The following is a 170,166-nucleotide window of genomic DNA, read 5'->3' on the forward strand; positions in this document are numbered from 1 at the left end:
GGGGTGGTCCGATCAGATCGGACCACCCCGTCGTCGTGTCTCACGCCTCGATGACGTCGAAGCCCTTGTATCCGGCGGCCGCGACCTCGGCGATGATCTCGCCGTACACGCCGAACCCGCCGACGAAGGGCATGAACACCCGCGGCCTGCCCTCGATATTGGCGCCCAGGTACCACGAGTTCGCCTGGGTCATCAGTGTTCCCGCGGCGCGGGTGGCGCATTGGCGGACCCAGTCGGCCACCGCGTCCGGCCTCGCCTCCAGTGCCGTCGCTCCGCTGCTGTCGAGGAAGGCGATGGCCTCGGCCACCCAGTCGACGTGCAGTTCCGAGTGCAGCACCATGTTCGCCAGCACCGAGGGGCTGCCGGGCCCGGTCAGGTTGAACAGATTGGGGAAGCCTGTCATCCCCAGTCCCAGATAGGTTTTCGGCCCTTCCCGCCACGCCTCGTTGAGCGATTCACCGCCGCGGCCGACGATGTTCATCCGCGACACCGATCCGGTCATCGCGTCGAATCCGGTGGCCAGCACCAGGGTGTCGATCGGGTAGTGCGCGTCGCTGGTGTGCACGCCCGCCGCGTCGACGCGGGTGATCGGGGTCGCCCGCAGGTCGACGAGCTCGACATTGTCGCGATTGTAGGTCTGGTAGTAGTTCGTGTCGGTGCAGATGCGCTTGGTGCCGATCGGGTGATCGCGCGGGACCAGCAGGTCGGCCACCCGCGGGTCGTCGATCACGGCGCGCACCTTCTCCTCCCAGAACAGCCGGGCGGTGTCGTTGGCGGGCAGGGTGACCAGCTGGTCGGGGAAGGTCTTGCTGAACAGCACACCGCCCAGCGCCCAGCGCTTCTCGTAGGCGTCACGCAGTTCCTGCTCGTCCACCTCGAGCGCGGACCGCGGGTGCGCCTGGTGCGGGGAACCGCCGCCGCTGGCCATCGACAGCCGCCTGCGCTCGGGGTAGTTCGCCTTCTGCGCCTGCCGTTCCTCGTCGCTCAGCGGTGTATTACCGGCGGGCACACTGAAATTGGCGGTCCGCTGGAAGACGTGCAGTCGCTCGGCCTGCTCGGCCAGGCACGGGATCGTCTGGATGCCGGAGGAGCCGGTGCCGATGACGCCAACCCGCTGCCCGGTCAGGTCGACGCCCTCGTGCGGCCAGTGCGAGGTGTGCAGGGTCTGACCCGCGAACGTCTCGAGCCCGTCGATGGCCGGGGTGTTCGCGTTCGACAGCGGCCCGGTGGCCAGCACGACGAACCGGGCCGAGACCGCGCGCCCGGTGTCGGTGGCGACCTGCCAGCGCAGGGTCTGCTCGTCGAGCACGATATCGGTGACGCGCGTGCCGAATTCGATGTCGCGACGCAGGTCGTAGCGGTCGGCGACGTGCTCGAGGTAGGCCAGGATCTCGGGCTGGGTGGCGTACTTCTCGCTCCAGTTCCACTCCTGCTGCAGCGCGTCGTCGAAGGAGTACGAGTAGTCGACACTCTCGACGTCGCAGCGCGCGCCCGGGTAGCGGTTCCAGTACCAGACGCCGCCGACGCCCTCGCCCGCCTCGAACACCCGCACCGTCAGGCCGCTGCCGCGGAATCGGTGCAGGGCGTACAGGCCGGCGATGCCCGCGCCGACGACGACCACGTCGACGTCGGCGGGGCGGATCGCTGGTGCCGATGGGGTCTCGGGGTTCACAGTGCCTACCTTTCGATGGAGACCGGTTCTCTGCGGGCGAGGCTAAGGACGCGCGGGCCGCGAGAGCAGGTGTCCTTCCCGCTGACCGGCACGTTCTCGCATCGATCGCCTCCCGGTGATCGGGATGATCCGCTCCGTGACCCCCGTCACCGGACCTACCGTCATCGGCACTACGAGGTGGTACCAGGAGGAAACAGTGGTGGACTGGAACGACGAGGTGGATGTGCTGGTCGCGGGGTCGGGCGGTGGCCTGGCCGGCGCCTACACCGCCGCCCGCGAGGGGCTCAGCGTCGCGGTGGTCGAGGCGACCGACAAGTTCGGCGGCACGACCGCGTACTCGGGCGGCGGCGGGGTGTGGTTCCCGTGCAACCCCGTCCTGGAGCGGGCGGGCACCGACGACACGATCGACGACGCGCTCACCTATTACCGCGCCGTCGTCGGCGACCGCACTCCCGACGAGTTGCAGCAGACCTATGTCAGCCGTGGTCGCGACCTCATCGAGTACCTCGAGGCCGACAACCATTTCGAGTTCCAGATGCTGCCGTGGCCGGACTACTTCGGTAAGGCGCCCAAGGCCAGGCTCGACGGGCAGCGCCACATCATGCCGACACCGCTGCCCGCCGCCGAGCTGGGCGAGCTGCGCGAGTCGCTGCGCGGACCGCTGGACACCGATCGCCTCGGCGCTCCCCTGCCGGAGCTGCTGATCGGCGGGCAGGCGCTGATCGGGCGCATGCTGCGCGCGCTGTCGACCTACCCGCACGCCAAGCTCTACCTGGAGTCGCCGCTGGTCGAGCTCGTCGTCGAAGACGGTGTGGTGACCGGTGCGATCGTCGAACGCGGCGGCGAGCGGGTCGCGATCCGCGCGCGCCGCGGTGTGGTGCTCGCCGCGGGCGGTTTCGAACAGAACGACGAGCTGCGCAAGCACTACGGCGTGCCCGGCGAGGCACGAGACACCATGGGGCCCTGGGGAAATCAGGGCTTGGCGCACCAGGCGGGCATCGCGGCCGGCGCCGACACCGACCTCATGGACCAGGCGTGGTGGTCGCCCGGGCTGACCCATCCGGACGGGCGCTCGGCGTTCGCGCTGTGGTTCACCGGCGGCATCTTCGTCGACCAGGAGGGCAAGCGGTTCGTCAACGAATCGGCCCCCTACGACCGGCTCGGCCGCGACGTGATCCGCCAGATGAACGACCGTGGTCTGACCCTGCCGTTCTGGATGATCTACGACGACAAGGAGGGTGAGGTCCCGCCGATCAAGGCCACCAACGTGTCCATGGTCGAGACCCAGAAGTACGTCGACGCGGGCCTGTGGCACACCGCCGACACCCTCGCCGAGCTGGCCGCGAAGATCGGCGTGCCCGCGGCGAATCTCGAGGCCACCGTGGAGCGGTTCAACGGGATGGTCGCCACCGGCGTCGACCCGGATTTCGGGCGCGGCGACGAGGCCTACGATCGTGCCTTCTCCGGCGGTGAACCGCCGCTGGTGACCATCGACAAGGGCCCGTACCACGCGGCGGCGTTCGGCATCTCCGATCTCGGCACCAAGGGCGGCCTGCGCACCGACACCGCGGCCCGGGTCCTCGGCCGCGACGGCGAGCCGATCCCCGGCCTCTACGCGGCGGGCAACACCATGGCCGCGGTCAGCGGCGAGGTCTACCCCGGCGGCGGCAACCCGATCGGCGCGTCCATGCTGTTCAGCCACCTCGCCGTGCGGAACATGCTCGGCGACTGAGCGAGCTCGGGTCCCTCCCGCTGGCCGGGAGGGACCCGTCCGCAGCGGCCACCGAGTGTGGTTCCGTTCACATATTCCCCTTCTCGACATTTCAGGAGCAACACGATGGCTTCAGCGGACGACATCCGCGCGACCGTGCGCAAATATGTGGAGGCCGTCGGCAGCGGTACGGCTGCCGACGTCGTCGCCCTCTACCGCGAGGACGCGACGGTGGAGGACCCGGTCGGCAGCGAACCGCACGTCGGCCACGCGGCGATCACCAAGTTCTACGAGGCCATCGAGCCGTTGAAGCGCTCGACCGAACTGTTCTCCGTGCGCGTCGCGGGCAACAGCGCCGCGTTCAGCTTCCGCGTGGTCACCGAGTTCGGCGAGCAGAAGTTCACCCTCGATCCGATCGATGTCATGACCTTCGACGAGGACGCCCGCATCACCAGCATGCGCGCGTTCTGGTCCCAGGACGACATGGTCGTCGGCTGAGCTGAGGCGAGAATGACTGCGACCGAACAACACTGGGATCACGAAGTCGGCTTCCTCGTCGTCGGCAGCGGCGCGGGCGGGCTGACCGGCGCGCTCGCCGCCGCCGACCGCGGGCTCGACACCCTCGTCATCGAGAAGGCGTCCGTCTACGGCGGCAGTACCGCGCTGTCGGGCGGCGGCATCTGGGTGCCCAACAATCCGGTGCTGCTGCGCGAAGGCCTCGGCGATTCCCGCGCCGACGTGCGCGCCTACCTCGACGCCGTCGTCGGCGACCGGGTGCCGACGGAGAACCTCGACGCGTTCATCGACGAGGGCCCGCGCATGCTCGCCTTCCTCGAGACCAGCCCGCACCTGCGTTTCCAGTGGTGCACCGGCTATTCCGACTACCACCCCGAGGCACCCGGCGGGCGGCCCGCGGGCCGGTCCATCGAGCCGCTGCCGGTGGACCTCAAGCAGCTCGGCGACGACGAGGACCTGCTGCGTCCTGCCGCGCTGGCGACGCCGCCGGGACTGTTCATCACGTCCAAGGATTTCGTCCAGCTCAATATGGTGATGCGCACCTGGAAGGCCCGCTGGACCGCGCTGCTGACCGGCCTGCGGGCGATCAAGGCGATCGTGTTGCGCAGGCACATGGACACCCTCGGCCGCGCGCTGATCGCCCGCCTGCGGCTGGCCCTGCGCGACGCGGGTGTCCCGCTGTGGCTGAACACGCCGCTGCGTTCGCTGATCACCGACGACTCGGGCGCGGTGCTCGGCGTGGTCGCCGAACGCGACGGCCGCGAGATCCGGATCAGGGCGCGCGACGGCGTCCTGCTGGCCACCGGCGGGTTCGAGCACAATCAGGCCATGCGCAAGCGCTATCTGCCCGAGGGCGGGCGCGACAACTTCAGCGCGGCCTCGACGGACAACACCGGTGACGGCATCGTCGCGGGTGAGCAGGTCGGCGCGGCAGTGGATCTGATGGACGACGCGTGGTGGATGCCGTCGTTCCAGCGGCCCGACGGCATCAATCAGGTGCTGGTGTCGGAGCGGTCGATCCCGCGCTCGATCATCGTCGACAGCACGGGCAAGCGCTTCACCAACGAGGCGTCCCCGTATGTGACGTTCGTGCACGCCCAGCTCGCGGGCAGCCACGATCCCGCGTGGCTGATCTTCGACGCGAAGGCCAAGAGCCGCTACCCCATCGGCGGACTCGTGCCGGGCCAGAAGTTCCCGGCGTCGTGGACGGATTCCGGCCTGGTGCGGATCGCGCCGGACATCGACGAACTCGCCACCGCGATCGGTGTTCCCGTGGCCACCTTGCGCGAGACCGTCGACCGTTTCAACGGGTTCGCCCGCGACGGTCACGACGCCGACTTCGGTCGCGGCGTGAGCGCCTACGACAACTACTACGGCGACCCGACCCTGGACACCCCGGCGCTCGACGTCATGGACAAGGGCCCGTACTACGCGCTGCGGGTGCGGATCGGCGACCTGGGCACCAAGGGCGGACTGGTCTACAACGCCGACGCCCAGGTGCTGCGCGCCGACGGCACACCCATCCCCGGCCTCTACGCCGCGGGCAACACCTCGGCCGCGGTGATGGGCAACGACTACGCGGGTGCGGGCGCGACCATCGGCCCCGCGATGGTGTTCGGCTACGTCGGCGCGCGGCACGCCGCGGGCGAGCGCTGAGGAGGCATTCATGCAACCCGTCGAATGCGGTACGTGCGGCAACAAGGTGCTGGCCGAGAAGTTCAGCCCCAGCCACACCAGCATCCAGTGGCTCGACGACGCCGAGTCCGCGTGCCCGGAGTTCGCCCGCCGCGCCGCGCTCGGCGAGCACAGCAGCTGGATCCCGACCTGCCCCGCCCTGCGCGATTCCATCGAGAACGCTGTTCGCGCAGGAGCGTTGGCGACCGATCAGTTGCGGCACGAGCCGGTTCCCGGCCGGCTCGGCTGACCCCACAGACCAAGGAGAGAAACTCATGAACAGACTCGACGACCACCGCACGCTGGTGACCGGCGCCGCGTCCGGTATCGGCCAGGCCACCGTGCTGCGGCTGCTCGACGAGGGCGCCACGGTGGTCGGCGCCGACGTCTCGGCCGACGGCCTGGCCGCCACCAAGGCCCAGGCCGCCGAACGCGGCACCGCCGACCGGCTCACCACGCTGACCATCGACATCGGCGACGAACAGTCGGTCGTCGAGGGTGTCCGCTCCTCGGTCCAGACCCTCGGCGGCCTGGACTCGCTGGTGAACGCGGCGGGCATCCTGCGCGCCTCGCACACCGAGCAGACCTCCCTGGACCTGTGGGACCTGATCATCCGGGTCAACCTCACCGGCACCTTCCTGGTGGTCCGCGAAGCCCTGCCCGCGCTGCTGGCGAACCAGAGTTCTACGGTCGTGAACTTCAGTTCCACCTCGGCGGCGTTCGCGCACCCGTACATGGCGGCCTATGCGGCGAGCAAGGGCGGCATCCAGTCCTTCACCCATGCCATCGCGCTGGAATACGGTGGCAAGGGCCTGCGCGCGGTCTGCGTCGCGCCGGGCAGCATCAAGTCCGGGATCACCGACGCCACCGGCGGTTACGTGCCCGCCGACGCCGACTGGTCGCTGTTCGGCAAGCTGTCCCCGGTCCTGCCCACCGGGCTGGAATCCGGCGGCGCGGGCATGGGCGACCCGAGCGCGGTGGCCGGCGTGATCGCCATGCTGGTCTCCGAGGACGGCGCCTTCATCACCGGCACCGAGATCCGCATCGATGGCGGCACCCACGCATGACCGAGCTGAGCTACGAGGCCACCCTGCGCGAGATCCGCACCGACGCGGGCGTCTTGCGCTATCACGAGGCGGGTGAGGGTCCGCCGCTGCTGCTGTTGCACGGGTCGGGTCCCGGTGTCACCGGATGGCGCAACTTCCGCGGCAACCTCGCCACGTTCGCGGACCGATTCCGTTGTCTGGTCCTGGAATTCCCCGGCTTCGGAGTCAGCGACGACTTCGGCGGTCATCCGATGGTGACCGCGCTGGACGCGGTGGTCCGGTTCGTCGACGCGCTCGGGCTCGACAGTGTCGACATCATCGGCAACTCGATGGGTGGCGGGGTGGCGCTCAATTACGCCATCGCGCACCCGGATCGGGTCGGCAAGCTGGTGACGATCGGCGGCATCGGGCGCAATATCTTCAGCCCCGGCCCCGGTGAGGGCATCAAGCTGCTGCAGGAGTTCACCGAGGAACCCACCAGGGAGCGGTTGATCCAGTGGCTGCACTCGATGGTCTACGACCCGGCGATGGTCACCGAGGAGCTGATCGAGGAGCGCTGGACCCAGGCCACCGATCCGGCCACCCTGGACAGCGCGCGGCGGATGTACAGCAAGGCCGCGTTCGCGATGATGGTGCGGGCCATGGAGGCTTCCGACGCGCCGCCGCCGTGGGCGATGCTGCACAAGGTACAGGCTCCGACGCTGATCACCTGGGGCCGTGACGATCGGGTGAGCCCGCTGGATATGGCGCTGATCCCGATGCGCACGATTCCGCGCGCCGAATTGCACGTGTTCCCGAACTGCGGGCACTGGGCGATGATCGAGCGCAAGGACGAGTTCGAGTCGGCGGTGCTGGCGTTCTTGACCCGCAAGGATGTCGACCGGACGGTGTGATCGCCGGTTCCGCTGCCCCCTGTGACGCGGGAAGGAGGAGTCCTCACTCTCTTCCCTTTCCAACATATAGCGCACAGGGGGCCTTGCCGCAAGGCCCCGGTCGTGCCGCATAATCGTCGGCCGAAGCCAGAAGCTGCGGAAATGGGAGTGAACGACGCGCTCCCCCGGGATCGGCGAACCGGGAAAGTGAGGGCATGTGTCAACTCAGGGATATCAGGACGAACTGCGGTCCGAGCAGACTTATGTGGACGGGCTGTACGCGAAGCTCGATGCCGAGCGCACCCGGGTGAAGGGCCGCTACAGTGCGGCGCTGCGCGGCAAGGGTGTCTCGGCGATGGAACGCGACTTCGAGGTGCGTGCGCTGGGCAAGCAGGCGAAACGGCTGGATGTGGCCGACAACGGGCTGTGCTTCGGCAGGCTCGACTCGCTCTCGGGCGAGGCCTCCTATATCGGCCGGATCGGCCTGTTCGACGAGGCGAACGAGTTCGAGCCGCTGCTGCTCGATTGGCGGGCGCCCGCGGCGCGCGCGTTCTATGTCGCGACCGCGGCGACGCCGGAGGACATGCGCAGGCGCCGCCAATTCCACACGCGCGGGCGGCAGGTGACCGGCTTCACCGACGAGGTGCTCGGCAGGCCCGACGGTGCCGAGCGTGGGGACGCGGCCCTGCTCGCGGCGGTCAACGCGCCGCGCGGTGCGGGCATGCGCGACATCGTCGCGACGATCCAGGCCGAGCAGGACGAGATCATCCGCCTCGATCACCCGGGCGTGCTCGTCATCGAGGGCGGCCCCGGCACCGGCAAGACGGTGGTGGCGCTGCACCGCGTCGCGTATCTGCTCTACACCCAGCGCGAGCGGATGGAACGCCAGGGTGTGCTGGTGGTCGGCCCGAATCCGGCCTTCCTGAACCACATCGCGCATGTGCTGCCGTCGCTGGGCGAGACCAATGTGGTGTTCACGACCGCGGGCGATCTGCTGCCCGGGCTGCACGTCACCGCGGAGGACATCCCCGAGGCGGCCCGGCTCAAGGGCTCGCTGCGAATTCTCGACGTGCTCGCGGCCGCCGTCGCCGATCGGCAGCGGCTGCCGGTGGATCCGGTGCCGATCGAGCTCGCGGATGTCACCGTGCGCATCGACGCCGAGACCGCGCAGTGGGCGACCGAGGAGGCACGGGCCAGCGGACGGCCGCACAACGAGGCGCGGGACGTATTCCGCGAGATCATCACCTATGTGCTCACCGAGCGTGCCATCGGACGGATCGGGAAGGGCTGGCTCACCCGCGACGACCGCGAGGCGTGGGAACAGCTGCGCACCGATCTGGTCGCGGAGCTCGCCGAGAACGCGGCGTTCACCGCGGCCCTGGACGATCTCTGGCCGATCCTGACCCCGGAAACCTTCCTCGCCCAGCTGTATTCGTCGCCGGAACGGCTGCGTGCCGCCGGCGCCGACGAGTCGCTGTACCGCGCCGAGGGCGACGCCTGGACGGTGTCGGATGTCCCGCTGCTCGACGAACTCGTCGATCTGCTCGGCCGCGACAAGCCCGTCGACGACACCGCCGAGCGGGAGCGCAGGGCCGAGGCCGCCTACGCCGCGCGGGTGCTCGAGGACACCATGGTCAGCCGCGAAGACCACATGGACGACGAGGATCACCTCTTCGCCCAGGACATGCTCTTCGGCGCGGACCTGGCCGAACGCTTCCTGGAGCGTGACACCAGGGAACTCGCCGAACGCGCTGCCGCGGACCGGGATTGGACCTACCGGCACGTCGTGGTCGACGAGGCGCAGGAGCTGTCGGAGATGGACTGGCGGGTGCTGATGCGACGCTGCCCCGGCAAGTCGTTCACCGTGGTTGGTGATCTCGCCCAGCGCCGCTCGGCGGCGGGCGCGACATCGTGGGCCACCATGATGGAGCCGTACGTCCCCGGCCGCTGGCTCTACCGCGCGCTGACGGTGAACTACCGCACTCCCGCGGAGATCATGGCCGTCGCAGCGGCGGTCCTCGCCGAGTTCGCCCCGGAGGTCACGCCACCGGAATCGGTCCGCGCGTGCGGCGTGCAGCCTTGGGCGCGGCGTGTCGATCCGGCGGACTTGTCCACCGCCATCACGGAATTCGTGCGAGACGAAGCGGAGCGCGAGGGCACCAGCATCGTGATCGGCCCGCCGGATGTACCGGGCACGGTGGCCGCGTCGGAGACCAAGGGCCTCGAATTCGACGCGGTACTGGTGGTGGAACCGGAACGGATCCTCGCCGACGGACCACGCGGTGCGGCCGAGTTGTATGTCGCGCTCACCCGCGCCACCCAGCGCCTCGGCGTGCTGCATCACGACGAATTGCCGCAGGCGCTGCGCGGACTGGCCGACTCCCCGACGCCTGTTCCGGCGCGCTGACGCCACCCGCGCCGGGCGGACCGGCCGACGCGTCGGCGACCGTTCCGGCGCGCTGCGCCTGCTGACCGACAGGCGGACTCTGCCCGGCGCGCAGACGCCACACGCGCTGTGCGGACCGGTCGGCACCCTTGTTCTGTTCCGGCGCGCTGACGCCCGCGTGGGCTGCCACGATCGGCAGCCCACGCGTCGTCGCCGCGTCAGCGCTGGGTGCTGCCCGCGTCGATGGGCAGCGTTACCGCGGTGATGTAGCGGCCCTCGTCGGAGGCGAGGAACAGGGCGGCATTGGCGATGTCGACCGGTTCGACCCAGGGGATCGGGAGCATGTTCATCGACACGGCCGCCTCCGCGAATTCCTCGCGGGTGGGATGTTCACGGTCGGGCCGGAACACCTTGCGCACCATGTCGTTCTGGATCATCGGGGTGTCGACATTGGTCGGATGGACCGAGTTCACCCGGACATGATGCGGGGCGAGTTCCTTGGCCAGTGAGCGCATCAGCCCGACCACCCCGTGTTTGGCTGCGGTGTAGTGCGCGACGCCGACCAGTCCGCGCAGGCCCGCGATCGAGCTGGTCAGGATCATCGCGCCGCCGCCGCGGCTGATCAGGTGCGGGGTGGCGGCCTTGCAGGTCTGCCACACACCGGTCAGGTTGACATCGATCATGGTGTGCCACTGCTGCTCGGTGAGGTCGAGCGCACCACCGCTGGAGCTGATTCCGGCGGTGGCGCAGACGATGTCGAGGCCACCCAGTTCCGCGACGCCGGCGTCGACGACGCCGCGCAGTGCCGCGCCGTCGCGGACGTCGACGGTCGCGGCGACGATCCGCGCGCCCGTCGCCTCGACGGCGCGCACGGTCTCGGCGAGGTCGTCGTGGGTCGCCCCCGGCGACACGACGGTTTCGACCGGCCCGCAGATGTCGACCGCGATGATGTCGGCGCCCTCCTCGGCCAGCCGGATCGCCTGGGCGCGGCCGATGCCGCGCGCGGCGCCGGTGACGAGGGCGATCTTGCCCGAAACCCGTCCCATTTGACATCCTCCCGGCCCTGAAGGACCGGTATTCCTACCAGCGCCGATGGCGCTCTCGGTGGGTTCCTGTTTCACAGAGACGTGCCTTCCGCTACGCGGCAGGACTTACCGTCCCTCCGCAGGCTTTTAACCTCTCCGTCCGTCCGGCGGCGAGGATGTTTCGTGCAGCGTTCAGATCGCGGTCGTGCGTTGCACCGCAGGTGCATGTCCACTCCCGCACCTGCAACGGTTTCTTCTCCCCGACCACGCCACACGCCGAACACGTGCGCGTCGACGGGAACCAGCGGTCCACCCTGGCGAAGTGCCGCCCATACCGGGCGGCCTTCTCCTCCAACATTCGGGTGAACATGCCCCACCCGGCGTCGTGGACCGACTTCGCCAGGCGGGTCCGTGCCAAACCTTTCACGCACAAGTCCTCGACGTAGACCGCTTGGTTGTCGCGGATGATCGCCGTGGAATGCTTGTGCACCCAATCTCGCCGCGTGTCCGCCACGCGGGCATGAGCTTTCGCGACCAGGACTCGGGCCTTGGCCCGGTTCTTCGACCCCTCCTCCTTGCGGGACAAGCTCTGCTGCGCCTTGCGGAGCTTGCGTTCCGCCCGTCGCAAGAACTTCGGGGATGCGACAGTCGTGCCGTTCGACAAGACCGCGAAGGTGGTGAGACCGAGGTCGATACCCACCTCCGACTCCAACTCGGTCAGCGGTTCGAAACCCACCTCCACGACGAACGACGCGAAATAGCGGCCCGCACTGTCCTTGATGACCGTGACGCTCGACGGATTCGACGGCAACGCCCGCGACCAGCGGACCGCAAGTTCCCCGACCTTCGCCACATACAGTTTCCGATTCGGGCGCAGGTTGAACCCGTTGCGCGTGAACCGGATCGCTTGCCGGTTGTCCTTGCGGGAACGGAACCGTGGCGGGGCGAGCTTCGCACCCTTGCGTTTCCCGGTGACCGAGGAGAAGAAGTTGCGGTACGCGGTGTGCAGATCGCCCAGCGCCTGCACCAACACCACCGACGAAACCTCTGCCAGCCAAGCACGTTCGGGAGTTTTCTTGGCTGCGGTGATCACCTGCGTCTGCAGGGCGGAGTCCTTGATGTACGGCAGTCCCGCCGCGTGCGCTTCCTGTCGGGCACGCAAGCCGTCGTTGTACACCACCCGCGCGCAACCGAACGCCCGGCCCAGCGCGATCTGCTGGCCTGGCGTCGGGTAGACGCGGAAGTTGTACCGGAGCTGCACAAGACTCAGCGTACCGTATTGGTCTATGAATAACTGCGACGATTACCGGCGCGGCCGCAGTGTGATTTCCGCGATGCACGTCCACTTGGTCTTTGCGACCAGGTACCGTCGTGGACTGTTCACCGACGACATGCTCACCACCTGCGAGCAGGTCATGCGCGACGTGTGCGCCGACTTCGGAGCCACCCTGGTCGAATTCAACGGCGAACCCGACCATGTGCACCTGCTGGTCGAATACCCACCCAAGGTCGCGGTGTCGAAGCTGGTGAACAGCCTCAAAGGCGTGTCGGCTCGCCGCCTGCGGGATGAGTACCGGGACTGGGTCAACCAGCACAGCATGAACGGTCACCTATGGACTCCCAGCTACCTCGCCGCGTCCTGTGGCGGCGCCCCGATCGCTATCGTGAAGCAATACATCGACCAGCAACGACGCCCACCCCGTGGTCCGGGAAGGCCGAAGCTGATGCGTTGACCCGGCCCTGACGAACCGGGCTTGCGCGCTACGCTTCACGGTCACACCTTCTGAGTCAGTCCGGCATCCACCACGAGCTGGGTTCCCGTCACGTAACGGGACTCGTCGGATGCGAGGAAGAGCACGGCATTGCTGATGTCGACCGGGTCGACCCACGGCACCGGCAGCAGGGTGCGGGCGGCGAGTGCCTCGGCCGCGTCCTGCTGGGTCGGGTTCGTCAGGTCGGGCCTGAGTTTGGCGTACACCGTGTCGTTGAGGATCATCGGCGTCGCCACCGAGCCGGGATGCACCGTGTTGACCCGGATCCCACGCGGGCCGAGTTCGTTCGCCAGGGTGCGGGCGAGCCCGACCACGGCGTGCTTGCTCGCCGAATAGTGCGAGGCGGTGGCGGCGCCGGTGATGCCGTTGGTGGAGCTGACGATCACGATCGAGCCGCCGTCGCTCAGCGCCGGGACACCAGCCCGCACCGTGTGCCACATGCCGGTGAGATTGATATCCATGGTGCGCTGCCAGGCGTCGTCCGACAGCTCCCAGGACAGGCCGAGGTCGCGGTAGATCCCGGCGTTGGCCACGATCACATCGAGGCGGCCCAGCGCGGCGACCCCGTCGGCGACGGCGACGTCCAGCGAAGCCTGGTCGCGCACGTCGGCCACCGCGGTCACGCACAGGCGGCCCGTCGCCTCGACCTCCGCCGCGGTCTGCGCCAGTTCGGCGGCCGCGGGCTCGATGTCGACGGCGATGATGTCGGCGCCTTCCTCGGCCAGGCGGCGGCAATGGGCGCGGCCCATCCCGCCTGCCGCGCCGGTCACCAGCGCGACGGTGTTCTGCATGCGGTTCATCGGGCGCCCCCGGCAGGTCGAGTGTCCACGAGGCCGACGCTAGGGTCGCCGCCCGGCGCGTCCGACCTGGTCTTCCCGGTCAGTGGGCAGTGCGCGGCGATCTCCCGTCCACCGGGAGCCACCGGCCACGGGACCCCGCGGAGCTGCGACGGTAGCCCGGACACCGGCTCTGTGATCGAGGAGGACACCAGTGACGAGGGCGACTGTCGACGTATCGCGTGGCTCGCGGGTGGTGACGCTGCGCGTGGCGGCCGTGATCGAGGAGACCGCGGACGCGCGCACGCTCGTGTTCGACGTGCCCGACCACGCCGCCGACCGGTTCGCCTACCGGCCCGGCCAGTTCCTCACACTGCGCATTCCGAGCGAGCGGACCGGACCGGTCGCGCGCTGCTATTCGCTGGCGAGCTCACCGTTCACCGGCGAAGCGCCGCAGGTGACGGTCAAGCGCACGCCCGGCGGCTACGGCTCGAACTGGCTGTGCGACAACATCTCCGTCGGCGACACCCTCGATGTGCTGCCCCCGCTCGGCACCTTCACCCCGGCCTCCCTCGACACCGATCTGCTGCTGTGGGCGGCGGGTAGCGGCATCACCCCGGTGATGTCGATCCTGCGGTCGGCCTTGGCGCGCGGTTCGGGCCGGGTGGTGCTGTTCTACGCCAATCGCGAGCAGGAGTCGGTCATCTTCGCCGAGGCCCTGCGCGAGCTCGCCGCCCGGTATCCGGGCCGGGTGAGCGTGGTGCACTGGCTCGAATCGCTGCAGGGCCTGCCGAGCACCGCCCAGCTGGCGCAGTTCGCCGCGCCGTACGCGGCCTACGAGTCGTTCGTGTGCGGGCCGGGCCCGTTCATGGCGGCGGTGACCGAGGCGCTGGCCGGGGCCGGGTGGCCGCGCGAGCGCGTCACCACCGAGGTGTTCGTCTCGCTGTCGGGTGATCCGTTCGCCGAGCCGGAGCCGCTCGATCCCGCCGACACCGAGGACTCCGCCCACGTCGAGGTGGAGCTCGACGGCACCGTGCACGCGCTGAGCTGGCCGCGCTCGCGCACCCTCGTCGACGTCATGCTGGCCGACGGCCTCGATGTCCCCTATTCCTGCCGCGAAGGCGAATGCGGTTCGTGCGCGTGCACCGTCGTCGACGGCGAGGTCAGCATGACCAACGCCGCCATCCTCGACCAGGAGGACATCGACGCGGGCTACGCCCTGGCCTGCCAGGCCCGTCCGTGCACGGACAAGGTCCGCATCCGCTTCTGACCGAGAGGTGTTCTGTGGCAACCGATACCGCCCGATCCGAGGTCGGGTTCGGCTCGGACCGTAGCCCCGTGCTCGCCTCGCTGATGCTCGCCACCGGACTCGTCGCGCTCGATTCGACGATCCTGGCGACCGCGGTGCTGTCGATCACCGACAACCTCGGCGACTTCGGGCTGTTCCCCTGGCTGTTCACGAGCTACCTGCTCGCCCAGGCGGTGACGGTGCCGATCTACGGCGCACTCGCCGACACCTTCGGCCGCAAACCGGTGATGCTGTTCGGGATCGCGGTGTTCGCGCTCGGCTCGCTGCTGTGCGGGCTGGCGAGCAGCATGCTCGCGCTGATCGTTTTCCGTGCCGTCCAGGGCATCGGGGCCGGGGCCATCCAGCCGACGACCATGGTCATCGCGGGTGATCTGTACACGCTGGCCGAACGCGCCACGGTCCAGGGCTATCTGGCCGGGGTGTGGGCGGTGGCGTCGGTGACGGGTCCGCTGCTCGGTGGCCTCTGCGCCGACTATCTCGGCTGGCGGTGGATCTTCCTGGCCAATCTGCCGCTGGCCGTGCTCGCCGCCTGGATGCTGGTCCGCAATTTCCCCGAGTCGGTGCCCCGGCGGCGCCGTAGCGTCGACTACGCGGGCGCGGTGCTGCTGACGCTCGGCGCCGGCGCGCTCGTCCTCGGGCTGCTCGAAGGTGGCCGCACCTGGGCATGGGATTCACCCGCCGGGTTAGCCGTCTTCGCCTGCGCCGCACTGTCTCTCACGCTGTTCGTTGTGGTGGAATCGCGGGCCGTGCGGCCGATTCTGCCGCTGTGGGTTTTCACCCGGCGGGTGGTGATAGCGAGTAGTGTCGCCGCCATGCTGGGCGGGGCGCTGCTGTTCGGGTTCACGACCTATGTGCCGATGTTCAATCAGGGCGTGCTCGGCTCCAGCGCGCTGGTCGCCGGGGTCGTCACCGGGGCGCTCACTCTCGGCTGGCCCTTGGCCGCCGCGAGGGCGGGAAAGGTGTACCTGCGCTTCGGGTTCCGCACCTGCGCGGTGCTCGGCAGTTCCGTCGCGGCGATCGGTGCGGCGACGACCCTGCTGCTCGGCGAGAACTCCGAGCTGTGGCAGGTCGCCGTCTCGTGTTTCGTTGTCGGCGCCGGCATGGGCCTGGTGGCGACGCCCACGCTCATCGCGGCACAGACGAGCGCGGAGTGGACCGAGCGCGGTGTCGTCACCTCGGCGAACATGTTCGCGCGGTCGCTGGGCAGCGCGGTGGGGGTCGCCGTGTTCGGTGCGATCGTCAACGCTCGCCTCGGGAGTGCGGACGCGCCGTCGCCGCAGACGCTGTCGGCCGCCGTGCACCTGGTGTTCGCGACCATCGCGGCGATGACCGTGGTGCTGGTGGCGGCGTGTGCGGCGATTCCCGGCCGGGCCGCGCATTTTCCTGCCCATCCAGCGGGAAGGGCCGGCCCGCTGCGCCGTCTCGAGTACGAGCATGGGGTGGCATCACCAGACGAGAAGAGGGAGCCAGGATGCTGACAACCAGCATGCGCGCCGAGCTCGCCGCCGAACTGGCGCGGGCGGAGCTGGATCGGGTGGCTGTGTCCCCCATCGCCGACCGGTATCCGGGCATCGACGTGGTCGACGCGTACGAGATCCAGCTGCTCAATATCCGGCGCAAGCTGGATGACGGCGGGAAGATCGTCGGCCACAAGGTCGGGCTGTCGTCGAAGGCGATGCAGCAGATGATGGGCGTCGACGAGCCCGACTACGGTCACCTGCTCGCCGACATGGAGCTGTCCGAGGACATCCCCGTCGACACGGCCAAGTTCCTGCTGCCGCGCGTGGAGGTCGAGGTCGGTTTCGTGCTCGGCGCCGATCTGCCCGGCGCGGACTGCACCGAGGCCGATGTCCTCGCCGCGACCGTCGCCTACGCGCCCGCGATCGAGCTGATCGACTCCCGCATCACCGACTGGCGGATCGGGTTGTGCGACACCATCTCCGACAACGCGTCCTCAGCGGGGTTCGTGCTGGGCAAGGAGCGCGTCGCGCCCGCCGACATCGACATCACCGCCATCGACGCGACCCTGACCCGCAACGGTGAGGTCATCGCCGAGGGCCGCAGTGACGCCGTCCTCGGCGACCCGGTGATCGCCGTCGCCTGGCTGGCTCGCAAGGTCGCGAGCTTCGGGGTGCGGCTCAAGAAGGGCGACATCGTGCTGCCCGGTTCCTGCACCCGCGCCATCGACGCGCGTCCCGGTGACGACTTCCTCGCCGAGTTCACCGGACTCGGTTCCGTCCGTTTGCGTTTCAGCTGAACCAGACTTCCCAAGGAGTACACCGTGACCAGCAAAGTCACCGCCGCGATCGTGGGGTCCGGCAACATCAGCACCGATCTGCTGTACAAGCTGCTGCGCTCGGACAAGATCGAGCCGCGCTGGATGATCGGCATCGACCCCGATTCGGAGGGGCTGAAGCGGGCGAGCGGGCTGGGTCTGGAAACCTCCGCCGAGGGCGCGGACTGGCTACTCGCCCTCGACGAGAAGCCGGATCTGCTGTTCGAGGCCACCTCCGCCTACGTGCACCGCGCCTACGCGCCGAAATACGAGGCCGCCGGCATCCGCGCCGTCGACCTCACCCCCGCCGCGGTCGGCCCGGCCGTGATCCCCCCGGTGAACCTGGATTCACTGCGCGACGCCCCGAACGTCAACATGATCACCTGCGGTGGCCAGGCCACCATTCCCATGGTGGCGGCCGTGTCGCGTGTCGTGCCGGTGGCCTACGCCGAGATCGTGGCGTCGGTGTCCTCGGTATCGGCCGGACCGGGCACTCGCGCGAACATCGACGAGTTCACCAAAACCACCTCCAAGGGTGTCGAGACCATCGGCGGCGCCCAGCGGGGCAAGGCCATCATCATCCTGAATCCCGCCGAACCGCCGATGATCATGCGCGACACCATCTTCTGCTCCATCCCCGAAGACGCCGATCGCGATGCCATCGCCGAGAGCATCTTCGCCATGGAGAAGTCGATCCAGGAATACGTGCCCGGATACCGGCTGCTCAACGATCCGCAGTTCGACGACCCGTCGGTGATCTCCGGTGGCATGGCGAAAGTGTCGATCTTCGTCGAGGTCGAAGGCGCGGGCGACTTCCTGCCGCCGTATGCGGGCAACCTCGACATCATGACCGCCGCCGCGACCCGCGTCGGTGATGTGCTGGCCGATCAGATCATCTCGGCTCGGGTGTAAGGAGCTCAAATCATGGTCTACTCAGCTGATCTCGACATCCGCGTCACCGACACTTCCCTGCGTGACGGTTCCCACCACAAGCGGCATCAGTTCACCGCGACCGAGGTCCGCGACATCGTCGCCGCCCTCGACGGCGCGGGCGTGCCGGTCATCGAAGTCACCCATGGTGACGGCCTCGGTGGTTCCTCGTTCAACTACGGGTTCTCCAAAACCCCTGAGCAGGAACTGATCAAGGCCGCCGCGGAAACAGCGAAGAACGCCAAGATCGCCTTCCTCATGCTGCCGGGAGTCGGCATCAAGGAAGACATCACGATCGCGCAGGACAACGGAGCGTCGATCTGCCGCGTCGCGACGCACTGCACCGAAGCCGATGTGTCCGTGCAGCACTTCACGGCGGCCCGCGAGCTCGGTCTGGAAACGGTCGGCTTCCTGATGATGTCGCACACCCAGCCGCCGGAGGCCCTCGCCAAGCAGGCTCGCATCATGGCCGACGCGGGCTGCCAGTGCGTCTATGTGGTCGATTCCGCGGGTGCCCTTGTCCTGGAACAGGTCTCGGACCGGGTCTCCGCGCTCGTCGCCGAGCTCGGCACCGACGCGCAGGTGGGTTTCCACGGTCACGAGAATCTCGGCCTGGCCGTGGCCAATTCGGTGTACGCGGTGCGCGCCGGCGCCACCCAGATCGACGGCTCCGCCCGCCGCTTCGGCGCGGGCGCGGGCAACCTGCCGGTCGAAGCCTTCATCGGCGTCTGCGACAAGCTCGGCATCAAGACCGGCGTCGACTTCTTCGCCGTCACCGACGCCGCCGAAGACGTCGTCCGCCCCGCCATGCCGTCGGAATGCCTCCTCGACCGCCAGGCCCTGATGATGGGCTACGCGGGCGTCTACTCCAGCTTCCTGCGCCACGCCGAACGCCAAGCCGAACGCTACGGCGTCTCCGCCGCCGAACTCCTCGTCCGCGCCGGTCGCCGCAAGCTCATCGGCGGCCAGGAGGACCAGCTCGTCGACATCGCCCTCGAACTCCAGCGCGAGGCATCCGTCAGCGCGTGATCGATGCGCCGCGTGGGGATCCCACGCGGCGCACGATCAGCGGTGGTGCATCGACTCCTCGTTGTCGTAGCCGAGGGTGACGTCGTGGGTGATCTCGCCGCGGGTCACCGACACCTGGCTGGCGACCGGTGGATAGCCGCGCGCCACGACCGTGTACTCGCCTTCCGGCAAGTCGGGGACAAGGTACTGCCCCGTCTCGTCGGTGCGGGTGGTGGCCGCCGGGTCGCCGCCCGCGTCGAGGACGGTGATCTGGACATCGGCGACGGGGCGGTCACCGTCGACCCAGGCCGAGCCGATCAGGATGGCCATCGGCTCGAGATCGATGTCGTGGTGCAGCGAGCCCGTCTCCGGCACGGTCAGCGCGACCGCGGACGGGCGCATATGGTCGGCGACCGCGACCAGCGTGTATGTCCCGCTCACGACATCACGGCACACGTACACGCCGTCCTCGCCCGTGATCGCCGCACCGACGACGTCACCTCCGGGATCGGTGAGGGTCACGGTCGCGCCGAACAGCGGTTCACCGCGCCGCGCGGACCGCACGGTGCCGGTGAGTTCGCCTGCCCCGGTGAGCATCAGGTCGACATGTAGCGCCCGCTCCCCCACCGACACGCTCACCGCCTCGGGCTGGTGGCCCGCCGCGGCGGCGATGAGGACGTAGTTTCCCGGCTGCGGCGCGGCGATGACATAGGCGCCGTCGGCGTCGCCGTTGCCGCGCGCCACCTGATGACCGTGCTGGTCGATCAAGGTGAGGATGGCCGCGGGCACCGGGCGGGCGTCGTCGCGGCGCAACAGCCCCGCGATGACCCGGCCGGTCGCGGCGGGCCGCAGGTGATCGACCATCTCGTGCGCGTCGTGCAGGCTCACGTCCCGCAGCAGTGTGCCGTCCGAATGTTCCTCGGGCACCGGATCCTCGCGCAGCGGAATCTCTTTCATGAACACCAGCACCAGGCAGGCCACGATGGCGAGGTCCGCGGCGAGCAGGAACACGCCCTGCATCGCGTCGGTGAAGCCGGCCAGGATCGGCATCCGCAACTCGTCGGGCAGCGCGGCGATGCCGGAGGTATCCCGTTGCAGCGCGTCCAGGCCCGCGGCGTCGAGACCGGCGGGCAGGCTGCCGCCGAACGCGGACAGGATCGATCCGGGCAGCCGATCGAACAGGACGGTGAGGAACACCGCGACACCAAGGGTGCCGCCCAGCTGCCGGAAGAAGGTCGCCGCGGCGGTCGACACTCCCATCTCGGTGCTCGGCACGGCGTTCTGCGCGGCGATGATCAGCGTCTGCATGCAGCCACCGAGTCCGAAACCCATGATCGCGCTGTAGGCCAGCGGCTGCCACAGCGGGCCGTCGTAGCCGACGTGGGCGAACAGCGCGCAGCCGATCGCCAGGATCAGCGCGCCGAGGACCGGCAGCACCTTGTACCGCCCGCTGGCCTTGGTGATCAGGCCCGACAGTTGCGCGCCGACCATGATGCCCAGCACCAGCGGCAGCATCAGCAGCCCCGCCTCGGTCGGCGAGAAACCACGCACGACCTGCAAGTACTGCGGAACCATGGTGATCGCGCCGAACATCGAGACACCGACAAGGAAGCCGCCGAGGATGGCGATGCTGAAGGTCGGACTGCGGAACAACCGCAGCGGGATCAGCGCCGCGTCCTTCATGAAGAACTCGACGATCAGGAACAGCAGCAGCCCGCCCGCGCCGATGCCGTAGCAGAGCAACGACTTCGGTGAGGTCCAGCCCCACACCCGGCCCTGCTCGGCCACGATCAGCAACGGCACGACAGCGACGACGAGGGTGAGCGCGCCCAACCAGTCGATCCGGCTTCGCCTGCGGGTGTGCCCCACATTCAGCACCCGCGCGACCACCAGGAACGCCAGCACCCCGACCGGCACGTTCACCAGGAACACCCAGCGCCAGCCCTCGATCCCGCCGAGACTCTCGTACTCGGACAGGAACCCGCCGACCACCGGGCCCAGCACCGTCGCGATGCCGAACACCATGAGGAAATACCCCTGGTAGCGGACCCGTTCGCGGGCGGGCACGATATCGCCGACGATGGTGAACGCCAGCGACATCAGCCCGCCGGCGCCCAGCCCCTGGAAGGCACGGCAGGCGGCCAGCTGGTACATCGTGGTCGCGAAGCAGCAGGCCGCCGAGCCGAGGACGAACAGGGCGATCGCCAGCAGATAGAACGGTTTGCGCCCGTAGATGTCGGCCAGTTTGCCGTAGAGCGGCGTGGTGACGGTGGCGGTGATCAGGTACGCCGTTGTCGCCCATGCCTGCTCGTCGAAGCCGTCGAGACTGTTCGCGATCCGTACGATCGCGACGCTGACGATGTTCTGGTCGAGCGCGGCGAGGAACACCCCGAGTAGCAGGCCGGACAGAATCGTGAGTGTCTGGCGGTGCGTGAGGCGTGGTTCGGCAACGACGGTATCGGTCATGGAAAAGCCCTGGTTCTGATCGGCTGGCAAGTGGGGGTCGATCATGCGGCCCACACGAGGGCCGACAACCCCGCTGCGAGGAAAACTTTGCGCCGCGGGTGGAACTCTTCATGCACTGGTGCGCAGAGCTTACCCACGTCGAATACGCCGCCGTCAACGAGGGATCAAGTGACCGCTCATTTTGCACCGAATCGATAGGCGGCGGCGATCAGAACTGCCAGTTCCGGGTCGCGCGCTTCGGCGACGGAATGCACAACGACCAGGTGGTTCCAGCGCGAACGGCCGACCTGATTCACCCGATACACCGGTGGCCGCGCTATTTCCTCGTCGATCGCGAGCATGATTTGGACGGTGCCTTGGGGATTGCGGCCGGTGATGTTGTAGAGCGATACCCACGCGAACTTGCGCGCGCGGCCGAAGGTGATCTGCGATGCCACCGACAGTTCCGCCGGGCCGTTGGCCGCGATCAATTCCCGCAGCACGGTGAAGATCTCGAGAGAATACGGTTTGCCCGCGAAGAAGGTTTCGATCGCGGCGTCGGCGGACTCGTTCATCGCCCGGGGACCGTGCTCGGTGTGGTGAGCCGTTCGGCCAAGGCGCACAGCGTCTCCGAGCAGCCCGCGTCGATGCGAACGGCGGCCAGTTCGTCGGCGCGGGTGCCGCCTCGGTTGATGATCACCACCGGCACACCATTTTTCGCCGCGCGCCGCACGAAGCGCAGGCCCGACATCACCGTCAGCGACGAACCGGCAACGAGCAGCGCCTGCGCGTCGTCGACCAGGTCGAAGGCCGCGGCCACCCGGTCGGCGGGCACGGATTCGCCGAAGTAGACGATGTCGGGTTTGAGCATGCCGCCGCAAATCGCGCAGTCGAGCATTCGGAAACGCGCGGTGTCGGTCACCACCGCGTCCGCGTCGGGGGCGACTTCGATACCGGTCGCCGAAACATCTTCGGCGAAACCGGGATTCGCCTCTTCCAGCCGCTCGGCCAGTGTCATGCGCGAGATCATCGTTGGGCAGCGCAGACAGCACACCCGCGCGTAGGTGCCGTGCAGGTCGATCACGCGACGCGCGCCCGCCTTGGTGTGCAGGAGGTCCACGTTCTGGGTGATCACGCCGGCGACCACCCCGGCGCGTTCCAGCTCGGCGACGGCGCGGTGGCCCCGATTCGGGCGCGCGGCGTCCATCCGCCGCCAGCCCAGGTGGTTGCGGGCCCAGTAGCGCTGCCGGAACTCGGCGTCGCCGACGAATTGCTGGTAGGTCATGGGGTTGCGTGGCGGCGAGTCCGGGCCGCGATAGTCGGGGATGCCGCTGTCGGTGCTCAGACCGGCTCCGGAGATCACCACCAGGCGGCGCCCGGCCAGCAGTCCGGCCGCGCGCTCCACCGCGGCCGCGGTGTCGTCCGGGGTGGTATCCACCATGAATCCACTGTACGAGCGGTCGTGCGGGCGGCGGGCGGCCGGGGCGCGGCGGCGAACACGCCGGACCGAGTTGCGTGCCGCGCAGGTCGGGCGACATGATGGCTCATCTGCCCGGCAGCACGCCAAGCGTGCGAGATCGACCGTCAGAGGAAACTGTGTCCGACAACGACGAGCACGGCCGCACCGCGCTCAACGCCGCGGTCGACGGGACCATCGTCGCCGTCCGCCGGATGTTCTATGTCCTGGGCGACGACATCGACCGCACCGAGGGCCCGATCGAATTCACCTTCCACAACGGCTCGACGCTGCTGCTCGATGCCGGTGTCGACGGCGCGGAACTGCGGATCGGCGCGGCGCCGTGGCGTGATCCGTTCGAACCTCTGGTCGACCCGGTGAACATCGAATACGTCGCCATCTCGGGCAAATACACCGCCTTCGACGTCACCGACGAGCCGCCCTACGACGTGCTCGCCGGCCGCCGGGTCGACGCGGTTTCGGTCGTGCCGCTCCCCGACGGCAGGCCGCAGGCCGCCACGTTGTATCTCGGCGAGGGCATGGTGAAAGCGGAGTCCATCGCCGACGAGCTGATCGTGACCCTGGTTCCGGCATGAGTTCGTCGGCTCTGGATCGACTACGCGGGCTGTTGCGTCGTCGCGCCGCGCACCCGGCTTTCGCGACGACACCGCTGCGCCCGGAATTCACCGGCGAGCACCTGCCGGGGAACCGGGTCTGGGGCGACAGTCACGTCGCCTATCTCGGCGCGACCGACCGCGCGCGATTCCGCCTGCACGCACGCGACGGGCTCCTCTACACCGCCGACGGGACCCTGTTCGACACCACCGAGGCGAGCACCCTGTGGTCCCCTACCGGCGGCCGCGCGATCTTCGTCATGGATGCCGACGGGATCATCTACAGCTCGCCCCGGCACCTGCTCGGCCGGTTCCACCATTCCAGCTTCCTGGCCGGTGGGCCCGTCGCCGCCGCGGGCGAGCTGGTGGCCCGCGACGGCCGGATCATCCTGGTCTCCGACCACAGCACGCACTACCGCCCGGCTCCCCGATTCACCAACCAGATCCTGGACAGCCTTCGCGCACAAGGCATTCCGGCCGAGTCCGTATCCGTCGAGTTCCATTTCGCCGAGCAGACCGGCACCTAGGACCTGCTTCGAAGTCCGCCGACGGTGCTGCGGATATGCGCTGAGCGTTCACCAAACGCCGCGATGTCGGGATCAGTGGATGTTCAGGTCGGCGGTCGACGGGATCACGCCGGTAGACCACCGGCGTAATCGTGCAATCCGGCTCGCTGCAATCAGATATCCGACTGCGAAGACGCGAATTGCACGACTACGCCAGGGGGCGCCGCGGCTTGTGGGCGTCCAGGGCGGTGACACGGTGCGCGGTTACCCGCGTGGGGGTGCTGCTCGAGGCAGCATGGGGCGCGGCGGAGTGGGTGAACCGGGTGGCAGGGAAGGTGTGTGGGCGGGTGCGTGCGACGGTGCCGGGGCAGGTCAGGTGGCGGGCGGGCTGGGGTGTGGCGGCGGGATTGTTCGTTGCCGTATTCGTGCTGGTTCCCGCGACATTCGCCGTGCAGGACGCGTGGGAGGTGCCGGTGCCGCAGACGATCGCGTTCGCGGAGATCGAGCCGATCCGGACCTCGTACTGGCTCAGCTGGGCACTGACCCTGGCCGCGCTGCTGACCCCGGCGCTGCTGCTGGCGCTGCTCCCGGCGGCCCGGATGATCGCGCTCGGCTATCTGCTGACCACCACCGCGGCCGGGTTCGTGCTGTGCGCGACCACGGTCGGGTTGGCCTTCAGCGGCCTCGATCCGGCGTGATCTGGGACAGGGCGAACTCCTCGGACAGGTTGTCGATGACCGAGCCGTGGATCTGCCGGTGCTCGTTGGCCAGCGCGGTGGTGGTGCAGATACCGAACGCGCCCTCGGCGTCGTAGAGGACCGCAGCGCCCGCGGCTATGCCGTCGTCGCTGAGATGTGATTCCGCCTCGATGCCCATCTCGAGCCCGATCGGCATGCGCGAGAACGTGATCGAGACGTCGGTGTTGATGAACCCGATGCCCTCGGTGCCCCAGTTGGTGACCAGGCTGGTCTGCTCACCGGCCATGGCGGCGAAGCAGAACGGGGAGGACTCCTCGCCCGCGACCACGGGGATATTGCGCACCCACTTGCGTTTCCTTGCGTCGTTCTGGTGCTCGGTCATCTTCACCGACCACCCGTTGCCGTCGCTGCCGAACAGGTGCATGGCCTCGTCGACGGTGGCGAGCGCGTCGCGCGGCGGCAGCGGCCGTTCCCGCCTTGGCCGCCACACCTCGCCCGGCGGCTGGGTCGACCGCTTCAGCAGCAGCGCGCTGCCCCGCGCGACCGGCTCACCGCCCGAACGCAGCACGATCGCCACCGCCCTGACCCGTTTGCCGTCGCGGATCAGTTCGCTGTCCACGGTCAGCGGCACGGCGGGCACCGCCCGGTGCAGGTCGACGGTCAGCCGGGCGGGCGCGAACCCGTCGCCGCAGTAGCGCGCCTCGACTTCGCGCGCGATCAGCCCGCACACCGGCGGCCCGGACAGCGTGTTCGGGGCCCACAGGCTCATGGCGAACCGGGCGGGCTGGAAAACGCCGTCGTCCTGCGTGAAGTACGCCGGAGAAGTGCTCATTGCGACTCTCTTCTGCCCTGCGGCCGGCACCTCCGTGCCGTGGTGCGCCGACGCACCACGATCAGAGTAGAACGCGTTCTATTTTTCCGGCAAGTCGGGCAGCTCAGGCGCGCCGCGTACCGCCGCGCAGCGGAATGTAGGCGTCGATCGCCGCGCCGCTGATCTGCCTGCGCTCGTTGGCCACGGCCGACACGGTGCAGACACCGAACTCGCCGTCCGCGTCGTAGAGCACGGCCGAGCCCGCGGCGATGCCGTCGTGGCTGAGGTGGTTGCCCGCTTCGATGCCCATCTCCGGGCCGATCGGCAACCGGGCGAAGGTGATCGAGACATCGGTGTTGATGAAGCCGATCCCCTCGGTGCCCCAGTTCGTCACCAGGCTGGCCTGCTCGCCCGCCATGGCGGCGAAGACGAACGGCGACCCGGCTTCCCCGGCCACCACCGGGATACCGCGGACCCATTTACGTTTGCGGGTGTCGTTTTCGTGGCGAGAGATCTCGACGGACCAGCCGTCGCCGGACCCGTCACTGTCGAACAGGTGCACGGTCGGCGCGACCGAGGCCAGCAGCTCGGCCGGTGGCAGCGGCGGCTGCCGCACCTCGCGCCACACCTCCCCCGGCGGCTGCGCCGACCGTTTCAGCAGCACTGCCGAGGCACGTGCGACCACTACACCCTCGGCGCGCAGCACCGCCTGTGCCGCGCGCACCCGGTTGCCGTCGCGGGTCAGCTCGCTGTCCACGGTCAGCGGGACCGCGGGCACCGGCTGATGCAGGTCGACGGTGAACCGGGCCGGCACGAATTCGCCGGTGCGGTACCGGTTCTCGATCTCGCGAGCGAGCAGTCCGCACACCGGCGGGCCGGACAGGATCCCGTCGGCCCACATACTCCGGCCCCACGACGTCGGCGTGTACACCTCGTCGTCGCGCCGGAAATAGGCGGCGGGCTGCTCGCTGCTCACTCCAGCTCGCCCTCGGTTTCGAGATAGATCTGGCGCAGCTTGTCCAAGGTCTTGGCCTCGGGGTGCTCCCACAGCTTGCGCTCGGCGGCTTCCAGGAGCCGTTCGGCGATGCCGTGCAGGGCCCAGGGGTTGGACTGCTCCATGAACTTGCGGTTCACGTCGTCGAAAACATAGCTCTCGGAGAGCTTCTCGTACATCCAGTCGGCGACCACATTGGTGGTGGCGTCGTAGCCGAACAGGTAGTCGACGGTGGCGGCCATCTCGAAAGCGCCCTTGTAGCCGTGGCGGCGCATCGCCTCGAGCCAGCGCGGGTTGACCACGCGGGCACGGAAGACGCGGGCGGTCTCCTCCGAGAGCGTGCGGGTGCGCACGGCGTCGGGGCGGGTGGAGTCGCCGATGTAGGCCTCGGGGTTCTTGCCGGTCAGCGCGCGCACGGTGGCGACCATGCCACCGTGGTACTGGAAGTAGTCGTCGGAGTCGGCGATGTCGTGTTCGCGGGTGTCGGTGTTCTTGGCGGCCACCGCGATCCGCTTGTAGGCGGTGCGCATGTCGTCGGCGGCGGGTGCGCCGTCGAGGTCGCGACCGTAGGCGTAGCCGCCCCAGGTGGTGTACACCTGCGCGAGGTCGTCGTCGGTGCGCCAGCTCTTGGAGTCGATGAGCTGCAGCAGGCCCGCACCGTAGGTGCCCGGCTTGGAGCCGAAGATGCGGGTGGTGGCGCGGCGGGCGTCGCCGTGCTCGGCCAGGTCCGACTGGGCGTGCGCGCGAACGTAATTCGACTCGGCGGGCTCGTCGAGCTCGGCGACGAGCCGGACGGCGTCGTCGAGCAGGGCGAGCACGTGCGGGAAGGCGTCGCGGAAGAAGCCGGAGATGCGCACGGTGACATCGATGCGCGGGCGGGCGAGTTCGTCGAGGGGGATCACCGCCAGGGAGGTGACGCGGCGGCTGGCCTCGTCCCACACCGGCCGCACACCCAGCAGCGCGAAGACTTCCGCGATGTCGTCACCGGAGGTCCGCATGGCCGAGGTTCCCCACACCGACAGGCCCACCGACTTCGGGTATTCGCCGTGGTCGGCGAGGTAGCGCGCCAGCAGCGACTCCGCCATGGCCTGGCCGGTCTCCCAGGCCAGCCGCGACGGGACGGCCTTGGGGTCGACGGAGTAGAAGTTGCGGCCGGTGGGCAGCACGTTGATCAGGCCGCGCAGCGGGGAACCGCTGGGGCCCGACGGGATGAAACCGCCGTTGAGGGCGTGCAGGACGCGGGCGATCTCGATGCTGGTCTCGCGCAGGCGGGGCACGACCTCGGTCGCGGCGAACCGCAGGATGGTGGCGACCTTGTCCAGGCGCTCGGCGTCGCGGTTTCCGTCACCCGTCGCGGCCCGGTGCCCGTCGAGAATCGCGGTCTCGAAGTCGGCGACCAGTCGCTCGACCGCGTCGACGGCCCAGTCCGCCGCCTGCAGTGCCGCCAGCAGTTCGCGGGCGCGGCCCTCGACCACGTCGACCCGCTCGCGGGCTTCGTCACCGGCTTCGCTGAGCCCCAGCGCTTCGCGCAGGCCGGGCACGTTCTGCTCGCCGCCCCACAGCTGGCGGGCGCGCAGCATGGCCAGCACCAGGTCGAGTTCCATCTCGCCCTCGGGCGCCTGGCCGAGGATGTGCAGGCCGTCGCGGATCTGCACGTCCTTGATCTCGCACAGCCAGCCGTCGACGTGCAGGAGCATGTCGTCGAAGACGTCTTCCTCGGGGCGTTCGGCCAGGCCGAGGTCGTGGTCCATCTTGGCCGCGCGCATCAGCGTCCAGATCTGCTGGCGGATGGCGGGCAGTTTCGCCGGGTCGAGGGCGGAGATGTTGGCGTGCTCGTCGAGCAGCTGCTCGAGCCGGGAGATGTCGCCGTAGGTCTCGGCGCGGGCCATCGGCGGGATCAGGTGGTCGACCAGGGTGGCGTGCGCGCGGCGCTTGGCCTGGGTGCCCTCGCCCGGGTCGTTGACCAGGAACGGGTAGATCAGCGGCAGGTCGCCGAGCGCGGCGTCGGTGCCGCAGGAGGCCGACATGCCGAGGGTCTTGCCGGGCAGCCATTCCAGGTTGCCGTGCTTGCCGAGGTGCACCATCGCGTCGGCACCGAAACCGTCGGGCGCGGACAGCCAGCGGTAGGCGGCCAGGTAGTGGTGGCTCGGCGGCAGGTCGGGGTCGTGATAGATGGCGACGGGGTTCTCGCCGAACCCGCGGGGCGGCTGCACCATCAGCACCACATTGCCGAAACGCAGTGCGGCGATGACGATCTCGCCCGCGGGATCGGCCGACCGGTCGACATACAGTTCACCCGGCGGCGGACCCCACGCCTCGACCACAGCCTCGCGCAGATCCTCGGGCAGGGAATCGAACCAGCGGGTGTAGGTGGCGGCGCCGATGCGGATCGGGTTGCCCTCCAGCTGTTCGGCGGTGAGCCAGTCCGGGTCCTGGCCGCCCGCGGCGATCAGGGCGTGGATCAGGGCGTCACCGTCGCGTTCCAGGAGACCGGGGATCTCCGCGAGATCACCGAGATCGTAACCGGCGGTGTGCAATTCGGTGAGCAGGCGGATCGCGCTCGCCGGGGTGTCGAGACCGACCGCGTTGCCGATGCGGGCATGCTTGGTCGGGTAGGCCGAGAGCATGATCGCGATCCGCTTGCCGGCGGCGGGGATGTGGCGCAGGCGGGCGTGGCGCACGGCGATGCCGGCGACCCTGGCGGCGCGTTCGGGATCGGGAACGTAGGTCGACAGGCCGTCGGCGTCGAATTCCTTGAACGAGAACGGGACCGTGATGATGCGGCCGTCGAACTCCGGCACCGCGACCTGGGTGGCGACATCGAGCGGCGACAGGCCGTCGTCGTTGGCCTCCCACTGGGCGCGGCCGCTGGTCAGGCACAGGCCCTGCAGGATCGGCACGTCGAGGGCGGCCAGTGCGGCCACGTCCCATGCCTCGTCGTCGCCACCGGCCGAGGCGGTGGCGGGCTTGCTGCCGCCTGCCGCGAGGACCGTCACGACGAGGGCGTCGGCGCGGCCGAGCAGAGCGAGCAGTTCCGGTTCCGCGGTGCGCAGCGAGGCACAGTAGACGGGCAGTGCGCGGGCGCCCTTGGCCTCGATCGCGGTGCACAGGGCGTCGATGTAGCCGGTGTTGCCCGCGAGGTGCTGGGCGCGGTAGTAGACGACGGCGACGGTGGGGGCGTGCGGTTCGAGGATGCGGGCGGTGCGGTCGAGCTCACCCCAGGTCGGCAGTTCCACGGGGGGTTCGAAGCCGTGGCCGGTGAGCAGGACCGTGTCGGAGAGGAAGTTGTGCAGCTCGCGCAGGTTGTCCGCGCCGCCGGCGGCCAGGTAGTTGTGCGCGTCGGCGGCGACACCCACCGGGACGGTCGAGCACTCCATCAGTTCCGCGTCGGGGGCGATCTCGCCGCCGAGCGCCACCATCGGCACCCCGCTGGCCCGCACCGCGTCCAGGCCCTCTTCCCAGGCGCGCTTGCCACCGAGGATTCGCACGATCACCAGATCGGCGCCGTCGAGCAACCCCGGCAGATCCTCGACCAGCAACCGGGCGGGATTGCCCCACCGGTAGTCGGCGCCGCTCGCGCGCGCGCTCAGCAGATCGGTGTCGGAGGTGGACAGCAGCAGGATCACAGGGTGTGGCCTTCCTCGGGTGACGCGCCCATCGGGATGCGGTGTGGTGCTCGCCGGAGAGGGTCTGGCTGTTCACAGTGGCGCGACCGCACCGGATTTCCACCGGTTTCCTCGACGCCCGCCGAGCATCCCGATCGTACTGTCCGCCCTCGCACCGCAACTTTCCAGCCCGCGTCCCGCGGCTGGACACGCGATCACCACGCTCTGGTGCGAGCAACATCCGCGAGGCGGCCTGCACTGGAGCGTGGTGATCTTGATCAGCGCGGCGGGTGGCGTTGTGCGCGGCCGTGCCGGTCGGCGGGTTGGCCGCAGCGGTGTCGTGTGGAGGGTCGCGGTCGGCGTGGCATGTCGCGCGTGGGCAGTGGCGGTCAGTGGGTGGGGCGGCGGGTGGTGTCGCCGGCGGCGATGGCTGCGGCTACCTCGGTGACGGCCGTGCGGATCACGGCACCGTAGGCGTCGTCCGACAGGGTGTGCAGGCGGTCGCGGGCAGCGTCGAGGTGGCGGGTGGCGGCGGGGAAGGCGCCCAGGCGGCGGAAGTTGTCGGCGAGGTTGAGATGCAGGGAGGGGTAGAAGCCGGCGACCTGGAGGGTGACGTGGTGGTCGTGCAGGCGGTCGTCGGTGAGGGCGTCGGCGGCGTCGAGGGCGCGGACGTCCCAGACGAGGGCTTCGGCGGGGTCGTCGAAGGTGTCGGCCAGGTAGTGGGCGAGGGTGCAGCGGTGCAGCGGGTCGCCCGCTACGCCGATGTCGGTCCAGACCCCGAGCAGGGTGGTGCGGGCGCGGTCGGGATCGCCGGTGCGGAAGTCGGTCACGCCCTGGGTGATTCGGTCCATGATCGGGTCTGCGGTGGTCATCGGGAGGTCTCCTCGGTGGCGGGGCGGCACGGCATGGCCAGGGTCAGCTGGTCGCCGTCGTCGGCGGAGCGGATACGGGCGGGCAGGTCGGGGGCGATGAGGTCGAGCATCACGTCGGGGCCGACGGCGCCCGCGACGGCGGGGTACAGGGTGATGACAGCGAAATGGATCGTCATTCCGGGACCGGTGACGGTCGCGGGCAGCAGAACGGCATCGCTGTCCCCGGCAATCCGCACCGCCCGTGCCGGATCGGCGATTGCGCCCGCGTCCGACGCCGCGCGGACGGCCTCGACACCCCTGGCGTCGTAGCCGTGGCCGAGGATGAACGCAAACGCGGGGGTCGCGGCGAGATCGGCCTGTGTGAGCTCGTCGAGGCCATGCTCCGGGATCACGTGCAGGGTGATCGTGTCCGAACCGGTCCGCTCGAGCGCATCGAGCAGTTCGGCCCTGCTCAGGACGACGCGGGTGACGACGGCGGGCAGCGCCGCGAGCATCGCGCGGTAGTCGGGAAACTCGTCGGCCGCGCGGCGGCATCGCCGCCGATCTGAGCCGGGCACACCTGGCGCGCTGCTCTCGGCGCTGCCCCCGGCCGGTTGTGCGCCTGCTGTCCCGGCGGATCCCCCGGCCAGTTCCGTGCCTGCCGTCCCGGCGGATCCCCCGGCCAGTTCCGTGCCTGCCGTCCCGGCGGATCCCCTGGCCAGTTCCGTGCCTGCTGTCCCGGCCGGATCGCCGGACGTGATCTCGAGGTGGGTGGCTCCGGGCCGGATCGCGACCGTGTGCCGACGCCGCAGCCAGGACGCGGCGGCGCGCAGGTCGTCGGCGTCGACGGTCGCGGTCCACTCCGCGATGGTCGCGCGAGCAGTCCGCAGGCTGCGGGTGGCCAGCCGGTAGCGGTCGGTGGCGGTGAGAATCAGTTCCAGCCCGCGTGCCTCGAGGTGAATGCTGTTGAGTACCGGCATATCTGGATCCCGCACGGCCGCGGTCGCGACCTGGTCGACAGCGGCTGCGAGCATCGGCCCCCGCATCCAGACGATGCCGTCCGCCGGCGGTTCCAGGTCGGTATCCACTGTGCCGGTCGCCGAGGCCGATCCGGCCTCCGAAGCCACGCCGACGACCTGTGACGGGCCCGACCCCAGGTCCATGCCGATCGCCGAAACCGGGCCCCTCTCTGAACCTGGGCCGATCGTGGCGGTCGGATCCGATGCCGAAATCGGGATCGGGTTCGTTGCTTTGATCGTGTTCGCCGCCGGGGCCGGGCACGATGCCAGGGTCTGGTCCGATACCGGGGCCGGGACCGATGCCGGGACCGGGCCGAGATGCACTGCGGCACGGGCTGCGTCGGCCGCCGCCCGCACGACTCGCAGTTGGCGGTCCAGATCGGCGAGGTGGGCGTCGACCAGTTCCGCGGCTCGGGCGGGGTCGGGCTCGGCGAGGACGGCCACGACCGCGGGGAGCGGCATGTCGACGGCGCGCAGGTGGCGGATCATCTGGGCGGTATCGGCCTGGTCGGGCGCGTAGTAGCGGTAGCCGGTGATCTCGTCGACCACGGCGGGGACGAGGACGCCCGCGTCGGCGTAGAAGCGCAGGGCGCTGGCACTCAGACCGCACGCGCGGGCGAAGGCACCGATGGTGAGCAGCTCGGATTCGGACACCGGCTCATCATCGGGGTTCGAGTGACTCGAAGGTCAAGCCGATGCGAGTCCGGTCCGCGCTTCGCCGCGAAGGCGGAACCCGATCGGTCCGATATGCGGCGCCGAGATCGGTGCCGCCGTACGGTCAGTCGCGCTGGGTGCCCGCGGCGAGCATCTCCGGGGAGCCGGTGCCGAGGTTGCGGTACACGTTGGCGACCACCAGCTGGCCGAGTGCGTTGTTGCCGACGCCGCCGATGACCGCGCCGATTCCGGCCGGGATCAGGGTGCCGAACAGCAGCAACGTGCGTTTGACGAGATAGTTGACGAGGAAACGCTTGGCCGGGGAGTCCGGCATGCTCGCCAGGCCGGGAATGTGGTCGGTGACGACCGAGAGCCACTGGCCGGTCTTGTGTCCCGCGGTCTCGTCGAGCAGCTTGGTGCCCGCGTCACCGAGGACCACCTTCGACACCAGCTGCGCGCGGCGAGGATCGGCGGGGTCGAGGTCGTAGGCCGCGGCGGCGCCGACGGACAGCACCGAGGAGGCCTCGAGGAACACGACGGTGTCGACGCCGGTCGCGGCCAGACCCAGCAGCGTGCCGACACCGGGCACGGCGGCGGTGAGCCCGACCACGACGCCGCTGGTGGTGACGACGACCAGGTATTGGCGGGAGAGCCGCCGCAGCGTCTCCACCGGCGCGTCGCCCGGATGCCTGCGTTCGAGCCAGTCGACGTAGCGGCCCACCGCGGCGGTTTGCGCGTGCGCGGCCTTGTCCAGTGCGGGAACGACACGCTTGTCCACGAATTCACGCAGCATGCGGCGACCTCTCCTGTCGGCGATCGATGTCCCGCCAACCCTAGGCGACGCGGACCGGCAATGCCCCGCGTAACCGTCTGCGCCGGCGGTCGTAGGCTGGACGGATCATGACCAGGAGCACTCCCGACTCTTGCCCCGGTGTCCTGCGACTGCATCAGGCCGCCGACGGACCGCTGGCCAGGATCCGGGTGCCCGGCGGCAGGCTCGAACCCGACCAGGTGCAGGCACTCGCGGACGCGGCTGTCGAACTGGGCAACGGCCACCTCGAACTGACCTCCCGCGGCAATATCCAGCTGCGGCAGGTGCGTGACGCCGCCGCGCTCGCCGATCTGCTCGACGCGGCCGGGCTGCTGCCGAGCCGCACCCACGAGCGGGTCCGCAATATCGTCGCCTCGCCGCTGTCCGGCCGGGTCGGCGGATGGGCGGATGTGCACGGGCTCGCCGTCGGCCTCGACGCGGGTCTGCGCGCGGATCCGCGGCTGGCGGAGTTGCCGGGGCGGGTGCTGTTCACGCTCGACGACGGTCGCGGCGATGTGAGCACGCTGCGCGGCGACATCGGTATCCAGGCCGTCGGGGCGGACGAGTTCGCGCTCCTGCTCGCCGGCGCCGACACCGGCGTTCGGGTGACGGCGAGCGAAGCGATCGACGTGATGCTCGACGCGGCGCGTGGCTTCCTCGATCTGCGCGGCACCGGCGACGACGGGCAGTGGCGATTGCATGAGATCCCCGGCGGCGCCGAGCGGGTCACCGAGACGCTGGACCGCTCCCCCGCCGGTGAACGGCTGGAACTCGGTGCGACACATGCTGTTCCGATCGGCTGGCTCGATCAGGACAACGGCCTGGTCAGCCTCGGCGCGGGCGTGCCGCTGGGCACACTGCCCGCACGGACCGCGGAATTCCTCGCCGCCGTCGAGCGGCCCGTCTATGTCACCCCGTGGCGCAGCCTGGTGATCACCGATCTCGACGAGGGCCCCGCCGAAACCGTGGTGCGGGTGCTCGCGCCGATGGGCCTGATCTTCGACGCGCAGTCGCCGTGGTTGCAGGTCAGCGCGTGCGCGGGCCGACCCGGGTGCGCCAAGTCGCTCACCGATGTCCGGGCCGACCTCGCCGCCGCCGTCGACTCCGGACGCGTGCTGCCCGGCGAACCGGGTACGACCGAGATGATCATTCCCGCCGAGGACGTCACCGTGGCGGGCCGCCAGCACTGGTCGGGCTGTGAGCGCCGCTGCGGCCGTCCCACCGGGCCGGTCACCGATGTCGTGGCCACACCCGACGGTTACCGCATAGACCCGTCGTGACCACGCGCCCGCTGGGCGGTTGTCCCGCAGGGAAATTCGATCGACGCTGTCGGTGCCTGCTCGTACGCTGACCTTCTCATCACGAGGGGGTTTCCATGTCCACATTGCAGGTGACGGCCGAGCGGCTCGTCGTCCTTCCACATCCGAACGCCGATCGGCTCGAACTCGCCCAGGTCGGGTTGTACCGGGCCGTGGTCGCCAAGGGCCAGTTCGCGACCGGGGATCACGCGGTCTACATTCCGGAGCAGGCCGTCCTGCCCGAGGAGCTGATCGCCGAACTCGGACTGACCGGGAAACTGGCCGGGTCCCAGCGCAATCGCGTGAAGGCGGTGCGGCTTCGCGGGGAGGTGTCGCAGGGCATCGTGTGCACGCCCGCCGCGCTGAGCGGGGTGGATCTGGCGGCGGCCGCGGTCGAGCGCGCCGACTTCGCCGACCGGCTCGGGATCGTCAAATGGGTTCCGCCCGTTCCGGTCTCGATGGCCGGTCAGGTCGAGCCCGCCCCGGATCTGGTGCGGTGGATCGATGTCGAGAACATCAAACGCTTTCCGGAGATCTTCACCGCCGGGGAGCCGGTGGTGGCCACGGAGAAGATCCACGGCACCGCCTGCCTGCTCACCCACGTGCGGGCCGACGACCGGATCCTGGTGTCGTCCAAGGGTGTCGGCGGGAAATCGCTCTCGCTGACGCCGTCCGAGGGCAACCTGTACTGGCGGGCGATCCGCACGCACGGACTCGACGAGGCCGCCAGGAAGATCGCCACCGCGCTCGACGCCGACCGGGTCGGGCTGTTCGGCGAGGTCTACGGCGCCGGCGTGCAGGACCTGCACTACGGCGCCTCGGCCGCCCACGACGAGTCACTGGGCTTCGGCCTGTTCGACATCGCGGTGGACCGCGGCGGCGAGCCGGTGCGCTGGCTCGACCACCACGAGATCGGCACGCTGCTCGGCGAACTCGGCATCACCGTGCCGCGGGTACCGGTCCTCTACGAGGGCCCCTACGACGCGGAGCTCCTGCTGACGCTGGCCGAGGGCACCGAGACCGTCAGCGGTGCGGGCGCGAACATCCGGGAAGGCCTGGTGGTCCGGCCGGCCACCGAGCGGCAGTCGCCGGTGCTCGGCGGGCGGGCGATCGGCAAGATCGTCTCCGACGCGTACCTGCTGCGCGATGGCGGCACCGAGTTCGAGTGAGTACCGACGGCCTACGCGCGCGGGTGCGTCCGCACGCGTAGGCCTCCTCGTCATCCGGCTGCGCACTGCCTCCACCACCGTCAGGGTGCCAGCACCGCCACCGGTCACATCCCGCCCACGTAGCCGGGGCGAACCGGGTCCTGGTTACCCGGCGGTCGTGTCGCGGCGGGTGTGCAACTCCAGCACGCAGCACTTCACGCCGCCACCACCCTTGCGCAGTTCGGACATGTCGACCGGGATCGGCGCGAACCCGCGTGCCCGCAGCGCCGCGATGAGGCTGGTCGCGCCGGGGTCGAGGAAGACGTGGTTGCCGTCGCTGACACCGTTGAGCCCGAAGGAGAGGGCGTCGTTCTCGTCGGCGAGGATCGCGTCGGGGTAGAGGGTGGTCAGAACCTCGCGGGCGGCGGGACTGAACGCGGCCGGGTAGTAGGCGATGGTGGTGTCGTCGAGAACCATCAGCGCGGTGTCGAGGTGATAGAAGCGAGGATCGACGAGTTCGAGGGAGACCACCGGCAGATCGAAATACTGCGCGACCTCGGCGTGCGCGGACACCGTGCAGCGGAAGCCGACACCGGCCAGGATCCGGTGCCCGGCGAAGGCGAAATCGCCCTCGCCCTCGTTGGTTTCGCAGGCAGGCGCGAGGGCGCGCAATTCCCTGGCCGCGAACCAGCGGTGGAACGCGGGGCCCTCGGCGGCGCGTTCGGGGTGGGCGAAGCGCGCCGAGAGCGCGTGCCCGCCGATCACGATTCCGCTGTTGGCGGCGAACACCATGTCGGGCAGGCCGGGTTCGCCGGGCACCGTCTCCACGGAATGGCCGTGTTCCTCGAGTACAGCCCGCAGGATCTCCCACTGGGCCAGGGCACGCGGCCGGTCGACGGGGGTGGTGGGGTCCATCCACGGATTGATCGCGTAGGCGACCTCGAAGTGGTCGGGCCTGCACAGGACATAGCGGCGCGGGGTGGCGACCCGCGCGGGCGCTGTGGCGCGGAGGGGTGCTGCGGCGGTCATCAGGACTCCCGGTGGCTGCGCGGTTCGAGTGTTTCTACGAAGGTAAATGTCGTCGCATTGCGCGGGGAACACCGATGTGTTGCGTATTCCGGTGCGAGAATGGGGAATCATTGCGTCTCGGCGCGGGAGGAGTGACGTGGACGATCTCGATCGGCGCATCCTGGCGGTGCTGCTCACCCACGCGCGTGCCTCGTTCCAGGAGATCGGCTCGGTGGTCGGGCTGTCGGCGCCCGCGGTGAAGCGGCGGGTCGACAAGATGGTCGCCAGCGGGCAGATCACCGGATTCACCGCGCAGGTCAATCCGGCGGCGCTGGGCTGGAAGACCGAGGCCTACGTGGAGGTCTACTACCGCGACAACATCTCCCCCGCCGAACTACGGCGAACCCTGGAACCGATCCCGCAGGTCGTCGGCGTCTGGACCATCGCGGGCGAGGCCGACGCGCTCGTGCACGTGATGGCCACCGACATGGCCGAGATCGAGGTGACGGTCGAACGGATCAGGGAGAACGCGCGGGTCGGCCGCACCCGCAGCTCACTGGTGATGTCGCGCATCCTCGAGCGGCCACGCACCTGAGATCGCGCGCCCGCGCACCGGAGCGACCCGCGACGAACACCACGTCCAGCCCAGGTTCTAGGGTTGACCGCATGTCCGACGTACGTGCCAGCTACCTCACCGACGGGGCCGAGATCTATCGGCGCTCGTTCGCGACGATTCGCGCCGAAGCCGACCTGGCCGGTTTCCCCGCCGACATCGAACGGGTGGCGGTCCGGATGATCCACGGCTGCGGACAGGTCGACCTGGCCGGTGACATCGCCTACTCCCCCGGCGTGGTCGCCGCGGCACGCGCCGCCCTGCGCGCGGGCAAGCCGATCCTCTGCGACGCCAACATGGTGGCTTCCGGTGTCACCCGCAAGCGCCTGCCCGCCGACAATCCGGTGCTCTGCAACCTCGCCGACCCCCGCGTCCCGGCGCTGGCCGCGCAGCTGGGCAACACCAGGTCGGTGGCCGCGCTGGAACTGCTGCGCGACCAGCTCGACGGCGCCGTCGTCGCCATCGGCAACGCGCCCACCGCGCTGTTCCACCTGCTCGACATGCTCGACGACGGCGCACCGAGGCCCGCAGCGATCATCGGCATCCCGGTCGGCTTCATCGGCGCCGCCGAATCCAAGCAGGCGCTGATCGACTTCGGTGGCGTCGAATTCCTCACCGTGCGCGGCAGGCGGGGTGGCAGCGCGATCACCGCGTCGGCGCTCAACGCGATTGCGAGCGAACAGGAGTGAGTGAGATCAGCACCGGCAAACTGTGGGGTATCGGCCTCGGGCCCGGCGACCCCGAACTGGTGACGGTGAAGGCGGCCCGCCTCATCGCCGACGCCGACGTCGTCGCGTTCCACAGCGCGCGCCACGGTCGCAGCATCTCGCGCGGCATCGCGGCGCCGTACATGCGGGAAGGTCAGATCGAGGAGCACCTGGTCTACCCGGTGACCACCGAGACCACCGACCATCCCGGCGGCTATCAGGGCGCCATCGACGAGTTCTACGAGCAGGCCGCCGCCCGGCTGGCCACGCACCTCGCGGCGGGGCGCACCGTCGCGCTGCTCGCCGCGGGTGACCCGCTGTTCTACAGCTCCTACATGCACATGCACCGGCGACTGGCCGGCCGGTTCGAGGCCGAGATCGTTCCCGGCATCACCTCGGTCAGCGCGGCCTCGGCAGCCCTTGGCACCCCGCTGGTCGAGGGCGAGCAGGTGCTCACCGTGCTGCCAGGCACCATGCCCGTCGACCAGCTGACCGAGCGCCTTCGCAACACCGACGCGGCCGCCATCATGAAGCTGGGCCGCACCTATCCCGGTGTGCGCCAGGCACTCTCGGACGCCGGGCGGCTAGGCGACGCCTACTATGTGGAACGCGCGAGCAGCACCCGCGAACGCGTCCTCGCCGCCGCCGATGTCGACGACGCCGAGGTGCCGTACTTCGCCATCACGCTCGTGCCGGGGCCGACGCCGACGACGCCGATCGTCACCCGCTCGCGGCCTGGGACCGCGCTGGACAGCGCGGCGGTAGCGCAGGGCACCCCCGCCGACGCGGGCCGACCCGAATCGGCCACCAGCGAGCCGGCGACCGACGCGGCCCCGGTCGGCGGCGGCCTCGCCGCGTCCACGACGTCCGCGCCCGCCGGGTCCGTGACCGCCGCCCAGGCCGAACGCGCAGCCGGCGATCTCGGCGGCCCGCAGGGCGAAGTCGTCGTCGTCGGACTCGGCCCCGGCGATGCCGCGTGGACCACGCCGGAAGTCACCGCGGCGCTGGCGGAAGCGACCGATCTGGTCGGCTACACCACCTACATCAACCGCGTCCCCGAGCAGCCGGGTCAGCGCAGGCACGCCAGCGACAACAAGGTCGAATCCGAACGGGCCGCCATGGCACTGGATCTGGCCAAGCGGGGCGCGCGCGTCGCGGTGGTGTCGTCGGGTGATCCCGGTGTCTTCGCGATGGCCGCCGCGGTCCTGGAGGTGTCGGCCGAACCGCAGTTCAAGGAAGTGCCGGTGCGGGTGCTGCCCGGGCTGACCGCGGCCAATGCCGTCGCCAGCCGCGTCGGCGCGCCGCTCGGGCACGATTACGCGATGATCTCGCTGTCGGACCGGCTCAAGCCGTGGGATGTTGTCGTCCAACGACTTTCGGCGGTCGCGGCCGCGGATATGGCGATCGCGATCTACAACCCGGCCTCCTCGCAGCGCCGCTGGCAGGTCGGCGCCATGCGCGAGGTCCTGCTCGCGCACCGGCCGCCGGAGACGCCGGTGGTGCTGGGTCGCGATGTCGGCGGGCCGACCGAGTCGGTCCGGGTGGTCACCCTGGGCGAGCTCGATCCCGACGAGGTGGACATGCGTACGCTGCTCATCATCGGCGCGTCCACCACCACCGCCTTCGACACCGCCGAGGGCACCAGGGTGTTCACGGCGCGCCGGTACGCCACCGGCGAGTAGCGAACACACCGCAACACCGGCATTCTTGGTTGCCGACACACCCAGGGCGTAACATTCCACTTAGGAATGTAGTTCGAAGGGAGTTGACCGTTGACCGATACCGCGACTCGACGCCGCCCGCTGAACTCCACCGCGGCCTCGCTACTCGGGTTCCTGCACGAAGGCCCGATGTCGGGATGGGACCTGGCCACCCAGGCCCAGCTCCGCATCGGCGACTTCTGGACCATCACCCAGAGCCAGGTGTATCGCGAACTGTCCGCCATGGATTCGGCCGGTCTGGTGACCAAGGGTGAGCGGGGCGCCAGGGAGCGCACGCCGTACCGGATCACCGACACCGGGCGCGAGGCATTCGCCGAGTGGATCGCCCGCGATCCGGGCGCCGAGACGATCCGGGTGCCGCTGCTGCTGACATTGTCCTTCGGCGAACACCTCGAACCGGCCCATCGCGATCGGATCATCGCCGCCAACCGCGACATCCATCAGGATCGCCTCGACCGCTACCTCGACGAGGACCCGACCGCCCTCGCGCCGCACCAGCGCGCCACCCTCGAATTCGGCATCGCCTACGAACGCGCGGTGCTGCACTGGTTCGACCAGCTCCCGCGCATCTTCACCCCGCCGAACCCGGTCTGACCCGCGGTCGGTCAGCGCACCTGGTGCGAGGCGGCGTCGTGCAGCCAATCCACGGCGGCGGCGACCTCGTCGACCGTCACCGCGCCGACGGGCAGCGGCGGCCGGTCGATCATCACGACCGGCAGCCCGGCGGTGCGGGCGGCGAAGATCTTCGCCTCGGTCTGTTCACCACCGCTGTTCTTGGTGACGAGCACATCGATCCGATGACGTGACATCAGGACGAGTTCGTCGTCGAACGTGAACGGTCCACGCGCCAGCAGCAATTCGTAGCGCGGGGGCAGCGGCGCCGCGGGGGCGTCGATCGAGCGGATGACGAACCGATGCCGGGCGCAGCCGGCGAAGGCGCCGACACCCTGGCGGCCGATGGTGAGCAGTACCCGCTCACCGTGGGTGGCCAGCGCCGCGGCCGCCGACGTCAGATCGGGCACGCGCGTCCACAGATCACCGGGGCGCTGCACCCATTCCGGCCGCCGCAGGTGCAGCGCGGGAATGCCGAGTTCGTCCGCGGCGGTGGCCGCATGGGTGCTGACCTGGGCCGCGAAGGGATGGGTCGCGTCCACGACGGCGTCGATCGCGTTCTCGCGCAGCCAGGTTCGGAGGCCCTCGACACCACCGAAACCGCCTATGCGTACCGGACCGACCGGCAGCCGCGGATGAGCGACCCGTCCGGCGAGGGACGACACGATGTCGAGCCCCCGCTCGTCGGATGCGATCCGGGCCAGCTCGCGGGCTTCGCCCGTGCCGCCGAGGATCAGGACCCTCAGGGCTGCCTGCCGACGCAGGCCGAACCCGCGCCGGCCAGCGCCGCGGGGCCGCTGCCGGTGGTAGTGGTGTCCTGCACCGCGGGCGCGGTGAAACTCGAGTTCTTCATATAACTCCTTTTACCGGAACGGCCACGACCCTACCCCCGAGGCACGCTTCTTACACCTTCGGTTCGTAACTTTCATGGCATCGCGACCCTGCATGAACGGTTTCACCGTGATCTGCGCGTGATCTGCTCGTGATCGAACCAGCGCGCTCATCCACCGCTAACCAGCGGGTTTTCCGACGATCCACTGGGCGACCGGCAGGTGCGGCCGCCACGCGGTGAACCCACCGAGTGCTTCGCCACGGTAGACCTGAAATTTTCGCAGGACACCACCGTAGGTGGCTGACCAGTCCAGCAGCTGCGCTTCCGATTCCGCGGTGACCGCGTTGGCGACCAGCCTGCCGCCGGGGCGCAGGCGCTGCCAGCACTGCGCGAACACACCGTCCTGGGTGAGTCCGCCGCCGAGAAATATCGCGTCCGGCGCGGGAAATTCCGCATCGGCAAACTCCGAGCGCACTTCGCCGCGGATCGTTATTCCGGGGACGCCGAGGGCGGTCGCATTCGCGGCGATCTGTTCCCGGCGGGCGGGAAGGCGTTCGAAGGTGACCGCACGGCACAGCGGATGCGTGCGGCACCATTCGATGGCGATGCTCCCCGATCCCCCGCCGACATCCCACAGCAATTCTCCCGGCGCCGGTGCCAGCGCGGTGACGGTGAGCGCGCGGACCTCGGCTTTGGTGAGCTGCCCGTCGCCGGTGAAGGCGGCGTCGGCCAGGCCGGGCAGGCGGGTGTCGCGGCGGCGGCCCCGGTCGGCGACGCACTCGACGGCGACGATGTTGAGCGGGTCGCCGTCGGGGTGTGCCCAGTTCGTGGCTGTGCCGGTGCGCAGGCGTTCGGCGGGGCCGCCCAGTTGTTCGAGGACGGTCAGCGTGGAGTCACCGAACCCGTTGCCGGACAACAACTGTGCCAGCTGGGCCGGGGTGGACTCGTCCTCGCTGAGCACGAGGACGCGGCGGCGGTCGGCCAGCTCGGGCAGGACCGTCGGCAACGGCCGGGCAACCACGCTCACCACGGGGGTCTCGGCCAGTGGCCAGCCGAGTCGCGCGCAGGCCAGCGACGCCGAGGACGGCTGCGGGAACACGCGCAGCGCGCTCGCGCCGAAGCGGCGGGCCAGGGTGACGCCGATGCCGTAGAACATGGGGTCGCCGCTGGCCAGGACGCCGATACGGCGATCGGCGTTGCGCGCGAACAGCTCCGGCAGGGCGGGCAGCAGCGGGCTCGGCCACGGCACCTGTTCGGCGGCGCCGGGCGGGAGCAAGGCCAGTTGACGCGGCGAGCCGAACACGACGTCACATTCCAGGATCGCCGTCCGCGCGGTCTCGCCGAGCCCGGACCAGCCGTCGGCGCCGATCCCGGCCACCACGATCGGCCTGCCCGCCCACTCCGCCTCGGTCACCGCGGCATCCGGCGCCACACGAACTGCGGCAGCAGCCGCATTACGAAGAACGCCACCGCGAGCCTGCCTGGCACCGCGACGCGGGTCGCGCCCTTGTCCAGGCTGCGCACGACGGCGTCGGCGACCTGATCGGGGGTGCTCGACATCGGTGCGGGGTCCATGCCGGTGGTCATGCGGCCGATCACGAAACCGGACCGGACCAGCAGCAGCTGCACGCCGGTGCCGTGCAGGGCGTCACCGAGGCCGCTGGCGAAGCCGTCCAGGCCCGCTTTGGCCGAACCGTAGACATAGTTCGCCCGGCGCACACGGACACCCGCGATGGAGCTGAAGACGACGATCTGTCCGGCGCCCTCGGCCCGCATCAGGTTCGCGAGGGTGGTCAGCACGCTGACCTGGGCGACGTAGTCGGTGTGTACGACGGCGACCGCGTGCGCCGGGTCGTGTTCGGCGCGCTCCTGATCACCGAGGACACCGAAGGCGAGGACCGCGGTCGCGATGCCACCGTGTTCGGCGGCGAGCTTGTCCAGCAGCGGTGCGTGGGCGGCGGTGTCGTCGGCGTCGAACTCCACGGTGTGCACGGCGCTCGCGCCCGCCGCGCGCACCTGCTCGACCTCGGCGTCCAGCGCGTCGGACCGGCGGGCGGCCAGGATCACCACGCGTCCGGGGGCCAGTCTGCGCGCCACCTCGAGGCCGATCTCACTGCGCCCGCCCAGGACCAGCACCGGCCCATCGTTCTGCTGCTTTCCCATGGGGTCAGTCTGCCCGATCCGGCCGAGGTCGCCGATCCAGGCCGAGGGCCGAAACCCGCGGACCCGGCCGCCGAGGGGCCCGGCTACCGTTTCCCCATGCCGACCGCCACCGCACAACTCTCCCCCGCCGCCCTCGAATTCGTCACCGAGCGGCACCTCGCCACCCTCACCACCCTGCGCGCCGACGGGACTCCGCACGTGGTCGCGGTGGGCTTCACCTGGGATCCCGAGAGCGGGATCGCCCGCGTGATCACCGACGGCGCGTCGGTGAAGGCACGCAATGCCGGACGCGGCGGCTACGCGGCGGTGAGCCAGGTAGACGGTGCGCGCTGGCTCACCCTCGAGGGGCCGGCGACGGTGCTCGACGACTCCGCCGATGTCGCCGAGGCCGTGCGCCGTTACACCGAGCGCTACCGGGTGCCGCGCGAGAACCCGACGCGGGTCGTCGTCGCGATCCAGGTGCGCCGAGTGCTGTCGTCGAGCACGCTGAAATAGCCTGCTCCCTGAAATTGCCTGTGCGCGAACCGCTTACAGCACCGTCAGACCGTGCGGCCGGTTGTTCATCGACTCGGCGCCGTCCTCGGTGACGACCACGATGTCCTCGATACGGGCGCCCCACTTGCCGCGGAAGTAGATGCCCGGTTCGATGCTGAATGCCATGCCCGGCTCGAGCACCAGGTCGTTGCCCGCCACGATGTAGGGCTCCTCGTGCACCGACAGGCCGATGCCGTGGCCGGTGCGGTGCACGAAGGCGTCGCCGAGGCCCGCGTCGGCGAGCACGGTGCGCGCGGCGGCGTCGATGGACTCCGCGGTCACCCCGGGGCGCACGGCGGCCACAGCGGCCGCCTGGGCGGCCTCGAGCAGGGCCACCTGCTCGGCGACCTGCTTGCCCGGGGTGCCGAGCACATAGGTGCGGGTGGAATCGGAGAAGTAGCCGGGCTCGACGGGACCGCCGATGTCGACGACGACCACGTCGTCCTTCTGGATCGTCCGATCGGAGACCTCGTGGTGCGGGTCGGCGCCGTGCGGGCCACTGCCGACGATGACGAACGCCGCCGCGGTGTGGCCCTCCTCGATGATCGCGGCGGTGATATCGGCGGCGACCTCGGCTTCGGTGCGACCGGGGCGCAGGAACTCCCCCATCCGGGCGTGGACCCGGTCGATGGCAGCGCCCGCCCGGCGCAGCGCCGCGATCTCGGCGTCGTCCTTGATCATCCGCGATTGCCGCAGCACCGGTGTCGCCGAGGCGGGCAGGCCGGTGGTGGACTGGGCCAGCGGGATCAGGTGCAGCGCGGGCATCGCCTCGGACACGGCGATGCGGGAACCGGCGTGCAGCGTCGAGTGCACCAGCTGGTAGGGATCGACGCCGTCGACCCAGTCCAGCACCCGCAACCCGAGTTCACCGGCCGCCGACTCCGCCAGCGACGCCAGCTCGAGTTTCGGGATAACGACCGCCGGGGTCGCCCCGTCGGAGGTGATCACCAGGCAGGTGAGCCGTTCGAAGGACTGGGCCCTCGAACCGATCAGATACTGCAGGTCGGGGCCCGGCGTGATGAGCAGGGCGTCCAGATGCGCCGCGCGCATCGCCTCGACCGCCCGCTCCAGTCGCCTGCCGTAGACCTCCGCCGCGAACCTTGCCTCCGTCTGCGCGCTCATGGGATGCGACGTTACCCGCCCCGCACCCACCGTCGCAGTATCGGCAACCGGAGCGGAATCGGATCGTGCCACACGGTCCTGTCGCGACCAGGACGGCGCCGTCACGGGCACCTGCACCCGTCTTCGGGGCACAATCACCGGTGTGACCGTTGACCAGACCCCCCGCGGACCCCTGCTGATCCTCGACGGCGCCAGCCTCTGGTTCCGCGCCTACTACGCGATCCCCGACAAGCTCAGGGGCGCCGACGGGCGCTCGGTGAACGCGCTGCGCGGTTTCACCGACATGGTGGCCTCGCTGATCACCAAGCACCGGCCGAGCAGGCTCGTCGTCGGGCTCGACCTGGACTGGCGGCCACCGTTCCGGGTCGCGCTGGTGCCGTCCTACAAGGCGCACCGGCTCGACACCAGCAGCGGCGCGGCGCCCGGCGCCGAGGAAGTGCCCGACACGCTCACCCCGCAGGTGGAGATGATCCTGGAGGTGCTCGCCGCGGCGGGCATCTGCACCGGCGGCGCGGAGGGGCTCGAGGCCGACGACGTGCTCGGCACCCTCGCCAGCCGGGAACGCACGGATCCGGTGGTGGTCGTCAGCGGTGACCGTGACCTGCTGCAGCTGGTCCGCGACGACCCGGCCCCGCCCGTGCGGGTCCTCTACGCGGGCCGTGGGCTGGCCAAGGCCGAGCTGTTCGGTCCCGCCGAGGTGTCCGCGAAATACGGTGTGCCCGAACAGAACGCGGGCCCGGCCTACGCCGATATGGCCACCCTGCGCGGTGACGCCTCCGACGGCCTGCCCGGTGTCGCCGGCATCGGTGACAAGTCGGCCGCCCAGCTGATCTCGAAGTTCGGCTCGCTGGACGCGCTGCTGGCGGCGGTGGAAGACCCCGGTTCCGACCTGGCCAAGGGTGTGCGGGCGAAACTGGTTGCGGCACAGGACTATCTGAAGGTCGCCGCGCCGGTGGTCCAGGTCGTGCGCGATGCCGAGGTGATCCTGTCCGGCCCGGACACCCTGCCCGCGACGCCTGCCGACCCGGACCGGCTCCTGGAACTGGCCACCACCTACAACGCCGAGAGCCCGATCACCCGCCTGGTCACCGCGCTGACGGCGGTGCACCGCGCCGGGTGACGCGGAGACGGCACCGGGCCGCCCGCGTACTCGCGGACGGCCCGGAACCTGGGATGCGGCAGCCTAGTTCGGGCGGCCGACCTCGTAGGTGCCGTCGTCCTTGGTGATCTTGACGGTGACCTTCTTCGCCTCGCCGCTGACCTTCAGGTCGCAGGTGAAGGTCGCGTCGACCTTCACTTCCTGACCCGAGGGGCACGACACGTCGGTCACGTCGGCGATGCCGTAGGAGTCCTTCAGCACGCGCGCGACGCCGTCCTGCACGGCGGCATTGTCGAGTTCGTCGGAGGAGAACACGAACAGGAGCAGGGCGACGACGGCGGCGAGCACCAGCACGCCCGCCGCGACGAGGCCGATCACCAGGCCCTTGCCCTTACCACCGGAGGCCGGCTGCAGCGGGGGCTGCTGGCCCCACTGCTGCTGCGGCTGCTGCCCCCACTGCTGCGCGGGCTGCTGCTGGCCCCACTGCTGTCCGGCGTTGCCCTGCTGGGCATTCCAGTCCTGCGGCGGCGGCTGGGTCTGGCCCCACTGCTGCTGCGGGCCGGTCGGCTGCTGCGGCACCCCACCCTGCTGCGGCTGCTGTCCCCACTGCGGCTGCTGGCCGGGCTGCTGCGGCTGCTGGGGCGGCTGCTGTCCCCACTGCTGCTGCGGCTGCTGCGCGTTCGGGTCACCCCAGTGCTGGGTGGGCTGGGCCTGCTGCGGCTGCTGCGGTGGCTGTGCCGCTCCACCCCAGTGCTGGGTGGGACCGGCGCCACCGGCCCCTTGCTGACCTCCCCAGTGCTGGGTGGGATCGTTGCTTCCCTCCCCTGGGCCATTCGGTCCGTACGGGCCGCTCATCCACTCGCCTCCACTCGCATCGTTGTACATACGGTAGCCCCCCGCGCCAGGCCAGCCGCTTTCGCACGACTCCGCCATCACGGTCGGTACGCCAGGAAATCAAATCACAGACGTATCGACTACGCGGCGTCCACCGCGACGACACCCCGCCGGACGGCGCGCACGGCCTTGGCCGCGGTGGCCGCGATCTCGGGATCGTCGGCGGTGTTGTGGATCTGGTCGAGCAGGTCGATGACCTGCCTGCACCAGCGCACGAAATCACCGGCCGACAGCGGTGTGCCCTGATCGCCGCTGGCCAGCAACGCCTCGGCCAATGCGTCGCCACGGGCCCACTTGTAGACCCCGGTGACAAAGCCGAGGTCGGGTTCGCGGGTCGGCGGCAGCTTGTGCCGCGCCTCGTCGGCACGCAGCTGCGTCCACACCTCGATGGTGGCGCCGACCGCCCTGCGGATCGGTTCGGTCGGGCCGGACGCGGTCAGGAAGCCGCCCTCCTGGCGCGACTCGTAGACCAGCGTGGATACCACCGCGGCGAGCTCGGCCGGGCCGAGTCCGCGCCACAGCCCCTGCCGCAGCACCTCGGCGACGACCAGGTCGCTCTCGGCGTAGATCCGGGCCAGGCGCCTGCCGTCGGCGGTTACTTCACCGCGCTCGACGAACCCGCGTTCTTCGAGCAGTCCGACGATCCGGTCGAAGGTGCGCGCCAGCGAATTCGTCGTCGCGGCAACCTTCTGGCGCATCGTCTCGGTCTCGCGCGCGAGCCGGGCGTAGCGCTCACCGGTGCGGCTGAGCTGTTCCCGGTCGGGCCGGTTGTGCGCCGGGTGCGAACGCAGGCTGCGGCGCAGGGTCGAGAGTTCCCGATCCTCGCCGGCGCGGGTGTGGTCGTTGCGCCTGCGCCTGCCCGGCGCGGAGATGCCGGTGCTGCGCAGCGCCGAGGCGAGGTCGCGGCGGATGCGGGCGGTCCGGTGATCGACGCGCCGCGGCAACCGCATGTGGCCCAGCGCTTCGGCGGGAACGGGGAAGTCGGCCGCCGAGACCCGGCCCGCCCAGTGGTCTTCGGTGAGCACCAGCGGACGCGGGTCGCCCGGGGTCTGATCGGGTTCGAGGATTACCGCGAGCCCGGCGCGCCTGCCCGACGGGATGGCGACCACGTCGCCGCGGCGCAGTTCGATCAGCGCCTTCACCGCGGCACCGCGGCGGTCGGCCCTGCCCTGCTGCTGGATCTCGCGCTCGCGCTGCTTGATCCGCTCGCGCAACGACAGGTACTCCATGAACCCACCGTCGACGCCGCCGAGCTGACTCTCCAGCTTGCGCATCGCGCCCTGATTGCGTTCGATGCCACGCACCAGCCCGACCACCGAACGGTCGGCCTGGAACTGGGCGAAGGATGCCTCGAGCAGCGTCCGCGCCTCCTGGGCGCCCATCCGGTCGATCAGGTTGATCGACATGTTGTAGCCGGGCCGGAACGAACTGCGCAGCGGATAGGTGCGAGTGGACGCCAAGCCGGCGACCGCGCTGGTGTCGACCTCGGGCTGCCACAGCACGACCGCGTGACCCTCGATATCGATGCCGCGCCTGCCCGCGCGCCCGGTGAGCTGCGTGTACTCGCCCGGGGTCAGCTCGGCGTGGGATTCACCGTTGAACTTCACCAGCCGCTCGAGCACGACGGTCCGCGCGGGCATGTTGATGCCGAGCGCCAGGGTCTCGGTGGCGAACACCGCGCGCACCAGGCCCTTGACGAACAGTTCTTCCACGGTGTGCCGGAACGCGGGCAGCATGCCGGCATGGTGTGCGGCCAGTCCGCGGTGCAGCGCCTCGCGCCACTCCCAGTAGCCGAGCACTTCCAGATCGCCCTTGGGCAGGTCGCCGGTGTGCTTCTCGATGATCTCGTCGATCCTTTCGGCCTCGTCCGGCCTGCTCAGGTCGAGTCGCGCCCGCAGGCACTGGGCCAGCGCGCCGTCGCAGCCCGCGCGGCTGAAGATGAACGTGATCGCGGGCAGCAGGCCTTCCTCGTCGAGGCGGGCCAGCACCTCCGGGCGCGGCAGCGGCCGGAAATTGCCGCGCGCGCCACGACCGCGCGGGCCGCCGTAGCCCTGCATCCGATCGGCGGCTTCGCGCTGACGGATGAACCGCACGAGGTCTTCGTCGACCAGCACCTTCTGGTCGCTGGATTTCGTGTCGAACAGGTCGAACATCCGCCTGCCGACCATCACGTGCTGCCACAGCGGCACCGGCCTGGTCTCGTCGACCACCACCGCGGTGTCGCCACGCACGGTCTCCATCCACGCGCCGAACTCCTCGGCGTTGGACACCGTCGCCGACAGGCTCACCAGCCGCACGTCCGGCGACAGATGCAGGATGACTTCCTCCCACACCGCGCCGCGGAACCGGTCGGCCAGGTAGTGCACCTCGTCCATCACCACGTAGGACAGTCCGCGCAGCGAATCCGAGGACGCGTAGAGCATGTTGCGCAGCACCTCGGTGGTCATTACGACCACCGGCGCGTCGGGGTTGATCGACTGGTCGCCGGTGAGCAGGCCGACACTGTCGCGGCCGTAGCGTGCGGTCAGGTCGGCGAACTTCTGGTTCGACAGCGCCTTGATCGGCGTGGTGTAGAAGCATTTGCCGCCCGAGGCCAGCGCCATGTGCACCGCGAACTCACCGACGATCGTCTTGCCCGCGCCGGTCGGGGCGCAGACGAGCACGCTGTGCCCGTCTTCCAGCGCCGCGCAGGCGGTCCGCTGGAAAGGGTCGAGATCGAACGAGATTTCGCTGGCGAACTGCGCCAACTCGTTGGCCCGCGCGGGAGAATCGGTCACCCGTCAGAGCGTATCGGAGTAGTCCGACACCGGACGGGTGGTTTTCTCCGGGTCCGCGACCGGGTCGGCGGGCCGGACGGGGTCCGGGGTGTCCAGCGGCGAGGCTTCCTCGTCCGAGAGCGCGCCCCAGCCTTCGTTGGCCGCGCGGCGGGCCCGGCGGGCGTCGTTGAAGCGGGCGAACTGCACCGCCAGCTCGAACAGGACCGTCAGCGCGATGGCCAGCGCCAGCATCGAGAACGGGTCCTGCGGTGTCACGATGGCGGCGAAGACGAACAGGCCGAAGATGATGCCGCGCCGCCACGCCTTGAGCTTGACGTAGGGCAGCACGCCGACCAGGTTCAGCCCGATGATCACCAATGGCGTCTCGAAGCTGACGCCGAAGATGATCAGCAACTGGATGATGAAGCCGAAGTACTGGGTACCGCTGAGCGCGGTGATCTGGACGTTGTCACCGATGGTCAACAGGAACGACAACGCGTGCGACACGACGACGTAGGCCAGCACCGCGCCCGTCACGAACAGCACCGTGCCCGAGACCACGAACCCGACCGCGTACTTGCGTTCCTTCGCGTACAGGCCGGGGGTGATGAACGCCCACAGCTGGTACAGCCAGAACGGCGCCGCCATGACCACACCCGCGGTGAAGCCGACCTTCAGGCGCAACATGAACTGCTCGAACGGCGCGGTCGCCAGCAGGCGGCAGGCGCCGTCGGGGCTCAGGCTCGCGCGCGCCGATTCCGGCAGCGAACAGTAGGGCCCGCGCAGGATCTCGCCCAGACTCTCGATGCCGAAGAGGGAATGCGCGTACCAGAAGAAGCCGAGCAGCGTGGTGACCGCGATCGCGGCCAGCGCCAGCAACAGCCGGGTGCGCAGTTCCTGCAGGTGCTCGACCAACGACATGGTGCCGTCGGGATTCGTCCTGCGCTTGCTGCGCCGTGGATCGAACGGAATGCGCATGGTGGGTGGTGGCCTCTAACCCTCGACTTCGGCGGATGCTCGGCGAAACAGCACTCAACCCCGGAGCAGTCGACGCCGCCCCGGGGAGAATACCGAGGTCAGAGCGACTTGTGGCTCTGCTGCGGATCCGCGATCGGAGCCTGCGTCTGCGGTGCGGACGCGGGCAACTGCTGCGGCGGCGCTGGAGTGGCGGCCGGATTGGCCTGCGTGGCCGACTCCGACTGCATCTGCCCGACCTCGCTCTTGAAGATCCGCAGCGACCGGCCGAGACCGCGCGCCGCGTCCGGCAGCCGCTTCGCGCCGAAGAGCAGGACGAACAGCAACGCGATGATCAGCAGGTGCGTCCAGCTGAACGTGCCCATTATCAGATACCTCCAAAGACTGTGGTGATTACCGATGCTACCTGCACTGCGGCGGTCGTGACCGGTCACCCGCAGCGGTGTTCGCCACGCGTTCAGCCTTGCACGGCGGCCGCCGCCCCGGTCAGCTCCGCGAACAACCGGCTTCCGCTGAACCGCCGGGTGTCCCCGGATTCGGCGTTGCGGATCAGCTCGGTGAGCCTGCGGTTGACCGGTGTCGGGCGCCCGACCATCTCGCCGAGCCGCACGATTTCACCGCACAGCCACGCGATTTCCGTGCGCCTGCCCAGGGCCAGGTCGTCGGCCATGGACGAGCGGGCGAGCGGGTCGATGGCCAGTACCCGGCCGAATACCCGGCGGAAGATCGAGTCGGGCACGCGCAGCAGATGGACCATCAACTCGGGCGGTACCGGCGTCAGCTGGGCGGGCCGAATTCGCGCAGTGTTCATCACCGCGAGCGCTTCGGCCTGGGTGAGTGCGAGGCAGCGCCGGTAGTCGCGCTCGGCGAGTTCTTCGCGCAGCGGGCGCCCCGAGAGCGCGTTGATCGGGTTGTTCAGGTTGAGCAGCAGCTTGGCCCACTGCACCGGGCGCAGGTCGCGATGACGGCGCAGCGGCAGGCCCGCGGCCCGGAAGCGCTCGGCGAACCGGTCGACCACCGGGTCGTCCTGGATCGCGACGACGCCGTCGCTGGCCCGGTGGAAACGGCCGTGGCCACCGTGGACGACGTTGAACATGACCATGCCCGCCAGCACGATGCTGGTGGGCAGGATCTCCCGGATCAAGGTGTCGTTGCCGATGCCGTTCTGCAGGCTCACCACCGGGGTGCCGGGGCGCAGCCTGCCCGCGACGGTCCTGGCGACGGCCGCGGTGGCGGCGGACTTCACGGTGACGAGGACGAGGTCGGCCAGTTCCGGCTCGTCCGGTTCCAGTGCCAGCCCGAAGCGGTCGGGCGGGACGTCGGTGACGCCGCCGTCGAGGTCGGTCAGCTGCAGGCCGTGCTCGGCGATGTCGTCGAGGACGCGCTGACGCCCGACGAAGATCACCTCCATGCCCGCCGCGGCCAGATGACCGCCGATGAAGACCCCGATGCTGCCCGCGCCGAGGACCAGTACTCGCTGGTTCACGCGGGTTCGGTCTCCCCAGGCAGTCCGGCGGCCGCGTACGCGGCCAGTGCCGCGTCGGCCCGGTCACGCACCGCCGCCACCAGCTCCGGTGGGCCGAGCACGCTCACGCCGGTGCCGAAACCGAGCAGCAGTCGCGCCATCCAGTCCGCGGTCGCGAACCGCATGCCCGCCTCGATGCTGCCGTCGGGCCTGGACTGGATGCGGTGCATCGGGTACTGGTCGAGCACCCAGGCGTAGTCGGCGCGGATCCGCAGCCGGGCCAGCGGCACGTCGGGATCGTCCTGGAACAGGTCGAGGGCGGCCGCGTCGGTGGCGGCATGGCTGGGCGGGCGGGCGGGTTCGTCGAGTTCGGTGGCGTCCTCGATCCGGTCGAACCGGAACAGCCGGACACCCTCGGCCTGCCTGCACCACCCCTGCAGGTAGCTGTTGTTGTCGACCAGCACCACCCGGATGGGGTCGACGATCCGCTCCGAGACCTCGTCGCGGCTGGCCGAGTAGTACACCAGGCGCACGGCGCGGGTGTCGGCGAGCGCGGCGCGCACGGTGGCGACGACCGGCTGCTCGACGGGCACGTCGACGGGCTTGCCTGCGACGACGGCGTCGCTGCTGGCGATGGCCGATTCGATCTTGGCGATCGCGGCGTGCGCGGCGGTCGGGTCGACCATGCCCGGCATCTCCACGATCGAGCGCAGCGCCACCAGCAGCGCGGTCGCCTCGGTGGAGGTCAGGCGCAGCGGCCGGTCGATGCCCGCGGAGAAGGTGACATCGATGCTCTCCTCGGAGAACGACAGGTCGATCAGGTCGCCGGGCCCGTAGCCGGGCAGCCCGCACATCCACAGCTGATTCAGATCGCTCATCAACTGCTTGGTGGTCACACCGAGCTCGGCGGCGGCCTCGGCCGCGCTGATGCCCGGGTGCGCGAGCAGGTACGGCACCATGTTCAACAGGCGCGAAAGGCGTAGGGACAGGCGCGAACTCACGACGCCACCTCCGTGTGGTCGAGTACCGACCGTAGCCGGTTCATCACGTCGGCGCGCAGTTCCGGTGGATCCAGCACGAGCACGTCGGGGCCGAGGCCGGTGATCAGGCGGGCCACCCAGTCGCGCGAGCGGACCGGGACTTCCACGACCGACCCGTCGCGGCCGCCGAGTTCCCTGGTGCCGACCTCGGTGCCGATGCGGCGCAGCTCGCGGCCGCGGCCCTTGGCGACCCACACCGTGGCCGATCCGGTGACGGGCGCGTCACCGGTGACGCGGTCGACGATGGCGCGCAGGTCGGCGTCCTCGGGTTTGCGGACCGCGTTGTGCGGACCGTACGGGATGACCTCGCCGCCGATACGGGACAGCCGGAAGGTCCGCACGGCGTCGCGTTCCCGATCGTGCCCGACCAGATACCAGCGACCGTGCCGGGTGACCACACCCCACGGCTCGACGTCCCGGGTGACGAACGGGTCGGTGACGGCGCTGTGGTGCCCGAAGCGCACGGCTTGCCCAGCGTCGATCGCGGCGAGCAGCTCGCGCAGCACGGGCTCGGATCCGCGGGTGCGGGCGGGGACCGCGGGCACCGACACCCCGACGTTCTCGGTTTCGACGGTGACGCCCGCCGCGCGCAGCTTCAGCAGCGCGCCCTCGGCGGCGCTCGCGAGTTCCGGCGACGCCCACATCTGCACGGCGACGGCGACCGCGGCCGCTTCCTCGCTGGACAGGTCGATGTCGGGCAGCTCGTAGGCGTCCCGGTTGATCCGGTATCCCTCGAGTGTCGAGAACCGCCCGACCGGACCGACTTCCAGCGGAATGCCCAGATCGCGCAGTTCGTTCTTGTCGCGCTCGAACATCCGGCTGAACGCCTCGTCGGTCGCGGAGTCCTCGTAACCGGCCACGCTGGCGCGGATGCGCTCCGCGCTCAGGAACTGCCGGGTCGACAGCAGCGCGATGACCAGATTCATCAGCCGCTCGACCTTGGATATCGCCACGCGATAGAGGGTAATGGTCGCGCTGTGGTCACGGCGCGTCGGCGCAGGGTTGCGGGCTCCGGCGGGGCGGCATGATGGTGCGGGTACCCGTAGCGAAAGGATCACCATGCTTGTCGCGTTCTCTGTGGCGCCCAGCGGCGCAGCCACGGCCGACGGGTCGGTCGGGGAAGCCGTGGCGGCGGCGGTGCGCGTGGTGCGGGCCTCGGGGCTGCCGAACCGCACCGATGCGATGTTCACCACCATCGAGGGTGACTGGGACGAGGTGATGGCCGTGGTGAAGGCGGCCTGCGACGCGATTCTCGCGGTCGCGCCGCGGTGCAGCCTGGTTCTGAAAGCCGATCTGCGGCCGGGCGTCACCGACATGCTCACCGCGAAGGTGGCGACGGTCGAGCGCTATCTGGCCGACGACCACTGACGACCGGCGACACGATCAGGTGCCGCCGGTCGGCGTGGTCAGCTCAGGTAACGGGCGATGGCGTCGGCCACGCAGGCGGGCCGGTCGGCGCCTTCGAGTTCGACCGTGACGCGCCGGTGCGCCTGCACGCCGCCGGGCACCTCGGTGACCTCGGTGAGCGCGACCCGGCCGCGGATCCGGCTGCCGACCGGAACCGGCGTCAGGAAGCGGACCCGATCGAGGCCGTAGTTGATCGCGGCGCTCGCGGCGCTCACGGTCATCACCTGCTGGGTGATCGGCACGATCAGCGACAGCGTGAGGAAGCCGTGCGCGATGGTCGCGCCGTACGGGCCCGCGGCGGCTCGCACCGGGTCGACGTGGATCCACTGGTGATCACCGGTGGCCTCGGCGAACCGGTCGATCCGGTCCTGATCGATCGTGATCCAGTCGCTGGGGCCCAGTTCGGTCCCTGCGGCCGCGCGCAGGGCATCGAAATCGGCGAAATCCGTTGTCATGCCGCTCCTCCGAATCGACGGCGCAGTTCGCGCTTGAGCACTTTGTGGGTAGGGCCCAGCGGGAGCTCGGTGACGAACTCGACGCGGCGCGGATACTTGTACCTGGCGACCTGTTCCTTGCCGAACGCGATCACGTCCTGCTCGGTCAGCTCACCGTCGGGGACGACGACGGCCACGATCTCCTCACCGTAATGCTCGTCGGGCACCCCGATCACGGCGACCTGCGCGATCCGCGGATGCCGCACCAGCGCCGCCTCGACCTCGGTCGGATAGACGTTGAATCCGCCGCGCAGGATCATCTCCTTGATCCGGTCGACGATCCGCACCCGGCCGGTCTCGTCGCGGGTGCCCAGATCACCGGTGCGGAACCACCCGTCGACCACCGCCGCCGCGGTGGCTTCCGGTCTGCCGGTATACCCGGTGAACACGTTGTGCCCGCGCACCACCACCTCACCGGTCTCCCCCACCGGCAGCAACACGATCCGGTCGGTGATCGCGGGGTCGGCGATCTCCACGTCGACGCCCCACACCGGATGTCCGACGGTGCCTGCCTCGGTGCCGTAGATCGGCTGGTTGACCGCCGCGGTCGGCGAGGTTTCCGACAGTCCGTAGCCCTCGAGCACCGGCGCGCGGAACACCCGCTCGAAGTCCTCGAGCACGGCCACCGGCAGCGCCGCGCCGCCGCTGACGCACAGCTTCAGCGCGGGCAGTTCGGGCGCGCTCGCCGCGGCCTCGAGCAGGGCGATGTACATGGTCGGCACGCCGTGGAAGAGGTTGACGTTCTCCGCCGCCATCAACGAGACCGCTTCGGCCGCATCGAATCTCGGCATGAGCACCAGCGTGCCGCCGACCCGCCAGTGCGAGTTCATCGACACCGTCTGCCCGAATACATGGAACAGCGGCAGCGCGCCGAGGGCGATGTCGTCGCGGTGGATCTCGTTGGCGTCGAAGGTGTTCACCGTCGCGCTCATCACCATGTTGAGGTGACTCAGCTCGGCGCCCTTGGGCGTTCCGGTGGTCCCGCTCGTGTAGAAGACCACCGCGGTGTCGAGCGGCCCGCGCGCCACGAAGGCCGGAATCGGCTCGCCGGCAAGCTCTTCGGGGGCCACGATGTCGATCCCCGCGCTACTCGCCGCCGCCGCACCGGTGGCGGCCACCATCGGATGACAGATCAGCAGCGATGCCCCGCTGTCGCGCAGCACGTACTCCATCTCGGGCGCGGTGAGCAGCAGGTGCACGGGCACCACCGTCGCCCCCGCGGCGAGGATCGCGAAGTACGCCCGTGGAAAGTCGGCGGTGTTCGGGCACAGAAGCGCCACCCGATCACCGGGACGGACCCCACGCGCGAGCAGGGCGCCCGCCTGTTCGCGCGCCTGCCGCCACAGGTCGGCGAAGGTGATGCGGTGCTCGCCCTCGATCAGCGCGAGGTGGTCCGGGCGGCGGCGGGCCGGTTCGGCGAGGATGCTCGCCAGGGAGAGAGTGGCATTCACAAGGTTTCCTAGTGTCGACGTCGAATCCGGCTGGGCTCAGCGGCGGAGATGGACCGCGAGGCCCTGCCCGACACCGACGCACAGGGTGGCCACCGCGTGCCGGGCATCGCGGTCGGCGAGCTCGATCGCGGCGGTGAGCGCCAGGCGCGCACCGCTGGCTCCGAGCGGGTGACCCAGGGCGATGGCGCCGCCGTTCGGGTTCACGTGCTCGGCGTCGTCGGGCAGGCCGAGTCCGCGCAGCACGGCCAGCGCCTGCGCGGCGAAGGCCTCGTTGAGTTCGACGACGTCGATGTCGCCGATCCCCAGACCTGTTCGCGCGAGCAGCTTCTCGACGGCGGGCACCGGTCCGATACCCATGGTGCGCGGCGGCACACCGGCCGCTGTCACCGTCCCGACCTCGGCCAGCGGTGTCAGGCCGTAGCGCCGCACCGCGGCTTCCGAGACCAGCAGCACCGCGGCGGCGCCGTCGTTGATCCCCGAGGAGTTGCCCGCGGTGATCGACCCACCGGGCACCACGGCTCGCAGGCCCGCGAGCGCCTCCGTGCTGGTCTCGCGCGGATGCTCATCGCGGTCGACGACGATCGGTTCGCCCCGCCGCTGCGCAACCGGTACCGCGGTGATCTCGCGGGCGAGCCTGCCCCGCGCGATCGCCGCGGCCGCCCGCTGCTGGGAGCGCAGCGCGAACGCGTCCTGGTCGGCGCGGGCGATGCCGTAGTCGTCGGCGACGTGCTGGGCGGTCTCGGGCATCGTGTCGATGCCGTATCGCTCCCGCATCCGCGGGTTCACCAGCCGCCAGCCCAGCGTCGTGTCGGCGAGCTGGGCCGAACGTTCCCACGGTGCACCGGTTTTGGCCATGACGTAGGGCGCCCTGGTCATGGATTCGACGCCGCCCGCGATCACCAGATCCGCATCGCCCGCCTTGATCGCCCTGGCCGCGTAGGCGACCGCGTCCAGACCCGACGCGCACAGCCGGTTGACCGTCACGCCGGGCACACCCACCGGCAGCCCCGCCAGCAGCGCCGCCATCCGGGCGACGTTGCGGTTGTCCTCGCCCGCCTGGTTCGCGCAGCCGAACACGACGTCGTCGACGGCGGCCCAGTCGACGGCCGGAAGCCGGTGTGTCAGTGCGGTGATCACGTGGGCGGCCAGGTCGTCGGGGCGCACGGCGGCCAGCGCGCCACCGTAGCGGCCGAACGGCGTGCGGACGCCGTCGACCAGGTACGCGGGGCCCGTCACAAGCCCATATCCTTGGCGATGATCATCTTCATCACCTCGCTGGTGCCGCCGTAGATGCGGTTCACCCGGTTGTCGGCGTACAACCGGGCCACCGGGTACTCGTTGATGTAGCCGTAGCCGCCGTGCAGCTGCAGGCAGCGGTCGATCACCCGCGAGGCCATCTCGGTGCAGAACAGCTTCGCCGAGGCGGCGTCAGCCGGGGTGAGTTCCCCGCGGTCGAGCGCGTCCAGCGCGCGGTCGACCACGGCTTCGGCGGCGTCGACCTCGGCCCGGCAGGCGGCCAGCTCGAACTTGGTGTTCTGGAAGTGCGACACCGGCTGACCGAAAACGGTGCGGCCCCTGGTGTATTCGAGGGCGAAGCGGATCGCGGACTTGGCCTGCGCGTAGGCGCCCACCGCGATGGACAGCCGCTCCTGCGGCAGGTTCTGCCCGAGGTAGCTGAAACCCCGGTGCGGTTCACCGAGCAGATCGGTGACCGGCACCCGCACATCGGTGAACGACAGTTCGGCGGTGTCGGACACCTTCAAGCCGAGCTTGTCGAGCTTGCGGCCGACGGTGTACCCCGGCGACTTCGTGTCGACAACGAACAGCGAAATACCGTGGCGGCGATCGGAATCCGACGGCGGAGCCGTCCGGGCGCAGACGATCACCCGATCGGCATGGACACCACCGGTGATGAATGTCTTCGAACCATTGAGCACGTAGTGGGTGCCGTCCTCGGACAGCTGCGCGGTGGTGCGCATGCCGGCCAGGTCCGATCCGGTGCCCGGCTCGGTCATCGCGATGGCGAACATGAGCTCCCCGGACACGAAGCCCGGCAGCCACCGCTGCTTCTGCTCCTCGGTCGCCAGGTTCTTCAGATAGGGAAGGCACAACCCGACGTGCACGCCCGAACCACCGAAAGACACACCGGCACGGGCGGTCTCCTCCATGAGGATCGCCTGGAACTTGAACGAGTCGATCCCGGCGCCGCCGTACTCCTCGGGCACCTCGATGCCGAAGACACCAAGATCGGCCAGGCTGCGGTAGAACTCGCGCGGCACGATGCCCGCCTCGTACCACTGCTCGTACACGGGAACGACCTGCGATTCGATGAACGCGCGCGCCGTCTTGCGGAACGCCTCGTGCTCATCGGTGAAAACTGTGCGCTGCATGATGATGATCTCCGGAAGTCTCTAGAGACGGCGTCCGCCGTCGACGTACACGGTCTGGCCGGTGACGAACCCGGCATCGTCGGAAGCGAGGAAGGCCACCACATTCGCGATGTCGTCCGGCGTGCCGACCCGCCGCAACGGTGTGATCGCAGCCGTCTTGGCCTGCAGTTCCTCCGCGCTGACCCCGATCCGCGCCGCGGTGGCCGCGGTCATCTCGGTGGCGATGAAGCCGGGCGCGACCGCGTTGACGCGGATGCCGAACGGGCCGAGTTCCATGGCCAATGTGCGAGTCAGGCCCTGGATACCCGCCTTGGCCGCGGCGTAGTTGGCCTGCCCGCGATTGCCCAGCGCCGACACGCTCGAGGTGTTCACGATCGCACCACCGCCCTGGTCCACCATGTGTTTCTGGGCGGCCTTGCTGCACAGGAAGGCGCCGCGCAGGTGCACCGCCATGACGGTGTCCCAGTCGTCCACCGACATCTTGTACAGCAGGTTGTCGCGCAGCACCCCGGCGTTGTTCACCAGCACGTCCAGCGAGCCGAGGTCGGCGACGGTGCGTGCCACCGCGGCGGCGACCGAGGCCTCGTCGGCGACATCGCAGCCGAGGCCGATCGCGGTGCCGCCCGCCGCGTTGATCTTCCCGGCGGTCAGGACGGCGGCGTCGGCGTCGAGATCGACGACGGCGACGGCGAATCCGCCTGCGGCCAGCCGGGCGGCGGTGGCCGCGCCGATGCCGCGGGCCGCCCCGGTGACGAAGGCAGTTCTGTGGGTCATGGGTCGTACTCCTGTGTCAGACAATGGCGTTCACGCCGGTCAGCGCGCGGCCGATGAGCAGTTTCTGGATCTGGGTGGTGCCCTCGTAGAGGGTCAGCACGCGCGCGTCGCGCAGATACTTCGCGATGGGGTACTCGTCGATGTAGCCGTACCCGCCGAACACCTGGATGGCGTTGTTGGCCGCCTTCACCGCGGCCTCGGAGGCGAACAGTTTCGCCATCGATGCCGCGGTGCCGAACGGTTCGCCCCGGTCGACGAGATCGGCTGCGCGCCACGCCAGCAGGCGCGCCGCCTCGGTCTCGACGGCGATGTCGGCGAGCAGTTCCTGCACCAGCTGATAGCCGGCGATCGGCTTGCCGAACTGTTCGCGCTCCCCCGCGTAGCGCACCGCCGCCTCGAGGCACGCGCGCGCCAGACCGACACACCCCGCGGCGACGCCCATGCGGCCCTTGTCCAGCGCCGCCATGGCGATCCGGAAGCCCTGCCCCTCTTCACCGAGGCGCAGCGCATCCGGCACCCGCACCCGGTCGAGGACCAGTTCGGCGGTGGCCTGGCCGCGCAGGCCGAGCTTGCCCTTGATCTCGGTGCGGCCGAAGCCCGGCGCATCGGTCGGCACGAGGAACGCGGTCACGCCCTTCGGTCCCGGTCCCCCGGTGCGCGCGAACACGAGCGCGACGTCGGCCCAGGTGCCGTTGGTGATGAAGATCTTGGTGCCGTCGATGATCCAGTCCGACCCGTCGCGGGTGGCGCGGGTGATCAGGTTGGCGGCGTCGGAGCCGGTGCCCGGCTCGGTGAGCGCGAAGCAGCCGAGCTGTTCGCCCGCGCACAGCGGCGGCAGGAAGCGGCGCTTCTGTTCCTCGCTGCCGTACCCGGCGATCGACTTGCCGACCAGCCCGAGCGAGACCGACACGATGCCGCGCACCGCGCTGTCACCCCGGCCGAGCTCTTCGAGCAGCACGCAGTAGGCCAGGGCGTCACCGCCGGAACCGCCGTATTCCTCGTCGATCCCGATCCCGAGGAACCCCAGCGCGCCGAGCTTGCCGACGATCGCCGGGTCGACCGATTCCTCCCGGTCCCAGTGCGCGGCATGCGGCACGACTTCCTTGTCCACCCACGTACGGGCGAGCTCGCGCAGATCACTGTGCGCTTGCGTGAGTGCGAGATCCATCGGACCACTCCTGAACCAAACGGTGTTAGGTTTACTCGGGCACCGTATCCTAACGCCGTTCGGTTAATCAAGGGGCAAAATGCCCATCGGTGATAGCGTTCGAATCCCGACCGGACCCGAACAGACAGGAGTGGCACATGGCGCGGCCGCGCGTACCGCTGTTGAGCCGCGAGCGCATCCGCGACACCGCGCTGACCCTGATCGACCGGGACGGGCTGGCCGAGGTCTCCATGCGCAAGCTGGCCGCCGAACTCGGCGTGCAGGCCGCCTCGCTCTACGGCCACTACCCGAACAAGGACGACCTGTTCGACGACATCGCCACCGGCATCATGAGCCACGTCGACACCTCGGCGTTCGACACCGAGCGCTGGGACGAGGCACTGGCCGCCTGGGCGCGCAGCTATCGGTCGGCACTGGTCGCGCACCCGAATTTCGTGCCCTACCTCGCCGCGGGCCCGGGACGTCGCGCCGAGAACCTGCGCGCGGCCGACGCCGTGCACGGCGGCCTGGTCGGCGCGGGCTGGCCGCCGCGCTACGCGACCATGATCGGTGCGGCGACCCGCTACCTGGTGATGGGCTCGACGGTCGGTTCGTTCGCGGGCGGGTTCGCCGACGACGTGCAGGTCTACCGAGACCGCTACCCGCACCTGAACCAGGCGCACCTGCTGCGCGCGGTGGCCGAGCAGATCGACGACGACAGCTTCGAGCTGGCCCTGACCTCGTTCATCGCCGGACTGAGCGCCAGCTACGCGAACGTCGTCAGCACCGGCTGAGCCCGCACGCGACGACGGGACCGGTGGCGCCTACGCAATCGCTCCCATGCGCCACCGGTCCCGTCGCAGATCCCCCCTGCTCAGGGGGTACGCCTACATCGAGGCGATCAGCCGATCGACACGCTCGTCGACCGACCGGAACGGATCCTTGCACAACACGGTGCGCTGCGCTTGATCGTTCAACTTCAGATGCACCCAGTCGACCGTGAAATCGCGGCCGGCCTCCTGAGCAGCGGTGATGAAGTCACCACGCAGCTTGGCTCGCGTGGTCTGCGGCGGGGTCTCCACCGCGGCGTCGACGGCCTCGTCCTCGGTGATCCGCTTGGCCAGCCCCTTGCGCTGCAGCAGGTCGAAGACGCCGCGGCCGCGCTTGATGTCGTGGTAGGCCAGGTCGATCTGGGCGATCTTCGGGTCGGACAGCTCCATGTTGTAGCGGTCCTGGTAGCGCTGGAACAGCTTGCGCTTGATCACCCAGTCGATCTCGGTGTCGACCTTGGCGAAGTCCTGCGCCTCGACCGCGTCGAGGGTGCGGCCCCACAGATCCACCACCGCGTCGACCTGCGGATCGCGGTCGCGATTGCGCAGGTGCTCGACGGCGCGGGCGTAGTACTCGCGCTGGATCTCGAGTGCGCTGGCCTGACGTCCACCGGCCAGCCGCACCGGACGGCGGCCGGTCAGATCGTGGCTGACCTCGCGGATCGCCCGGATCGGGTTGTCGAGGGCGAAGTCGCGGAACGACACACCCGCCTCGATCATCTCCAGCACCAGCGACGCCGTGCCCACCTTGAGCATGGTGGTCGGCTCGGCCATGTTCGAGTCACCGACGATCACGTGCAGGCGCCGGTACTTCTCGGCGTCGGCGTGCGGCTCGTCGCGGGTGTTGATGATCGGGCGCGAGCGGGTGGTCGCCGAGGAGACGCCCTCCCAGATGTGCTCGGCGCGCTGCGACAGGCAGAACGTGGCCGCCTTGGGCGTCTGCAGGACCTTGCCCGCACCGCAGATGAGCTGGCGGGTGACCAGGAACGGCAGCAACACATCGGAGATCCGGGAGAACTCTCCCGCGCGGACCACGAGGAAGTTCTCATGGCAGCCGTAGGAGTTGCCCGCGGAGTCGGTGTTGTTCTTGAACAGGTAGATGTCACCGCCGATGCCTTCCTCGGCGAGACGCTGTTCGGCGTCTATGAGCAGGTCTTCCAGGACCCGCTCACCGGCCCGGTCGTGGGTGACCAGCTGCACCAGGCTGTCGCATTCTGCGGTGGCGTACTCGGGATGCGATCCGACGTCGAGGTACAACCTGGCACCGTTGCGAAGGAAGACATTAGAGCTACGGCCCCAGGACACCACCCGGCGGAACAGGTACCGGGCTACCTCGTCGGGGGACAGCCGACGGTGACCGTGGAAGGTGCATGTCACACCGAACTCGGTCTCGATCCCCATGATTCGTCGCTGCACATTATCGACACTACAGCCATGACCAGTGCCCGCGCGGCGCTCCGGACAACCCATCTGCATACGTGTTCACAACGATTCGGACAGCGAACGACCGGGCGGGCACGACGAGAACGGACCCGTGGACCGGATCGGTCCGCGGGCCCGTTCATGATCGTGACGGCGGGATCTACTCCCCCGCGCCGTCCTCGGGCTCGGGTAGCTTCGCCTCTTTCACGGCTTTCGCCTTCGGCGTCCCGAGCGCCTTCTCCAGCGCGGGACCCTGCAACCTGCGGAACGCCCGCCGCGGCCGGGCCTGCTCGAGCGTGGCCACCTCGAGGGAGGCCTCACCGAGCGAGCGCTTGTCCTTGTCGGCCTCGGGCTGACCGGCCTGCAGCGCCCCGATCGCCACCTTCAGCGCGTCGTCCAGGGACAGACCCGGCTTGTAGGCGGCCTTGAGCGCGGTCACGATCGGCTCGGTGGTGCCGCCCATGACGACGTACTCGCGTTCGTCGACGATGGACCCGTCGAAGGTGATCCGGTACAGCACCGAGGTCGGCGACTGCTCCGGATAGCCCACCTCGGCGACGCACAGCTCCACCTCGTAGGGCTTGAGCTGATCGGTGAAGATCGAGCCGAGGCTCTGGGCGTACAGGTTGGCCAGCCCACGACCGGTGACATCGCGCCGGTCGTACTGGTAGCCCTTGAGGTCGGCCTGCAGGATGCCACCACGACGCAGGGCCTCGAACTCGTTGTACTTGCCGACCGCGGCGAAACCGATGCGGTCGTAGAGTTCGCTGACCTTGTGCAGCGTCGCCGAGGGGTTCTCGGCGACGAACAGCACGCCCTTGTCGTAGACCAGCACCACCACGCTGCGACCGCGACCGATGCCCTTGCGGGCGAGCTCGGTCTTGTCGCGCATGATCTGCTCGGCCGAGGCGTAATACGGCAGCGTCATACGACGGCGCCCCCTTCTTCCGCGGCTTCCCGATCGGCGATCACGGCCCTGGCCACCTCGGCGAGCAGATCCTCGCCGATCTCGGCCGCACCGTCGGCGTCGATCACCACCGCCGTCGGATAGATCCCGCGCAACAGGTCGGGACCACCGGTGGCGGTGTCGTCGTCGGCGGCGTCGAACAGCGATTCCACCGCGATCCGCAGCGCCCGGTCCTGAGCGATGCCGCGCTGGTAGAGCTTCTTCAGCGAGGACTTCGCGAACCCGGAACCCGAACCGACCGCGGTGTAGCCGAACCGCTCCTCGCTGCGCCCGCCGACCACGTCGTAGGACACGATCCGGCCGGAGCGGTCCTCGTCGGTGGCCTGGTCGTCGTAGCCGACCAGGATCGGCACGACCGCAAGGCCCTGCATGGCGGCAGGCAGGTTGTCACGGACCATCTTCGACAGCTTGTTGGCCTTACCGTCGAAGGTCAGCGGCACGCCTTCGATCTTCTCGTAGTACTCGAGCTCCACCGCGAACAGCCGGATCATCTCGATCGCGATGCCGGCGGTGCCCGCGATGCCTGCCGCCGAGAAGGTGTCGGTGATGTAGACCTTCTCGGTGTCGCGGCTGGCGAGCAGGTTGCCCATGGTGGCCCTGCGGTCGCCCGCGATCAGCACGCCACCGCGGTAGGTGACCGCGACGATGGTGGTGCCGTGAGGCGCCAGATCCTTCGCCGCGGTCAGGTCCGAGGCCGCGAACCTGTTGCCGGGCAACAGGTCGGGAGCGTGCATTCGCAGGTGTTCGGTGAACGAGGAGAGAGCCTGCCCCGCATGGAGGCGCAACGGATCACCTGAGGTCACTGGCCGCCCTTCTGCACATACGCCCGCACGAAGTCCTCGGCGTTCTCCTCGAGCACGTCATCGATCTCGTCGAGCAGGTCGTCGGTCTCCTCCGCGAGCTTCTCGCGGCGTTCCTGACCCGCCGCGTCGACACCCTCGGGACCCTCGTCCTCGTCGCCACCCCCGGCGCGCTTGGTCTGCTCTTGTGCCATGGCAGCCGACCTCCTCTTTCCTCATCATGACCGCGACCTTTCGGATGAGCACGGTCGACGGTCATGAGCAATGTTCGTGCTCGTCCTACAACCCTACCGAGCGGATCCGACAAGGTGGTCTATTAGCGATCGGATTGTCGCCCTGTCGTGCCGGAAAAGGCCTCAGTGGGTGAGCTGGTCGACGAGTTCGGCCGCCGACTGCGCGGCGTCGAGCAGCTTGCCGACGTGCGCCTTCGTCCCGCGCCGCGGCTCCAGCGTCGGGATCCGCACCAGCGAATCACCACCCAGATCGAAGATCACCGAATCCCAACTGGCGGCGGCGATATCGGCGCCGAACCGGCGCAGGCACTCGCCACGGAAGTACGCGCGGGTGTCGGTCGGCGGCTTGGTCATCGCGTCGAGCACATCCTGTTCGCTGACGAGCCGCTTCATCGAGCCGCGCGCCACCAGGCGGTTGTAGAGGCCCTTGTCCAGGCGCACATCGGAATACTGCAGGTCCATCAGGTGTAGCTTCGGCGCGGCCCAGCCGAGGCCCTCACGGCTGCGCATACCCTCGAGCAGGCGCAGCTTGGCCGGCCAGTCGAGCAGGTTCGCGCATTCCATCGGGTCGCGCTCGAGCAGGTCGAGCACCATGGCCCAGTTGTCGACGATGTCGCGCACGCGCGGGTCGTCGTTGCCTTCGCGGTCGATGAACTTGGCGACGCGCTCGTGGTAGAGCCGTTGCAGCGCAAGGCCGGTCAGCTCGCGGCCGTCGGCCAGCGCCACGGTGGCGCGCAGCGACGGGTCGTGGCTGATCTGGTGCACGGCGGTGACCGGACGGGCCAGCTGGAACTCCGAGAGGTCCTCGCCCGCCTCGATCAGGTCGAGCACCAGCGCGGTGGTGCCGACCTTGAGGTAGGTCGACATCTCGGCGAGGTTGGCGTCGCCGATGATCACGTGCAGGCGCCGGTACTTGTCGGCGTCGGCGTGCGGCTCGTCGCGGGTGTTGATGATGCCGCGCTTGAGCGTGGTCTCGAGGCCGACCTCGACCTCGATGTAGTCCGCGCGCTGGGACAGCTGGAAGCCGGCGTGGTCACCGGACTGGCCGATGCCGACCCGGCCGGACCCGCAGATCACCTGACGGGAGACGAAGAACGGCGTCAGGCCCGCGATGATGTGGCTGAACGGGGTGTCGCGGTTCATCAGGTAGTTCTCGTGGGTGCCGTAGGAGGCGCCCTTGCCGTCGACGTTGTTCTTGTAGAGCTGCAGGCGCGGCGCGCCGGGGACACTGGAGGCGTGCCGGGCGGCGGCCTCCATCACCCGCTCGCCCGCCTTGTCCCAGATGACCGCGTCGAGCGGGTCGACGACCTCGGGCGCGGAGTACTCCGGGTGGGCGTGGTCGACGTAGAGCCGGGCGCCGTTGGTGAGGATCATGTTCGCCGCGCCGACCTCGTCGGCGTCGATCACGGGCGCGGGCCCGCTCATCCGGCTCAGATCGAAACCACGCGCGTCACGCAGCGGGGATTCCACCTCGTAGTCCCACCGGGTCCGCTTGGCCCGCGGCACCCCTTCGGCGGCCGCGTAGGCGAGCACGGCCTGGGTGGAGGTGAGGATCGGGTTGGCCGTCGGCTCCGTGGGGGTCGAGATGCCGTACTCGACCTCGATTCCGATGATGCGCTGCATGCTGTCGAGCCTAGGCGACGCGCCGGACACACACCGGCATCTCGGCCCAGCGGGCTCTGTGGCCCCCGACTCAGGCCGGCGGGCGCAGACCGGTCAGCAGCCGCGCTATATCGTCCGCGGCCTGATCAGGACGCACCGCAGTGTGTTCCACCAGCGACCGGTACGACCCGATGGAGCATGTCGAGCTCCTGGTCCGCGGTCTCGGCGCCCGCGCCGTCGTGCTGCCGAGCGGCGGCCACCTCGGCGCGTACGCCGACGACCACATCGACCTGCCGGAGGCGGTCACGCTGGTGGAAGAGGTTCTGGCACACCGCGGCTGAGTGCCGTCCGCGCCCCGAGGTCCCCCTCCAGGAGGACCTCAGGGTGGTCCTCGCGGGCGATCCGATCGGCAGGCGCGGTCGCGATACTCGGACCATGAGCGAATCCGTCCAGCAGCTCGCCACCGACGTCCCGAACCGGCCCGGCCGGCTGATCGCGCTCGATGTCCTGCGTGGCATCGCGATCCTGGGCACCCTCGGCACCAATATCTGGATCTTCACCGACCCGGAAGGGCTCCTCGGGTACATCGACGGGCTCGGGTCGGCGGCGGAGTCCGGCTGGATGTGGTCGGAGCGGGTGTTGCAGCAGCTGGCCCAGGGCAAGTTCCTCGGCCTGCTGACGGTGATGTTCGGCATCGGGCTGGCCATCCAGCAGTCCTCGGCGCAGCGCGCTGGCCGCCGCTGGCCGGGCAAATACCCGCTGCGTGCGGCACTGCTGTTCCTCGACGGCTTGCTGAATTTCCTGCTCGTTGCCGAGTTCGACGTGCTGATGGGGTACGCCGCGACCGGGCTCGTCGTCGCCTATCTCCTCGCTACCAGCGAACGGGCACAGCGCCGCTGGCTGATCACAGCGGCCTCGATCCACGTGACGATGCTGACGCTGCTCGCCGCCGCCCTCGCCTTCGCACCCGCCCAGGAGCCCGCCACCTCGGAACCACTCGACCCGAATCCCTATGCGGACGGCTCCTTCTGGGATCTGGTGCTGTTCCGGCTCGACCACGCGCTCGAGTTCCGGCTGGAAGCGATCTTCGTGTTCCCGATGTCGGTGGCGCTGTTCCTGCTCGGCGCCCGGCTGTACCGGGCGGGCGTGTTCCGGCCGGAAGGCACACGAATCCGCCGGTGGCTCATGGTGATCGGCTTCGCGGTCGCGGCACCGCTGGATTTCACGATCGGTGTCTTCGGCGGCGGCGATCTGGTGCTGTTCACCCGCTACGGCATCGCGCCGTTCGTCGCGCTCGGCATCCTGGCCGCGGTCGCGGAGTTCTACCTGCGCAGGCCGCGGACCGGCTTCGCGGGGACACGTCTGAGCGAGGTCGGCAAGACCGCGCTCAGCTGCTACATCCTGCAGAACCTGCTCGCCGGAATCCTTTGCTACGGCTGGGGTTTCGGGCTGGCGGCGCGGGTACCGGACACCGCGCGGGTTCCGTTCACGATCGGGATCTATGTCCTCGTCGTCGTGCTCATCACGGCCTTCGCCCACCTGTGGCTGCGCCGGTTCGAGCGCGGCCCGGTGGAGTGGCTGTGGCACCGCAGCTATCAGCTGCTGGCCGGCTGAGTCAGCGCAGCCGCTCCGCGGGCGGCGGGGCGGCGTCGGGCGCGACGAGCAGGTCGGCGACGAGCGAATCCCGTTCCAGCGGAACACCGAGACTGCGCGCGTTGCCCTCGAACATCGAGAGCACCGACTCGGTCAGAATGCCCTGCACCTGTTCGGTGGTGAGCACCGGTTCCGGATCGGCCCGCCAGCTGGCGACCACGCCGTCGACGAGCCCGACCGTCCCGAAGGCCATCGGCCTGGCCCGCGCGGGGTCGATACCGAAGCGAGCCAGGCTCGCGGCGAACATGTCGGCCAGCTGCCCGCCCACCTCGCGCCCGGCACCGGCCAGGGTGCCGGTCCCCTCGGGCGCCGCGTCACCGAGAAAACGGTGCAGATTGGGGTGGCATTCGATCCAGCCGAGATAGGTGCCGATGGCGCCGCGGACCGCGTCCTTGAGCGTCCCGTCGGACTCCAACGCGGGCAGCAACTCCGCGAGCAGCAACTCCAGGATGCGCTTGCGGGCCAGCGCGTCGAGTTCGGCACGGCCACCGACGTGCCGGTACACCACGGGCCGCGGCAACGAGAGATGCTCGGCGATCAGCTGCACCGAGATCTCGAGCCCGTGCTCCTCGATCACCTCGATCGCGGCATCGATCATCTCCGCGCGGCGGCGCGCCTTGTGACCGTGCCAGCGGGTGGCGCGGCCGTCACCGATGGGCTGCTCGGCCTGGGCGGATGGTGCAGTCACAGTGCCAACGATACGCGTGTCGATATTGACCGTGACATGGCGTTCCACTAACCGGCACCGCTGCCGCGAGTGAGCCCGCGATGCGCCACGCTACCTCCCCGCGCGATTCCTTCGCCCAGCGCCTGCTGATCGGCTCGGTGCGAAAATCCCGCGATCCGGTGGTCGACATCGACCGGGCCGAGCCGCTCGAACAGCGCCGAGGCACTCGCCGCCGACCGGTATGCTCGACGGCATGCACGCACGGGCAGTGATCTTGGCGTACGCGGTTCTCGCGTGCGTGCTGCCTGCCTTCGTGCTCCTGTCCACTCCGGGTACCGACACCGCGCGCATGCTCGCGTTCGGCGCGGTCGCCGCGGCCATGGTGTGCGCGCTGGTCGCGATCACCGGCCACCGGCAGATTCCGGTACGGGTCGCCGTCGCCGGTCCACCGGGATCGGCGCAGCGCCGGTTGCGCGGTGCCTTTCTGCCACAGAGCAATCCGGATTCCGCGGGCCGTCCGCGGCCACGAGCGCCGGGAATCGATCACCGCTGACGGGCGCAGCGCCCTCCGCGCCGCCCGTCGGATTCCGTGATCCCACTCCCCTTCTCGTGCGTTCACGCACGCCCTCCGGACAGGTCGTCCCCTCATGCTCGATGTCGTCTACTTTCCGGTGTCCGCCGCCCTGTGGTGCTGGCACCAGCTCTTCGCCCTCCCCTTCGGACCCGCCGACGGACTCGCCTGGCTCCTCGCCGTCGCCGCGCTCGTGATCACGGTCCGCGCCCTGCTGATCGTGCCCGCACTGCGCCAAGCCCGTTCCCAGGCTGTCCTGCGTTCCCTGCAACCCCGGATGGACAAGATCCGCAAGAAACGTTCCGACGATCAGCGCAAGCAAGCCGAGGAGATCCGGGCGCTGCACCGCGAACACGGGGTCCGGCTCTTCGGCGGACTGGTCCCGATGATCGTGCAGGGCCTGGTGTTCCTCGGCCTGTTCCACGTGCTGCGGTCGTTCGACCGGACCGGCGCCTTCGCGGTCGGCCCGTTCGCCTCGACCGGGACGCCAATGTCGGCCGAGGCCAACAGCGCGACACCGAACTACCTGCTCGGCGTCTCCGAGGTCCGGGCTTTCCTCGACGCCCGGGTGTTCGGCGCACCGCTGTCGGCGACCATGACCGGCGCCGGTGATCTGTTCGTCTCCGTGGCCGCGCTGGCCGTCCCGCTGGTGCTGATCACCGCGCTCGCCACCCATCTCACCGCCCGGCTCACCCCACCCGCGCAGGACGGAACGGCGGCGTTGCTGCGCCGGTTGTCACTGTGGGTGTTTCCGGCGGGCGCGCTGGTCAGCGGCGCGATCCTGCCGGTCGCGGTGCTCGTCTACTTCGCCACCAACGCGGCGTGGACGTGCGGTCAGCAGTATCTGATCCGGCGCAAGCTCGATGCCGAGGCGGCAACCGTGGCGGCGAAGTCCGCGGCGCGAGCCCGTGCCGCCGCACCGCGTCCGGGGGTGAAGCCGCAGCGACAGCCCCGGTGAGCCGGAGTTACCCTCGGGCGGTGCCTGTGAACCCGGAGTCGGAACTGCTCGCCGTCTACGACGCCGCGGGCCAGGTGATCGGCAAAGCGGATCGGGGCACCGTCTATCGCGAGAGTCTCTGGCACGGCAGCGCCGGGGTGCTGGTGCGGTCCGGCGACGGCAGCCGGATCTACGTACATCGGCGCACCGACAGCAAACTCGTCTTCGCCGGCCTGCACGACTGCCTGGCAGGCGGGGTCGTCGACGCGGGTGAGGACCCCGCCGACACCGCGGCCCGCGAACTGCGCGAGGAACTCGGCATCACACTGCCCTCGGGCAGCGCACCGGCCTTGCGCGCCACCGCGTCGTGGGACGGCGTCTGGGCGGGAAAACCGCTGCGCTGCCACCTGTTCGGCTACGAGGTCCGCTACGACGGCCCGATTCGCCACCAGCCGTCCGAGATCGCGGACGGCTGGTGGTGGCGCGATGCCGAACTGCGTGCGCACCTGCGAGATCCGGCATGGCCCTTCGTCCCCGACACCCGCGTCATCCTGGACGACCTGCTCACCGACTGATTTCGCGGGCTCAGTCGAGCGCCCGCAGGGATTCCTCGTCGCGGGCGACGACCGCGCCGCCGTCGGCGGTGAGCACGATGGGTCGCTGGATGAGCTTCGGATGCTCGGCCAGCGCGGCCAGCCACCGGTCGACATCGGCGTCGGTACGACCCCAGCTCGCCATGTCCAGGTCCTTGGCGAGCTGCTCGCCGGTCCGGGTGATATCCCACGGTCGCGCGCCCAGCCGGGCCAGCACCGCGCGCAGTTCGTCGACCGTCGGCGGGTCGTCGAGGTAGCGCCGCACCGTGTACTCGACCCCGGCCGCATCCAGGTGCGCGGTGGCGTTGCGACTCTTCGTACAGCGGGGGTTGTGCCAGATCTCGGTCATACTCGCAGCGTAATAGGCGCGCGAGAACACCGAATGCGGGTGCGGGCGCACCGGACGATACTGGGACCATGACCGACACCGCGCCCTCGGAAAACCCGTACGGCACACCGACAACCACCGGACCCGAACCGATCCGGCCCTACCAGGCCAAGGTCAACACCGTCGTCCGCGGCCTGCTGAAGGTCCCGGTGCTGTCGGGCATCGTCGGCAAGCGCCTGGCCACCCTGCACGTCACCGGCCGCAAATCCGGCAAGGTCTACGAGGTCCCGGTGGCCTACACCGTCCACGACGGCACGCTGCTGATCGGCACATCCCTGCGCCCGTGGGTGAAGAACCTGCGGGGCGGCGCGGAGGTCCTCCTCTCCCGCGGCAGCGCACCCGAAACCTGCACGGCCACGGTGCATTCCGATGAGCACAGCGTGCTCGACCTGTACGCGGTCATCGCCCGCGACAACAAGCAGAACGCCAAGTCCAACGGCATCGGCTACACCTCCGACGGCGAGCCCTCCAAGGCCGACATCTACCAGACCTGGCAGCAGGGCGGTGTCGTCGTACAGCTGACCCCACGCTGACCCGCTCAGGACGACAGCCCATCGGACAGTTCCGATGGGCTGTCGTGCGCTGGGCTACCTGCCGCGGCCGAGGACGTCGCCCCGCCCGCCGGCGCTGGTCACCGATGCGGCAGACTGGACCTTCCTCCCCCTCGAAAGGCAGCAGTGGTGACGCTCGGCATGGTCCTCGGCGACGCAGGCTCGCGCATTTCGGCGCGGTAGCGACCGAGGCTTCCCTCGCGCACCCCGGCGTCGAAGTGCTCGTCGTGTCACCAACACCGCCGACCACCGGGAGATACCCGTGTCCACCATCGACTGGACCGAAGACCACATCCATCACACCGCGCTCTGGCATTCGGAAAACGGCGCGCCCGCACCGACCACCGTCTCGATCGCCGATGATCGCCTCTCGGCCGATCAGGCCTACCGTCGGATCCGCGCCGGCGAATCGCTGCTCTGGCAGGGCGACTATCACAACGGCCGCCAGCTCTTGCAAGCATTGGGCCGGCGTGCCGATCGCGCGGCCACCAGACCCCCCAGCGGCGACCTCAGTGCGCGCTACGACCACGAGCGGGCCAGAAGACGCAGTCGCGCAGGCATTCTCGGCGGGCTGCTGGTCCAGCTCGACGACGCCAACGACCTCGGCCTACGCCGCGCCCCCGACGTCCGTGCGGCCTGCACCGCCGCCTACGGCCCGGCCGGCACCGGCCGGGTCATCACCTTCCCGGAACTGCTCGGCGTCCTGAGCGCGTATCGCTGGCAGCAGCAGGGCGTCGAAGTACCCGCACTCGGCGCGCGGATCCACCCCTGCTACGGCGTCTTCTCCCCCACCCGGAGCGAATACGTGGATCTCGTCGCGGACGCGCCGTTGGACCCGGAGGTGCGCACCGCGTTCGATCTCGGCACCGGCACCGGCGTGCTCGCCGCGCTGCTCGCCCAGCGCGGCGTCTCCCGGATCACCGCCACCGACATCAATCCGCGCGCGGTGCGCTGCGCTACCGACAATCTCACGCGCCTCGGGTATGCCGGTCAGGTCACCGTGACCGGCCCGTCGCTGTATCCGGACGAGCGCGCCGACCTTGTCGTCTGCAATCCACCGTGGCTCCCCGGCACGCCGACGTCGGATCTGGAACGTGGTGTCTACGACCAGGATCAGTCGATGCTCACCGAATTCGCGCACGGCCTGCGCGCCCACCTGACGCCCCGCGGCGAAGGCTGGCTGGTGCTCTCCGATCTGGCCGAACTGCTCGGCCTGCGACCCGCCGATCACATCCCGAGCCTGCTCGACGCGGCCGGGCTGCACGTGCTCGCCCGCAGCACCACGCGCCCGCGTCATCCGCGCGCCGCCGATCGCGATGATCCACTGGCCGCCGCCCGCACCGCGGAAACCACGTCACTGTGGCGGCTGCGGGCCCGCTGATCGGGCGCGCCGAGTTCCCGCGGTCACTCCCCGCGCGGCGGCCGCGACTGGCAGGATGCGCGGTACATCGTCCGGCAGCACCCCAGTTCGAGGAGACACCGTCCAGGTGAGCAGTCATTCGCAGGACCGTTCCATCGCCGGCGCCGCCCGGCGCGCCGCACTCGGCCTCGGCGCCGTCGTGGCCGCGCTGGTGGCGATCGCCCCCGCCGCGCAGGCCGTGCCCGCCCACCAGGCGGTCGTCCCCGGCTGCGTCCCCGCCGCCGCGGGCGCGCCCAACGGCAAGCAGTGGCGCACCGAGCCCGCCCTCACCATCGACCCCGCCGCGGCCTACACCGCGACGCTCGACACCACCTGCGGCACTCTCTCGATCGAGCTCGACGCCGCCGCGGCGCCGCGCACGGTGAACTCGTTCGCCTTCCTGGCAGGCGAGGGCTACTTCGATCACACCCGCTGTCACCGGCTCACCACCCAGGGCATCTACGTGCTGCAGTGCGGCGATCCCACCGCGACCGGCATGGGCGGCCCCGGCTACAAGTTCGGCGACGAGAACCTCGCCGGCGCGGTCTACCCCGCGGGCACGGTGGCCATGGCCAACGCGGGCCCCGGCACCAACGGCAGCCAGTTCTTCCTGGTCTACCGCGACACCCAGCTGCCCCCGAACTACACCCCGTTCGGCCGGATCACCGAGGGCATGGACGCGCTGACCACCATCGCGAACGCCGGCGTCGCCGGTGGCGGCGCCGACGGCACCCCGGTGGCCGACGTGGTGTTCAACGCGGTGACCACCGCACAGGGCTGAGCAACGGCCGAGGGCCGCGTCTCCCGGCTGGGAGACGCGGCCCTCGTCGTACGGCTGGTGGTGGATCAGCCGGCGCTGATCGAACTGAACAGATTCTGGATGGTCTGCAGGATGATCTCGGTCAGCAATTCAGCGGCGGAACCGGCCATGACAACACTCCTCGTTTACGAGTCCTCATCAGGTGTAACGAACATGTGAAGCGTGCCCTATCCACACTGTGCCGCGTGGCGTTTTCGTGAAAAAAAGTCACAGAACCCCGGACGCACGGAAGGCCGCGTCCCTGCGGAACGCGGCCTTCCTGGTCGATGCTTACAGGTACTGACCGGTGTTCGACTCGGTGTCGATCGCGCGGCTCGCCGAGGCGTTCTTGCCGGTGACCAGCGTGCGGATGTAGACGATCCGCTCACCCTTCTTACCCGAGATCCGGGCCCAGTCGTCCGGGTTGGTCGTGTTGGGCAGGTCCTCGTTCTCAGCGAACTCGTCGACGATGGAGTCGAAGAGGTGCTGTATCCGCAGACCCGGGTTGCCGGTGTCGAGCACGGACTTGATCGCGTACTTCTTCGCCCGGTCGACGATGTTCTGGATCATCGCGCCGGAGTTGAAGTCCTTGAAGTACAGGACTTCCTTGTCACCGTTGGCGTAGGTGACCTCCAGGAACCGGTTGTCGTCGCTCTCGGCGTACATCCGCTCGACGACCTTCTCGATCATCGCCTCCACGCACGCGGCCTTGTCGCCGTCGAACTCGTGCAGATCGCTCTCGTGCAGCGGCAGCGTCTCGGTGAGGTACTTGGAGAAGATGTCCTGCGCCGATTCCGCGTCCGGCCGCTCGATCTTGATCTTCACGTCAAGGCGGCCCGGCCGCAGGATCGCGGGATCGATCATGTCCTCACGGTTGGACGCGCCGATCACGATGACGTTCTCGAGCCCCTCCACGCCGTCGATCTCCGAAAGCAGCTGCGGCACAACGGTGGTCTCCACATCGGAGGAGACACCCGAACCGCGGGTGCGGAAGATCGAGTCCATCTCGTCGAAGAACACGATCACCGGGGTGCCCTCGGAGGCCTTCTCGCGCGCCCGCTGGAAGATGATCCGGATGTGGCGCTCGGTCTCACCGACGAACTTGTTGAGCAGTTCGGGGCCCTTGATGTTGAGGAAGAAGGACTTGGCCTCCTTGGCGTCCTCACCGCGGGCTTCGGCGATCTTCTTGGCCAGCGAGTTGGCGACGGCCTTGGCGATCAACGTCTTACCGCAACCGGGCGGACCGTAGAGCAGCACACCCTTGGGCGGGCGCAGCGCGTACTCGCGGAACAGATCCTTGTGCAGGAACGGCAGTTCCACGGCGTCGCGGATCTGCTCGATCTGCCGGCCAAGGCCTCCGATGTCGGTGTAGTCGACATCGGGAACCTCTTCCAGCACAAGGTCTTCGACCTCAGCCTTGGGCACCCGCTCGAAGGCGAAGCCCGCCTTGGTGTCGACCAGCAGCGAATCACCGGGGCGCAGTTTGCGAATCGGGGAATCGGGGTCGTCGACGTCGTCGTACTCGGCGATCTTGGACAGCGGCCCGGACAGCCAGACGACGCGCTCCTCGTCGGCATGACCGACCACCAGGGCGCGCCTGCCGTCGTCGAGAATCTCGCGCAGCGTGCCGATTTCACCGATGGCGTCGAACTTTCCGGCTTCGACGACGGTGAGCGCTTCGTTGAGCCGGACGGTCTGGCCGTACTCGAGCGTCGCGACGTCGATGTTGGGCGAGCAGGTGAGGCGCATCTTGCGACCGGAGGTGAAGACGTCGACCGTCTGATCGTCATAGCTGTGGATGACGATGCCGTAGCCGCTGGGCGGCTGGCCGAGGCGATCGACTTCCTCCCGCAGGGCGATCAGTTGCTGGCGCGCTTCCTTGAGCGTGTCCATCAACTTGCCGTTGCGGATGGTCAACGAATCGATCCGTGCTTCCAATTCGCGTGCGCGATCCGGCGAGTCGGCGAGTTGCCTGCGGAGAGCAGCCGCCTCGGCGCGTACCGCCTCGAGCTCTCGCCAGGCCGCCGAATCCGAATTCTCGTTGGGGCTCATGATGCTGCTCCTCCCAGTCCCGGTCTTTCAACGCTACCGGGCGCGGTCCGTTCTCGCTTTCCGACATGGTTTCGTCGTGATCACATCTTGTACGACGATGGGCCGGTCCCGGGCCGTGTTAGGCTCCCCTAACACCCCGCCCTGGGGCACTCGGCGAGTGCACTCGCCCATCGAGCCGAAAGGTTGCTGAGCATGCTCCTTCCTACCCGCACGATCCGTGTCACCGTCGCTACCGCTGCTGCGGCACTCGCCGTCACCGTCGGACTGACCGGTTGCGGCGGCTCCGACGATTCCTCGACGAACGCCACCAGCAGCAGTACCAGTATCGCGGCCGCTCCGTCCAGCATTTCGGCAACCCCGGCTCCGACCGGTGACAATGCCGCCGCCCCCAGTGCCGATTCCCTGAAGGCGACACTGGTCAAGTTCGCCGACCCGGCGCTGTCGACCGACGAGAAGGCGAAGCTGATCGTCAACGGTGACGCACGCAAGTCCAACATCGACCAGATGAACGGCATGCTGGCCGGCTACACCCTCACCTTCGCCGTCGACAACGTCGTGACCAGCGGAAACACCGCGACCGCCGATGTCACCATCACCTCGCCGCACGGCACGGCGCCCGCCTTCCCGGTCACCTGGGAGCAGGTCGACGGCACCTGGAAGCTCTCCGACGCCAGTGGCTGCCTGCTGCTCGGCTTCGCCCAGGCCCCCTGCACGCCCGCCTGAGGCCCGCGCGCGCCCCGGGTAGTCCACGAGTACAGCCGGGGCCTTTCGCTCGCTGTGAACTGCACAGAGAACCCGCGGTAGCCGTTTCCCGGCGACGGCCGTCCCTAGCGTGTCGCGAGACATGACCGTGTGGGCGAAGGGCTGGATGCGATGCCGGGTACGCGAGAGAAGCTGGAGCGGCTGCGGGAGGCTCTGGCGCAGGCCGCCGAACCCGCGGGGGCGAGCGGGGTCGCCAAGCGCGCGGCCAAGGGCATCCCGAGCGTCCGCGAACGGGTGCGGGCGCTGCTCGACCCCGGCAGCTTCCTCGAGATCGGGGCGATGGCCCGCCAGCCGGGCAATCCGAACGCCATGTACGGCGACGGGGTGGTCACCGGTCGCGGCCTGATCGACGGCAGGCCGGTCGTGGTGATCGCGCACGATCAGACCGTCTACGGCGGCACCGCGGGCGAGATGTTCGGCCGCAAGGTCGAGAACGCGCTGCGGTTCGCCTTCGACAAGGCGTGTCCGGTGGTCGCGATCAACGATTCCGGTGGCGCCCGGATCCAGGACGCCGTCGCCTCGCTGGCCTGGTTCGCCAAGATGAGCCGCCGCCAGGAGCGGCTGTCGGGGTTCGTGCCGCAGGTGTCGATCATGCTCGGCAAGTGCGCGGCGGGCGCGGTCTACGGGCCGGTCAACACCGATGTGCTCGTCGCCACGGAGAACTCGTACATGTTCGTCACCGGGCCCGAGGTGATCAAGGCCGTCACCGGCGAGGACGTGAGCATGGAGGAGCTCGGCGGTGCGCACAACCAGGTGCGCAACGGCACCATCCATCACGTGAGCGCCACCGAGCAGGAGGCCTTCGCCTGGGCCAGAGCGTATTTGAGCTTCCTGCCGTCGAGCTGCCTGGAGCAGCCGCCGATCGTCAATCCCGGTCTGGAACCCGAGACCACCGTCACCGACCGGGAACTCGACTCGATCATCCCCGACTCGGATCGGGAGGGCTACGACATGCACGAGATCCTGCTGCGGATCTTCGACGACGGTGATTTCCACGAGATCCGTTCCGGCACAGCCAAGAACCTGATCACCGGCTTCAGCAGGGTCGACGGCAGGCCGGTCGGTGTCGTCGCCAATCAGCCGCTGGTGCTCGGCGGCGCGATCGACGCCAGGTGCTCGGACAAGGCGACCCATTTCATCCGCCTGTGCAACGCGTTCGGGCTGCCGCTGGTCTTCGTCGCCGACACCCCCGGCGTCCTCCCCGGCATCGAGGAGGAACGCAACGGGGTGATCGTGCGCGGCGGCCGGGTGTTTCGCGCCATCATCGAGGCGACGGTCCCGATCATCAATCTCGTCGTCCGCAAATCCTACGGCGGCGCCTACGGATTCATGGCGTGCAAGCAGATCGGCGCCGATGTCAGCTTCGCGTGGCCGACGGCGCGGATCGCCGTGATCGGCGCCGAGAGCGCGGTCGACCTGATCGGGCGCAGACAACTCCAGCAGGTGCCCGAAGAGCAGCGCCCGGCCGTCCGTGACGCGATGATCGACCATTACAACGCGACCGTCGCCACGCCATGGGTGGCCGCCGAACGCGGCTACATCGACGCCGTCATCGAGCCGTCCCAGACCCGCCTGGAGATCCGGCACGCCCTGCGCCTGCTGCGGGAGAAGGAGCAGTCCGCGGAACCGAATCCCCGCAAGCACAGCCTGTTTCCGGTGTAGACGCTCAGTCCCGCAGCCGCCGGACATAGAGCTGCTGCGCGGCGCGGGCCACGAGTGTGCCGTTCCCGTCGACGATCTCGGCGCTGTGCTCGGTGATCGACTTCGCCCCCGACTCGGTGGCCTGCCGGATCTCGGCGACCTGCTCGCGCGACAGGCCCATGGTGGCGGTGACGGTGCCACGGCCCGGGGTGAGGAACTCGATGGACCCGGTGATGTTCCAGATCCGGTAGCCGCGGCCGAGCTGACCGTAGGCCATGATCGCGAAGAACGGGTCGGTCATCGAGTACAGGGTGCCGCCGAACGCGGCCCGGTTGGGACTGTTGCGGTTCCACGGGCGCACCGTGTAGGCGACGCGGACCGAAGTCCAATCGGCGGCAATGTGTTTCACCCGTACCCCGCCGAACAGATACGGCGGGAAGACGTTGAACAGCGCGCGGTAGACGCGCGGCGATTCACCGGGATACAGCGTCCCGGCGGACGGGTCCTTCGCTGCGGTCGGTTCGATTCTCGACATGGGTCCCCTCCCTGCCCCGGCCGATGGGCCGGGATCACGCCGCTCCCCGGGGGGCGGCTTTCGATGTGGGCACTCTGGCGCCCACATCGAAAGCTGCCCCGGATCCGGGGAGCCGAAACCTCGTCAGCCCTTCGACGGACGCCGCTGCGGCTTGGGAGTGACCGTACCTTCGGCGAGCCTGCGCGCGCTCACCAGGAACGCGGTGTGGCCCTGCATCCGGTGTTCGGGGCGAACGGCAAGGCCGACGACGTGCCAGCCGCGGACCATCGACTCCCAGGAGCGCGGTTCGGTCCAGCACTCCTGCTCGCGCAGCGCCTCGACGACCTTCGACAGCTGGGTGACGGTCGCGACGTAGACGATCAGCACACCACCGGGCACCAGCGCCTTGGACACGGCGGGCAGCGCGTCCCACGGGGCGAGCATGTCCAGGACGACGCGGTCGACCTGCTCACCCTCGTACTGGGCCACGTCGGCGACGGTCAGCGACCAGTTTGCCGGGCGTTCGCCGAAGAACGTCTCGACATTGCGAATCGCGTGCTCGGCGTGATCGTCGCGGATCTCGTAGGAGATAACTTCGCCCTCGGGGCCGACCGCGCGCAGCAGCGAGCAGGTCAGCGCGCCGGAGCCCGCGCCGGCCTCGAGCACCCGGGCGCCGGGGAACACATCGCCCTCGTGGACGATCTGCGCGGCGTCCTTGGGGTAGATGACGGCCGCGCCGCGCGGCATCGACAGCACATAGTCGACGAGCAGGGGGCGCAACGCCAGGTAGGGGGTGCCGTTGGTGGACTTCACGACGGTGCCCTCGTCGGTACCGATGAGCTCGTCGTGCTTGATGCCGCCGCGGTGGGTGTGGAATTCCTTCCCTTCCTCCAGCACCACCGTGTAGAGGCGCCCCTTGGCATCGGTCAGCTGCACCCGGTCCCCGATGGCGAATGGACCGGTCCGTCTGGCCGTCATGGATCTCCGTTCTTCGAATGGACATCACAGCCTGCCAGGTCGGCCCGCCCACGCCCCGCACGGGGTGACCCGTGGCGGCTACTTCGCCGCGGCGAGCACCCGATGCTGCTCGCGCGCCTCGCTGTGCGCCGCGTCCTGGGTCTTCGCCCAGACCTCGGCGACGTGCCGTCCGCCGGTCACCAGGCAGACCCAGGCGTTGGCGTGGTCCTTGCCGTCGGTCAGGCAGGACGCGCCGGGGACATCCGCCGGCGCGGGTGCGGTGGTCTTGCCCTGTGCGGAGGCGATCGCGGCCGAGGTGGCCGCGGCGAGCTCGGTCGCGGCCGCCGCGTCGGCCGCGCGGTAGACGGTGCTGCCCTTGGTGGCCAGCGCGCTCACGCCCAGCCTGGGGTACAGCGCCACCGCCGCCTGCTGGTCCTCGGCGAAGAGCAGGGCGGCGTGCTGCCGGTAGGCGCCGCGGCCGCTGCCGTTGTCACCGATCGACAGTGCGTAGATCCCGTCGGGGTCGTAGGGCAACCGGGCGAGGTCGGCCGCGGGGGTCGCGGTGAACGAGTCCAGCAGCGGCCGTTGCCGTTCCAGTGCGCGCACGGTGATCGCCTCGATGTCGGCGAGCGCACCGGCGCGCACCCTGGTGAACACCACGTAGTCGCGGTAGGGCGTGAAGGCCATGCCCTCGACCCGGCCCCGCTCGGTCAACTGGACGAACCGGGTGTCCGGCGCTGCCGCCAGGGTCGCGGCGGTCCAGTCGACGGTCTGCAGCATGCCGCGCTGGCCGGTCGCGGCCGTCGCGAAGTCGGCGGCGGCGGTGGTCGCGGCGGCGGCGTCGGGGAAGCGCAGGACGCCGTGGGTGAGCCACTCGGAGTCGGCGAGCTCCTTGCCGCCGTTGGAGCGCTGGCTGACGAAGCCGGCCAGCAATCCGTTGTCGTCGGCGGCCTCGGCGATCGCGTTGTGATGCCCGGCGGAGATCTTCAACCGCGCCGAGGTGAGGACATCGGAACTGCCGTGCCGGACGAAACGGGGATCGATATCGGTCGGCAGCGCCAGGATCTCCGCGATCCGCATGCCCTCCGCCAGCTTGCCCGTCCGCAGCGCCTGCTCGGGGCTCGTCGTCGTGGTCGCCGCCGCCGTGGCGGTGACGGGCACCCGCACCGTCTTTCCCGGTTCCTCGCACGCGCTCAGCATGATCATCGCGGCTACGGCCGCCCCCACCCGAATCATTCGATGCATGCGCCGATCCTGGCAGAGCCGGCCGGCGAAGACCGAATCGCGGCGATCGGTGTCGGTGGCTGCCGCTACCCTGCGCAGTATGTCAGTGCCCGTGTCCGTATCCCTCGCCGACGACACCGCAGGCGCACCGGTCCGCCGGTCGCGTCCGGCGCTGTCGCCTTCGCGGGCAGCCGATTTCAAGCAGTGTCCGTTGAAGTACCGGTTGCGGGCGGTCGACCGGATTCCGGAACCGCCGTCGCGGGCCGCCGTGCGCGGCACCGTCGTGCACGCGGTGCTCGAGGACCTGTTCGGGCTGCCCGCGGCCGATCGTCATCCGCGGCGGGCCGCCGAGCTGGTGCCCGGTGCGTGGGAGCGGGTGCGCGCCGATCGCGACGGTGTCGACGAGCTGGTCGCCGCCGGGGGCCCGGAGGCGCTGTTCGCGGAGGTGCGGCGGCTGGTCGAGAGTTACTACGAGCTGGAGGACCCGACCAGGTTCGAACCGCACGCGCTCGAGGAACGGGTCGAGGTCGATCTGGCCGGTGAGATCCCGCTGCGCGGGTTCGTCGACCGCATCGATGTCGCTCCGAACGGTCTGCTGCGGGTCGTCGACTACAAGACCGGCCGCGCCCCCGGCCCGCTGCACGAGGCGCGCGCGCTGTTCCAGCTCAAGTTCTACGCGCTGATGATCCTGCGCACCCGCGACATCGTGCCCGCCCAGCTGCGCCTGATCTATCTGGCCGACAAGGTGCTGCTCACCTATGCCCCCGACCGCGAGGAGCTGGAGCGCTTCGAACGCATCCTGATCGCGCTGTGGCAGGCGATCCTCGAGGCGGGCCGCACCGGCGACTTCCCGCCGAATCGCAACACCATGTGCCGCTTCTGCGATTTCCAGAGTCTGTGCCCGGAGTTCGGCGGCACCCCGCCGCCGTATCCGGGGTGGCCGCAACAGGATTCGGCGCAGGTCGAGCTGGGTCTGCCGGACGTGCGGCCGCCCGAGGACGTCTGAGCGCCGGGCTCACACGGTGAAGTCGCGGAACAACAGCACCGAAAGGCCAAGGCCGACAGCCAGATTCACCACGGCGGCGGATCCGAAGACGGCGATCGGGCGCCAGCCCGCCTCGCGCAGACCGCGCAGCGAGAACTCCAGGCCGATGGAGACGAAGGCCAGGATCAGGAACCAGGTGCGCAGATCGTTGACGACGGCGATGTGCGCGGCGCCGGTCTTCTTGTCGACCGACTGCAGGTACAGGGTGCCGATGATCGAGGCGGTGATGAAGCCGAGCACGAACTTCGGGAACCTGGACCAGAATTCGCCAAGGCTCGGCCTGGCCGCGCCCGGGGTGCGGTCGACCCGGAAGGCGAACCAGGCGGTCAGCGCGATCGCGACCAGCCCGATCAGCGCGTTCTGGGTGGTCTTGACGATCGTGGCGATCTTCAGCGCGTCCTCACCGGCGAGCGCGCCCGCCGCGGCCACCGCCGCCGTGGTGTCGATATTGCCGCCGATCCAGGCGCCCGCCACCGCGTCCGACAGGCCGAATGCCTCGGCGAGCCAGGGCAGCAGGAAGATCGACGGCAGCGCGAAGATGATCACCAGCGACGCCGCATAGGCGATCTGTTCGCGCCGCGCCTGCACCGCTCCCGCCGCCGCGATCGCCGCGCTCACCCCGCAGATCGACACCGCCGAGGACAGCAGTGCCCGCAGCTTGTCGTCGAGCCCGAGCTTGCCACCGAACCACCAGGTGAACCCGAAGACGATGGTGATCAGCGCCAGCGCCTGCACGATCGACGGTCCCGCCGCTGTCACCAGGATCTTCAGATTGATCGAGGCACCGAGCAGCACCACCCCGGTCTTGATGAAGAACTCGGTCCGGAACCCGGCCGAAAGCCGTTCCCGCAGACCCAGTTTGCTCAGCACCACATTGCCGGCGAGCCCGATCGCGATCGCGTACACCGGATATTCCACCGTCTTGGCCACTCGCTTGAACGGCGTGTCCGCCGCCCACTGCGGCACCTGCGTATCGAAGAACCGCGTCAGTGCCCCGAGCGCGAGCACGAGCAGGATCCCGGCCACGATATCGGTCACCGTCGGCCGCGGATTGGCTTGCAGCGCCGCGGTTTCCGTCGTCGTCTTCGGCTCGCTCATCACGGCACCAGCCAATCCGGAATCGCCCCGACCAGCACGAGGCCGATCAGCGCGAGACCGACGACCGTGGCCAGCCAGTCCTCGTTCCAGGTGAATGCGCTACCCGGCCGCGGCTCGGGCGGTGTCTGCGACACGGTGACTCCTTGGGTTCCTCATCGAGAAACCGCAAGGTAGCAACGCACTCCCCCACCCCACACCGATTGTGCTCACCCTGAACCGATCTCGCGCAGCACGGCCCCACCCGGTCGGCTACGCGAACGGCCCGACGAGCGAATCGAGCTCGTCGGGCCGTTCCTCGCGGATCGGGGCGAAACGGGGGTCAGAACGCGCGGCAGGAGCGGATGTCGGTGGCCAGGATCGCCTTGGCGCCGAGATCGGCGAGGCGGTCCATCAGGTCGTTGCCCTGCTTGCGCGGGACCAAGGCGCGCACCGCGACCCAGTCGGGGTCGGTGAGCGGGGAGACCGTCGGCGATTCCAGGCCGGGGGTGATGGCGACGGCCTCGTCGAGCAGCGACTTGGGGCAGTCGTAGTCGAGCATCAGGTACTGCTGAGCGAACACGACACCCTGGATGCGGGCGATGAGCTGGTTGCGCGCCCGGTCGTTCTGGTCGGAACCGGTGCGTTCGATCAGCACACCCTCGGAATCGCACAGCGAGTCACCGAAGGCGACCAGGTTGTGCTGGCGCAGGGTGCGGCCGGAGCCGACCACATCGGCGATCGCGTCGGCGACGCCGAGCTGGATCGAGATCTCGACGGCGCCGTCGAGGCGGATCACCTCGGCCTCGATGCCGAAGCGCGCGAGGTCGGCGCGGACCAGGTTCGGGTAGGAGGTGGCGATGCGCTTGCCCGCCAGATCCTCGACCTTCCAGTCCGCACCCGCCGGAGCGGCGTAGCGGAAGGAGGAGCGGCCGAAGCCGAGCGAGAGGCGCTCGCTGACCGGCGAACCGGAATCCAGGGCCAGGTCACGGCCGGTGATGCCGAGGTCGAGCTCACCGGAGCCGACGTAGATGGCGATGTCCTTGGGCCGCAGGAAGAAGAACTCGACCTGGTTGACGGGGTCGAGAACGGTCAGCTCACGGGAGTCGGTGCGTTTGCGGTAACCGGCCTCGCTCAGGATCGAGACGGCGGATTCCGACAGCGAACCCTTGTTGGGAACTGCGACGCGCAACATGGGGAATGAGGTCCTTTCGGGGAGAAGACGGGAGGAGGTGTCGACCGGACGGATCAGCCGTCACAGATGTCGGTACACGTCCTCGAGCTTCAGCCCGCGCCCCACCATCATCACCTGGACCCAGTACAGCAGCTGGGAGATCTCCTCGGCGAGGGCTTCGTCGCTCTCGTGCTCGGCGGCCAGCCAGATCTCACCGGCTTCCTCGAGCACCTTCTTACCCTGGAAATGGACGCCGGCGTCCAACGCGGCCACGGTGCCGGAACCCTCGGGACGGGTCTGGGCACGCTCGGCCAGCTCGGCGAACAGGGATTCGAAGTTCTTCACGATGAGTGATTGTTTCACACGCCCGCCACCGGATTTCCAGCCCCGCACCCGGGCCCCCGGACAGCCGCCGAACAAACCCGGCCCCGCACTCCCCGACCTCGAGGAGGGGACGGCCACGCAGTGGCCGGTTCGCGGCCGTCCCGCCGGTCAGGTGCCGTTGCGTAAGCGACGAAGGAGCAAGCAACGGTGCCTGACCGGCGGGACACAAGGGGCCGCGAACACGCGGCGCCCGCGCCGCCGATTAACCCAGCAGGTCGCGCAGGTCGGCTACCGCGGTGCGCAGGTGGTCGGCGAAGGCGTACATCTGGTCGGCCACCGACTTGGGGGTGGCCAGGTAGATGTTCCAGCGGTCCGGCAGCAGCACGTAGGCGATGCCGATGCAGGTGGGGCTGGTCGAGCCGAAACCGAAGTAGCGGATGTGGACCGACGGCGCCGAGCTGGTGCTCAGGTAGTCGTCGCGCATGATCGTCCAGCCGGGGCTGTCGAACAGCGCGATCTGCTCGTCGGCGACACCCAGTTCCGCACCGCGACGGCGCTGGATCCACTGCAGTTCCCACAGGTGCTGCTCGGGGGCCTGCCCCGCCTGGCATTCCTTGGCCCGGCCGACGTGCGCGGACGCCGCGGTGCGGGCCGCGGCCAGCTTGGCCTCGCGGTCGGCGGTGTCGTCGACCATCGCGTCGACGAAGGCCACCATCTCCGGGGTCACCACGCGCATGGCCTCGGTGCGGCCGTTGCGGAACTGCCGGGTCGCGATGGACTCGTAGGTGGCGCCGGTCAGGCCCTTGCTGCGCCGGTGGGCGAGCTGGTAGGCCAGCTGGGCGAAGGCGTCGGGCGAGATGCCGAGCTTCTTGGCGTCGCCGGTGCCGAAGTCGTCGAACGAGACCAGCGCGGTCGCGGTGTCGGCGGCGAAGCGGGCGAAGTCGGCGCCCGCCGCGGCGATGTCGGCGCGCGCGGCCGAGTCGAGGACGAACTCGACCGGCTCCACCGGCGGCAATCCCTGGGCGCGGGCGCCGCTGGTGGCGGCGTGATCCTGCGCGGTCCGCTCGAGCAGCGCGTCCACGAACGACAGCACGGTGGTGCCGTCGAGACCGCAGTGCTCGATGTTGATGCCCGCCTGGCCGTCGGCGAAGACGATGAACGACACCGACTTGTCGAAGTACCGGTTGGCGCTGTCACCGTGCAGCAGCTGATCGCAGGCGTGCAGTTCGTCGCGCGGCGCGAAGTCCTCGAGGCACACCGCGAACAGCGCGGTCTCGATCGCGTCGAACGCCGCGACATTGGCCGCCTCGGCGCGCAGCGCGACCCGGGTGCGCGCCCATTCCGCCCTGGCCTTGGTGGTCAGGTGGCCGACGGAGGTGTCCGTCGACGCCGGCTTGGTACCACCCTTGATGACCGCGCGCAGCCCGTCGGCCACGTCCTCGAACGCGTACGGCGCGCCGTCGGGACCGATCACGTCCATCCGGAAGATGTTGCCGCGGTAGAAGACCGCGATATGGCGCGCGTCCGACGGTCCCGGCCATTCCGGGCTGTAGGGCTTGCGGACGGTGTCCTGCACCTCGCCCGGAATGCGGGTCTCGGAGAACAGGTACTCGTTCTGCCACATCGACAGCTGCTGCCCGCGCTGGGTGACCGGCGGGATCTGCTCCTGATCCAGCGCCAGTTTGTAATCCACGGCGGCGCCGATGAGCGCGGCGGCCCGCTCGGCCTGGCCCGCCACGGTCGACGCGGCCAGCGGCGTGTCGTCGCGGAACAGGAACACGAAGTTGGCGTTCAACGCGATCCGGTCGCGGCGGCCCAGGTACCGCGATGGCCAGAACTCGTCGAGCCAGCTGCCGACCCCCGGTGTTGCGTCGTACTCGGCGAGTGCGGCGTGCAGGGTCCGGCCCGCCCCACCGGGCCGCAGCAGTTCGGCGACTGCGGCCTCGGTGGTGGCGAGTTCTTCGGCGCCGAGCAGCGGCTGACACCACTGCAGGAACCGCGCGCAACTGTCGTCCAGTGTCGGCAGCGGTACCCGGGGCAGGCTGTCTTCGGCGGCGAACGTCGGTTGGTTCAATCCAGATCCTCAGGTCTCGGTGGGATGCGGGCGTGACACGAACAGGTTGGCGTAGAGCCAGCCTTCGGCTTCGTGGTCGGTGGTGTCGATTCCCTTGGCCGCCAACGCTTCCAGCACCTGTGCACGTTCCTGGGCCGAGGCGAAGCGACGCTGCTGGAACATACCGGGCCGCTGCTCGCTGCGATAGCCGAGCGCGGCGAGTTCCTCGGCGATGGGACCGAAATCGAACATCCGCAACACGAAATGCGCCATCCACGGTCGCCGGTGCGGATCCGCCTGGGCGACCCTGGACAGGGTTTTCTCGGTGATGTAGCCGACACATCCGGTGGAGATCACCAGATCGGCGGAGGCGAGCACACGGCGCTGCGCCTCGGTCGGCTCGGTGGCCTCGAGGTCGGCGTGCACGTAGTCGTGCAGGAATCCGGCGGCGTGGGCGTAGGTCAGCGCCGGGCGTGCGGCGTCCATCCCGACGAAGCGTACGTCGGGCATCAGGTCGGCGCGTAACCGCTCCCGGTCCGCCGCGATCAGCCCGACCTTGTCGGTCTCGGCGTGGTCGCGATAGTGCCCGGCCAGCTCGTCGACCGTCGTGTCGGTCCGCAGCAGCGCCGCGTTCACCCCGTAGGAGCAGCCGAGGTCGAGTACCGTCGGGATCCGGCCCGGTCGCGCCGCCCGCAGCTGCCGCAACTGGTCCTGGAAGTGCGGCTTGGCCAGTTCCGGGATCCGGTAGTCCAGCTCGTTCATCCGCGCGAAGTAGGCACGCGGGTCAGGGCTTTCGTAGATGTCGTCGAAGGATGCTTTGCCGGTGGTGTGCAACGGAACGGACATGGGCGGTTCCTCTCAGTCGAGCAGTCGGTCACCTCGGACGGCGTCGGCCGCGGCGGCCACATGGTCGGGCAGGACACGGCCGAACAGCTGCCTGGTGCGTTCGACAGTGCCGATCACCCCTGGCCGGTCCGTGTAGGCGAAGATCGCCGAATGTCGTTGTCCCGCACCGGCCACCTCGGTGACCCGGTGCAGCGAGAAGCGGCCCTTGAACAGCTGCAGATCGCCGGGGCGCAGTTCCAGCGCGCGGATGAACCGCTCGCCGTCACCGGTGAGCACGGCGCGCACGTCGTCGAGATGCTCGGCGTGCGGGTCGCGGATATTGGGGCAGTATTCGAAGACACCGCCCGATTCGGGACGGCGGGTCAGCATGCTCACGGTGAACTCGTTGGTGTCGAAATGCCACGGGTGCGACATGCCCGGCTCGACCACGTTCAGGCACAGACCGGCCAGCGGATCGGCGAATTCGTGCAGTTCGTCGAGTTCGAAACAATCGGCGACGAACCGCTGGAAGACCGGATCGGTGTAGAGCCGCTGGATCAGCGCGTCGGCGGGGATACGGTCGCGGGCGACGAAGGCGTTGCCGCGATCGAGCACGATCCGGGCCGGATGATCGGCGGGCAGGTCGGCGTCGAGCGGGATGTTGTAGGCGTTGACCCGCTCCACCTTGTAGTGGGCGTGCGGGGCGATCCGCTCCCCCTCGACCCGCAGTGTGTCCCACAGCTCAGGGCGGATGAATTCCCGCAGGACCGTGCAGCCGTCCTCGGCCAGTTCCGCGCGCGCGGCCGCCACCGCGGCGCGCCGGCCCGGGCCACCGAGATCGGTGAGCGGATACCGTGCGATGTCGACGATTTCGTCAAGCCCCCGCGTCCCTGTCATGCATTCAGTTTGCGGGAACTTTCGCCGACACGCCCAGGGTTTCGGCAAATCCGGACTATCCCGGGCAGATCACAGCGTCATGAAATCAACTGTGCGGCAACAGTTTTCGCGCATTCGCTGTCGATAGCGGAATTATCACGGTAGGCTATTTCGCCCTATCTCGCTGCGCTGCCGAAATGTTCATCGCGCACATCCAGCGCGGCGCACAGGTCGGCCACCGACAATCCAACCAGCGACTCCCGGAATACCCGCCCCGGCGCCTCGGGAACCGCGATTTCGCAGGGAATCACGATCAGGCCGCAACCCGCGCCCTGTGCCGCGAGTGCGCCGGTGGGCGAATCCTCGATGGCCACGCAGTCGGTCGGGTCGAGTCCGAGCAGGTCGGCGGCCTTGCGGTAGATGGCGGGATCCGGTTTGCCGTGCGGCACTTCGTCACCGCAGACCGAGGTGTCGAAGAAGTCGCGGCCGAGGGTGTCGAGCCCGTATTCGGTGAGCGAGCGTTTGGTGTTGGTGACCAGCGCGCAGCGCAGGCCCTCGGCGCGCACCATGGCGAGCGCGTCCTTGGCGCCGGGGCGCCACGGGATCGGGCCGAGCATCAGCTCGGTGACGCGGCGCTCGAGGAACTCGCCCGCCTCGGCGATCACCCGCGGCGTCGCTTCGACGCCGATCCCGGCGAAGAGCATGCGCAGCGCGTTCGGGCCGGAGGCGCCGATCAGCGCGTGGCGGATCTCGTCGGTCAGCTCGCTGCCGTGCGCACGGGCCAGTTCGCGGACCGCTATGTCCCACAGCTTCTCCGAATCGAGCAGCGTGCCGTCCATGTCCCACAGCACCGCGGCCGGTCGCGCGCTCACCTGTTTCTCGCCTCGTTCTCGTCGGGGGTCGGACCGGCGGTCACCGGGCCGCGTTCAGGGTAGCGGGTGCCCCTCAGACTCCCGAGCCGGCGATCTGCAGCGCGTTGCCGGTGCCGCTGACCTGAATCCAGCGATTCTCCGAGCTCACGGTGCCGTTGGTGAGGTGGTAGGTGAGCGAGACGACCGCCCGGTTCTCCCCGTTGGGCGTGATCGAGCCGACAGTCACCGACCGCACCGTCGACCAGAACGAGGAGTACTGCCCGAAGCCACCGGTCTGCGCCTGATAGCCGGGGGCGAGCTGGGCCCAGGCCCCACCGATATTGCCGGGCAGCATGCCGTAGTACCCGGCGATGAACTGGGCCACCCGGTCCGGTGTCGGCGGGCCGAACGGCGTGGTGGTGATCGTCGTGCTGGTCGGCGACGGCGTGGCGGTGGGCTTGCCGGAGGTGCTCGTCGCCGGGGCGCCCGAGGTGGGGCCGGTGCTCGTCGCTCCGTTCGGCGACGCGGTCGCCGGCGCGGACACGGTGACCGTCTCCTGCTCGGGCACGATCACGACCGTGCTCACCTTGCCGTCGACCACCGTGGTCACGGTGACCGGGTTCTGCGCCTGCTGACCGGGATCGGCGCCCCGATCGCGGGTGACGACCAGGACGACGAGCATCACCGTGAACGCGGCGACGGCGGCGGCGAGCAGCAGGATGGCCCTGCTGTTGTTCGGGGAATCGGTGCGCGCGGGCGGATTCGGGCCGATCGGTGGTGGACCGGACGGTGACCCGGCGCGCTGGTGGTCGCGGGCGCCGGTTCCCCGCACGTCGTCCTGCACCCGGCGCTGTTCGGCACCTGCCCGGTCCGCGTTCGTGCCTGCCGCCGACGGCGCGCTGTCCGAGCCCGGCGCGGAGGGCTGTCCCGCCGAACCGGAAACACCGGGGACCCCACCGGATCCCGTGGCAGACGACCCACCCGTGATCGCCGACCTGGCCGCCTTGGCCAGCGCCAGCCCGCTGCCAAGCAGAGCGGCAGCACCGGACTTCGCCGCGGCCCCGCCCGCGGGCGCGGTCGGCTGCGGCAGCAGCGTCGTGGCCGCCTCGCCCATCGGCAGCACCTTCGTCGCCGAAGCGGGCAGCGCCGGAACCCGCCCCGCCGCAACATCTTCCAGGGCCTTCCTGGCCTGCGCCATGGTCGGGCGGTCCTCGGCCGACGCGGTCAGCAGCCACATCAGCACCGGACCGAGCGGACCCGCGTGCTTCGGTTCCGGCACCACGCCCCTGGCGACGGCGTGCAGCACCGCGAGAGGGTTGTCGCCCTCGCCGAACGGCGGCGCCCCCTCGACCGCGGCGTACAGCGTCGAGCCGAGCGCGAAGATGTCGGCGGCGGGCTTCGGATCATCACCACGGGCGATCTCGGGCGCCAGATAGGCGGGTGTGCCCGCCAGGAACCCGGTGGCGGTCACCGTGACATCGCCGGTGGCGTGCGAGATGCCGAAGTCGGTGAGTTTCACGGTGCCGTCGTCACCGACGAGCAGGTTGGCGGGCTTCACATCCCGGTGCATGATCCCGGCGTCGTGCGCCGCCGACAGCGCCGCCGCGGCCTGGGCGCCGATCCCGGCCACCTCGATCGGCGGCAGCGTCGCGCCGCCCGCCAGCTTCACGGCCAGGCTCGGCGCGTTCATGTATTCCATGACCAGCCACGGCTGGCCGTCTTCCTCGGCGACGTCGAAGACGGTGATGGCGTTGGGATGATGCAGCCGCGCGGCGATCCGGCCCTCGCGCATGGCGCGCAGCTTCGCTTCCAGCGCTTGCGATCCGGTGAGCCCCGGTGCGAGCAGCAACTGCTTCACCGCGACGGTGCGGCGCAGCCGGACGTCGGTGGCGCGCCACACGACTCCCATCGCGCCGGTGCCGATCGGGTCGGTGAGTCGATAGCGTCCCGCGATCAACCGATCCGATGTCATAACGTGTGCCCCTCCTGCAATACCGCCGAGTCGTCCAGCCCTCCGCGCCACAGCGGGATGAAACTTTCGAAAATCCTACGTGCTGAGCTGCTTTGCCCTAGTATCCGGCGGCCTGAGTCCAAGGACTCCCGGCCGCTTCGTGACCAGACTCACAACCGGCACAACGACTTCGGACCGGCCCCGCGGGGACCGGTCCGATCAACCGTCGCCTGTCAGTGTCTCAGGCGTTGAAGTATTTCGCCTCCGGATGCAGCAGCACGAACGCGTCGGTCGACTGTTCCGGGTGCAACTGCAACTCCTCCGACAGCGTCACTCCGACCCGGCCCGCCTCGAGCAGGTCGACCAGCTTGGCCCGGTCTTCGAGCTCCGGGCAGGCGCCGTAGCCGAAGGAGTACCGCGCACCGCGGTAGCCGAGCTTGAAGTAGTCCTGGATGTCGGCGGGGTCGTCGTCGGCGACCGACTGGCCGTCCAGGGTCAGTTCCTCGCGCACCCGGCGGTGCCAGTACTCGGCCAGCGCCTCGGTCAGCTGCACGCCGATGCCGTGCACCTCGAGGTAGTCGCGGTAGTTGTCGGCCGCGAACAGCGCGTTGGCGAAGTCGGCGATCGGCTGACCCATCGTCACCAGCTGGAACGGCAGCACGTCGACCTGGCCGGTCTCGCGGGCCCGCTCGCGCGAGCGGATGAAGTCGGCGATGCACAGGAACCGGTCGCGCTGCTGACGCGGGAAGGTGAACCGGTACCGCTCCGGTGCGTCGGCGTCGGGCTCGGTGAGCACGATGACGTCGTCGCCCTCCGACACCGCCGGGAAGTACCCGTAGACCACGGCGGCGTGCTGCAGCACGCCTTCGGTGGCGAGCCGGTCGAGCCAGGCCCGCAGCCGCGGACGGCCCTCGGTCTCCACCAGTTCCTCGTAGGAGGGCCCGTCGCCGCTGCGCTGACCACGCAGACCCCACTGCCCCAGGAACAGCGCCCGCTCGTCGAGCAGACCCGAATACTCCTGCAGCGGCAGGCCTTTCACCACACGGGTGCCCCAGAACGGCGGGGTGGGCACCGGCAGCTCGGCGGCGACGTCGGACCGTTCGGGCACCTCGATCGGCACCTCGGCGGCCTTGCGCTCGGCCGCGATCCGCTTGGAGCGCTCGTGGCGGGCCTTACGCTCGGCGGCCTTCTCCTTGGCGGCGATCGCCTCCGGGCTGTCGGGATCGAGACCACCGCCACGCTTGACGGTCATGATCTCGTCCATCAGCCGCAGGCCCTCGAACGCGTCGCGGGCGTAGTGCACGTCGCCCTCGTAGACGGCGGTGAGGTCGTTCTCCACGTAGGCGCGGGTCAGCGCGGCGCCACCGAGCAGCACCGGGAACTGTTCGGCGACACCCTTGGCGTTGAGTTCCTCGAGGTTCTCCTTCATCACCACGGTCGACTTCACCAGCAGCCCGGACATGCCGATCACGTCGGCCTTCTTGTCCTGGGCGGCGTCGAGGATGGTGGCGATCGGCTGCTTGATGCCGAGGTTGACCACCTCGTAGCCGTTGTTGGACAGGATGATGTCGACCAGGTTCTTGCCGATGTCGTGCACGTCGCCCTTCACGGTGGCGAGCACGATCCGGCCCTTGCCGGAGTCGTCGGTGGCCTCCATGTGCGGTTCCAGGTGCGCGACAGCGGTCTTCATCACCTCGGCCGACTGCAGCACGAACGGCAGCTGCATCTGGCCCGAGCCGAACAGCTCACCGACGGTCTTCATGCCCGACAGCAGCGTCTCGTTGATGATCCGCAGCGGTGGCACCGACTGCATCGCCTCGTCCAGATCGACGTCGAGGCCGTTGCGCTCACCGTCGACGATGCGCCGCTCCAGCCGCTCGAACAGCGGCAGCGCGGCCAGTTCCTCGGCCCGCGAGGCCTTCGACGACGCGGTCGAGACACCCTCGAACAGCGCCATCAGCTTCTGCAGCGGGTCGTAGTCCTCGGTGCGGCGGTCGTAGATCAGATCCAGCGCGACCTGGCGGTGCTCGTCGGGAATCCGGCTCATCGGCAGGATCTTCGACGCGTGCACGATCGCCGAATCCAGTCCGGCCTCGACACATTCGTGCATGAACACCGAGTTCAGCACCTGCCGGGCGGCGGGGTTCAGGCCGAAGGAGATATTGGACAGACCGAGGGTGGTCTGCACATCCGGATGCTTGCGCTTGAGCTCGCGGATCGCCTTGATGGTCTCCTCGCCGTCCTTGCGCGACTCTTCCTGGCCGGTGCCGAGGGTGAAGGTCAGCGTGTCGACGATGATGTCGGACTCCAGCAGACCCCAGTTGGTCGTGATGTCCTCGATCAGGCGCTCGGCGATCGCGACCTTGGCGTCGGCGGTGCGCGCCTGGCCCTCCTCGTCGATGGTCAGCGCGACCACGGCGGCGCCGTGCTCGGACACCAGCCGCATGATCTGCTGGAACCGAGAATCCGGACCGGCGCCGTCCTCGTAGTTCACCGAGTTCACCGCGCAGCGGCCACCCAGATGCTGCAGACCGGCCTGCAGCACCGGCGGTTCGGTGGAGTCGAGCATGATCGGCAGGGTCGAGGACGTCGCCAGGCGCGAGGCCAGCTCGTTCATGTCCACGGTGCCGTCGCGGCCGACGTAGTCGACGCACAGGTCGAGCATGTGCGCGCCGTCGCGGGTCTGGTCCTTGGCGATCTCGAGGCAGCGCTGCCAGTCCTCGGCCAGCATGGCGTCACGGAAGGCCTTGGAGCCGTTGGCGTTCGTGCGCTCGCCGATCATCAGGATCGAGGCGTCCTGCTCGAACGGGACCGCGGTGTACATGCTCGACACGGCCGGCTCGTGCTCGGGCGTGCGCCGCGCCTCGATCGGGGGCAGCGTGGTCTCGACCACGCGCACCGCCTCGGCGACCTGACGGATGTGCTCCGGGGTGGTGCCACAGCAGCCACCGACCATCGCGAGGCCGAACTCGGAGACGAAGCCGCTCATCGCGACCGCGAGCTCCTCCGGGGTCAGCGGGTACTCCGCGCCGTTCGCGCCGAGCACCGGCAGGCCCGCGTTCGGCATCACCGACACCGGGATCTGCGCGTGCCGCGACAAGTGCCGCAGGTGCTCGCTCATCTCGTCGGGACCGGTCGCGCAGTTCAGGCCGATCATGTCGATGCCGAGCGGTTCCAGCGCGGTCAGCGCCGCGCCGATCTCGCTGCCGACCAGCATGGTGCCGGTGGTCTCCACGGTGACGTGGGTGATGATCGGGATCCGGCGGCCCGCGGCGATCATGGCCCGCCTGCTGCCGGTGATGGCGGCCTTGACCTGCAGCAGGTCCTGGCAGGTCTCGATCAGGATGGCGTCGGCGCCACCGTCGAGCATGCCGAGGGCGGCCTCGGTGTAGGCGTCGCGCAGCGAGACGTACGGCGCGTGCCCCAGCGTCGGGAGCTTGGTGCCGGGGCCCATCGAGCCGAGGACGTAGCGCGGGGTGCCGTCGGCGGACGGCCCCATCTCGTCGGCGACCTCGCGCGCGATCCGGGTGCCGCGCTCGGACAGGTCGCGGATCCGGTCCTGGATGTCGTAGTCGGCCAGGTTGGGTAGGTTGCAGCCGAAGGTATTGGTCTCCACCGCGTCCGCGCCCGCCGCGAAGTAGGCGCGGTGGATATCGGCGAGGACATCGGGGCGGGTGTCGTTGAGGATCTCGTTGCATCCTTCGAGGCCACGGAAATCGTCGAGCGTCAGATCCGCGGCCTGCAACATCGTGCCCATCGCACCGTCGCCGATGACGACACGTCGTCGCAGCGTGTCGAGGAGCGTGGTATCGAACCCGGTGGGCAAGGACGCAGACATGGGTCAAGACTAATGGGCGGCTCCGACGCGCAAGACCACTGCGGGTGAATCGAGTGGCGCCGGCCACAGCTCGAACGGGAAACACGCAACAGCGCCGGTCACCGCAAAACAATTCGCCGAAGACACTAGGCTGACCGGGTGGATGCCAGTGAAACCCCCGAGACGGAACTGCCGACGTTGCGCAATCCCGTGCTGGTCGCGGCCTTCGAGGGCTGGAACGACGCCGGTGACGCCGCCAGTGGCGCGGTCGAACATCTGGAGTTGATCTGGGACGCGGAGCCGCTCGCCGAACTCGATTCCGAGGATTACTACGACTACCAGGTGAACCGCCCGACGGTGCGTCAGGTGGACGGGGTGACCAGGGAGATCCAGTGGCCCTCGACCATGTTGTCGGTGTGCTCGCCCCCCGGTAGCGACCGCGACGTCGTGCTGCTGCGCGGGATCGAACCCAATATGCGGTGGCGCAGCTTCTGCAACGACCTGCTCGAGTTCATCGAGCAGCTGGGGGTGGAGACCGTCGTCATCCTCGGCGCGTTGCTGGCCGACACGCCGCACACGCGGCCCGTTCCGGTGACCGGTTCGGCGTACAGCCCGGAGGCGGCCGAGCGGTTCAGCCTGGAGCAGACCCGGTACGAGGGCCCGACCGGGATCACCGGGGTGCTGCAGGACCAGTGCGTCAAGGCCGGGGTGCCCGCGGTGTCGTTCTGGGCGGCGGTGCCGCATTACGTATCGCAGCCGCCGAACCCGAAGGCCACGATCGCGCTGCTGCACCGGGTCGAGGACGTCCTCGACATCGAGGTTCCGCTCGGTGAGCTGCCGACCCAGGCCGAGGAGTGGGAGGCGGCGGTCAACGAGATGACCGTCGGCGACGAGGAGATCAACGAGTACGTGCGCTCGCTCGAGGAGCGCGGCGACGCGGCGCTCGACCTCAACGAGACCATGTCGAAGATCGATGGCGACGCCATCGCGGCGGAGTTCGAGAAGTACCTGCGCCGGCGCGGCCCTGGCAGCTTCGGCCTCTGACCTGTGCCCAGCCGGCCGGCCGTGTCGCGACGTTCGCGGCGCGGCTCGGCCCTGCGCGGCGGCTGGTTGCAGAATGTGTTGCTGCTCAACAAGAGTTGTCACCGCTGGCCTGGTGATACTTCGTTCTCGGCTCGGCCGGAGCGAAGGCGACGGCAGTCTGGCAGCGGCTGATCGTCAGCGCCGTGCTGCTGGCACGTGTGCCCGGTGTTCGGTGACCAGCGCCCGCTCGCACTGTTCGCCTGTCTCGCGGCCGGAGCCGTCGCTACCGGGATGGTGGTTCGGTGTCGGCGGAGGTGTCCACGGCTAGCGCTCCAGGGTCAGAACCTGGGCGGCCGCTTCGTGCGCCAGCTTCGCGATCAGCATGTCACGCGGGATCGTCTGGCCGGCAAGGTGATCGAGTGACGGCACCACCACATGGTGCGCGTCGGCCCGCTTCAATTCCTGAGTGAGCTCGGCGAACGCCGCACCGTCACCCGCGGTCGATTCATGGAACGTCGCGGCGAAACACATCCCCGCGGTGCGCGCCAGGCTGCGTAGCGCGTCCTCCAATTGGTCGCTCTGGCCGTCGGCCAGGTCGTCCCGCAAGTATCCATAGATCAACGCTTCCACCCGAACCTCCGTTGGATAGGGATCGCTGTTCTGTTGTCGGATCCCCCCGCGCCACGCCGTGCGCCGCGCGGGGGTACTGCGTTGCCCTGCAAGCTCTCCTGCAAAGCGGGTGTCCGGTCTGCGGGCCGAGCACCTGCTTACAGCATGCGTATTCGCGGCCCGCCGCAGCAGATGTCAAGCCGATGACATCTACATGCCCTATTCGGGACGCCGAACGTTAACTGGTGGGATACTACCGCCGTGACCGCAACTGATGATCGACCCGTCTGGGCTGTCCGGATGCGCTCGGAACGTGACGCGAGGGGGTGGTCGCAAGCCGATGCCGTCCGCGCGATGCGTGCCAAGTCCTCCCACAACCTGCCGACGGACAGTACTCTGCTGCGCAACTGGCGGCGCTGGGAATCCGGGGAATCGCGACCCGACGAGTTCTACGCGCCGATCATCGCGGCCGCGTTCGACACCGTCACCGCCGCGTTCTTCCCCAAGTCCCGGCCCAACCGCGATGACGAGCTGTTATCGGCAACGGGTATGGACACTCTGGAGTTCATCGGCAGGCTCCGGATGTCCGACGTCAACAGCGCGACCCTGGACGCGGTGCGGATCACCGCCGAACGGCTGTGCTGCGAGTACGCCTACGCCGACCCGCACGAACTGCACACCGAGGGCACCGCGTGGCTGCGCCGGATCACCTCGCTGCTCGACGGCAGACTCACCCTGAGCCAGCATCGGGAAATCCTCGTGCTGGCAGGCTGGGTGGCGTTGCTGGTCGGTTGCGTCGACTACGACCTCGGGCAGCGGGCGGGCGCCGAGGCGACCCGCCGGGCCGCCGATTCGCTCGGGCGCGAGGCGGGCAATGTCGAGATCTCCGCGTGGGCGGCCGAGATGTCGGCCTGGTTCGCGCTGACCCAGGGCAACTTCCGTGGCGCGATCGAGGTCTCGGAGAAGGCGATGCCGGGCACCACCTCGATGAGTGTCGGGGTGCAGCTGGCCGCCCAGCGCGCCAAGGGCTGGGCCCGGCTCGGCGACCGCCGTGCCGTGCAGACCGCGCTCGACGAGGGCAGGGCCATCCTGTCGCGGATGGGTCATCCGGCCGATCTGGCCAACCACTTCGTCATCGACGCGACGAAGTTCGACTTCTACGCGATGGACTGCTGCCGCGTCGCGGGTCAGGACCGGCTGGCCGAACGCTACGCCCAGCAGGTGATCAGCGATTCGACCCGGCCCGACGGGTCGATCCGCAATCCGATGCGGGTGTCGGAGGCGCGGCTGACGCTGGCCGTTGTCGCGGCGCGCGACCGCGATCTCGAACGCGCGGTCGAGGAGGGCGTCGCGGCCTTCACCGCGGGTCGGCGCTCGTTGCCGTCGCTGGCGTGGATCGCCAGCGAGGCGGCCAGGGAGATCATCGAACGCTTCCCAGGAGACCCGCGCACCCAGTCGTTCCTCGGGCAGCTGCGCTCGCTCAACGTCGGGTGAGCCGTGAATACCAGACGCGGGAGGCGCGCCGATCCGGGACGGGTCCCCATGGCCGCCCGGCGGCCACCACTAACCTGTCTACGGTGACCGACCTCGCCGACGGCCTGCCCAGCGCCGTACCCGCCCTGTGGGACGAGCGTCTGCGGTTGTTCTCGTTCGCGACCGCCGAGAAGCGCGCCGACTACCTGCGGGTGCTGCGCGCTTTCGACAGCGCCCGCGCCGCGTACGTGGTGCTGTTGCACGCCGACGACGTCGCCGAGTGGATCGCCAAGGCCGAGACGGGCGCGCACGCGGGGCCCGCGGGTGTGCCGTTGGCCGCCGTCGAGATCGGCCCGCTGCTCGAGCAGCTGCATCGCTGGGGCGTGCTGGAGCGCAGCTACGACGGCACCCGCGCGGCCACCCTCGCCGAGTACCGCAACCGGCACTACGTCTACCAGTTCGCCCAGGCCGGTTTCCAGGCGTACCGGGCGGTGGCCGGGGTGCTGACGGCGAGGATGGACGACGCGTCGCTGTCGCGTCTTGTGCTGCCCGAACTGCTCACCGATCTGCGCACCCTGGCCGCCGCCAATCGCGACGGGGACGCCGAGCGCGTCTACACGACGCTGCGCAGGCTCGACGCGACCCTCACCGACATGGCGGCGCGGGCGGCGCACTTCTACCTGTCGCTGGGCGATCTGGTGCGCACCACCGAGATCACCCCGGAATCCTTTCTCGCGCACAAGGATGCGTTGCTCGCGCACATGCGCGAGTTCAGCATGGACCTGGCCCGTTTCGCGCCCCGGCTTGCGGCCGCGATCGGTGAGGTCGAGGACACCGGCGTCGAGCAGCTGATCGCGCGCGCGGCGAGCTGCGACGAGCGGGTGATGCTGAGCCCGGCCGAGCGGGAAGCGGACTGGCGGTCGCGCTGGGACGGTCTGCGCACCTGGTTCGTCAGCGCGGGCAGCGGCGAGGCGAACGAGTCGTGCGAGGCCGATCGGCTGCGGGAGGCGACGATGAGCGCGATCGCCGCGGTGCTGTCGCTGTTGCGCCGGGTCACCGAGACCCGGCGCGGTGGGGTCAGCCGGGAATCGGCGCTGCGGCATCTGGCCGCCTGGTTCGTCGACACCCCGACCACCGGGAGCGCGCACGCGCTCTACGACGCGGTGTTCGGCCTGGGCAGACCGCGGCATCTGGCGCTGGAGCATCCCGATGCGGAAGTGATTCCCGCGGGCCGATCCTGGTGGGAAGCACCACCGTTGGAGATCTCGCGGACTCTCGCCGAGACGGGCCGCGCGCCGACCGTGGGCGCGCCCGCCCGGATCGCGCGCAACGACGCGGGCATCCGCAGGCTGCGCGAGGCACAGCTGGCCGCCCAGCGCGAACGCGCGCAGGCCGCGGCATCGCTGGCCACCGGCGCCGTGCACGAACGGGTGCTCGACCAGCGCGAGACCGAGGTCCTGCTGCGGCTGCTCGACGCGGCATCGACAGCGTGGGTACCGGTCAGCGGAAAGGTCGACGGCACAACGGGTTCCGACAACGGTGTGACGCTGACGGTGCGCCCCTGTGACGGGTCGACGATCATCCGCACCGCGGCGGGTCTGCTGCATCTGAACAATCGCCGCCTCGAGGTCACCGCGACGACGCGACGGGGGACGCCACGATGAGACAGCAGCGCCGCATCGACGCCCTCGCCCTGGACAGCTACCAGCGCGCCGCCCGGGTGATGCTCGCCAACCACCTGGTCACCCGGGTCTATCCCGACCGGATCGCGCTGCCGTTGATCCGGCGCTGGGCCACCGAGCTGCGCGAGGACCTCGCCGAACTGTTCGGCTACCGCTTGGAAGTCACCGAGACCACGGCCCGGCTCTACCCCGTGCACGACCGGCTCGACGACACCAGGCCCGCGCGCAGCGTCAACGATCGCGTCTTCGATCGCCGTCGCTACGCCTACCTCGCCCTGGCGCTGGCCGCGCTCGGCCGGGCGGGCGACCAGATCACCCTGTCCGAATTGGCCGAGCACGTGGCCGATTACGCGAGCCGGATCGACGGCCTCGAGCTGTCCACCGACCGCGCCGCCGACCGGGACGCCTTCGTCGACGCGGTCGGGTGGCTGGGCACCCGGGGCGCGCTGACGCTGGCCGACGGGGACGCGGGCGGCTGGGCCAGCGATCCCGAGGCGGGCGAGGCGCTCTACGACATCGACCGGCCGGTGGTGTTCGCGCTGTTCCGGCCGCCGCGGGCGCTGCAGCACCTGCACAGCGTGCGCGGTCTGCTCGCCGACGACACCGAGCAGGCGCCCGCCGAGCGGGCCCGCCGGGTGCGCCGCGCCCTGGTGGAGCGGCCCGTCGTGTACCTCGAAGACCTCCCGCCCGCCGAACGTGCGCTGCTCGGCCAGGACCGCCTGGTGGGTGAGGTCGAGTACTGCACCGGTCTGCGTGCCGAGCGCCGCGCCGAAGGGGTCGCGCTCATCGACACCTCGGGCAGGTTGTCCGACACCCGCTTCCCCGGCACCGGCACCCTCGCGCAGGTGGCGCTGCTGCTCATCGGCGAGATCGCCGACGTGGTCATCGACATCGACAACCCGGTCCCGCACCGCACCGCCGTTTCCGGCGAGGACGCCCTGCTCGACCTGCTCGACGCGGCCATCCCCGAGGCGGGCGTGTTCGCCCCGCTGGCCGAGGACGCCGAAACCCTGGACACCACAGCGGATTCCCTCGACACGGACCTCGAGGACGCCGGGCCGGTCACCTATCCGTTCCTCGAGGACACGTGGGTGCGCGGCACCGTCACCGCGCTGACCGACCGCTACGGCGCGACCTTCGCCGCGCAATGGCAGGCCGACGTCGGCGGGCTCACCACCGAGGTGATCGCCCTGCTCACCAAATTGCGGCTGATCCGGCCGGTCGAGGGCGGGCTGCTCGTGCTGCCCGCGCTGGCCAGATACCGGGGCGCGGTGGTCACCGTGCGGGTCCGGCAAGCCGAGGAATTGTTCGTCACCGCCGCCGACACCGACGGCGGCGGCACCGGAACGGGAGGGAACTGAGCAGATGTCGCTCATTCACGGCGGAGTGCGTTTCGTCCCGACCCGCGCGGGCATCGTCAACCTGTGGGACTACCGCGACCAGGAGTTCTGTTTCGCCGACGGCCGCCTGGTGCTGCGCGGACCCAACGGGTCGGGCAAGACCAAAGCCCTGGAAGTGCTGTTCCCGTTCGTGCTCGACGGGCGGATCGAGCCGCGCAGGCTCAATCCGTTCGCCGGTGAAGAACGCACCATGAAGTCGAACCTGCTGTATCGCAAGCAGGAATCGGCCTACTCGTATGTGTGGATGGAGTTCGCGCGCGGTAGCTGGGACGATCCGGAAGTCGTCACCGTCGGGATCGGTATGCGCGCCACCCGGTCCTCGGACAAGGTGACCCGCTGGTACTTCGTCGCCGACGGCCGCGCCGGCGTCGACTTCTCCCTCATCGGCCCCGACGACCGCCCGCTGACCCGCAAGCAGCTCGCCGAGCAGATCGGCAGCGACGCCATCGTCGACCGGCCGGTGGAGTACCGCGCCGCCATCGACGCGCGCATGTTCGGGCTCGGTGTGCAGCGCTACGACCAGCTGATCAACCTGATCCTCACCTTGCGCAGGCCGCAGCTGGCCAAGAACCTGGACCCACGAGGCCTCTCGCAGGCGCTGACCGACGGCCTGCGCCCGCTCGACGAGCAGCTGATCCTGGACGCGGCCCGCTCGTTCAGCGATATGGAGGAGGTCGGGCGCACTCTCGACGGGCTCGTCCAGGCCGACACCGCGACCCGCCGTTTCGTCGACGTGTACCGGAAATACCTTGCGGTGCAGGCGAAGACCGATGTCGACCAGGTCCGCACCCGGCTCGACGCGGTGACCAACGCCTCGACCGCCCTCTTCGCGGCCACTGCCCTGCGCACCCGCCGCGAGGCCGACCGCACCGAAGCCGAGACCAGGGCCGAGGAAGCCGACCGCGCCTACGAGCAGGCCATCGCCGACCGCGAGAACCTGCAGCGTTCCAGCGCCTACGAGGGCAAACAGCAACTCGACGACCTCGCCGACGCGGTCCGCAGGCTCGAGACCTCCGCGGCCGTGCACCGCGACAAGGCCGCCGAAGCGGGCCAGACCCTGCAGCGCCGCGCCGAAGAGGCCGAGCGCGCGGCCGAAGCCGTGCGCACCGCCGCCGCCGCACTGGTCCGGGGCGAGGACGCCTTGCGCACCGCCGCCGAGGAAGCCGGCATCGAGTGGGTGGCGCCGAGCGCCGACGGCCGCGGCGACCAGATCACCGCCGCCGTGCGCGGGCACGCCGAGGAACGCGATGCCGACGTCCGCGCGGTACGAAAAGCGTTGAGCCGCTGGGAATCCCTGGCCGCCGACCGCACCCGCGCCCAGCGCCTCGCCGAACGCGCGGTGGAACTGCGCGACGCCGCGGCCGCCGAAGTCGCCCACGCCGAAGCCGCCGTCGCCCTGGCCCGCACCGAATCCGCTGCCGCCCTGCGCGCGTGGTGGCAGACCAACTCGGCGGTCTTCGCACCGATTACCGCCGGGATGCTGCCCGATGGGCACGGCACGGACCTGGCAGGGCGGTCGGACGGCACCAGCTCCGACACCGACTCGGGCTCCGACACCAGTTCGCGCTCGGGCTCAGGCTTCGGGTCCTGGTCCGACACCAGCTCGAGCCTCCGCTCCGGCTCGGGCTCCGGCTCGGGCTCCGGCTCCGGCTCCGGCTCCGGCTCCGGCTCCGGCTCCGGCTCCGGCTCCGGAGGTGACGAATCGCTCGTCGCCGATCCGAATCGCCCCGGGCTGTTCGCCGCCTTGGAATCGGCCGTCGCCGCGGCGGGCGCCGAGGACGCGCCGTCCGCGCACGAGGTGCTGGCCGAGTATTGCGAGCCCTTGCAGGAACAGATCCGCACCCGCCGTCAGGACGCCAAGTCCAGGGCAGCCGCTGCCATCGCGCGCCGGGATAGCCTTGGCGCCGAACGCAAGCGCGTGGCCGCCGAACGCGACGACGCACCGCCCCCGCACCCCACCGATTCCGGCGAACACGACGGTCTGCCCGGCGCGCCCCTGTGGCGGCTGGTTCGCTTCGCGGACACGGTAACTCCCGCCGAAGCCGCAGGCATCGAGGCCGCCTTGCAAGCCGCCGGCCTCCTCGACGCCTGGATCTGCGGCCCCGACCTCGTACCGGATGTCGACGGCGTTCGCTACCTCTTCCCACTCCCCGCCGAGGACCGTCCCACCGGCCGTACTCTCGCCGAAGTCCTTGTCGTCGAGGAGAATTCCGACGACCTGTCGATCCCGACCGCGACCGTCGCCGAGGTCCTCGCCTCGATCGCACTCGACGACGTATCGGCATCGGGCAACGCGGCCCCCGTCGTCATCGGCACCTCCGGCGCCTACCGCCACGGCCTGCACGTGGGCCGCCACGCGAAGCCCGAGGCCGAATTCCTCGGTGCGACCGCGCGCGCCCGCCGACGTGAACTGCGCCAGGCCGAGCTCGATGCGGCAATCGACGCAGCCACCGCCGAGGCCGACGCGGCGAAGGCCGAGGAAGCCACGGCGACAGCCGAATTGGTGGCTGTCAGCGCGGCGGCCAAAGCGCTCCCCCGCCCCTCCGCGATCACCTCGGCCCTCCGCACGGTCGCCGAGACCGCCGGTCTCATGCGGTCGAGGTCCGAGGCCGTCACCCAGACCGAACGCGAACTCGATCAGGCGGTCGGCGAGGCCACCGCGATGGACAAGAAGCTGCGCGCCACCGCCCAGGCGCACCGCACCCCGGCCGAGGCGCGCGAACTCGACGCGCTGGCCGCCGCGATCCGGCACTTCGAGAACACCGGCACCGGGCTGCTGCGCCTGCGTGCCGAGCACGAGCGGGAACGCGAACGCGAACGCGAGGGGGCCGACCGCCACGACGAGGCGCGGGCACTGGCCGAGGCCTTCGCCGAGGAGGCCGAGGCAGCCCGCCTCGGTTACACGGAGCAGCACCGCAAGCTCGAGACGCTGCGCGAGGCACTGGGTGCCAGCGCCGCCGACATCGATCGCGAACTCGAGGCCGCGCGCGCCGCGATCGAGGCGGCCAAAGCCGAGCAGCGGGCCGCCCGTAAGGCCGCCAATGCCGCGATCGAGGCCGTCGGCGATGCCGAGGCCGCCTATCGCACCGCCAACGAAGCCCTCGCCACCGCCCTCACCGAGGTGCTGGCCGAGGTGCGCTCGCTGGCGCCCTATGCCCGGCCGGACCTGCTCAGCCTGCTCGGCGCTTCCGTCGAGCACCGCTGGCCGAGCACCGACGCCGCCTGGTCGACCCCGGAACAGGTGCAGTACCGGATCGTCGCCGCGGGCCCCGAGACCGATCCGGTGGTACTGCCCGACGAGGTAGGCGCCCTGTTCACCGATCTCGACACCGCCACCGCCCAGGTCCGCGCCACCGAGGCCGGGCGCAAGTCCACCCGCTCGGCGGTCACCAGCGCGCTGCAGGAGTTCGACGCCGCGCTCACCGCCTCGGGCCGCGACTACCGGCTGCACTGGGACGCCGCCGACGGGCTCACCGTGGTGGCCGTGCACGACGAGAACGGCCAGGCCGCGCTCGCCGATTTCGCCGCCCGCATCGACGCCGCCCGCCGCGATCAGGAACTGCTGCTCACCGACGCCGAACGCCGCATCCTCGAGGACGCGCTGCTGACCGGCCTGGCCCAGCAGATCCACGAACGCACCAGCGACGCGCGCGAACTCATCTCCCGCATGGGCGCGGAGATGAAGCAGCGCCGGATGTCCTCGGGCAACACCATCGGGGTGCACTGGGTGCTGGCCGACGGTCTGTCGGAAGCCGCCCGCGCCATGTGCAAGCTGCTCGACCGCGACACCGCGGCGCTGAGCCCGGAGGATCTGGGTTCCGTCCGTGCCCATTTCGCCAGTGAGATCCGCGCGGCCCGCACCGCCCACCCGGAGCGGTCCTATCCCGAGATCCTCGCCGCCACCCTCGATTACCGCACCTGGCGGGTGTTCTCGTTCACCCTCATCAACGGCGACGGCAGCGAGGACAAGCTGACCGTGGCCCGGCACAGCGCGCTCTCCGGTGGCGAACAGTCGGTCTCGCTGCACCTGCCGCTGTTCGCGGCGGCGCACGTGATGCTCGATTCCGCCGACCCGCAGGCTCCGCGCCTGCTCGCGCTGGACGAGGCGTTCGCCGGTGTCGACGACAACGGCCGCAGCGAATTGCTCGGCTTGAGTGTGCAATTCGATCTGGACCTGTTCATGACCGGCTACGACCTGTGGATCACCTACGGGCACGTCCCCGGCTGCGCCCACTACGACCTCGCGCATTCGACCGCCGAGAACACCGTCAGCGCGACGCTGCTCGTGTGGGACAGCGGCGAACTGCTGGCCGAACACGACGGCGGCGACCTCACCACCGCGCTGGGTTCCCCCAACCGCCGCCGCGTCCCCAACACCATCGAGGGCGGACTCACTCTGGAGGGCATGCCGGGCGAACCGGCGCCGGTGGGCTGAGCGACCCCCGGTTCGCCAACCGCCCTTGACGCCACCACGCGGCCGCGGGGGCATGGTGGCCAGGGAATTGCCGGACACCCGAGACCGACCGGTTTTCTCTATCGAGAATCGTCGAATCGAATTTCTCGGAATCGGTTGCTCGAAATCCTCTGTGCTGTCAGGATTTTGCTCACGTGACGGCGGCGACCCGGTCGGGCCGGCACGATCACGGTGCGGTCGACACCGCACGCCGTCAGCAAGTCTTCAGGGGATCGTTGTGCGGTATCGACAGAATCAACACCTTTCACCCCGGTTCGACCGGCAGATTCCCGCTACCGCGCGGAGCCGAGCACTTGTGCGTTCCGGCCTGTCGTGGTCGCCGCATTCACCGATGCGCTGAGTTCGCCGGAACTCGGCCGACCCAACCCGATGAAGGTGCCGGAAATACTCGCCGGAATTGGTCGGTGGCCGTTGCTGGCCCGCCTGCGCCGAGGTCGCCATTCCCTCGATCCGGCGCCGACCTTCCCCTGCCCACCGCGGGATGTGACCACCATGCAGCTACCCGTCCCCCTGCGGGACACCACCCGTCCGCTCGACACCGCACTCACCGACGCCGGCACGGGCCGACGCTCCGGCGTCCTGCGGGTCACCGGCGAACCGGGCGGTGACATCCGGTTCGCCGACGGCCGGGTCGTCGCCGTGAACACGAGCGGCGCACCGGGTTTCGACGTTCTCGACTGCGAGGAGCAGCCGCTCGGCGCGGCCCACGCCCGCCTGCTGCGGATGACGGCGACCGTCGACGGCCTGTTCGCCATCGCGGCGGGCTGGATCGATCGCTGCCACTGGATCGACGCCGACCCGGAGGTCTTCGCGGGTGACGATCCCGGCTACGAATCCGAGTGGCTGCTCGGCGAGACCGCACGCCGACTGGGCGCGCTCGCCCACGCGGGCTTCTCGCCGCACCGGAACCTGTTGGCACTCACCGAGTTCGGTCGTTCGCGGCGTGCCCAAAGTGACAGCGCCGCTGTTCTGCGCCTGGTCGACGGCACCCGCAGCTGCCGCGATCTGGCGTTCCTGCTCGGCCGCCCGCTCTACCCGGTCACCGTCGAGGTCGCTCGCCTCCTCGCCTGCGACCAGCTGACCATCCCCGCCCCGCGGGCCGCCGACCCACCCCCCGGCACCGCGGACACAGGGATGGTCGACCCGGCACTCCCCCGCCGTCGCCGTGGCGCCAGCGGAATCAACGACACTCTGCGGCCGCGCCCACCGCAGGCCGCTTCCCCGTCCGCGAGCGCCGTGGACGTGCCCGACTCTTCGCGACGGCGGAGAACCGAAAGGACCTCATGAACCCCAACGGCACCCCCGCCACCTTGGCCGAACGGCTCGGCGCGACGGTGAAATCGCTGCGGACCGAAGTACCCGACTGCGTCGCGGCGGGCGTCATCGACTTGTCGACCAGCATGCTGCTGTCGGTGGAGACCGTCGACAACCACCCGCCCGAGGTCCTCGACCTGCTCGCGGCCGCCACCCTCGACCTGTTCCAGGGCCGCATGTGGTGATGATCGAGGACATCTGGAAGGAACGGCGCGGCGTCCGCAGCGACGACAACCTCACCCACCTGTTCCTGCGCGCCGAGAGCCGCGATGATCTCGTGGTCGTGGTGGTCTGTCGCAAGACGGTCAATGTCGGCATGCTCTTCGCCCAGTCGCGCCGGGTGCTCGTTGACGCGGGCAGGCTGTAGCACGGTTCATTCTTCCAGCGCGTTCGCGACGCGCTCCGCCAGCTGCCGCAACCTGATGCTCAGTTCGGGCGAATCGTGCACGCGGAAGGGTACGCCCAGTGACATCAATTGCACCGCAAGCCATTCCGGGTCGTCGTCGCGGATCTCGGTGAGCCTGCACACGATGTCGCCGTCGGCGACCAGCGCGTCCACGGTCTCGCCGAGCCTGCCCGCGACCCGCCGCAGCGGCGCCTCGATCGTCACGTCGACCCGGTATTCCGGTGTGCCCCAATCGGTCCGGAACCCGCCCACGTATTCGGTGGCATTCGCGGCGGGCAGCTGCCGCACGACGATGCGGGCGCCGGTGGGCTGCGGACTCTCGATGCGATCGGCGCGAAAGCTGCGCCACGCCGCACGATCGAGGTCGTAGGCGACCAGATACCAGCGCCTGCCCGCCGCCGCGACACCCACCGGTTCGACGTGACGGCGCGACTCCGTACCGGCCGCGTCCCGGTAGCGCAGCCGCAGCCGTTCCCGATTGCTCACCGCGGCGGCGAGGGCGGTCAGCACCTCCGGGTCGACCGCGGGACCGGTGCCCGCGCGCACCGCGACGGCAGCGCCGACCACCCGTACCCGCCTGCGCAGCTTCGGGGGCAGCACCTGCTCGAGCTTGGTCAGCGCGCGTACGGAGGCGTCCTCGATGCCGGCGACAGCTTGCCCGGCCGCGACCCGCAGGCCGACCGCGACGGCGACCGCTTCGTCCTCGTCGAGCACCAGCGGCGGCAGGGCCGATCCGGCGGTGAGCCGGTATCCACCGGTCGCGCCCATGGCCGCCACCACGGGATAGCCCAGCTCGCGGAGCCGGTCGACATCGCGGCGGACCGTGCGGTCGGTGACGCCGAGCCGCCCGGCGAGCTCGCTGCCCGGCCATTCGCGGGGCATCTGCAGCAACGAGAGCAAACGGAGCAGGCGGGCAGCGGTATCGGTCATGTCGGAAATTCTCCTCTCCATCTAGGACCGATTCTGTCCTAGATGACTTCTACCGTGGTGAACACACCGACCGAGGAGTTCGCATGACGACCATTCGCCCCTTCCGTATCGACATCCCGCAGTCCGACCTCGACGACCTGCGCGATCGCCTGCGCCGGACCCGCTGGGCTGCGCCACTGCCGGGTGCGGGCTGGGATCGCGGCGTGCCGACCGACTACCTGCGCGAACTGGCGCGGTACTGGGCCGAGGACTTCGATTGGCGCGCACAGGAATCCGCGCTCAACGAGTTTCCGCAGTTCGTCACCGAGATCGACGGCCTCGACGTGCACTTCCTGCACGTCCGCTCCCCCGAGCCCGATGCGGTGCCGCTGCTGCTCACCCACGGCTGGCCGCTGTCGTTCGTCGAATTCACCCGCACCATCGGCCCGCTGACCGATCCGCGGGCCCACGGCCTCGATCCGGCCCTCGCCTTCCACGTCGTGGTGCCGTCGGTCCCCGGCTTCGCCTTCTCGGCAGCGCCGCGCGACACCGGGATGAGCACGGCCCGGGTGGCCCGCATGTGGACGACCCTGATGGAACGCCTCGGCTACGAGCGCTACGGCACCCAGGGCGGTGACCTCGGCGCCTACATCGCCCCCGAGATGGCGCTCGCCGCACCCGAGCATGTCATCGGCGTGCATGTCGACGGCGGGATCGGTATGCCGACAGACGCCGACGTCCCGACGATGTCGGACGAGGACCTCGGGCAATGGGAGGCGATGCAGCAGTGGATGACCGGCGGCATCGACCACCACACCCTGCTCCGCGCCGCCCCGCAAACCTTCGCCCTCGGCTGGAACGATTCCCCGGTGGCACTGCTGGCCTGGCTGATGCAGAAGTACCAGGAGTTCACCCCGATGGCCGATCTGGCCGAGGACGTGATCGACCGCGACCACCTGCTCACCAACATCGCGATCTACTGGTTCACCCAGACCACGGGCACCTCGTCCTGGCCGATGTACAACGGCCTGCGCGACGGCGGCTTCGCCTGGCCCACCGGCCAGAACCTGGTCCCGACCGGCGTCTACGGCGGCGGCTCACCCCTGATGCGCAAACTCGCCGACCGCGACAACAAGATCACCCACTGGCCGTCGGGCAACCCCGGCAACCACTTCGTCGCCATGGAGGAACCCACAGCCCACGTCACCGACATCCGCACCTTCTTCGCCACCCTCCGCTGAGGCACATCGAGCCGGGCACGCGTCACGCTGCCCGGCTCGCGGGCGTCAGGGGATCTCGGCGCCGCGAAGATCGAGTAGTCCCGTACTCGCGACGCCGCCGCGAGCCCGCAGCACCGTTGAACCATGGATCGCGTGTTCCTCAGCCACTCCCGCTGGAACAGTACGGCCGCACAGGCGCTGTTCAGGTGGCTGACCGACAGCGAGCCGAGCCTGCGGGGACAGATCTTTCTCGACATCGATCCCGAAGCCAAAATCGCGCCGGGAGTGCGATGGAAGGCCGAGCTGACTCGCGCGATGGACCGCTGCGAGGCCGTCATCTGCCTGATCTCCCCGCAGTGGGAGAACTCGCCGGAATGCCTCGCCGAGGCCAGGCTCGCGGAATCTCTGAACAAGCGCGTGTTCTGCGCCCGCATCGACCCGGCCGCCCAGGGCACGGGCGTGCGCGAGTGGCAGATCTGCGACCTGTTCCCGAACGGTGACCGCGTCACCACCGTCGCCGCCGGCAACGGCGAATCGGTGGATTTCTGCACCGATGGCTTGGCGCAGCTCCTGCGTGGGCTGCGCCGAGCAGGGATCGGGGCCGAACACTTCCCGTGGCCGCCGGAGAACGACCCGGCGCGAGCGCCGTACCGCGGGTGGCAGTCGATGGAGAACGTCGACGCTGCGGTGTTCTTCGGCCGCGATCCACAGATCCTGCGCGGGATGGACACACTGCGCGGGATGCGCGCCACGGCGGTCGAGGGGCTGTTCGTGATCCTGGGCCCGTCCGGCGTCGGCAAGTCGTCGTTCCTGCGTGCCGGCCTGCTGCCACGGCTGCGCCGAGACCCGGCGAACTTCCTGGTGTCCGAGATCGTGCGTCCGGAACGGGAACCGCTGACCGGCGATCAGGGTCTGGCCCACGCCATCTGGCACCTGCGTTCACAGTCCGACCCTGCGGGACCGACACTCGGCGAAGTCAAAGCCGCTTGTCGTGACGCCGCCGCCGACCGGCTCTCCCGGTGGCTGCGCGAGTCCCAGCTCGAGGCCGCCGACGATGACGGCCTACCGACAGTGGTGGTGCCGATCGACCAGGGCGAGGAGCTGTTCTCCGCGGAGGCCGGTGCGGAGGCCGGTGCATTTCTGGCCCTGCTTGGTGCGCTGCTGCGCACCGGCGAGACCGATGAACTGCAGCTGATCGTGGCGATGACAATCCGGGCGGACCGCTACGAGGCCCTGCAGCAGGCACCCGAATTGCTCGCGGTCCGCGCACGGGAGTTCGGCGACCTCAAGCCGCCGCCGGTCACCGAGTACAAGGGCGTGATCACCGGCCCGGCCGACCGGGCCACCGCCGCGGGGCTGCGGCTGAGCCTCGATCCCGCGCTGGTGGCGCGCCTTCTCGACGATGCCACCGGCGGTGCGGACAGCCTGCCGCTACTGGCGTTGACGTTGTCGCGGCTGTATCTCGACTACGGCAGCACCGGTAGGCTCGCCCTCGCCGACTACGAGTCCATGGGCGGGATGGAACGCATCGTCCAAGCCGAGGTCGACACGCTGCTGGCCGTGGATCCCCGCGTGCGTGCCCGACAGCTGGACACACTACGCAGCGCGTTCATTCCCTGGCTGGCCACGATCGACCAGGACACCGACGCACCCTCTCGCCGTGTCGCACGCTGGGACGAGCTCCCCTCGGACAGTCACGCGTTGATCGACGCGATGGTCGCCCGCCGACTGCTCGTCAAGGACGAGCGCGGGGGTGCGCTGGTGGTCGAGGTCGCCTTGGAAAGCCTACTGAGGCAATGGGACTCGCTCGCACAGTGGCTGTCCGAGTACGCCGAGGATCTCAAGGCGGTCGACAACCTGGACCGAGCTGCCGCCGAGTGGGAGCTCAACGAGCGAAGCCCCGAATGGCTGTTCGAAGGCGCGCGCCTTGCCACCGCACGACAACTCGCAGGCCATTCCCTGTTCCGTGACCGGGTACGGCACGCCGCGGAATTCCTCGAGGCGTCGCGGGCACAAGAGCAAGCCCAGGCCGATGCCGAGCGCCGGCGAACCGAGACCGAGCTGCGCATCGCCCAGGAGCGCCGGGACGAAGCGGAAGCGTACACAGTGGCTTTGCGGTCACGGGCGAAGGTTCTCCGCGTCGTGCTCGCGGTGACGCTGGTCGTGGCCCTGGTCGCAATCGTCGCCTCTGTCGTCGCTCTCGTTGCCCGAAATCAGGCCGACGCGAAACGCCTCGAAGCCGAGGTCCGCACTCGCGACGCCTTGGCCGGACGGCTGACCTCGCAGGTGCAGGCGATGCTGGCTGGTGGGCGCCCTGGCAGTGATCTCGAAGTCGTTGTCAAAGCGCTGGCAGCGCGGCAGCTTTCGGCACACGAGGGCGCAGGCGCGTTGTTGAGCGTACTGACCGAAAAACCACGGGTCGCGCAGGTCTTCGATTCGTTGGGGGGACTGGTCAGCGACAACGGTCAGCGGATGGTCAGTTTCACTGAGCAGGGATACCAACTGTGGGACACCGAAAGCGGCACACGGATCGGGGCGCCTCTCACCGACCGGGACAGGAAAGTCCACGCGTTGAGCCCGGACGGACGGTTCTTCGCGATGGTGAGCGATGGCACGCAGATCCGCGTGTGGGACACGAAGACCACCGAGTACATCGGCCAGCCGATGAAAGGAGGGGACGAATATGTCGGCAAGGTGGCCGTCGATGCCGAGGGGAGACGGATCGCCGCGATCGACGACAATGGCAAGCTGCTGCTCTGGGATGTATCGACTGGACAGCAGATCCCGATCGAGGGCCACAGTGGGGAGGTCAAAGCGCTGACCTTCAGCCGGGACGGGCAGCGTCTGGCATCGGCCGGAACGGACAATACCGTCCGGCTGTGGGACACCGACAACGCAGAGCCGGTGGGCACACCACTACACACTGAAGACGACGCTGCCTTGTTCAGCGTGGCGTTGAGCCCGGACGGCCGGACAGTCGCCGCTGGAGGAATACGTGCGATGGCGAACAACAATGCGCCACTGTGGATATGGAACGCCGAGAACGGCGCCCCCGTCGGAAAGCCTGCTCCAGGAACGTTCGAAGCCATCTGGTCGATAGCTTTCAGCACACAGGGAACCACGATCGCCACCGGCGGCATGGACCACGCCGTCCACCAGTGGGACGCGCGCACCGGTGACCCCGTCGGTGAGCCGATCACCCTGCAATCATCGATCTTCGGACTTGCCTTCACCCCACGCGACGACCGGATAGTCGCCATTTCTCCTGATGATGTCCAGATTGTCTCCGCAGGCCCTGGCTCCGGCCTCAGCACCGAAGTGACGGGTAGCAGGGCCGCATCGGGACACGGGCTCTACGGGCTCGTGAACACCGGAGACGGTCCACGCATCATCCAGTTCAACGATGGCACGATGCGGTGGTTGAACGTCGATACCGGTGAACAGATCGGGGCGCCCGTGGTATCCGATGTCTTCCGGTCGGTGGCGAAGATATCGTTCAGCCCGGATCGCCGCTGGCTCGCGGTGGCGTCGCGCGACGCCGTCCGCGTCCTCGACCCGTCGAACGGGCAAACCGTCGGGAGCTCACTCGAAATCCCTGGTGGGCAAGTCAACGACATGACGTTCAGCCCCGACGGGAAGTTCCTGGCGACCGCCGGTGAGGACAAGGCAGTGCGCCTATGGGATTGGCGGCAGGGGACGTCGACCGGCGAACCGATGGGCGGCCACAAATACGGCGTCCAGCAGGTCGAATTCAGTCCTGACGGCGACCGAATCTATACCCGGGACTTTCGTTCGGTCCGGGTCTGGAATGCCGAGACCCAGCAGTCGATCGACGATCTGCCGACGGGCGCGAGCCCCACCGCCATGGCGATCAGATCCGATGGCAGGCGATTCGCCGTAGCCGACTACAACTACATCCAAGAATTCGACGCTGACAGCACTGAACCCGTCGGGCCGCAGATTCGAGGCCGAGGCCATGCCGCCGCCGATCTGACCTACGGAAGCGACGGGCGATACCTCGTCTCTGTCGGGACGGATCGAACAGTGCGGTTCTGGGACGTTGCCTCGGGGACCCAGATCGGCGATGCGGTCGACGCTACTGCTACGGGAGAGGGCACCGAGATCCAAGTGAGCCGCGACGAGCGGCGCATCTTCGTCTCGACAGAGACCGGGTCCGGTCCCACCGGCTGGTCCTCACAGGTCGGCGGCGGGATCTGGGAGCTGCCCGGCCCCGCCGCGTGGGTGGACGAACTCTGCGAGAAGCTGACGACAAATCCGACACGGAAGATGTGGCAGGAGTGGGTCTCTCAGGAACACGGTGGTACCACGGAACTGTGCCCGAACAAGCCGGGACCACTCTGACCTGCGCCCTACACCGGCCCGGTCAGCGCTGAGAGGCGTCGGGTACGCGGGGTGGGCACGCTGCGCCCGGTGCGGTGACCAGTTCGAAATGCCACCACTCGTTGTCGAAGGTGCGGCACAGGCCCCAGCGGTTGCCGTTGGTCTCCAGCCAGTGGGCGCCGACCTGGGGGCCGACGTCGACGGCGTGGCCGGAGACGTGGGTGGACTCGTCCGGGGGCAAGACCCAGCGGCGGGCCTCGTCGGGGCTGCCGTAGGTGGCGAGGCCGTCCTGCCACAGCATTTCCTGCTGCTCGTGGGTGCGGTAGCCCGAGGTGATCGACAGGGGAACGCCCTCGGCGTGCGCCTGCTGTTCGGCGAGGGTGTAGGCCAGGGCCAGCGACGGGTCGAGCCCCTCGGTGCCCGCGGCGGACTGGAACTGTTCACGCTGGTCGATGGCGCCCGGCTGGGCGGCGGCGAGGCCGATGCCGACGGCGGTCACGGCCGCGGCGGCCGTCATCGTCACCAGTATCCGGTCGGCCACGCGGCCGAGCACAGTCGTCATACGCGGAGTCTATCGGCGCCGCCACCGCTCGAACTCACGGCCGATCTCGGTGTGGGCGGGCTCACCGTAGAGCCACTCCCTGGCCAGCAGGTGCCAGTTCGCTGTCACCCGCAATTGGCCGAGGGTGGCGAAGGTGAACAGGTCGGCGCGCCGGGAGAAGATGTGCTCGGGCGGCAGGAACTGGCGGTGCATGCCCTGGAATTCCGACGAGCGCGGGTCGACGGCGAGCAGCACTGCGCCGGTGGCCAATTCGGGGGTGATCGTGACCTCCTCGTCCAGCAGATGCCAGCCCGTCACCGCCCAGACGTAGGCCTGGCATTCCTCGACCGTGACGCCGGCGTCCGGGTCGATGATGCCGCGCTCGACCCAGGCCGCGTACAGGTCCTCCGGTCGATCCTCGGCCGCGGCGCGCAGACACGACCGCTCGAAATCGACATGCACGGGGTCCATCTGGTTGTAGAGCCCGAAATCGACGAAGGCGAGCCTGCCGTCGGCGGCGAGCAGCACATTGCCCGGATGCGGGTCGCCGCAGAATTCGTACTCGGCGAACAGCGTGCCGATGTAGAAGCGGTAGATCAGCTCACCGAGGCGGTCGCGGTCGGCGTCGGGCAGGGTTTGCATGTGCGAGAAGGGTTTCGCGTCGACGAACTCGGTCACCAGCACGTTGTGGGAGCAGTGTTCGCCGATGGCGTCGGGGATCGTCACCAGGGGGTGGCCGCGGTAGCGCTGCGCCACCTGGTGCTGTGTCCGCGCCTCGCGCAGGTAGTCGAGTTCGCTGCGGAGGTTGTCCGCGATCTCCTCGAGCACGCCGCTGTCGGCCACGCTGGGCAGCACGGACCTGCCCATCCTGCCGAGGAATTCCAGATTGCCGATGTCGGCGTGGACGGCGCGCTCCACCCCCGGATACTTGACCTTGACCGCCACCTCGCGCCCGTCGTGCAGGATCGCGCGGTGCACCTGGCCGATCGAGGCGGCCGCGATCGCCGTCTCGTCGAAATCCCGGAAGGTGCGCGCCAGCGGCCCGAGGTCGTCCTCGATCACCCGGCGCATCGTCGGGAACGCCACCGCGGGCGCCTGATCCCGCAGGGCGGCGAGCTGGCGGCGGAAGTGTTCGCGATGGGTTTCGGGCACGAAGTCCAGATCCAGCACCGAGGCCATCTGTCCCAGCTTCATCGCCGAGCCCTTCATGCTCCCCAGCACCGCGACGATCTGCTGCGCGGTCGTCATCGCCGACCGCTCGGCCAGCACCTGCCTGGCTTCCTCGGTGCGACCGATCATGGACAGCCGTCTGCCCACCCCCCGCACGGCCTGCCCCGCCGCGAGCTGCCCCAGTTTCGCGCTGCGCGCGACCCGTCCCTCAGGAACACCACCGGCAGCCATAGACACCCCCGTCGGGCCTCACACACCATATGTCGCGGGTCACACTACCCGCAGCGACCGACTGTCGGCGAGGTTCTCACCCGGAGACCCCGGCACCACAGAAGCGGGCACCGGGGTCTCGCGGACTACACGCGTTCTTTGGAACGGGTGCGCACGCGCAGGGCGATGGGCTTGGAGGTTTCGGCGAAGAAGTCGTTGCCCTTGTCGTCGACGACGATGAAGGCGGGGAAGTCCTCGACGTCGATCTTCCAGACGGCTTCCATGCCGAGTTCGGGGTACTCCAAGACCTCGACGTTCTTGATGCAGTCCAGGGCCAGCCGGGCGGCGGGGCCGCCGATGGAGCCGAGGTAGAAGCCGCCGTGTTCGTCGCAGGCCTTGGTGACCTGGGCGGAGCGGTTGCCCTTGGCGAGCATGACCATGGAGCCACCCGCGGCCTGGAACTGGTCGACGTAGGAGTCCATGCGGCCCGCGGTGGTTGGGCCGAAGGAACCCGACGCGTAGCCCTCGGGGGTCTTGGCCGGGCCCGCGTAGTAGACGGCCATGTCGCGCAGGTACTGCGGCATCGGCTCGCCCGCGTCGAGGCGCTCCTTGATCTTGGCGTGCGCGATGTCGCGGGCGACGACCAGCGGGCCGGTGAGCGAAAGCCGGGTCTTCACCGGGTATTTCGACAGTTCGGCGCGGATCTCGTCCATCGGGCGGTTGAGGTCGATCTTCACCACGTCGCCGCCGAGGATGTCCTCGGTCTGTTCCGGAAGGTACTGGGCCGGTTCGGTTTCCAGCTGCTCCAGGAAGATGCCGTCCTTGGTGATCTTGGCCAGCGCCTGGCGGTCGGCCGAGCAGGACACCGCGATGGCGACCGGGCAGGAGGCGCCGTGGCGGGGCAGGCGGACCACGCGCACGTCGTGGCAGAAGTACTTGCCGCCGAACTGCGCGCCGATGCCGAACTCACGGGTGAGCTGGAAGACCTCTTCCTCGAGCTCGAGATCGCGGAACGCGTGTCCGGTGATCGAGCCCTCGGTGGGCAGGTTGTCCAGGTAGTGCGCGGAGGCGTATTTCGCTGTCTTCAAGGCGAATTCGGCGCTGGTGCCACCGATGACCACCGCGAGGTGGTACGGCGGGCAGGCCGCGGTGCCGAGCGAGCGGATCTTCTCGTCGAGGAACTGGAGCATGCGCTCGGGGTTCAGGACGGCCTTGGTCTCCTGGTACAGGAACGACTTGTTGGCCGAACCACCACCCTTGGCCATGAACAGGAACTTGTAGACCGGGTTGTCGGGGGTGCCCTCGGTCGAGTACAGCTCGATCTGCGCGGGCAGGTTGGAGCCGGTGTTCTTCTCGTCCCACATGGTGATCGGGGCGAGCTGGGAGTAGCGCAGGTTCAGCGTGGAGTAGGCGTCGAACACGCCGCGGCTGATCCACTCGGCGTCGTCGACCCCGGTGAGCACGCCCTCGCTCTTCTTGCCCATCACGATCGCGGTGCCGGTGTCCTGGCACATCGGCAGCACGCCGCCCGCGGAGATGTTGAGGTTCTTGAGCAGGTCCAGCGCGACGAAGCGGTCGTTACCCGAGGACTCCGGATCGTCGATGATCTTGCGCAGCTGGCGCAGGTGCGCGGGGCGCAGGTAGTGGCTGATGTCGTGGATCGCCGTCTCGGTGAGCAGCCGCAGCGCTTCGGGCTCGACCTGCAGGAAGGTGCGGCCGTTGTGCTCGAAGGTGCTGACCCCCTCGGTGGTGAGCAAGCGGTACGGCGTGTCGTCGGCGCCGATCGGCAGCAGATCGGAATAGCGGAACTCCGGCGCGGTCACGAATCGCACTCCTCGGGTGGCTGGTCACAAAGCACTCGGAAGCCTATCGACCACCCGCACCCACCTGCGGGTTAGGCAACCCTATGTGACGCACGACAATTGCCTGAACCAAGATCGAGGTTGCACGTTCAACCCAAACGGTGCTACCCATTCTCCGGACGGTGGCGGGGCGTGCACCGTTCCAATCCGAAGCCTGCACCGGAGAATCTGGAGCTCGATCGTGACCGATCCACAGTGGCTCGATGATGTCGAAATGCGTGCCTGGCTGGGCTATGTCCGGACCCGCGACCTGATCGCCGCGGCGATCGGGCGTGACGCGGGCCGGGCAGCGAACCTCAGCTGGGTGGAGTACTCCGTGCTGGTCTATCTGGCCGACGCACCGGGCCAGCGGCTGACCTTCGCCGATCTGGCCTGCGCGCTCGAGTGGTCGCAGAGCAGGCTCTCACATCAGATCACCCGCATGCAGAAGCGCGGGTTGGTGGCCAGGGAGACGATGCCGCACGATCAACGCCGCACCGTCGCCCGGCTCACCGCCGCGGGCGGACAGCTCCTCACGACCGCGGCGCCCGCCCACGTGCGCAGCGTGCGGCGGCACATGATCGACGTGCTCGACCGCGGCCAGCTCGCCGCGCTCGCCGAGATCTACGACGTGCTGATCGACCATCACCGCAGTGCGGCAAACGGATTCGGGCCGACCGGGCGCGGCAGTGCGGCACAGCCTGACGACGAGCCCGCCGCGGATCTGGCGTAATCAGACATCCACGGCGGTAGCACCACCAGCTACGACCCGCTGCTACCGCCACCGGAATCGGGCCTGCTGTTCCCGAGGCCGCCGCGCTGGACTTTCCCGCCGCTGTCCGGCACGCCACGGTCGTAGACGCCAGTTCCGGACGGGCGGAGGAAACTGCCCGCGGCCAGGGCGACAGCGGCACCGATCGCCGGGTACACCAGTGTGTCGGTGTGCTGATACCAGAAGCGGGCGTAGCGGCTGTCGGAGGTGTCACACAGGCTGTCGGCCACGCGAGTCGAGGATGTCGTTTCCACGCAGATCCCGACGGCGGTCGGTTGCGCGGCGGCACTGGTGGTAGGGCGGGCCGATGTGGTGGTCGACGGTGTGGTCGTCGTCGGCCGCACCGTACTCGTCACCGGGGGTTTCGTGGTGGCCGCCGCGCGAGGTGACGGTGCGCCGGTGCCACATCCCGCCGAGACGAGTGCCATCGCCACGACCGCGGGAAGCGTGCAGGACACGCTGCGCGACTTCATGACTCGGGCACGCCGCCGCTCGCCCCTGGATCCCCCACTCACGATGTCCCCCTCGATTCGCTACCGAACGCCGACGATCCTAGCGGCGCACCGTGACTCGCGTACCTCGAACGACACCGGCGACGGACCTCGTCGTGGACGAGGCCCGTCGCCGGTGGGCAGGTGCTACTGCTGGACGAGATCCGCTGTGGTGAGCGGTCGTTCGAGGTCGGCGGGCACGCCGAGGGCTCGCTCGAAACCGGCGGGCACGATGATGTCGCCGCGGTCGAGGTCGGCGATCGAGGTCTTGCGCAGGCCGAGCAGCGCCGAATCGATACCGCCGCGCAGGATGTCGAGCACGTTCTCCACGCCCGCCTGCCCGTTGGCGGCCAGGCCCCACAGGTAGGCGCGGCCGATCAGCACCGCGCGGGCACCCAGTGCCACGGCCTTGACGACGTCGCTGCCGCGGCGGATACCGCCGTCGAGCACGACCTCGATCTGGTCGCCGACCGCGTCGGCGAGTACCGGCAGCGCCCGGATGGCGGCGGGGGTGCCGTCGAGGTTGTTGCCGCCGTGGTTGGACACCGAGATGCCCGCCACGCCCGCGTCGACCGCGCGCAGCGCGTCGTCGACCCGCATCACGCCCTTGAGCAGCACCGGACCGTCCCACTGCGCGCAGATCCAGGCGACGTCGTCCCAATCCGGCGCCGGGGTCTGCATCCATTCGCCGTAGGCGCCGAAGAAGCCCGGCGCCGCGCCGCCGCCGACCGCCATGTTGGGCGCGGTCAGATCGGGGATGGAGCCCGAGCGCAGGTAGGTGGCCAGCCAGCGCGGGCGGGCCAGGGTCTGCGGCGCGAACTTCATCATGGTGCGCAGGTTCAGCGATTCCGGGATGACCGGGCTGCCCCAGTCCCGGCCGTGCGAGAACGACCAGTCCAGCGTCAGGATGAGCCCGACCGCGCCCGCCGCCTTCGCCCTGGCCATCCGCTCGAGGATCTGATCCTTGTTGCCGCACCAGTACAGCTGGAACAGCGTGGACGGGTTGGCCGCGATGACCTCTTCGATCGGCTTGCTCGCGAACGAGCTCAGGCCCATGGCGATACCGCGCGCGGCGGCGGCCCTGGCGACGGCGACCTCACCGTCGGGGTGCACGGCCTGCACGCCCGTCGGCGAGATGAGCACCGGCATCGAGACCTGCTGGCCGAGCACGGTGGTCGACTGGTCGCGCTCGCCGATCGGGCCCGCGCAGTGCGGGGCGAAGCCGAGTTCGGTGAAGGCGGTCTGGTTGTCCTCGATGGTCTGGCCGCGTTCGGAGCCCGCGATCAGCGCCCCGTACACCGATTTCGGCAGGCGCTTGCGGGCGCGGCGCTGCGCCTCGGCGACGGTCTCGAACCAGGGATTCATCGAAGTGGTCCTTCCTCACGATCCTGTGGCCACCATCGGCCCAGGTCTTCCAGTAGTGCGGTGGTGGCCGCGCGCAGCAGCGCGGCGCCTTCGTCGGCGCTCGACCCGGTGGGGTCGCCGAGAATTCCGTTGGGGCTCACGGCCCGGACGCCGCCCGTGCGCAGCAGCGGCAGCAGTTCGGTCAGCGGGCGCCGGTTCCCCGGTTCGGCCAGCTCGGCGCGCACGTACTCCGGCGACAACGCGAGCTGGATCGAGGTCTCGGTGCGGCCCGCGTGCGGGTCGCCGCCGTAGCCGGGTGAGAACAGCCGCACATCGCGCGACTCCGACCGCAGCAGCGCCACGGCGCGGCGCAGCGCCTCGAGATTGCCGCCGTGCCCGTTGACCAGCACGATCCGCGAGAAGGTGTCGGTGGCCGACCGGCACAGCTCGACGACAAGCAGTTCCAGCGCGGCCTGCCCGATCGACAGGGTGCCGGCGAACCCGGCGTGCTCACCGCTGGCGCCGTAGGGAACAGCGGGCGCGACCACGACATCGGCCCGCTCGGCGGCGGCCAGGGCGCACACGGCGGCGGCGATATCGGTGTCGGTGGACAGGGGCAGGTGGGGGCCGTGCTGCTCGGTGGCGCCGAGCGGGATGACCAGGATCACTCCCGTGGCGGCACATGTGCCCGCCTCGGGCCATGTGAGGTGGGCCACGAACATGACTCCGACATTAACGACAGTCACTGACATAATCAAGGGCGCGCCGAGTCCCTAGTCTGTATCCATGTCAGCCCCGACACCGCGCGCGCATCGCGGTCGCCCACCGCGCACCACGCGCCGTGAACTCGAAGTCATCGCGATGAAGTTGTTCGCCGAGCACGGATTCGACGACATCACCGTCGAACGCATCGCGGCCGAGGCCGGTGTCAGCGAACGCACCTTCTTCCGGTACTTCCCCAGCAAGGCCGAGGTGCTCTGGCACCAGTTCGACAACGAGGTCGCCGACCTGCGCGCCGCCTTCGCCGCGGTCCCCGACGACGAGCCGATGATGGCGGCCGTACGCCGAATCGTGGTGGCGGCCAACAGATACCGCGCCGAAGACATCCCCGAGCTGCGTACCAGGATGCGCCTGGTCTCCGGCGTACCCGCGCTCTCGGCGGGCGCGGGCGCGCACTACGACGCCTGGGAACGCGCGGTCGGCGAGTTCGCCGCGCGCCGGCTCGGCACCACCGAGGGCGACCTGGTCCCCCTTGCCGTCGGGCGCACCACGCTGGCCGCCGCGCGGGCCGCTTTCGACGCCTGGCTCGAGCGCGGCGACGCCGATCTGACGGCCTATCTCGACCGCGCGCTGCGCGCCCTGGAACGGGGGTTCGCCCCGGAGTAGCCCGCGCGCGGCGAAAACCCACAGGTTTGGGCGGCATCAGGGATGGGGTATGAGTAGGCTCGGGTCAACGCGCGCCGTGCGCACCGACAATGTCCGTCGAAAGGGGCAGGAGTTTCCATGTCCGAGGTGTCCATGAGTCTTTCGGCGGATTCGCTGCCGGCACGCCCGGTAGACAACTTGCTGCCGCAACTGGTCGAGCACCTCCGGCAGAACCGCACCGGGCTGCGTGAAGAGTGGGCACGGCGGATCACCGAGGCGGAGCTCCTGACCGCCATGACCCCGGAGGAGATCTTCTCCGAGGCGACCTCGATGTACGACAACTACGTCGAGGTGCTGGTCACCGGTAGCGTCGAGGCGCTGCAGGCCTATGCGCGCGACCTGTCCGAGCGCATCATTCCGCGAGGCGTCGAGACCGACGAGGTCCTCGGTATCGTCCTGCTCCTGCGCGATGTCCTCGCCCGCTCGCTGTTCGAGAAGTACCAGGCCGACTTCGACCTGCTCAACCAGGTCCTCGACGCCTACGAACCCGCGGCCAACCGCATCGCGAGCACCGTGGCCATCTCGTTCGTGCAGGAGCGCGAGCGCGTCATCCGCCAGCAGCAGGAAGCCATTCGCGAGCTGTCGACGCCGGTGCTGCAGGTGCGCGAGCAGCTGCTCATCCTGCCGATCATCGGTGTGCTCGACTCGCAGCGCGCCCGCCAGCTCACCGAGCAGCTGCTGCGCGCCATCCGCGCCAATCGCGCCAAGGTCGTCGTCATCGACATCACCGGTGTGCCCGCGATCGACTCGGTGGTGGCCAACCACCTCGTGCAGACCGTCGACGCGTCGGGCCTGATGGGCGCCAACGTCATCATCACCGGCCTGTCCTCGGAGATCGCGCTCACGCTGGTCACCATCGGCCTCGATCTGTCCAAGATGAACGCGGTCGGCGACCTGCAGGGCGGTATCGAAGAGGCCGAGCGGCTGCTCGGCTACGAGGTCTCCCGTGGCACCGAGCGCCTGAGCGAGCGAGACGGGCGCTGAACAGGCCACCATGCCGGTACCCATTCTCAAACAGGGCACGTTCCTGATCGCTTCCGTGCAGTCGGCCCTGACCGACGCCGATACCGAGCGACTCCAGGACGACCTGATGAAGCAGGTCAGCTACTACCGGGCGACCGGCATCGTCGTCGACGTCACCGCGATCGACGTCATGGACTCCTTCGCCGCGCGCTCGCTGCGCACCATCGCGCACATGACCCAGCTGCGCGGCGCGGAGACCGTCATCGTCGGTCTACAGCCCGAGGTCGCCTTCGCGATGGTGCAACTCGGTCTGACCTTCGAGGACATGCACACCGCGCTGGATCTGGAAGAGGGCCTCGCCTGGCTGAACCGGCACCCGCGCCGACGAGAAGGCCGTGACAGTGGCCGCTGAGCAGGTGGCGATCGCGGTCAAGGTGTCCGGTGACATCGTCATCGCCCGGCAGGCCGGACACGAACTGGCAGCAACACTCGGCTTCACCCTCACCGACCGCACCATGATCTCCACCGCCATCTCCGAAATCGCCCGCAACATCACCAGTTACGCGGGCAGCGGGGAGATTCGATTGCTCGTCGACCTGCGCGAGGGCAGACGCGCGCTCGTCGTCCAGGCCGAGGACCAGGGTCCCGGCATCAGAGACATCCCTCGTGCACTGGAGGACGGTTACTCCACCGGCCGTGGCCTCGGTCTCGGCCTGCCCGGCGCACGCAGGCTGATGGACCGGCTCACCATCGATTCCGCCCCGGGTCGCGGGACGTTGATCGAGATGTGGAAGTGGGTACCCGACGGTGCATGAAGACGGGATTATCGGCCGCACGGAATGGTCGACGGCCGGTCGGGCACTGCCCGGCCAGGAAGTCTCCGGTGATCGTGCCGTCGTCCTCGACACCGGCGACGGTGGCGCGCTCTTCGGCGTGCTCGACGGTCTCGGGCACGGCGCCGCGGCGGCCGACGCGGCCGACCGCGCGATGGTCATCCTGTCCGACAACCGCGGCGAACCGCTGGATGTGCTGATGGTGCTGTGTCATCGCGCGATGGTCGAAACCCGCGGCGCCGCGGTCTCGCTGGCGCTGATGGGTCCCGGCGAGACATTGCAGTGGCTCGGTGTCGGCAATGTCGAGTCGCGGCTGCTCACGCTGGGCCCGGCCGGTCCGGAGTTACGGGCGACCATGCTGCTGACCGGCGGCATCGTCGGCTACCGGTTACCCTCGCATCTGCAACCGCAGACGTTACCGATCCGCCCCGGTGACCTGCTGCTGATGGCGACCGACGGGATCGTCTCGGTCGGCCCCGAGTCGATCGACCTGGCCCGCCCCGCCACCGCGATCGCGGGCGATCTGCTCGCCCGCGACGCCAAGGACACCGACGACGCACTCGTGCTCGCGGCCCGCTTCCGCGGAGCCTGCCCGTGAAAGGTTGCCGATGACCGCTGGCCTGGCCGCATTTCTGGACGACTACTCGGCTGCCTTGCGCCGCCACGTCGCCGCGCCCGGCCAGGCGGGCCTGACCGAGGGGTACGACCTCGGCAGACGTGCCCTCGTCGAGGGCATCAGTTTGCTCGACCTCACCGAGAACCACTTCCGGGCGGTCGCGAAGTACACCGCCGCCGAGGGTGATCAACGCAGTGCCGAGGTGGCGCTGGAATTCCTGCTGCAGACGATGGCCGCGCTCGACATCGCCACCCGCGGTTATCTCGACGGCACCCGCCGCTACGAGCAGCAGCGCTCGCGCGCCGAGGATCTGGCAGGCCGCGACGCGTTCCGCACGGCGCTGGTCGAGTCGCTGCAGGACGGGTTCTTCGTCGCCGATTCGCAGGGCACCATCGTCGAGGTGAACTCCGCGTTCGGGGTGCTCACCGGGTACGGCGCCGACGATGTGCCGTACCGGCTGCCCCATCCGTGGGCGCTGTCGGACCAGCCGGGCTACCCCCAGATCGGTACGGAGGCATCGCGTTTCGTGATGCCGGTGCGTCACCGTGACGGCCGGGAGCGCTGGCTGGCGGTGAGCGCCAGCTCGCTGGTGAAGCAGGAGAACAACGAGCAGATCTTCGTCGGCACCGTCCGCGATGTCACCGCCGAGCACGATGCCCAGGCCCGCGATCAGGCGGCCTCGCGGCTGGCGACCGCGGTGGGCGCGGCGACCAGTATGGTGGAGGTACTCGCGGTCGGACTCGACGAGTTGCGCCGGACGATGGGCGCGCAGACCGCGCTCGTCGCGGTGTGGCCGAGCCGGACCGGGCAGCCGGACGTGTATTCCTGCGGCGAGCCACCGTTCCCCGAGCCCACTGCCACCGACAGTGCCGAGGGCGCACCGCGATTCGTCGCCGCTCCGGTCTCGGACCCCACGCGACGGATCACCCTCGACGAGGAGGTGCGCACGCTGCTCGATCGCTCGCGCAGGCAGCCGGCGCGCGGCCTCTCGGCCATCACCGGCGAGGAGGGCGGCGTCGACGCCGTGATCGCGCCGCTCGGCGAGACCGGCGATGCCGCGCTGTGGGTGCGCTTCGGCGCCCCGCGCGCGATCAGCGCGGCCGACTGGGCGCTGTATTCGCTGCTGGTCGGACATCTGAGCGTCGCGCTGCAGCGTGCCCGCAACTTCGATCAGGCCCGCGCGACCTCGCTCACCCTGCAGCGCGCGATGCTCGGCCCGATCGAGCTGCCGCCGCGCTTCTCGGTGCACTACGAGCCCGCGCTGCCGCCGCTCGAGATCGGCGGCGACTGGTACGACGTGGTGCCGTTGCGGGACGGCACCATCGGTGTCGTGGTCGGCGACTGCGTCGGCCGTGGCCTGTCGGCCGCGGTGGTGATGGGCCAATTGCGTACGGCGGCACGGGCTCTGCTGCTGCGTGGCGCCGGGCCCGCGCAGCTGCTGGCCGAGCTCGACGCCGTGGCCGCCCGGATCCCCGGCGCCATGTGCACCACGGTGTGCGCGGCCGTGCTCGATCCCGAGCGCGGCATGGTCCGCTACTCCAATGCCGGCCATATGCCCCCGGTCCTCGCGCCGCCCGGCGGACCGGGCCGGGTCCTGGAAGGCGGACGGGCCGTGCCGCTGGCCACGTTCGACACCCCGCGCAGGCCGGAGGCCACCACGGCGCTGCCGCCGGGCGCGACGCTGGTGCTGTTCACCGACGGGCTCGTCGAGCAACGCGGGTACGACATCGAAGAGGGCTTCGTCAAGATCGCCGGCGTACTCAGCGAGACCGGCGGCGCACTCCCCCGCGACGTCGCCGACGCCGTGCTGTCCCGGCTGTGTCCGCCCGCCGGCTACGACGACGACGTCGCGATGGTCGTCTACCGGCAGCCGCCCGAGCCGCTGCACCTCGACATTCCCGCTGCCGCATCGGAATTGACCGGCCTGCGGCGCAACCTCTACCGCTGGTTCGCGACGGCCGCCGTCCCGCACGACCTGGCCGCCGACCTGGTCGCCGCCGCCAACGAGGCGTGCAGCAACAGTGTCGAACACGCCTACCGCGACACCGAGCCCGGCCGCGTCACCCTCACCGCCACCTGCGAAGGTGACCGCGTGGTCATCGAGGTCACCGACTTCGGCCGCTGGATTCCCACCCCGACCGATCCCGGTTATCGCGGCCGCGGCGTGGAGATGATGCGGGTGCTGACCGAGGATTTGGAATTCAGTCACGACGAGAACGGCACCCGGGTCCGCATGTGGGTGACGCTGCCGTCGATAACTTTTCCGACGGCAAATCCCCTGCGTGGATCCACGCGGGCACCCGAACAGTCACCCAACAATACGTTCCGATAACACCGCTGTACGCACCGCGCCGAAGAGGAAAGCCGGTCACGACGGCATTCCACGACCGCGACCGAATCGGCACCCATCGCAAATACCCGCCCTGACCAGGCCATTCGCCAGAGTGTCAAAATTCCGTTAGCAAATCTCACTATCCTTGAACGCGTGAATCCACGTTTGCTACGGTGTGAACGCGATTCCACACCATCCCGGTGTGACCCCAGAAATTCCAGCGATCTCCCCGCAATCTGAATTGCAGAGTTTCGCCAGTCTCTACCGCTTCGAAGAAGTCGACATTACAAGTCGATTTCATGCACGCCTGCGGGTCGATCATCCGATTGAAAGGAGAGTTTCATGTTTTCTGCTTTTCTCGGTGACCTCCTCGATGTAGTCGTGACGTTGATCGAAACGCTGTCCGCCATCACCGAGTAACCCAGCTCTGACCCCGGGACGGCCCAGCGCCGTCCCGGGGTCAGCTCGGTCAGGAGTTCGTCGCGGCCTGCTCGCTGCGCGTGGTCGTCTCGTAGGCCTCGACATCGAAGGAACGCAGCATCCGATGGAATCGGAAGCTGAAGTCCGGCCACAGGCGGGAATGCTCGCCTCGTTCGTCGACGAACCAGCTGGTGCAGTCGCCGTTCCAGACGGTGCCCGCGAACTTGGTCTGCAGGTCCCGGTTGTAGCCGGCCTGTGCCTGTTCCCGGACTTCCACGGTGCGCAGGCCCCGCGCGTCCATCGTCGCGATCGCATCGACGATGTAGTTGATCTGCGATTCGATGGTGAACACCGCCGAGGTGTAGCTCAACGCGGCGTTCGGGCCGATCATCAGGAACAGATTCGGGAAGTTCGCGATCGTGGTGCCCTTGTACACGCTGAGACCGTCGGCACCGAACACTTCCGACAGAGTGCGCCCGTCCCTGCCGCTGATCAGGTCGTAGGTCGGCGAGTCGGTGATCCGGAACCCCGTCGCCAGCACGATCGCGTCGACCTCGCGTTCGGTGCCGTCGTTCGCGACGATCGATCGCTCCCTGATCTCCTCGATGCCCTCGGTCACGACCTCGACATTGTCGCGCGCCAGCGCCGGGTAGTACTCGTTCGAGATCAGCATCCGCTTGCAGCCCAGCCGGTAGCCGGGGGTGAGCTTGCGCCGCAGCGCCGCGTCCCGGATCACCCACCACAGCTTCAGGCGCGCGCCGAAGGCGAAGAAGTCGGCCAGCGGCGGGTATTTCGACTGCCAGAGCACAAAGGACTCACGCAGCCAGTAGACCCCGGTGCGGGCCACCCGTTGCGCCCCCGGGATATGCCGGTAGGCGAGGCGTTCCAGCCGGGTGTACCGGTGGCCGAGGCGGGGCAGCACCCAGGGCGCACTGCGCTGGTACAGGTCGAGCCTGCCGACCTCGCCCGCGATCGACGGCACGATCTGGATGGCCGAGGCGCCGGTGCCGACGACCGCGACCCGCCGACCGGCCAGATCGACATCGTGATCCCACCGCGCGGAGTGGAACAGCGCACCGCGAAACGTGGTGATGCCCTTGATCTCCGGTACCTTCGGCGCGCTCAGCGGACCCGCTGCCGACACGGTGATGTCGGCGGTGAACGCGCCTTTACCGGTCTGGATGTCCCAGCGTGCCGTCGCGCTGTTCCAGCACGCGCCGGTCACCTCGCAGTCGAGCAGGATCGCTTCGCGCACCCCTTCGCGGTCGACGACATCCTGCACATACTGCTGGATCTGCGGCTGTGTCGAGAAGGAGTGCGTCCAGTTCGGATTCGGCGCGAACGAATACGAATAGAGCTGGGACGGAACGTCGCAGCCCGCACCGGGATAGGTGTTGTCACGCCAGGTGCCACCGATGTCACTCGCGCGCTCGAAGACGACGAAGTCGGTGATTCCGAGCCGGCGCAGCCGTATGGCCACGCCGAGCCCGGCGAACCCGGCCCCGATGATCGCCACCCGCACGTGGCGGCGGGGAATCTCGGTCACGGCGTCTTCGCCGTGGTTTCGTAGGCCTCGATGTCGAACGCGCGCACCAGCTTCCGGTACCGGAAGCTGAAGTCCGGCCACAGCGCGGAGTTGTTGCCGTGCTTGTCCAGGAACCAGCTGGTGCAGCCGCCGGTGACCCACACGGTGCGGGCCATCTTGGGCGCGAGGCCCCGGTTGTATTCGTGCTGCGTGTCCAGCTTCACCTCGAACGACTGCAGGTTGCGCTGCTGCATCGTGGTCACCGCGTCGACGATGTAATTGATCTGCGACTCGATGATGTAGATCAGCGAGGTGTAGTTCAGCCCGGAGTTGGCGCCCAGCATGAAGAACATGTTGGGGAAGTTGGCGACCGTGGTGCCCTTGTACATCTGGTAACCCTCGGCGTCGGCCGCCTCCGACACCGTCCGGCCGTCCCGACCGGTATAGAGGTTGAACGTCGGCGAATCGGCGACGTGGAACCCGGTGGCCAGCACGATGGCGTCGACTGCACGCTCGGTGCCGTCCTCGGACACGATCGAGCGCTCGCGCACCTCGGCGATGCCGTCGGTGACGAGATCGACGTTGTCGCGGTCGAGCGCGCCGTAGAATTTGTTCGACACCAGCATGCGCTTGCAGCCGATGCGGTGTTCGGGCAGCACCTTGCGCCGCTTCTCCGGGTCCCGGATCTCGAGCCACATCTTCACCCGCCCGACCGCTTCCAGCAGCAGGCCGGTCCACGGGAACTTCACCTGGGTCACGACGAATGCTTCGCGGGCGATGTAGATCATCGCCCTGATCATCCGTTGCAGGCCCGGAACATGCTTGAAGGCGAGGCGCTCCGGCGCCAGGTAGGGCCGGTTCAGCTGCGGCATCACCCATGTCGCGGTGCGCTGGTACACATCGAGTCGCTCGACCTGCGGCGCGATCGACGGGACGATCTGCACCGCGGAGGAGCCGGTGCCGATGACGGCGACCTTCTTGCCTGCCAGGCTCGCGTCGTGGTTCCAGCGCGCCGAATGGAAGATCTCACCCTCGAAGCTCGAGATCCCCTTGATATCGGGCAGATTCGGCTCGGCGAGCACGCCCGCCGCCGACACCACGAAGTCGGCGGTGAAGGCACCGTTGCTGGTGTCGACCTCCCACCGGCCGTCGGCGTCGATCCAGCGCGCGGCGGTCATCGTGGTGTCGAACAGGTGCTTGTCGCGCACGCCGTAGCGGTCGGCCACCTGCCGCAGGTACTGCTCGATCTCGGCTTGCGGCGAGAACGAGCGGGACCAGTGGGGGTTGAGCGCGAACGAATACGAGTAGAGGTGGGACGGCACGTCGCAGCCCGCCCCCGGATAGGTGTTGTCACGCCAGGTACCGCCCACGTCGGCGCCACGTTCGATGACGAGATAGTCGGTCAGGCCCCGCTGGCTCAGCCGGATAGCCGTGCCGAGGCCGGACAGTCCGCTACCGATGATCAGGACCTGGATGTGCCGCCGGGACGTCGACGTGCCGTTACTGCTCATGTGGAGACCTCAGCGAGATTCGTAGATACGTTTGTGGCCGGAGACGGCGGCCAGCCGGTAGGGGCGGCGGGTTTCCTCCGGCATGGCGTGGTACGCGCCGTCGCTCGGTGAGGTGGCCTCGTGCAGCCGCAGGTAGTGGTCGTAGTCCAGCAGCTCACGCGAGCTGATCGCCGCCCGGTTCGCCTCGGTCCGCAGATGCTCGCGGTAGCCGGGCTGCACGGTGCCGCTGAAGAATTCGGCGACGCTGCCCGATCCGTAGCTGATCATGGCCAATGCGCGGTCGGTCAGCTCGTCCGCGTGGTCGAGCAGCGATGCCAGGCCGAGGTAGAGCGAGGCGGTGTAGCTGTTGCCGACCGTGCGGTTGTAGTGGGTGGTGTCGCCGATCGCGGCTTCGATCTCGGCGGCGTCGGCGGTGTGGCCCTGGCTCTCCAGCAGGTGGCGGTGCGCCTTGTAGGCCATCTTGGTGAAGGGCTGGTGGTAGCAGAACGCGGCGAACTCCGACAGGTCGCGCCCGCCCTGGCGGCGGTAGTCGGTCCACGCCTCCTGGGCCGCCTTCTGGTAGGCGTTGACCGAGGTCTTGCCGTCGACGATGGCGGCGGTCCGGTAGTTGGGGCGCCAGAAGTCCATGATGTCGGCGCTGTAGAGCCCGGACTGCGGATCCAGTCGCAGGATGGCCGGATTCGCGCTGACGAGCATCGCGACGGCGGCCGCGCCCTGGGTCGGTTCGCCCGGGGTGTCGAGCTCGTACTTGGCGATGTCGGCCGCGATGACCAGTACCCGCTGAGAGGGGTCGCGCGCGATCAGCCCGGCGGCGAACTGCAGGCCCGCCGTGCCGCCGTAGCACGCCTGCTTGAGCTCGACCACGCGCGCGGCGTTGGGCAGCCCGATCAGCGAATGCAGGTACAGTGCGGCGGCTTTGGACTGGTCGACACCGGTCTCGGTGGCCAGCAGCACGGTGCGGATGTTGTCGGTGCCGTGCCGCTCGATGATCGGCTGCGCGGCGGCCGCGGCGATGGTGACGATGTCCTCGTCGGCCGCGGCGACGCTCATCTTCTCCTGGCCGATGCCGAGGTAGAACTTGTCGCGATCCACCCCGAGCCTTTCGGCGAGGACGGCGTGATCGAGGGCGTAGTGGGTGGTGGCGAAGGACAGGTCGTGGATACCGACCGGAGTTGTAGTCATAGCTGTGTTCCGTTGCTCGTGGTTGACCGCTCGAATTGGGTATGGGCGCGCATCAATTCACCGCGATTGGTCTGTGCGGCCATCAGCGACAGCTCGCCGCACAGCACGGTCGCCGCGGCGATGACGGCGAGGCGGCGGGCGTTCTCGCCGGGCTCGCGGTCCTCGCGGCAGCCGAGGCGCTCGAGGTTCTCGTCCACGAAACTCGCGTGTTTACCGTTGCCGACGGTGCCGACGATGAGGTTGGGCAGCGTGCACGAGAAGTACAGGTCACCGTCGCGGTCCTCGGCGTGCGTGACGCCCTGGGAACCCTCGACGATATTGGCCGCGTCCTGCCCGGTGGCCAGGTAGAACGCCAGCAGCATGTTGGCGTAATGCGCGTTGGCGGAACGGATTCCGCCCGCCAGCAGCGTGCCGATCAGATTCTTGCGGATATTGAGTTCGACCACCTGGCGGGCGGTCGTGTGCAGGCGCTGGGCCACCACCTCGCGGGGGATCAGCAGTTCGGTGACGACGTTCTTGCCGCGGCCGAGGATCCCGTTGACCGCGGTGGCCTTCTTGTCGGTGCAGTAGTTGCCCGAGATCGAGCCGTAGCGCACGCCGGCGACCGTGGTCAGGATGTGGTCCATCAGGTGATCGCTGGCCAGGGTGGCCATGTTGTGACCCGAGGCGTCCCCGGTGCTGAACTCGAACCGCAGGAACAGCAGGTTGCCGTTGATCTGGTGGTGCAGGTCGATCAGGCGGGCGAAGCGGCTGCTGCCGGTGACGACCTCCTGCAACTCGGCGAAGCGATCCTTCAGCTGCCGCACGGCGGTGAGCGCGGTATAGGCGTCGTCGGCTTCGAGCAGGATCGAGCGGGTCATCCGCTCGTCGATGAGCGTCGAGACGATGCCGCGCTCGGTGAGGGTGGAGATCCGCGCGCCGCGACCGACCGAGGGCCACAGGGGCGTTTCGTAGGTGGCAAGGGGAACGTCGACGGCATCGTCGACGACATTGCCCGTGATGCGCAAGGGCCCCACCCACTGCAGCGGGACCGCAGCGTACGACATGTCATTCATGGATGACTCCTCCTCGGTCGTTCGATTCGCGCCACCGGGGACTCCGGTGGGCAAGTGCTGCCACGTCGATGCCGCGCAGTGCGCAGAAGGTCGCCACGTCCCCGGTGATCAGCAGGTCGCAGCCGGCCAGCTCGGCCGGGGTGCGGGCGCCGAGCACGGTCAGGATCTGGCGCAGCTGATCGAGCCAGGTGCGGATCTGCGTGACGAGCGCGTCGGTGTCCTGGCGCACGATCGTGTCCAGGAACGCGCCGGCCACGCCGGTCGCGTCGGCGCCGAGCGCCAGCGCGCGGGCGATGTCGAGTGGTGAGCGGATGCCGCCGGACGCGGCGATATCGATCCCGGCGATCCCGGCGCAGTCCAGCAGGCAGGTGGGGGTCGACTGGCCCCAGCTCTCGATGAAGGCGAAGTCGGCGGCCGGGCGCCGCTCGTTCTCGATCCGCGCGAAGTTGGTGCCGCCGCGGCCACCGACATCGGCCACCGACACACCGGCGTCGCGCAGCCACGTGACGGTCTGCCTGCTCAGGCCGAACCCGACTTCCTTGACGATCACCGGCACTCCGACGTTGGCGGTGATGTGCTCGATCTGGCGGGGCCACGATCCGAAGGACCTGTCGCCCTCGGGCATGACGACTTCCTGCACGGCGTTGAGATGGATCTGCAGGGCATCGGCCTCGAGCAGGTCGATCGCTCGCCGCACCTGGTCCAGCGAGGCCGTCGCGTTGACGTTCGCCATGACGAACCCGTGCGGGTTCTCCTGGCGCAGCACGCGATAGGTGCCGGCGACCGCGGGATCGCGGAAGTAGGCGCTCATCGAGCCGGTCGCGATGGGGATGCCGGTTTCGCGGGCGGCGATGGCCAATTTGCGGTTGATCTCGCCGGTGTTGGCGCTGCCGCCGGTCATCGCGTTGACGTAGAGCGGTGTGTCCCACCGCTTTCCGGCGACATCGACGGCCAGCGACACCTCGTCGCTGTCGATGCCGGCCAGCGCGTGGTGGACGAAAGTGACGCAGTCGAAGTCGTTGGCGCCGGTGTCGGCGCGGCGCTGGTTCACCGCGTGGCGAACGTGGTCGTCTTTACGATCGGCGATCATGCGGTGTCCCCTTCGAACGGGTGGGTCCGCAACGGCAGCGGGCGGATACCGGCGGCGAGCCACCGGCCGGTGAGTTCGGCCATCGTGGCCGTGCGGGTGTGGTCGACGAGCGCGATGCCGCAGTCGCCGCCGCCGGCTCCGGACGGTTTGGCCGCGGCTCCGACGGCGGCGGCCGCCGCGCACAGCGCGTGCAGGCGTTGCGTCATGATGCCGAGGCCGGAGGTCTCGTCGAGGTCGAGCAGAAGCTCACGCGCGCAGTCGATCTCGCTGCCGATCGCGGCGGAGTCGTCGGCTTCGATCGCGGCAAGCAGGCGCTGCACGCAGTCGTTGCTGCGCGCGTTGAACGTCGCGCGATCATCCGGCGTGCGCGTGGCCGCGCCGAGCCCAGCGACCAATGCCGGTGTGGAGGCCGGGTCGCCGGTCCAGCCGACCTGCATAGCGAGTCCGGTCGGTGTGGGCAGCGGGCGCACGGACAACCCGGGCCACGGTGCACGCAACGCGGCGTCGATGCCATCGGCGGCGAGCTCGGCGACGACCGCCCGATCAGGGGAACCGTAGGCGAGCCAGCCACCCCAGGTGCTCACCGCCACGTCGCCGCCGGAGGCCCGCGGGTTGACCGCGATCGTGGCCAGCATGGCCAGCCGGTACCGCTGCATCGTCGTGAGCTCGAGCCCGTGGAACTGCCCGAGGGCGGCGATGGTGGCTACCGTCACGGCCGCGCTGGAGCCGAGACCGTACTTGCGCCCGTCGGCATCGCCCAGATCGGCTACGACGTCCACTTCGCAAGGGCGGGAAGCGATTCCGCGCTCGGTGAGCAACCGATCGATGACCGACGCGGCGGCGAAGACGTAGGCGAATGCCGCGGGCACACCGGCATCGGGCGTCAGCGGGACCAACCGGTCACCGCCGCGGCCACAGGCCAGCGCCACGCCACCGTCAAGATCCGACCGCAGCGTCACAACCACCCCGGAGACCGCGCCGGTCACCGCGGCAGACGCGTCGGTGACCGTGGCGGTGGCGTAGCGGTCGACGGCGGTGAGTACGGCCAGATGCCCGGGCTCGACGACGGCGTACTCACCTGCGATGAACAGTTTCCCTGGTGCGCGACAACTGATCACAGGCCCGTCGCCACCGGTGCTCCCGGGATGACCTGTGCGGCCGGTCGGGGATCGCCGACTGTCCGCAGTCAGGGTCCCGGATAGATCTCCGCTACTACTCACCGTCGCCGCCCGTCGTCAGGCGTGCGCCCGGACCGATATGAGCGGTCCGGGTGGTCACGAACTCCCCCAGACCTTCGATCGTGGCGGCCACCAGGGGCGCCTCGGCGCGGGTGCACAGCACCTTCACGTTGGGCCCCGCGTCGATGGTCGCGTAGGCGACGATGCCGTCGGCGCGCAGGGCGAGCACGGCGTCCAGGATCGCGAGCGAGTGCGGGGACAGGTAGCGAATGCCCGGTCGCGCCGTCAGCATGGTGGCGTGCATCCCGAGGGCATTGCGCTCGGCGATCTCACCGATCGCGGGAAGATCCTGGCGGGCAACGGCTGTGCGCATCTCGGCGAGATCGAGCACCGAGGATTCGGCCCACGGCCGGTAGAACGGCGAGGTCTCGGTGGTCTGGCGCATGGCGACGCGGCTCGACACCGCCTTCGCACCCGCTTCGACGACGGCTACAACGAGCGCCGGGTCGAGTTCGTCGCCGCCGATCGGCTCGGCGTAGGAGCTCAGATCGCCCGCGTCGCCGTCCCCCTCGCCCGCGTGCCAGACGACGAAGCCGCCGAAGATGGAGCGGGAGGCCGACCCGGAGCCGCGGCGGGCCAGGCGGGAGAGGGCGCGGCCGTCCAGGTCGAGTCCGTAGGCCGCGGCCGCGGCGGTGGCCAGTGCGGCGAATCCGCTCGCCGAGGAGGCCAGGCCTGCCCCGGTCGGGCCCGCGTTGGCGGTCACCACCGCGGCGCGTTCGGTGCGGCCCGCCTTGGCGCGGACCAGGTCGAGGAACTTCTCGACGCGGGCGAGCGCGGTGCCGGTGGCGGCGGTGTCGTTGAGCTCGACGGTGTCGGCCGGTCCGTCGATCAGCCGGACCGACGTCGTGGTCGGGAAGATGTCCAGCGTCATCGACAGGCTCCCCGTGACGGGGAGGAACAGGGTTTCGTCGCGCTTGCCCCAGTACTTCACCAGGGCGATGTTCGGGTAGGCGAGGGCGACGGCCTCGCCGTCGCGGACACGATCCTCGGGCCGCTCGGACGCTAGGGGTACTGCAGGTACTACGGGTACTGCGGAGGAAAAAGTCATCGGTGTGTATCGAGTTCCGGTCTCGAGGAGGATAGGGACAGGGAGGCCGTACGCAGGCTCGCGGTGCCAACCGTCCAGGTCTGCACGGCACCGGCCCGGCGCAGCGCGGCACTCACCGCGGGTGCGCCGCCGGTCTCGGTGAGCGCGAGGACGCAGCCGCCGAGGCCGGCGCCGGTCAGCTTCGCGCCGAATGCGCCCGCGTCGAGCGCCGCGGTGACGAGGGCGTCGATATGCGGTGTGCTGACACCGAGTTCGGCCAGCAGACCCTGGAATTCGAGCATCGTCGTGCCGAGCGACTCGGCGCGCCCGGCCGACAGGTCGGCCGCGGCGGAACCGATCAGGTCGGCGGCCCTGGCCAGCAGATGCTCCGCGGCGCGCGGATCGCGCTCCAGGGTGCGCCGCACCCCGGCCACCGCGTGCTGGGTGGAGCCGGGCACGCCGGTGTCGGCGATCACCAGGACCGCGTCCAGGCCGATGTCCATCGGACGAGCCGTGCCCTGATGGAACAGGATCGGGCCGCTCGCCAGGACGGCACTGGCGTCGATGCCGCTGGCCCGGCCGTGCGCGACCTGCTCGCCGCACTGCACGAGCTCGTAGAGCGTGCCGGGATCGACCGCGCGGCCGTACAGATCGGCGACCGCGCGCACCGCCGCGCCCGCGCAGGCGGCACTGGAACCGAGGCCACGAGCCAGCGGAATATCGCACTCGACAACGACATCGACGACGTCGCCGTCGAATCCCCACCGCCGCAATGCCTCCTCGACCGCGACCCGCGGCCCGGACGCGGTGGACACCGTGTGCGGATCACCCGCGAGGAACCGGAAACCGCCCTCGGCGGGCACATCCGACGGCGCACCGTCGGCACCGCGACGGGCGAGGGCGCGCACCGGCAGCGCGGGCAGCGGGAACGCGATCGCGGGCGTGCCGTGGACGACGGTGTGCTCGCCGAGCAGGATCGCCTTGGCATGGGAACGGCCGACGCCGGGAACGGGGCCCGCGCCGGTGGAGTTGTGTCTGATGCGCTCTCGAACAGGATGACCGTTCACGTCGATTCCTCTCCCGAACTCGGGCGGGGTCCGCCCGGCGCGTCCCCGAACGGGAAACACGCCGGGCGGCACGCCTTCACGGCTGCCGAGTCGATCGGCCGAAGATGCGGAGCACGGACGGGAAGAAGGCGGGAACCTGCGCGGCATAGGCGCGGTAGGACGCGCCGAAGCGCGCGATCAGGTCGCGTTCCTCCAGGTAGGTGCCCAGCAGGATGTAACCGGTCAACCCGAGTGCCCACACCAGGTGCCCGACGGTGAACGTGCTGGCGAACCAGAACGAGACCAGCAGGCCGGTCATCAGCGGATGGCGTACGAGGCGGTAGACCCCGTTCACCTGCAGCCGATCGACGGTCGCGTCGGGAACCTGGATGACGTACTCGCGGTAGGCCTGGCTGATGCCGAGCAGGTGGAAGTGGTTCAGCAGCAGCGTCGCCGCGTAGACGAGCACGAACCCGAGCCAGAATCCGGCATCGAGCACCAGCCCCGCGGTGCCATCGGCCGACCAGATCACCGCCGGAATCGGCTGCCACGCCAGCATGATCACCCACATGACCAGGCACACCATCACGATGTAGACGGTCCGCTCCAGCGCTTCGGGCACCCAGCGGGTAATGAACGCCTTGAACGAGGGCCTGGCCATGCCCGAGTGCTGCAGGCCGAACAGCGCCAGCAGCACCACGTCGATGACGATCGCCGGGACGGTCGACAGGTGCGGGCCCTTGTCGATCGTCTTCGGCAGGAACCAGCCGCCCGCGAACAGCAGCATCAGCGGCACGGTGATGCCCGCGACGCCGTAGACGGCGAAGGCGAACAGGAACGGGACGAGCCGCGAACGGCTCGTCAGCACGTCCCGCGCCTGGGTGGGAGTCGGCGTGATCAGATCCATGCGAACCACGGCAGGTACCGCGAACGCACGGTCCCCTCGTCGATGCGCTTCTCCAGCCGGGCCTTCCACTTGGTGCCGTAACCCTCGTTGAGGAAGCCGCCGGGCCAGAACAGGCGCCAGCCCGACTGGGCGACCATCCAGTAGGGAACGATGACGCCGGGGTTGACATCACGCATGTAGTCGAGCTTGTCCGGGATCTGGCTCCAGTGGATACCGGGGTAGCGGTGGTGCACGCTGTGGTAGCCCTGGTTGAAGATCAGGAAGTTCAGGATGTTGCCCGCGTTGTTGAGCGAGGTGCTCGGGTCGTCCTCGAAGCCCTTGGCAGGCGCGTGGCTCAGCCAGGCGAAGTAGCCGGCGTTGACCTGGGTGATCAGGAACGGCACCCAGTAGAACAGCACGAAGCGATCGAAATCGACCAGGTACCAGACGGTTCCGATGACCACCGCGTACAGGGCCATGTCCAGCAGGAACTGGTGGCGGGTCTTGCGGCGGCGCGGGGCAGGGTCGGCCGCGAAGATGGTGCGCATCGTGTGGATCTTGACGATGACGCCGTAGCGGACCCAGTACCAGATGGCGCCGAGGCCCTTCTCCATGCCGGCGGTGGAGGTGACGTCACCGGGACCGTCGTTGAACCGGTGATGGTTGAGGACGTGGACCTCGCGCATCTCGGCCGCGGTCAGGTTGCCGGGCAGGCAGCACAGGAAGTCGACGACACGGTTCGGGAACTTCGACACGAACAGCGGCCGGTGGGTGTGCATGTGCATCACACCGATGGTCAGCGAGAGGTTCAGCAGCGACAGCACGATGATCAGCGGCACCGCGATGTACCAGTTCGTGGCGAACGGCACGAACAGGCCGAGGGCAAGCATGCCGATCCACAGCGCGATGTGCATCAGCGGGCCGACATTCGAGGCGTGCTCGAGCTTGAGCACGCGCTTGCTGAACGGGGTGTACTCCGGCGCGACGGGCGTTCCGGTGCTCATAGGAGAGCTCCTTCGCTAGTGGTGTCCAGGACGGTGAGCGCGGGTCTGGTGACGATGCTCATGGGCGGCTCCCTTGGGTGCTGATGTCGAGGGCAGCGAGTTGGAGTCTCGTGGCGAGCGCCTGCAGCGCTTCGGGTTCGTGCGGAGGCACCCGTTCCATGGCACCGAAGGCCAGGTGATCGGCGATCATCATGGTGCGCACCTCGGCGTCGGGGAGTTCGCCGGTCAGCGGGGCCTCCGGCAGGGTCTGCACGAGCGCGAAGGTGGTGTCGACGATCAGCGGGACCAGCGAGGTCGGCATCGAGCGCGGGTCGCCCGCGCCGAGCACCTGGGTCGTCTGGTTCGCGCCGTCGGCGAACTCCGGTGAGGCGTCGAGCATCCGGTGGATGGCCAGGTCGGCGGTGCGGCGCAGCCGGTCCAGCATCCTGTCCCAGTAGGTCACCGACGACGCGGCCAGCAGCGCCGCACCGACCTTGCGCCGGTACGGCGACGGCGCGTCGACGACCGAGCACAGGAACGCGGTCGTGGTGATGGTCATGTACGCCATCGCCGCGCGCGCACCGCGACTCGGCGTGCCGGGGCCGAGGCGGGCGAGCAGGGCGAAGCCGCCCAGCGCGGGCGCCAGCAGCTGCAGCATCACCATCCGCTTCAGTTCCTCGCGGTCGGCGACGCCGTAGATCTCGAACTCGTTGTCGCGCAAGTCGTTCGCGGACTGGGCGATCACCGCGACACAGCCGGTCAGTTCGCGCAGATCCGCTTCCGACAGCACGTCTTCGGCGACCAGGGCGCACGCGTAGTGGGTGACCCGCCCGAGCACGCCCTCGCTGTAGACGACCCGGGACAGGGGCGCGTCGAGATTGCGGGCCATGACATCGGCCACGTCGACGATCACCGCAGAGACCCGCAGGCGGCCCTCCGACGACAGCGCCGACAGCAGCGCCCTGATGTCGCCGATGCGCTCGGCCAGCAGCCGGTCGACGGCCTCGCTGTCGCGAGCCTCCGTGGCGACGGCGGGCACAGCGGGCGGCGGCGTGTCGGTGGCGCCGGTGAGGTAGTCGGCGGCCGCCAGCACGGCACTGCTCGCGACCGAACGATCGCTGAGGTCCTCGAAGGCGTCGAGCACCCGGCAGGCAAGCAGGGCGGCCGTGGCCTCGGCCCGCAGGTGCGCGGGCAGGAAACTCACCGAGATGCCGAGGTTGCGGCCCGCGGGGATCAGCGCCAGCCGGGCCAGTTCCCCTGGCGAGGACGCGGCGCGCAGCGCGGCCATGTCCGGTGCGCGCCGCAGGTGCCGCAGGCCGTAGGCCAGGGAGCCGATTCTGGTCTGTCTCATCGGTTGATCACCTGCTGCAAGAGTTCGCGGAGGTCCGCGCGCGCGGGCGTGGACGGGAAGATGTCCAGGGCCGCGCTCGCGGTCTCGGTGGCCTGCACCGCGACGACGCGCGCGGCCTGGGTGGCGCCGCTCTCGACCAGGTCGGTCTGCAGCGTGGCGCTGGACGTTTCCGCCGAGAGCCACAGCTCGCGCGCGCCGGGGCGCATCGCCAGCCATTCGATGACCGGCCAGGTCGGCACCCGCCGGTCCAGATCGCCGCAGGCGTCCTTGCCCAGTTCGGGGCCGCCCTCGATGTCGCGGACGTCGTCCATGATCTGGAAGGCGAGCGCGAGCTGGTCGGCGTACTGCATCAGGGCTTGCAGCTGGTCGTGGTCGGCGCCGCCCGCCGTGCCGCCGTAGGAGCACGACAGCCGGAACAGCGTGCCGGTCTTGGCGCCCGCCACGAGTTCGTAGTGGCGGCGCAGCGCGGTCGCGTCGACCGCGGGCGGCAAGGTCTCGATGAGCTGGCCGTACGACAGATCCGACAGCCGGTCGGCATAGGTCACGCCGGGGGCGTCACCGATCCCGGCGAACACCGCCTGGTTGCCGGCCAGCACCTGGGCGACCACCTGCATCGCGGCGCCCGCCATGTGGAATCCCGCCCTGGCGGCGATGCGTACGCCGAACGCGGCCGGCACCGAGGGCGCGCCGCGGCGCAGCAGGGAACCGTCACAGATGTCGTCGTGCAGCAGCGAGGACTCGTGCAGCATCTCCATCGCGCAGGCCAGGTCGATGGCGGCATGCTGTGGCGCCGCCGCGACATCGGGTAGCAGGCCGGCACACGCGAGCACGAGCCGAGCCCGCACCCGCTTGCCGGGCGCGGCGAGAACATGCCGGTAGATGGCGTCGAAATCGCCACCGGTGATCAGGATTTCGTTAAGCCGCTCGGTGACCAGCGGAAGCAGTTCGACCGGCCCGACGGGCTTGTCGTCGACAACCGACTGCGTGGTGACCGACGGTCTGGGCAGCACCGCCACCTGATCGCCCGGGTGCACTGTCGGACGAGCATCCTGACGGTGCGCTGAGGGTAGCGCGTGATTGTCCATAGCGCTGAACTCCTTTGGTGTGGTCACGGTGGCAGTGAGGTTCACCCCGACTGGTGCACAGGGGTTCACGGGGGTTCAGGCGGGGCAGTCACTGGGTGTGACTTGTCACAACTACCGGGCCTGAGCTTCCCGATCGCCGGCTACCGACGGGTAGTTTTGTGGACCGCTGGCCCACTTGTCAAGCACTACAACATGTTTCAATATACGAACGCGGTATTGGACAGTGCCACAAAATAACTCGCGCGTCGTTCGCGCTACTGGGACGGGGATCAACGCCCGGGGCCGTACCGGATGATGTCGAACTCGCAGTGCCCCAACAGATTCCGTGACCCTAACCGACCAATGGGTAGCAGTGTGTTGCGCAAAGGTAAATACCGCGGACTGGCGCGGCGCTGCGACAGAGATATTCGGACGCGGCGACCCCCTGTAGGGTCGCGCCGACAACGAGGCCGATCCCCGGGATGCCGGGAAACGCCTGTTCAAACCGTTCGCCGAGGACATCATCGTCCTGCGGGCGATCACCGAGAAACATGCAGACAACGCTCGACTGCCGACTCTACGGCGGCCACCGCGGTGCCGCGAATCGGGCTCGGTGCTTGGTGAGATCTCCGCGAATCGGACCGGGAACGGTTGACAACTTTCCCAACCCGCCGGCATCTACACCAAGTCGAGATATGTACGCGTACTTGACAATTCACTGCCTGGTGCCAAAGCGAGACGAGGGGTATTTTCAGATTCGGCGTTGCCGGTCGGCCGGTGGAACTCCTGGCCGAACCGGCTCTCGCGTGCGAGGGCACCGCCGCCGGATCACCCGCCCGCGACGGAGGCGCCGGAGCTCGCCCAGAACCCGGCGTAGCGGCCGCCCGCGCGCAGCAGCTCGTCGTGGGTGCCCTGTTCGACGATGCGACCGCCGTCGACGAACACGATCAGGTCGGCACGCCGGACGGTGCGCAGGCGATGCGCCACCGTCACCACGGTCCGGCCCGCCATCAGGCGCTCGATGCCCTCGTGCACGGCCGCCTCGTTCACGGGGTCCAGCGCGGAGGTGATCTCGTCGAGCAGCACGATCGGCGCGTCCTTGAGCAGTGCGCGCGCGATCGAAACACGTTGGCGCTCACCGCCGGACAGACGGTTGCCGCCCTCGCCGACATGCGCGGCCCAGCCGCCGGGCAGGCGCTCGATCACCTCGTCGAGCCGGGCCGCCGCGGCCGCGGCGCGCACCTCGGCGGCGGTGGCGCCGGGGCGGCCGAGCCGCACGTTGTCCTCGATGGTGCCGTCGAAGAGGTAGACGTCCTGGAAGACGACGGCGATCCGGGACATCAGCTCCTCGGTGCTGATGTCGCGCACGTCCACTCCCCCGACCCGGACCGCGCCCGCGTCCACGTCGGCGAAGCGGGCGAGCAGTCGCAGCAGGGTGGTCTTGCCCGCGCCCGAGGGGCCGACGACCGCGAGCGTGCTCCCGTCGGGCACCGCCAGCGACACGTCGTCGAACACGGTGCGGTCGCCCTGCCGGAAGGCGACAGCATCGAAGGCCAGGTCGTGACGGGCAGGCAGCGCCGGTTCGCGCGGCTCCGGTAGCGGTTCGGTGCGCAGGACCTCGTCCAAGCGCGCCAGCACCGACCGCGCGGCGCGCAGTTTGCCGCCGATGTCGGCCAGCGAGAGCAGCGGGTCGGCGCAGCGGGCGGCCAGCACCAGGATCGCCAGAATCTGTGCGGCACCGATACTTCCGTCGAGGACGAGGTACGCGCCGAGGACCAGCAAGACGGTGAACATCGCCTGCACGGTCAGTGCCAAGCCGACCACGCCGGGCAGCGCCGACAGGGTCGAGCGGCGGGATGCCCGCTGCAGTGCGGTCAGGGAGTCGTCGAGCAGGCCGAACCGTTCACCGGTCCGGCCGCCCGCCCGCAGCACCGGCTGGGCCCGCAGGTATTCGATGACTCGCCCGGTGGCCTCGGCGCCGCGCTCGGCGGTGTCCGCGTCGCTCGCCGCCGTCGACCTGCCCGCCCGGATCTGGACGGCCGCGACGAGCGGTGCGCCGAGCGCGGCGGCCAGGCCGAGCTGCCAGTTGTAGGCGAACATCACGACGACGATCGTCAGCGGGGTCACCGCGGCGGAGATGAACGGCGACAGCAGATGCGCGATGACACCCATCGCGTCGAGCACGCCGCGACTGGCCAGCGCCGACACCTCGCCGACCCGGCTCGCGCTGTACCAGCCGAGGGGCAGCCGGGCCAGATGGTCGCCGATCCGGTGATACATCCCTGCCAGCAGGGTGGTTCCGCTGCGGAATCCGGCGAGATCGCTGAGATAGCGCAGCACCGCGTAGGCCGTGACCGTGGCACCGAAGGCGATCAGCCACGGCCGGACCTCGCCGGGATCGCTGCCGAACAGGGCGTGCAGGACGGGAACCAGCAGGGCGTAGGACAGCCCTTCGACGATCGCGGTGACCGTCATCAGGGCGACGGTGCGACGCACCGGCCCGGCGTACTCGTGGCCGAGCACGCCCAGCAGCATCCGGATCATCGGCGTTCGTCTCCTCGAGGTCCGTCGGCGAGCGCCGATCGATGGGCGTGCCAGAGCGCGGCGAACCGGCCGCCTGCCGCGAGCAGGTCGGCGGGCCTGCCGCGTTCGACGATCACGCCGCCGTCCAGGACGACGACGGTGTCGGCGTCGGCGATGGTTTCCATCCGGTGCGCGATGACCAGCGTCGTACGGTCAGCGGCCCCCGCCGCGAGCGCGCGCCGCACCGCCAGCTCGGTCTGCGGGTCGGCGAAGGAGGTCGCCTCGTCGAGGACGAGGACGGGGGTCGCGGCGAGCAGGGCGCGGGCGAGCGAGATCCGTTGCGCCTCACCGCCGGACAGTGTCACCTCGGCGCCGAGCACGGTCTGGTAGCCGTCGGGCAGCGCGACGACGCGATCGTGGATGCCGGCCTGCCTGGCGGCGCGCACCACGTCGTCGAGGTCGGCGTGCGGCACCGCGAGCGCGATATTGTCGGCGATCGTGGCGTGCAGCAGGGTGCTGTCCTGGAAGACGAACGACACCTGCCGGTAGAGCTCGTCGCTGCCGAGCTCGCGCAGATCGACGCCACCGAGCGTGACAGTGCCGTCGGCCGGGTCGAAGAAGCGCGGAAGTAGCTGGACCAGTGTGGATTTCCCGCTGCCGGACGGACCGACGAGCGCGGTGGTCGTGCCCGGCTCGAGGACGAGATCGATCCCGCGCAGCACGTCGTGGCCCGCCTCGTAGCCGAATCGGACGTCGCGCAGCTCCACTCGATGGCCCGCGGGTGCGATCGGGTGCGCGGGTTCCGGCAGCGGCGGCACGGCGAGCACGTCGGTGATCCGGCCGACGGCGCGCTGGGCGGCCTGCAGGTCGTCGAAGCCGTGGCCGAGCAGCGCTGCCACCGGCGCGGTCAGGCCGAGACCGAGCAGGACGAAGGGCAGCAGGTCGGCCGGGGCCATGCCGCCGCTCGTGATCAGCGCAGCGCCTCCGATCAGCACGACCAGCAGGACGAACGGCGGCGACAGCGCCAGCTGCATGCCCGCGGCGATCACCGACAGCCCGCGCACCATCCGGTAGAAGGTGCCGACGAAATCGTCGGTGGCCGTGCGGAATGCGCGATGGGCGCGCCCGGATCCGCCGAACACCTTGACCACCGGGATGCCCTGGACGAATTCGATCACCGAATCCGCGATGCGTCCCATGGCGGTGTCGAATTCTTCCTGCTCGCGCAGCCGGGTCGGGGTCATCATCAGCGGGATCAGGGCCATCGCCAGCACCACCGGGATCAGGGTGATCAGGGTGAGCCGCCAGTCGATGGTGAACAGGTAGACCAGCGACACGAGCGGCACCACGAACGCGGCGACGAGTTCACCGGGAGCGTGGGCGATGAACGGGTGCACCGCGTCCACGTCCTCGCCGACGACCTTCGCGAGTTCACCGGTCCTGCGCTGGCCGAACCAGCCGATCGGAACACGGCCGAGCCGCGCGGCCAGCTGCCTGCGGAACGACAGCTGCACCCGGCCGTCGAGCAGGTGCCCGAGGCCGGCGGAGGCGGCGGTGAACACCAGCCGGACGAACAGGCCCGCCGCGCCCGCGAGGACGACGAGCCAGACGTGTCCGTGGTCGATCGGAGTGGGCGACAACAATGTCCGGCCCAGTTCGACCACGGCCAGCAGCGGTGCCAGGCCCGCGACGGCGCCGATCACCTGCAGGATCACCACAGCGGTGAAGCCGCCCAGGTAGGGGCGAAGCAGGGCGGCGACGGTCGGTCCCGCTGGCGCGGCGTCGGCCGCGGGTGGTGATTCCCGCACCTGCGCCACGTCGGTGATGGTCATGGTCGTTCCTCTCGCGTCTGTGCGGCCGCGCTACGGGCGGCGTACCGAATACTGTGACGTCGCCGTCGGGCGGTGCGCTTTCGGAAACGTGCGGTCTCAGCCGAGGACGACCAGGCCGCAGGCGGCGAGGAAGAGCCCTTGCAGGACGGTGCGGGCGGGCAACGGCATGGTCTTGATGCCCAGATCGGCCCGCGCGGCCCGGACATTCGCCGGGAACATGACGAGCAGCAGCGCGAACAGGCAGGCCGCGGCGACCGGCGCGGTCGCCGGAACGAGCAGACCGACGGCGCCTGCCAGTTCGAGGACGCCGGTCAGGGTCACGAGGGCCGGTGCGCTGGGGAGGCTGGGCGGGACCATCGCGATCAGGGCGGACCGGCGCGGTTCGGCGAAATGCGCGCTCGCGGTGAGGGTGAACATCGCCGCCAGGCCGACGGCCACCGCCCGGGGCCACGAATCCAGCCAGGCGAGGTCGGTGAACCATCCGATCAGCCTGGCCAGGGCGGTGACGATGGCGAGAGCGATGAAGGGGGCCATGGGAACTCCTCGAGGCGAACGTCGACTGGCCTGCCGCCAATCTTGACACTGGAAAGATTGACAGGGGCAGCGAAACTTGTCAATGACAAGTTTGTGCGTCAGGATCGAGGCATGACGAAAACCGGGTATCACCACGGGGATCTGCGGGCGGCGCTGCTCGACTCGGCGGCCGAGCAGATCGCGGCCGAGGGCATCGAGGCCGTGTCGCTGCGGGCGCTGGCCCGCCGGGCTGGGGTCTCGCACGCGGCGCCCGCGCATCACTTCGGTGACCGCGCCGGGTTGTTCACCGCGCTGGCGATCGAGGGATTCGACCTGCTGGCAACGCAATTGGCGGCGGCGGGCGAGGACATGAGGGAGGTGGCGCTGGCCTACATCCGCTTCGCGCTGAGCAATCCCGGCCGGTTCGACATCATGTACCGGCGGGAGGTGCTGCGCGCGGACGATCCGGAGCTGGTGGCGGCACGGGAGCGATCGGGGGCCGCGTTGCGCGCCGGGGTGGCCGAGCTGCAGTCCGATCAGGATCCGGGACGGCAGCGGGCGACGCGGCTGGCCGCGTGGTCGCTGGTGCACGGGTTCGCGACGCTGTGGCGGGAGGGCGCGCTCGACGGGTCCGAGCTGGCGACCTCCGGTGACCCGGAGCTGATCGCGCGCGAGATGCTCGCGACCGTGGCCTTCGACTGAGCCGGTGGCGATCCGGACCGCCGCCCCGGCGACGGCGGGCGCCTGATACCGATACCCTGGCAACGGTGACCGTCGGTGCGCTTTCGGAAACGTGCGGTCCGGTGCGGTCGCCGGTGGTGTGGATGCGGCCGGGGCATGTGGGCTATGTCGGGCCCGAACTCGGCGTCGACCTGCACGCGCCCTCGGTGGCGGTGCTCAGCGTCGGCCTGGACGGGCCGTTCGTCCTCGATACCGCCACCCACGGCGAGATCCACACCGGCAGCTCGTTCGCGCCCGCCCGCACGGTCCATCGGGTCAACGCCCCCGGCGGCTGGATCCTGCTGCTGTTCGTCGATCCCGCCGGTGCGCCCGCGCTGACGATCGCCGACGAGATGACCGCCGTCGCCGGACCGTACGGGCTCGCCCACCGGCGCGAACGCGAGCTCGTCGAGCTGTGCGGTGCCGCTGTCGTCGAGCCGGAGCGGATCTTCGCCGCGGCGGTCGCGGGTCGCACGCCGGTCGCCGATCCGCGGATCGCGTGGGCCACCACCACGATCAACCGCAACCCCGACCAGGTCTTCCGGGCCGAGGCGATGGCCGCCCACCTCGGCCTGTCGAAGACGCACTTCCTGCGGCTGTTCGCCCGGCAGTGCGGCACCACCTTTCGGGGCTATCAGCGCTGGACCCGGGTCGTCCGCGCGATCCGGGACGCCGCCGCCGGCCGCGACCTCACCCGCTGCGCCGTCGACGCCGGTTTCGCCACCCCGTCCCACTTCAGCGAGACCTTCCACGACCTGTTCGGCATGTCCGCCTCCGGATTCCTGCGCACCGGTGTCCGCTTCGACCTCGACCTTCCGTAGCCGTAGTGCGATGAGCCGGGCGGCTTCCTGGCACGTACGAGGTCTCGTCCGCGTACGATCGAGAACCCTTCTCGCACACGCGTTGTCGGCGCAGGACAGGAAATGGGGCAGCATGGCGCAGGATCGGGAACCGGACGACTGGCGCAGCGATCGGGACGGGGCCGCGGCGGCGGGGACGAATCCGACGGTGCTGTGCCGATTGAGCACCGGGTGGGCCGTCATCGGGGATACCCAGCACCTGCCCGGGTATTGCGTGCTGATCTACGACGGCGAGGCCGATCAGCTCACCGAGCTGCCGCGGCCGGAGCGGGTCGCGTTCATGGCGGACATGGTGGTTCTCGGCGAGGCGGTGGAACGCGCTTGCCGCGCAGCGGATCCGGCGTTTCTGCGGATCAACTACGAGGTGCTCGGCAATACCTGGGGGCACCTGCACGGGCATATCCACGCGCGCTACGCGTGGGAGCCCGAGCAGTTGCGGGTCGGTCCGGTCCACCTGTACGGCGCGGAACGCTCGGCGCCGGAGCACGCGCTGAGTGCCCGGCACGACGGACTGCGTGCGGCGATCACCACGGCGGCGACCGAGATTCTCGCCGAGGGATAACCGCGGGTCAGCGTGCCGCGGTGCCGCCGACGACCAGCAACTCCGGCAGCGGGTGATCGACGACCGGTGCCGAGGGCCGGACGGAGGCGCCGCTGCGCAGCACCGTGCAGCGGCGGGCCAGGACGGCGCCGCAGGCGTGGATCGTCGTCGTGATCAGGTCCTCCGCAAGGGGCAGGTCGTCCTCGCGGTACCCGTACACCGAAAAACGCACGGCGCGTGGAGCGTTCATCGGGTCGGACTGGCAGAGCACCGCCGCCGGGCAGCTCGACAGCAGCATCACCGCCGTCGCGAAATCGGCGTACGGATCGCCGGCCTCGATCTCCTGACCCGCCGCGACCGCCGCGAAAAGTGTTCGCAGGCAAGGCTGTTCGGGCAACTCCTGGGCATCCTGAATGCGCGACCAGCGGCACAATGCCGGGTGGTCGGCGATGTCGGGCCGCGCGTGCCAGCGGCGGCGACCGCAGTCGAGCAGCCGCGCGGCAGCCGAGTGCCACACCGCGGGGTCATCGATGCGGGCGACGATGCGCAGACGTCGGCATTCGTCGACATCGGGCGGGTGGATCGGATCGATCGCGGGGACGGCGGAGCCAGTCGGACGGTGCGTCTGCATGGCGAACTCCTACCGAACGAGGGAACCGAACGAGTGCTGCCCGGTGGCCGCGCCGCGGCGCCACGCGAGCCGGAACGCCCAGGCCGCGGCCACGACGGCGGCGCACACCACGGCCGCGATCACCACGAGCACGAGCACACCCGAACGGCCGACGCCGGCGTTCCGGGCGATCAACGCCGAGGCCGCGATGGGCCCCACGGTGGCGAGAACAGGGATCAGCAAGACCAGGCCGACGGTCACCAGAGTCGACGGCGACATCGACGTTTTCAGTGCGGAAATGCCCTGTCGGGAGGTCATCCTGCGTGGCCCCGACTGCCGTGCGACTGTAGCCATTTCCGCCTCTCCGTTACCTGAATGGAACCGAGCGAACCATGGGCTACTAAACGTACAGCCCGGACCAGGGCCGCCACGCGATTCGTCACGAAACAGTGATAACCCGAGATGGCTGGTCACCCAGCCGCAAATTGTCTTACCAGGTCAGGAGCACATTTGCAGTTAGCGGACAATTTGCTGACGGCGAATAGTATTCAGATCCCGTAACAATTCCGAGCACCATCGACGGGGGCGCCGGACAGGAACACCGGCCAGTGCGCACACCGCCCGGAATCGCGCGGCAGGCTCGGGATCTGTTCAGGGTTTCCTATTCGCTGTGATGCGTCCCGGCACCGAAACTGCCTTCGAGCCGATTGCGCGATCCCGGGTGGATCAGCCGCGCCGCACTCACGAGTCCACCCGAGGACCAGGTGCGACGCCGGATGAGCAGACATGGCTCGTCGCGGTCGATATCGAGGAGCTTGCACTCCTCCCGGCTGGCCCGCACAGCCTCAACGACATGTTCGCCGCGAATCAGGGGCGCGACCTCACTGAGGTAGGTGTTCGGCGTGACGGTGGTGAAATCCTGGGCCAGGTAGTCGGGCGCCTGAGCCGGATTGACATAGCGGTCCTCCACCTGGATCGGCACGTCGTCCTCGATGTGCACCAGCAGGGAATGGAACACCCTGCCGCTCATGGCGTTTCCGAGCACCGGGTGCCGGTCGCCCGCCTCCTCCGCGCGCACGAACACCACCTCGGTGCGATGCCGGTGCCCGCGCCGGGAGATCTCGTCGGCGATATTCCTGACCTCGAACAGCGGCGAGGCGGCCTTGGCGGGCGCGACGAAGGTGCCTACCCCCATCACCCGGTTGAGCGCGCCGTCGGCGGTGAGATCACGCAGCGCGCGATTGATCGTCATCCGGGACAGGCCGAGTGCGTTGACCAGCTGATTCTCCGAGGGAATCTGCTCGCCCTCGACCCATCGGCCGCCCTTGATCTGCGCCATGATCAACTGCTTGACGCGTTCGTACGCCGCGAATTCGGTCCCCAGTTCGCCGTACAGCGCGGCCAGGTCCGCATCGACCACTTCGATCGCCACCACCGGTATCCGTTCCCTCAGTTTGCCCAGAGAATACGTTGCGCCCGACCAGCGGAGCACGCTTGACAGCAACTTGTATATACAGGACTATACCACTAGTCTGGATTTCAGTGACTCAGGACACAGCCGTCATTTCGAGGAGTGAACCGATGACCGACGCCGCCACCCCGCCACCTTCCGGCCCCCGGCCCGTGTCCGCCCCGCGCGGATCGCAGCTGCACACGCTGGGCTGGCAGCAGGAGGGCGCCCTGCGGATGCTGATGAACAACCTCGACCCCGAGGTCGCCGAGCGTCCCGACGACCTGGTCGTCTACGGCGGCACCGGTCGTGCCGTGCGCAGCTGGGCGGCGTTCGACGCGATCGTGCGAACCCTGGAGACCCTCGCCGACGACGAGACGCTGCTGGTGCAGTCGGGCAAGCCGGTCGGGGTGTTCCGCACCAACGAGTGGGCGCCGCGCGTGCTGCTGGCCAACTCCAATCTGGTCGGCGACTGGGCGAACTGGGAGGATTTCCGCAAGCTCGAGCAGCTCGGGCTGATGATGTACGGCCAGATGACCGCGGGGTCGTGGATCTACATCGGCAGCCAGGGCATTCTGCAGGGCACCTACGAGACCTTCGGCGCGGTGGCGCGCAAGCGTTTCGGCGGCACGCTGGCAGGCACCATCACGCTCACCGCCGGCGTGGGCGGGATGGGTGGCGCGCAGCCGCTGGCGGTGACGATGAACGAGGGCGTCGCGCTGTGCGTCGACTGCGATCCGGCGCGCATCGATCGGCGGATCGCGCACGGCTACCTCGATACGAAGGCCGAATCCTTGCAGGAGGCACTGGATCTCGCGATCGCGGCGCGCGACGAACGGCGCGCGCTGTCGATCGGCCTGGTCGGCAATGCCGCCGAGGTGTTCCCCCGGCTGCTTGCCATGGACGCGCCGATCGACATCGTCACCGACCAGACCTCGGCGCATGATCCGCTGTCCTACTTGCCGATCGGTGTCGCGCTCGAGGATTGGCACACCCTCGCCGAGAAGGACCCGGCGTGGTTCACCACCGAGGCGCAGGCGTCGATGGCCAAGCATGTCGAGGCGATGGTCGGGTTCCTGGACAAGGGCGCCGAGGTGTTCGACTACGGCAACTCGATTCGCGACGAGGCCCGAAAGGGCGGCTACGACCGGGCCTTCGCGTTCCCCGGTTTCGTGCCCGCCTACATCCGCCCGCTGTTCGAGGAGGGCCTCGGCCCGTTCCGCTGGGCCGCGCTCTCGGGCGATCCGAAGGACATCGCCGCCACCGATCGCGCGATCATGGAGCTGTTCCCCGAGAACGAGCACCTGAAGCGCTGGATCACCATGGCCGGCGAGAAGGTGCAGTTCGAGGGCCTGCCCGCCCGGATCTGCTGGCTCGGCTACGGCGAACGCCACCGCGCGGGCCTGAAATTCAACGAGATGGTCGCCTCCGGCGAACTGTCCGCGCCACTGGCCATCGGCCGCGACCACCTCGACTCCGGCTCGGTCGCCTCCCCCTACCGCGAAACCGAGGCCATGGCCGACGGCTCCGACGCCGTCGCCGACTGGCCCCTGCTCAACGCCCTGCTCAACACCGCCTCCGGCGCCTCCTGGGTCTCGATCCACCACGGCGGCGGCGTCGGCATGGGCCGCTCCATCCACGCGGGCCAGGTCTGCGTCGCCGACGGCACTCCCCTGGCCGCCCAGAAGCTGGAGCGGGTCCTCACCAACGACCCCGGCATGGGAGTCATCCGCCACGTCGACGCCGGCTACGAGCACGCCGCCGACGTCGCCAGCGAGCGCGGGGTGCGAATCCCCATGCAGGAGAACTGATCCCCCTCCGCCGCCCGTACCCCTCGGTGCGGGCGGCGGTCACCGTGTCAGCTCAATTCTCCTGGCTTTCCCTGAATTTCGCCTCCATCTCCGCGGCGAGGCGCGGCTGCTCGGCCTCCATCTTCTGCACGTAGACGACCGCGTCACCGACCGTTCTGAGGCTCGCCAGATCCTCGTCGGGGATCTTGACGTTGTACTTGTCCTCGAGCTGCACGGCGATCTCGACCAGCGACAGCGAGTCGATCTCCAGATCCTCGACGAAGGACTTCTTCATCGTCACCTCGACGGCATCGATACCGGTCACCTCCTCGACGATGTCAGCGATCCCCGCGACGATCTCTTCCTGCGTGGTTGCCACGAATCTCCTTGTTCTCGGTTGTGCCAGTACGCTAAAAGCTCCACCGGGGTGGAGGTTCAAGAGGTTGTGACAGACGACACACAGGTGAGCATCGGGGAGCTGGCGCGCAGGACCGGCCTCCCGGTCCGCACGATCCGGTTCTATTGCGACGAGGGCATTCTGGAGTCCGGCCGCAGCGCGGGCGGGCATCGGATGTTCGACACCGTCGGTGCCACCGAACGACTGCTGCTGGTCCGGCGGATGCGCGCACTCGGTCTCGGGCTGGGCTCGATCACCGAGGTGCTGCGCGGCGAGCGGTCGATGGGCGAGGCCATCGCTGCCGAAAGTGCGCGGCTCGACAGCGAATTCAGGTCGCTGGCATGGCGGCGGGCGTCCCTGCGGGCAGTCGAGACGGCCGCCCCGACTCAGCGGGCCGAGCGGCTCGCCCTGCTGGCCGCGGCCCAGGACAGCGACGCGGTCCACGAAGACCTCGTGCAGTTCTGGCGGCGCATCCTCGCACCGGTCCCCCGCAGCGAGGTCGACCGCTATGTGGGCTGGAATGTGCCGCAACCGCCCGCCGATCCCTCCGTCGACGAGGTCGTCGCCTACGCCGAGCTGGCCGCTCTCGTCGCCGATCCCGCATTGAACAGTGTTGTGCGACAGCATCTCTGGCTGAGCCATCCGGAGCTGATACCAGACCGGCACAGGCTGTACACCGACGTGGGCGACGCCTTGGAGAACGTGGTGACGCTGGTCGGGAATGACGTACGGCCGCACGGTGGCGCCCGGCTCGTCGGCGATCGAATCACCGTGGGCCGAGCCCTGCACTGGGTCCACGCCGCACTGGCTCACTCCACCAAGGCACCAGCCTCATAGGTGGCGAGAGCGATCGGTTCGTCGGGCGGCCACTGCTCAGGAGGTCCACCAGTCGGCTGATCAGCTCGGCGGGTCAGGAAGGAGCGTCCGCGGCAGTCGTCGGTCACGCCGCCCAGCCGGCGAAGGCGCGGTGGCGCCAGAGTTCCGGCCCACGACGAGTGGCGCCGGTCCCGTCGGCGCTTTACCGCGAGCGGCTGTGACTACCGGGTGCCCACACATACCTGTCGGGCGCCGGTTCAACCGATTGGAGCAGACTCCAGTCGAAATATGCCCAATAGACCCGGTTTTGCCCGGAGTCCGGATCCATGGCGGCGAATGCCGCGACGTCCCCCGTCCCGCCCATTCCGTCGACGTGGTCGATCGGGGCGAGGTTGCTGCCGACGAGTTCGTCGTAGGTGCACGACCAAGGTGCCAGATCACCTGGAGAGTCCAACCGCGGGCGCGGTAGCTCCGGGTGGCGAACGAATCGCCGGAAAAGAATGCTCTGGCGCGGACTGCTCAGCTCGAGCTGTAGATCGGGCCAGAACGTCAAATCCCACCGCACTGTTCGCATTTCCAGATCCCGCCTCAGTGGCTCGACGGACATCGAATCCGGTGTTCGCCACGCTGCCAGGTATTCATCGAGACTGCGTTGCGGCTCCGATCGGAATCGGAGCATCGCGGATGTGGCCGCCGAGCGCGTGACACCGAGTGAGCGGAGCAACGCGTCAGCTTCGACCGGAGCGCTCTCACACATCGCGTCCAGCATCGCAAGCTGATACTCGTACAGCGTCAACATCATTCACCATTCGCGTTCCGTTCCTGAGACGAACGTACCAGTGTCGACCGCCTCTCGGCGGGAAGCAGAATCCCAGACCCTTAGGCGCCGAGGGTGATCGGTTCAGCTGGGGGGCCATTCAGCAAGAGGTCCGCCAGTCGGCTGATCAGCTCGCCGGGGGCCACGCGGTCGGGGTTCTCGGCGAGGTCGGCCAGGGTCCACCAGCGGTGGCCGGTGACGGTGGCGCGTTCGACGGCGGTGAAGCCTGAGGTGTCGATGTCGAAGGCGGCTACGCGGGCCAGGAAGTAGCGTTCGTGGCAGTCGTAGGTCGTGCCGCCCCAGGTGACGTGGGCGCGGCGGCGCCAGAGTTCGGGGCCGAGGGTGAGGTTGGTGAGGCCGGTTTCCTCTCTCGCTTCGCGGGCGGCTGTCTGCTGGGGGGTTTCGCCTTTTTCGCGGCCGCCGCCGATCGGGTACCAGAAGGTGTGGCCGTCTGTTTCGTCGATGCCGGAGAACAGCAGCAGGCGGTCGTGCTGGTCCAGCAGTACCAGGCGAATCGAGTGCCGCACAGTCGGTTCGGGGTGTTCGGTCGGTGGCGGCATGGGGACTCCCGTTCTGTCGACGAGCAGACAAGCCCTCCTCAGATTGCCTGAGGCTCCCATCGCGGAACAGGGGTTTATTATGACTGACCAGTCAGGCATAATAAACCCATGCCGAAGATTGTGGATCGGGCCGCGCGGCAGGAGGAGATCCTGCTTGCCGCGGCCGCCGTGTTCGCCCGGAAGGGCTTTTCTGCTACGCGGATCGAGGATGTGGCTGCCGAGGCGGGGATCGCCAAAGGCAGTGTCTATCTGTACTTTCCGAGTCGTGATTCGCTGCTCGCCGGAGTGTTCGAGAGCTATGGGCGGCGGTCGGCGCGGGTGCTCGACGAGATGGGTGAGGGGCCCGCGCTCGAACGTTTGGAGCGGTTGATCCGTGGCGCCATCGCGATGCTGGCCGAGTATCCCGATCACGCGCGGGTCCTGCTGGATGTGTGGGCCGCGAAGCCGCCCATCGACATGGTCGCGATCTATCGCGAATATCGTGCGGCTGTCACCGAATTGCTGCGTGCGGCCGATGCCGAGGGAACGCTGCGCGACGGGATCGACGAGCGACATGCGGCGGTGATCATCGGGGCCATTGAGGGGTGTCTGATCCAGACATTGGTGGACCCGGAGCTGTCGCTGCCGGATCTCGTCGAGCCGGTCTTGCAGGTCTGCGTGGAAGGGATCCGGCGATGACACTCACCGATCGTCTGATCGCGCCGGGTGCGACCAGGGCCGAGGTCACCCTCGGCTTCGCCGTCGCGATCGGCGGCGCGGCCGGCGCCGCGGCACTGGCCATCCGGGCGCAGCACTCGTGGCCGGTCGTCGCGGTGATCGCGGTGGTGGCGTTCGACCTGTTCGGTGGATCCGCCGTCAATGCGATGGGTTCGGCCAAGCGCTGGTATCACCGGCCGGGACGCACCGCGGTCCACCATCTGGGCTTCGTCGCGATCCACATCCAGCCGTTCCTGCTGGCCTGGGTGGTGCCCGCGTTCAGCTGGGCCGCGGCCGTCACCATCTACGTACTGGCGTTGGGCGGAGCGCTCATCGTGACCGCGGCGCCGGCCGCGTTGCGCAGGCCGATCGCCTTCGCCGCCACGGCCTTCGCGCTGCTCTGGGTTACCGGCGTCCTCGCCGTCCCGGCCGAGGTCGCCTGGGTCGGGCCGGTACTGCTGATCAAACTGCTGCTCGCGCACCTGCTTCCGGAAGAAGCGAGTCGCTGATCCGAAAACAACGCTGCCCCTGTCGATTTCGACAGGGGCAGCGTCAGAGTCAGCCTAGCGGACCGACCACCGATTCGGCACCGGCGAGAAGGGCACCGGAGGCGGCGAGGCGGACTGCCGCGTCGATCTCGGGGGCCAGATAGCGGTCGGGGCCGGGGCCGTCGACGTGCGCGCGCAGGACATCGCGGACGGCCGCTGTCGCCGGGGCCGGGGTCAGCGGGGCACGCAGGTCCAGGGCACGGGCAGCGGTGAGAGCCTCGATCGCGAGGACCCGGGTGAGACCGTCGATGGAGCGGCGGAGCTTGCGGGCCGCCGACCAGCCCATGGAGACGTGGTCCTCCTGCATCGCCGAGGACGGGATCGAGTCGGCCGAGGCGGGCGCGGCGAGGCGCTTGAGCTCGGAGACGATGGCGGCCTGGGTGTACTGGGCGATCATGTGGCCGCTGTCGACGCCGGGGTCGTCGGCGAGGAACGGCGGCAGGCCGTGGTTGCGGGCCTTGTCCAGGAAACGGTCCGTGCGGCGTTCGCTGATGCCGGCGACATCGGCGACGACGATGGCGAGGAAGTCCAGCACGTAGGCCACGGGGGCGCCGTGGAAATTGCCGTTGGATTCGACCCGGCCGTCGAGGGTGACCACGGGATTGTCGACCGCCGACGCCAGCTCGTAGCCCGCGACGCGTTCGGCGTGGGCGAGGGTGTCGCGGGCGCCGCCGGCCACCTGCGGTGCGCAGCGCAGCGAGTAGGCGTCCTGGACGACGGTGCAGTCGGGGGTCGCGTGGCTGGCCACGATCGCCGAATCGGCGAGCAGGCGGGTCATATTGGCAGCGGCGATCGCCTGGCCGGGCTGCGGGCGCAGGGCCTGCAGGTCGGCGGCGAAGACCTTGTCGGTGCCGAGCAGGCCCTCCACGCTCATGGCCGCGGTCACGTCGGCCAGGCGCAGCAGATCGCGCAGGTCGTGGCAGGCGAGCACCAGCATGCCGAGCATGCCGTCGGTGCCGTTGATCAGTGCCAGGCCTTCCTTCTCTTCGAGCTCGACCGGGGCGATGCCCGCGGCGGCCAGTGCCTCGGCGGCGGGCAGCAAGGCACCGTCGGCGTCGCGGACCGTGCCCTCACCCAGGACGGCCAGCGCGACGTGGGCCAGCGGTGCGAGGTCGCCGGAACAGCCGAGGCTGCCGTACTCGTAGACCACCGGGGTGATTCCCGCCGACAGCAGCGCGGCATAGGTCTCGGCGACCACCGGCCGCACACCGGTCCGGCCGGTGGCCAGGGTCGACAGGCGCAGCAGCATCAGCGCGCGCACCACCTCCCGCTCCACCTCGGCACCCGAACCCGCCGCATGCGAGCGGATCAGGCTGCGCTGCAACTGCTGACGTAGTTCGAGCGGAATGTGGCGGACGGCCAGCGCGCCGAACCCGGTGGACACGCCGTACACCGGCTTCGGGTCGGCCGCCAGTGCCTCGATCCGCCGCCTGCTCTCCCCCATCGCCGCGAGCGCCGCGTCGGACAGCCGCACCGCGGCGCCGTCCCTGGCCACCCGCACCACGTCCTGCGGCGCCACCGGACCCGTGCCGACGACGACCGGTTCCACGGTGACCGGCGCGGACCGGTCCGAGTCGATGCTCACTATGCTTCTCCATTCCGAACTCTGTGCGGGACAAAAACTCTCAGGCGATATCGGCGACGGGTTCCGGCGCGGGAATCGCTTCGGGCTCGGCCGGAACCGGGCGCACCCACAGGCGGTAGGCCACGCACAGCAGCGCCAGCCAGACCGCGCCGACGACGAGTGCCACCCTGCTGTCGGCGTCGAAGGCGATCACCGCGATCACGAACACCAGGAAACCGATGGTGATCAGCTGCCCGTACGGCCAGAACGGCACCGGGAACTTCAGCTCGGCGACCTGCTGCGCCGACATCCGCTGCCGCGAGCGGTACTGCGAGAACAGGATCATCAGCCAGACGAAGATGGTGGCGAAGGTGGCGATCGAGGCGATCACCAGGAACACCTTGTCCGGGATCAGGTAGTTCAGCAGCACGCCGACCAGCAGGGTGACGGTCATGACGACCACCGTCATCCACGGCACGCCGTTGCGCGAGACCCGCCGCATCACCGCGGGCGCCTGACCACGCTGGGCCATGCCATACATCATCCGCCCCGCGCCGAAGATGTCGCTGTTGATGGCCGACAGCGCCGCGGTGATCACGACGACGTTCAGCACCGCCGCCGCGGGACCGAGGCCGAGGCTCTGGAAGATCTGCACGAACGGGCTGCCCTCGTCGCCGATGCTCTGCCACGGGTTGATCGCCATGATCACCGCGAGGGTGAGGACGTAGAACAGGATGATCCGGATGGGCACGGTGTTGATCGCGCGCGGGATAGTGCGCTGCGGGTCTTCGGCCTCGCCCGCGGTGATGCCGATGATCTCGGTGCCGCCGAAGGCGAACATCACGATGGCGAAGCAGGCGACGAAGCCGCCGAAGCCGGTCGGGAAGAAGCCGCCGTCGGTCCACAGATTCTGCACGCCGCCGCTGGTGTCGTGGATGCCGAAGCCGAAGATCAGGATGGCGATGCCGCCGGCGATCATCGCGACAATGGCGACGATCTTGACCAGGCTGAACCAGAACTCGACCTCACCAAAAACCTTCACGCTGAGCAGGTTGACGGCGCCGATGAAGAAGATGATCGACAGCACCCAGATCCAGCGGGGCACGTCGGGATACCAGAAGCCCATGTAGACGCCGAACGCGGTGACGTCGGCGAGGCAGACGATGAGCATCTCGAAGGTGTAGGTCCAGCCGGTCAGGAATCCGGCCAGCGGACCGAGGTGCTTGCTGGCGTATTCGCCGAACGAGCCCGAGACCGGGTTGCTCACCGCCATCTCGCCCAGGGCGCGCAGCACGATATAGATCGCGGCGCCGCCGATCAGGTAGGCCAGCAGCACCGAAGGGCCCGCGCGGTGGATCGCCTCCGCCGAGCCGTAGAACAGGCCGGTGCCGATAGCCGAGCCGAGCGCGATGAAACGGATGTGGCGCGCGGTGAGTCCGCGCGTCAGCACAGCAACGGGCTTGTTCAAACCATTCTCCCGGGATCGGAAAGGCGCACGGAGCGGGTGATGACCCGATGGATTCGCCTGTGGGGCCGGTCACAGCGACCGGTACATGTATAAACCTGTATATACAGCCGTGTCAATGCGCGGCGGGTCGACCGGGAGCCTAGCGCTTGACGTACCTGTCTATACAGGCATATACATATCGAACGTGACCCAGCGCACATGCTCGGGTCGACGGCGTCACCGCAGAAAGACAGGCCGCTATGACAACGACCGGCTCCGAGGATCTCCTCACGCCCGAACGCCGCACCATCGACGTCGTCCCCGACAGCGAACGGCACGGCACACCGCGCAGCCAGTTCACGCTCTGGTTCGGGGCGAACATGCAGATCACCGCGGTCGTGGACGGCGCGCTCGCGGTGGTGTTCGGCGCCGACGCGCTGTGGGCGATCATCGGCCTGCTGCTGGGCAATGTCTTCGGCGGGGTCGTGATGGCGCTGCACTCGGCGCAGGGACCGCGCATGGGCCTGCCACAGATGATCTCGAGCCGGGCCCAGTTCGGGGTCAAGGGCGCGGTGGTCCCACTGGTGCTGGTGATCCTGATGTACCTCGGTTTCGCCGCGACCGGCACCGTGCTGGCCGGGCAGGCGGTGAACAACATGCTGCACGTCGAGAATCCGGTGATCGGCATCGTGATCTTCGGTGCGCTCACCGCGTTCGTCGCGGTCACCGGGTATCGGCTGATCCATGTCGTCGGGCGGGTCGCGACGGTGATCGGGATCGTCGGCTTCACGTATCTGACGGTCCGGTTGTTCGCCGAGTATCCGGTCGGCGACTTCGTCGGAGTGATCGGGTTCGACGCGGCGACCTTCCTGCTCGCGATCTCCCTCGGCGCGGGCTGGCAGCTGACCTTCGGACCGTACGTCGCCGACTACTCCCGGTACCTGCCGCGCAGCACCAGCGAGCGCACCACGTTCTGGTCGACATTCCTCGGCAGCGTGCTCGGCTCGCAGTGGTCGATGACGCTCGGCGCGCTGGTCGCCGCGGTGGCGGGCAAGGCATTCCTCGCCGATCAGGTCGGATTCCTCGGCGAGCTCGCCGGGCCCGCCCTGCTCGCGTTCTGCGTGTATCTGGTGATCGTGGTGGGCAAGCTGACGGTGAACGTGCTCAATGCCTACGGCGGATTCATGTCGATCCTGACCACCGTCACCGCGTTCGACGGCCGCTCGCAGATCTCCACCCGCGCTCGCACCCTGTACATCGTCGGCTTCGTCGGCGTCTCGATGGTGATCGCGCTCGCCGCGAGCGCGGACTTCCTGAACAACTTCAAGAACTTCGTGCTGGTGCTGCTCATGGTGTTCACGCCGTGGAGCGCGATCAATCTGATCGACTACTACCTGATTTCGAAGGAACGGGTCGACCTGCCCGCGCTCTACGATCCGAACGGGCGCTACGGGGCATGGAACGTGCCCGCGTTGCTCTGCTACGGCCTCGGCGTCCTCGCCCAGATCCCGTTCCTCGCGCAGAAGCTCTACACCGGTCCGGTCACGCACCTGCTCGGCGGCGCCGATATCTCCTGGATCGTCGGCATCGTATTCACCGGTGCGATCTACTACCCGATCGCGCGCCGCACGGCCAACCCGCCCGCGCGGATGATCTACCCCACGCACACCGAGATGGTCGACACCCGCAGCTAGGAGGACTCCCCCAGTGCCCACCACCGCACTGACCGATATCGGCACCCTCGTCACCAACGATCCCGCCCTGGGCGACGGCCCGCTCGGCATCCGGCGCGACGCCGCCGTCGTCTTCGACGGCGACACCGTCGTGTGGGTCGGCGACAGCGCCGACGCGCCCGCCGCCGACACCGGCGTCGGCCTCGGCGGGCGGGCCGTGCTGCCGGGATTCGTCGAGACCCACTCGCACCTGGTGTTCGCCGGGGATCGCGCCGAGGAGTTCGCGGCCAGGATGGCCGGGCGCCCCTACGGGGCCGGTGGTATCCGCACCACCATCGAGGCAACCCGCGCGGCGACCGACGAGCAGCTCGCCGCGAATGTGCGGCGGCTCATGGACGAGTCGCTGCGCGCGGGCAGCACCACGGTCGAATGCAAGAGCGGCTACGGCCAGACCGTCGCCGACGAACTGCGCAGCGTCGTGATCGCGGGCCGGTTCACCGACGAGGTGACCCTGCTCGCCGCGCATGTGCCGCCGCCGGAGTACGCCGGGCGCGCCGACGACTACGTGGCGATGGTGTGCGCCGAGATGATCCCGCGGTGCGCGCCGCACGCCCGGTGGATCGATGTGTTCTGTGAGCAGGGCGCATTCGACCGCGACCAGGCGCACGCGGTGCTGTCGGCGGGCATCGAACACGGTCTGGTGCCGCGCGTGCACGGCAATCAGCTCCATCAGGGACCCGGTGTGCAGCTCGCGGTGGAGCTGGGCGCCGCGTCGGTGGATCACGTCGCGCATGTGAGCGCCGCCGATATCGACGCGCTGGCGGGCAGCGAGACCGTGGCCACGCTGTTGCCCGGCGCCGACTTCTGCACCCGCAACAGCTATCCCGACGCGCGGGCCCTGCTCGACGCCGGCGTCACCGTGGCGCTGGGCGCCGACTGCAACCCCGGCACGAGCTATACGACGAGCCTGCCGTTCTGTATCGCGCTGGCGGTGCGGGACCTGCACATGACGCCCGACGAAGCGGTCTGGGCGGCGACGGCAGGTGGCGCACGGGCGTTGCGCCGCACCGATATCGGCGCGCTGCGGCCCGGTGTGCGGGCCGACGCGATCGCGCTGGACGCGCCGTCGCACCTGCATCTGGCCTACCGTCCCGGTGTTCCGCTGATCAGCCGGGTGTGGCGCGGCGGCGCGCTCGCCTACTCGAGATGAGGTCTGCCCGATGATGTCGGAATCCTCGTGGACCGGCCGGATCGACGGCACCACGCCCGAGCATCTGCGCTGGCACCAGGCGGTCACGTCGTACGAGCCTGGCACCGATCCCGGTGCGTGCGTGTTCGTCGGCTTCGCCAGTGATGAAGGGGTGCGGCGCAACAAGGGCCGCCGGGGTGCGGCGCAGGGGCCGGAGGCGCTGCGCCGCGCGCTGTCACCGATGGCGCTCGGCACCCCGCTGCGCGCGTTCGACGCGGGCACCGTGGCGGTCACCGACGACCGCCTCGAGGACGGTCAGCGCCGGCTCGGTGCGACGGTGTCGGACCTGCTGGACGCCGGTGCCTTCCCGGTCGTCCTCGGCGGCGGGCACGAAGTCGCCTACGGCACGTACCTCGGAGTGGCCGGTGCCGCGCGCCGGACGCCGGGCACCATCGTCGGAATCCTCAATCTGGACGCGCATTTCGACCTGCGCCCCGATCCGGTACCCAGCTCGGGCACGCCGTTCCGGCAGGTCCTCGAGGCCGACCCCGACGTGCGCTACGCGGTGGTCGGGATCAGCCAGCCCAGCAACACCAGTGTCCTGTTCGACACCGCCGACCGGTTCGGCGTGCGGTATCTACTCGACGACGACTGCGAACCGGCCAGGGTCGCCGCGTTCGTCGCGGACTTCCTGGCCGGGATCGATCTGCTCTACCTGACCATCGATCTCGATGTGCTGCCCGCCGCGGTCGCACCCGGCGTCAGCGCCCCTGCCGCCTTCGGCGTCGCGCTGCCGACGATCCAGGCCGTCTGCGATCAGGTCACCGCCAGTGGCAAACTCGCCGTGGTCGATGTCGCCGAGCTCAACCCCGGCCTCGATATCGACCAGCGCACCGCCCGCACCGCCGCCCGCCTGATCCACCGCCTTGTCACCCGGCACGTGCCCGCTGAACCGCGCGATCAGAAGTAGCGCAGCCACACGTAGATCCAGGCCATCGTCGTGCTGACCACGGTGACCAGGATGCCGTATTTCGTGAACTGCCAGAAGGTGATTCGCTGGCCGGCGCGGGCGGCGATGCCGAGGGCGACGACGTTCGCGCTGGCCGCGACCGCGGTGCCGTTGCCGCCGAAGTCGGCGCCGAGCGCGAACGCCCACCACAGGGAACGGCCGGTTTCCGGATCGGGTGCGTCGGCGACGATGCCCTCGACCACCGGCGCCATGGTCGCCGTGTACGGGATGTTGTCGACGAACGCGCCGAGCAGCGCGGAACCGAAGACCAGCGCGGTGGCGGCGAGGAAGTAGTTGTCACCGACCGCCTCGGTCGCGGCGGCGCCGATCGCGGCGATCACACCGGTGTGGACCAGTCCCGCGACCATCACGAACAACCCCATGAAGAACACCAGGGTCGGCCATTCCACCTCCTGCAGGATGTCACCGATGTCGAGACCGGAAACCAGCACCATGGCGCCGGCGCCGACCAGCGCGATCACCGACGGCGACACGTGCACGATGCCGTGCAGGCAGAACCCGACTATCACCCCGGCGAGCACGATCAGCGAGCGGACCAGCAGCTTCGGGTCGCGGATCGCGCGGCGCTCCTGCAACGCCATCACCGCGTCGACCGAGCCGGGCTCGGTGCGCAGAGCCGAGCAGAACAGCAGCCGGGTCAGCACGACGAACACGGCGAAGGTGAGCACGACGATCGGTGCCATGTGGATGAGGAAGTCGTTGAAGGTCAGGCCGGCGCGGCTGGCGATGATGATGTTGGGCGGATCGCCGATCAGTGTCGCCGCGCCACCGATATTGGCGGCCAGCACCTCGGCGATCAGGAACGGTTGCGCGGCGAGGCCGAGCCTGCGGCACACCACCACCGTCACCGGCGCCACCAGCATGATGATGGTGACATTGTCGAGGAACGGCGAGGCCACCGCGGTGATGAGCATGAGCATCACCATCAGGCGATACGGGTTGCCCCGGGAACGCTTGGCCGACCAGATCGCCAGGTAGTCGAACAGGCCGGTCTGCTTGACGACGCCGACGATGATCATCATGCCGAGCAGCAGGAAGATGACGTTCCAGTCGATGCCCTCGTGCGGGGAGAAGAACACCCGCTCGCCGGGGATCAGCCCGAACACCGCCATCAGACCCGCCGCGATCAGCACGGTCTTGACCTTGTCGGCTTTCTCCGTGGCGATGAAGAAGAACGCGACCACGAAGATCAGCACGGCGAGGGCTGCGGCCATCGGTCCTGCCTCAGTCGCCGGGACCGGCGACGGCCAGGCTCGTCAGCAGCCGTTCCAGGGTGATCGCGCCGCGCAGGGTGCGCGAGCGGTCGACCACGGCGATGAGCGGACTGTGCTTGCGCGCCATCAGGATCGCGATCTCGAGCAGCGTCGCGTCCGGGGTGACGGTGGCCGGGGAGACCGCGCCGTCGGGCAGGCAGTCACCGACGGTCAGGCTGCCCGGTTCCTGCCAGAACAGGTCGGCGTGCACCTCGTCGATCGTGCGGACCAGCGTCGGATCGTTCTGGTAGGAGCCGGGGATCACCAGACGCAGCACCTGGGTGCCGGGCAGCACGGCGACGGGCCGGTCGGCGTCGTCGACGACGATCAGGCCGGGCAGCCGGTTGACGACCATCAGCCGCACCGCCTTGGCGACCGGGTCGGTGGGCCGCACGGTCGGCAGGTTCATCGCGATGTCCCTGGCGCGCATAATGATTCAGTCCCGATCGGTGAGGTGGGCGACACGCTGCTCGAGCCGGGAGAGCCGGTCGCGGACGGAACTGCTGTGCAGGAGTTCGGCGATCTGATCGGCTTCCTCGGGTGTCAGGGCGATATCGGCGGCCGGTTCGTCGCTGCCCGCGGCGTAGGCGAGCAGGTGACGGGTTCCCGTCGACTCGGTCAGCAGCGCGAAGCGGGTGCCGCGGCAGGTGCGGAAGTGGTGCAGCACGCCGGTGCCGGGGATCGTCGTGCGATCGGTGTCCATCCCGAGCGAGTCCTTCCAGACGTGTTCGACTGCGTCTACGCATCGAGTCTCGGCGGACGCGGCCGTCGCCACCATCGGCCGCGGCACCCATTTCTCCCTGCTCAGGGGCAGGCGGGGAGGGTGCCGAATGGGTGCCGGACCCCATGGACACAGCGCAGGCGCACCACCATGCTGGGTCGTATGAACCGTCTAGCAGCCCGGACACCGGTGACGGCCCTGTTCTGGCGGGTCTGCTTGCTCAACGGGGTCGTGTTCACCCTGGGCACGCTGATCCTGGCGCTGTCCCCCGCCACCGTCTCCGCCAGGGTCCGGCTGACCGAGGTGCCGGTGCTGGTGATCGGGCTCGCGGTGATCCTCACCGCCAACGCGATCGCGCTGCGCACCAGCTTCGCCCCGCTCGACGAGCTCGTCGCCTCGATGCGCCGGGTCGACCCACCCAATCGGGCGGCCCGGCTGGACCGGCGCGCGAGCGGCGACTTCCACCATTTGATCGAGACGTTCAACGCCATGCTCGACCGGCTCGAAGCCGAACGCTCCGTGGCCAGTGCTACGGCGCTGGCCGCGCAGGAGGGTGAGCGGCAGCGCATCGCGCGCGAGTTGCACGACGAGATCGGGCAGAGCCTGACCGTGGCGCTGCTTCGGCTCAAACGGGTACTCGACCGTGCGCCCGCCGGCTTGCGCGAGGAGGTCGAGGAGGCGCAGGAGACGGTGCGCGGATGCCTCGACGAGGTCCGCGGGATCGCCGCACGCCTGCGGCCGGACGTGCTCGAAGACCTGGGGCTGCACAGCGCCATCAACGCGCTGTGTCACGAATTCACCCGCACCGCGGGCATTCCCGTGCACCGCAGGCTGGACCCGGACATCGACCGGCTCGACCCGAATGTCGAACTCGTCTGCTATCGCATCGCGCAGGAGAGCCTGACCAATGTGCTGCGCCACGCGGGCGCCGACGACGTGCGTCTGGAGCTGACACCGCGCGCGGACACCGTGATCCTGCGGGTGTCCGACAACGGCCGCGGCGGCGTGCTCGAGAACGGGGCGGGCATCCGTGGCATGCGCGAACGCGCCATGCTCATCGACGCGACGCTGACCATCACCTCCCCGATCGCGGGCGGCACCGCGGTCGAACTCGCGATCCCCGTGCGGCAGAACGGAGCACCGACATGAGCGAGCCGACCCGGATCCTGCTGGCCGACGACCACGCCCTGGTCCGCAGCGGGCTGCGGATGATCCTGGACAACGAGCCGGACCTGCGCGTCGTCGCCGAGGCGGCCAACGGATTCGACGCGGTGACCGCACTGGCCGACGACCGGATCGACCTGGTCATCCTCGATATCGCCATGCCACGGATGACCGGTATCCAGGCCGCGCGAGAGATCACCCGCACCCGGCCCGGCGTGCGCATCCTCATGCTCTCGATGTACGACAACGAGCAGTACTTCTTCGAATCGCTGAAAGCGGGCGCGTCGGGCTACGTGCTCAAATCGGTGGCCGACCGCGACCTCATCGAGGCGTGCCGGGCCACCATGCGCGGCGAGTCCTTCCTGTACCCGGGCGCGGTCACCGCCCTGGTCCGCGACTACCTGCAGCTGGCAAGGCAGGGCTCCGCGTTACCCGAGGCCATTCTGACCCCGCGCGAGGAAGAGGTGCTCAAGCTGATCGCCGAGGGCTATTCGGCCCGCGATATCGCCGCCACGCTGGTGATCAGCGCGAAGACCGTCGACCGGCATCGCGCCAACATCCTGCAGAAGCTGGGGCTGCGCGACCGGCTCGAACTCACCCGGTACGCGATCCGGGCGGGGTTGATCGAGCCGTGAGAACGCCGACGGCCCCCCGCGCCGACAGGCTGCGGGGGGCCGAGGACACGACTCACTCCGCGGTCGGGTCCACCGCGACGCGCTGCTTGCGGCCGACCGTGGCCCGCATGACCGGCTCGACGACACGCGCCGCGATCGGGCCGATGATCGCCATCAGCAGCACATACGTGGTCGCCAGCGCGGCGAACCCGTCGGGCACCGCACCCGCGGCCACGGCCAGGCCGGCGATGACGATCGAGAACTCGCCGCGGGCGACCAGCGCAGTGCCTGCCCTGGCCCGGCCGAGCTGGGACGCGCCGGCGCGTTTGGCCGCCCACCAGCCGGTGGCGATCTTGGTCGTGGTGGTGACCACGGCCAGCAGCACCGCCCAGCCGAGGACCGGCGGAATCGTCGCCGGATCGGTGCTCAGCCCGAACAGGACGAAGAACATCGCCGCGAACAGGTCGCGCAGCGGTTCGAGGATCTTGGTGGCGTCGTGCGCGGTGGAATCGGAGATCGCGATGCCGAGCAGGAACGCGCCAACCGCCGCCGACACCTGCACCGCCGAGGCGACACCGGCCACCAGCAACGCCGATCCGAGCAGCTTGAGCAGGAAGATCTCCCGATCCTCACTGGCCACGATCGCCGAGACGTATTTGCCGTATTTCAGCGCGACGACGAGGACCACGGTCACCGCGACCAGCGCGATGCCGACGGTGGTCAACCCGGCCACGAAGCCGACACCGGCCAGCACGGCGGTCAGCACCGGCAGATAGACCGCCATCGCCAGGTCCTCGAACACCAGGATCGACAGGACCACCGGGGTTTCCCGGTTACCCAGCCTGCCCAGGTCGTTGAGCACCTTCGCCACGATGCCGGAGGAGGAGATGTAGGTGACGCCCGCCATCGCGATCGCACCGGTCGGCCCCAGCCCCAGCATCAGTGCCACGATGACGCCCGGTGTCGCGTTGAGCACCAGGTCGAGCAGGCCCGCCGTCCACGACTTGCGCATGCCGGTGACCAGTTCCCCCGCCGTGTACTCCAAGCCGAGCAACAACAGCAGCAGGACGACGCCGATCTCGCTGGCGATGTGGATGAAGTCCTCCACCTCGTGCAACTCGATCAGGCCGCCGGTCCCGAAGACCAAACCCCCGAGCAGATAGAGCGGGATGGGCGAGAGGCCGACGCGGGCCGCGATTCGCCCGAGCACACCCAAACCGAAGAACACCGCCCCCAGCTGGATCAAAGCCAGCGCGGATCCACTGATCTGCACCGGCTCAGCCGTCGGTGAGGATCGCGGCGGCAGCGTCGAGTCCGGCGTGCGTGCCGACTACGACGACCATGTCACCGCCGAGGAACTCGAACTCCGGTCCCGGTGAGGCATGGACCTGCCCCGCGCGCAGCACCGCGACGATCGAGGCGCGGGTCCTGGTCCGCATCTCGGTCTCGCCGAGGCGCCGTCCGGCATAGGCCGAGTTCGACGGCACCGGCATCGACCGCGTGCTCACGCCGTCGAGGTCGCGGTGCTCTTCGCGCAGCTGCGCGACCAGCTGGGGCGCGCCCAGCAAACCGGCCAGGGTACGGGCCTCGGTGCTCGACAGCGGAATCTGCACGGTGGCATCCGGGTCGCCGACCTTGGTGAAGATCAGATCGGTGCCACCGTCACGATGGTCGACGACGCCGATGCGGCGGTCCACCTTCGTCAGCGAAAACTCTTTCCTGACACCGATTCCCGGCAGGGAAGTCACATCTACATTCATTGGATCACCTAACCTAAGCTAGGCAACACCTTACCTTCTCTTTACCATTCGCACGGCCGCTCAGCCCTGGTCGAGCAACCTTCCGGCGGCCTCTAGCCCCGCGTCGGTGCCGACAACGACGACAAGATCACCGGCGATGAAGGTGAAATCCGTTCCCGGCGAAGGGGTCACATCCCCCGCGCGGACCACCGCGACGACCGAGGCCTTGGTGCGGGTACGCATCGCGGTGTCGCGCAACGGCCGACCGTCGAACGGGCTGCCGCGATCGATCGCGAACTGCCTGGTCGACAGCTCCCCGATGCCCTGGACGTCCTTGGTCTTCTGCACCACCTGCGGCGCTCCGAGCAGACCGGCCAGCACGCCGATCTCGGTGCTCGACAAGGGAATCGACGTGGTCGTGTCATAGTCCCCCGGCCGCGAGACGACCAGATCGACAGTGCCGTCACGGTGTTCGATCACGCCGATCCGGCGACGCGCCTGCGCCAGCGGAAAGTCCTTGCACACGCCGATCCCCGGTAAAGGCGTCACATCGATGTTCACGCCCTCACAGTACGACGACTTCGGAATAACGCCAGCCGTTGCCCCCCGTGCCGAGTACAGCTCACGCCCGCCGCGCGAATCGCCAGCGGGTGGCGCCGTGCGGATCGGTCAGGGCGACACCGACCGCGGCGTGGACGGTGAAGCGGTAGAGGTGCCAGGGCGCCGGGCCCGCGCTCTGGGCGCTGAAGGGGGCGGTGACGGCGTCGCCCTCCCGTTCGGCGGGCCAGCCGGTGGCTCGGTAGTCGGCGGTGACCAGATCGATCTCGGCGTGGTCGGTGGTGCGGACCGCGGTGCCTTCGAAGATCAGGTCGACGTCGTCGGGGAAACGGAACGACAGGGTGCACGCCGGATTGGCGGCCAGATACCGCGACTTGTGGGTGTCCGGGCCGCTGGTGAAGTAGAAGTGCTCGCCGACGAGGGTCGCGCCGATGCCCGCCGAGTGGGGTCGGCCCTCCGGACCGACCGTGCCGAGGAACTGGGCGGTCTCCAGCGCGGCGAGGCCGTTCTCGATGGCGGCGCTCGCCCTGCTCCACGGCAGCTGGTCGGTGCCGTAGATGTTGAGGTCGGTGGCGTCGACGGGATCGGGCAGCATCGGCACTCCCTTGACAAAGGCGCTGGCCCGGCGGGTCAACGGAGGACTCACACAGGTTTTCCAGTATAGGTGCGAGCGGTTCGGCACCGGCGACGGCTTGCGTATTCGGGCGAAGTTGTGTGTTGTTGAGTCGTGACCAACTCATCCGGAGACGCGTATCCACTCACGGACACGATGACCACCACGACGGCGGTACACGACGGCGTCACGGTGCTGACGGTGACCGGCGAGGTCGACTTGGCGACCGCGCCCGCGCTCGACGCCACGATCGAGGCCATCCTGGCCGACAAACCGGCAACGCTGGTGATCGACCTGACCGCGGTCGGGTTCCTGGCCTCGGCGGGCATGGCGACCCTGGTCGCCGCGCATCAGCGGGCAGGCCAGACCACGGCGATCGCGATCGTCGCCGACGGGCCCGCCACCAGCCGTCAGCTGAAGATGACGAGCCTGGACCAGGTGTTCGCCATGCACACCACGCTGGCCGCCGCCTTGGCGTCGTTCACGTCCTGACCTCAGAGAAACGCGCCGCCGCCCGGAGAAC

Annotated in this window: 157 protein-coding genes; 67 read left to right on the forward strand and 90 right to left on the reverse strand. The window is 69.4% G+C overall.

All coding sequences use genetic code 11. The annotated features are described in order from the left end of the window. Positions 1–40: 40 nt before the first annotated feature. On the reverse strand, positions 41–1,672 hold the full coding sequence (locus ACWF82_RS17450) for a flavin-containing monooxygenase (protein ID WP_452502275.1): 1,632 nt from the start codon (positions 1,670–1,672) through the stop codon (positions 41–43). Between the two features lie 196 nt (positions 1,673–1,868). Between ACWF82_RS17450 and ACWF82_RS17455 the strand changes: the two genes are divergently transcribed. From ACWF82_RS17455 to helR, 7 genes are all read left to right on the forward strand, one after another. Further along, a complete protein-coding gene (locus tag ACWF82_RS17455) occupies positions 1,869–3,404 on the forward strand; it encodes an FAD-binding protein (RefSeq protein WP_452502277.1) in 1,536 nt (511 codons plus the stop codon). A gap of 105 nt (positions 3,405–3,509) precedes the next feature. After that, the gene (locus ACWF82_RS17460; RefSeq protein WP_452502278.1) at positions 3,510–3,881 is read left to right on the forward strand and encodes a nuclear transport factor 2 family protein; all 372 of its coding nucleotides are present in this window, start codon (positions 3,510–3,512) and stop codon (positions 3,879–3,881) included. Between the two features lie 12 nt (positions 3,882–3,893). Next, positions 3,894–5,555 (forward strand): FAD-binding protein, encoded by a 1,662-nt coding sequence (locus ACWF82_RS17465; protein WP_452502280.1) that lies wholly within the window; start codon positions 3,894–3,896, stop codon positions 5,553–5,555. A gap of 10 nt (positions 5,556–5,565) precedes the next feature. Beyond that, positions 5,566–5,823, forward strand: coding sequence for a hypothetical protein (locus ACWF82_RS17470; RefSeq protein ID WP_189022857.1), 258 nt, complete (start codon positions 5,566–5,568; stop codon positions 5,821–5,823). A 25-nt stretch (positions 5,824–5,848) separates the two neighbouring features. Continuing rightward, positions 5,849–6,640, forward strand: coding sequence for an SDR family NAD(P)-dependent oxidoreductase (locus ACWF82_RS17475; RefSeq protein ID WP_452502281.1), 792 nt, complete (start codon positions 5,849–5,851; stop codon positions 6,638–6,640). Beyond that, positions 6,637–7,512, forward strand: coding sequence for an alpha/beta fold hydrolase (locus ACWF82_RS17480; protein WP_452502283.1), 876 nt, complete (start codon positions 6,637–6,639; stop codon positions 7,510–7,512). Before ACWF82_RS17475 ends, ACWF82_RS17480 begins: the two co-directional genes overlap by 4 nt. 196 nt (positions 7,513–7,708) lie before the next feature. Further along, positions 7,709–9,898 carry an RNA polymerase recycling motor ATPase HelR gene (helR, locus tag ACWF82_RS17485; RefSeq protein WP_452502285.1) on the forward strand — a complete coding sequence of 730 codons (2,190 nt, stop codon included), beginning with the start codon at positions 7,709–7,711 and terminating at the stop codon, positions 9,896–9,898. 197 nt (positions 9,899–10,095) lie between these two features. On the opposite strand, the gene ACWF82_RS17490 is transcribed toward helR, so the two are convergent. Continuing rightward, positions 10,096–10,923, reverse strand: coding sequence for a mycofactocin-coupled SDR family oxidoreductase (locus tag ACWF82_RS17490; protein ID WP_452502287.1), 828 nt, complete (start codon positions 10,921–10,923; stop codon positions 10,096–10,098). A 91-nt stretch (positions 10,924–11,014) separates the two neighbouring features. Further along, entirely contained in the window at positions 11,015–12,163 is a 1,149-nt protein-coding gene (locus tag ACWF82_RS17495; RefSeq protein ID WP_452502289.1) for an RNA-guided endonuclease InsQ/TnpB family protein, read from the reverse strand. 25 nt (positions 12,164–12,188) lie between these two features. Between ACWF82_RS17495 and tnpA the strand changes: the two genes are divergently transcribed. Continuing rightward, positions 12,189–12,635: an IS200/IS605 family transposase gene (tnpA, locus tag ACWF82_RS17500; RefSeq protein ID WP_452502291.1), complete on the forward strand. Its 447-nt coding sequence runs from the start codon at positions 12,189–12,191 to the stop codon at positions 12,633–12,635. Between the two features lie 41 nt (positions 12,636–12,676). Here the strand turns inward: tnpA and ACWF82_RS17505 are convergent, their stop codons facing one another. After that, positions 12,677–13,474, reverse strand: a complete 798-nt coding sequence (locus ACWF82_RS17505; protein ID WP_452502293.1) for a mycofactocin-coupled SDR family oxidoreductase — start codon at positions 13,472–13,474, stop codon at positions 12,677–12,679. 190 nt (positions 13,475–13,664) lie between these two features. Between ACWF82_RS17505 and ACWF82_RS17510 the strand changes: the two genes are divergently transcribed. Genes ACWF82_RS17510 through dmpG form a run of 5 tightly spaced genes read left to right on the forward strand, consistent with a single transcriptional unit; the run spans position 13,665 to position 18,993 of the window. Next, entirely contained in the window at positions 13,665–14,720 is a 1,056-nt protein-coding gene (locus ACWF82_RS17510; protein ID WP_452502295.1) for a 2Fe-2S iron-sulfur cluster-binding protein, read from the forward strand. Positions 14,721–14,734: 14 nt separating this feature from the next. Then, positions 14,735–16,237: an MDR family MFS transporter gene (locus ACWF82_RS17515; RefSeq protein WP_452502296.1), complete on the forward strand. Its 1,503-nt coding sequence runs from the start codon at positions 14,735–14,737 to the stop codon at positions 16,235–16,237. Then, positions 16,231–17,016 (forward strand): 2-keto-4-pentenoate hydratase, encoded by a 786-nt coding sequence (locus tag ACWF82_RS17520; RefSeq protein WP_452502298.1) that lies wholly within the window; start codon positions 16,231–16,233, stop codon positions 17,014–17,016. The genes ACWF82_RS17515 and ACWF82_RS17520 overlap by 7 nt, the downstream gene beginning before the upstream one ends. Before the next feature lie 24 nt (positions 17,017–17,040). After that, positions 17,041–17,946: an acetaldehyde dehydrogenase (acetylating) gene (locus ACWF82_RS17525; protein ID WP_452502299.1), complete on the forward strand. Its 906-nt coding sequence runs from the start codon at positions 17,041–17,043 to the stop codon at positions 17,944–17,946. Positions 17,947–17,958: 12 nt separating this feature from the next. Next, complete coding sequence (gene dmpG / locus ACWF82_RS17530) at positions 17,959–18,993, forward strand: 4-hydroxy-2-oxovalerate aldolase (RefSeq protein ID WP_452502300.1); 1,035 nt, start codon at positions 17,959–17,961, stop codon at positions 18,991–18,993. 36 nt (positions 18,994–19,029) lie between these two features. Here dmpG and ACWF82_RS17535 read toward each other — a convergent pair whose 3' ends face one another. The 3 genes from ACWF82_RS17535 to ACWF82_RS17545 form a co-directional block, all read right to left on the reverse strand. Then, complete coding sequence (locus ACWF82_RS17535; protein WP_452502302.1) at positions 19,030–21,438, reverse strand: MFS transporter; 2,409 nt, start codon at positions 21,436–21,438, stop codon at positions 19,030–19,032. Positions 21,439–21,614: 176 nt separating this feature from the next. After that, a complete protein-coding gene (locus tag ACWF82_RS17540; RefSeq protein WP_452502304.1) occupies positions 21,615–21,992 on the reverse strand; it encodes a DUF5655 domain-containing protein in 378 nt (125 codons plus the stop codon). Further along, positions 21,989–22,858, reverse strand: a complete 870-nt coding sequence (locus ACWF82_RS17545; RefSeq protein ID WP_452502306.1) for an NAD-dependent protein deacetylase — start codon at positions 22,856–22,858, stop codon at positions 21,989–21,991. The genes ACWF82_RS17540 and ACWF82_RS17545 overlap by 4 nt, the downstream gene beginning before the upstream one ends. Positions 22,859–23,013: 155 nt before the next feature. On the opposite strand from ACWF82_RS17545, the gene ACWF82_RS17550 reads away from it, so the two are divergent. The 3 genes from ACWF82_RS17550 to ACWF82_RS17560 all read left to right on the forward strand — a co-directional run bounded on the left by ACWF82_RS17550 (position 23,014) and on the right by ACWF82_RS17560 (position 24,691). After that, a complete protein-coding gene (locus ACWF82_RS17550; protein ID WP_452502308.1) occupies positions 23,014–23,469 on the forward strand; it encodes a hypothetical protein in 456 nt (151 codons plus the stop codon). Then, positions 23,466–24,014, forward strand: coding sequence for a hypothetical protein (locus ACWF82_RS17555; RefSeq protein ID WP_452502310.1), 549 nt, complete (start codon positions 23,466–23,468; stop codon positions 24,012–24,014). Before ACWF82_RS17550 ends, ACWF82_RS17555 begins: the two co-directional genes overlap by 4 nt. A gap of 251 nt (positions 24,015–24,265) precedes the next feature. After that, entirely contained in the window at positions 24,266–24,691 is a 426-nt protein-coding gene (locus ACWF82_RS17560; RefSeq protein WP_452502312.1) for a hypothetical protein, read from the forward strand. Here ACWF82_RS17560 and ACWF82_RS17565 read toward each other — a convergent pair. From ACWF82_RS17565 to ACWF82_RS17590, 6 genes are all read right to left on the reverse strand, one after another. Then, a complete protein-coding gene (locus ACWF82_RS17565) occupies positions 24,669–25,523 on the reverse strand; it encodes an acyl-CoA thioesterase domain-containing protein (RefSeq protein WP_452502313.1) in 855 nt (284 codons plus the stop codon). The two genes, ACWF82_RS17560 and ACWF82_RS17565, sit on opposite strands and share 23 nt — an antisense overlap. Positions 25,524–25,626: 103 nt before the next feature. Further along, a complete protein-coding gene (locus ACWF82_RS17570) occupies positions 25,627–26,478 on the reverse strand; it encodes an acyl-CoA thioesterase domain-containing protein (protein ID WP_452502314.1) in 852 nt (283 codons plus the stop codon). Beyond that, the gene (cobN, locus tag ACWF82_RS17575) at positions 26,475–30,122 is read right to left on the reverse strand and encodes a cobaltochelatase subunit CobN (RefSeq protein WP_452502315.1); all 3,648 of its coding nucleotides are present in this window, start codon (positions 30,120–30,122) and stop codon (positions 26,475–26,477) included. Before cobN ends, ACWF82_RS17570 begins: the two co-directional genes overlap by 4 nt. A 368-nt stretch (positions 30,123–30,490) precedes the next feature. Next, a complete protein-coding gene (locus ACWF82_RS17580) occupies positions 30,491–30,973 on the reverse strand; it encodes a hypothetical protein (protein ID WP_452502317.1) in 483 nt (160 codons plus the stop codon). After that, positions 30,970–32,625: a DNA polymerase III subunit beta family protein gene (locus ACWF82_RS17585; protein ID WP_452502319.1), complete on the reverse strand. Its 1,656-nt coding sequence runs from the start codon at positions 32,623–32,625 to the stop codon at positions 30,970–30,972. The genes ACWF82_RS17580 and ACWF82_RS17585 overlap by 4 nt, the downstream gene beginning before the upstream one ends. Positions 32,626–32,749: 124 nt before the next feature. Next, positions 32,750–33,418, reverse strand: coding sequence for a hypothetical protein (locus tag ACWF82_RS17590; protein WP_452502321.1), 669 nt, complete (start codon positions 33,416–33,418; stop codon positions 32,750–32,752). A 107-nt stretch (positions 33,419–33,525) separates the two neighbouring features. On the opposite strand from ACWF82_RS17590, the gene cobG reads away from it, so the two are divergent. Both cobG and ACWF82_RS17600 read left to right on the forward strand, forming a co-directional pair. Continuing rightward, a complete protein-coding gene (gene cobG, locus ACWF82_RS17595; RefSeq protein ID WP_452502323.1) occupies positions 33,526–34,716 on the forward strand; it encodes a precorrin-3B synthase in 1,191 nt (396 codons plus the stop codon). A 95-nt stretch (positions 34,717–34,811) separates the two neighbouring features. Continuing rightward, the gene (locus ACWF82_RS17600; RefSeq protein ID WP_452502325.1) at positions 34,812–35,903 is read left to right on the forward strand and encodes an RNA ligase (ATP); all 1,092 of its coding nucleotides are present in this window, start codon (positions 34,812–34,814) and stop codon (positions 35,901–35,903) included. 144 nt (positions 35,904–36,047) lie between these two features. On the opposite strand, the gene ddaH is transcribed toward ACWF82_RS17600, so the two are convergent. Next, positions 36,048–36,911, reverse strand: a complete 864-nt coding sequence (ddaH, locus tag ACWF82_RS17605) for a dimethylargininase (protein ID WP_452502327.1) — start codon at positions 36,909–36,911, stop codon at positions 36,048–36,050. A 136-nt stretch (positions 36,912–37,047) separates the two neighbouring features. Here ddaH and ACWF82_RS17610 point away from each other — a divergent pair, with 136 nt between their 5' ends. From ACWF82_RS17610 to ACWF82_RS17625, 4 genes are all read left to right on the forward strand, one after another. Next, complete coding sequence (locus ACWF82_RS17610) at positions 37,048–37,485, forward strand: Lrp/AsnC family transcriptional regulator (RefSeq protein ID WP_379309169.1); 438 nt, start codon at positions 37,048–37,050, stop codon at positions 37,483–37,485. A 71-nt stretch (positions 37,486–37,556) separates the two neighbouring features. Beyond that, the gene (locus ACWF82_RS17615) at positions 37,557–38,192 is read left to right on the forward strand and encodes a precorrin-8X methylmutase (RefSeq protein WP_452502329.1); all 636 of its coding nucleotides are present in this window, start codon (positions 37,557–37,559) and stop codon (positions 38,190–38,192) included. Positions 38,193–38,197: 5 nt separating this feature from the next. Continuing rightward, on the forward strand, positions 38,198–39,892 hold the full coding sequence (cobJ, locus tag ACWF82_RS17620) for a precorrin-3B C(17)-methyltransferase (protein ID WP_452502534.1): 1,695 nt from the start codon (positions 38,198–38,200) through the stop codon (positions 39,890–39,892). A 90-nt stretch (positions 39,893–39,982) separates the two neighbouring features. Beyond that, complete coding sequence (locus tag ACWF82_RS17625; RefSeq protein WP_452502331.1) at positions 39,983–40,525, forward strand: PadR family transcriptional regulator; 543 nt, start codon at positions 39,983–39,985, stop codon at positions 40,523–40,525. An 11-nt stretch (positions 40,526–40,536) separates the two neighbouring features. Here the strand turns inward: ACWF82_RS17625 and ACWF82_RS17630 are convergent, their stop codons facing one another. The 3 genes from ACWF82_RS17630 to ACWF82_RS17640 form a co-directional block, all read right to left on the reverse strand. After that, positions 40,537–41,289: a cobalt-precorrin-6A reductase gene (locus ACWF82_RS17630; RefSeq protein ID WP_452502535.1), complete on the reverse strand. Its 753-nt coding sequence runs from the start codon at positions 41,287–41,289 to the stop codon at positions 40,537–40,539. 264 nt (positions 41,290–41,553) lie between these two features. Next, entirely contained in the window at positions 41,554–42,807 is a 1,254-nt protein-coding gene (gene cbiE, locus ACWF82_RS17635; RefSeq protein WP_452502333.1) for a precorrin-6y C5,15-methyltransferase (decarboxylating) subunit CbiE, read from the reverse strand. After that, positions 42,786–43,538: an SDR family NAD(P)-dependent oxidoreductase gene (locus ACWF82_RS17640; RefSeq protein ID WP_452502335.1), complete on the reverse strand. Its 753-nt coding sequence runs from the start codon at positions 43,536–43,538 to the stop codon at positions 42,786–42,788. The genes cbiE and ACWF82_RS17640 overlap by 22 nt, the downstream gene beginning before the upstream one ends. Before the next feature lie 96 nt (positions 43,539–43,634). On the opposite strand from ACWF82_RS17640, the gene ACWF82_RS17645 reads away from it, so the two are divergent. Further along, the gene (locus tag ACWF82_RS17645) at positions 43,635–44,033 is read left to right on the forward strand and encodes a PPOX class F420-dependent oxidoreductase (protein ID WP_379230510.1); all 399 of its coding nucleotides are present in this window, start codon (positions 43,635–43,637) and stop codon (positions 44,031–44,033) included. Positions 44,034–44,066: 33 nt separating this feature from the next. On the opposite strand, the gene ACWF82_RS17650 is transcribed toward ACWF82_RS17645, so the two are convergent. Further along, positions 44,067–45,194 (reverse strand): M24 family metallopeptidase, encoded by a 1,128-nt coding sequence (locus ACWF82_RS17650; protein ID WP_452502337.1) that lies wholly within the window; start codon positions 45,192–45,194, stop codon positions 44,067–44,069. A gap of 142 nt (positions 45,195–45,336) precedes the next feature. On the opposite strand from ACWF82_RS17650, the gene ACWF82_RS17655 reads away from it, so the two are divergent. After that, the gene (locus ACWF82_RS17655; protein WP_452502339.1) at positions 45,337–46,314 is read left to right on the forward strand and encodes a 5'-3' exonuclease; all 978 of its coding nucleotides are present in this window, start codon (positions 45,337–45,339) and stop codon (positions 46,312–46,314) included. Between the two features lie 63 nt (positions 46,315–46,377). Here the strand turns inward: ACWF82_RS17655 and ACWF82_RS17660 are convergent, their stop codons facing one another. From ACWF82_RS17660 to ACWF82_RS17690, 7 genes are all read right to left on the reverse strand, one after another. Further along, entirely contained in the window at positions 46,378–47,148 is a 771-nt protein-coding gene (locus ACWF82_RS17660) for a DUF4333 domain-containing protein (protein ID WP_452502341.1), read from the reverse strand. Between the two features lie 119 nt (positions 47,149–47,267). After that, a complete protein-coding gene (locus ACWF82_RS17665; protein WP_452502343.1) occupies positions 47,268–49,964 on the reverse strand; it encodes a DEAD/DEAH box helicase in 2,697 nt (898 codons plus the stop codon). Between the two features lie 3 nt (positions 49,965–49,967). Continuing rightward, positions 49,968–50,921, reverse strand: coding sequence for a twin-arginine translocase subunit TatC (gene tatC / locus ACWF82_RS17670; RefSeq protein ID WP_452502344.1), 954 nt, complete (start codon positions 50,919–50,921; stop codon positions 49,968–49,970). A gap of 98 nt (positions 50,922–51,019) precedes the next feature. Then, positions 51,020–51,283, reverse strand: coding sequence for a Sec-independent protein translocase subunit TatA (tatA, locus tag ACWF82_RS17675; protein ID WP_452502346.1), 264 nt, complete (start codon positions 51,281–51,283; stop codon positions 51,020–51,022). Between the two features lie 92 nt (positions 51,284–51,375). Beyond that, positions 51,376–52,404 (reverse strand): 2-dehydropantoate 2-reductase, encoded by a 1,029-nt coding sequence (locus ACWF82_RS17680; RefSeq protein WP_452502348.1) that lies wholly within the window; start codon positions 52,402–52,404, stop codon positions 51,376–51,378. Beyond that, positions 52,401–53,384 (reverse strand): helix-turn-helix transcriptional regulator, encoded by a 984-nt coding sequence (locus ACWF82_RS17685; RefSeq protein ID WP_452502350.1) that lies wholly within the window; start codon positions 53,382–53,384, stop codon positions 52,401–52,403. Before ACWF82_RS17685 ends, ACWF82_RS17680 begins: the two co-directional genes overlap by 4 nt. Then, positions 53,381–54,376 carry a helix-turn-helix transcriptional regulator gene (locus ACWF82_RS17690; RefSeq protein WP_452502351.1) on the reverse strand — a complete coding sequence of 332 codons (996 nt, stop codon included), beginning with the start codon at positions 54,374–54,376 and terminating at the stop codon, positions 53,381–53,383. Before ACWF82_RS17690 ends, ACWF82_RS17685 begins: the two co-directional genes overlap by 4 nt. A 106-nt stretch (positions 54,377–54,482) precedes the next feature. On the opposite strand from ACWF82_RS17690, the gene ACWF82_RS17695 reads away from it, so the two are divergent. Beyond that, the gene (locus ACWF82_RS17695) at positions 54,483–54,791 is read left to right on the forward strand and encodes a thiamine-binding protein (RefSeq protein WP_452502353.1); all 309 of its coding nucleotides are present in this window, start codon (positions 54,483–54,485) and stop codon (positions 54,789–54,791) included. 38 nt (positions 54,792–54,829) lie between these two features. Here ACWF82_RS17695 and ACWF82_RS17700 read toward each other — a convergent pair whose 3' ends face one another. From ACWF82_RS17700 to ACWF82_RS17725, 6 genes are read right to left on the reverse strand one after another with little or no spacing between them, the layout of a single operon-like run. Continuing rightward, complete coding sequence (locus ACWF82_RS17700) at positions 54,830–55,285, reverse strand: MaoC family dehydratase (RefSeq protein ID WP_452502355.1); 456 nt, start codon at positions 55,283–55,285, stop codon at positions 54,830–54,832. Then, a complete protein-coding gene (locus ACWF82_RS17705) occupies positions 55,282–56,775 on the reverse strand; it encodes a long-chain-fatty-acid--CoA ligase (protein WP_452502357.1) in 1,494 nt (497 codons plus the stop codon). Before ACWF82_RS17705 ends, ACWF82_RS17700 begins: the two co-directional genes overlap by 4 nt. Positions 56,776–56,811: 36 nt before the next feature. Further along, positions 56,812–58,011, reverse strand: coding sequence for a 3-oxoadipyl-CoA thiolase (gene pcaF / locus ACWF82_RS17710; RefSeq protein ID WP_452502359.1), 1,200 nt, complete (start codon positions 58,009–58,011; stop codon positions 56,812–56,814). Further along, positions 58,008–59,165 carry an acyl-CoA dehydrogenase family protein gene (locus tag ACWF82_RS17715; RefSeq protein WP_452502361.1) on the reverse strand — a complete coding sequence of 386 codons (1,158 nt, stop codon included), beginning with the start codon at positions 59,163–59,165 and terminating at the stop codon, positions 58,008–58,010. Before ACWF82_RS17715 ends, pcaF begins: the two co-directional genes overlap by 4 nt. A gap of 21 nt (positions 59,166–59,186) precedes the next feature. Beyond that, entirely contained in the window at positions 59,187–59,939 is a 753-nt protein-coding gene (gene fabG, locus ACWF82_RS17720; protein WP_452502363.1) for a 3-oxoacyl-ACP reductase FabG, read from the reverse strand. Positions 59,940–59,955: 16 nt separating this feature from the next. Continuing rightward, positions 59,956–61,107, reverse strand: a complete 1,152-nt coding sequence (locus ACWF82_RS17725; RefSeq protein ID WP_452502365.1) for an acyl-CoA dehydrogenase family protein — start codon at positions 61,105–61,107, stop codon at positions 59,956–59,958. 137 nt (positions 61,108–61,244) lie between these two features. Here ACWF82_RS17725 and ACWF82_RS17730 point away from each other — a divergent pair, with 137 nt between their 5' ends. Beyond that, on the forward strand, positions 61,245–61,880 hold the full coding sequence (locus tag ACWF82_RS17730; protein WP_452502367.1) for a TetR/AcrR family transcriptional regulator: 636 nt from the start codon (positions 61,245–61,247) through the stop codon (positions 61,878–61,880). Between the two features lie 93 nt (positions 61,881–61,973). On the opposite strand, the gene pafA is transcribed toward ACWF82_RS17730, so the two are convergent. The 5 genes from pafA to dop all read right to left on the reverse strand — a co-directional run bounded on the left by pafA (position 61,974) and on the right by dop (position 66,961). After that, complete coding sequence (pafA, locus tag ACWF82_RS17735) at positions 61,974–63,332, reverse strand: Pup--protein ligase (protein WP_452502369.1); 1,359 nt, start codon at positions 63,330–63,332, stop codon at positions 61,974–61,976. A gap of 166 nt (positions 63,333–63,498) precedes the next feature. After that, positions 63,499–64,266 carry a proteasome subunit alpha gene (gene prcA / locus ACWF82_RS17740; protein WP_452502371.1) on the reverse strand — a complete coding sequence of 256 codons (768 nt, stop codon included), beginning with the start codon at positions 64,264–64,266 and terminating at the stop codon, positions 63,499–63,501. Next, positions 64,263–65,108, reverse strand: a complete 846-nt coding sequence (gene prcB / locus ACWF82_RS17745) for a proteasome subunit beta (protein WP_452502373.1) — start codon at positions 65,106–65,108, stop codon at positions 64,263–64,265. Before prcB ends, prcA begins: the two co-directional genes overlap by 4 nt. Next, positions 65,105–65,299: a ubiquitin-like protein Pup gene (locus tag ACWF82_RS17750; RefSeq protein ID WP_019047503.1), complete on the reverse strand. Its 195-nt coding sequence runs from the start codon at positions 65,297–65,299 to the stop codon at positions 65,105–65,107. The genes prcB and ACWF82_RS17750 overlap by 4 nt, the downstream gene beginning before the upstream one ends. A 162-nt stretch (positions 65,300–65,461) precedes the next feature. After that, positions 65,462–66,961 carry a depupylase/deamidase Dop gene (gene dop / locus ACWF82_RS17755; RefSeq protein WP_189022959.1) on the reverse strand — a complete coding sequence of 500 codons (1,500 nt, stop codon included), beginning with the start codon at positions 66,959–66,961 and terminating at the stop codon, positions 65,462–65,464. Positions 66,962–67,101: 140 nt separating this feature from the next. On the opposite strand from dop, the gene ACWF82_RS17760 reads away from it, so the two are divergent. Both ACWF82_RS17760 and ACWF82_RS17765 read left to right on the forward strand, forming a co-directional pair. Then, on the forward strand, positions 67,102–67,281 hold the full coding sequence (locus tag ACWF82_RS17760; RefSeq protein ID WP_452502375.1) for a hypothetical protein: 180 nt from the start codon (positions 67,102–67,104) through the stop codon (positions 67,279–67,281). A 94-nt stretch (positions 67,282–67,375) separates the two neighbouring features. Next, positions 67,376–68,554, forward strand: a complete 1,179-nt coding sequence (locus ACWF82_RS17765) for a DUF418 domain-containing protein (protein WP_452502377.1) — start codon at positions 67,376–67,378, stop codon at positions 68,552–68,554. A 1-nt stretch (position 68,555) separates the two neighbouring features. Here ACWF82_RS17765 and ACWF82_RS17770 read toward each other — a convergent pair whose 3' ends face one another. After that, complete coding sequence (locus ACWF82_RS17770) at positions 68,556–69,281, reverse strand: TetR/AcrR family transcriptional regulator (protein WP_452502379.1); 726 nt, start codon at positions 69,279–69,281, stop codon at positions 68,556–68,558. Between the two features lie 232 nt (positions 69,282–69,513). On the opposite strand from ACWF82_RS17770, the gene ACWF82_RS17775 reads away from it, so the two are divergent. The 3 genes from ACWF82_RS17775 to ACWF82_RS17785 all read left to right on the forward strand — a co-directional run bounded on the left by ACWF82_RS17775 (position 69,514) and on the right by ACWF82_RS17785 (position 71,343). Then, the gene (locus ACWF82_RS17775; protein ID WP_452502381.1) at positions 69,514–69,813 is read left to right on the forward strand and encodes a DUF6412 domain-containing protein; all 300 of its coding nucleotides are present in this window, start codon (positions 69,514–69,516) and stop codon (positions 69,811–69,813) included. 94 nt (positions 69,814–69,907) lie between these two features. After that, positions 69,908–70,789, forward strand: a complete 882-nt coding sequence (yidC, locus tag ACWF82_RS17780) for a membrane protein insertase YidC (protein WP_452502382.1) — start codon at positions 69,908–69,910, stop codon at positions 70,787–70,789. A gap of 20 nt (positions 70,790–70,809) precedes the next feature. Next, positions 70,810–71,343 carry an NUDIX hydrolase gene (locus ACWF82_RS17785; protein WP_452502384.1) on the forward strand — a complete coding sequence of 178 codons (534 nt, stop codon included), beginning with the start codon at positions 70,810–70,812 and terminating at the stop codon, positions 71,341–71,343. A 10-nt stretch (positions 71,344–71,353) separates the two neighbouring features. Here ACWF82_RS17785 and ACWF82_RS17790 read toward each other — a convergent pair whose 3' ends face one another. Further along, complete coding sequence (locus ACWF82_RS17790; protein ID WP_452502386.1) at positions 71,354–71,710, reverse strand: arsenate reductase family protein; 357 nt, start codon at positions 71,708–71,710, stop codon at positions 71,354–71,356. A gap of 68 nt (positions 71,711–71,778) precedes the next feature. On the opposite strand from ACWF82_RS17790, the gene ACWF82_RS17795 reads away from it, so the two are divergent. From ACWF82_RS17795 to ACWF82_RS17805, 3 genes are all read left to right on the forward strand, one after another. Next, entirely contained in the window at positions 71,779–72,282 is a 504-nt protein-coding gene (locus ACWF82_RS17795) for a nitroreductase/quinone reductase family protein (RefSeq protein ID WP_452502388.1), read from the forward strand. 274 nt (positions 72,283–72,556) lie between these two features. Next, positions 72,557–73,681, forward strand: coding sequence for a methyltransferase (locus tag ACWF82_RS17800; RefSeq protein ID WP_452502537.1), 1,125 nt, complete (start codon positions 72,557–72,559; stop codon positions 73,679–73,681). 106 nt (positions 73,682–73,787) lie between these two features. Further along, positions 73,788–74,480, forward strand: coding sequence for a peptidylprolyl isomerase (locus ACWF82_RS17805; protein ID WP_452502390.1), 693 nt, complete (start codon positions 73,788–73,790; stop codon positions 74,478–74,480). Between the two features lie 309 nt (positions 74,481–74,789). Here ACWF82_RS17805 and arc read toward each other — a convergent pair whose 3' ends face one another. After that, a complete protein-coding gene (gene arc / locus ACWF82_RS17810) occupies positions 74,790–76,550 on the reverse strand; it encodes a proteasome ATPase (protein ID WP_452502392.1) in 1,761 nt (586 codons plus the stop codon). A 192-nt stretch (positions 76,551–76,742) separates the two neighbouring features. Here arc and ACWF82_RS17815 point away from each other — a divergent pair, with 192 nt between their 5' ends. After that, positions 76,743–77,273 carry a hypothetical protein gene (locus tag ACWF82_RS17815; RefSeq protein WP_452502394.1) on the forward strand — a complete coding sequence of 177 codons (531 nt, stop codon included), beginning with the start codon at positions 76,743–76,745 and terminating at the stop codon, positions 77,271–77,273. 150 nt (positions 77,274–77,423) lie between these two features. Further along, positions 77,424–78,974, forward strand: a complete 1,551-nt coding sequence (locus ACWF82_RS17820) for an acyl-CoA carboxylase subunit beta (protein ID WP_452502396.1) — start codon at positions 77,424–77,426, stop codon at positions 78,972–78,974. Positions 78,975–78,978: 4 nt separating this feature from the next. On the opposite strand, the gene ACWF82_RS17825 is transcribed toward ACWF82_RS17820, so the two are convergent. The 3 genes from ACWF82_RS17825 to ACWF82_RS17835 all read right to left on the reverse strand — a co-directional run bounded on the left by ACWF82_RS17825 (position 78,979) and on the right by ACWF82_RS17835 (position 81,669). After that, on the reverse strand, positions 78,979–79,488 hold the full coding sequence (locus ACWF82_RS17825) for a DUF4442 domain-containing protein (protein WP_452502398.1): 510 nt from the start codon (positions 79,486–79,488) through the stop codon (positions 78,979–78,981). Between the two features lie 123 nt (positions 79,489–79,611). Further along, positions 79,612–80,445 carry a tRNA (adenine-N1)-methyltransferase gene (locus tag ACWF82_RS17830; RefSeq protein WP_452502400.1) on the reverse strand — a complete coding sequence of 278 codons (834 nt, stop codon included), beginning with the start codon at positions 80,443–80,445 and terminating at the stop codon, positions 79,612–79,614. A 78-nt stretch (positions 80,446–80,523) separates the two neighbouring features. Beyond that, complete coding sequence (locus ACWF82_RS17835) at positions 80,524–81,669, reverse strand: DUF7373 family lipoprotein (RefSeq protein WP_452502402.1); 1,146 nt, start codon at positions 81,667–81,669, stop codon at positions 80,524–80,526. Positions 81,670–81,748: 79 nt separating this feature from the next. On the opposite strand from ACWF82_RS17835, the gene ACWF82_RS17840 reads away from it, so the two are divergent. Further along, positions 81,749–82,654, forward strand: coding sequence for a RecB family exonuclease (locus ACWF82_RS17840; RefSeq protein WP_452502404.1), 906 nt, complete (start codon positions 81,749–81,751; stop codon positions 82,652–82,654). A gap of 9 nt (positions 82,655–82,663) precedes the next feature. Here ACWF82_RS17840 and ACWF82_RS17845 read toward each other — a convergent pair whose 3' ends face one another. The 10 genes from ACWF82_RS17845 to metH all read right to left on the reverse strand — a co-directional run bounded on the left by ACWF82_RS17845 (position 82,664) and on the right by metH (position 95,659). Next, positions 82,664–83,791, reverse strand: coding sequence for a YeiH family protein (locus tag ACWF82_RS17845; RefSeq protein ID WP_452502406.1), 1,128 nt, complete (start codon positions 83,789–83,791; stop codon positions 82,664–82,666). Continuing rightward, the gene (locus ACWF82_RS17850) at positions 83,791–83,925 is read right to left on the reverse strand and encodes a hypothetical protein (RefSeq protein WP_379078717.1); all 135 of its coding nucleotides are present in this window, start codon (positions 83,923–83,925) and stop codon (positions 83,791–83,793) included. The genes ACWF82_RS17845 and ACWF82_RS17850 overlap by 1 nt, the downstream gene beginning before the upstream one ends. A 185-nt stretch (positions 83,926–84,110) precedes the next feature. After that, positions 84,111–84,962 carry an ATP phosphoribosyltransferase gene (gene hisG, locus ACWF82_RS17855; RefSeq protein WP_189023003.1) on the reverse strand — a complete coding sequence of 284 codons (852 nt, stop codon included), beginning with the start codon at positions 84,960–84,962 and terminating at the stop codon, positions 84,111–84,113. A 60-nt stretch (positions 84,963–85,022) separates the two neighbouring features. Beyond that, a complete protein-coding gene (locus ACWF82_RS17860) occupies positions 85,023–85,286 on the reverse strand; it encodes a phosphoribosyl-ATP diphosphatase (protein WP_452502408.1) in 264 nt (87 codons plus the stop codon). Positions 85,287–85,527: 241 nt separating this feature from the next. Continuing rightward, complete coding sequence (locus tag ACWF82_RS17865; RefSeq protein WP_452502410.1) at positions 85,528–87,339, reverse strand: choline/carnitine O-acyltransferase; 1,812 nt, start codon at positions 87,337–87,339, stop codon at positions 85,528–85,530. A gap of 9 nt (positions 87,340–87,348) precedes the next feature. After that, the gene (locus ACWF82_RS17870) at positions 87,349–88,164 is read right to left on the reverse strand and encodes a class I SAM-dependent methyltransferase (RefSeq protein ID WP_452502412.1); all 816 of its coding nucleotides are present in this window, start codon (positions 88,162–88,164) and stop codon (positions 87,349–87,351) included. A gap of 12 nt (positions 88,165–88,176) precedes the next feature. Next, positions 88,177–89,040 (reverse strand): HalD/BesD family halogenase, encoded by an 864-nt coding sequence (locus ACWF82_RS17875; RefSeq protein ID WP_452502414.1) that lies wholly within the window; start codon positions 89,038–89,040, stop codon positions 88,177–88,179. A 155-nt stretch (positions 89,041–89,195) separates the two neighbouring features. Continuing rightward, a complete protein-coding gene (locus ACWF82_RS17880) occupies positions 89,196–89,891 on the reverse strand; it encodes an HAD family hydrolase (RefSeq protein WP_452502416.1) in 696 nt (231 codons plus the stop codon). Positions 89,892–89,964: 73 nt separating this feature from the next. Then, positions 89,965–91,842, reverse strand: coding sequence for a serine/threonine-protein kinase (locus ACWF82_RS17885; protein WP_452502418.1), 1,878 nt, complete (start codon positions 91,840–91,842; stop codon positions 89,965–89,967). A 220-nt stretch (positions 91,843–92,062) separates the two neighbouring features. After that, a complete protein-coding gene (gene metH / locus ACWF82_RS17890) occupies positions 92,063–95,659 on the reverse strand; it encodes a methionine synthase (protein ID WP_452502420.1) in 3,597 nt (1,198 codons plus the stop codon). A gap of 138 nt (positions 95,660–95,797) precedes the next feature. Between metH and ACWF82_RS17895 the strand changes: the two genes are divergently transcribed. Then, the gene (locus ACWF82_RS17895; protein ID WP_379307119.1) at positions 95,798–96,682 is read left to right on the forward strand and encodes a PAC2 family protein; all 885 of its coding nucleotides are present in this window, start codon (positions 95,798–95,800) and stop codon (positions 96,680–96,682) included. Between the two features lie 303 nt (positions 96,683–96,985). Here the strand turns inward: ACWF82_RS17895 and ACWF82_RS17900 are convergent, their stop codons facing one another. Continuing rightward, positions 96,986–97,291 (reverse strand): hypothetical protein, encoded by a 306-nt coding sequence (locus ACWF82_RS17900; protein ID WP_189023021.1) that lies wholly within the window; start codon positions 97,289–97,291, stop codon positions 96,986–96,988. A 333-nt stretch (positions 97,292–97,624) separates the two neighbouring features. Here ACWF82_RS17900 and ACWF82_RS17905 point away from each other — a divergent pair, with 333 nt between their 5' ends. The 7 genes from ACWF82_RS17905 (at position 97,625) to ACWF82_RS17935 (ending at position 107,980) form a co-directional block, all read left to right on the forward strand. Continuing rightward, on the forward strand, positions 97,625–98,764 hold the full coding sequence (locus ACWF82_RS17905; RefSeq protein ID WP_452502422.1) for an XRE family transcriptional regulator: 1,140 nt from the start codon (positions 97,625–97,627) through the stop codon (positions 98,762–98,764). A gap of 83 nt (positions 98,765–98,847) precedes the next feature. Continuing rightward, on the forward strand, positions 98,848–100,407 hold the full coding sequence (locus ACWF82_RS17910; protein WP_452502424.1) for a TIGR02677 family protein: 1,560 nt from the start codon (positions 98,848–98,850) through the stop codon (positions 100,405–100,407). Continuing rightward, positions 100,404–101,786 carry a DUF2398 family protein gene (locus ACWF82_RS17915; protein WP_452502426.1) on the forward strand — a complete coding sequence of 461 codons (1,383 nt, stop codon included), beginning with the start codon at positions 100,404–100,406 and terminating at the stop codon, positions 101,784–101,786. The genes ACWF82_RS17910 and ACWF82_RS17915 overlap by 4 nt, the downstream gene beginning before the upstream one ends. Positions 101,787–101,790: 4 nt before the next feature. Further along, positions 101,791–106,260, forward strand: a complete 4,470-nt coding sequence (locus ACWF82_RS17920; protein ID WP_452502428.1) for an SbcC/MukB-like Walker B domain-containing protein — start codon at positions 101,791–101,793, stop codon at positions 106,258–106,260. Between the two features lie 351 nt (positions 106,261–106,611). Continuing rightward, positions 106,612–107,586, forward strand: coding sequence for a hypothetical protein (locus ACWF82_RS17925; protein WP_452502430.1), 975 nt, complete (start codon positions 106,612–106,614; stop codon positions 107,584–107,586). Beyond that, positions 107,583–107,798, forward strand: a complete 216-nt coding sequence (locus ACWF82_RS17930) for a hypothetical protein (RefSeq protein WP_452502432.1) — start codon at positions 107,583–107,585, stop codon at positions 107,796–107,798. Before ACWF82_RS17925 ends, ACWF82_RS17930 begins: the two co-directional genes overlap by 4 nt. Next, on the forward strand, positions 107,798–107,980 hold the full coding sequence (locus tag ACWF82_RS17935; protein WP_452502434.1) for a hypothetical protein: 183 nt from the start codon (positions 107,798–107,800) through the stop codon (positions 107,978–107,980). The genes ACWF82_RS17930 and ACWF82_RS17935 overlap by 1 nt, the downstream gene beginning before the upstream one ends. A gap of 6 nt (positions 107,981–107,986) precedes the next feature. Here the strand turns inward: ACWF82_RS17935 and ACWF82_RS17940 are convergent, their stop codons facing one another. Continuing rightward, positions 107,987–108,949: a helix-turn-helix transcriptional regulator gene (locus ACWF82_RS17940; RefSeq protein ID WP_452502435.1), complete on the reverse strand. Its 963-nt coding sequence runs from the start codon at positions 108,947–108,949 to the stop codon at positions 107,987–107,989. Positions 108,950–109,032: 83 nt separating this feature from the next. Between ACWF82_RS17940 and ACWF82_RS17945 the strand changes: the two genes are divergently transcribed. Both ACWF82_RS17945 and ACWF82_RS17950 read left to right on the forward strand, forming a co-directional pair. Continuing rightward, entirely contained in the window at positions 109,033–110,169 is a 1,137-nt protein-coding gene (locus tag ACWF82_RS17945) for an epoxide hydrolase family protein (protein WP_452502437.1), read from the forward strand. Between the two features lie 123 nt (positions 110,170–110,292). Beyond that, entirely contained in the window at positions 110,293–114,510 is a 4,218-nt protein-coding gene (locus ACWF82_RS17950; protein ID WP_452502439.1) for an nSTAND1 domain-containing NTPase, read from the forward strand. 22 nt (positions 114,511–114,532) lie between these two features. On the opposite strand, the gene ACWF82_RS17955 is transcribed toward ACWF82_RS17950, so the two are convergent. The 3 genes from ACWF82_RS17955 to ACWF82_RS17965 all read right to left on the reverse strand — a co-directional run bounded on the left by ACWF82_RS17955 (position 114,533) and on the right by ACWF82_RS17965 (position 118,233). Next, entirely contained in the window at positions 114,533–115,051 is a 519-nt protein-coding gene (locus ACWF82_RS17955) for a M15 family metallopeptidase (RefSeq protein WP_452502441.1), read from the reverse strand. A 9-nt stretch (positions 115,052–115,060) separates the two neighbouring features. Further along, complete coding sequence (locus ACWF82_RS17960; protein WP_452502443.1) at positions 115,061–116,431, reverse strand: ABC1 kinase family protein; 1,371 nt, start codon at positions 116,429–116,431, stop codon at positions 115,061–115,063. A 125-nt stretch (positions 116,432–116,556) separates the two neighbouring features. Further along, entirely contained in the window at positions 116,557–118,233 is a 1,677-nt protein-coding gene (locus ACWF82_RS17965; protein WP_452502445.1) for a fumarate hydratase, read from the reverse strand. 220 nt (positions 118,234–118,453) lie between these two features. Between ACWF82_RS17965 and ACWF82_RS17970 the strand changes: the two genes are divergently transcribed. Further along, positions 118,454–118,984 (forward strand): MarR family winged helix-turn-helix transcriptional regulator, encoded by a 531-nt coding sequence (locus ACWF82_RS17970; protein ID WP_452502447.1) that lies wholly within the window; start codon positions 118,454–118,456, stop codon positions 118,982–118,984. Between the two features lie 29 nt (positions 118,985–119,013). Here the strand turns inward: ACWF82_RS17970 and ACWF82_RS17975 are convergent, their stop codons facing one another. The 3 genes from ACWF82_RS17975 to mftE form a co-directional block, all read right to left on the reverse strand. Then, positions 119,014–119,496 (reverse strand): hypothetical protein, encoded by a 483-nt coding sequence (locus ACWF82_RS17975; protein WP_452502448.1) that lies wholly within the window; start codon positions 119,494–119,496, stop codon positions 119,014–119,016. 165 nt (positions 119,497–119,661) lie between these two features. Beyond that, positions 119,662–120,879: a pre-mycofactocin synthase MftD gene (gene mftD / locus ACWF82_RS17980; RefSeq protein ID WP_452502450.1), complete on the reverse strand. Its 1,218-nt coding sequence runs from the start codon at positions 120,877–120,879 to the stop codon at positions 119,662–119,664. Next, positions 120,876–121,580, reverse strand: a complete 705-nt coding sequence (gene mftE, locus ACWF82_RS17985) for a mycofactocin biosynthesis peptidyl-dipeptidase MftE (RefSeq protein WP_452502452.1) — start codon at positions 121,578–121,580, stop codon at positions 120,876–120,878. Before mftE ends, mftD begins: the two co-directional genes overlap by 4 nt. A gap of 64 nt (positions 121,581–121,644) precedes the next feature. Here mftE and mftR point away from each other — a divergent pair, with 64 nt between their 5' ends. From mftR to ACWF82_RS18015, 6 genes are all read left to right on the forward strand, one after another. Further along, on the forward strand, positions 121,645–122,244 hold the full coding sequence (gene mftR, locus ACWF82_RS17990; RefSeq protein WP_452502454.1) for a mycofactocin system transcriptional regulator: 600 nt from the start codon (positions 121,645–121,647) through the stop codon (positions 122,242–122,244). A 117-nt stretch (positions 122,245–122,361) separates the two neighbouring features. Then, entirely contained in the window at positions 122,362–123,267 is a 906-nt protein-coding gene (locus ACWF82_RS17995) for an STAS domain-containing protein (RefSeq protein ID WP_189023050.1), read from the forward strand. 10 nt (positions 123,268–123,277) lie between these two features. Further along, complete coding sequence (locus ACWF82_RS18000; RefSeq protein ID WP_452502456.1) at positions 123,278–123,658, forward strand: STAS domain-containing protein; 381 nt, start codon at positions 123,278–123,280, stop codon at positions 123,656–123,658. Next, positions 123,648–124,061: an ATP-binding protein gene (locus tag ACWF82_RS18005; RefSeq protein WP_189024773.1), complete on the forward strand. Its 414-nt coding sequence runs from the start codon at positions 123,648–123,650 to the stop codon at positions 124,059–124,061. Before ACWF82_RS18000 ends, ACWF82_RS18005 begins: the two co-directional genes overlap by 11 nt. After that, positions 124,054–124,677 carry a PP2C family serine/threonine-protein phosphatase gene (locus ACWF82_RS18010; protein WP_189023053.1) on the forward strand — a complete coding sequence of 208 codons (624 nt, stop codon included), beginning with the start codon at positions 124,054–124,056 and terminating at the stop codon, positions 124,675–124,677. The genes ACWF82_RS18005 and ACWF82_RS18010 overlap by 8 nt, the downstream gene beginning before the upstream one ends. Before the next feature lie 10 nt (positions 124,678–124,687). Continuing rightward, entirely contained in the window at positions 124,688–127,027 is a 2,340-nt protein-coding gene (locus ACWF82_RS18015; protein ID WP_452502458.1) for a SpoIIE family protein phosphatase, read from the forward strand. 469 nt (positions 127,028–127,496) lie between these two features. Here ACWF82_RS18015 and ACWF82_RS18020 read toward each other — a convergent pair whose 3' ends face one another. From ACWF82_RS18020 to ACWF82_RS18090, 15 genes are all read right to left on the reverse strand, one after another. Then, entirely contained in the window at positions 127,497–128,993 is a 1,497-nt protein-coding gene (locus tag ACWF82_RS18020; protein ID WP_452502460.1) for a flavin-containing monooxygenase, read from the reverse strand. Beyond that, on the reverse strand, positions 128,990–130,483 hold the full coding sequence (locus ACWF82_RS18025) for a flavin-containing monooxygenase (protein WP_452502462.1): 1,494 nt from the start codon (positions 130,481–130,483) through the stop codon (positions 128,990–128,992). Before ACWF82_RS18025 ends, ACWF82_RS18020 begins: the two co-directional genes overlap by 4 nt. Before the next feature lie 9 nt (positions 130,484–130,492). Next, the gene (locus tag ACWF82_RS18030; protein WP_452502464.1) at positions 130,493–131,665 is read right to left on the reverse strand and encodes a hydroxymethylglutaryl-CoA synthase; all 1,173 of its coding nucleotides are present in this window, start codon (positions 131,663–131,665) and stop codon (positions 130,493–130,495) included. Continuing rightward, positions 131,662–132,720 carry a hydroxymethylglutaryl-CoA reductase gene (locus ACWF82_RS18035; protein ID WP_452502466.1) on the reverse strand — a complete coding sequence of 353 codons (1,059 nt, stop codon included), beginning with the start codon at positions 132,718–132,720 and terminating at the stop codon, positions 131,662–131,664. The genes ACWF82_RS18030 and ACWF82_RS18035 overlap by 4 nt, the downstream gene beginning before the upstream one ends. After that, positions 132,713–133,810 (reverse strand): type 2 isopentenyl-diphosphate Delta-isomerase, encoded by a 1,098-nt coding sequence (gene fni, locus ACWF82_RS18040; protein WP_452502467.1) that lies wholly within the window; start codon positions 133,808–133,810, stop codon positions 132,713–132,715. The genes ACWF82_RS18035 and fni overlap by 8 nt, the downstream gene beginning before the upstream one ends. Next, entirely contained in the window at positions 133,807–134,928 is a 1,122-nt protein-coding gene (locus tag ACWF82_RS18045) for a phosphomevalonate kinase (RefSeq protein WP_452502469.1), read from the reverse strand. The genes fni and ACWF82_RS18045 overlap by 4 nt, the downstream gene beginning before the upstream one ends. A 94-nt stretch (positions 134,929–135,022) precedes the next feature. After that, positions 135,023–136,096: a diphosphomevalonate decarboxylase gene (gene mvaD / locus ACWF82_RS18050; protein ID WP_452502471.1), complete on the reverse strand. Its 1,074-nt coding sequence runs from the start codon at positions 136,094–136,096 to the stop codon at positions 135,023–135,025. Then, positions 136,093–137,142, reverse strand: coding sequence for a mevalonate kinase (mvk, locus tag ACWF82_RS18055; RefSeq protein ID WP_452502473.1), 1,050 nt, complete (start codon positions 137,140–137,142; stop codon positions 136,093–136,095). Before mvk ends, mvaD begins: the two co-directional genes overlap by 4 nt. A gap of 76 nt (positions 137,143–137,218) precedes the next feature. Further along, the gene (locus ACWF82_RS18060) at positions 137,219–138,028 is read right to left on the reverse strand and encodes a methyltransferase family protein (RefSeq protein ID WP_452502475.1); all 810 of its coding nucleotides are present in this window, start codon (positions 138,026–138,028) and stop codon (positions 137,219–137,221) included. Further along, on the reverse strand, positions 138,019–139,011 hold the full coding sequence (locus ACWF82_RS18065; RefSeq protein WP_452502477.1) for a fatty acid desaturase: 993 nt from the start codon (positions 139,009–139,011) through the stop codon (positions 138,019–138,021). Before ACWF82_RS18065 ends, ACWF82_RS18060 begins: the two co-directional genes overlap by 10 nt. Positions 139,012–139,069: 58 nt before the next feature. Next, the gene (locus ACWF82_RS18070; protein WP_452502479.1) at positions 139,070–140,341 is read right to left on the reverse strand and encodes a hypothetical protein; all 1,272 of its coding nucleotides are present in this window, start codon (positions 140,339–140,341) and stop codon (positions 139,070–139,072) included. Further along, on the reverse strand, positions 140,338–141,351 hold the full coding sequence (locus tag ACWF82_RS18075) for a polyprenyl synthetase family protein (RefSeq protein WP_452502481.1): 1,014 nt from the start codon (positions 141,349–141,351) through the stop codon (positions 140,338–140,340). Before ACWF82_RS18075 ends, ACWF82_RS18070 begins: the two co-directional genes overlap by 4 nt. A gap of 882 nt (positions 141,352–142,233) precedes the next feature. Beyond that, positions 142,234–143,949 carry an ABC transporter ATP-binding protein gene (locus tag ACWF82_RS18080; RefSeq protein ID WP_452502483.1) on the reverse strand — a complete coding sequence of 572 codons (1,716 nt, stop codon included), beginning with the start codon at positions 143,947–143,949 and terminating at the stop codon, positions 142,234–142,236. Beyond that, positions 143,946–145,760, reverse strand: a complete 1,815-nt coding sequence (locus ACWF82_RS18085; RefSeq protein ID WP_452502485.1) for an ABC transporter ATP-binding protein — start codon at positions 145,758–145,760, stop codon at positions 143,946–143,948. Before ACWF82_RS18085 ends, ACWF82_RS18080 begins: the two co-directional genes overlap by 4 nt. A gap of 96 nt (positions 145,761–145,856) precedes the next feature. Continuing rightward, positions 145,857–146,294: a DoxX family protein gene (locus tag ACWF82_RS18090; RefSeq protein WP_452502487.1), complete on the reverse strand. Its 438-nt coding sequence runs from the start codon at positions 146,292–146,294 to the stop codon at positions 145,857–145,859. A 111-nt stretch (positions 146,295–146,405) separates the two neighbouring features. On the opposite strand from ACWF82_RS18090, the gene ACWF82_RS18095 reads away from it, so the two are divergent. From ACWF82_RS18095 to ACWF82_RS18105, 3 genes are all read left to right on the forward strand, one after another. Then, the gene (locus ACWF82_RS18095; protein ID WP_452502489.1) at positions 146,406–146,975 is read left to right on the forward strand and encodes a TetR/AcrR family transcriptional regulator; all 570 of its coding nucleotides are present in this window, start codon (positions 146,406–146,408) and stop codon (positions 146,973–146,975) included. 65 nt (positions 146,976–147,040) lie between these two features. Continuing rightward, entirely contained in the window at positions 147,041–147,814 is a 774-nt protein-coding gene (locus ACWF82_RS18100) for a helix-turn-helix domain-containing protein (protein WP_452502491.1), read from the forward strand. 112 nt (positions 147,815–147,926) lie between these two features. After that, positions 147,927–148,415, forward strand: coding sequence for an HIT family protein (locus ACWF82_RS18105; protein ID WP_452502493.1), 489 nt, complete (start codon positions 147,927–147,929; stop codon positions 148,413–148,415). Positions 148,416–148,422: 7 nt separating this feature from the next. Here the strand turns inward: ACWF82_RS18105 and ACWF82_RS18110 are convergent, their stop codons facing one another. The 3 genes from ACWF82_RS18110 to hutC all read right to left on the reverse strand — a co-directional run bounded on the left by ACWF82_RS18110 (position 148,423) and on the right by hutC (position 150,445). Next, positions 148,423–149,025 (reverse strand): hypothetical protein, encoded by a 603-nt coding sequence (locus ACWF82_RS18110; protein WP_452502495.1) that lies wholly within the window; start codon positions 149,023–149,025, stop codon positions 148,423–148,425. Between the two features lie 9 nt (positions 149,026–149,034). Beyond that, positions 149,035–149,283, reverse strand: a complete 249-nt coding sequence (locus ACWF82_RS18115; protein ID WP_452502497.1) for a hypothetical protein — start codon at positions 149,281–149,283, stop codon at positions 149,035–149,037. 382 nt (positions 149,284–149,665) lie between these two features. After that, on the reverse strand, positions 149,666–150,445 hold the full coding sequence (hutC, locus tag ACWF82_RS18120) for a histidine utilization repressor (protein WP_452502539.1): 780 nt from the start codon (positions 150,443–150,445) through the stop codon (positions 149,666–149,668). Between the two features lie 140 nt (positions 150,446–150,585). Between hutC and hutU the strand changes: the two genes are divergently transcribed. Continuing rightward, positions 150,586–152,265 carry a urocanate hydratase gene (gene hutU / locus ACWF82_RS18125; protein ID WP_452502499.1) on the forward strand — a complete coding sequence of 560 codons (1,680 nt, stop codon included), beginning with the start codon at positions 150,586–150,588 and terminating at the stop codon, positions 152,263–152,265. A 52-nt stretch (positions 152,266–152,317) separates the two neighbouring features. Here hutU and acpM read toward each other — a convergent pair whose 3' ends face one another. After that, positions 152,318–152,623, reverse strand: coding sequence for a meromycolate extension acyl carrier protein AcpM (gene acpM / locus ACWF82_RS18130; RefSeq protein WP_452502501.1), 306 nt, complete (start codon positions 152,621–152,623; stop codon positions 152,318–152,320). A gap of 66 nt (positions 152,624–152,689) precedes the next feature. Between acpM and ACWF82_RS18135 the strand changes: the two genes are divergently transcribed. Further along, the gene (locus ACWF82_RS18135) at positions 152,690–153,478 is read left to right on the forward strand and encodes a MerR family transcriptional regulator (protein WP_452502503.1); all 789 of its coding nucleotides are present in this window, start codon (positions 152,690–152,692) and stop codon (positions 153,476–153,478) included. Between the two features lie 181 nt (positions 153,479–153,659). Here ACWF82_RS18135 and ACWF82_RS18140 read toward each other — a convergent pair whose 3' ends face one another. Together ACWF82_RS18140 and ACWF82_RS18145 are read right to left on the reverse strand one after the other, a co-directional pair. Beyond that, entirely contained in the window at positions 153,660–154,256 is a 597-nt protein-coding gene (locus ACWF82_RS18140) for a hypothetical protein (protein WP_452502504.1), read from the reverse strand. Positions 154,257–154,336: 80 nt separating this feature from the next. Further along, positions 154,337–154,834 (reverse strand): NUDIX hydrolase, encoded by a 498-nt coding sequence (locus ACWF82_RS18145; RefSeq protein WP_452502506.1) that lies wholly within the window; start codon positions 154,832–154,834, stop codon positions 154,337–154,339. Between the two features lie 108 nt (positions 154,835–154,942). On the opposite strand from ACWF82_RS18145, the gene ACWF82_RS18150 reads away from it, so the two are divergent. Then, positions 154,943–155,512 (forward strand): TetR/AcrR family transcriptional regulator, encoded by a 570-nt coding sequence (locus ACWF82_RS18150; protein WP_452502508.1) that lies wholly within the window; start codon positions 154,943–154,945, stop codon positions 155,510–155,512. Beyond that, complete coding sequence (locus tag ACWF82_RS18155) at positions 155,509–156,039, forward strand: hypothetical protein (protein ID WP_452502510.1); 531 nt, start codon at positions 155,509–155,511, stop codon at positions 156,037–156,039. Before ACWF82_RS18150 ends, ACWF82_RS18155 begins: the two co-directional genes overlap by 4 nt. A gap of 49 nt (positions 156,040–156,088) precedes the next feature. Here the strand turns inward: ACWF82_RS18155 and hutH are convergent, their stop codons facing one another. After that, positions 156,089–157,663 (reverse strand): histidine ammonia-lyase, encoded by a 1,575-nt coding sequence (hutH, locus tag ACWF82_RS18160; RefSeq protein WP_452502512.1) that lies wholly within the window; start codon positions 157,661–157,663, stop codon positions 156,089–156,091. Between the two features lie 40 nt (positions 157,664–157,703). Beyond that, positions 157,704–159,110 carry an amino acid permease gene (locus ACWF82_RS18165; protein ID WP_452502514.1) on the reverse strand — a complete coding sequence of 469 codons (1,407 nt, stop codon included), beginning with the start codon at positions 159,108–159,110 and terminating at the stop codon, positions 157,704–157,706. 239 nt (positions 159,111–159,349) lie between these two features. Here ACWF82_RS18165 and ACWF82_RS18170 point away from each other — a divergent pair, with 239 nt between their 5' ends. From ACWF82_RS18170 to hutG, 3 genes are read left to right on the forward strand one after another with little or no spacing between them, the layout of a single operon-like run. Then, the gene (locus ACWF82_RS18170) at positions 159,350–160,783 is read left to right on the forward strand and encodes a purine-cytosine permease family protein (RefSeq protein WP_452502516.1); all 1,434 of its coding nucleotides are present in this window, start codon (positions 159,350–159,352) and stop codon (positions 160,781–160,783) included. Positions 160,784–160,796: 13 nt separating this feature from the next. Further along, positions 160,797–161,972 (forward strand): imidazolonepropionase, encoded by a 1,176-nt coding sequence (gene hutI, locus ACWF82_RS18175; RefSeq protein ID WP_452502518.1) that lies wholly within the window; start codon positions 160,797–160,799, stop codon positions 161,970–161,972. A gap of 10 nt (positions 161,973–161,982) precedes the next feature. Continuing rightward, positions 161,983–162,921, forward strand: coding sequence for a formimidoylglutamase (gene hutG / locus ACWF82_RS18180; RefSeq protein WP_452502520.1), 939 nt, complete (start codon positions 161,983–161,985; stop codon positions 162,919–162,921). Here hutG and ACWF82_RS18185 read toward each other — a convergent pair. From ACWF82_RS18185 to ACWF82_RS18195, 3 genes are read right to left on the reverse strand one after another with little or no spacing between them, the layout of a single operon-like run. Further along, positions 162,912–164,195, reverse strand: coding sequence for an SLC13 family permease (locus ACWF82_RS18185; protein WP_452502522.1), 1,284 nt, complete (start codon positions 164,193–164,195; stop codon positions 162,912–162,914). The genes hutG and ACWF82_RS18185 overlap by 10 nt on opposite strands. Before the next feature lie 10 nt (positions 164,196–164,205). Then, complete coding sequence (locus tag ACWF82_RS18190) at positions 164,206–164,643, reverse strand: CBS domain-containing protein (RefSeq protein WP_379033307.1); 438 nt, start codon at positions 164,641–164,643, stop codon at positions 164,206–164,208. A gap of 27 nt (positions 164,644–164,670) precedes the next feature. Further along, positions 164,671–164,937: a hypothetical protein gene (locus ACWF82_RS18195; protein ID WP_452502524.1), complete on the reverse strand. Its 267-nt coding sequence runs from the start codon at positions 164,935–164,937 to the stop codon at positions 164,671–164,673. 180 nt (positions 164,938–165,117) lie between these two features. Between ACWF82_RS18195 and ACWF82_RS18200 the strand changes: the two genes are divergently transcribed. Then, positions 165,118–166,104 carry a histidine kinase gene (locus tag ACWF82_RS18200; RefSeq protein WP_452502526.1) on the forward strand — a complete coding sequence of 329 codons (987 nt, stop codon included), beginning with the start codon at positions 165,118–165,120 and terminating at the stop codon, positions 166,102–166,104. Further along, entirely contained in the window at positions 166,101–166,754 is a 654-nt protein-coding gene (locus ACWF82_RS18205) for a response regulator (RefSeq protein WP_452502528.1), read from the forward strand. The genes ACWF82_RS18200 and ACWF82_RS18205 overlap by 4 nt, the downstream gene beginning before the upstream one ends. A gap of 52 nt (positions 166,755–166,806) precedes the next feature. Here ACWF82_RS18205 and ACWF82_RS18210 read toward each other — a convergent pair whose 3' ends face one another. The 4 genes from ACWF82_RS18210 to ACWF82_RS18225 all read right to left on the reverse strand — a co-directional run bounded on the left by ACWF82_RS18210 (position 166,807) and on the right by ACWF82_RS18225 (position 169,625). Then, positions 166,807–168,000: a cation:proton antiporter gene (locus ACWF82_RS18210; RefSeq protein ID WP_452502541.1), complete on the reverse strand. Its 1,194-nt coding sequence runs from the start codon at positions 167,998–168,000 to the stop codon at positions 166,807–166,809. A gap of 10 nt (positions 168,001–168,010) precedes the next feature. Next, positions 168,011–168,493 (reverse strand): cation:proton antiporter regulatory subunit, encoded by a 483-nt coding sequence (locus ACWF82_RS18215; protein ID WP_379089301.1) that lies wholly within the window; start codon positions 168,491–168,493, stop codon positions 168,011–168,013. A gap of 60 nt (positions 168,494–168,553) precedes the next feature. Beyond that, positions 168,554–169,033 (reverse strand): cation:proton antiporter regulatory subunit, encoded by a 480-nt coding sequence (locus ACWF82_RS18220; protein ID WP_452502530.1) that lies wholly within the window; start codon positions 169,031–169,033, stop codon positions 168,554–168,556. A 61-nt stretch (positions 169,034–169,094) separates the two neighbouring features. Further along, positions 169,095–169,625, reverse strand: coding sequence for a pyridoxamine 5'-phosphate oxidase family protein (locus ACWF82_RS18225; RefSeq protein ID WP_452502532.1), 531 nt, complete (start codon positions 169,623–169,625; stop codon positions 169,095–169,097). A 174-nt stretch (positions 169,626–169,799) separates the two neighbouring features. Between ACWF82_RS18225 and ACWF82_RS18230 the strand changes: the two genes are divergently transcribed. After that, on the forward strand, positions 169,800–170,135 hold the full coding sequence (locus ACWF82_RS18230; RefSeq protein ID WP_189023137.1) for an STAS domain-containing protein: 336 nt from the start codon (positions 169,800–169,802) through the stop codon (positions 170,133–170,135). Positions 170,136–170,166: the final 31 nt, after the last annotated feature.

This window comes from Nocardia sp. NPDC055053 (assembly GCF_053608285.1).

Bases quoted from the DNA above. Each gene is read 5' to 3' on its own strand.
- ACWF82_RS17845 (WP_452502406.1), bottom strand. From the start codon at position 83,791: ATGAGCGAGCCGAAGACGACGACGGAAACCGCGGCGCTGCAAGCCAAT.
- ACWF82_RS17835 (WP_452502402.1), bottom strand. From the start codon at position 81,669: ATGCATCGAATGATTCGGGTGGGGGCGGCCGTAGCCGCGATGATCATG.
- ACWF82_RS17615 (WP_452502329.1), top strand. From the start codon at position 37,557: ATGTCCGACGTACGTGCCAGCTACCTCACCGACGGGGCCGAGATCTAT.
- ACWF82_RS18225 (WP_452502532.1), bottom strand. From the start codon at position 169,625: ATGCTGCCCGATCCCGTCGACGCCACCGACCTCAACATCTACGGCACC.
- ACWF82_RS17950 (WP_452502439.1), top strand. From the start codon at position 110,293: ATGGATCGCGTGTTCCTCAGCCACTCCCGCTGGAACAGTACGGCCGCA.
- ACWF82_RS17505 (WP_452502293.1), bottom strand. From the start codon at position 13,474: ATGAACCGCATGCAGAACACCGTCGCGCTGGTGACCGGCGCGGCAGGC.
- ACWF82_RS18070 (WP_452502479.1), bottom strand. From the start codon at position 140,341: ATGAGACAGACCAGAATCGGCTCCCTGGCCTACGGCCTGCGGCACCTG.
- ACWF82_RS17840 (WP_452502404.1), top strand. From the start codon at position 81,749: ATGTCAGTGCCCGTGTCCGTATCCCTCGCCGACGACACCGCAGGCGCA.
- mftR (WP_452502454.1), top strand. From the start codon at position 121,645: ATGTCAGCCCCGACACCGCGCGCGCATCGCGGTCGCCCACCGCGCACC.
- ACWF82_RS18060 (WP_452502475.1), bottom strand. From the start codon at position 138,028: ATGGATCTGATCACGCCGACTCCCACCCAGGCGCGGGACGTGCTGACG.
- ACWF82_RS17580 (WP_452502317.1), bottom strand. From the start codon at position 30,973: ATGACCACCGCAGACCCGATCATGGACCGAATCACCCAGGGCGTGACC.
- ACWF82_RS18190 (WP_379033307.1), bottom strand. From the start codon at position 164,643: ATGAACCTGCCGACCGTGCGGCCCACCGACCCGGTCGCCAAGGCGGTG.
- tatA (WP_452502346.1), bottom strand. From the start codon at position 51,283: ATGGGCACGTTCAGCTGGACGCACCTGCTGATCATCGCGTTGCTGTTC.
- ACWF82_RS18155 (WP_452502510.1), top strand. From the start codon at position 155,509: ATGACACTCACCGATCGTCTGATCGCGCCGGGTGCGACCAGGGCCGAG.
- mvaD (WP_452502471.1), bottom strand. From the start codon at position 136,096: ATGACTTTTTCCTCCGCAGTACCCGTAGTACCTGCAGTACCCCTAGCG.
- metH (WP_452502420.1), bottom strand. From the start codon at position 95,659: ATGTCTGCGTCCTTGCCCACCGGGTTCGATACCACGCTCCTCGACACG.
- ACWF82_RS17490 (WP_452502287.1), bottom strand. From the start codon at position 10,923: ATGGGACGGGTTTCGGGCAAGATCGCCCTCGTCACCGGCGCCGCGCGC.
- ACWF82_RS17765 (WP_452502377.1), top strand. From the start codon at position 67,376: ATGAGCGAATCCGTCCAGCAGCTCGCCACCGACGTCCCGAACCGGCCC.
- ACWF82_RS17540 (WP_452502304.1), bottom strand. From the start codon at position 21,992: ATGAACGAGTCCGCCGACGCCGCGATCGAAACCTTCTTCGCGGGCAAA.
- ACWF82_RS17725 (WP_452502365.1), bottom strand. From the start codon at position 61,107: ATGGATCTCGCACTCACGCAAGCGCACAGTGATCTGCGCGAGCTCGCC.
- tatC (WP_452502344.1), bottom strand. From the start codon at position 50,921: ATGCGCATTCCGTTCGATCCACGGCGCAGCAAGCGCAGGACGAATCCC.
- ACWF82_RS18105 (WP_452502493.1), top strand. From the start codon at position 147,927: ATGGCGCAGGATCGGGAACCGGACGACTGGCGCAGCGATCGGGACGGG.
- ACWF82_RS17645 (WP_379230510.1), top strand. From the start codon at position 43,635: ATGCCGACCGCCACCGCACAACTCTCCCCCGCCGCCCTCGAATTCGTC.
- ACWF82_RS17815 (WP_452502394.1), top strand. From the start codon at position 76,743: ATGCTCCTTCCTACCCGCACGATCCGTGTCACCGTCGCTACCGCTGCT.
- arc (WP_452502392.1), bottom strand. From the start codon at position 76,550: ATGAGCCCCAACGAGAATTCGGATTCGGCGGCCTGGCGAGAGCTCGAG.
- ACWF82_RS18065 (WP_452502477.1), bottom strand. From the start codon at position 139,011: ATGAGCACCGGAACGCCCGTCGCGCCGGAGTACACCCCGTTCAGCAAG.
- ACWF82_RS17600 (WP_452502325.1), top strand. From the start codon at position 34,812: ATGTCCACATTGCAGGTGACGGCCGAGCGGCTCGTCGTCCTTCCACAT.
- ACWF82_RS18140 (WP_452502504.1), bottom strand. From the start codon at position 154,256: ATGTTGACGCTGTACGAGTATCAGCTTGCGATGCTGGACGCGATGTGT.
- ACWF82_RS18230 (WP_189023137.1), top strand. From the start codon at position 169,800: ATGACCACCACGACGGCGGTACACGACGGCGTCACGGTGCTGACGGTG.
- ACWF82_RS17535 (WP_452502302.1), bottom strand. From the start codon at position 21,438: ATGACCGATACCGTCGTTGCCGAACCACGCCTCACGCACCGCCAGACA.
- ACWF82_RS18215 (WP_379089301.1), bottom strand. From the start codon at position 168,493: ATGAATGTAGATGTGACTTCCCTGCCGGGAATCGGTGTCAGGAAAGAG.
- ACWF82_RS17460 (WP_452502278.1), top strand. From the start codon at position 3,510: ATGGCTTCAGCGGACGACATCCGCGCGACCGTGCGCAAATATGTGGAG.
- ACWF82_RS17660 (WP_452502341.1), bottom strand. From the start codon at position 47,148: ATGAGCGGCCCGTACGGACCGAATGGCCCAGGGGAGGGAAGCAACGAT.
- ACWF82_RS18085 (WP_452502485.1), bottom strand. From the start codon at position 145,760: ATGACCATCACCGACGTGGCGCAGGTGCGGGAATCACCACCCGCGGCC.
- ACWF82_RS18200 (WP_452502526.1), top strand. From the start codon at position 165,118: ATGAACCGTCTAGCAGCCCGGACACCGGTGACGGCCCTGTTCTGGCGG.
- ACWF82_RS17790 (WP_452502386.1), bottom strand. From the start codon at position 71,710: ATGACCGAGATCTGGCACAACCCCCGCTGTACGAAGAGTCGCAACGCC.
- ACWF82_RS18025 (WP_452502462.1), bottom strand. From the start codon at position 130,483: ATGAGCAGTAACGGCACGTCGACGTCCCGGCGGCACATCCAGGTCCTG.
- dop (WP_189022959.1), bottom strand. From the start codon at position 66,961: ATGCAGCGCATCATCGGAATCGAGGTCGAGTACGGCATCTCGACCCCC.
- ACWF82_RS17480 (WP_452502283.1), top strand. From the start codon at position 6,637: ATGACCGAGCTGAGCTACGAGGCCACCCTGCGCGAGATCCGCACCGAC.
- ACWF82_RS17470 (WP_189022857.1), top strand. From the start codon at position 5,566: ATGCAACCCGTCGAATGCGGTACGTGCGGCAACAAGGTGCTGGCCGAG.
- ACWF82_RS17640 (WP_452502335.1), bottom strand. From the start codon at position 43,538: ATGGGAAAGCAGCAGAACGATGGGCCGGTGCTGGTCCTGGGCGGGCGC.
- ACWF82_RS17590 (WP_452502321.1), bottom strand. From the start codon at position 33,418: ATGCTGCGTGAATTCGTGGACAAGCGTGTCGTTCCCGCACTGGACAAG.
- ACWF82_RS17905 (WP_452502422.1), top strand. From the start codon at position 97,625: ATGCGTGCCAAGTCCTCCCACAACCTGCCGACGGACAGTACTCTGCTG.
- ACWF82_RS17825 (WP_452502398.1), bottom strand. From the start codon at position 79,488: ATGTCGAGAATCGAACCGACCGCAGCGAAGGACCCGTCCGCCGGGACG.
- ACWF82_RS17475 (WP_452502281.1), top strand. From the start codon at position 5,849: ATGAACAGACTCGACGACCACCGCACGCTGGTGACCGGCGCCGCGTCC.
- ACWF82_RS17975 (WP_452502448.1), bottom strand. From the start codon at position 119,496: ATGAAGTCGCGCAGCGTGTCCTGCACGCTTCCCGCGGTCGTGGCGATG.
- ACWF82_RS18090 (WP_452502487.1), bottom strand. From the start codon at position 146,294: ATGGCCCCCTTCATCGCTCTCGCCATCGTCACCGCCCTGGCCAGGCTG.
- ACWF82_RS17955 (WP_452502441.1), bottom strand. From the start codon at position 115,051: ATGACGACTGTGCTCGGCCGCGTGGCCGACCGGATACTGGTGACGATG.
- ACWF82_RS17820 (WP_452502396.1), top strand. From the start codon at position 77,424: ATGCCGGGTACGCGAGAGAAGCTGGAGCGGCTGCGGGAGGCTCTGGCG.
- ACWF82_RS17920 (WP_452502428.1), top strand. From the start codon at position 101,791: ATGTCGCTCATTCACGGCGGAGTGCGTTTCGTCCCGACCCGCGCGGGC.
- prcA (WP_452502371.1), bottom strand. From the start codon at position 64,266: ATGACGCTGCCGTATTACGCCTCGGCCGAGCAGATCATGCGCGACAAG.
- ACWF82_RS17945 (WP_452502437.1), top strand. From the start codon at position 109,033: ATGACGACCATTCGCCCCTTCCGTATCGACATCCCGCAGTCCGACCTC.
- yidC (WP_452502382.1), top strand. From the start codon at position 69,908: ATGCTCGATGTCGTCTACTTTCCGGTGTCCGCCGCCCTGTGGTGCTGG.
- ACWF82_RS17730 (WP_452502367.1), top strand. From the start codon at position 61,245: ATGGCGCGGCCGCGCGTACCGCTGTTGAGCCGCGAGCGCATCCGCGAC.
- ACWF82_RS18110 (WP_452502495.1), bottom strand. From the start codon at position 149,025: ATGCAGACGCACCGTCCGACTGGCTCCGCCGTCCCCGCGATCGATCCG.
- ACWF82_RS17870 (WP_452502412.1), bottom strand. From the start codon at position 88,164: ATGTCCGTTCCGTTGCACACCACCGGCAAAGCATCCTTCGACGACATC.
- ACWF82_RS17795 (WP_452502388.1), top strand. From the start codon at position 71,779: ATGACCGACACCGCGCCCTCGGAAAACCCGTACGGCACACCGACAACC.
- ACWF82_RS18205 (WP_452502528.1), top strand. From the start codon at position 166,101: ATGAGCGAGCCGACCCGGATCCTGCTGGCCGACGACCACGCCCTGGTC.
- ACWF82_RS17555 (WP_452502310.1), top strand. From the start codon at position 23,466: ATGAGTTCGTCGGCTCTGGATCGACTACGCGGGCTGTTGCGTCGTCGC.
- ACWF82_RS17940 (WP_452502435.1), bottom strand. From the start codon at position 108,949: ATGACCGATACCGCTGCCCGCCTGCTCCGTTTGCTCTCGTTGCTGCAG.
- cobG (WP_452502323.1), top strand. From the start codon at position 33,526: ATGACCAGGAGCACTCCCGACTCTTGCCCCGGTGTCCTGCGACTGCAT.
- mftD (WP_452502450.1), bottom strand. From the start codon at position 120,879: ATGAATCCCTGGTTCGAGACCGTCGCCGAGGCGCAGCGCCGCGCCCGC.
- ACWF82_RS17700 (WP_452502355.1), bottom strand. From the start codon at position 55,285: ATGACAACGGATTTCGCCGATTTCGATGCCCTGCGCGCGGCCGCAGGG.
- ACWF82_RS18145 (WP_452502506.1), bottom strand. From the start codon at position 154,834: ATGCCGCCACCGACCGAACACCCCGAACCGACTGTGCGGCACTCGATT.
- tnpA (WP_452502291.1), top strand. From the start codon at position 12,189: ATGAATAACTGCGACGATTACCGGCGCGGCCGCAGTGTGATTTCCGCG.
- dmpG (WP_452502300.1), top strand. From the start codon at position 17,959: ATGGTCTACTCAGCTGATCTCGACATCCGCGTCACCGACACTTCCCTG.
- fni (WP_452502467.1), bottom strand. From the start codon at position 133,810: ATGATCGCCGATCGTAAAGACGACCACGTTCGCCACGCGGTGAACCAG.
- ACWF82_RS18015 (WP_452502458.1), top strand. From the start codon at position 124,688: ATGACCGCTGGCCTGGCCGCATTTCTGGACGACTACTCGGCTGCCTTG.
- ACWF82_RS17995 (WP_189023050.1), top strand. From the start codon at position 122,362: ATGTCCGAGGTGTCCATGAGTCTTTCGGCGGATTCGCTGCCGGCACGC.
- ACWF82_RS17930 (WP_452502432.1), top strand. From the start codon at position 107,583: ATGAACCCCAACGGCACCCCCGCCACCTTGGCCGAACGGCTCGGCGCG.
- ACWF82_RS17750 (WP_019047503.1), bottom strand. From the start codon at position 65,299: ATGGCACAAGAGCAGACCAAGCGCGCCGGGGGTGGCGACGAGGACGAG.
- ACWF82_RS18150 (WP_452502508.1), top strand. From the start codon at position 154,943: ATGCCGAAGATTGTGGATCGGGCCGCGCGGCAGGAGGAGATCCTGCTT.
- ACWF82_RS17775 (WP_452502381.1), top strand. From the start codon at position 69,514: ATGCACGCACGGGCAGTGATCTTGGCGTACGCGGTTCTCGCGTGCGTG.
- ACWF82_RS17695 (WP_452502353.1), top strand. From the start codon at position 54,483: ATGCTTGTCGCGTTCTCTGTGGCGCCCAGCGGCGCAGCCACGGCCGAC.
- ACWF82_RS17545 (WP_452502306.1), bottom strand. From the start codon at position 22,858: ATGGTGGATACCACCCCGGACGACACCGCGGCCGCGGTGGAGCGCGCG.
- ACWF82_RS18185 (WP_452502522.1), bottom strand. From the start codon at position 164,195: ATGGCCGCAGCCCTCGCCGTGCTGATCTTCGTGGTCGCGTTCTTCTTC.
- ACWF82_RS18170 (WP_452502516.1), top strand. From the start codon at position 159,350: ATGACAACGACCGGCTCCGAGGATCTCCTCACGCCCGAACGCCGCACC.
- ACWF82_RS17565 (WP_452502313.1), bottom strand. From the start codon at position 25,523: ATGAGCACTTCTCCGGCGTACTTCACGCAGGACGACGGCGTTTTCCAG.
- ACWF82_RS17960 (WP_452502443.1), bottom strand. From the start codon at position 116,431: ATGGCTGCCGGTGGTGTTCCTGAGGGACGGGTCGCGCGCAGCGCGAAA.
- ACWF82_RS17885 (WP_452502418.1), bottom strand. From the start codon at position 91,842: ATGACATCGGATCGGTTGATCGCGGGACGCTATCGACTCACCGACCCG.
- ACWF82_RS17520 (WP_452502298.1), top strand. From the start codon at position 16,231: ATGCTGACAACCAGCATGCGCGCCGAGCTCGCCGCCGAACTGGCGCGG.
- ACWF82_RS17830 (WP_452502400.1), bottom strand. From the start codon at position 80,445: ATGACGGCCAGACGGACCGGTCCATTCGCCATCGGGGACCGGGTGCAG.
- ACWF82_RS18095 (WP_452502489.1), top strand. From the start codon at position 146,406: ATGACGAAAACCGGGTATCACCACGGGGATCTGCGGGCGGCGCTGCTC.
- hutG (WP_452502520.1), top strand. From the start codon at position 161,983: ATGATGTCGGAATCCTCGTGGACCGGCCGGATCGACGGCACCACGCCC.
- ACWF82_RS17650 (WP_452502337.1), bottom strand. From the start codon at position 45,194: ATGAGCGCGCAGACGGAGGCAAGGTTCGCGGCGGAGGTCTACGGCAGG.
- ACWF82_RS17935 (WP_452502434.1), top strand. From the start codon at position 107,798: ATGATCGAGGACATCTGGAAGGAACGGCGCGGCGTCCGCAGCGACGAC.
- ACWF82_RS18035 (WP_452502466.1), bottom strand. From the start codon at position 132,720: ATGAATGACATGTCGTACGCTGCGGTCCCGCTGCAGTGGGTGGGGCCC.
- ACWF82_RS17875 (WP_452502414.1), bottom strand. From the start codon at position 89,040: ATGACAGGGACGCGGGGGCTTGACGAAATCGTCGACATCGCACGGTAT.
- ACWF82_RS17465 (WP_452502280.1), top strand. From the start codon at position 3,894: ATGACTGCGACCGAACAACACTGGGATCACGAAGTCGGCTTCCTCGTC.
- fabG (WP_452502363.1), bottom strand. From the start codon at position 59,939: ATGACCCACAGAACTGCCTTCGTCACCGGGGCGGCCCGCGGCATCGGC.
- hisG (WP_189023003.1), bottom strand. From the start codon at position 84,962: ATGTTGCGCGTCGCAGTTCCCAACAAGGGTTCGCTGTCGGAATCCGCC.
- ACWF82_RS18000 (WP_452502456.1), top strand. From the start codon at position 123,278: ATGCCGGTACCCATTCTCAAACAGGGCACGTTCCTGATCGCTTCCGTG.
- hutU (WP_452502499.1), top strand. From the start codon at position 150,586: ATGACCGACGCCGCCACCCCGCCACCTTCCGGCCCCCGGCCCGTGTCC.
- ACWF82_RS17715 (WP_452502361.1), bottom strand. From the start codon at position 59,165: ATGCAGCGCACAGTTTTCACCGATGAGCACGAGGCGTTCCGCAAGACG.
- ACWF82_RS17915 (WP_452502426.1), top strand. From the start codon at position 100,404: ATGAGACAGCAGCGCCGCATCGACGCCCTCGCCCTGGACAGCTACCAG.
- ACWF82_RS18030 (WP_452502464.1), bottom strand. From the start codon at position 131,665: ATGACTACAACTCCGGTCGGTATCCACGACCTGTCCTTCGCCACCACC.
- ACWF82_RS18195 (WP_452502524.1), bottom strand. From the start codon at position 164,937: ATGGACACCGATCGCACGACGATCCCCGGCACCGGCGTGCTGCACCAC.
- mftE (WP_452502452.1), bottom strand. From the start codon at position 121,580: ATGTTCGTGGCCCACCTCACATGGCCCGAGGCGGGCACATGTGCCGCC.
- ACWF82_RS18115 (WP_452502497.1), bottom strand. From the start codon at position 149,283: ATGTCGCCGTCGACTCTGGTGACCGTCGGCCTGGTCTTGCTGATCCCT.
- ACWF82_RS18080 (WP_452502483.1), bottom strand. From the start codon at position 143,949: ATGATCCGGATGCTGCTGGGCGTGCTCGGCCACGAGTACGCCGGGCCG.
- ddaH (WP_452502327.1), bottom strand. From the start codon at position 36,911: ATGACCGCCGCAGCACCCCTCCGCGCCACAGCGCCCGCGCGGGTCGCC.